Raw genomic sequence first — 225,253 nt, 5'->3', positions numbered from 1 at the left:
CGATTGGTTCGCGAAAGACATTGTCGGTGAGATCGTCGTTGACCGTCGAAACCTCGCCGATCAGCACGTCCTTGCCTTCCGCCCAGAAGGCGTGCCAGACGCCCGGCAGCAGCGTCACGCTCTGGCCTGGGTCGAGCTTCAGCAGCCCACCCGCAGGCAGCCTGTGGATGGTTCCGTCGACAGGCACCGATACTTCGGCCTTCGGATCGATGCCGCCATCGCGATCATGCATGAACAGCTCTAGCACCAGCTTGCCGCCACCACGGTTGATGATGTCCTCGGCCTTGATGTTGTGGCGGTGCATCGGCGACAGCTGGTCCTTGCGCGAGATCATGATCTTCTCGGCATAGAGCATGCCCATGCCCTTCTTCATGTCCTCGTAGCGGCCGTTGCGGACGGTGAACAGGAACAGGCCGAGCTCGTCGAACTTCTCCTGGCCATAATCGGTGATGTCCCAGCCGAGCCGGGAGGAGAAGATCGCCGACGAATCCTGCCGGCGCGCCTTCATCTCTTCGGGGCTCCAGTAGGCGAAGGGCGGCATGATGTAGCCGAACGAGCGGATGAAGGCGTCGGCGTCGCGGATGATGTCGTTGATGGCGGAGCGTTTCATGATCGTGGTTCCTTCCCGTCGCTTTGCGAGCGCTAACGCAATAGCCGAACGTCAATTCGGTGTCGATGCAAACTGCTGTCGCTGGCCCCATGACATGCGGTCCGATCAGGGCCATAAGGTCAACCAATTTTCCGATGGTGAGACCATGCGCAGCATAGACGACCTCGATACGCCGGCGATCCTGATCGATGCCGGCCGCGCCGAAGCCAACATCGCGCGGGCGCAGGCCCATGCCGACCGGCACGGGCTGAAACTCCGGCCGCACATCAAGACCCACAAACTGCCCTACTGGGCAAAAAAGCAGATCGCGGCCGGCGCCGTCGGCATCACTTGCCAGAAGATCGGCGAGGCCGAAATCATGGCCGACGCCGGCCTGACCGACATCTTTCTGCCCTACAATATCCTCGGGCAGGCGAAGCTGGAGCGCCTCAAGGCGCTGCACGGCCGCGTAACACTGTCGGTGACAACGGACAGCATGGACACGCTGATGGGACTTGCCGCCACCTTTACCGATCCCGGCCACCGCCTGCCGGTGCTGGTCGAATGCGACACCGGCATGGGCCGCTGCGGTGTGCAGTCGGCCGGCGAGGCAGTCGCGCTGGCGAGCGAGATCGACAAGGTCCGGGGGCTCGTCTTCGGCGGCTTGATGACCTACCCGGGGGCGGGCCGCGCCGCAGAGACCGAGGCGTGGCTCGCCGATGCGCAGCAAGCACTTGCCGCATCCGGCCTTGCCTGCGAGCGTATCTCCAGCGGCTGCACGCCCGACATGTGGCGCTCGGGCGAGCATTCCGTCGTTACCGAATACCGGCCTGGCACCTACATCTATCTCGACCGCTACCAGGTCGCCAAAGGCGTCGGCAGCCTCGACGATTGCGCGCTGACGGTGCTGTCGACGGTGGTCAGCCGTCCAACGCCGACACGCGCCATCCTCGACGCCGGCAGCAAGGCGCTGTCCAGCGACACGCTGGGGCTCGCCGATTTCGGCGAGCTGCTGGGCATTTCAGGCGCAAGGGTGACCAGCCTCAGCGAAGAGCACGGCAATGTCACGCTTTCGGGCGGCGCCGAGCTTGGCATCGGCGAGCGCGTGCGCGTCGTGCCCGACCATTGCTGCGTCGTCACCAATCTGTTCGACGAGGTGCATCTGATTGAAGGCGAGAAAGTGATCGAGACGCTGCCGGTCAAGGCGCGCGGGCGTATGGGGTGAACCAGCCCGGAGCGCGTGCGGAGGCTTTAATGTATAGAATTTTCCGGACGCCGGAGGGACAGCACCCCCTCTGTCCTGCCGGACATCTCCCCCGCAAGGGGGGAGATTGGCAGCTCCGCCGCCCGCACCCACTTTGATACGTTGGTAATTGGCGAAAGCAGAAGCAACATCCGATCTCCCCCCTTGCGGGGGAGATGTCCGGCAGGACAGAGGGGGGTGGGAAGAAACTCGACGGATAAGATCAGCCGGGTTGCCGTTCAGCTTGCCTTGCCGCGACGCGGCGCATCGAAATGACACGGCGGCGGCGGATCTCGGTGCGCATTGCCATCAGATGCAGCGCGAAGAACAGCACGGTGAAGCCGAGTGCCATCACCAGCAAGGGCCACAACAGGCTTGGATCGATGGTCGGCCCGCCAAGCCGGAACACCGAAGCCGGCTGATGCAGCGTGTTCCACCAGTCGACCGAGAATTTGATGATCGGGATGTTGATGAAGCCTACCAGCGTTATGATGGCCGCGGCCCAGGCGGCGCGCCCGGCATCGTCGAGCGCGCGGGTCAGCGCGATGATGCCGAGATACATCAGGAACAGGATGAAGACCGAGGTCAGCCGCGCGTCCCACACCCACCAGGTGCCCCACATCGGCTTGCCCCAGATTGAACCGGTGATCAGCGCAAGGGCGGTGAAGACGGCACCGATGGGCGCCGCCGATTTCAGCGCCACGTCGGCCAGCGGATGGCGCCAGACCAGCGTGCCCAACGCCGAGATCGCCATCAGCGTGTAGCACATCATGGCAAGCCAGGCGAAAGGCACGTGGATATACATGATGCGCACGGTGATGCCTTGCTGGAAATCCTCAGGCGCCGTGAAGCTCATATAGAGACCGACAGCGAGGATGATGGCGGCCACGCTCGCCAACCACGGCACGACCTTGTCGACCAGCCCGACGAACCGCGTCGGGTTGGCAAGGTCCATCCAGCCGGAGAGGCGTGAAGTCGTGTCGCTCATGCGGCTTTACATAGACCGCCGGCGGAGTTGCGGCAACCACGGCGCCGGCGGTCTCTCCTTCTCCCCTTTGTGGGAGAAGGTGGATCGGCGCGTGGCTCCGAGCCGGATGACGGCTCATGTCGAGCCTGAATCAGAACTCATCGCAATATGAAAGCCGCCAGTCGGTAAGCAACCCGATCGGGGCGTTTGATCGCGCCGAAGTTGACGCCAAAAGCGGTCAAGCTGGAAGCGTCGAGCATTGGTCAAACGCTCGGCGGCAGACTTCAAACCTGCTGTCGGCAGTTGGTTGATGGGGCGTTGATCGCAAATTGCGAGGCGAAAGCCCGGATATAGGCGGGCCGTGCTTCCCCGCGCGCAACATAGGCAGCCACGTTTTGATATTCGTCCAAAATGCCTGACATTCTTAGTCGCAGCAGCACCGATACCATCAATAGATCGCCCGCGCTGAACGCATCATCGAGCCAGTCGGCGACGCCTAAGTGAGCCGAGAGTTTGTCCAGCCGAGCGCGAACACGGTCCTTTACCAACGGCAAGCGCTCCTCGCTCCAAGGCTTGTCACTTTCGAATATTCTTGCCGTCGTTAATTCCAGGATCGGCGGCTCGACGGTGTTAAGTGCGGCAAACATCCACGTGATCGCGCGTGCGCGGGCATCGCGATCCTTCGGGAGCAGGCCCGCATGCTGCTCGGCAAGAAGAAAGACGATCGAGCCGGTCTCGAACAGCGAGAGAGAACCTTCCTCATAGGTGGGGATCTGGCCGAAGGGATGGATCGCCAGATGGTCAGGCGCCTTCATCCCTGCGAAGGAAACAAGACGAACCTCATAAGGCTGACCCACTTCTTCGAGCGCCCAGCGAACGCGCGTATCGCGCGCCAGTCCCTTGCCGCCATCGGGCGATCGTTCAAATGCTGTGATAGTGATTGTCATCGCATCCGTTTCCTTGCCTGGGCGAATTTCTTCGGCTTCCTATCGTGAGACGAATGAGCCTCCCCGAAATCGACATCGGTCTTGACCTATTTCATTGCTGGGCGCCGCTCCCGATCAGAGGTCGTGATAGCGCGATGGCCAATTCGGCGAGGCTGCGCGATGGCCAACTCCGCGAGGCCGCGCGTAGGGGCTGCCTTGTTACATTGTCCGCTTTTGCGAGCTTGCGCCCTGAACGCAGACCGAGGCCCTTCCGGTCAATCCCGATTTACGGATTCACATCCTGATCTGCAGTGCGCCTACATCTCCATTTTTGGATGAAGATTTTGCGCCAAGCTGGAGTTGCGGGATCTGAACGCCGTCTGCGACACAATTATCGCCTAGGTCCGCGATGAGAGCTTGCAGCCGTGGCGGTGACGCGGTCTCCCCTTCTCCCCTGTGGGAGAAGGTGGATTGGCGCGCAGCGCCGAGACGGATGAGGGATGCTGGACGGAGTAAGGCGCTACTCGGTGCGCCGCAGTCTGGATTTTGGATGAAGGTGTGCGCCGAGTTGGAGCGCACCTCATCCGTCGCCTACGGTGACACCTTCTCCCACAACAAGGGGAGAAGGTGAACCGTGCCACTCAGGCGGCTTCGTTCACCGGATGGCTGAGGCGGCGAACCTCCTCGTCGTTGAGCAGGCCGCCAGCACGCAGCAGGCTGGCGAAGCGGCCGTTGCGCAGCGACAGTTCGGTGAACCCGCCCATCTCGACCACCCGGCCCTTGTCCATGAACACGACCAGATCGGCATCGCGAACGGTGGTCAGGCGGTGGGCGATGATGAAGGTGGTGCGGCCGCGCCGCAATTCGTCGATGGCGTCCTTGACGCGGTCTTCCGTCTCGACGTCGAGCGCGCTGGTCGCCTCGTCGAGAACCAGGATGGGCGCGTCCTTCAGCACGGCGCGGGCAATCGCGATGCGCTGGCGCTCGCCACCGGACAGCTGTCCGCCGCGTTCGCCGACGACCGTGTCGTAGCCTTCGCTCTTCGACAGGATGAAATCCTGCGCGGCGGCGGCGTTGGCAGCGGCATGGACCTCGTCATAGGTCGCCTCCGCACGGCCGACGCGGATGTTGTCCTCGATCGTGCGGTTGAGCAGGCCGGCATCCTGGAACACGGTGGCGATCGAATGGCGCAGCGACTTGCGGGTCACCGTGCGGGTGTCGATGCCATCGATCAGGATACGGCCGCCGGACGGCGTGAAGACGCGCTGCAGGAGGTTGATGAGCGTCGTCTTGCCGGCGCCCGTCGGGCCGACGATGGCGACGGTCTGGCCGGCCTGGACCTCGAACGACGCGTCGTCGACGCCCTGCCCGGAATTGCCGAACTCGAAGCAGACATTCTCGAAACGCACATGACCCGTGACGTTGACGAGGTCGCGCAGCCCGTCGGGCTCGGCGGCATCGGAAGCGGAGTCCTCGAGATGATAGAATTCCTCGAGCTTGGCGCGTGCCTCGGAAATCTGGTTGGCGAAAGCCGACATCTGGTCGAGCCGGGCAATCAGCAGCGTGGCAAAGCCGGTAAAGGCGATGACGTCGCCGATGCGCAACTGGCCGTGCGTCACCAGATAGGCGCCAATCAAGAGCACCACCATCATCGAAATCGTCGACGACAGCCGGTGCAGCGCGTTGGCCATCGCCCACCAGTCGAGCACCGGATTCTGTGCATCGAGCAGGTTCTTGACGTAGCGCTTGAGCGCCTCGGTCTCGTGGCCGATGCGGTTGTAGCTCTGCAGGACAGCGACGTTGCTGACCGAGTCGGTCACATGCGCAAACACCTTGTGGTAATGCCGCTCGACGGCCGCCTGGCCTTCCTTGGTGCGCCGCATCACCAGCCGTCCGATGCCAACATAGAGCGCGCCAAGCGCCAGCAGCACCATCGACATGCGGATATCCATGCTGAGCGCCGTGGGCACCAGCAGAACCAGCGCGACCGCGGTCGACAGATGCTGCCGCATGAATTCGAGCCAGAGGCTGAACAGGGTCTCGACCGCGCGCAGGAGCGTGTGCAGGGAATTGGAGGTGCCGCGCTGATGATGCCAGGCTAGCGGCATGGTGATAACGCGCTCGAACGACTGGCAAAGAACCTCGCTGCGCCGCTGGTGGGCAAAGCGGTCGGCGCCGCGCGCCACCAGCACGAAGGCGATGATGTTGAACGCGCCGAGGCCGGCCCACATCGCCAGCGTCGAGAATACCGAGCCGCGGTCCGAAATGGCATCGATCACCCGGCCGAACATGATCGGCTCGAGAATGGCGATAATGGCAAGCGCGACATTCGCCCCGCAGATAAACGCAACGCGTTTCCTGTCGGCAGCGAGATAACCAAGGGCTCGCCAGTAGATTTGCAGAAGTGACACTTCAGCTACTCCGCCAATTATTTATGGTGCAGTGCGTCATTTTTTGACTCGTATCGGTTGACGCGTCGCAAAACAATGCTCGTCTACCTCTTCCGTTCCCATTCCGCGAACAAAAGATGACGACGCTTCGAAATTTGCCGTGATCGTCTAACAGTTTGAGATAAAAGGTGAAATGTCAGCGTTGCGGCAAAATCATGGCAGCTGGAAAGCACTGCCACAATTTTAATCAGCAAGACCCCGGGCACGACGTCTAAAGTCGTGTGCAGGCATTCAGCAAGGTCAAACGCAAATATAACCGGTAGAGGCACTTGGAGTGCCCGTGCGTTCCCTGGGGGAGCGCAAGGGACGCTCCAAGCCCTTGAATCTAGGCCGGTATTCTGACGATCACCTCGGCGTTGTCTCCGGCTTTTGGCTCGAAGGACGAAGATTTGGTCTTCGTGCCATTCACTTCAAGTGAGATGGCCCGAGCCTTTTTGTCGCGGACGACGCGTACCTTGATCTCGGCGCCCAGCATCTTCAGGGTCGCCGAATAACCGTCCCAATGGCTGGGAAGTCTCGGCGTGAATTGAATGCGCTGTCCGCGACGCTCGATGCCGAGAATGCTCTCGACCGCCGCGCGATAAAGCCAGCCCGCCGAACCGGTATACCAGGTCCAGCCGCCGCGGCCGCCCTTGTCCTGCCCGGAATAAACGTCGGCCGCGACGACGTAGGGTTCCACCCGGTAGCGCTCTGCCGCGGCTTCATCGAGTGCATGGTTGACCGGATTGAGCATCGAAAGGCAACGGTAGGCATCGTCGGTGCGACCCATCTCGGCGAGCGCAATGACGAACCATGTCGCCGCGTGCGTGTATTGGCCGCCGTTTTCACGGACCCCCGGCGGATAGCTCTTGATGTAGCCCGGGTCCTTTTCCGTCCTCGAGAACGGCGGGGTGAACAGCTTGACGATCTTGAGCTCGTCGTCGACGAGCGTTTTCAGCGCCTGCCCCATTGCCGTCGTCGACCGCGCCGGGTCGCCCTCGCCCGAAAGCACGCTCCAGGACTGGGCGATCGAGTCGATCTTGCACTCGTCCGATTTGCGCGAGCCGAGCGGCGTGCCGTCGTCGAAGCTGCCGCGCCGATACCACTCGCCATCCCAGGCGGTGCTTTCCAGCGCCCGCTTCAGCATCTCGGCGTGCTTTGCCCAGGCCTGCGCGCGCTTGGCATCGCTCTGCGCCTTGGCGACAGCGGCAAAGTCGCCCAGCGTCTTCAGCAGGAACCAGCCCAGCCACACGCTCTCGCCCTTGCCGTGCTCGCCGACGCGGTTCATGCCGTCGTTCCAGTCGCCGCCGAGGATCAGCGGCAGCCCGGCTGGGCTGCTGCGCTTGACGGCAAGATCGAGCGCCCGCGCGCAATGGTCATAGAGCGAGGCTGTCTTCTTCGAGATTTCCGGGATGAAGAAAGCATCGTGCTCGCCTTCGCCCAGCGCCTGCCCCTCGATGAAAGGCAATTGCTCCTTCAGGATCGCGGTATCGCCCGTCACCAGCAGGTAACGCGCCGTGGCGTGGGCCAGCCAGACCACGTCGTCCGAGATCATGGTGCGAACGCCTGCCTCTGTGCGCGGCAGCCACCAATGCTGCACGTCGCCTTCGGGAAATTGCCGCCGCGCCGCATTGAGGATCTGGTCACGCGCCAACTTGGGGTCATGCGCCAGCAAGGCCAAGGTGTCCTGCAGCTGATCGCGGAAGCCGAAGGCACCGCTTGCCTGATAGAACGCAGAGCGGGCACGGATGCGGCAGGCCAGGCTCTGATAGGGCAGCCAGTGATTGACCATGGCGTCGAGTGCCTTGTCCGGCGTCTCGACCTGGATGGTGTCAAGAAAGCCGCGCCATGTGCGCTCGTTGTCGGCCAGCCGCTGATCGAAATCCCTGGAGCGATGGGTCTGCACCAGCGCGCTGGCCTCCTCGGGCGAGGCCGCGTCGCCGAGCAGCCAGAGCAGCGTGACGTCGCCACCGGCAGCGATGTCGATGTCGCGTGCGATGGCCGCGCAGGGATCGTCGCCGGCCTCGACACGGCCCGACAGGCCGGCGCCGCTCAGCACGGCATGCGGAAACTCGCTGGAGCCCAGCCTGCCGATGAATTCGCCGCGGTCGGCGGTGACCGAATGCACCGCACCGTCGGCGGCCAGAAAGGCGATCCGTTCGCCAAAATCGAGCCCATAGGGATTTTGCGCCAGCAGAGCGCCGGTCGCGGCATCCCGGGACGGAACGATGCTTGCCGCGGTGCGCGAACGATGGCCGCCAAGAACCCATTCGGCATAGGCGTAGACGCGTAGCCGCATCGGCGCCGAACCCGAATTCTGGATGCGCAGCCGCGATATCTTCACCGGATCGACGGGATCGACGACATGGGTCAGGTCCATCGACAGCGGCCCGCGCTTTGAACGGAACGTCGAAAAACCCTGCCCGTGCCAGGTTTCGTAGGTCATTGTCGGGTCACGCACCACGGCAGCCAGCGGCGAGAACGCTTTGCCACTGGCATGATCGTAGATATAGATAGCCTCGCCCGGCCGGTTGGTGACCGGATCGTTCGACCATGGCGTCAACTGATAGTCGCGGCTGTTGCGGCTCCAGGTGAAGGCAGCGCCTTCAGCCGATATGTGGAAACCGAACGATGGGTTGGAGATGACGTTGATCCACGGTTGCGGCGTCGTGCGCCGGCCGGCAAGACGCACGACGTAGTGGCGTCCGCCGCCGTCGAAGCCGCCGAAACCGTTCCATTGGTCGAGCCCGCTGCCGTCGACGCGGGCCTCGACCAGTGCCTGGGCGGCAAACGCTTGCGCCGTCGGCACCGGCAAGGACGGCTCGCGAAGCGCTGCAAGGTCTGCCGGCTGGAGGGCGGCGTCTCGCGCCTGCAGTGCCGCGGCCTCGGCGCGCTCGATCTGGTCGAAGATGGTGCCGTTACGCGTATGCAGCACCACCCGGGCGACGGCGAGCAAAGTCCTGTAGGTCGTTTCCTCCATCAGATCGCGGCGCACCGCGAAGATGTGCTGGCGGGGTCCAAGCTCCTTGCCGCGCAACCGGCTGTTTTCGCACAGCGTCTCGACCGCGCGCTGCAAGTCCTGCACGTATGACGAAGCCTGCTCGTTGACGACGACAAAATCGATCATCATGCCGCGGGCGCGCATGTATTCCTGGAAGCGAAGCGCCTGGGCGACGATCTCCAGATCGGCGACATCGGCGATCCTGACCAGGAAAATGGGAAAATCGCCGGATATGCTGGTCGGCCACAGGCTGGACTGCCTGCCGAGCCCGGAGGCGATGGATTCGCCGGGCAGGCGCAGGAACGGATCGGGATAGATCAGGTAGCGCGCCAGCTTCTGCACATTGGCGGCGTCGGACAGGCTGAGGCCGAGGTGACGGGTCTGCACCTGCGAGCGCGTCCAGGCGAGCATCGCCTGGCGGGAGAAGCTTTCGGGATGGTCGAGCCGTGCGATAGCGGCATCCAATTCGGCGCGATCGGCGCCGACGACGGTCCAGAACGTCAGCGAAATCTTCTTGTTGGCCGGCACGCGCACCTGCCGGCGAAGCGAGGCGATCGGATCCAGGGTGAAGCCGGAATGGCCGCCAAGCTTGGCGCCGGGATCAAAGGCAGCCGCGTCCGTGATGGTGCGGCCGCGGCCGATGAAGGTGCGCCTGTCGGTTTCCGCCTCGGCATCACGCGCCGATCCAGACGGATCGGTGACGAAATGCACCATGGTGACATCGGGCTCGTCCTTTTCGCGCTTGCGCCTGGTGGCGAAGATCGCGCCGTTGTTCGGCGCGATCTCGGTTTCCACGAACATCTTCGAAAAGGCCGGATGCGCATTGTCCGAGGGCTCGGAGCCCAGCACCAGTTCGGCATACGAAGTCACTTCGATGTGCCGGTCGGCGGCGCCGTCATTGTAGAGCGTTACCCGCCGGCCCTCGCCATTGCCTTCCGAGATGACGATGCACTCGACCTCCGAACGCAGCGACCCAATCGATTTGACGAAGCTCGCCTTGTCGTCGGAAAACAGCGTCTGCACACGCTCGTCGGCGGCGCGCTTCGGCTCGGCGGTGGCCGACCACCAGTCGCCATTGCTGGCGTCGCGCAGGAAAATGTAGGAACCAAGGCGGTCCTCGGTCGGATCCGGCTGCCAGCGCGTGACGGCAAGTTCGCCCCAGCGGCTGTAGCCCGAGCCAGTGGCGGTAGCCATGACCGAGTAGCGGCCGTTGGACATGACACTGGTCGAGCGCAGCGCCCTGAGCGGATCGAGCACGATGCGCGTATCCGGGCTCTCGAGCTCGGTCTCGTCCTTGGAGCGCTCGTCGGCCTCGGTCCTGACGGTCGCCGTCGGGATGTCGCGCGGCGCCCTTTCCTGCAAGAGCAATTCGGCCGACTCGATCACCGGATCGCTGTGGAAGCGGTCGCGCAGGCGCCCTTCGAAGATCGCATCGGCAACGGCGGCGATCGACATGCCCGAGTGGTGGGCCATGTAGTTCAGCACGACCGCGTGGTCGGTACCCTCGGGGACGCGTTGCGGCGTGAAATCCACCGCGTCGTAAAAGCCATGCCGGCCCAGTGCGCCCAGCCGCCTCAGCCTGGCCAAGTTCTGCACGGATTCATGCGGCGTGAACTGCGCTGCCAGCACGGTCGCGTAGGGCGCGATCACCGTGTTTTGGCCAAGGCCGCGCTTCAGCCCGAGCCCGGGCACGCCGAAATTGGTGTACTGATAGGTCAGTTCGCGGTCGCGGGCGTTGTAGGCCGCTTCCGAAATCCCCCAGGGAACGTTCTTCGACCGGCCATACTGGATCTGGCGCTTGATGATGAGCTTGCTGGTCTGGTTGAGAATGCTGCCTTGCGGCTCCTTCATCACCAGCGGCGGCATCAGATACTCGAACATCGAGCCGGACCAGGACATCAGCGCGCCCTGGAAGCCGATCTCGACGATCGGCCGGCCGAGCCGGAACCAGTGCTCGGTCGGCAAATCGCCCTTGGCGATGGCGAACAGGCTGGTCAGCCGCGCTTCGGAGGCCAAAAGGTCGTAGCAGCTTTCGTCGAGCTGATGCTCTTCGACCCGGTAACCGATCGACAAGAGCTTGCGTTCGGGCCGCATCAGGAACGAGAAATCCATCTCGAAGGCGAAACGGCGCGTGCGCTCGCGCAAGGTCAGAAGCTTAGCCCGCAATGCCGCGACGGCGTTTTCGTCGCTGTGCGCGTCGTGGACATGCGCCTCGCAGGTGGCTTCGAGCCTGGCCGCCCAATCGGCGATGGTGTCGCTCTGGGTCGATGCGGCCTCGGTGTGGATGGCTGTCGCGAGCTTGCGTATCTCGCCGGCCAGGACGGCCAGGTTGATAGTGCGGATCGACGCCATCTCCGGCTGCGCCTTGATCAATTCCACCGCCCGCCGCATGCCGTCGAGACGGTCGGCGAGCCGCTGGCGCAAGGGCCGCAATTGGCGGCGGTCGTCGGGCAACTCCTCAAGGCTTTCGTCGAGGATGGTGACGGTGTCGAGGATGCCTTCGAAGTCGCCCTGCACATGCACCGACGGCGCTTCCGCCCATTCGGCGCAGGCAGCGGCCACGGCCACCAGATGGCCGGCGAGATTGCCGCTGTCGACGGCAGAAATGTACAGCGGATAGAGCGGCTTCAACGTCGTGGTGTCGTACCAGTTGAAGAGATGGCCGCGATCGCGCGGCATGCTCTCGATGGTCGACATGGTCGCGTCGATGCGGTTGACGGCGTCGGAGAGGCTGATCCAGCCGAAATCGCGTGCCGAAATCACGGACAGCAGGTAGACGCCGATATTGGTCGGCGAGGTGCGGGGCGCCACCACGGGGGCCGGGCTTTCCTGGAAATTGTCCGGCGGCAGATGGTGATGCTCGGCCGTCACGAAGGTCTCGAAATAGTGCCACGTTCGCCGCGCCACGGTGCGCAGCGCGTGGATATCGGCGGCCGATATGCGCAGGCGATCCTCGGTTTCGGCCGAACGGCTGATCCAGCAGGCGATGGCGGGCGAGCCGATCCAGAACAAGGCAAAGAAGAAGGCGACGAAGGCGCCGGTGGAATCGGCCAGCACCGGCACAGCGAGGCCGACGACGCCGATGATCACCGCGCCGTACATGATGCTGTAATAGGAGCCGAGATCGTTGTCGCCGCCCTTGTGTGCCTGCGAGGCGGTGCGCCATTCGAGCAGGTTCTGGCGGCTGACGAACAGGCGGTAGAGCGTGCGGATGATCGCGTCGCCCATCATCCAGGCAAGATGCGCCATCAGCACGATCTTCAGCGCCACCAAGGCGGTACCGAAGGCAACGTCGCGCGCCAATGCCGAGAAATGGCCGCGCGGCGTCTGGTCGCCGCTCTTCGGCAGGATGGCGTTGACGATGTCGAAAGTGGGCGCCATGAACAGCGTGAGGATCAGCAGCGCCTGCCATTGCGCCGCCTGCGTGAATGGCAGCAGCGTCCAGCCGGCGATCGCGGCCATCACCCAGAAGATCGGCGTCACCGAGCGGCGCAGATTGTCCACCATCTTCCAACGCGACAGCGCCGGCACGTTTGAGCGCGGGCCGAGGATGAAGCCCAGAAGCTGCCAGTCGCCGCGTGCCCAGCGATGGTGGCGCGATGCGTCGACCGAATAGCGGGTCGGATAATCCTCGACCAGTTCGACGTCGGTGACCAAGGCCGATCGCGCCAGCGCGCCTTCGAGCAGATCGTGGCTGAGGATGGTGTTTTCCTCGATGCGGCCCTTCAGCGCCGCCTCGAAGGCGTCGACATGGTAGAGACCCTTGCCGGTGAAGGAACCGTCGCCGAAGATGTCCTGGTAGAGGTCCGACACGGCAAAGACGTACGGGTCGAGCCCGCGATTGGCGGAAAAGACACGCTGGAAGAACGACGCCTCGTCGCCGCTGGTCAGCGACGCGGTGATGCGCGGCTGCAGGATAGAATAGCCTGCCGTGACTTCGCGCCGGGCCGCGTCGAAATGCGGACGGTTGAGCGGGTGGCAAAGCTTGCCGGCCAGCGCGGCGACGGCGTCGCGGGTTGTGCGGGTGTCGGCGTCCAGCGTCATGACGTGGACGACGCTCTCCGGCAATGGCATTTCCAACGGCAGGAAGGTGGTGTCGCTGTCGCCGCGCAGCAGGAGGTTCAATTCGTGCAGCTTGCCGCGCTTGCGCTCCCAGCCCATCCAGACGCCTTGCGAGGCGTTGTAGAGCCGGCGCCGATGCAGCAGATAAAAGCGCGGCGCGCCATCCGAGGGATAGCGGGCGTTCAGTCGGGCGATTTCGGCGCGGGCGAATTCGAGGATTTCGACATCCGCCGTATCGATCTCGGTCTTCGAGTCCGGCCAGTCGGAAAGCAGCGCGAAATGGATCTCGCCCGCCGTGTTGGCGAGGTGATGCACTTCGATGTTGCGGATGTTCTCCTCGACGTCGTCGCGCGAGCCGATCAGCGACGGCACCACCACCAGCGTCCGTGCCTCGGGCGGTACACCATGCCTGAAATCATAGCCGATGAGACGCGTCGGCTTCAAAAACAGCGAGACGACGGTGTTGAAGAATGCGAGCGCGCCTTCGCTGGCCGGCACCGCGAACAGGGCCAGCATCAGGACGATCGACGGCACTGACAGGCCGAGATTGGCGAGCGCATTGCCGGAGACGACCAGAAGCAGGACCGTCAGCGCAAACACCGGCACGACGATGCCCAGCCATCCGGTCTTGCGGAACGTCCGGTTGATCGTCTTGCCGATGGTAGGCCGGTAGCCGATCGACCGCTCCAGTTCCATCCGGCGCGGACCGACCAGAAAGAAGCCGACGTCGGTGTGAGCGATCGGACCGGTTTCGGAGCCCGGCGCATCGGCAGCATGGCCGGCGAGTTCAATCGCCCGTTCGGCAACGCGAAATTCGGAAAGATCGGAACGGCGTGCCAGCTCCTCGATCGCAGTCCGGTATTGGTCGCGCGAAAAGAAATCGAGCGCCGCGAAATCGGTGCGCTCGCGCAGCAAAGTGTCGATGCGGCTGACGCCCTCGAACCACACCGTCCAGTCGATGTCATTGATGAGGCGCAGGCCGCGGATGATGTTGCCGGTGGTCACATTGCCGCTGGACAGCGTGCGGTGCTCGCTGAGGATGATTTCCTCGGCGTCGGAGCCCGTCCTTTCCAGCTCGCCCTCCAGCCATTCCAGCGCCCTGCCGGCATTTTGCGAGCCGTCGCGCAGCCGGTAGAGCAACTGGGTTGCGAAGGTGGTGTCCTGCGCATGGGCGCTGTAGCCGGAAAGTATCGTCTGCCGGTCGGCGCTGTCGTCCGTCGCCAGCACACGGTCGGCGACCTCGTTGGCGATCTGGCGCAACTCCCGCGTGCGATTGACGCGCACCGCGATCCGGCGAAGATTCTCGATCAGGACAAAGCGCAGCAGCGACGGCAGCGCCCATAGTTCGCCGATCTTCAGCGGCTCGACGGACTGGAAGCCTTCGACGATCGCCTTGAACATGGCCGACGAGACGGAACTGTCGGAATGCGCGACATAGGTCCATGCGACCGCCAACGCGCGCGGCACGCTGGATCCGTCGGACAGTTTCAGCGTCGGCAACTGGCGATAGAAGCGGCGCGGCAGGTCGCGCTTGACCTGGAAAATGGTCTCCTCGACCAGGTAGTTGTTGTCGAGCAGCCACTGTGCCGCGGGCGTGATCGTTTCGCCCCTCGCCTGGGCAGCGTTGGTGGAACGGTAGACATCGAGAATCTTCCTGGCGCTGTCGCGGATGCGCGCCTGAAAATCGAAAGGCGTCAGCCCGAACAAATCCTTGGCATCGCCATTGGCAAGGGCTGCGCCCAACGCGCGCAGCCGATCTTCCGTCAGGAAATGGGAGCGTATCGGCTCGTCGGTGACAGCCGGGAAGCTGGCGCTCGTCTTTTCGATCTGTGCGAGATTGGTCTGGATATTCATCTAAGGTTCCGTGTTGGGGACGCAGTGCGGCGTCACCGCCACGGCAATGTCCCTAAAACCGGTCCAAATGCAATTGGTTGCATCGCAACACTTGGCCGAATGTTTGTTTCCGCACCACGACAAGGTGTCGTCTTTCGACAACTTCCAGGCGAGCGCCTCCGAGCATCGTTTCGGCTTCTGATCGGCGGAAGATTCAGGCTTTTTCGTGATGCAGGGACCAGCTTACGCAATATTTGACCGGCGTCTCGATCATGTTTGGAAACAGGCGTTAATCGTTGCCGGCAATGCGATCGATGCGGATCACGAACAGCATCGCCGGCCGGACGGGATCAAGGCGCAGTTCCGGCGCTTGCGGCCCGAGCAACAGCGCATCGAGCGGCCCCAGTTGCACGGGCGCGGCGCCGGCCACCCTAAGCTCGCCGTCGAGGGACAGGATGAGTGTTTCATCGGCTCCAAACCGGATTTTCGTCGGAGCCGAAATCAACAGGCGCTCGACCTGGTGGATCGCCCGGGTCCGGCGGGTCATGACGTTGAGGTCGGTGATCGGACCGGCGATCAGCGTGGCTTGCGTCGGCACGTCGGCCGGAAAGGCAAGCGGTGCGGAAGCCTTGGTGATTTCGACCGGCGGCCGGCCGGCGATATCGAGGACCATGCCCTCGCCTTCCAGCAAGGCCAAAGTCCGGTCGACGCCGGGAAAGCCGGAAAACGGGCCGCCGCCCTCGACCAGCGCCATCGAGACGCGCCAGTCGAAATCGTCGAGCCCAGCACCTGCCGGCGAGACGGCAATCTCCGTCGTCACGCCGCCGCCGTTCTTCCACGGCATCGACCGGTATTCCGAGGCCCGAAGGATGCGCAAGGCGCGCTCAGCCCAATATGCCGGGCAGGTTGAGCTGGTTCTCCCTGGCGCACTCGATCGCGATGTCGTAGCCGGCGTCGGCGTGACGCATGACGCCCGTCGCCGGATCGTTCCACAGAACCCGCTCAAGGCGCTTGGCCGCCTCACGCGTGCCGTCGGCGACGATAACCATGCCGGCATGCTGCGAAAAGCCCATGCCGACGCCGCCGCCATGGTGCAGCGACACCCAGGTGGCACCGGACGCGGTGTTGAGCAAGGCGTTGAGCAGCGGCCAGTCGGAGACGGCATCGGAGCCGTCCTTCATCGCCTCCGTCTCGCGGTTCGGCGAGGCGACCGAGCCGGAATCGAGGTGGTCGCGGCCGATGACCACCGGTGCCTTCAGTTCGCCGCTGGCGACCATCTCGTTGAAGGCGAGGCCGAGCCGGTGGCGGTCGCCAAGGCCAACCCAGCAGATGCGGGCCGGCAACCCTTGGAAGGCGATGCGCTCACGCGCCATGTCGAGCCAGTTGTGCAGATGGGTGTTACCAGGAGTCAGCTCGCGCACCTTGGCGTCGGTTCTGTAGATATCCTCGGGATCGCCGGAAAGTGCTGCCCAGCGGAACGGGCCGATGCCGCGGCAAAACAGCGGACGGATATAAGCCGGCACGAAACCCGGGAAGGCAAAGGCATTCTCAAACCCCTCCTCCTTCGCCACCTGGCGGATGTTGTTGCCGTAGTCGAGCGTCGGCACGCCGGCGTTCCAGAACGCCACCATCGCCTCGACATGCTCGCGCATCGACGCGCGGGCAGCCTTTTCGACCGCCTTCGGGTCGCTGGTGCGCTTCTCGCGCCATTCGGCCAGCGACCAGCCCTTGGGCAGATAGCCGTTGAGCGGGTCATGCGCCGAGGTCTGGTCGGTGACGATGTCGGGGCGTACGCCGCGCCGCACCAGTTCCGGCACGATGTCGGCGGTGTTGCCGACCAGGCCGACCGATTTCGCCTCACCGGCTTTGGTCCAGCGCTCGATCTTCTCCAGCGCCTCGTCGAGGGTGTCGGCGCGCTCATCGACATAGCGGGTGCGCAGCCGGAAATCGATGCGGTCGGGATCGCATTCGACCGCCAGGCAGCAGGCGCCGGCCATGACCGCGGCGAGCGGCTGGGCACCGCCCATGCCGCCGAGGCCGCCGGTCAGGATCCATTTGCCTTTGAGATTGCCGCCATAGTGCTGACGGCCTGCCTCGACGAAGGTCTCGTAGGTGCCCTGCACGATGCCTTGCGTGCCGATGTAGATCCATGAGCCGGCCGTCATCTGGCCGTACATCATAAGGCCTTTTCTATCGAGCTCGTTGAACTTCTCCCATGTCGCCCAGTGCGGCACGAGGTTCGAATTGGCGATCAGCACGCGCGGCGCATCGGCATGGGTGCGGAACACGCCGACCGGCTTGCCGGATTGCACCAGCAGTGTCTCGTCGTCGGCAAGCGTCTTCAGCGAGGCAACGATGCGGTCGAAATCGTTCCAGGTGCGCGCCGCCCGGCCGATGCCGCCATAGACGACCAGTTCGTTGGGATTTTCGGCGACGTCCGGATCGAGATTGTTCATCAGCATGCGCAACGGCGCTTCCGTCAGCCAGGTGCGGGCGTTGAGCTCGCTGCCGCGCGGGCTGCGCACTTCACGGATATTGTGGCGAGGATCGGTCATGATTGTCCCTTTCGAGTGAGGTGCGCCGTGCGTCAGCGTTCAGCCCAGGCGATCGCCGTTTCCAGGATCTTTCTCAGCGTGACGCGGATCGGCGCTGCGAATTCGGCGTCGTAAGGCACCGGCCAGTTATCCGGTTCGCCCTTGCCTTCGGGCTCGCGCAGATAGCCACGGTTGGAGAGCTCCATCTGCAGCGCGTGGACGCCGGCTTGCGGCTGGCCGAAATGACGCGTGATCCAGCCGCCCTTGAAGCGGCCGTTGACGACAAAGCTCTCGCCGGTTTCTGCGACAATCTGCGTGACTTTCTCCTGCAACGCCGGATCGGCGCTCTTGCCGTCATTGGTGCCGAGATTGAAGACCGGCAATTTGCCTTCGAACAGGCGCGGCAGCACCGAACGGATCGAGTGGCAGTCATAGACGACGATCTTCCCGTGCAAAGCGCGCAGCCTGTCGATCTCGGCCTGCAACGCGGCATGATAGGGCACGAAGAATTTTTCGCGGCGTTCGTCGATCTCAGACGGCCCCGGCTCCTCGCCTTCGCGGTAGAGCGGATCGCCGTCGAAGGTCTCGGTCGGGCAGAGCCCAGTCGTCGTCTGGCCGGGATAGAGCGAAACGCCAGACGGATCGCGGTTGACGTCGATGACGGTGCGCGAGATCGCCGTATGCACCACCGTCGCGCCAAGGCTCTCGGCGAAATCATAAAGCTTGTCGATCCACCAGTCGGCGTCACGGCGGCCGAGCCAGGGCGAGATAAGTCGGTTGTCGAGGCCGGCCAGATCGATGCCGGTATGCGGGATCGAAACCAGCAGGGGTGCCGTGCCTCGGGTGACGGTGAGCCAAGTCATGAGAAGTCTCCGCGCGTTGGAGCTCTACGGCGCCCCCCTCTGCCCTGCCGGGCATCTCCCCCACAGGGGGGGAGATTGGCAGCTGCGGCGCCTCGCTCAGTCCTGCAACGTTGGAGATTGGCGAAAGCCAGTGTAACGGCCAATCTCCCCACTCGTGGGGGAGATGCCCGGCAGGGCAGAGGGGGGCGCGGCAGAACGCGACCTTGCAATTGTCCGTGAACACCGACCTCGCTTTTTGCCGGCCGTGTCGTATTTTGTTCTTGCTTTGTGCCGGCAGCTATGCTACTAATATGGGTATGGTGATGATTGTCACCGACGACCCGCCCTCGAGGCGGGTTTTTTGTTTTTGACTTTGAAAATTTCGGTATTGCCGGGCTGAGGTTGGCGGGACAGCGCCGCCCTCTGTCCTGCCGGACATCTCCCCCACTTGGGGGGAGATCAGCTGGCGTCGAGGGTTTCGCCAACGTCCGACCTGTGGCGGCGTACAGTCTCACGACGTCACTCCCGGCAGCTTTACCGCGCTTGCCGCTTCCACCGCCGCGCCGCTGCGTACCATGGCGATGGCCTTCTCCATGTCGGGATGGAAGTGCCGGTCGTTGTCGAGATGCGGCACCTCTGCCCTGACCAGCCGGCGCACCGCCTCCAGTGCCGCGCTCGAGGCCAGCGGGGCATGGAAATCGCAGCCTTGCGCCGCGGCCAGCAATTCGATGCCGATGACGGCCGTCGCATTCTCGACCATGCCGATGAGCCGGCGCGCGCCATGTGCCGCCATCGAGACGTGGTCTTCCTGGTTGGCCGAGGTCGGGATCGAATCGACGCTGGCCGGATACGCTTTTTGTTTGTTTTCCGAGACGAGCGCCGCGGCTGTCACTTGCGGGATCATGAAACCGGAATTCAGACCCGGCTTGGGCGTCAGAAAGGCCGGCATGCCCGACAGCGCCGGGTCGACCAGCATGGCGATGCGCCGTTCCGACAGCGAGCCGATCTCGCAGACGGCGAGCGCGATCATGTCGGCGGCGAAGGCCACCGGCTCGGCGTGGAAATTTCCGCCAGAAAGCGCTGTGTCGTCCTCGGCAAAGATCAGCGGATTGTCGGTGACGCCATTGGCCTCGGTGCCGAGCGTATCGGCGGCCTGACGCAGCACGCTGAGTGCTGCGCCCATCACCTGCGGCTGGCAGCGCAGGCAGTATGGGTCCTGCACGCGCTCGTCGCCGACGCGGTGCGATTCACGGATGGCGCTGCCGGCCATCAAATTACGCAACGCCTCGGCCGTCTCGATCTGGCCGCGATGTTTCCTGAGCAGATGGATGCGTGGATCGAACGGCGCGTCGGAGCCCTTGGCGGCATCGGTCGACAACGCGCCGGCGACCAGCGCTGACTGATAGAGCACTTCCGCCTCGAACAAAGCCGCCAGCGCATAGGCGGTCGAAAACTGCGTACCGTTGAGCAGCGCAAGGCCTTCCTTGGCGCCCAATATCACCGGCTCCAGGCCGTGCGAGACAAAGGCGACCTTGGCCGGGAAGCGGCCATGCGGGGTAAAGCATTCGCCGACACCGATCATCACCGCGGTCATGTGCGACAGCGGCGCGAGGTCGCCGGAAGCGCCGACCGAGCCTTGCGCCGGCACCACGGGGATAACGTCGTTGGCCAGCATCGCCTCGAGCAGCTCGATCGTCCGCGGCCGCACGCCGGAGGCGCCCTGGGCCAGGCTGGCCAGCTTCAGCGCCATCATCAGCCGGCAAATTGCCAGCGGCATCGGCTCGCCGACGCCGGCGGCATGCGACAGCACGATGTTTCGCTGCAGCGTCTCGAGGTCGGCGGCGGGGATGCGCACGCTGGCCAGCTTGCCGAAGCCGGTGTTGATGCCGTAGACCGGCTCGCCCTTGGCAACGATCCTGGCGACGGCCTCGGCGCTGGCCTTGATCTTCGGCCGGCAGGCATCGTCGAGCCTCAGTGCGGCGCCGCGATAGATGGCGCGCCAATCGGCCAGCTTGGCATTGCCTGGCCTGAGCTTGAGTTCGGTCATTGTCCCCTCCAGATGCGGGCATGCAGCGGGTTGAAGCCCATGCGGTAGACGAGTTCGGCCGGGCGTTCGACGTCCCAGATCGCCAGATCGGCGGATTTTCCGACCTCCAGCGTACCGGTCTGTCCAAGCAACCCGAGCGCGCGGGCAGCCTCGCGCGTGACGCCGGCAAGGCATTCATCGACGGTCAGGCCGAACAATGTCGCCGCCATGTTCATGGTCAGCAGCAGCGAGGTCAGCGGCGAGGTGCCGGGATTGTTATCGGTGGCAACGGCCATCCTGACGCCATGCTGGCGAAACAGGGCGATCGGCGGCTTCTTGGTCTCGCGGATGAAGTAGTAGGCGCCGGGCAGGATGGTCGCCACGGTTCCTGCCTTCGCCATCGCCGCCGCGCCCGCCTCGTCGGTATATTCGAGGTGATCGGCCGATAGCGCACCATAGCGTGCCGCAAGTTCCGCGCCGTGCAGATTGGACAGCTGGTCCGCATGAAGCTTGACCGGCAGGCCCGCCGCCTTGGCCGCATCGAACACGCGAGAAATCTGCTCCGGCCAAAAGGCGATGCCTTCGCAAAAGCCGTCGACGGCATCGGCCAGGCCCTCGGCAGCGACGGCCGGCAAAATCTCGTTGGCGACAAGATCGATAAAGGCGTCCTTGTCGCCTTTTGCTTCGGGCGGCAGCGCATGAGCGCCGAGGAGAGTGGTTCTGACCGTCACCGGCCGCTCACCGCCCAGCCGTCGCGCGGCGCGCAGCGACTTCTTCTCGTTTTCGAGGTCGAGACCGTAGCCGGATTTGATCTCGACGGTGGTGACGCCTTCGGCGATCAGCGCGTCGAGGCGTGGCAGCGACTGGGCGACCAGCTCGTCCTCGCTCGCGGCGCGCAGTGCCTTGACCGAGGAAACGATGCCGCCGCCGGCCTTGGCGACCTCCTCATAGGTGGCGCCGGCCAGCCGCATCTCGAATTCATTGGCACGGTTGCCGGCATGGACCAGATGGGTGTGGCAGTCGATCAAGCCAGGCGTGATCCAGCGGCCTTCGCAGTCGGTCGCCTCGGCGTCTTTGCCAAGTGCTCTGGGGCGGAGCGCTGCCGGCATGTCGGCTTCCGACCCGGCATAGACGATCCGGCCGTTGCGCACGGCGATTGCACCGTGCTCGACGACGCCTAACCCGGCGCTGCTATCAGCCATGGTCGCGAGGCGCGCATTGCGCCAAAGGCGAAGCTCCCGTGCCCGGTTTTTGCTCTCTCCAGCCATCATCTTTTCCGTTTCAATCGGGAGTTATTATGTATATACATATCAAAAGGCACTGCAAGCGCTATCATCACATGGCCAACCGGGATTTGGAGAAAGACGTGACGGCGATTTTTGCGGAACAGGCACTTCTGCCCGACGGCTGGCGCAGCGATGTGCGGATCGTAGTCTCCGACGGCAAGATCGCAACGGTCGAGGCGGATACCTCGCCTCTGCCTGGCGACGAGCGCCATTCTATCCTTTTGTCCGGCATGCCGAACCTGCACAGCCATGCCTTCCAGCGCGGCATGGCCGGCCTTGCCGAATTGCGCGGCCCTTCCGCCGACAGTTTCTGGAGCTGGCGCGAGGTGATGTATCGTTTCGCGCTGTCGATGACGCCGGACCAGGTCGAGGCGGTCGCGGCGCAACTCTATGTCGAGATGCTGGAGGCCGGGTTCTCGCGCGTCGGCGAGTTTCACTATTTACACCACGACCGCGACGGGCGGCCCTATGCCAATATCGCCGAGATTGCGGAGCGCATCGTTGCCGCAGCGTCCGAGACAGGCATCGGGCTGACTTTGCTGCCCGTCTTCTACGCGCATTCCTCTTTCAACCGCGCTGCGCCAAATGAAGGCCAGCGGCGATTCATCAACGATGTGAACCAGTTCTCGCGGCTTGTTGAGAAAAGCCGCGAATCCCTTCGCGCGTCGACTCAGGCTGTCGTCGGCGTGGCCCCACACAGCCTGCGTGCCGTGGCACCCGAGGAACTGGAAAACATCACGGCGATGGCGCCGGAGGGGCCGATCCACATCCACATCGCCGAGCAGATGAAGGAGGTCGAGGACTGCCTTGCCTGGTCCGGGGCGCGGCCGGTCGAATGGCTGCTTGCCAATGCCAAGGTCGACCAGCGCTGGTGCCTCATCCACGCCACCCACATGACCGACACCGAGACGACCGATATGGCGAAAAGCGGCGCCGTTGCCGGCCTCTGCCCGATCACCGAGGCCAATCTCGGCGACGGCACCTTTGCCGCGCCCCTTTTTATGCAGCATGGCGGCCGCTTCGGCATCGGCTCGGATTCCAACGTGCTGATCGGCCTGCCCGACGAGTTGCGCCAGCTCGAATATTCGCAGCGCCTCGCCCACCGCGCCCGCAACGTGCTGGCGGTGGCCGGCGGATCGACCGGTCGCGCGTTGTTCGATGCGGCGCTCGAGGGTGGCAGTTCCGCGCTGGGCGCCGGCGCCTCGCGGATCACTGCCGGTGCCTCGGCCGATCTCGTCTCGCTCGACGGCAAGCATCCATCGTTGGCGGGCAAGGCAGGTGATGCGATCCTCGACGCCTGGATTTTTGCCAACGGCACCAAGATCGATTGCGTCTGGGTGCATGGCAGGAAACTGGTCAGCGACGGCAGGCATGCAAGACGCGATGCCATTGCCGAGCGCTTCCGCAAGGTGATGACGGCGCTTTCGGCATGAGCATGATCGAGGCGATAAGCGCGGATTCTGGAAGCGCGGACGGCGGCGAGGCCCTTTCGCTACACCGGCGCATCCTGTCGGACATCAGCGAACGGATCCTGTCCGGCGCCTGGGCGCCCGGCCACCGCATTCCGTTCGAGCATGAACTGACGGAAGAATACAGATGTTCGCGCATGACGGTGAACAAGGCGCTGTCGCAATTGGCCAAGGCCGGGCTGATCGAGCGCCGGCGTCGCTCCGGCAGTTTTGTCCGCCGGCCGCAATCGCAGGCGGCCGTTCTCGAAATCCACGACATCCGAATCGAGGTCGAGGCACTTGGCCTGCCCTACCGCTACGAGCGCGTGGCGGGAAGCAGAAGGCGCAGCAGTGCCGACGATCGCGCCCTGCTGGAACTCGACGTCGCCGGGCCGGTGCTGGCGCTGGAATGCCGGCATTTCGCCGGCAACCGGCCGTTCGCCCACGAGCAGCGGCTGATCAACCTGGCTGCCGTGCCGGAGGCCGCCGAAGAGGCGTTTTTCGACACGGCGCCCGGTCCGTGGCTGATCGGCCGTGTGCCATGGAGTGCGGCCGAGCATCGCATCCGCGCGGTTGCAGCCGACAAGCATATCGCGGCGGCTCTCGACATCGCGACCGGCGCGCCGTGCCTGGTGATCGAGCGGCGGACATGGAGCGCCGAGCACCCCGTCACCCATGTCCGGTTCACCTACGCGGCCGAGAGCCACACGCTGGTGGCGCGGTTCACGCCGTCGCAGGGGTGAGCATTTCAACTGAGGGTCAGACCCCCTCACCCGGATTGCCGACCGAATTGCGAAGAGCATTCGGGGCAATCCGACCTCTCCCCGAGGGGAGAGGAGATCGCTGGTGCCAGCGCCAGTCTCTTCTTCCTCGGGGAGAAGGTGGCCGCGAAGCGGCCGGATGAGGGGGAACCTACGGAGCTGCTCAAATCGCCGCGGTGACAATGATCTCGACCAGATATTCCGGTCCGGCAAGCTTGGCCTCGCCGGTGGCGCGGGCCGGCGTGTTGCCCTGCGGTACCCATTTGTCCCACTCGGCGTTCATCTCGGCAAAGGTGCTCATGTCGGCCAGCCAGATGATCGCCTGCAGGATCTTGGTCTTGTCGGTGCCGGCCTTGGCCAGCAATTCGTCGATCGCCGCCAGAATGTCTTTTGTCTGGGCGCCGACGTTTCCACCCGGCTTGCCGACCTGACCGGCCAGATAGACGGTGTTGCCGTGGATGACGATCTGGCTCATGCGCGGGCCCACATCGATGCGACGAATGCTCATTGGGTATTCCTTCTCTTGTCCGGCTTTCTCTTGTCGGCTGCGCCTGTTTAGGATCGCTGCTGGCTTCGAGCAAGGCCGCTCGAGCGGAACCTCTTGAGCCAAGCCAAAGCGGACAACATGACGGCCCGGCCGCAATTCCGCCCGATTGGCTTGTTGACTAATGTAATAACATCACATATCGAATCCGCCCCTGCAGCACCGATCGTCGCCCCATGGATCGTCACATGAGCCAAACCTGCCTGACCTTCCGCGACCTGACGCTGGGCTATAACAGCCATCCTGCGATCCACCACCTCAATGGTACGATCCGCAAGGGGTCCTTGACGGCGGTCGTCGGCGCCAACGGCTCCGGCAAGTCGACGCTGATGAAGGGCATCGTTGGCGTCCTGAAGCCGATGGCCGGCGCGGTGATCCGGGCGCCCGGCGTGCGCGCCGCCTACCTGCCGCAGCAGTCCGAGCTCGACCGCTCCTTTCCGGCCCGGGTCGTCGACCTGGTTTCGCTTGGCCTGTGGCCGCGGCGTGGCATGCTCGGCCGCTATACCAGGGAAGATCGCGACTCGGTCAGCAAGGCGCTGATGGCCGTCGGCCTCGGCGGTTTCGAGAAGCGGCCGATCGACACGTTGTCGGGCGGCCAGCTGCAGCGCACGCTGTTTGCCCGCGTGCTGTTGCAGGATGCCGAGCTCATCCTGCTCGATGAGCCGTTCAATGCCGTCGACACGAAGACCGTCGGCGACCTGATCGCACTGATCAAGCGCTGGCATGGCGAGGAGCGTACGATCATGGTGGTCGTCCACGATCTCGACCTAGTGCGGCAGAATTTCCCCGAAACACTGCTCCTGGCGCGCCAGCCGGTCGCCTGGGGCGAGACCAGAGAGACGCTGCGGCCGGAGAATTTGTTGCGCGCGCGCCGCTTCCACGAAGCCTGGGAGGACAACGCGCCATGGTGCGAGCCTGGCGAGCATGATCACAGTGTGCACGATCACAGCAGCCACGAGCATAGCCATGACCATCATCACGGCTCCGGGCCGAGGGCGGCATGATGGACGTGCTTTACGGTCTTTTCGTCGCCCCGTTTGCCGACTACGCCTTCATGCAGCGGGCGCTCGCCGGTTCGATGATGCTGTCGCTCGGCGCCTGCCCGGTCGGCGTGTTCCTGATGCTGCGGCGCATGAGCCTGTCCGGCGACGCCATGGCCCATGCCATCCTGCCGGGTGCTGCCGCCGGCTTCCTGTTTTATGGCCTGGAGATCCTGCCGATGACCATCGGCGGACTGATCGCCGGCATCATCGTGGCGCTCGGCGCCGGCGCCGTCTCGCGCTTCACCATCCAGCGCGAGGACGCCTCGATGGCGGCCTTCTATCTGATTTCGCTGGCGATCGGCGTGCTTATGGTGTCGATCCGCGGCTCCAGCGTCGATCTCATGCATGTGCTTTTCGGCACCGTGCTGGCGCTGAACAACGAGGCGCTGACGCTGATCGGCGGCATCGTCGTGGTGACGCTGGTCAGCCTCGCCATCTTCTGGCGAGCGCTGGTCGCCGAATGCCTCGACCCCTTGTTCCTGCGCTCGGTCAGCCGGATGGGCAGCCCGGTGCATTTCATCTTTCTCGGCCTCGTCGTGCTCAACCTCGTCGGCGGCTTCCAGGCGCTCGGCACCTTGCTGTCGGTCGGGCTGATGATGCTGCCGGCAGCGGCGGCCCGCTTCTGGACCTCGCGCGTCGAGCCGATGTGCGTGCTGGCGACAGTGATCGGCTTTGCCTCTTGCATTGCCGGGCTGCTGTTGTCCTATCATGCGTCGCTGCCCTCCGGCCCGGCCATCATCCTGTCCGCCGGCGTCGTCTATTTCGCCTCGATCCTGTTCGGGACGCGCGGCATCCTGCGCGCCCGCATCATCCATCACCGCCACAGAACTGCCTGATCCCAACGAAGGAGACTTGTCCATGCTGAAATCGATCCGCGCCGCTTTGGCCGTGAGCGTTATAACATTAACCGCCTTTGGCGCATCTTCGGCTTTCGCGGAGCCGTTGAAAGTGGTCGCCAGTTTCACCATCATCGGAGACTTCGCCAAGAATGTCGGCGGCGACCGGATCGATCTGACCACCATCGTCGGGCCGAACGGGGATGCGCATGTCTACGAGCCGAGCCCAGCCGATGCGGTGGCGATGGCCAAGGCCGACATCGTGCTGGTCAACGGCCTGCATTTCGAAGGTTTTCTGCAGCGCCTGGTCGACGCCAGCGCAACCAAGGCGACCGTCGCCGTGCTGACCAAGGGCGTCACGCCGATCAATTTCAAGCCCGAATTCGCCGAGGCCGACGCCCACGCCGATGGTGAGACGGCAACCGATCCGCACGCCTTCCAGTCGATCGCCAATGCCAAGATCTATGTGAAGAACATCGCCGACGCCTTCTGCACGGCCGACGCTGCGGGTTGCGACAGCTACAAGGCCAATGCAGCCGCCTATACGCAAAAGCTCGATGCGCTCGAGGGCGAGGTACAGGCAGCGATCCAGTCGATCCCGCAAGAGAAGCGCGTCGTCATCACCTCGCATGATGCCTTCGGCTATTTCGAGCAGGCCTACGGCTTGACGTTCCTGGCCCCGGAAGGCGTGTCGACCGAGTCGGAGCCCTCCGCCGCCGACGTCGCCAAGCTGGTCAGCCAGGTGAAACAGGACAAGGCGGCGGCGATCTTCGTCGAGAACATCACCAATCCGCGGCTGATCGAGCAGATCGCCAGCGAGACCGGCATCAAGGTGGGCGGCACGCTCTATTCCGATGCGCTCTCACAGCCCGACGGCCCGGCCTCGACCTATATCGACCTGATGCACAACAACATCGCCCAGATCAAAGGCGCGATCCTCGGCAGCTGAGCCGACCGATCCGGTTCATCCAGCCGGGCTGGCGCATGATGCGTCCTGGCGACATGCGGCGTTAGCCCGGCTGGATTTCCGGCATCGAAATCTCTATCTGCGCGGATGGATTTCTTTTCGCGCGGATTGCCGACCGGGTCAGGGAGTGGCAAGACTGCCGCTAACCAGATTGCGAGGACCCCAGCCATGGAATACCGTCAGATCAGCGAGGACTATTCGGTCTCGGGCCAGATCCAGCCCGAGGATGTCGCGACCATCAAGGCCGCCGGCTTCAAGAGCGTGATCTGCAACCGGCCGGACGACGAGCAGCCCGGCCAGCCATCGGCCGACACCGTCAAGGCGGCGGTCGAGGGCGCCGGGCTCGCCTTCCGCTACATCCCCGTCATCAGCGGCCAGATCACGGCCGAGAATGTCGAGGACCAGGCTGAGGCGCTCGACGAACTCGAAGGCCCGGTGTTCGCCTATTGCCGGTCCGGCGCCCGCTGCACCAATCTCTATGGGCTGATCCAGCAGTCGAAGGGGTGAACGTTCGCGCCCTCAGATCGGCAGCGCGCCGGTCTCCTTCAACGTCTCCAGCACGATCGCCGTCTTCACATGCTGAACCGATTCGTGCGGGAGAAGCACGCTGTTGACGAATTCCGACAGCGACTTCAGGTCCGGCGTCACCACTTTCAATATATAATCCATCTCGCCGGTCAGCGCGTGCGCTTCCTGCACTTGCGGCAGCCGCGCCACCAATTCGCCGAAACGCCGCGCATTGTCGCGGTTGTGGGTGGCGAGCGTCACCGAAATGACGTTGACCAGGGAAAAGCCGAGCTTGTCGCGGTCGAGCACCGCCCGGTAGCCCTTGATATAACCGTCTTCCTCCAGCCGCTGGCGACGGCGCGAGCATTGCGACGCGGACAGGTTCACCCGTTCCGACAAATCGTTGTTGGTCAGCCGTGCATCGCCCTGCAGCAGAGCCATTATCTTGCGGTCAAACTGGTCGATGCGCGCGTCATCCATGAATATCCGCTCCGCAGTGCACAACTCGCGCATGATAAGACCATTTCAAGCGTTTGAATGCAAGCAATTTGCACTCGCTCCGCGCTATGATTGGGCTCAGATATGGCCGATGCGACCAATGCCAGATTTCGGGCCAGATTTCGGAGCAATGCCATGGGTCCCTTCCCGCACGACGCACCGCCCGCCAAGATCAGCAAAACCAATCCCGCCGGCACCGACGGCTTCGAATTCGTCGAATTCGCGCATGCCGAGCCGGAAAAGCTCGCCGAGCTTTTCACCCGCATGGGCTACGTGCCGGTGGCCAAGCACCGCAGCAAGGACATCACCGTCTGGCGGCAGGGCGACATCAATTATGTCGTCAATGCCGAACCCGGCTCGCATGCGATGAAATTCGTCGACAAGCACGGCCCTTGCGCCGCCTCGATGGCGTGGCGGGTGGTCGATGCCAGGCATGCCTTCGACCACGCCGTGGCCAAGGGCGCGACGCCCTATGAAGGCGCCGAGAAGGCGCTTGACGTGCCGGCGATCGTCGGTATCGGCGGATCGCTGCTCTATTTCATCGAAACCTATGGCGAGAAGGGCTCGGCTTACGACGCCGAGTTCGACTGGCTGGGCGAGCGCGATCCCAGGCCGGAAGGCGTCGGCTTCTATTATCTCGACCACCTGACCCACAATGTCTATCGCGGCCAGATGGACAAATGGTGGGATTTCTACCGCGACCTGTTCGGCTTCAAGCAGATCCATTTCTTCGACATCGACGGCAAGATCACCGGCCTGGTCAGCCGCGCCATCACCTCGCCCTGCGGCAAGATCCGCATCCCGCTCAACGAGTCCAAGGACGAGACCAGCCAGATCGCCGAATATCTGAAGAAGTACAATGGCGAGGGCATCCAGCACATCGCCGTCGGCACCGACGACATTTACGGCGCCACCGACAGGCTGGCCGCCAACGGCCTGAAGTTCATGCCGGGCCCGCCCGAGACCTATTACGACATGTCTTATGCCCGCGTGAACGGCCATGAAGAGCCGATCGAGCGCATGAAAAGGCACGGCATCCTGATCGACGGCGAAGGCGTCGTCGACGGCGGCACGACCAAGATCCTGCTGCAGATTTTTTCAAAGACTGTGATCGGGCCGATCTTCTTCGAGTTTATCCAGAGGAAGGGCGACGAAGGTTTTGGCGAGGGCAATTTCCGCGCTCTGTTCGAATCCATCGAGCAGGACCAGATCAAGCGCGGCGTGCTGAAGGTGGACGGCAAGGCAGCGTAGCCAGTTCGGCCGAGGTGCCTTGTGGTTTGATCAGTTATGACCTAAATTCTGGTCATAAAGGATCGAGTCATGAATGTTTCCATTGCCGAAGCCAAGGCCAAATTGTCGGAACTCGTCAGCCGTGCGGAAGCCGGCGAGGAGATCGTGCTCACACGCCACGGCAAGGTGGCGGCGCGTATCGTACCTCCGGCAGTGGCCGAATCCCTGCCGCGTATCGGCGCATTGAAGGGCAAGATCTGGATTGCGGACGATTTTGATGAACTCGGTCCCGAGTGGGATGAGTACGTGAAATGACGGTCGGCCCGTTTCTCGCCGACACACACATCATCCTCTGGTCGATTTCGGACGATCGGCGTCTCAGCGAGCACCACCGCGCTATTCTGGCTTCGGAAGCGGTGGTGTTCGCGAGCGCGGCTAGCGTCTGGGAAATTGCCATCAAACGCTCGATCAGAAAACTCGATGCGCCGGACGACCTGCCAACGCTGCTTCCAAGGATGCAATTTCAGCCGCTCGCCGTAACCTTCCAGCACGCAAACGCCGTCGGCAGCCTACCCCACCACCATGGTGATCCGTTCGACAGACTTCTGATTGCGCAGGCGCAAATGGAGAATCTCACCATCCTTACATCCGACCCGCATTTCGCCAGTTACGATGTGGCTTTGGCATAATTAGCCAAGCAGTTGGTCTCGCAGTCCCAGCCGCTCGACTTCGGCTTTCCTCAACTTAACATCGTAATCGAGGAAGAACTCGTCGAGTTGTGGCGGTTTCACCGAGGTGCCAGACAGCATCGCGTGCACCTGGCCGCGATGATGGATGTCGTGGATGAAGAGATGGGCGAGCAAATCGCCGATCCGCTCCGGTATCATGCCGTCCTCGCGCCGATCAGTGACGACGCGGCGTTCGAGATCGTCCGCCGACAGGCGGTCGCAAAAAGCGATCAGCCGCCGGTCGGCCTCCGCCCGCTTGCCAAAGGGCGTGTCCGCTTCGTCGAAGCGCAAGAACTCATCATAGGCCGCGGCGCCGACGCCGCCCTCTTCGAGAAAATCGAGATAGAGGTGATCGACCGCCAGAATGTGGTTCAGCGTTGCCTTGATCGACGGGAAGAAGCTGGTTCGCTCGGCTTCGAATTCACCAGGCTTAAGCTGCAGTACGGCGCCATAAAGCCGGTCGTTCGACCAGAGATTGTTGCGCGCCATGCGGCGGAAATGGTTCAGCAGGTCCATGACTTCACGCAGCTGACCGGACCAACGACAAGCCTGCCCCCATTAGCAGGAATCCAGCGAGAACAATCAGCAGCAGCCCGATCATGCGCCGCCGCATGCCTTGCGTTTCCTGGTCACGCGCGACGTTCGTGTTGGTGACGGTGTGAAACATCATCGCCTTGCGCGGAAAGCCGCTGCGGTTGGTCAGGCCGGGCGAGCGCGCCTCGATGCGATAGCTCAGCCGGATCGCCGGGATGAAGATCGCCAGCATGACAAGGGCCCAGACACCGCACAGGAGATAGAATGTCTCGCCTGTCATTCTCTTGCCCCCTCGTATTTCTCGACCTTCTGCTCGATGGCGCCGAAGATCGAATGCCCGCCCCTGTCCTTCATCTCGATGCGCACGGTATCGCCAAAGCGCAGAAACGGCGTCTTCGGTTCGCCGGCTTCGATGGTCTCGATCATACGCAACTCGGCGATACAGGAATAGCCGGCGCCGCCCGCCGAGACAGGCTTGCCCGGCCCGCCATCGAGCTTGTTGGAGACGGTGCCCGAACCGACGATGGTGCCGGCGGCCAGCGGCCGCGTTTTTGCGGCATGGGCAATCAGCGCCGGAAAGTCGAAGGTCATGTCGATGCCGGCGTTCGCCCGGCCGAACGGTTTGCCGTTGAGATCGACCAGCAGCGGCAGGCTGACCTTGCCGCCGTCCCAGGCATCGCCCAGTTCGTCCGGCGTCACCGCAACCGGCGAAAAGGCTGATGACGGTTTCGACTGGAAGAAGCCGAACCCCTTGGCAAGCTCGGGTCCGGTCAGGCCGCGCAGCGTCACGTCGTTGACCAGCATGACCAGCCGGATCGCTGCCCGCGCCTCGTCGAGGCCAGCGCCCATCGGCACGTCGTCGACAATGACGGCGACCTCGCCTTCCAGGTCGATGCCAAGGGTCTCGTCGATCATGCGGATTGGGTCGCGCGGTGCGAGGAAGGCGTCCGAACCGCCCTGGTAGATCAGCGGATCGGTCCAGAAGCTTGCCGGCATCTCGGCGCCGCGCGCCTTCCGCACCAGCTCGACATGGTTCACATAGGCCGAGCCGTCGGCCCATTGGTAGGCGCGCGGCAGCGGCGAATGGGCGTCGTGCTCGTGAAAGCGAGCCGACGGCACCGCATTGTTCTCCAGCGATTCGGCCATGGCGGTGAGATGCGGCGCGATCCGACGCCAGTCATCGAGCGCGGCCTGCAGCGTCCGCACCAGGAACGACGCATCGGTAAACCGCGTCAGGTCGCGCGAGACGACGACGAGTTTTCCGTCGCGCGTCCCGTCCTTCAAGGTGGCAAGCTTCATGCGGTTTCCTCTCCTGGCGCAGCTTTGGTGCTGCTTTGATTTTTGTTCTACGCATGATCTCGTCCGAAAACCGGTTCCCACTTTTCGGGATCATGCTCCAGCCCCACAACAAGGCCGTCGCGGGCGATCGTCAAGTCGCCGGCCCATGTTTTCCTGACGGCGGCGATCCAGTCGGCCTCGCCGATCTCGGGATCGTCGGCGGGAATGAGGTGGTTGAGGACCAGCCTTTTGACGCCTGCATCACTGGCGATGCGGCCCGCTTCCTCGGCAAAGCTGTGGCTGGCAAGCAGGTGTTCCCTCAGTCTTGCACCGTTGCCGGTCTTCGCGACCAACCTCTCGATGCCCTCTTCCAGCATGGCCTCGTGGACCAGGACGTCGGCGCCTTCGGCGAAATCCGACAATGGCGGAAAGAACGCCGTATCGGACGAGAAGACGATGCTTTGCCCGGCTTGCTCGAAGCGCAGCGCAAAGCAGTCCGTCACCGGCGGGTGGTCGACACGCAAGGCCGATATTTTGAGACCGCGCTCTTCCGCCACCTGGCCTTCACCAAACTCGACAATCGAGACCAGGTCGCGGAGATCCGGCCGCCCTTCGTCGGCGATGCGGATCTCGATGTCGAACTCCATCGCCTGGCAAAAGCGCTGCCAATAGTAGCCGATGCCGGGCGGGCCGAATACGGTGACCTTTGTCCCCAGGCCGGCCGTCCATGCGGTGTGGATCAACGGTCCGAGTTCCAGCACATGGTCTGAATGCAAATGCGTGATGAAGATCAGGTCAAGCGCCTTCAGACTGACGCCGGCATCGGTCAGCCCGCGCGTTACGCCCAGCCCGCAATCGACGACGAGGGTGCGGCCGCCAATCTCCAGCAGCGATGAACTCGGCCACGGTCCGCCCGGCCGGAGCGCCGGACCACCCTTCGAGCCAAGAAGCACCAGACGATCCATCATGCGACGGCGCTCAAGACCAGTCGCCCTCGGGCGTGCCGTTGAAGCGTTTCTTCAGATCGGCCCAGCAGTCGATATAATTGTCCTGCCGGGTTTCGAGCTCGGCGCCATAGCGGGTCACCATCTGCGGGAAGCGTGTCTCGAACATGAAGGCCATGGTGTTGGCGAGCTTGACCGGTTTCAGCTCCGCGCGCGAGGCCTTTTCGAAGCCAGGCGCATCGGGTCCGTGGGCCAGCATCATGTTGTGCAGGCTGATGCCGCCGGGCACAAAGCCCTCTTCCTTGGCATCGTACTGACCATGGATCAGGCCCATGAACTCGCTCATGATGTTGCGGTGATACCACGGCGGGCGGAACGTATTTTCGGCAACCAGCCAGCGCGGCGGAAAGATGACGAAATCGATATTGGCAGTGCCTTCCTCGCCGCTCGGCGCGGTCAGCACGGTGAAGATCGATGGGTCGGGATGATCGAACAGGATCGCGCCGACGGGGGAAAACGTCGCAAGATCATATTTGTAGGGTGAATAGTTGCCGTGCCACGCCACCACATCGAGCGGTGAATGATCGATCTCGGTGACATGGAACTGGCCACACCATTTCACGATCAGCCGACAGGGCGTGTCCTTATCCTCGAACCAGGCGCAGGGCGTCTTGAAATCGCGCGGATTGGCCAGGCAATTGGCGCCGATCGGGCCGCGATCCGGCAGCGTCAGCTTGGCGCCGTAATTCTCGCAGACATAGCCGCGCACTTCGGCATCCAACAGTTCGACCTTGAACACCAGGCCACGCGGCAGCACGGCGATCTCGCCTGGCGTGAGTTCGATGACGCCCATCTCGGTGATCAAGCGCAAGGCTCCAACCTGGGGCACGACCAGCAACTCGCCGTCGGCGTTGAAGAAATGGTCGTCGGCCATCGAACGGTTGGCGACATAGACATGTGCCGCCATGCCGGTCTGGCCGAGCACGTCGCCGGCGGTGGTGATCGAGCGCATGCCGGCGATGAAGTCTGTCGGCTCTTTCGGCATCGGCACGGGGCTCCAGCGATACTGGCCGAGAGCGAGCTGGTGGTCGCCGACGTTCGGCGCGCTTTTCCACAGCGGATAGTTCGCCGCTTTGAAGCGACCGGTATGCCTGACGCTCGGCCTTATCCGATAAAGCCAGGAGCGCTCATTGGTGCCGCGCGGCGCAGTGAAAGGAGAGCCCGAAAGCTGCTCGGCGTAGAGGCCGTAGGCCGGCCGCTGCGGCGAGTTGCGTCCTTGCGGCAGCGAGCCCGGCAAAGTCTCGGTCTCGAAGTCGTTGCCGAAACCCGGCATGTAGGAATAGGCCATGGCATCCTCCCTGGATACTGACAGAGCGCGCTCCTCGCCTCCGATGGCTGCGGCACTCAAGCATTGACCAAACTGGTTTCATCTGTAACCATTGAAAATGTAACTATCAACCACGGCGTCTGCCGGGATACAAAATCATGGACGTCCTGGAACTCGAAAGCTTCCTGCCCTACCGGCTCTACCGTCTCGCCGATGCCGTCAGCCGGGAATTCTCCAGGATATACAAGGACCGTCACGGCCTGACCCGACCCGAATGGCGCACGCTGGCCGGGCTCGGCCAGCACGGCACCATGACCGCGACGGAACTCGGCGAGCAGTCGGCCATGCACAAGACCAAGGTTTCGCGAGCCGTCGCCGAGCTCGAACGGCGCCGCTGGCTCACTCGCACACCGGATGGAAAAGACAGGCGGGTCGAGCATCTGACGCTGACCCGAGCTGGCCTTGTCGCCTATCGCGAGATGGTGCCGCTGGCTAAAGCGTTCGAGCTGGAATTGCTTGCGAGGCTGAGCACGGAACAGCGAGCGGCCGTTGTCAGCGGAGTGGCGGCCCTGGAGATGGCGTTGCCGGATCGACGAAAGGAGCTGTGAAAGCTGCTACGCAGCGATCGTTCACACCCCCTCTGTCCTGCCGGACATCTCCCCCTCAAGGGGGAGATTGGACGTCGCTTCGGCTTTCGCCAATCTCCAAAGAAGAGCGATGTCGGCGAAGCTGCCAATCTCCCCCCTTGAGGGGGAGATGGCCGGCTGGCCAGAGGGGGGTGCTGTCCCGCCAACATTTCTGATCGCTACCAGTCCATCACCACCTTGCCGGAATTGCCGCTCTTCATCGCTTCGAAGCCGGAAATATAGTCGTCGATGCCGATGCGGTGGGTGATCAGGCCGCTGACATCGAGAGGACCCTGCACCAGCGCGATCATCTTGTACCAGGTCTCGAACATCTCGCGGCCGTAGATGCCCTTCAGGTGCAGCATCTTGAAGATGACCTTGTTCCAGTCGATTTCGAAGCCGGTCGGCGCGATGCCGAGAATGGCGATCTTGCCGCCATTGTTCATGGTGTCGATCATGTCGCGGAAGGCAGGCGCGGCACCCGACATTTCGAGGCCGACGTCAAAACCCTCGGTCATGCCGAGCGCCGGCATGACGTCGCGCAGCTTTTCCTTCGATGCGTCGACGACATGCTGAACGCCAAGCTTTTTCGCCAGTGCCAGGCGCACCGGGTTGATATCGGTGATGACCACTTTTCGCGCGCCGACGCACTGCGCCACCAGTGCACCCATGATGCCGATAGGCCCGGCGCCGGTGACCAGCACGTCCTCGCCGACGAGATCAAAGGACAATGCGGTGTGAACAGCATTGCCTAAGGGATCGAAGATCGCCGCGATCTCATCCGGCACGTCGTCGGGGATCGGCACCACATTGTGCTGCGGGATCGCCAGGTATTCGCCAAAGGCGCCCGGCCTGTTGACGCCGACACCAAGCGTGTTGCGGCACAGATGCCCCCTGCCCGCCCGGCAGTTGCGGCAATGGCCGCAGACGATATGGCCCTCGCCGGAAACGCGCTGGCCGAGTTTGTACTCGGTCACCGCCGCACCGAAATCGGCGACGGTTCCGACAAATTCGTGGCCGGTAACCATCGGCACCGGCACGGTCTTTTGCGCCCACTGGTCCCAATTATAGATGTGGACGTCGGTGCCGCAGATCGCCGTCTTCCTGATCTTGATCAGCACGTCGTTGGGGCCGATCTCCGGCACCGGCACTTCTTCCATCCAGATGCCCGGCTCGGCCTTGGCCTTGACCAGCGCCTTCATCATGTTCGACATTCTTTTGTTCCCCAGAACCTTAGTCGCTTGAACCTCTTGATCCGGAATCGCTTTTCGGTTCCGGCCGTTCAGGAAATCACGCCGAGTTCCCGACCGACTGCGGCGAACGCCTCAACCGCGCGATCGATGTCTGCGCTGGAATGGGCGGCCGACATCTGCGTGCGGATGCGCGCCTGGCCCTTCGGCACCACCGGGAACGAGAAGCCGATGACATAGATGCCGCGCTTCAGCATCCGCGCCGCCATCTCCTGCGCCAGCGTCGCATCGCCAAGCATCACGGGGATGATCGGGTGGTCAGCGCCGGCCAGGGTGAAGCCGAGCTTGCCCATCTCGGACCGGAAATGCCCGGCATTGTCGTAGAGCCTCTTCCGCAATCCATCCCCGACTTTGATCAGTTCGAAGACCTTTATCGAGGCGCCGGCGATCGCCGGCATCAGCGTGTTGGAAAAAAGATAGGGCCGCGAGCGCTGGCGCAGCCAGTCGACCACCGGCTTCCTGCCCGACGTGTAGCCGCCCGACGCTCCGCCCAATGCCTTGCCGAGCGTACCGGTGATGATGTCCACCCTGCCCTCGACGCCACAATGTTCGGCCGAGCCACGGCCATTCCTGCCGACGAAACCAACTGCATGGCTGTCGTCGACCATCACCATCGCATCGTATTTGTCGGCGAGGTCGCAGACGCCCTTCAGATTGGCGATGGTGCCATCCATCGAGAACACGCCGTCGGTGGCGATCAGCCGGAACCGGCAGTCGCTCGCGTCTTTCAACCGCGCCTCCAGATCGGCCATGTCGTTGTTGGCGTAGCGGAAGCGCTTTGCCTTCGACAGCCGCACGCCGTCGATGATCGAGGCGTGGTTCAGCGCATCGGAGATGACCGCATCCTCCTCGCCGAGCAGCGTCTCGAACAGGCCGCCATTAGCATCGAAGCAGGAGCCGTAGAGGATAGTGTCCTCCATGCCGAGGAAATCAGAAATGGTCGCCTCGAGCTGCTTGTGTTCTTCCTGCGTGCCGCAGATGAAGCGCACCGACGCCATGCCGTAGCCGTAACGGTCGAGCGCCTGCTTGGCTGCTTCCCGCAGTTCGGCGCTGTCGGCGAGGCCGAGATAATTATTGGCGCAGAAATTCAGCACCTTCTCGCCGCCCACCTCGATCTCGGCCGATTGGGTCGAGGTTATCACCCGCTCGGATTTGTAGAGACCTGCCGATTTCAGTCCTTCAAGCTCGCTGTCGATGTGGGAAAGGAATGCTTCGGTCATGATCAGGCCCTGTTGAGATCGATGAGGACTGTCGCGCCGCGCGGACGAAAAATCCATCGCAAAAGCGACCGCTTCGGTGGCGGCAATGGCACGGCAGAGGCCACGATGTTCAAATGCAGAGGCGCCGCGAAAGATTGCAATAACCACTTTGCGGGTTTCCCGCCACGGTCGTCGCCGCCGGCCTGTTGCCATCCCAAAGCTGTTAACACTTTGAAGCCAAAGGTTGTCGCACAAGAATTCGTTGGCGAGAGGGCCGACTCGGAAAATGTCGCAGCAGCCGGTGCACGCCGTTTCGGGCAGGCTTATACTCCTGATCAAGTCCGGCTACTGGCTGGCTCTGCTGATCATAGCCGCCATGGTAGTGGCGTCCTTCATCCTGCTGCAACAGGTGATGGCGACCCAACGGCACAATCAGGCGCTGCTCGATATCGTCAGCACACAAAAAGCCCTGTCGCAGCGCATCGTCTTCCTTGCCGGCGCAACAGGCAGCGCCTCGCGCGATCAACAGCACGCCCTGGTTAGCGCGCTCAAGCAAGCGACAGTGGAGTTCGAGAAGAACTACGATCTGCTGCTCGAGCGGACCGCCGCCGATCCGGTGTCGCCGGCAAGATTCGATCCGAAATCGATCGAGAGCGTGCTTTTCGCCAAGCCGTACCATCTCGACTATTTCTCGGTCGGGCTGATCGCCAATGGCGAGCGCCTGATCTCTTCATTCGAATCGCGGCTCAACACGACAGGCAGCGGCGGCTACAAGGGCGGAGAGGAGCGCGTTAATCTGGACGCTTCCGTTGCCAACGCAACTTTGTCGGGCTACGCAGCACTCGGCCAGCGCATCAGCGCCTACGCGGACCAGCGCTCCGAAAGGCTCCTCGATCTTCACCGCACATTGTTCTACTCGACCATCGGCGTCATGCTGCTGGTGGCACTTTTCATTTTTCGGCCGATGTCGAATGCCATCTTGCGCCGGACGCGCGAGCTGGTCGATGCACGCAATTCCATGGCCTTCATTGCCGTGCATGATGGGCTGACCGGCCTGCACAACCGTACCTTCCTGACCGACCATTTCGATACGTTCATCAGTGGTGCGCAGCGAAGGCGTGAGCGGGTCGCCGTAGTGCAGTTCGACCTCGACCGGTTCAAGCAGATCAACGACACGCTCGGCCATGCCGCCGGCGATTATGTGCTGGTGGTGGCCGCGCAGCGCATGCGCGATTCCTGCCGGACGTCGGATCTCAACGTGCGTCTCGGCGGCGACGAATTCGTTGTCGTCCTCAACGACGCCGGCAGCACCGCGGACATCGATATCGTCGCCAGACGCATGCTGGCCAAACTCAATGAGCCGGTCATCTTCCAAGGCACGACGATCCATCCAGGCGTAAGTGCCGGGATTGCGGTCTACCCCGTCGACGCCGACAATGCGCAGGACCTGCTCGTCCATGCCGATCTGGCACTCTATTCAGCCAAGAGGCAGGGCGGCGGCAGTTTGTCGTTCTTCTCCGATGAGCTGAGGCGCGAACTTGATAATCGCAAGCAGCTCGAACTCGACATCAGGATCGCCATCTCTGAGAAGGCGTTCGAAGTCTATTTCCAGCCGCAGGTGTCGCTGTCGGATGGCGCTATCAGTGGCATCGAGGCTTTGGTTCGCTGGAGGCATGCCGAGCGCGGCATGATCGCGCCGGGCGAGTTCATTCCGATCGCAGAAAAATGTGGCTTGATGCCCGAGATCGGCCGCATCGTTATTGCCAAGGCGATCGACGAAGCAGCCGAATGGAACTGCGCAGGCATCGCCTTCGGACGGATCGCCGTCAATGTATCCGGTTCGGAGCTGCGCGAGACAGATTTCGAAGTCTTCCTGTTCGGGGCGCTGGAGAGGGCTGGCCTGCCCGCGCACAAACTATCGCTGGAGATCGTCGAATCCGTTATTCTCGATGACGAGAAGACCGGTATCGCGGCAAAGCTGCGGCACATCCGCGCCGCCGGCATCCATCTTGAGCTCGATGATTTCGGCACCGGCTACGCATCGCTCAGCCATGTCAATCCAAACGAGATCGACCGGCTGAAGATCGATCGCCGTTTCGTCCAGAACATCAACGAGAACAGCGGCAACACCAAGATCGTGCGTGCCCTCACCGAGCTCGCCCGCGGTCTCGGCATCTCGATCGTCGCCGAGGGCGCCGAAACCGAAGCCGAGCTCGACTCGCTGATGGCGATCGGCTGCGACCAGGTGCAAGGCTATTCCATCGCTTTCCCGATGCCACCGGACAGGGTGCGCGAATGGCTGGTAGCCCGGGCGCCCAAGAAGGCCAGGCTGACGGTGCTGCAGGGCAGCCGGGCGTAGATCCGTCATGGTTCGGGCTTGCGAACCGACCTGATGAGCCGAGGCGGAAGGTCATCCTCATCACCGGGAAATGCTGCCAGCAATTGTCCAATGTTGGGCACACGCGCCAGTTTTTCGTAGTCCTGAAATGACAAAATGACCGCCTGCTTGCGGCCGCGCCGCGTGATGGCCGCCGGTTCTCCCGCGACGACCTGATCGAGCAGCGCCGAGAGTGTAGTCCTGGCATCCTTCAGCGAAATTTCGCGCATAGCGTTTTCCTAGCCTAATTCTAACCTTCGACATTGGCCCGCAGCGCGGCCAGCACCTGTGCAAACTCCGCCAACCTGTCGTCGGATAATCCCTTCCGCAGCCGCTTGTCGAAGGCTAACGCGGCGGTGCGCAATTTCAGGAACAGCGCTTCTCCGGCTTGGGTCAGCTCCACCTGGTGAACCCGGCGATTTTCGGGATCGCGGCGCCGTATCAGCAGGCCTTGCGTCTCCATGGCGTTGAGATGATGGGTCAGTGTTGCGCCCCGAATACCGATCATGCCGGCGAGCTCGCGTTGGTTGGCCAGCTCCCGCGACTTGACCGACAGCAAAGTCACCCAGACCGGCAGCGTGCCCCCCGCCTCGACCAGGGCAGCGTCGAAAGCCTGCGCGACCAGCTTGGCGGTGCGGGCGAGATTCATCCCGATCGGCGGGCGGTCAAAGGGCGTCATGATCCGACACTAGAACAAGGGCAAAGCCTATGGAACCGGCTCGAGCTTATGCGTTGACATCTAATCATTTGATATCTATCCATATGGTTAGCGGTGGGCAAGAGAGGAAATGCGGTCATGCAATATGTCTACATCATCGTCCTCGGCCTTCACGTCATGGCGGGTGTGTTCTGGGCCGGCACCACCATCGCGGTTGCCCGCGAACCGGAGATCCGGGCGGAACGTTTCTTCCGGCCGCAAATGGGCGCGGCCGGCGTGGTTTTCCTCACGGGTTTGCTGCTCTGGTATTTCTTCCACAACGGCTCCTTCGGCTCGATGGAGAAGGTCCTGGCGCTGGGCATCTTGACTGCCTTGATTGCCGCCGGGGTCCAGGGCGCACTGGTGGGTTCCGCCAGCAGGCAGTTGGCCGGCGCTGATGCGGCGACGCAAACCCAGTTGCGCGCGAAGATGACAAAAGGCGAACGCATCGCCGGCGGGCTGCTGGTCATCACCGTGTTCTGCATGGCTACCGCCAGGATGTTTTGAGCGGCCTGCCGCAATCGCAAGATCGTACGGTGTCCGGCCGCAAGCCGGCGGCGTGCGCGGCGCGCAGAACGAGCCGAAGTACCGTGGTGGCTCTCCGTACGGAGGTTCGGCTGCGCGCCACCAATCAATCCAAAATATTCCTCAGATTCGCAAGCCGAACCTGATGCCGTCATAGATGGCGGCGTGGATGTTGCGCGAGGCTACTGCATCGCCGATGCGGAAGAGCACGAAACCGGCGTGAGGATTGCGCACGGGAAAGATGTCGCCGCCATTGACCAGCTTTTCGTAGTCGATCGCGCCGGCGTTCTTCGACAGCGGCTTCAGCGCCAGATAGAGATCGTCGAGCGGCAGCGTGCCGTGCTCGACCACCACCTGGTCGACGCGGCGCTCTCCGCGCCAGCCATCAGCGAAGTCGGAGGCGAGCTCGGCGATCAGCTGGTTGCCCTCGCGCCGCACCGAACGCAGCCGTGTGTTGATGGTCACCGTGACACCCTTTTCCTGGAAGGCGCGCATGTAAGGCACATGGTTCATGCCGCCCATTTCCGGCGCGAAGAAGCGCTCTGGTGAAACCAGCTCCAGCCTGGCGCCGCTGTTGGCGATCAGTTCGGCAGCACCCATGCCCTGATGGCCGCCATTGTCGTCATAGAGCAGCACGTTCTCGGCCGGCTTGACGCTGCCGGCCATGATGTCCCAGCTCGAGGTGACGAGATCGTCGCCCGCAGTCAGAGGCGGGTTCTGCGGCAGGCCGCCGGTGGCGATCACCACCACGTCCGGCGACAGCGCCAGCACGTCGTCCTTCTCCGCCCAGGTGTCGTAGCGGATCTCGACGCCGAGCCGGTCCAGCTCGGCCAACCGCCAGTCGATGATGCCGATCAATTCCTTGCGGCGCGGGTTCTGCGTTGCCAGCCGCACTTGGCCGCCGGCCTGGCTCGATGCTTCCAGCACCGTTACCTGGTGCCCGCGCTCGGCGGCGACCCGCGCTGCCTCCAGCCCGCCGGCGCCGGCGCCGACCACGACCACCTTTCGCTTCGGTCCCTCGGTTTTCGGGATGATATGCGGGATATCAGCCTCGCGGCCCGTTGCCGCATTGTGGATGCACAGCGCCTCACCGCCCTCATAGATGCGGTCGAGGCAGTAGGTTGCACCGACGCAAGGACGTATCTCGTGCTCGCGGCCCTCCATCACTTTTTTGACGATGTGCGGGTCGGCGATATGGGCGCGCGTCATGCCGACCATGTCGAGCTTGCCGGTGGCGATGGCGTAACGCGCGGTGGCGACGTCGGAAATCCGCGCAGCATGGAAGGTCGGGAATTTCGTCGCCGCCCTCACCTCGCCGGCGAAGTCGAGATGCGGCGACGACCGCATGCCGGTCACCGGAATGACTTTTGTCAGCGCGGCATCAGTCTCGATCGAGCCACGGATGATGTTGAGGAAATCGACCTTGCCGGAGCCGGCCAGCCGCCTGGCGATTTCGACGCCTTCCTGTTTCGACAGGCCTTTCTCGAAATCCTCGTCGGCGACCATGCGGATGCCGACGACGAACTTTTCGCCGACCGCGGCACGCACCGCATCGAGCACCATTCCGGTGAAGCGCAGCCGGTTGTCGAGCGAGCCGCCGAAATCGTCGTCGCGCTGGTTGGTGGCCGGCGACCAGAAGCCGTCCATCAGGTGGCCGTAGGCCTCGAATTCGATGCCGTCGAGGCCGGCAGCCTGGCAGCGCTGGGCGGCCGCCGCGTAGTCGGCGACGATGCGCTCGATATCCCAGTCCTCGATAATCTTGGGAAAGGCGCGATGCGCCGGTTCGCGCACCGGCGAAGCCGACAGCACCGGCAGCCAGTCGGCCTTGTTCCAGCCGGTGCGGCGGCCGAGATGGGTGATCTGGATCATCACCTTGCAGTCATGCTCGTGGCAGGCATCGGTAAGCTCGGCGAGCCACGGCACGATGCGGTCGTCATAGACATGCAGATTGCCGAAGGCGGCCGGGCTGTCGCGCGAGACGATCGCCGAGCCGGCGGTCATGGTCAGCGCCATGCCGCCCTTAGCCTTTTCGGCATGGTAGAGCCGGTACCGCTCCTTTGGCATGCCGTCCTCAGAATAGGCCGGCTCATGGCTGGTCGACATCACCCGGTTCTTCAGCGTCAGATGCTTGAGCTGATAGGGCTGGAGGAGCGGGTCGTTGCTAGTCATCGTCTTCCTGCTGTTTCAAATTGTGCTAATGAGCGGCAAATTTTTGTTTTTACGCATGTCGCTATCCCAAAATCGCTGCGCAGTTTTGGGCGACATGCAGCAAGGAACCTGCTCATGACCGATACGAAAAACCTCACCCAGCTCGGCACCAACGTCGAGGCGCCACAGAGCCCTGAAGCGGCAGTCCTGGAAACCGTGCCATTTTCGCGCGGCGACGGCCCGCCGGCCATCGTTCGCTTCACCTGCCCGGAATTCACTTCGCTCTGCCCGGTCACCGGCCAGCCGGACTTCGCCCATATCGTCGTCGACTACGCACCCGATGCGCTGCTGGTGGAATCGAAGTCGCTCAAGCTGTTCATGACCTCGTTTCGCAACCATGGCGCGTTCCACGAAGAATGCACCGTCATGATCGGCCGCCGCATCATCGCCGCGACCAAGCCATTGTGGTTGCGCATCGGCGGCTACTGGTATCCGCGCGGCGGCATTCCGATCGACGTGTTCTGGCAGACGGGCGCCCCGCCGGAAGGTGTGTGGCTGCCCGACACCGGCGTCGCCCCCTATCGCGGGCGCGGGTGAGCCTGAGTTTCTGAGGAAAATACGTTGCATCAGTTGAGCGGGAGCCGCCGGTAGCGGCCGGGATTGTTCGGGTCGCTGAAATGGCCCATCGGCCCGTGTTCGGCGAAGTGGCCCGCCCAGCGTTTCATCGCAGCCGGATCGAGTTCGACGCCCAGCCCGTCACCCTCCGGCACGCGCACCGTATTGCCCGTCTGGCGGAAAGGACCGTCCTTGATGACATCGCCGATCTGCCAGCGAAACAGCGACTGCGATGCTTCGGTGATCCACGGTGTCGCCGCCACGACGTGCAGATAAGCCGATGTCATGATGCCGAGATCGTTCGAATAGCACCAGAACCCCTTGCCCATCGCCTCACAGGCGGCGATGAATTTCAGAGTTTTCGACAATCCGCCGAGTGCTGCGAAATTGCAGACGAAGTAATCCGGCGCACCGAGCGCGACTGCCCGTCTGAGATCCGGGATGTGCGTGGAGAACGGAATGCGCGAATGCTGGCGCAGCGCTGCCATCTCCTCGAAGGTCGCGACCGGATCCTCGTAATTGCGGATGTTGAACGGCTCGATCTCGCGCAGTACCCAGCGTGCTGTGGTCAGCGACCACTGCATGTTGGAATCGAGTTTGATCTGCGCCTTATCGCCAAGCGCCTCGCGCAGCATGCGCACTGTCCTGATCTCGAGCTCGGGATCGCCCATGATCAGCTTGCCCTCGAAGATCGTCGAGCCGTGCTGTTCTCGCATGCCGAGACAATAGTCGACGATCGCTTCGGCGGTCATCTCGCCGCCGGCTCCGCCTTGAGCGGGGCGAAAGGCGAAATATTCCGAAAACGGAATGTCCTTGCGCACCGCGCCGCCGAGCAGCTTATAGAGCGGCATGCCGAAGACCTTGCCTCTTATATCCCAGAGCGCCAGTTCGATGGCGCCGAACGCCACCGTGGCTGCGTTCTCGCCGGTGTTGGCGGTGATCTGCCAGGGCGGCACACAGCGCGCCTCGCAGTCGGCGATGTCGAGCGGATCGGCGCCAATCAGCGCCGGCGCGATCTCGGCCTTGATCACCTCGCCGAAATGCCACCATGGCGCCTCGCCCAGTCCGACCACGCCTTCGTCCGTCTCGACCTCGATGATCGATTTCGAGGCGCCGCCGTAGAGACCAGCCGTCCACCAGAACGGAGCATCGAGCGGGACGTTGACGTGGGTGACGCGGATGTTGCTGATCTTCATCGGTTCCGTTCTCACTCACACTGGTATTGGCTGAGCGCCCATTCGCCTGTCACCGAGAGCAGGTCCGATATCTTCCAGTCGCCGTCGACCTTTTTGAGCTTCCATTCCAGCCGGTGCGGATTGCCGGAGGCGACGAAAGCGACAACGACCTTGGCCTGGTCGCCCTTGACCGCTTCGATGGTCTTCAGGCTCTTGTCGATCTCCGCCTCGTCGTATTCGGCATTGTCGAGCGCCATGTTGGGATCGAGGCACTCGCCCTGCCCCGACTTCCGCAGCGCGTCGCTCTTGTCCAGCACCGACTTTGCCGGATCGGTGAAATGGCCCCGCTGAGCCGGATCGACCTCGAGCCTGGCATGCTCGTAGAACGGCTTCACCACCGCCGTCGGCGAGCCCGGCTGCACGGGTGCGGCCGGTGCGTTTTCTGCCGGCGACTCTGCCGGCGGAGGTGCCGCGTTGTCGGCCGGCGCGTCTGCGGGCGGCGCGCCCAACAGGCCCTGAGCGGCGGCGCTGCTCAATCCGGCCAGCAGGCACGCAGTCGCCAGAACCCAGGGACGGCAGCGGAGCACGGCATCACTCCGGGGTCTGCCCGGCCAGACATTCGAGCGCACTCAGCGTCCAGCCGCTGGTCTTCGAGGTGATGTCGGCGACCTTCCACTGGCCATCGATCTTCCTGAGTGACCAGACCATTTCGCGTTTGGAATCATCGCCTTCCGGGAAAAGGCTGAACGTCGCCGTCACCTCGGCGCTGTCGCCATCCAGCGTTTCGGCCAGCGTCAGCGTCTTGGCCACGGTCTTCTCGTCATAGTCCTGCGCATCGAGACCAGGGGCGAAGTCGATGCAGGGAACTTCATCCGGATGGTTCTTTGCCGCGTTGTCGTTCAGTTCGAACAGTTTCGTCACCGGCGCGGTGAAGCGGTCGCGATATTGCGCATCGGCCTCGAATTTGACCGACGGGACATAGAAAAACTTCACGGCGTTGGCAGCAGGGCCGGCAAACGCGGCCGCCGGCAAGGCCATCGAAAGCGCGGCAACAAAAAGTGGCAGTTTCATGCGTGTCCCCGATTGTTCACTGACGGAAGCTATCAGTACCACGCATCTTGCCTGTCGGCTTTCTTGCGGTCCATGAAATCCTGCAACGCGTCCTCTGCTGGCAACTCAGGCGTTCAGCCAGACGTTCTGGAGATCCATCTCGAAGGTTTGGTGGACAGCGTAGTTCTTCACCTTCTCGTTCATGTGGCTGAACAGCTTCTGCCAAAACGGCTGAATGATGACGCCCGAATCCTGGAGGATCTGCTCGATGTCCTTCATGACCTCGCGGCGCTTTTCCACGTCGATGAGCGAGAGAGCCTGCTTGAGCTTGGCGTCGAAATCAGGATTCGAGTAGCCGGTTTCGTTCCAGGCCTCGCCGGTGCGATAGCCCAGCGCCAACACCTGGACGCCAAGCGGGCGCATGTACCAAATGGTCATGGAATAAGGATATTTGGTCCAGTCGTTCCAGAAAGTCGAACCCGGCAGCACGGTGCGCTTCACCTTGATCCCGGCGTCGCGCAACTGGCCGGCAATAGCGTCGCCGGTATTCTTTTGCCAATCGTCCTCGACGGTGATCAGTTCATGCTCGAAGTCGGCCTGCTTGGCCTCGGCCATCAGCTTCTTGGCGCCCGCGGCGTCACGTTTCTTCTTGGGCAGCGCGAAGTATTCCGGATGAATCGGGCTGACGTGATGGTTTTCACCAACAGTCCCTCGCCCGGCATAGCCAAGTTCGAGCACCGCCTGGTTGTCGACGGCCATTTGCAGGGCGTTGCGGACGCGCTTGTCGTCGTAGGGCTTGTGCGTGACGTTGGTCCGGGCAACGAGCGTGGTCGCTGTCGCGACCTCCGATTTTACCAGCCCCATCTTGTCGAGGATGTCTATGAAGTCGGCGGGCGTCTCGAAGTTGAGATCGATTTCGCCGGAGTCGAATGCATTTATCGACGCGTTGAAATCGGTTCCGTAGTCGATGAATTCGACGCCGTCGAGAAGCGCTTCACCGCCCCACCACTTGCCAGTCTCACGACGCTTGACGACCGCTTTCTGGCCGACCGCATAAGACACCAGTTCGAACGGCCCGGTGCCAATCGGCTTCTCGATCGGATTGGCACCGTCGGCGTCGAAGTTGCGATGGACCACCAGCGCCGGATAGTCGGTGAAGTTCGGGATCAGCGAGATGTCCGGCTCGTTCAGCTTCAGCTTGACCGTGTTGTCGTCGACCTTGGTGATCGCGCCATCCCTGGCCTTGCCGGTTTTTGCGTCGATCAGTGCACCGACGCGCGCGGCCATGGAATTGCCGGCTGCAGCCTTTTCGCACCAGCGCGTCAGATTGTAGGCCACATCATCGGCGCCGAAAGCATCACCATTGGTCCAGGTGATGCCCTTGCGCACATGCAGCACATATTCGGTGGCGTCGTCATTGACCTCCCAGCTTTCAAGCAGAACCGGCTCGAAAGTGAACTGGCGGGTGTAGCGGACAAGCGGCTCGAGCCAGCAGCGTGAAATGTTCGCAAGTTCCACCCAGTCGTAGGTGCGCGGGTCCTTTTGTGCCTTCACCGACATCGAAACATGCAGCGTGCCGCCTTTCTTCGGCTCTTCAGCCAAAGCCCGTTCTGGCACGGCAAGACCGATCATGCCGTAGGCAAGGGCCGTCGATGCGCCGAAAGCGCTTGCCAGAGCCAGAAACTCGCGCCGATCCACACGACCTGCACGCGCCTCGCTGGCCATCGCTTCGATGGCGCTCGGTACGCGATCACCATTGCTTCTGAAGAGTGTCATTTTTTCCTCCGTTATGGTTCCCATCGGGTCTTCGCCCGTTATCAACTAACGCTGTCCGGTAGTTTCTCCTCGCGCCGCGCAATCAAATCTTTGAGACCATCGGCGATGCCCTCATCGAGCTTCGGCTCCTCATAATCGGCGAGCATGTTGCGCGCTTTCTCGCGGCCGCGGGTGTCGTGGTCCTTTGCTCCTTCCGCCTTCCACTGTTCGAACGAATTGAAGTCCATGATGCTCGGTATGAAGAAGGCGGACTCGAAATGCTGGAGCGTGTGTTGGGTGCCGAGGAAATGGCCCTGCGGTCCGACCTCGCGGATAGCCGCCATAGCCTCCTTGAAATCGTCGAATGGCAGCCCGCCAGCATATTTGTACCAGCCGACAAGCTGCTCGCAGTCGGTGGCAAATTTCGAATAGCCGCAGGTCAGGCCGGCCTCGAGCCAACCGGCGGAGTGCCAGATGTAGTTGGCGCCGGCAAGGATGGCGGCATGCATCAGCATGTTCGCCTCGTAGCCCGCCTGGGCGTCGTTCAGCTTCGAACCGACATGGAAACCGGACGTGCGCCACGGCAGCCGATACTTCCGCGCCAGCGCGCCCATGAGATACATCATCTGGGCCGCCTCCGGCGTGCCGCCCATGGGAGCGCCGGTCTTCATGTCGACCGTCACCATGAACTGTCCGTAGATCTGCGGCGAACCCGGACGCAAGAGCTGTGTGAACGCGACGCCCGCCAGCGCTTCGGCATTGACCTGCGCGACCGCACCGACTGCAGAGGCCGAAGTCGAGGCGCCGCAAAGGGCGAAGGGCGCGAGGATCAGCGGCTGGTTGTGGCGCGCATAGACTTTCATCGCGTCCAGCATGGTGGCATCCCAGACCAGCGGCGAATTGCAGTTGGTGATCGCCACCAGGACCGGGTTGTCGCGGACATAGTCCTCGCCGAACACGATGCCTGCCATCGCCATCGTGTCTTCGGCTCGATCTTTGGAGGTCACGATGCCCATGAACGGCTTGTCGGAGTGCTTCAGCGCTGAATGGATGATGTGGAGGTGACGCTTCGGCACCGCGATTTCCATCGGCTCGCAGATGATCGAGCTCGACGAATGCAGCGCCGGCGCCATGTAGGCGAGCTTGTGGAAATTGTTGAGGTCGGCGAGTGTGCCGTAGCGCCTGTTGTTGTCGAGGTCGCGCACATAAGGCGCCCCGTACATCGGCACGAAGATGGAGTTGTTGCCACCCACACGTACGGAACGCTGGGGATTCCTCGCATTGAGCGTGAACTCCGACGGGACCTTCGAGACGAGGTCCATCAGCAGGGCGCGGTCGATCCGGACCCTTGTCTCGGAGACATCGGCGCCCGCCGCCTTCCACATTGCGATAGCCTCGTCGTCGCGGAACTCGCATCCCACCTCTTCGAGGATGCTGAGCGACTCCTGGTGGATGAGCTCCACCGCCTCGTCCGGGACCATCTGATACACCGGAATCTTGCGAACCAGGGTCGGAAATGACGCTACGGGAGCTCCCCGCAGCGCCTTGCGCCCCAGGCGGCCACCCGCGCGACGATTGGTATGTTCGCTCACTTCAACGGCCGGTGCGTTCATGGAGGCTCCATCTTCCTGTCTCGATCAATCTAGCCAGACAAAATGCAGCTGTGACGCTGGAAAATCCTGATCTCTTGTATAAGCTCAGCTTATGCGAAGCTTGCGCCATCTGCTGCCCTCGGCCGGCAGCCTGATCGTTTTCGAGGCCGCCGGCCGGCTGTCGAGCTTTACCGCCGCCGGGCGGGAGCTCGGCATGACGCAGGCTGCCGTCTCCTATGCGATCCGTGGGCTCGAGGAGCAGCTCGGCGCCAAACTCTTCCAGCGCCGCCACCGGCAAGTCAGCCTTACCGAGGCCGGCGATCGCTTTCACGCCGACGTCTCGCTCGGCCTGTCGCACATCCGCAAGTCGGCGGAAGATCTGCGCCAGATCGCCGTCGGCGCTCACGTGACGCTCGCCGCCTCGACCGCATTCGCCTCGTTCTGGATGATGCCGCGCCTGCAGCAGTTTCGCGACGAACTGCCGGGCATCGACCTGCGCATCCAGACCGCGGACCGCGATCTCGACATCATCGCCGAAGACATTCCGCTCGGCGTCCGCGGCGGCGAGCCCAAGGAATGGCCGGATTATCATTCGCTGCCGCTGGCCGATGAAGTGATATTCCCCGTCGCCGGCGTTAGTTATGTGGCCCGGTTCGGGCTGCCGGCGAACGTGAAGGACCTTCCATCGCATCGTCTCATTCATCTCGAAGAGCCGTTTCGCGAGGCCGCCAGCTGGGACGAATGGTTCGCCTCGGCCGGTGTCGACATCGCCGATGCCGGGCGTGGCTTGCGCATCAACGACTATGCGCTGGTGATCCAGGCAGTCATGGAAGGGCAAGGCATCGCGCTCGGCTGGGGTCATCTCGCCGAGCGGCTGCTGGCATCAGGGCTGCTGGTGCGCGTCACCGGCCACACAATGACGACCGGCAAGGGCTTTCATGTCATCTGGTCGAGGAACCGCGAGCTCAGCGACAACGCCCGCAAGGTGCGGGACTGGCTGGCGGCGCAAGCGTGAGGCTATCCCACAATGCCCGGTCAAACCGTCACGACGATCTTGCCGAATTGTTCGTTCGACTCGAGATAACGATGCGCCTCGACGATCTGATCAAACGGAAAGGTTCTAGCGATTGCGGGCTTCAGCGAACCCGATTTCAGTCCATCAAGGATGAATGTCTTGGCGGCCTGTAGCCGGGCCGGATCGCGCACGATCTCGTGGACGAGATAGCCGCGCAGCGTCAGCGTCTTGCCTAGCACTGCAGGTAACGGAAAAGGTGTCGGGTCGGGGCTCAAGCCGCCATATTCGATGAGAATGCCACCCAGTGCCATCGCTGCCGTCAGAGGCTCGAAGATCGGCCCGCCGACCGCGTCGAACACCACGCGCACGCCGTCCGGGCCGGCGATTTCCTTCAACCTAGCTTCCAGATCCACCTCTGCCGAGGCGATGACGTGGGCCGCGCCGAACTCAAGCAGAGTCCGCTTCTTGGCGGACGTCCGTGTGACGGCGATCGGGGTCGCGCCAACCAGGTTGGCAATCTGGATCGCCGCCAGTCCGACGCTGCTCGATGCCGCAGTGATGACGACAAAGTCCTTCCTGCCGAGTTTGGCAATGTCGATCAGCGCACCGTAGGCGGTGAGATATTGCATCCACGCAGCGGCGGCCTCTTCCCAGCTCAGCGATGGTGGATGCTTGACGACGAGCTCGGCGGGATATGTGGCAATCTCACCATAGGCAGGCCAGCGGGCCATCGACACTGGCGGCACGATGCTGACGGCATCGCCCGGCGCAAACCCGTCCACGCCTTCGCCGACCGTTTCGACGAGGCCAGCGGCCTCAAGCCCAAGACCAGAAGGCAACGGCGCGGTTTGGATATATCTGCCTGAACGCAGCAACGCCTCGGCCCGGTTCAGACCCAACGCCTTGACACGGATCTGGATCTCGCCTCGTCCCGGCGCAGGCATGTCGACATTCTCGATGCGCAGAACCTCGGGACCACCCAGCTCATAAAAACGAACGACACGCGCCATCGGTCACAACTCCAAAATATTTGCACTGAATGTGCTATGCCAGCGGCAATCAGGCGGATAAATAGCCGCTTGAGTAGATCAGTGGAAACTGTGGGTTTTGAATATGGATCGCCTTACCAGCATGGCCGTGTTCGTCAAAGCCGTCGACCTGGGCTCGTTCGCGGCCGCGGCGGCGGCTCTTGATCTGTCCGGGCCGATGGTCGGCAAGCATGTCCGGTTTCTCGAGGAGCGCCTGGGCGTGCGCCTCATCAACCGGACCACGCGCCGCCAAAGCCTGACAGATTTCGGGCGCACCTATCATGAACGCTGCCGGCTGGTGCTTGCCGAAGCAGAGGCCGCGGATGCGCTCGCCGCCGACCAGCTTGCCGAACCGCGCGGAAAGCTGCGCGTCCTCATGCCGGTGCATTTCGGCCGGCGCTGCGTTGCCCCGATCCTGTTCGGGCTTGCGCAGCAATATCCGGCGCTGGAACTTGACCTGTCGTTCAGCGACGCCCTCGCCGACCTCGCCGAGGACGGCTGCGACCTTGCCATCCGAACGGGCGATCTGGAGGACCAGGCCGGGGTGATGGCGCGGCGCGTCGCGCGCCAGCACATGGTCGTCTGCGCGTCGCCATCCTATCTCGACAGGCACGGCCAGCCGCAGGCGATAGATGACCTCGGCAGCCATCACGCGATCATCTACCGCCGTTCCGGGCGTGCCGTTCAGCCGTGGCTGTTTCCACGCAATGGCCAGCCTGCGACGGAGGTCAGGCTCGCTGGCAGATTGCGGCTCGACGATCTCGATGCCATCGCCGATGCCGCGGCCGCCGGCATGGGGCTCGCCTGGCTGCCATACTGGCTGGTTCGCCAGCGCATTCAGGCGGGCGTACTTGTCCCGCTATTGCCGGAACAGCCGAGGTTTCTCTATGACGCCCATGCGCTGTGGCTGCAGACGCCACATCTGCCGATGAAAGTCCGCCTTGCCGTCGATGCACTGGCGGCAGCGCTGCCCAAGCTCATGAGTTGAAGGCACGGTCGCGGTCAGCTGCGTGGATTTCCTCGAGAACGACCCGACGATTGAACAATAATCTATATGGTAAGATTTCGAATATACAGGAGGTAAACCAGAACAACTGCTAGCGATATCGAAATAATCGTCCAAATAGTGAACAAAATTACTCTTGCAATACGACTCTTTCGACGCTGTATCCATCGAGCGAAGTTTACCATTAAGTAATCTAGGATGACGTCCAAATGTCGCCTCCAACGGCCATTCGCTTCAGATTTTGGCCTTCGCCCGACTAAATCCACTAAGTCAATTGGGGGCCAAGCCCATTCACTTCAACAATATTCCTATCTCTACATCGTGGCGGGACAGCACCCCCCTCTGGCCTGCCGGCCATCTCCCCCGCAAGGGGGGAGATTGGCGGTTCATGCGTCCCGCCAACCTTTGAGACATTGGAGACTGGCGGAGGCCGAGGCGACATCCGATCTCCCCCCTTGCGGGGGAGATGGCCGGCAGGCCAGAGGGGGGTGGGACGGAGCGCAACGGAGCAGTCTCCCTGCCTTGCAACAATCAACGCTATTCTCCCCCTCCCGCATCGACCACGAATCCGCCTATAGTGCTGCCATGCCCATTCGCCAGCTTTCCGAAACGATGATCAACCAGATCGCCGCCGGCGAAGTCATCGAGCGTCCGGCAAGCGTGGTCAAGGAACTGGTCGAGAACGCGCTCGATGCCGGCGCCACGCGTGTCGAGATCGTCACCGCCGGCGGCGGGCTGAACCTGATCCGTGTCAGCGACGACGGCTCGGGCATTCCGGAAAAGGAACTGGCGCTGGCGATCGCGCGCCATTGCACCTCGAAGCTCGCCGACAACATCCACGACATCCGCTCGCTCGGCTTTCGCGGCGAGGCCTTGCCGTCGATCGGCTCGGTGGCGCGGCTGTCGATCCGCTCACGCACAGCGTCCAGTGAAAACGCCGCCGAGATCGGCATCGACGGCGGCCGCGTCTCCGCCGTCAGGCCGGCGGCGGCCAATCGCGGCACCACGGTCGAGGTGCGCGACCTGTTCTTCGCCACGCCGGCGCGGCTCAAATTCATGAAGGGTGAGCGCGCCGAAGGCTCGGCCATCGGCGACGTGGTCAAGCGCATCGCCATCGCCTTTCCCGCCGTGCGCTTCACGCTGGCCGGCCCGGACCGCTCGACGCTGGAGCTGCCGGCGACCGAGGACAGCCCGGAAGGCCGGCTGCGCCGGGTGGCACAGGTGATGGGCGCCGACTTTCCCGACAATGCGATCGCCATCGACGCGGTGCGGGACGGCGTGCACCTCGCCGGCCATGTCTCGGTGCCCTCCTTCACCCGCGCCAACGCCCTGCAGCAATATGCCTATGTCAACGGCCGCCCGGTGCGTGACAAATTGATCGCCGGCGCCATTCGCGGCGCCTTCGCCGACGTGCTGCCGCGCGACCGCCATGCCGTCACCGTGCTGTTCCTGACGCTCGATCCGGCGATCGTCGACGTCAACGTCCATCCGGCCAAGGCCGACGTGCGCTTCCGCGATCCGGGGCTGGTGCGCGGCCTGATCGTCGGCGCCATCCGCGAAGCACTGGCCCATGCCGGGATCCGCGCCGCCACCACCGGTGCCGCCGGCATGATGGCAGCGTTCCGGCCGGGCGCGGCATCCTATGCGCATGGCGGCCCGGCCAACGGTCACCGCAGTTACGAGGCCGCCTATCGGGCGTCGGGCTTTGCGGGTTTCGACCCTGCCCGTTCGCCGCAGCGGCCGCTCGATATGGGCTCTGCAAATGGCGGCTTCGGCGAGGACGAGCAGGCGGCCTTCGACGCCGGCCCACTGCACAGTGCCGACGCGCGCGCCGGACAGGATCAGGCGGCAGAGACGCTGCTCGGCACGGCATTGGGCGCGGCGCGCGCGCAAGTGCATGAGAACTACATCGTCGCCCAGACCAGGGATTCGCTTGTCATCGTCGACCAGCATGCGGCGCATGAGCGACTGGTTTACGAGGCCTTGAAGAACGCCCTCCACTCACGCGCGGTGCCGTCGCAGATGCTGCTGCTGCCCGAGATTGTCGACCTGCCGGAGGAAGACGCCGAGCGGCTTGCCATGCACTCCGAGACGCTGGCCCGCTTCGGCCTCGGCATCGAGCGCTTCGGGCCAGGCGCCGTTGCGGTGCGCGAGACGCCGTCGATGCTCGGCGAGACCAACGTCCAGCAGCTGGTGCGCGACCTCGCCGACGAGATCGCCGACAATGACACGGTCGGCACGCTGAAGGAGCGGCTGGACAGGATAGCCGCGACCATGGCCTGCCACGGCTCGGTACGTTCCGGCCGCCTGCTCAAACCGGAAGAGATGAACGCTCTGCTGCGCCAGATGGAGGCGACGCCCGGCTCCGGCACCTGCAACCACGGCCGCCCGACCTACATCGAACTCAAGCTGGCGGATATCGAGAGGCTGTTCGGGCGACGGTAAGCATTACCTGGGCAACGCCAAGCGAGGCACCCGCTCAATTCGCCAATTGATGATACTTCTTAGTTTTAAGAGAGAAAACATAGTCCATTGTATAGCCAGCGCCGCCGCCACGAAAGTTTACTGAAATGATCTCGGCGATTTTTTCCGTCTGTTTTTGAACATTCATGTAGATTGGCGTCATCAGCATTCCCGCGTCGCAATTGTCGTCATCGAACTCGATCTCTTGATAGACTTTCTTGCTTCGCTTGCCGATGACTTGCAATTTTCGCATGCAAATTCCGGCTTCGGTTTTCGCGTAGATGCCTGAAAACCTGTCGGTGTCGGTCTGCGCCCAGAACGGGATCTCAACGGTTCCGTCAATCTTCCCGTCGCCGGTATCGTCCAGGCTCGCAACTTTCTTGAGCGTGACGGGATGTTTGTCCGCACCCTTGCTCCAGGTTCCTGTTGCGCCGCTTTCACCAATGTCGAGAGAAAATGGGCATCCACTGGTGTCGACGGGCGTTTTCGAACCCATGACCAGCACCCGGTCGAATTCCTTGTCGTCCGCAATCTCGCAAAGGAATACGCTGGTGCCGTTGATCTTGCCGTACACTGCTATCGGGCTTTGCTTCGCGTCGTAGAAATAGCTCCCCTCGACCGTAATCCCGCTGCCGAAACTGTCATTCCTCTGCAGCGACAGATGGACTGGGTTAGGCCCAATGAAACCTTCGTAGTTTTCGATCTGATACCAACCCGCGACGGCATTTTGGCTGAACAGCAACAAGAAAAAAATTGCGGAGATAAACTGCATTCCCATGTCGACCCCTCGCCATGCTTCGCAAACGCAATCAACATAGACGCCGGCCTGGCTCATGTCTGCATCGCAATGGTCGTCAGTAACGGCTCATGGTTTGAGTCGGGAAAAAGCTTCAATTATCTGAATCATCTCTTCAAATTCACCACGATAACGCCGCCGAGCGCCAGTGCGCCGCCGAGGATGCCGAACAGCGTCGGCACCTCGCCAAGCCAGAAGAAGCCGATCAGCGTCGCCACCGGCGACACCAGATAGAGGAAGTTCGAGGCACGCGCCGCGGGCAGTCGGGAAAGTGCTGTTGCCCAGGCAGCGTAGGCGATGAGGCTGGGCACGATGCCGAGAAAGATGACGGCGCCGAGCCCGGCGGTATCGGCGACCGCTGCCTGCGCCAGACCGCTCGGCAGGAATGGCGACAGGCAGAGCGCGCCAAGCACCATGTTCGAGGCCGAGATGGTCAGCGGGTGGTGGCGACCAAACAGCGGCTTCTGAACGATGGTGTTGACGGCCGAGCACAGCGCCGAGCCGAGGACAAGCAGCGCACCATTGTTGAAATGCAAGCCTTGCCCCTCGCCCATGGCGATGATGCCGATACCGGCGAAGGACAGGAATGTGCCGGCCCAGGCCAGGCCTGAGAAGCGTTCGCCGAGCAGCGCCATGGCCATGATCGCAGTGAAGATCGGGCTGATATTGATGATGAAGCCGGCCGCACCTGCCGAAACGGTCAGCTCGCCGAAATTGAGCATCACAGTGTAGAGCGCGACGAAGACGGCACCACCGAAGACAAAGCGCCAGAGTTCGTCGAGCCTGGGCAGAGCCGGCCGCTTGACCGCGAGAAAGATCGCCGCCGGAACCGCGGCGATGGCAAAGCGCAACGCGCCAAGTTCCAGCGGCCCGAAGGCGGCAAGGCCGGCGCGGATCGCCGGAAAGGCCGAAGCCCAGCCGACCACCGTCAGCGCCACCGCGATGGCAGCTGTGGCATCCATACGCTGTGTCGTATTCAACGTGCCGGTATAGACGCTCATCTCGGTGTCCTCGCGATCCAATGCCATGAAGTAGAGAAACGCTATTGCGCGTCGATTGACAAACGAACAAATCGAGTATCACCTGTGACTATGGATCACAGCTCAGACTCGATGCTGCCGCTTGAAACCCTGCGCGCCTTCGATGCCGCGGCGCGGGCAGGCAGCTTTTCGGCGGCGGCCGAGAAGCTCAACATCACCCATGGCGCCGTCAGCAGGCAGATCGCCAAGCTCGAGAACTGGCTCGGGCTGAAAGTCTTCGATCGCGGCGCGCGCGGCGTCTCGCTGACCGTCGAGGGCAATCGCCTGCATCTGCGCACCACCGAAGCCTTCGCCCTGATCGCCAGCAATTCGGATCGCTGGGTCGAGCCGCGCGGCACGGCGGTGGTGCGGCTGACCTCGATCCCCTCGGTCAGCGGGCTGTGGTTGATGCCGCGCATGGCGGCGCTGGAGAACCACCCGTCCAAGCTGCGCATCGTGCTCGACGTCGACATCCGCCAGGGCGATCTTGCCGACGAGGGCATCGACCTGTCGATCCGCTGCGGGCGCGGCCGCATTCCGGGCCGGATCTCGGTGCAGCTTTTCGAAGAATATGTGTTCCCGGTCGCCTCGCCGGAATTAGCCAGGGAGATCGGCCGCGGCGATCCGGCCCGGCTGCTCGAATTTCCGGTGATCAACGATTCCGACGCTTCGGCGTGGCGCGCCTGGTTTGCGGCGCAGGAGATGGACTATCGGCCGCGGCCGCACGACCGCCGTTTCGAGGATTACAACCTCGTGCTCGACGCCGCCGCGCACGGGCTCGGCATTGCGCTGGCGCGTCCGCCATTGACGGTGGACCAATTGAAATCGGGCCGCATCGTCGCCGTAGACGAGCGCCGTGCCCTCAGTCCGATATCCTACTGGCTCGACCGGCCGCTGGGGCGGCCGCGCGCCGCGGCAGCCGAACTTGCTCGTCGCATCGCAGTCCAGGCCGGGCTGCCAGCGGAGAGGATCGAAGAGTTTATCATCGCCGAAGAATGAGATGCCTGAAGCGCGTCGCGTTCGACCGGCCTCATGCGACGCGCTTCAGGTTCTTGTGTTTATGCATGTCGTTATCGCAAAACCGCTGCACACTTTTGCGCGACATGCATTGGCATCCGCTTTGCCGGCTTGTTCGAGCAAGTGTCACCAGAAACAGAGGCAGGCAAAGCCAACCAAGCTTGACCTCGCCGCAATTTGTGGCGATGACATCGTCATGAATTTCGGCTCCACCCCATGATGAACCGTTTCGAAGGCCCCGGCGGCAAGGAAGCCCGCATCCGCTATCTCGACGGCGATTTCCAGGTGACTAGCCCCGGCGCCTTCGTTCGCTGTGCGGTGACCGGCGAGAGCATCCCGCTCGACGAGCTCAAATATTGGAGTGTCGCCAGGCAGGAACCCTATCTGAATGCCGCTGCATCATTGCGCCGCGAGATCGAAGCGCATCCGGAACTGCGCCGCCGACGGTAGTCTGACGCAAATGCAAGTCGCCCCGTTGCGATCCTTCGCGCGCCGTCTCCTGCCGCGACGTCAAGCCAGCGACACCGAAACCTTAGAAGTTATCTTGAAATAAAAAACCCGCCTCGGGGCTCGAGGGCGGGTCGTCGGCGAATCATCACCATATACAAATTAGTAGCATAGCTGCCGGCACAAAGCAAGAACAAAATACACTCGACCGGCGGAAAAATTCCGGTCCCCGCATTGCCTCGGTGCCCAAGCTGCTGGTCAGCCTCTAAGCCTGCGCTGCCGCCAGGCATCCAGCGTTTCGTCGATGATGCGTTGCGGCACATGGTCGAGCTCGAAGACGGTGTCGATCTCCAGCACATCGAGCCGGTCGAGGAATTCCGGCGGCGCTGCGCCGTGACGCAGGCGGGCAGCATCCTTGGCGGTGGTAATCAGGCCAAGCCCGGCTTTACGTGCCGTCGCCGCCAATTCGGCAAGCTCGTCCGCGCTGTAGAAATGATGGTCGGGAAACGGTCGGGTCAGCGCAAGCTCGCCGCCGGCCTCGGCTACGGTGTCGAAAAACTTGTCGGGATGGCCGATGCCGGCGAACGCCAGGAACCGCCTGCCGGCCAGCATCACCGTGCTGCTCGGGGCGGTGTGCGCCTCGAAGATCGGCCTGCCGGCGCGCGCTGCCTGGCGCACGACCGTGTCGGCCGCGGTGCCCTCGCCCATCTTCAGCAAGGCGCTGGTGAAGACCAGCTGGTCGACGATGTTCGCCCGCAGCGGTCCGCCGGGGATGACGCGGCCATTGCCGATGCCATGGCGCGCGTCGACGACGACCAGCGCATAATCGATGTGGATGCGCGCGCTCTGAAAACCGTCATCCATGATCAGGAAATCGCAGCCGAGCTTCTCCAGCAGAAGCCTGGCGCCGGCGGCCCGGTTCGGCGTCACCGCGACCGGCGCATGTTCGGCCAGAAGCAGCGGCTCGTCGCCGACATGCTTGGCGGCGTCGTGGTGCGGATCGACGACATGCGGCTGCGCGAAGGAGCCGCCATGCCCGCGCGACAGGAAACCGGGATTGAGCTGCATGCGCCGGGCCTGCTCGGCCAATGCGATCGCCACCGGCGTCTTGCCGGTGCCGCCGACCGTGAAGTTGCCGATGCAGAGCACCGGCGCCTCGACTTTTTCGCGCGGCGCGTGCCGCATGCGGCGACCGGCGATAAGTGCATAGATGGCGGAAAGCGGCGACAGCGCCACGACCCGCCAGTCCGGCTCTTCCCACCAGAAGGGCGGCGCTTCCGAGGTCACGTCAACGCCCGTTCGCGCCCTTCAGGCGCGACTTGACGACCAGCGGCTGGATATAGGGCTCGAGCGACCTGAGCGTATGTGCCAGCGCACCGCGCATCTCGTCGACGGTCGCCGCACCCGCCGCCATCATTTCGTGACGAGCCACCTCGTTGGTCAAAAGGAAATTGACGGCGCCGGCCAGCATATCGCGGTCGCGCACCAGCTTGGCGCCGCCACTGTCGAGCAGGCGCTGATAGGCCTCGCGAAAATTCTGGACGTTGCGGCCGGCAAGCACCGCTGTCTCCAGCATGGCCGGTTCCAGCGGGTTCTGGCCGCCCTCGGAAGTCAGCGAACGGCCGACAAAGGCAATTTCCGTCAGCCTCAGATAAAGCCCCATCTCGCCGATCGTGTCGCCGAGCAGAATATCGGTATCGGCGGTGATCCTGTCGCCCTTGCTGCGCTGCGCCAGCTTCAGGCCCATGCCGGAAATCTGGGCGGCCAGCTGCCCGGCGCGTTCGGGATGGCGCGGCACGATGATCGTCAAAAGCCCGTGGTGCCGCTTGTGCAGCATGGCGTGAACTTCGGCCGCGACCGCCTCTTCGCCGTCATGGGTCGAAATCGCCGCCCAGGTCGGGCGAGCGCCGATCTGGCGTTTCAGCGCCGCCAGTGCCCGTTCGTCGGCCGGCGGCGGCGCGGTGTCGACCTTGAGATTGCCGGACACGGTGACCGGCCGGGCGCCGAGCGAAAGGAAGCGCTCGCCATCGAGATCCGACTGGGCGACGACATGGGCGAGATTTTCGAACAATGCTTCGGCGATGTTGGCGCGCTTCTTCCAGGATTTGAAGGAGCGGTCGGACAGCCTGCCATTGACCAGAACCTGCGGCACGCGGCGGGCGCCGAGTTCCAGGATGGTCATCGGCCAGATCTCCGATTCGGCGATGATCGCCAGGTCCGGTTGCCAATGATCGAGGAAGCGGCTGACCGCCGGCTTGAGGTCGAGCGGCACATATTGGTGGATGATGCGGCCGCCCAGCCGTTCTTCGGCGACCTGCGCCGAGGTGACGGTGCCCGTCGTCAGCACGATGTTGACGCCGTAGTCGAGAATGCTCTCGACCAGCGGCACGACGGCGATGGTCTCGCCGACGCTGGCTGCATGGATCCAGATCACCGGGCCTTCGGGGCGCTCGCGTCCGGCGACGCCGTAGCGCTCGCGCCGGCGAATGCGATCCTCCTTGCCTCTGGATGTGCGCCAGGCGACATAAGGTCCGACCAGCGGGTAGGCGGCGGCCCCGGCGAAGCGGTATGCCGTCAGGAAGGCGCGCGCCCAGCGCATACTCATTTCGAACCGTCCACAAGGCGATAGGCCTCGGCGGTCGCGGCATTGAGCGAGGCCGTGACCTCCTGGCGCTTGCGTTCCATTTCCGCGGCGTCTGCGTTGGCCGGCACGAAGACAGGCGTGCCGACGACAATCGAGGAGCGGCCGAAGGGCAAGTTGATCGTCGTCTTGTCCCAGCTGCCCTCGATCACCTTGCGGCGGCTGGTGGCAATCGCGGCAGGCAGGATCGGCCGGCCGGACAGCCGCGCCAGGAGGACGACGCCGAGCCCCGCATCGCGCGGCGTGCCGTGGGGAATATCAGCAATCATGGCGACATTCTTGCCGGTGGCGAGCGACTTTTTGAGGGCGATGAGCGCCTTGGCGCCGCCCTTGTCGAGATGCCTTGCGCTTTCGCGCCCGCCAGAGCCGCGCACCGCCTCGATGCCGAATTTCTCGACCATCAGCGCGTTGAGCTCGGCATCGGCGCTGCGCGACACCATGGCAACCAGTGGCCGTCCCTTGGGATAATAGGCCGGCGTCAGCAGATGCTGGCCGTGCCAGAGCGCGATGATGCCAGGCTCGAGCTGCGCATAGGCGCCGCCGGAAAACTTCGCCGATCCGTCGACCATGCGGTTGGTCAGGCGGACAAGGCGGACGAAATACGCAAACAGCGCGGCAAGCGCATTCTTGACGAATCGCGACTGCGCCAGCGGTTCGCGGATCTTGCGCCAGAACGTCTTCGGCTTGCGACGTCTGACCGCCGACCGCGGGGCTGATCGCTTGACCGCTTCATGGTTCATCGATGTCAACCGGCAGCCTTGTTTTCGGGGTCGAGCAGGCGGTGCAGGTGAACGACGAAATAACGCATATGGGCATTGTCGACGCTGGCTTGCGCCTTGGCCTTCCAGACGGCGTGCGCCGATTGATAGTCGGGATAGATGCCGACTACGTCGAGCGCGTCGAGGTCGCGGAATTCGGTGCCGCCCAGCTTCTTGAGTTCGCCGCCGAACACCAGGTGCAAAAGCTGTTTCTTTCCGTCTTCAGCGGCCATGTCGATCCTTCACATATCGTGAGTTTGGGACAGGTCTAGACCAAAGCCGCCGACTTTGGAACTATTGATGATGGTCAATTGTCCAGCCCGGCGATGACGCCGGCGAGCACAGCGAGGAGTTCGCCGCTGCCGGCGGCAAGCGCGCCGTGGCGGATCACTTCGCCGGCATAGAGCGGCGCGCGGCCGTGCCGATCGAGCACGGCGCCGCCTGCCTCGCGCAGGATGAGGTCGGCCGCGGCGATGTCCCAGTCATGCGCGTTGGCCTTGACGAAGGTGGCATCGAGCTGGCCGCCGGCGATCATCGCCAACCTGTAGGCGAGCGAAGGAATATAGGGCACGCGCTTCAGCCGTTTGTGCCATTTCGCCGGCATCAGGTCGATCATCGCCTTCGGTCCGGCGATTTCGGCCGTTTCCGACGGCGGACGCACGCTGATGCGCTTGCCATTCAGGAATGCGCCCTCGCCCGGCAGCGCCCAATAGATTTCGCCCTTCGCCGGGCAGTCGAGCACGCCGGCAAGCGTGCGGCCGTTCTCGACCACCGCGACGCTGACGCACCATGTGGGCAGGCCTTCGAGGAAGCCGCGCGTGCCGTCGATCGGATCGACGACGAAGGTGCGGCGCGCGACAAGCCTTACCGGGTCGTCGACGGTTTCCTCCGACAACCAGCCATAGTCCGGCCGGGCCGCCAGCAAGGTCTCGCGCAGATATTTGTCGGCGGCGTGATCAGCTTCGCTGACCGGCGAGGTGCCGCCCTTCATCCATACTTGCGGATTGTTGTTGAAGTACTGCATGGCGATGAGCCCCGCCTCGCGGGCAGCGTCGCGCAGCAGCTGCAGGTCTTCAGTAGCGCCGGCCGAGACGGCCGGATCAAGCTCCGGCAAGGGTCATCCCTTCGATCAAAAGCGTGGGCGCGGCAGTGCCGAAATTGCGGTCGAGATCGCTCGCCGGAACCATGTTGAGGAACATCGTCTTCAAATTGGAGGCGATGGTCACCTCGGCAACGGGATAGGCCAGCTCGCCATTCTCGATCCAGAAGCCGGAAGCGCCGCGGCTATATTCGCCCGTCACCATGTCGACCCCCTGGCCGAACACTTCGGTGACGTAGAAGCCGGTCTCGAGCGACTTGATCAGCTCTTCCGGCGTGTTTTCCCCGGGCTCGATGGCGAGATTGGTCGACGATGGCGAGACCGACGAGCCGCTGCGCGAGCCGCGCCCATTGGTGACGAGGCCGAGTTCCCGCGCCGCCGAGGTCGACAGGAACCAGTGGTTGAGCACGCCCTTGTCGACCATGAACAATTTCTCGCCCTCGACGCCTTCGCCGTCGAAGGGGCGCGAGGCCTGGCCGCGGCGCCGGAGCGGCTCGTCGGTGACGGTGATTGCGGCCGAAGCCACCTTCTTGCCCATCATGTCGCGCAGAAAGCTGGTCTTGCGCGCCACCGCGGCGCCATTGATGGCACCGGCGAGATGGCCGGCAATGCCGCGCGCGACGCGCGGATCGAACACCACGTCGACCGGCCCGGTCGCCGCCTTGCGCGCGCCAATGCGGCGTACGGCGCGCTCACCGGCCTTGCGGCCGATGTCTTCCGGCGCGTCGAGATCGGAAAAATGCTGGCGCGAGGAGAATTCGTAATCGCGCTCCATGCCGGTGCCCTCGCCGGCGATGACGCTGGTCGAGCGCGAAAAGCGCGACGCGACATAATGGCCGACAAACCCATGCGAAGTGGCGAGCACAAGGCCGCCGAGCCCGGCGCTGGCGCCGCTGCCGGCCGAATTGGTGACGCCCTTGACGGCAAGCGCCGCCGCCTCGGCGGCAAGGGCTGCTTCCTTCAACTGGTCCGCCGATACCTCGGTGGCGTCGAACAGATCGAGATCGCGCGGCTTTTTGACCAGCAAGGCCGGATCGGCGAGACCCTGATAGGGATCTTCGGGCGACACTTTGGCCATGGCGACGGCGCGCTCAGCCAGCATATTGGGGTCGGATGCCGCCGTTGCCGAAACGCTCGCCACCCGTCTGCCGACGAAGACGCGCAACGAGACGTCCTCGCTCTCGGACGCCTCTGTGCCTTCGACCTTGCCAAGCCGCACCGACACACCGGTTGAGCGGCCGCGTACTGCAACCGCATCGGCGGCATCGGCGCCGGCCCGTTTGGCAGCCTCGACCAGGGCCGCGACGCGGTCGGTCAGTTTCGCTGCGTCGAGCGTATCGGTCATGCGCATAATCCTGTTATTTCCGGCCGGCTGAAGGGCAGCCGCTGCTGCACCATCTATTGTCCCGATGCAGCTTCTGCAATGGGAGAAGGCGCAAAGCGGGTGCATCAAGCGCCTGAACAGGGCTGCCAGTGTCAGGCAGGTGAGCGGCAATGGCGAGATCGACAATCCCTCAGGAAGCGGCCACCGGCGTCCAGATCACGTCGTCGATCCTGAGCGCGCCGGTGGCGAGCATCACCAGCCGGTCGAAGCCGAGCGCCGCGCCGCTCGCTTGCGGCGTGATGGCGAGGGCGGCGAGGAAATCCTCGTCGATCGGATAGCGTTCGCCATAGACACGCTGCTTTTCGTCCATTTCGGCGGCAAAGCGCCGGCGCTGCTCGGCCGGATCGATCAACTCGCCAAAGGCGTTGGCAAGCTCGACGCCGCAGCAATAAAGCTCAAAACGCTCGGCGGTGCGTGGATCGTCGGCGCTCGGCCTGGCCAATGCCGCCTCCGAGATCGGATATCCGAAAAGAATGGTGGCGCGCCCCTGCCCCAGCGCCGGTTCGATTTTTTCGACCATCACCCGGCTGAACAGGTCGGCCCAATTGTCGTCGGGCGCGGTCCGCAATCCGGCCTGGACCAGGGCGGCATGCAACCCCGCGCGGTCGGTGCTGCCATCGGCTGCCACAGTCGCCAGCAGATCGATGCCGGCATGGCGCATGAAGGCTTCGGCGACGCTCAACCGTTCCGGCTCGGCGAACGGGTCGGCCTCGCGGCCGCGGAAGCTAAAACGCTTTGCGCCCGCCCGTTCGGCCGCCAGCGCGACGAGCTCGGCGCAATCGCGCATCAGGCTCTCATAGGCCTCGCCGACGCGGTACCATTCGAGCATGGTGAACTCCGGATGGTGCAAGGGGCCGCGCTCACGGTTGCGCCACACAGCAGCGAGGCTGAAGATGCGCTCCTCGCCGGCGGCAAGCAGCTTCTTGCAGGCGAATTCCGGCGAAGTGTGGAGGTAGAGCGGCTGGCGCTGCCCGTCCGGCCCGATCGCCTCGGTGGCAAAGGCCGACAGATGCGCTTCATTGCCGGGCGAGATCTGCAGGGCCGATGTCTCCACCTCCACGAAGTCACGGCGGGCGAACCAGTCGCGCATGCCGGCGGCAATGGCGTTGCGCAGGATCAGCCGCGGCCGGCGGTCGGCATGGACATGCGGCGTCCACCATGGCGAAGCGGCGGTCATCGGCTTCAGGCGAATTGCACAGAGGGCTGGCGATTGCGGCCAAGATGCGCTAGGCCGCACCCAACGGCCTCTCCAGCCGATTTGCGCCAACAAATTTTATCAGGATGGAAACCCGTGAAGGTCATCGCCAGCTCCTTACGCAAAGGCAACGTCGTCGAAAAGGACGGCAAGCTTTATGTGATCCTCTTTGCCGAAAACATTCATCCTGGCAAGGGTACGCCGGTCACCCAGCTCGACATGCGGCGTATCTCCGACGGGGTTAAAGTTTCCGAGCGTTACCGCACCACCGAGCAGGTCGAGCGCGCCTATGTCGAGGAGCGCGAGCACACTTTCCTCTACCAGGACGGCGAAGGCTTTCATTTCATGAACCCGGAGAGCTACGACCAGGTGGCGGTGCCGGAGAGCGTGGTCGGCGACATGGCGCCCTACCTGGTGGAAGGCATGCCGGTGCAGATCTCGCAATACAACAGCATCGCCATCTCGCTGGTACTGCCGCAGCGCGCCACTTTCGAGGTGGTCGAGACCGAGCCGGTGACCAAGGGCCAGACGGCGTCCTCGTCCTACAAGCCGGCAACGCTGTCCAACGGCGTGCGTACCCTGGTGCCACCACACATCAGCGCCGGCACCCGCGTGGTGGTGATGACGGCGGATGGCGCGTATGTCGAGCGCGCGAAGGATTGAGGCGCGAAGCCTGAAACGCCTCGCCCTAGCGCGCCGAGGCGGCCGGTCATCGTCGACCGCTTTGTGCCAGGGGGCTTTCGAGCATTGGGACGCGGCACGCAGACCGCAGCGTCAACGCCCGGCCAGTTCTTTCCTATTGCACGACGCCAGCGGGCAATCTTTGAGCCTCGAGCAACGCCGACCGTCCCTTTCGCCAGGTGCCAGGTGGAATGCCGACGAACTTTTTGAAGGCGCGATTGAAGGCGGCTCCCGACTCGTAGCCGACCTCGGCACCCGCTTGCGCAATGCTCATTTCGGGCCGTTCGAGCAAACGTCCCGCCAGTTGCAGACGCCAGCGAGCAAGATAGTGCATCGGCGAGACCTCGACATAGTGGGTAAAGCGGCTCGCAAACGCCGTGCGCGAGAGCCCTACTTCGCGGGCGAGCCGGTCCAATGTCCATTCCTCCCTGGGGCGAGCGTGGATGAGCCGGAGCGCCTCGCCGACATGTGGATCCCGTAGGCCTGACAGCCAGCCGCGCGAATCGCCGGGGAGGGTCTCGAGATGGCGGCGGATGATCTCGACAAACATCAGCTCGCTCAGCTTGGCGAGGATCGTTTCACCGCCCGCCCGCCCACTGCCACCTTCGGCCAGCGCCAGCCGAAACAGGTCGATAACCCAGCTGCTTCCATCGGCGGGCTTGCGGGCACACAGGATGGCCGGCAATGCAGCGAGGAGAGGATTGAAGGGACGTGCATCGCAGCCAAGATACCCGCAAATGAACCGGGTCCGCTCGTCTCCCCCGCCACCATGGATCACCGCGAACGGCAGGCTCTCGTCAATCGGCCGATAATACATCGCCATATTGGGTTCGCCCCGCGCTCCGGGCGAAGAGCTCAAGACGTTCGGAACACCACCGGGGAAGACAACGACATCACCGGCGTTCACGAGCACCGGGGGCACCGAATCGTCTGCCAGCGCGGCCCAGCACGAGCCCGACATCACGGCATGAAAAGAAATGATGTGCTCTGCCTCCGGCATGATGGCGGCGGCAATGTCGGCCGTGCCCGGCGACTCGCCGACCCAGGGAGAGCTGGCGTCGACGTCGAAATAGATCGCACCGGTGAGGCGAACGGCTCGGAGCACATCGGAAAGGACATCCATGCACTACACCTCCGGAAACGATCGGCTACTCCCTTTGACAACGAGTTTTTCGGCCAGGCATCTCGAACTATCCGGCAATACAGCCGCCCGAGCAACTACCCATCCGGTCTAATCCTACTCTGAACGATCGGGCAACAGAAATGGACGATGTGACATTTGCGGGAACAGCGGACGGGATTAGCGTTTCATCGACCGGCCGACAGGTCCAATAACAGGGAGGAATGTCATGCACGATGAAGACATCACCAAATTCGCAGCAAGCCTGCGGGGCGAAGTCATCCGGACCGGCGACGCCCGCTATGATGAGGCCCGCAAGCTCTACAACGGCATGATCGACAAGCGGCCGCTGATCATCGCCCGCTGTGTGGACGTGGCCGACGTGATCACAGCGGTGAATTTCGGCCGCGACAACAATTTGCTGGTTGCGGTACGTGGCGGCGGCCATAACGGACCAGGATTGGGGAGTTGCGACGACGGTCTGGTGATCGACCTGTCGGCGATGAACGGCGTGCGTGTCGATCCGGATGCCCGTACGGCGCGGGTGGGTCCGGGCTGCACTCAGGGCGACCTCGACCACGCAACCCATGCCTTTGGCCTGGCCGTACCGGCGGGCATCATCTCGACCACCGGGGTCGCCGGACTGACGCTGAGCGGCGGCCATGGCTATCTGACGCGCAAATATGGCCTGACCATCGACAATCTGGTCGAGGCCGATGTCGTGCTTGCCGACGGCAGCTTCGTCACCGCCAGCAAGGAGCGGAACCCTAGCCTGTTCTGGGCGCTTCGCGGCGGCGGCGGCAATTTCGGCGTCGTCACCAGCTTTGTGTTCAAGCTCCACCAGGTCAGCATGGTCTTTGCGGGGCCGATCGCATGGGATCAGCGCCAGGCCCGCACCATCATGCAGCATTATCGCGAGTTCCTGCCGCGCGCGCCCGAGGAACTCGGGATCTTCCTCGGGCTCAAGACGATCCTGTCGAGCGCACCGTTCCCGGAAGAGTTTTGGGGAAAGCGGATGTGTCTGCTGATGTGTTGCTACAACGGCCCGGAGGAAAAGGGCAGAGAGGCGCTGGCTCCGCTACTCGATGCGCTCCCCGCGCCCTGGTTCAATTGGATGGGAATGATGCCCTATCCCGCGGTGCAGAGCATGTTCGATGGGCTCTACCCGAAGGGGATGCAGTGGTATTGGCGGGGCGATTTTGTCAAGACGCTGTCCGACGAGGCGATCGACGCTCATCTCGAGCAGGCGGCGAAAACACCGAGCGAGCTATCGCTCATGCATCTCTATCCGATCGACGGCGCGGTCCATCGCGTCGGCAAAGACGAGACACCCTGGAATTACCGTGATGCGACCTGGTCGATGGTCATCGCCGGGATCGATCCGGACCCACAGAAAGCGGGGCCGGTGACGCGCTGGACCAAGGCCTACTGGGAGGCCGTGCATCCGTTCGATCTGGGTGGCGCCTATCTGAACTTCATGATGGATGACGAGGGCGAGGGAAGGCTCAAGGCGGCTTATGGCGATAACTACGAGCGCCTGGCCTCGCTAAAGAAGAAATACGACCCGAACAACCTCTTCCGGGTGAACCAAAACATCCGGCCGGCCGCTTGACGGCCGCCCTCGTCTGGCCAGCAAGTGTTGTATCGTACCGGCCGGACCAGCTAAGGCCCGGCCGGTACGATAGGTTCCGGCCAGGACGCTCGGCGGCCTACAAGCGCGATACTCGGCCGGGCTCGGCGACCATGTTCCATGAGCCATGTCTGACATGCGTCGAAGCGGTCGGCCCGCACGCTCAGGTCACCCGTAGTGCTGCTTCAACAGGCAAGTCCGGGAGCAGGCAATGCGGTCAACGGGTTATGCCTCAGCGACTGCTTCTCGCCAGGCCGATCGCGCCGGCAGCCTACCGATAATTTCACGCTTCGATGCGGACGTCCGACGTCACCACGACACCCTTCAGTCCTCCTCGAGGATCGGTATCCCCTTCAGAACTAACTAAATTAGCAGTTTCTTAATTGCCTTTGGAACTTTGTAGCTTGCGTTCCATTTTCAACCGCATGCGAGAGTCTGTGGTCCAAGGCCCGGGAATAACGGTGAACAGGTCACCGCCGCGCTACTCGCTGGTCCTGCCCGTATACAATGAAGAACAGGTGCTGCCTCGGCTGATCGAGCGGATCAGTTCGCTTATCGGCCGGCTGGACGGCGAAACGGAGGCCATCTTCGTCGATGACGGAAGCCGCGATGGAAGCGTCGAATACCTTCAAAAAGTGGTCGCCGCCGAGCCGCGCTTTCGGCTGATCGAATTTTCCCGCAATTTCGGCCACCAGGTGGCGATTACCGCCGGCATGGACGCCGCTGCGGGCGATGCCGTCATCGTCATGGATGCGGACCTGCAGGATCCGCCGGAAGTCGTTCTCGATCTGGTGGCTAAGTGGAAGGAAGGTTTCGAGATCGTCTACGCCCGCCGGGTCAAGCGCGAGGGCGAATCCTGGTTCAAGCGCTTTACGGCAAGTCTTTTCTATCGCCTGCTGGAGAAAATGACGTCGGTCGATATTCCGCGCGACGTCGGCGACTTCCGCCTAGTCGGCCGCAAGGCGCTGGAAACCTTCAAGCGTATGCCCGAACATGACCGCTTCGTCAGGGGCATGTTCGGCTGGATGGGGTTCAAGCAGACGGCCGTGCCATTTGAGCGCCACGCACGAACCCTGGGCCAGACCAAATACCCGTTCTGGAAGATGATGCACCTTGCGGTTCACGGCATCGTCAGTTTCTCCGAGAAGCCGTTGCGCCTGGCGCTCTGGGGCGGGTTGGTCATTTCCGCGCTTGCGGGGGTCTTTGGCGCCTACGCCATCTTTGCCTGGTTTTTTGAAACCGGGATCATTGCCGGGTGGACATCCACGGTGGTGATCGTGTCGCTCCTGTGCGGGATCAACCTTTTCATGACCGGCGTGGTCGGACTCTACGTCGGCAGCATCCACGCCGAGGTGAAACGCCGCCCGCTTTATGTCATCGATCGGCTCACCGGCTTCGACGAGTCGATGCGTGCCGCCTCCGGTGAGCGCCGCCGATCGTTTCACAAACCCAGGAGTGGAGTCCCCGCCAATGGCCGAACTCTTCGACAGCTATAAATCCAACTATGGCGAGGCGGTCGAAGGGTCCATCCGGTTTTCCGGACTCAGCCACGACTTCTTCCTTGTCGCCAAGGCGGATCTGCTGCGGCGTCTGGTCTTCGAGCGAAAGCTTCGGCAGGGTGGGTCGGCTGTAAGGGCGCTGGATGTCGGCTGCGGCGTCGGTTCGCTCCACCCCTACCTCGACGGTGCTTTCGACAGCGTCGATGGTTGCGATGTCTCGCAAGAATCGATTTTGCACGCCAGCCAACACAATCCGCGCGTGGCCTACAGGACCTGCAGCACTCAGGGGCTGCCTTACGAGGACGGCACGTTCGATCTGGCTTTCGCCAGTTGCGTCGTCCATCACGTTCCGCCCTCCTCCTGGCTCGATTTCTTCCTGGAAATGCGGCGCGTCGTACGGCCGGGCGGCGTCGCCTGCATTATCGAGCACAATCCCTACAATCCACTGACGCGCCTTGCTGTGTTCCGGTGTCCGTTCGATCACGACGCGGTTCTGCTCAACGCCGCCAAAGCGAGGTCCGTTTTTCAGGAAACAGGCTTCCGGGACATCCGCTCCGAGCATTTCCTGCTGCTGCCATCGGCAAGGCCCTTGGCCAGAAGGGTCGAGCGGGTATTCGCGCCTTTGCCGCTTGGAGCGCAGTATGCGTGTAGTGCGCGTGTCTGAGCGCCGTTCAACCGGCGACGCCGGGCTGAGGGTGCTGGCGCGCTTCGGGTCGGTCGGCATCGCCGCAACGATCCTTTATGCAGTGATGGCCGCCGCTTTGGTAAAATGGCAACGGTTCGGCCTCTCGCCGGTCGGTGCCTCGCTCGCGGCTTACACCGCAGCCGCCCTGTTTTCTTATCTCGCGCATAAGTTCGTGACTTTCGCGTCGAGCGGATCGCATCGATCGGAAGCTCCGCGTTTTTTCTTGCTGACGGCGACAGGCTTCGCCGTTGCCTACGCGGCGCCGGCGGTTTTGACGGCCAAACTCGGCCTGCCGCCGATCATCGCCATTCTGGTTACATGCTTGCTTGTTCCAGCGGTCAATCTTCTCATGCTCGACCGGTGGGTTTTTGCGCAGCGAAGACCCGGCCAGCAACGTGATCGCCCGCCCTAACCCGGCTCAACAGGATCGAGCCGGAACGACAACAATTTGATGGCGCGCTTGTAGATGTTGCTGGCGGCCGAACTTGGCGGAATGCCGTCGAGGTAGTCGAAGGCGACATCGAGTATCCTGGCCTCGGCGAGGGCCGCCGTTGGAATGACGAACGAGACCGTTCGCGGCTCTTTGCCGGACAGCGTCACCGCATGCACCCGAACGCCATTCACCGAAATAATAATCCGCTGCGTGACCTGCGGCGGGCGAATGGCGGCGGCCATTTGCAGCGTGGCCGTCACACTGTCGTGGAGCGGCGGTATCTTCAGCCGAAGCCGCGAGGTCTCGCCTAGGGAATGGGTGCCGTCGGCAACGGGTCCCGACCAGCCGCAGACCCTCATGCCGGCTGCCTTTTTGGCTCCGTCGGACCGGAACGACACCGTCTCGCCTAGGGTATAGCTGCCGACCGCATCGCGATTGAGGCAGGTCGTCGTCCGGTCAATGTAATAGGCGCGATAATCGGCGTTGACATTCGGATTGAGAGCAAGCGCAAGAATGACGATTTCCGTTCCCGCCAGAACCGCCGCCAGCGCGTAGCTGGCAAGCCTGGCCCCGCGCAGATACCGGCCCGAAATGTCAGACCAGGGCAAGATAGCCTCCGATCCATGCCACGGTCATGAAATAACAGGCGCCCAGGAAGAGAGCCAGAGCCGCAAGAAAAGTCAGCTTCGACGCCGACGACAGCATGGCCAGCAATATTGTCAGAGGTGCAAGCCCAACGACGTATCTGACCATCGAGGCCAGGTTCGTGATCAGCGGCAGGATGATGCAGCAGGCGCAGAACAACGCGGCGCCATATTGCCTGCGAACCGCCAGAACCGCCGATAGCGCCAGTCCGATGAGTGCGGCGAGCGCGCTCCATTGCGGCGCCGTGGGCAGCCATCCAGTTGTCGGAACGGCCGAAAACCCGTCCCATATAAAGGCGAGCGGATTGCCCGGCACCCGTCCAAACGCGCGCTGCACGTGCAGGAAGGCAAAGCCGTCGCCGATGGTCAGATAGAGAAACAGGATGTAGGCGAATAGGCCGGCTGGCGAGATGAAGATGGCGACGAGCAGATCCGGTCGGCCAAGCAGCCAACGCGGGAACGACAGCGTCGATCCGCCCTTTGCGCGGTAATCCGTGAACATCTGAATGACGGTCGCGAATACAACGAGCACCCCGACGAGCCTGGTTGCCGACAGGAGAGCCGATGACAGTCCCGCAGCCAGATAGCTGGAGCGTTTGAGCGCCAGAAAAACGCACGAAGTCAGGAGTACGAAAAGAGGTTCGGTCAGGAAAGTCGTGAAGTGATAGGAGAACGGGCCGCTGAGCAGGAAGGCGCAATACAGAACATAAGCGCGCATGTTCTTCTCGAGCAGTGGCCACGCCACCAGACAGGCGGCATAGCTGCACGCAATCGATGTGATCGACGCGACGAGTATCGTCGGAAAGCGGAAAACAGACCGGATTGCCGCCACCAGCATCGGATAGAGCGGGAAAAAGCCCCAGCGTCCGACATTGCTCTGGCCTGGAATGGGAAAGCGCTCATAGCCGTGTTCGGAAATGCCGACATACCACGCGCAATCCCAGCGGCAGAGCGCCTGGGCATAGGCCGCGAAGCCGGGTTCTGCCGAAACCGAAGCAAATGCGGCATAGCGAATGGCCAGCCCACTGACGACGAAAGCCAACGGCACCGCGACGACGGCTACCGCAACAAAGCGGCCACCGGCGTTCGGACGCGCGACAGCTTCGAGCGCCAAAATCTGCCTCCACCCGTTCAAATGGCAGGCGCCACTCAAAGCTAGATGACGCGCGCCCCGGCGAATTCAAGGCGTTCACGCGGCTCAAATTGGCGATACCGCTATCCGGCGCTTCTGAGCCAGACCAGCATCTCGCCGGGGTCGCGGTTGTGCCAGGCGAAATGCGGCACGGCGCCGACTTTCACTTCCTCGACCGCCGGCGGTTCGGTGCGGTAGAGCCCCTTTCCAGTTTTCGAAAGTCTCCTTTTGGCAATCGCCGAAAGCGTGACGCCGCCGCCCAGACGGTTCGCTGCTTGTGTGCCTCGATCTCAGCCGTTCGCGGCAGAGCGATGCGGTGCCGTGGCTGGAATTCGACGCGCAAAAGTCCGCCGCGTATTTTGTGCGATTCCGTCAAGCTGTTGTACACGACAGTTTTGAACCCTGATGCCGCGCCCGCGTACTCGGCCCTTGAGAATCCTCCAGCCTTCGGCAACATGGCGGCAAAGCTGAGAGTGCGAGGATGAGCAAGGTCATTTCCGCCGCATCGCGGCGTCAGTCGGCGCCGCGCAAGTCACCGATGGCGCTGACCGAGGCGCTGGTCGCCCGCACCTTGCGGGCGGTCGAGGACGCCGGGCCGACGCCGGGCATGGTCTACATGACCGATGCCGATTACGCGCGCATTCGCGACGAGGTGCTGGCCGGCGCGCCGGCCGGGCCGGTGAAGCTGTTCGCCTATGGTTCGCTGCTATGGAAGCCGGCCGGCGAGGTCAGGGGTGGCGAACGGGCCGTAGCGACGGGCTGGCACCGTTCGTTCTGTTTTACGGTGCAGCGCTTCAGGGGCACGGTGGAGCAGCCCGGCCTGATGATGGCGCTCGACCGCGGCGGCCAATGCCAGGGGATGGTGTTCGAGATCGCCGAGCCAGTGGCGGCTAATCTCGAAGCGCTGCTGCGCCGCGAGATGACCATCCTGCCGGCCGTCAACGTGCCGCGCTGGCTGCAGGTCAGGACGGGCGACGGCATGGGCCAAGCGCTTGGTTTCGTTGTCGATCCCGCCAATCCGCGCTATGCCGGCAAGCTCGAAAAGCGAGCGATAGCGGCGACCCTGGCCACGGCCGTCGGCCATTGGGGTTCGGGCGCCGAATATCTGTTCGAGACCATTCGCCATCTCGACGCCTGCGGCATCCGCGACCGCAATCTCTGGCAGCTGCAGGAACTTGTGGCCGAGGAGATCGGCCGGGCGCCGCCGTCGGGCTTTATTCGTCCCTGAGCCAGACCAGCATCTCGCCGGGATCGCGGTTGTCCCAGGCGAAGTACGGCACGGCGGTGACTTTCGCTTCCTCGACCGCCGGCGGTTCGGTGCGGTAGAGCCCCTCTTCCCAGTTTTCGAAAGCCTCCTTCTTGGCAATAGCCGAAAGTGTCACGACGCCGCCCAGAAGGTTCGGCTGCTTGTGTGTCTCGATGTCGGCCGTTCGCGGTAGAGCGATGCGGTGCAGCTGGCTGGAATTGTCGGTCTCTTCGATGCAATAGATCAGCGGTCCGCGCGCCAGTGCGACGCGGCCAATATCCTGCCGCACCTGCGGGTTGGCGTAGAGGCGGTCGACGGCCATTTCGAGATCGAGCTCGACGCGGTCGCCCTTGCGCCATTCGCGGCGGATCGCGGCATAGCCGTCACTGGTGACAGCATCCAGATCGATATCGGCGCCGTTGACCTTGAGCGTTGCCTTGCGGCACCAGGCCGGCAGCCGCAGGTGCAAGGTGAACTCGGTCGGCGCTTCCGGTTCGACGGAGATCGAGACCGCGCCGTCCCAGGGATAATTGCTGGTCTGGGTGAGCTCTATCTGCGCCCCGGCGATATCGAAACGAGCCGTGCCGTTTCCATAGAGGTGGACGGCAAGTGCTGTGTCCGACAGGCCATAGAAATAGCTGCCGATCGAGGCGACCATGCGCCCGACATTGGGCGGGCAGCACGGGCAGCGGTGCCATTTCCAGCGGTGGTGGGCGCCGCGGCTTTCGAGCGGATTTTCGTAGAAGAACAGCGAGCCGTCGAGCGACAGGCCCGAGATCGAGCCGTTGTAGAGCGCCCGCTCCATGATGTCGGCGTAGCGCGCATTTGGGCCCATGCCGAGCATGCGGCTTGCCCAGAACACCAGGCCGACCGAAGCACAGGTCTCGGCATAGGCGGTGTCGTTGGGCAGGTCGTAATCGGCAGTGAAACCCTCGTTGTGCGACGATGGCCCGAGACCGCCAGTCACGTAAAGGTTCTTGGTCATGAGATCGTCCCACAGCCGGTCGAGCGCCACCCGCAGCGTGTCGTCGCCATATTCGGTGGCGATGTCGGCCATGCCCGAATAGAGGTACATCGCCCGCACCGCATGGCCGACGACCTTGTCCTGCTCGCGAACGGGCTTGTGCGACTGGTTGTATTCGTAGGTCTTGAAGTGATAGGCCTTCGGGTCGGCGCCGCGGGCGCGCGCCTCCTCGTCGAAATAATGCGGCTGCTGGCCGCGCTGATCGATGAAGTATTTGGCAAGCTCCATGTATTTGCGCTCGCCCGTCACCCGCGCCAGCTTGACCAGCGCCAGCTCGATCTCCTCGTGGCCGCAATAGCCCTTCTTCTTGCCGGGCTCGGGACCGAATGTTTCTGCGATATGGTCGGCGTAGCGGCACATGATATCGAGCAGCTTGCGTTTGCCTGTGGCCTGGTAATAGGCGACCGCGCCTTCGATCAGGTGGCCGGCGCAATAGAGCTCGTGGCAATCGCGCAGATTGGTCCAGCGCAGGCCCGGCTGGATGCGCTGGTACCAGCTCGACAGATAGCCGTCGGGCTGCTGCAGCTTGCCATACATGTCGATGACGGCGTCGATCTTCTTCTCCAGCTCCTCGTTGCGGCGGCGGTAGAGCGAATAGGCGGCGGTCTCGATGGTCTTGCCCCAGTCGGAGTCCCAGAACATCTGGGTCGTCACCGTCGATCCGGTGAATTCGTTGCCGGCGGTGGCTGCCTCGTCCGGCGACGGTGAATGGAATGGAATGACGACGCCGGGCGACGGCCGGTCCGGATCGATCTGCTCGAGCATGCGCGCCTCGACGCAGCGATCGTAGAGGATGCCGGCGGTTTTGCTCGCGACGGCATCGACGCGGTCGCCCCAGAAGCCGCGCACGTCGACCTGCGGCACCGGCAGCGGACGGAAGGCGAGTTTTGGCTTGGCGCCCTGACTGGCGGATGGCGATGCGGTCATCAATTTACTCCGGTTCGGTTCGATTGGTCACTTGACGGCCCCTGCCATCAGGCCGCGGATGTAGAAGCGCTGCAGCAGCAGGAAGAGCACCAGGCACGGCACCATCATCACGGTGACGCCGGCCTGCACAGCGCCCCAGTCGATGGCGCCGAAGCGGCCGGACTGCAGTGCGGTCATCATGATCGGCAGCGTGAATTTCGACTGGTCGGTCATCAGCACCAGCGCGGCCAAAAACTCGTTCCAGGCGCCGAGGAAGGCAAACAGCGCGATGGTGACGATGCCCGGCCAGACCAGCGGCAGCATGACCCTCAACAGCATGGTGACGTTGTTGGCGCCGTCCATGCGCGCGGCTTCCTCGATCTCGCGCGGCACCGCGTCGAAGGCGTTGCGCATCATGAAGATTGAGAACGGCAGCTGCAGCGTGACGTAGACGCAGACCAGCCCGGTCAGCGTGTTGTGCAGGCCGATTTTTGTCAGCACCAGGAAGATCGGCGTCAGGATCGACTGGAACGGGATCATGATCGTCGACAGGATGACGACGAAGAGCAGGTTCTTCAGCGGAAAACGGAAGCGCGAGAAACCGTAGCCGGCGAGCACGCTGACGATCACCGACAGCACCACCGTCATGACAGAGACATAGATGCTGTTTTGCGCCGGCAGCCACAGGCCATCGCCGAAGGTGTTGAGCGTGGCGTAGTTCTCGAGCGAGAACCCAGTTGTCGGCCAGGGCGGCAGCGGTGGCTGGCGCGCCTCCTGCGCCGGCTTGAACGCCGAAAGAACGGTCCAGACGATCGGCGCCAGGAACAGTATGGACGCGGTGATGCCGGTGGCGTGCTCGGCAATCTGCGTGCCGATGCGGCTCTTGCGGCTGCGGGCTAGCGCCATCAGTCGACCCCTTCCGGATTGCGCAGCAGCCGCAGCTGGATGAGGCTGAGCGCCACCAGGATGACCAGCAGGACCATCGAAAGGGCGGCGCCATAGCCGAGCTTGAACGACACGAAGGACTGGTTGAAGATCCAGTAGACGGCGGTCAGCGTCTGGTTGCGCGGCCCGCCGCGCAGGATGATGTAGAACTGGTCGAAGGCCAGGATCGAGCCGGCAACCGACAGGATCAGCGCCAGCGCCAGCGTGCGGCGCATCAAGGGCAAGGTGATGGCGCGAAACCGCGCGAATGGCCCTGCCCCGTCGATCATCGCCGCTTCCTGCAGATCCGGCGGGATCGACTGCAGGCCGGTCATCAGGATGATCATGGTGAAGCCCGCCACCTTCCACACCACCATGGCGATGATCGACCAGAAGGCCGGCTGGAAGGTCGCCAGCAGATTGAATTTCTTTTCGGTCAGGCCAAGCTCGAAAGCGGCCGGGCTGAACAGGCCGGAATCGACATTGAGCAGCCACGACCACAAAAGGCTCGCCGAGGCGAAGCCGATGACCGCCGGCATGAAGAAGGACGTGCGGTAGAAGCCGGTCAGCTGCCGCGGCCTTTCGATGAACAGCGCCAGCGGAAAGGCGACGGCGAAGATCGCGATCGTCACCACCACCGTGTAGTAGCCGGTGAACCGCAGCGCGTTCCAGAAGCGGGTGTCGCGCAGGATCGCCCAGTAATTGTCGAGCCCGACAAAGCTGTGCGCGCCCATCAGCGGCCAGTTGTGCAGCGACATCCAGGCGGTCATGCAAAGCGGCACGATGAAGAAGACGACGACCAGGGCGACGGCCGGCGCGACATAGAGCAGGCCGATCCACTGCCGGCGGCCGGCGCCGACCAGTTTGTATGCGCGTGCCGGGGTGGCGGTGGTTGCTGTGATGGTGGTCATGCGCGGTTCTTGCGGTTGAATGGTTGCAAATCTTCGGTCTCCCGCCCCAAGTCAATCGCGTCTGGTTTGCGCTGCCCCTCATCGCCCTGCCGGGCACTTCTCCCCGTATAGTGACGGGGAGAAGGGTGCCTTCGCAAAGGATTTCGCCAACATCCCGCGTTGCAGAAAGGGTGCCAGGGTCGCGGCCAGCCCCTTCTCCCCGTCACTATACGGGGAGAAGGTGCCGGCAGGCGGATGAGGGGCGGTGCCGACATTAACAATCGGTCCTTCCAAGGTGAGTTGCGGGCGGTCTTCCGATGCAATTGCCCGGCCGCCCGTCCAGGGAGACAGGCGGGCGGCCGGGCGCCGGCGCTTTACTTCTGCGGCGCCGAATCGATGATCGACTGCATGGTCTCCTGCGCGTTGGCGATGGCGCCGTCGACGTCTTCACCGAAGAAGACCTCGTTCATCATCTGGTTCCACGGACCGTTGGCCGAGTTGATCAGGTCGTTGAACACCACCGAATAGGGCGTGCGGCCCTTGGACATTGCCTCCGCGGCGACCTTGTAGCGCGGGTCGAGATCTTTCAGCGCCTCATTGGCGATGTCGCCGCGCACCGGCAGGCTGCCGTATTTCGCCAGGATGGTCTGGCCCTCGAGCGAATAGGCGAAGTCGAGAAACTCCTTCACCACCGCGACCTTGGTGGTGCCCTTGGTGACGACGAAATTATCGCCGCCGGCAAATGACGACCAGCCGCCGTCCTTGCCGGGCAGGAAGGTGATGCCGTAGTCGATATCGGGATATTGCGTGTTGAGCGCGCCGATGGCGAAGGCGCCGGACGGCGAGATGCCGATATTGCCGGTGGCGAAGGCGGCAAAGAAGTTGGAGCCGGTGTCGGTCTGCGCGCCTGAAGGCACCAGGTCTTTCTTGACCATCGAACGGTAGAGGTCGATGGCGCCGCGCATCTGCGGGGTGTCCAGCGTCGCCTTGGAGCCGTCCTCGGTCAGGATATCGCCGCCCGAGGCCCAGATCAGTGGCGTGAAGGTGAAGATGTTGCAGCCGCCGCAATTGCCGGAGAAGTAGAAGCCCTTGATGTCGCCGCCGAGCGCGTTGACCTTTTCGGCGTCGGCTTCGATTTCGGCCCAGTTGGTCGGGCCCTTTTCCGGATCGAGGCCGGCCTGCTTGAACAGCTTCTTGTTCCAGATCAGCACCGAGGAATCGGCCGAGAACGGCAGCCCGTAGATGCGGCCCTTATAGGTGCCGGTCTTGACATGCGCCGGCGACAGGCTGGCGAAATAGGGCAGCGATTTCGCCCAGTCGGTGATGTCCTCCAGCTGGCCGGCGGCGGCGAAGGACGGCGTGTAGATCAGGTCGAGCGACAGCGCATCGGGCGCCGTGCCGCCGGCGGCGGCAGCGCCGTATTTCGGGATGATTTCGGCGTTGGGGATGATGTCCAGCTTGATCTGGTTCTGATGCCCCTTGTTGAAGGCATCGACGATGCGCGGCATGAAGTTCGAGCCGTCGGCGCGAACCCAGATGTTGGCGGTATCGGCGGCGGCCGAGCCGACCGTCGCCAGCGTGCCCAAAATGCTCGCGGCGATGGCGAGCCCGGTAATGGTGGTTCTCATGCTTCTCCTCCACATGGTTTTAATTTGGCGTCTTAATTTAGCCGCGCCCCCAAGCTGGTGACTATCGACACGGCCCGTTTCGTTCAGCCGTCCGGCGGACGGCCGCATGACTGACGCACCACCAACCGGCACGGCAGTTTTCTAATGCCCGGCAGAGCGGGTTCGCCGCCGACGAGCGAAAGCAAGGCAAGGCCGGCCTCGCGGCCAAGTGCTGCGAGATTCATGTCGACCGAGGTCAGCGGCGGGCGGGTTGCCTCGGCGACGATCTGCCAATTGTCGAAACCGATGACGCCGACCTCGTCCGGCACGCCGATGCCGCGCTCGCGCAAGGCATCGATGACGCCGCGCGCGATCTGGTCGTTGCCGCAAAACACCGCATCGGGTTTTTCGCGCGTGCCATCGCCGCCGTCGAACAGTTTTCTGACCGCCTCGTGGCCCCAGGCTTCCGACCAGGGGCCGAGCAGCGGCTCCATGACCGGCAGGTTATTTTCGGCCAGCACCTCGCGATAGGCTTCGGCCCGGGCATGCACCACGGCAAAGCTGGCCGGCCCGGACACATGGGCGATGCGCCGGCGCCCGAGCCGGCAAAAGTGCTCGACCGCCAGCCGCGCCCCGCCGGCATCGTCGGACACGAAAGCGATGGCGTTGGGATCGGGCTCGGTGAAGGCATAGATCGCCGGAATGCCGAGATTGGCGAGGTCGACCGGCAGATGGCGGTCGATGCGCTTGCCGGTGGCAATGATGCCGTCGACGCGCTTGTCGAGCATGGCATCGACATGCAGCTGGGCAAGGCGCGGGTCGTCCTCGACATTGCACAAAAACACCGAGACGCCGGCATCGACCAGCGCATCGGAAACGCCGGCCATCAGCGGCAGCGAAAAACGGCCATAGGTGTCGTTGGTCAACAGCCCGACGGTAAAGGAGCGCCGCCTGAGCAGGCTCTGCGCCAGGCTGTTCGGGCGAAAGCCAAGCCGCTGCGCCGTCTCGCGAATACGCTCGCGCGTCTCGGCGGTCATCCGCCCCTGCCCGTTCAGCGCTTTCGAGGCGGTGGCGACGCTGACGCCGGCGATGGCGGCCACCTCACGCAGGGTGACGGGCTGCTTGGCGGGCGTTGGCTGGACGTCGGACGCCATGATTTGGATATCGATCCTCCCAGGTGGGAAAAGCTTTTCTCTTGTGGTCCTGCGAGGTGCTGATTGGTGAGGTCAGCGGCTGCGGGCGGTTTGGGAAAAGGTTTTCTCAGGGGGAGATTAGGACGAAGGATGTGGGGATGGCAAGGGGGAATGGTCGCTCAGCGAGCACCGCGATCGAATAATCGCGGTGCCGCAGTCTACCCGTACGGCTAGCAGCTCTCAGTCTGCGGATCGCACGCCTTGTTTTTCTGCTTCTGTGGCTTGGCCGCCTGTTCCGGCTCGGCTTGCTGCTGCTCGGCGGGCTGCTCCTTGGCCTTCTGCTTTTCAGGCTTGGCCGCCTGCTCGGGCTCGGCCTGCTGCTGCTCGGCCGCTGGCTGCTTCCTGGTCTTCGGTTTCTCAGGCTTGGCCGCCTGCTCGGGCTCGGCCTGCTGCTCGGCGGCGGGCTGCTTCTTGGTCTTCGGCTTCTCAGGCTTGGCCGCCTGCTCCGGCTCGGCCTGCTGCTGTTCCGCGGCGGGCTGCTTCTTGGTCTTCTGCTTCTCAGGCTTGGCCGCCTGTTCCGGCTCGGCCTGCTGCTGTTCCGCGGCGGGCTGCTTCTTGGTCTTCTGCTTCTCAGGCTTGGCCGTCTGTTCGGGCTCAGCCTGCTGCTGTTCCGTGGCGGGTTGCTCCTTGGCCTTCGACTTCTCAGGCTTGGCTGCCTGCTCGGGTTCGGCCTGCTGCTGCCCGGCGGCGGGCTGCTCCTCGGTCGTCGGCTTCTCAGGCTTGGCGGTCTTTTCCGGTTCGGCCTGTTCGGTCGTTGCTGCGCCTTCGGTCGGCTTCGATTTGCGGCCAGCCTGAACCTGCTTCACCTCCTCGATGTCTTTGAGCTTAGCCGGTTTGGCATCGGCATCGGCTTTCACCTCACCTTCAAAGACCGTGACCGTATCGTTTTCCAATTTGCCGGCCTGTTCGGGCGCGTCGGTCTTGCTGACCTTGACGGCAGTCACCTCCTGCTTCGTCTCCTTCTCGATCACATCGACATCGATGACTTTGTTGATCACCACATTGTTCTGGATCGTCACGTCGCCGGCCGGCTCGGCCGCCTCGACGATGCGCACGAACTCGGGCTCATCACGGATAACGACGGTGGAAATGTCCGCAGCAAGGAATTCGCGGGTGGGGACCACAACCCAGTAATAATCCGGCGTCGTGTCGAAGGTCACCTCGATTGAAATCAGATCCGGATCGCGGCGCGGCGGCAGCGGAGCCCAAATCATGTGCTCCCTGTCACGACGCCAACTCACCCATGCCGGCGCCCAACGGGTGCCCGGAACCCAGTACCAGCCGATATCGTCGGCATAGCCCCACCGGCCGTAATGGTACGTCGCCCAGCCGAATGGCTCGTCGGATACCCACAGCCAGCCATACTGCTCGGTATAGGCCCAGTGTCCAACGGTATAGGGACGCCAATCGTCAGGCACATCAACCGGCACGAAAACGGTCGCTCCGTGATACGAGACCCAATCACCATAGGAAGACAGGTCTTCGTAGAATGTGCTGATCGAAACGGTGGTGGCAGCCCTTGCCTCGGACACGAGCGACAATGGCGCAATCGGGTTGGGAATCTCGACGACCGTCAGCAGACAGGCGCCGCCGAGCATCAGTCGTACCGCATGGTGGGCAAGGACGCGTTTCATCGCAATCTTCCTCCGAAACAGATCGCCCTTCATCCTACAAACCCGCCGGCTGCCGGATTGTTCCGCTTGCCGACGTTACCAGCATCCGCTCCGGCAACGGCTTGGCATCGCACCATGATGCCAAATATCAGAGTTGCTTGATGAGGGCGGTGACCGTCACAAATGCGCGCCGAAGGCGCGGCGACAGGTCGGTAGTCAGCTGGCTCGACGTTAAAGGAGCCGCCGCAACAGGCTCTGCGCCAGGCCGTTCGGGCGAAAGCCAAGCCGCTGCGCCGTCTCGCGAATCCGGGCCGGCGTCTCCGCCGTCATCCGCCCCTGCCCGTTCAGCGCCTTGGACGCCGTGGCCACGCTGACGCCAGCAATGGCCGCCACCTCGCGGAGCGTGACGGGCTGCTTGGCTGAGACTGGCTGGGCGTCGGAGACCATGGTTTGGGTATGAGTCCCTAGTTGGGAAAAGATTTTCTCTTATCGCCTTGCGAGGTGCTGACTGGTGAGGTCAGCGAGTGCGGGGGATTTGGGAAAAGGTTTTCTCAGAGGGAGATTAGGGAAAGGATGCGGGGGAGGGCAAGAGGTCGTTTATAGGAACCCTCGCGCAAACTCACCCAACCTAGTGCAAGTAACATTATTGCCTTGGGATTGGATCAACTGAGCCTTACTCCCACACCCGACCTGATACTATGTCACGATGCGAATCGAGCACGTTTATCCGATTGTAGAGTCCGACGACTTCGCCCGCCGTTTTCAAATGCGTGCGGGTGGTCTCATGTGGCTACTTGGAGCGGGCGCGTCAGCGTCCTCCGGTATTCCAACCGCCGGCGAAATGCTCTGGGAATTCAAGCAGGCGCTCTATGTTAGTCAGAGAAAAGTATCACCGAAATCGGTCGAGGACCTGACCAACCCGGCGGTCCGTTCCCTCATTCAAAATTACATAAGTTCGTCGGGCACTTTCCCCGTCGAAGGTGCGCCAGATGAATACGCAGCCATATTCGAAGCCGCTTGGCCAAGCGAAGCCGATCGCCGCACGTACATCGAGTCCAGAACACGGGGCGCCAAGCCGTCCTACGGCCATCTTGCGCTAGCGACGTTGCTGATGGCCGAGCACTCAAAGATCATCTGGACAACAAACTTCGACGACCTAGTCGACGACGCGTGCGCAAAGGTCTTTGGCACTACGTCCGCGCTCACAACTGCGGGATTGCAGGCGCCCGAACTGGCGCGCGAGACAATCAGCGGACAACGTTGGCCCGCCCAAATCAAGTTGCACGGCGATTTTCGTTTTCGGCGCTTGAAGAACACGCCAGAGGAGCTTCGCCACCAAGACGCTCAACTCAGGCATGTCCTAATAGAAGCCTGCCAAACGTCTGGGATGGTCGTGGCCGGCTATAGCGGGCGTGATGAATCAGTTATGTCAACACTGACAGAAGCAGTGAAGCAGGGTTCCAGCTTTCCAGGCGGCTTGTTCTGGTTGCATCGCGGAGATTATCCCCCGCTGCCTGCCGTGATCTCGCTACTAACTCGCGCAGCCGAGAGCGGAATCGATGGCGGACTGGTGACTATCGAGAATTTCGACGAGACAACTCGCGACCTTGTGCGGCTTTTGAAAGGAATCGACACGACGACATTGGATGCCGTTGCAGGCGAACGGCGGCGGTGGACCGCGACGCCCGCGCCGGCCGGCAAGAAGGGTTGGCCCGTCATTCGGCTCAATGCCCTCCCCATCTCTGTCTTGCCATCGACCTGCCGACGGATCGTGTGCAATATCGAAGGTCATGCGGCTGTGCGAACAGCGGTGGCGGCGGCCGAGGTGGACGTGTTGTGCACACGAACAAGGGCTGGCGTCCTGGCGTTCGGGGCGGATACCGACCTTCGTGCCGCGTTCGAGCCATTCGGGATCACCGATTTTGCTCTTCACCCCATCGAGCCGCAGCGCCTCCGCAACGAGACGGGCGAACGCGGACTTCTGCGCGATGCTCTATCGCGCGCGCTTGCGAGAGAAGGCGGGCTCACGATTGACCATCGCCGAACCACCGATCTCCTCGCCCCCTCCGATCCCAAGTCATCCGAATGGGAAGAATTGAGATCCATCGTTGGGAAACTGTCGGGGGTCGTTGAGAAATTCCCTGAACTGATTTGGCGTGAGGGTGTTGGCCTTCGGATCGATTGGGCAGACGAACGACCTTGGCTTCTGGTTGAGCCCCGAATCGTATTTTCCGGCCTTTCGGATGAAAATCGTTTTGCAGCGACAGACTTCGCACGAGAAAGAACCGTGAAACGCTACAACGGTCCACTGAATGCGCTAGTCGGGTTCTGGGCCGCCCGGCTCGCGAAGGGCGGAGTTCCACAGCGCGCATTAGGGGTCAGCGCAGGTGTCGAAGCTGTCTTCCAGCTCTCCGATGCGACCGCGTTCTCGCGGAGGATAGGCCCATGAGCAGTGAGGTTGGCGCACATATCTGGCTGCCGGAGCCCCGGCTTCTGTTTCATCCTGATCGGCCCGGCGACACGGACATTCACCCGCTACGCGGCTTGCTCCGTTATGGCCCCTACTCCGCCGGTTTGGTGCCCGATCCAATACGCGTAGCGACCATAGCTCCCTTTGGACAAAGTCAGGCCCTCTACGACTTCATGAAAGAGCTAAACTCGGTGTTCGAGCCCCGCGAGCGGAAGGATTACCTACCGAAGTGGCCCGGGTTCAGCGCCGTGTTCAACTTGCATATGCGCGGGGCGGCCACTTCTTGTCATCTGCAGCTCGATGCGAATGTTGACCGCGATATCGAGGCCTCTCCCACGCCGCATCTTGTGATCGCTGACCGGCTTACTCGGGCGATCCAAGCACTGGATACGCGTCGCGCAGAGTTCGACGTACTTTTCATCTACATCCCCGCGCGTTGGCAGGCGGGTTATGTCGGCGCCGCCGGCGAGGATTTCGATCTGCACGACCACTTAAAGGCAATGACCGCGGCGCGCGGCTTGCCGATTCAGCTCGTTCGTGAAGACAAGGCGCTCGCCTACCCAGACCGGGCGAGCGTGATGTGGCGCATTGGCCTAGCCCTTTATGCGAAAGCAGGCGGCGTGCCTTGGAAGCTAGCCGATACCGATGCCGAAACCGCGTTCATAGGCATCTCGTACGCCGTGCGCCCTGTCCTGTCCGCCCGTCCTCGCTTCGTCACATGCTGTAGCCAAGTCTTTGATGCGGAGGGAGCCGGGCTTGAGTTCATAGCCTATGACGCTCACGAGGTAGAGATCCAGCGCGAGAATCCATTCATGTCACGGACTGAGATGTTCCGGGTGATGACGCGCTCTCTCGATCTCTATCGGCGCAGGCATGCCGGCCGGGTGCCGCGTCGGGTCATCGTCCACAAGTCGACAGAGTCCAAGCCGGATGAAATCGACGGATGTATGGAAGCGCTCCATCTCTGCGAGGCGGTCGACCTTGTCCAAGTTGTCGAGGACATTGGTTGGCGTGGCGTTCGCATCGACTCCGGCAGCAGCAATTCTTCAAAGGGAAAAGCGGCAGCGTACCCTGTCGAACGGGGATCACTTCTGAGCCTAGGCCCCCGCGATGCGCTTCTTTGGATGCGCGGCACAGTCAGTGGGATTGCCGGACGTCGGGATTATTTCCAAGGCGGCAAGAGCACACCCCAGCCAATCCGACTTGTTCGCCATGCGGGGCATGGCCCTTGGGACGAAACAGCCCGTTCGGCTTTGGCGCTCTCAAAAATGAACTGGAACAATGATGCGCTCTATGACCATTTACCAGTGACGATGGGCTACGCACAGGTTCTCGCCCGCGTTGTGAAGCGCATGGATCGTCTAGGAAACGCCCCCTATCAATTCCGCTTCTTCATGTAGCCGCAACGGAGGGCAACGCTTCCGTGCGGATACCTTAACAATTGCGCGTCGGGTAGGCCCGTGCCAGCGCGGACAACCCGAACGTCTACTCAGCAAGCCAATCGTTTAGCACCTCGACATGAATAGCGAAGTCTCGTCCTTCGCCCGGTCCCCCTTTGTGAACGACACCGGCGACCGCGTCGTTGCTGTCCAGGAGGGGACCACCAGACATGCCCTGCGAAAGCTTTTGCGTCACTTCGATCAGCTTGACACCGTGCTTGACAGGAAGTGAGCTTATCTTTCCATCCCGGACATTAAGCCTGTCGCCCGGGCCAAAACTTGGATAGCCGACTGCGGTCAACTCTTGACCGACCGCAACGGCGTGAGTTGATCGTTCGAAGTCGAAATATTCGGTAGTTGGGATAGCGTGACCAAGAATCGCAAGATCACGATGCTCGTCGCGCTTGAGCACTGTCGCCTTGAATCTGTTAGAGGGCTTGCCCGGGTGGTAGACTTCAACCTCGTCCACTCCCTCTACGCAATGCGCGGCGGTGACAAGTCCGGCATCCTTGAGGAAGAAGGCACTGCCCTGCAACAGCTTGAGCTTCTCGCCCTCACCCTCACAATACTCGATAACCCACACAGCCCGGTCCCGGACCTCGTCCGCAGTCGGCGTCACCTCGATCTTTCGGTCCGGGAAACTAACGTTGAAACGGACAGCAATAGCCCGAAACACAGGGTCGGATTGGCCTCGGATGTGCCTGAGCCAGACGATCTTGCCTCCGAGATGCTTGCCGAGGTCGGACGTACCGCCATGGTCGCGCTTGAACTTCGCCTGCGCGGCCTGTCTGCCCAGTGTCTCCACCGAATAGAGCGCTGCCCGAACATTTCGGACATAGCGGCGGTCCACATTGATTAGCTCGTTGATCTTGAGCCCTGTAACCATCCGGCGCGAATTTCGGTCGGCGTAGTGCGCCTTATCGGGGTTTATCGCGAATCCGTTAGTGACGACGATGTTGCGCAGGGCCGAAACGAGGAGATCGGGTGCGAAATGGCCCAAGGGCTGAGCCGACCCCTCGAACAGCGCCGCCATAGGTTGATAGCTCGAAAGCGTGATGTCATCTGCGTAGCGTGTGTAGATGCAGCGCGCGCTCTTCGCGAAGGCAAGCAGTTCCTTATCCAAGCGAAAACAGATCATATTGGAGAGGACCGGACTGGTCGGCGCGCCCTGAGGCAGATGAGCGTTGTGGCAGCAGAGCCGGGCAATGATGCCTGCCACACGACTACCAATGCCGAGAGCTTCAAGGACGCCAGCGACACGGTTTTCGGTGATCGACGGAAAGAAATCTTTCAGATCGATGTTAAGCACGAAGCGCTTACGCAGGTGCGCTAGCGCGTTGGTCTTTACCGATTTTCCGGAGACAAAGCCATGGACTGGATTCCGCACGCGATAGAGCCGGTCAAGTAGCGGAGCAATCTGTCTCTGAAGATATTTGAGGCGCTTGTTCGGCGCGCTGATAATCCTGGTCTTGTCCTTACCCTTGGCGATCTCGAACTGGTGGTACATGCGTCCGCGAAACCACCAAATCTTTTTCAACTCCTTGGCCGACATACCCAAATAGGTGAGGAGCGCCGCTTCACTGGCCAACTCGAGAGGTATTGACACGCGGACAACAGGAATACCAAAAAAGGACATCGGCACGAGGTCTCCCTTCCAATCACGCCATGTATCGCGTTATTGATATGGCGCGCACGATATGTGCAGACATTAGCTCTTACGCCGCAGTTACTACAGCGCGTATGCGAGGGGAGACCTCGTGTGAAGACGCCTATCAGTTCTTCGGTGAGTCTTCAAACCTGCTCGTAGATCTTTTTACTACTCATCCGAGAGCTGCATTCGGCATTACGAATGCCGCTTTTGGCGCAACTCCCCTGCGTGGATGACTGAAAAGCGCAGAGCTGTCATTTGGAGGTCCGCCTGCTAGGTCACCTTCGGGTCAGAAGTGGCCATCGCAGACAAACAAGCACCGACCGCCTCCAATGCTCCCCTCCCCGCTTCTACGCCGGTTGGAGTTGGCGCGGAGCATCAGGTCGACGGAGGTCGACTTTGCCTCTAACATCGACCAAACAGCAAAGCGCAGCACTATTTCTCACGGACCGTGTCGCAGAACGCCCCGCACCATCCGTCCTCTGACTATCAGGAATCCGCCATGAGAAAACTCATCGTCACCGAATTCATCAGCGTCGATGGCATCGCCGAGGTCGAGAAGCTGCCGGGCGTTACCTGGAACGATGAGATGGAAAAATTCAAGGATGATGAGCTTGCCGACAGCGGAGCCATGCTTTTGGGGCGCACGACCTATGAGATTTTTGCCGGCTCCTGGCCCAAGGAAACCGGAGACTTCGCCGACCGGTTCAACGCGCTGCCGAAATATGTCGCCTCGACGAGCTCGACGCCGCGCCTCCCGCCATTGATGCGATCGAGTTGGCAGCCACCAGGCGGAAGGTTCTGATCCGCCCTTTCCTGCTGCTGCGGTAGGAAGACTTCTTGATTCAGCCACAAGCCCAAATTGCTGGATTTGGCAGCCCAGGAAGCGTAGGCTTGGTTTTTGGTTCAGCGATGGAACAGAGACTAGCCGCAATTCTGGCTTCCGATATGGCGGGCTACAGTCGGCTAATGGAGGCCGATGAATCCGGCACGCTCGCACGCCTTCGCACCCATCGCATAGAGCTGGTCGATCCCGCCATCGCCAAGAACAAGGGCCGGATCATCAAGACCACCGGAGACGGCATGCTCGTTGAGTTCCAGAGCGTGACCGATGCCGTGAAATGCGCCGTGGAAATCCAACAGCGCATGAAACGGCGCAATTCGGATGTGCCGCAAGAACGGCGTATCGAATTCAGGATCGGCATAAATCTCGGCGACATCATTTTCGACGATGAGGACATTTTCGGCGACGGCGTCAATATTGCCTCGCGCATCGAGCAACTCGCCGACGTCGGCGGTATCTGCGTGACCGCAGCGGTGGCGACCCAGATTGCCGACCGTCTCGAAATCGCCATGGAGGACCTGGGCGAGAAGACATTAAAGAACATCAGCCGCCCGGTTCGCCTCTATCGCGTTGGGTTTGACAGTCCTGTCCTGCCACAAGTCGAGGCAAAGCGATCCATCTCGAAACCTTCGATAGTGGTGCTGCCATTCAGCAACATGAGCGGCGACCCCGAGCAGGAATTTTTCGCGGACGGACTGACCGAGGACATCATCACCGAATTGTCCCGCCACCATGAGCTGTTCGTCATCTCGCGCAATTCCGCCTTCGTCTACAAGAACCGCGCCGTGAATGTGCGCGAGGTGGCCGAGAAACTCGACGTCCAATACCTGGTGGAGGGAAGCGTCCGCAAGATCGGCGACAGGGTGCGCGTGACGGTTCAGCTCATCGACACGGCGAATGACGCACATATCTGGGCAGACAAATATGACCGGAAGCTGGTCGACATATTCGCGATTCAGGATGAGGTGACCGCGGCGATCGCAGCCACGCTGCCCGGTCGTGTCGAGGCGGCTCAGCGGGACCAGCTCGCGCGGGCGAAACCTGCAAACATGGCCGCGTATGAATGTGTGCTTGCTGCCAAGGTGCTGCATCACCGAAGCACGATTGCGGATAATGAACGCGCGCAAACCTTGATAGAGAGGGCCGTCACGCTCGACCCCGATTATGCCCATGCCCATGCCTGGCGGGCCTGCATTCTTGGCCAGGCCTGGGTCCATAACTGGTGCGAAGACAGGGATGCCGTCTGGAACAACATTATGGCAGCGCTGGACAGGGCGCTGGCGCTGGACAACAACGATGCCGATGTCCACCGCATCCTCGCGGCAGTGAACGTGAACAACAATGAGCTGACCACAGCGCGCTACCATCAAGAGCGGGCGCTGGCCCTCAATCCCAATTACGACCTCGTGGTGGTGCAGCAAGGCGAGTTATTGACCTGGTTGGGGAGGCCGGAAGAGGGAATTGAGTGGATCCGCAAGGCAATGCAGTTGAACCCGCACCACCCGGAGAGGTTCTGGAGCCATCTGGGAAAGGCGCATTTCGCCGCGCGCCAGTATGGCGAGGCGATCGAAGCTTTCATGCATCTGTCAACCATGGACTCGGTTCAGCACGCTTTCGCCGCTGCCTGCTACGGCTGGCTCGGCGACGAAATCGCGGCCGCGGCGCATCTAGGCAAGATCAGAACGCTCGATCCCCAATTCGACCTCGATTCATTCATCGCCACCCTGCACTATGCCCAGGAGTCTGATGTGCAGCACGTCCGCGAAGGACTGCTGAAAGCCGGTATTGCCCGCCTGTAGCCAGCCCGCAATTACGAACCAGATCCAATCGGGGACAGGCAAAAAAGACCGCCCCCACCCGACGCGGACCTCGTGGCATGGCCGAACGACGGGCAGGTCGGAGACGCTTTTCCCACGGTATCGGTCTTTGGAAGCGAACGGGGAAAACCCCTCCACCTGAAAAAGCGCCGCGCTAGTTGACGGTGCAGTTCGCACAAGACCCGCACGGCCGCCCCGACAGAAGGAACCCGCCATGAGAAAACTCATCATCACCGAATTCATCAGCGTCGATGGCATTGCCGAGGTTGAAAAGCTGCCGAGCGTGGCCTGGAACGATGAAATGCAAAAATTCAAGGACGACGAGCTTGCCGACAGCGGCGCCATGCTTTTGGGGCGCACGACTTATCAGATCTTTGCCGGCTCGTGGCCCAAGGAGACCGGAGACTTCGCCGACCGCTTCAACGCGCTGCCGAAATATATCGCCTCGACCAACTTGACGGCGCTGGACTGGCAGCCGGCCGAGTTGCTGCAGGGCGCCTTGCCGGCCGCGGTCAGAGGGCTGAAGCAAGGCAGCGGCGGCAACATCTATGTGCATGGCAGCCTCAGCGTCGCGCAGGAATTGCTGCGCCATGGCCTCGTCGACCGCATCAGGCTGCTCAGCTACCCCGGTGCCGTCGGCCAGGGCAAGCTGCTATTCCCGCCCGGCGCGCAATTGCCGCTCGAGCTGATCTCCGCCACGCAATTCAGCAACGGGGTGGTGGCGCTGGAGTATGCGGCGGGGAAGGCGTGATGAGCCAATCTCCCCCCTCGTGGGGGAGATGCCCGGCAGGGCAGAGGGGGGCGCGAAAGAACGCCGGCCTTTGTTTCAACGTGTGATGAGCTGGAACTTGCGCGGGTACGCTAAGGCCATCGACTGATAGGTCGGCGGGACAGCGCCCCCCTCTGGCCTGCCGGCCATCTCCCCCACGTGGGGGGAGATCGCGGCTTCCGCCTTGGCGCTCATCCTGCAACGCTGGCGAAAGCGCCGATGACAGCCAATCTCCCCCCTGAGGGTCCCCTTGAGGGGGAGATGCCCGGCAGGGCAGAGGGGGGCGCGAAAGAACGCCGGCCTTCGTTTCAACTGTAGCAATCGCATAGGGGCAAGTGCCCCCTCACCCGGATTGCCAACCGAATTGCGAAGGGCAATTCGGGGCAATCCGACCTCTCCCCGAGGGGAGAGGAGGTCGCCGGCGTTAACGCCAGCCTCTTCTCCCCAGCGGGGAGAAGGTGGCCGCGAAGCGGCCGGATGAGGGGGGCCCCCTATGCGATAGCCCTGCCGTTGGGGGGGAGATCGCTGCTTCGCCCATCAGCGCCCCCGCCCGCCTGCCTCCAGCTTCTGCTCGGCCGCAATCAGCATCTCGACAAACCTCGTCACCTTGGGCGGGCGGAAGCGGGCGGCGGGGTAGACTGTGTAGATGCCGCCGGAGGGCAGCCGCCACTCGGGCAGGACCTGCACCAGCCGCCCGGCGGCCAGCTCGTCCCGCACCAGAAAGTCCGGCAGCACCGACAGGCCGGCGCCGGCGCGGACGGCCGCCAGCACTGCCGGCGTCGCGTCAATGGCGATCGTTGCCTGCATGCGCACGACCTGCTGCTCGTTGTCGCCGCGCGAAAATTGCCATAGCAGCGGTTCGCGCAGCGCCATGTTGGCGATGAAGGGCAGCCCGGCAAGGTCTTGCGGTTCCCCGGCCGTGAACCGGCCTTCAAACCCGGCGCCGCACACCATGAATTGTTGGAAGGTGCCGATGCGCCGCGCCTGCAGGCTGGAATCGGCCAGCCAGCCGACGCGGATGGCCACGTCGATGTGGCCGGAAACCAGGTCGATCGTCTCGTCGCCCAGCGTCAGCTCCACCCGGCAGGCGGGATAGCGCGCGCTGAAGGCGGCGACCACCGGCACCACCGCCGACGTGCCGTAGTCGTTGGACGCCGCGATGCGCAGCGTGCCGGTCGGCTCGGCGGCGGCCTGCGCGAGCTCGTCGAAGGCATCCTCGGCCTGCTGCAGAACCTGCAGGCAGCGGGCATGGAATGTCCGGCCGGCCTCGGTCGGATGGACGCGGCGCGTCGTGCGGATCAGCAGCGTCGTTCCGACATCGCGCTCCAGCCGCGCCACCTGTTGGCTGACGACCGCCTTGGTGATGCCCAGCCGCTCGGCGGCCCGCGTGAACGAGCCGGCGTCGACCACCGCCGCGAAATAGGCCAGCCGGTTCAGGTTCATGCGTGGCTCATGGCAGATGCAGCCCCATTGTCAGGCGAAAGCATACATTACGTCTATTTTGTCGGCCTTCAATATGCATTCCGTTTTTGCCATCTTGCGGCATCGAGGCCGCCGAATTCCGCATTCCCAGGAGACATCCATGTTCACACGGAGAAGCATCATGAAAACCACCCTCGCCGCCGGCGCTGCCGCGGTCTTTGCTCCCGCCGGGCTTGGCCATGCGGCCAGCGGGCTTTCCTGGAAGCATTTTCCCGCCGGCGAAAACGGCTTCTTCCGCGCCCCGGTGCTGGTCTCCGGCGCCACCGAAGCCGTGCTGATCGATTCCGGTTTCACCTACCCCGACGGCCGGGCCGTGGCCGAGGCGATCAAGGCGACCGGCAAGACGCTCACCACCATCTATGTCAGCCAGTCCGACCCCGACTATTATTTCGGCCTCAAGCGGATCAAGCAGACGTTCCCGCAGGCACGGGTGATCGCCGCAGCCGAGACGGTGGCCGCCATCAACGGCAATGTCGAAAAGAAGCTCGCCGTCTGGGGGCCGCAGCTGAAGGAAAATGGCCCGCAGGCGCTGGCCGACGTCGTCATCCCGGAAGCGTTCGACGGCAAGACGCTCAGCGTCGACGGCGAGAGCATCGAGATCGTCGCCGCGGAAGGCCTCGGCAACCGGCGCTATCTGTTCGTGCCGTCGCTGAACGCGGTGTTCGGCGGGGTGATGATCTTTGCCGGCGTGCATGTCTGGACCGCCGACACCCCGACCAGGGAACTGCGCGCCGCCTGGCTGGCCAACCTCGAAAAGATCGCGGCGCGCAAGCCGGCGATCGTCGTGCCTGGGCACATGACGCCTGGGGCGGCGACCGACCTTTCGGGCGTCGAGCACACAAAAACCTATCTCATCGCCTTCGAGGAAGAACTGGCCAAGGCCAAGGACGCTGCCGCGCTGAAGAGCGCCATGGAAGCCCGCTTCCCCGGCCTCGGCATGGGGGTTGCGCTCGACATCGGCTCCAAGGTCGCCACCGGCGAGATGAAGTGGGGCTGAGATTGGCGCCAATCTCGAGCTGATCCGCACCACTTACGAAGGATACGCTCATGGTCCAGCGGGCGTTGACGCCGGGCGCCTGACGGCTGTCATCCGCCGAGACGGTTGGTGCGCTTGCTGGCTTCGGCCTTGGCCCGCGCCTCGACCGCCCTTTCGATCTCGCGCTTCAGCTCGTCCTTGATCGCCACCGTCTCGGCCATCAGCGCCTCGACCTTCATGAAATCGAGCACGCGGTATTTCGACACCGCCGGCCGGATCAGGATGTCGGGCCGGCTCTGGTTCAGCTTACTGGCGATGATCGACTGCATCATCAGCTGCGTGGCGCCGAACATCAGGTCGACGGAGGTCGGGAATTTGCGCCCGGCCTCGGTCGGCGCGCCGACCACGTCGACGGCGATGACGATGTCGGCGTCGAGCTCGATCAGATCGAACGGCACGGGATTGTAGATGCCGCCGTCGATCAGCAGCCTGCCGTCGCGCATCACCGGGCGGAACACCGCCGGGATCGCCGCCGAAGCGGCCAGCGCCGAATGCAGCTCGCCTTCGTCGAGCACCGCGAGCTTGTGGCCATAAAAGTCCGTTGCCGTCACCTTCAGCGGTATTTTGAGTTCGGCGAAGGTCTCGGGGATGGCATCGGGCAGGAACGCCTTGAGGATGCGCTCGACATTGAACTGGCTGACCCGCAAGCCGCCCTGCAACGCTTCGGCAAAGGTGCCGGGCCGCGCCCGCCACATGCGCGTCGCCACTTCGGCGCGGCGGCCGAGGATCGAGCGCGTATAGTCGTGAATGTCCTTGCCGGTCATGCCCGAGGCCATGCCGGCGCCCATGATGGCGCCGATCGACGAGCCAGCGATTGCCGCCGGCCTTATGCCCAGTTCGTCCAGCACCTCGATGACGTGGATATGCGCCAGCCCACGCGCGCCGCCGCCGCCAAAGGCGATGCCGAAGCTAGGGCTCATCCCTTGTTGGCCGCGCCGAGCTTCGGCCCGACCACCATGACGGCCGGCTCGGCGGAAAGCAGCTTTTTCGCCACCGCTTTCACCTGGTCCAGCGTCACCGCGTTTATCAGGGCGGCGCGGCGCTGCATGTAGTCGATGCCGAGCTTGCCGAGCTGGATCTCGAGCAGCGTTGAGGCGATCGCGCCGGAGGAATTCAGATTGTTGATGGCATAGGCGCCGATGATGTATTTCTTGGTCGCCGCCAGCTCGGCTTCGGTCGGCCCCTCCTCGGCCATGCGCTTGACCACGTCGCGCACCACGGCCAGCGTCTCGGCCGCCCTATCGGCGCGGGTCGAGGTGGTGATGGACAGCGCCTCGGAATGCTGGTGGTCGACGAGGTCGGAGCTGACGCTGTAGGCCAAGCCGCGCTTCTCGCGCACCTCGTCGAACAGCCGCGAGGTGAAGGTGCCGCCGCCGAGGATCTCGTTCATCAGCACCGCGGCGAAGAAATCCGGGGCATTCCGCTTCACGCCGGGATAGGCGAGTTGCAGCGAGGCCTGCGGCTGGTCGTAGACGACCTCGAGCTGCTGGCCGAGCTTCAGGTCGATGTCGGGAACGGACGTAAGCGCCTGCTTTTCCGGCAGGCTGCCGAACACCAGGTCGAGCTTCTGCTTCAGCGTCTCGGCGTCGATGGCGCCGACCACCGCGACATGCAGGCCGTCACGGGCGAAACTTGCCTTGTGGAAGGCGCTGAGATCGGCCGGCGTGATCGTCGCGATGCTTTGCCTGGTGCCCTGGTCGGGCCGCGCATAGGGATGCCTGCCGTAGATCGCGTCCAGCCATTTGCGTTGGGCGAGCGTATCGGGATCGCGCTCGTTGGCGATGATGCCGGACAGGATTTGCGAGCGGATGCGGTCGATCGGCGCCTGGTCGAAGCGCGGCTGGTTGACCGCCACGCGCAACAGGTCGAAGGCGCCGTCGCGCTGCTCGGCCAGCATGCGCATCGAGCCGTAGATGCCGTCGCGCTGCGCATCGAAGCTCATCTCGGCGCCGACATCGTCAAGCTTGATCTGGAAGGCCTCGCTGTCGAGGTTGCCGGCACCTTCGTCGAACAGGCCGCTCATCAGATTGGCAAGCCCTTCCTTGCCGGGCGGATCCTGCGTCGCGCCGCCATCGAAAACGAAGCGGATGGCGACGATCGGCACCGAATAATCCTCCACCAACCAGGCGGCAATGCCCTTCGACGAGGTCACCTCCTGGATGTTCATGGCGGCGCGAGCGGAAAGCGCCGGCAGGATGACAAAGAGAAGGGAGAGGAACAGGGTTGCTAGAAGAGGGCCGGCGTGCTGGCGCTTCCCTTCTCCCCTTGTGGGAGAAGGTGAGGAGCCCACGAGGGGGGAAGGCAGAGCGGGACCATGCTGGCTCATCATCAAATCAATTCCCAGCTTGGGTTTGCGGCAGAAGATAGCCGGTCGTTGCGTGGTCGAGATTGAGATAGCGGGCAGCGACTTCCTTGACCTGGTCGGCGGTGACCTTGCGGATGCGGTCCGGCCATTGCTGGACGTTCTGGACGTTACCGCCTGTGGCGAGCGTCGAGCCGTAGATGTTGGCCATGTCCTCCTGCTTGTCGCGGGCAAAGATCATCGAGCGTACGAAACGGTCCTTGGATTTTTCCAGCTCGTCGCTGGTGACGCCGTCTTTCGCGATGCGGGCGATCTCGGCGTCGACCGCGGCCTCGATGTCGGCAAGCTTGGCATCGCCGCGCGGCGCGCCGTAGACGGTGAAATTGGTGTCGTCGAGCATGGTGCCCTGGAAGAAGGCGCCGGCCTCGGCGGCGATGCCTTGCCTGACGACAAGCTCCTGGTAGAGCCGGCTGCGGTTGCCGCCGCCGAGGATTTCGGACAGCACGTCGAGCGCTTCGGCTTCGCCGGGCTTTGCCGTGTGATAGGACGGAACCACCCATTGCGTGGTAAAGCTCGGCACGCTGACGCGCCCGTCGGTCAGCGTCACCGTGCGCCTGGTGTTCTGCTCCGGCTCGACCGGGCGGATGCGCGGCGGCAGATCCGGGCCGCGCGCGATCTTGCCATAGGTCTTTTCGGCCAGCGGCTTGACCGTTTCCGGCTCAACATCGCCGGCCACCACCAGCACGGCGTTATTGGGCGTATAATATTTGTTGTAGAAGGCCATCGCGTCGGTGCGGTTCAGCTTCTCCATCTCCTGCATCCAGCCGATGACCGGAATGCGGTAGGGCTGGTTCTGCCACAGTGTGGCGTCGATCTCCTCGTCGAGCACCGCCTGCGGATTGGAGTCGATGCGCGAGCGGCGCTCCTCGAGGATGACGTCGCGCTCGGTCTTGATGACATCGTCGTTGAGGATGAGATTGCGCATGCGGTCGGCCTCGAAGCCCATCATCTCACCGAGCGCCTGCGGCACCACTGTCTCATGAAAAGCGGTGTAGTCGTAGGAGGTGAAGGCGTTGTCCGAGCCGCCGATGGCGGCGACGGCGCGATCGAGCTCGCCGGCCGCATGGTTGCTGGTCGCCTTGAACATCAGATGCTCGAAGAAATGGGCAATGCCGGATTTGCCCGGCGGCTCGTCGGCGCTGCCGATCTTGTACCAGACCATATGGGTGACGATCGGGGCGCGGTGATCGGGGATGACAACGACCTCCATGCCGTTGTCGAGCAGGAAATCCGTCACCACGCCGTCGTCGGGATTGTTGTCCGCCAGAGCCGGCTCGGCCATCACCAGGGCCAGTCCCAAGAGCGTTCCGCGCAGCCATTCAGCCTGAAATGTCATAGATGGCTCCGGTTTGGGGTGGAACGATAGGCGGGGTTGCTGGTCGAGGCAAAGCGAATTGTTCGTCATTTTGAAGGCGCGGCTTCCTCGCCAATTGCGGGGCCTCACCCAACCTCGATGAAGCGGATGACCGTCTCGCCATAGTTGCGCTCGTCGACAACCGAAAAGCCCGGCCCTGCCTCGAACGGCGCCGCCGCCGCTTCCTCGACTACGCAGAGCGCGCCGGGGGCGAGCCAGCCGCCGGCCTTGGCCGAGCGCAACGCGCGTTCGCCAAGGCTCTTGCCATAGGGCGGATCGGCAAAGACCAGGCCGAATGCAGCGATGGTGCCCGCCTCGCCCAAGGCCGTCGCGTCGCGACGGAATATCTTGGTGCGCCCAGTGAGGCCGAAAGCCTCGACATTGGTGCGGATCAGGCCGCGCCCTTCGGCGGATTCCTCGATGAAGACAGCATAGGCAGCGCCGCGCGACAGCGCTTCGAGGCCGAGCGCGCCGGTGCCGGCGAACAGGTCGAGCACGCGCGCGCCGTTCAGTTTTTCGGGAAAGCGATGCGCCAGCACGTTGAAGACCGCCTCACGCGTGCGGTCGGTCGTCGGGCGGATGGCAAAGGTGCGGGGCGTCGCCAGCGGACGCCCGCGAAGCTCACCGCCGACGATCCGCATTGCTTCCTTTCGGGCCGCCACGCGGCCGGTCGCCACCGCTATCCGAACGTTCGCCACGAGGCTTGCCGAACGGCTTTGCACCGCCGGGCTTGCCATAAGACGGCTTGAAAGCGGCCTTGCGCGCCTTGTTTTCCGCCGCCTTGGCGGCGTCTGCCTCCGCCCTGCCCTTGCCGATCGGCCGCGCCCCCGGCGCCATCCAGACATTGGCCTTGCGCTGGCCCGGCGGTTCGATCGGCCGCTGCTCGCGTTCGGATTTCTTGCCGCCGAAGCCGCCACGAGGCTTGTCGCCACGGGGTTTGTCCCCGAAGTCGCCGCGTTCAGGTTTGGCGCCACGCTCGCCAAAGCTCCTCTCCGGTTTTGTCGACAGCTTGCCGAGCGCTTCGTCGCGGCTGCCTTCGCGGCGCTTGCGGTTCTTGATCAGGCCGCCCTCGCCGATCGGACGGCGTTCGCCGTCACGGGTGAATTTCGGCCGCTCGGGCTCCTCCTCCCGCTCACGCCTGACCGGCTTGTTGGAAAACGGCTTGGCGATATCGGCGTCGAAATTGGCACCGGACTCTTCGACCAGGCGCTCGCCGAGCTGGTCGCGCAGCACGCGGCCCTTGATCTCCAACACATGGCCTTCCGGCAAATCGTCGAGCTGGAACGGCCCGTAGGAAATGCGGATAAGCCGCGTCACGTCGAGACCGAGCGAGCCCAGGATGTTCCTGACCTCACGGTTCTTGCCTTCCCGCAGGCCGAGCGTCAGCCAGGCATTCGAACCCTGCTCGCGGTCCAGCGTCGCCTCGATGGCGCCATAAAAGACACCGTCAACGGCAATGCCTTCGCGCAGGCCCGCGAGCGCGCTTTCCTCGACCTTGCCGTGGACGCGCACGCGGTAGCGCCGCAGCCAGCCGGTCGCCGGCAGTTCGAGCACGCGCGACAGGCCGCCATCATTGGTGAGCAGCAGCAGCCCTTCGGTGTTGATGTCGAGCCGGCCGATGGTCATCAGCCGCGGCAGCCCGGGGGGCAGCACGTCGAAGACGGTCTTGCGGCCTTCGGGATCGCGGTTGGTGGTGACCACGCCGGCCGGCTTGTTGAACAGGAACAGCCGCGTGCGCTCGATCGGCGGGATCTCCATGCCGTCGAGATGGATGATGTCGCCGGGCATCACGTTGAAGGCCGGCGAGGTCAGCGCCCTGCCGTTGACCTTGACGCGGCCGGCCGCGATCAGTTCCTCGGCATCGCGGCGCGAGGCCAGGCCGGCACGCGCCAGCCGCTTGGCAATGCGTTCGCCGGCTTCTTCCGTTGCCTCGACGCGACGCGGACGCGGCTTGAAGCCGCCCTCCGATGCCGCCTGTGCCCTTTGTGCCCCTTGCGGCCGATCGCCGCCAAAATCACGCTTAGGACGATCCCCGAAGTCACGCTTGGGACGGTCGAAGCGCTTTTCGCCGTGCTCGCCTTCGGCAGCGGCCGGCCGGTCGCCGCGCGGCGCGTAGGGCTTGCGCGGACCTTCGCGCTTCTCATAAGGCTTGCCCTCCGGACGCGGCCCTTTGCTGAATGGCCTCTCGCTGCCTTTGAAGTCGCGCTTCGGCCGCTCGCCTTCGGCAGCTGCTGGCCGGTCGCCGCGCGGTGCATAAGGCTTGCGTGGACCTTCGCGGTTCTCATAAGGCTTGCCTTCCGGACGCGGCCCTTTGCTGAACGGCCTGTCGCCTTCGCGCTTCGGCTTGAAGTCACGCTTCGGCCGTTCGCCTTCGGCCGCCGCCGGCCGATCGCCGCGCGGTGCATAAGGCTTGCGTGGACCTTCGCGCTTCTCATAAGGCTTGCCTTCCGGACGCGGCCCTTTGCCGAACGGCCGGTCGCCTTCGCGCTTCGGCTTGAAGTCGCGTTTCGGCCGTTCGCCTTCGGCCGCCGCCGGCCGATCGCCGCGCGGAGTGTAGGGTTTTTTGACGCCGAAGGACGGCTTGCCACCCTTGCCGGGAGCGCCATCGCGACCACGCGGCCCCGCCGGTTTCGGGCCGGCCTTGCGCGGGAATTTCTTGTTTTTGTCGTCCATGTGGCCTTTGCTCGTTTGCGCGGGTAGTAACAGGATCGCGCTCTAGTGGCGAGGAGATAATCGGAATGGAAACCGCGTGAGGCGGCAGGATTTCATGGCGCTGGCGCTGAAAGAAGCCGAAGCCGCCGCCCTGCGTGGCGAGGTGCCGGTTGGCGCGGTCGTCGTCGGCGGCGATACGGTCGTTGCGAGTGCCGGCAACCGCACCCGCGAGTTCGCCGATCCGACCGCCCATGCCGAGATGCTGGCGATCCGCGAGGCCTGCCGCAAGCTTTCCAGCGAGCGGCTCAGCGGCCACGATCTCTATGTGACGCTGGAGCCGTGCACCATGTGCGCCGGCGCCATCTCTTTCGCCAGGCTGCGCCGGCTCTATTTCGGCGTCGCCGACGAGAAGGGCGGCGCAGTCGTCAATGGCGTTCGCTTCTTCACGTCACCGACCTGCCATCATGTGCCCGACATCTATCCTGGCATGGCCGAGAACGCTGCAGCAGCATTGCTGAAGGACTTTTTTCGCGAGCGACGCGGACCCTGATTTTCCTGGTTCGGCAGACGGACCGAATCCAAGTCAGCCAATCCAGTTCAGCCAATCCAGGCCAGAACGTCTCTGGCGCCGTCAGTCTACCAGGGCAGCCAGTCGAACATGCCGCTGCTCTTGCTCTTGGCGGCCGCCTCCCTTTTGAGGCGGCGTTCCTTCTTGTACTCGTCCTCGCCGAGGTCACCCTGCGGCGCAGTGTCGGCGGCAGCGCGGTATTGCACCGGCGGCTCGCTCAGATATCTGCGGGTGGTCGGGTCGCCCTGTTTGCCTTCAGCCCGGCGGCGCATGATTTCCGCGGCGCGGTCCTTGTCCGAATCGGCCGGAGTCCAGGCTGGCGGGTGGCTCGAGCCCGACTGCTTCAGCGCGGCCTTGACCGACGCCGGATCCGTCTGCACGTCATCGATGACCTGCGCCTGGTAGGCCGGGTCGTCCTGATGCAGGGTGGCATCGGCGCGCAGGCGGGCACGGCGCTGCTCCGGCGATTCGGGCCATTCGGCACTCGCCGTCTCGATGCTTTCCTGCGGCGGCGGCAAGACTTCCTTCTGCCCCGGCCCTGGCTTCACCAGCGTGGGGCGCGGCTTGTAGTCGATACTATCCTTGCGTTTGGGTGCGAAGGAAAAAGCCCCGGTGAGGTCGCCGGCAAGCTGCGCGCCCGCGGTCTTGTCGGTCCCGTAGGTGGGCGAGCCCATGCAGCCGGACAAGGCGAGGCTCGATACGACAAGCGGCGCCAGCAGCGCGACGCGCGCGTAAGTTCTCTCGGTCATGCCAAAAAGTCCCACTGTAGACAGCCTCTCGATTGCCGCCGGCCAAAGAAAGGTCCGGCCCCCATCGCCTATGCTCTTCCGACGGAATTCCGGCGACAATTTGTCGTCCGGAGTTTCGCGTGTTTACCTCAACCACTCGTTAAGGGCAACGCACGGGGGCCGATCGGCCGCCCGCCGTGGCAATTGTGCACCGCCTTAAAGGCGGCTCAAAGCCTTCAGCTCATGCAGGACAGCTGCGTCACGGGCCGAAACATCCGGGAATTCCGGATCTGAGCCGACATCGGCGGTGTAGCGCCAGGAGCGTGCGCATTTCACCAGGCCGCGGTCCTCCGCCTTCTCGACGACCACGGCGACGCCTTTGACATCGTCGAGGGTAAAGCCGCCCGCCGGCGCCTTGCCGTGCGCGATAACCAGATCGCTGGTGATCGCCATCTCGGCCATGTCGACATCGGCGATCGCCGCTTCGAGTAGGGCATCGTCGAGAGTGACGACCGGCACCGCTTCCAGCGAAGAGCCGATGACCTTCTGCGCGCGGGCGATCTCCAGCGCGCCGGTGACGACACGGCGGACCTGCCGCACCTTGCGCCACTTCTCCGCCAGCGCCTCGTCCTTCCAGTCCGCCGGGATCTCCGGGAACTGGTCGAGATGCACCGAGACGACATCCGGATGACGGTCGAGCCAAGCCTCTTCCATGGTGAAAGGCAGCATCGGCGCCAGCCATTTCACCAGACAGTCGAAGAGATGGCGCACCACCTGCACGGAAGCCTTGCGCTTCACGCTGGAAGGCGCTTCGCAGTAGAGCGCATCCTTGCGGATATCGAAATAGAAGGCCGACAGCTCGATCACCATGAAGTCGAGCAGCGCGCGGGTGATGCGCTTGAATTCGAAGGCGTCGTAGCCCGAGCGTACGACTTCATCGAGCTCGGCGAGCCGGTGCAGCATCAGCCGCTCCAGCTCCGGCATCTTGTCCAGCGGCACCTCCTCGCCATCGTCATGGGCGAGCGTGCCCAGCATCCAGCGGATGGTGTTGCGCAGCTTGCGGTAGGCGTCGATGTTGGTCTGCAGCACGTTTTTGCCGAGCCGCTGGTCTTCCCAATAATCGGTCGTCACCACCCACAGCCGCAAGATGTCGGCGCCGGACTGTTTGATGACGTCCTGCGGCACGACGGTGTTGCCGAGCGACTTCGACATTTTCCGCCCCTCCTCATCCATGGTGAAGCCATGGGTGACGACGGTTTCGTAGGGCGCCCTGCCCCTGGTGCCGCAGCTTTCGAGCAGCGAGGAGTGGAACCAGCCGCGATGCTGATCGGAGCCTTCGAGATAGACGTCGGCCGGCCATTTCAGGTCGGGCCGGTCCTCAAGCGTGAAGGCATGCGTCGAGCCTGAATCGAACCAGACATCGAGGATGTCCATCACCTGCTGCCATTTCGAGGCATCGTGATTGCCGAGGAAACGCTCCTTGGCGCCGGCGGCGAACCAGGCGTCGGCACCTTCCTTCTCGAAGGCGTCCATGATGCGCTGGTTGACTGCCTCGTCGCGCAGGACATTGCCGTCGGCATCGGCAAAGACGGCGATCGGCACGCCCCAGGCGCGCTGGCGCGACAGCACCCAGTCAGGGCGCTCCTCGATCATGGCGCGGATGCGGTTCTGGCCGGCGGCGGGTACGAAACGGGTATCGTCGATGGCTTTCAGGGCGCGGCTGCGCAGCGTCGTGCCGTCGCCAAGCTCCTTGTCCATATAGACGAACCATTGCGGCGTGTTGCGGAAGATGATCGGCTTCTTCGAGCGCCAGGAATGCGGATAGGAGTGCTTCAGCCGGCCGCGCGCGAACAGCGCGTTTCGCTTGATCAGCTCGTCGATGACGGCCTGGTTGGCGTTGCCCTTCTTGCCATCGTCGTCGATAACGCGCGCCGCTCCACCCTCGCGGTCCGGGCCGAAGCCCGGCGCGTCCTTGGTGAAGAAGCCGGCATCGTCGACGGTGAAGGGGATCGCGGTGTCGATGCCACGCTGGCGAAGATCAGAGGCGGCATCCATCCAGGCGTCGAAGTCTTCTCGGCCGTGTCCCGGCGCGGTGTGGACGAATCCGGTGCCCGCATCGTCGGTGACATGATCGCCGGCCAGCATCGGCACAGGGAATTCGTAGCCACCACCCAGACTTTTGAGGGGATGCGAAAGCGTAAGATTTTCAAGCTCTTCGGCGCCAACGCTGCGAAGACGATTCAGGGTGACGTTGGCCTTCGCGGCAGCGTCGTCTGCAAGTTTCTCGGCAAAGATCAGCTTTTCGCCGGGCTGGGGGCCAAAGGCGTTCTCGGCCGCCGTGACCTCGTAGAGACCATAGTTGATGCGCGGCGAGTAATTGACGGCGCGGTTGCCGGGGATGGTCCACGGCGTCGTGGTCCAGATGACGACGTTGGCATCAAGCAGATCGAGCGACGTCTGCGTCAGCTTGGGATCCAGGGCTGGCTGCCCATCATCGATGTTGATGACCTGGCGAGCGAGGCTGACGACCGGAAACTTCGCCCAGATCGTGTCCGACTCATAGTCCTGGTATTCGACCTCCGCCTCGGCCAGCGCGGTGCGCTCGACCACACTCCACATCACCGGCTTGGAGCCGCGATAGAGCTGGCCGGACATGGCGAATTTCAGCAGCTCGCCGGCGATGCGCGCCTCGGCGTGGAAAGCCATCGTCGTATAGGGATTGTCGAAGTCGCCGACGACGCCGAGGCGCTGGAATTCGGAACCCTGCACCTTGATCCAGTGCGCCGCAAACTCGCGGCATTCCTGCCGGAACTCGTTGACCGGCACCTCGTCCTTGTTCTTGCCCTTGGCGCGGTACTGCTCTTCGATCTTCCATTCGATCGGCAGGCCGTGGCAATCCCAACCGGGTACATAGTTCGAGTCATAGCCGCGCATCTGGAATGAGCGGGTGATGACGTCCTTGAGGATCTTGTTCAGCGCATGGCCGATATGAATGTTGCCATTGGCATAGGGCGGGCCGTCGTGCAGCACGTATTTTTCGCGGCCGGCTGCGTCTTCGCGCAGCTTGCGGTAAAGGTCCATATCCTGCCAGCGCTTGACCAGCAGCGGTTCCTTTTCCGGCAAACCGGCGCGCATCGGAAAATCCGTCTGCGGCAGGTAGAGCGTTTTGGAATAGTCGATCGTCTCGGCGGTCTCGGTATCAGTCATTCGTCTGCCATATGCGTTGCCCGTCGGCAAAAGAGCCCGGGCGTTGAACTATCATGATCTGGAAAAAGCGCGAGAGGCCGCGCGCAAGATTCCCGGCGGCTCCGGCGGCGGTCAAGCCGCCCGGAACACCGGGCCTGTAATTCGTATCGCAGTCGCGAGAAGGCGCGAAAAGCTCGTCATGGCTGGGCTTTTAACTGAGACAGGCGATGTTGAAAAGCCCGAACTCTGATGCTTCCGCTAGGAGCGTACACCAATTGCGCCTATGTTTGTCGGTAGATGGCGTCGAGAGACCAGCATCTTCGGTTTGCATTTCACAGTTTAGCGCGCTGGAAGGACGGAATGTGACCCTGACGACTACCGAGTCCGCCTTGCGACTTGAACGCATTTCAACGATGGCGAATCGCGTTTTTGGCAACCATGAAAAGGCGCAACGCTGGCTGCGTAAGCGAAGTCGGGTTCTCAACGACGCGCCCATCGATCTCCCTCAGTCTGCAACAGGTGCCACGCTTGTGGAAGAGGAACTCAACCGGATCGGCTACGGCATAGTCGTCTGAGCCTTGCGGCTCTCCGTCGTGCACAACCCGCCCGCTCACATCGAGAAATCGAAGCGATAGGTCGTCGACACGCCGATCATGAACTGATCCCTGGAGCCCCGCTCCTTGACCAGGCTGGAATCGGCGGCCGGGCCCATCAGGCGGGAATATTCGCCGAACAGACTGGCCGTCATCGGCTCGGTCACCTTCCAGGTCACCGCGCCGCCCAGGCCCGCGGATTTCACCCCGCCGCCTGGATGATATTCGCTGAGCCCCGAGGCCAGTGACTCCTTGGCATCAACGCCATAATAGGCGTCGAAATAGTCCGATGAGGCGAATGAAACGCGCGGCCCGCCGGAAATCCTGACGTCGGGCGTCACATCGTAAAAGGCGTCGGCGGCGATGTCGGCGACAAAGCCGTTATGGGCGCGAATGCCGTGCCGCAATTCGGCGCGGGCACGCAGCCAATCCAAAGGATAGAATTCGAAGAAGCCGCCAGCCTCGCCGCCCCAGCGCACCGGGTCGAGACCCTTCAATTCGTCGGCGTCACCACCATCGCGGGAAAACAGGAACTTGCCTGTCAGGCCGGCGCGGACGCCGCCATCGTCGATCAATGCCAATGAGATATTGTCGTTGCGCGAGTTGAAGCGCGCCGCGGGACCAGCCTTGCCGAGCGAGATGATCGGCGAGGCGCTGAGCAGGTACTTCTTGCCGCCCTCGAAATTCGGCGCGACCATGCCGGTGGCGCCGACCGTCAGGTACCAGTCTCCGGACAGCCAGCCGAAGGTGCCCTCGCCGGCCTTGGCAACGCCGCAGGTGCCGAGCATGAATGCGGCCAAGACCGTCGGGATCGTCGGGACTGACCGCATCGTTACTCCATACGTCGAACGCATTGGCCGATACAACCAGCCTTCATCCAAGCCATGGCGCCATTTCGGTAAAATTTGACTTAATATCCGTAACATTGGCGGCGTTGGCCCTGTTTTCCGCATAGCAACGAATCGTATTGGCGCACCAAGATCCCAGATCAAGACGTCTGGAATGCGCCAGCAGTTGCCTCGGCAAGGGTTCCAGCAGTTGCCTCGGCAAGGGTTATAAATACTCGTGGACAAACATGCCCGCGCTGTGAAGAGCGCGGCGACCGGCACTCAACCGCGCATTCCAAACCGGCCAAGCGTGAATCATATGCGGCCAAATTTCGAGACGTACTTTGACGTCAGTCGCGCCAGCGGCTTCCGCGAGCCGAGTTGCGTCCGACAACAGCGTCTCGGCCGAACCGACTTGTATAAGCATTGGGGGAAATCCGCTCAGATCGGCGAACAACGGCGAGATCAGGGGATCGCGCCGACCAACGCCATTGGGAACATAGGCGGTTGCCAGTTCCTCCAAATACGCCCGGTGGATGATGGGGTCGATTGCGTCCTTGGTTGATAGTGTCGCGCCGGACATCGAAAGGTCCGTCCAGGGCGAAACCAGCCAAAGACATCGCGGCAACGGCTCGCCTGCCGCGCGCAATATACTGACCAGGCACAGGGTGAGGTTGCCGCCCGCACTGTCTCCGCCAACCACGATGCGATCCGGCGCGATCCCTTGCCGCCTCAGAAAGCGCCATGCGGTGAGTGCGTCTTCATGTTGCGCAGGGAAAGGATGTTCCGGTGCGCGTCGATAGTCGATCGCGAGAGTGCGCATTCCCATTGCCCGACCTGCCTCTGTCACCATTCGACGATGACTTTTAGGAGAGCCGGAGCAGTAGCCACCACCGTGGAAAAACAGCAGAACCTTATCCCTGTCACTCGCAGGCGCCAGGGACCACTCTCCCTCGAGGCCATCGAAAACCACATCCTCGCATCGGATGTCCTCGGCAATCGGCCACACCGAACCAACCTCGTCGAGCCGTGCCCGGCGTTCGTCCCAGCGGACCGTTCGTGGCTTTGAGGTCAACAACCTGCGGACGGCGTTGATCTCCGTCAGATCGAGGTGTTCGTCCACGTCGCCCATTTTGCTTCCCTAGCCTCATCAAGCGTAGAAAACGGCGTACAGCAGCACGTCATCGATAAAGGGCTAATGCCAGCGCTGGGGATTTTTCGTTACACTTGCGTCATGGCGAATACACGAGACGGCGGGTCGCCCCTAAACCCACTCGTCATCTTTAGCACTCCCCTCGCATATGGTCGAATATTCCATCTGATATTTGGCCTCTTCGGGACAAAGCGGAAGTGTGGCAAGCGGATCGCTCGGGGCGTGGCGCTCGCAGCCTGCTCGCTGGACGGGCAAGGCGATCGGCGCTACCTTCCGGAACAAAGAAGCTAGGCAACCTTGAGGGAGAAGGGTGATGACACTGCACGGCGACGCCTTGAAAGACGCCATTGGCCAGACGCGGGCGAAGTGGGGATGGTTCGTCGCGCTTGGGGTGCTGCTGCTTGTCTTCGGCGGCATCGCTTTCGGCAATCTGTTCATCGCAACCGTCGCCTCCGTCTTTGTCGTGGGCTGGCTGATGCTGATGGCCGGCGTTGTCGAGATCATCCATGCCTTCGGCGTGAAGACATGGGGCCGCTTCTTCTATTGGCTGCTCAGCGGCCTCCTCTACGCCGTCGCCGGCTTCTTCGCCTTCGACAATCCGGTCCTCGCCTCGACGGTGCTAACCTTCCTCCTGGCAGTCGCACTCCTTGCTTCAGGCGTGCTCAGGGCCTGGGTCGGCTACAGCCACCGGCCGCAGCCGGGCTGGGGCTGGGTGGTCGCGGCCGGCATCATCAGCGCGCTGGCGGGACTGGTCATCGCCATGGGCTGGCCGGTCAACAGCGTGTGGGTGCTCGGCCTGTTCCTGGCCGTCGACCTGATTTTCCAAGGCTGGACCTTCATTGCCGTCGGCTTGGCGCTGAAAAAGTAGATTCAGAAAGCTATGGCCGCGTCGAGCCCGGAAAGCGGCCTGACGCCGGCGAGCAGTGCCTTCGCCTCAGCCTCATCGCGCTTCATCTGTGCGACCAGCGCATCAAGCCCGTCGAACTTCACCTCCGAACGCAGGTAGCCGAAAAAGGACACGGCACAAATCTCGCCGTAGAGGTCGCCGGAAAAGTCGAACACAAAAGTCTCCAGCAATGGTGCGCCATTGTCGTCGACCGTCGGCCGGCGGCCGAAGCTGGCGACGCCATCATGAAGCGAGCCGTCGGCGCGGCGGAAGCGGACTGCATAAATTCCGTCCTTCAGGGTGGCTTCCGGCGAAAGCCTCATGTTTGCGGTCGGAAAGCCGAGTGTCCGGCCGAGCTGCTGGCCGCCGATCACCTCCGCCTCGACGGTGAAACGGTAGCCGAGCAGGCCGGCGGCCTCGGCCACATTGCCCTCGCACAGCAGCGTGCGAATGCGGCTCGACGACACCACCTCGGCGCTTTCGTCGCGGAAGGCATCGACCAGCGTGACGCCGAAGCCGTGGCGCTCGCCGGCCGCCATCAGATAGGCCGGGCCGCCTTGGCGGTCCTTGCCGAAATGGAAATCGAAGCCGGTGACGGCGTGGCTTATGCCGAGGTTGCGCTCGAGCACGCCGGTGACGAAAGCCTCCGCCGACAAGGAGGCGAACTCGCGTGTGAACGGCTGCTCGACCAGCGCCGCAAAGCCCAGATGCGACAGCAGCCGCGCCTTCATCGGCGGTGGCGTCAACACGAACAGCGGCATGTCCGGCCTGAACACTTTTCGCGGGTGCGGCACGAAGGTCAGCACCAGGGCAGGTACGCCGCGACGCTCCGCTTCGGCGCGCGCGCGTTCGAGCACCGCCTGGTGGCCGCGGTGGACGCCGTCGAAATTGCCGATCGCCACCACGCCGCCACGCAGATGGGCCGGCAGCGGTGCGGTTGCGGAAATGCATTCGAACATTGCCGTCATAGCTTGAACCTATTGCAGTCTGGGCTTGAACCTATTGCAGTCTGGGCCTGAACTTATTGCAGTCTGGGAATCACCGCGACCGGCCTGTAGCCGTATTTTTCGAGAAAGGCCGCGAGCCTGGCCGGGTCTGGCTGCAGCGCTTCACCGTAATCGCGGGCATGGATGCCGCCCGATACGTAGAGCACGTCGAAGCCATTATCGGCCGCGCCCTTGATGTCGGTCATCATGCCGTCGCCGATGGCCAGAACTTGCGAACGCTCGACCGTGCGGCCGAGAATGACGGCGATCTCTTTCATGGCGACCTCATAAACCGGCGCATAGGGTTTCCCGGCGATCAGGGTGCGCCCGCCAAGCTGCGCGTATTCGCGGGCCAAAGCCCCTGCGCACCAGATCATGCGTTCGCCGCGCTCGACGACGATGTCGGGATTGGCGCAGATGAAGGGCAGGTTCCTGGCACGCAGCCGCCGCAGAAGATCGGCATAATCTTCCGGCTTTTCCACCTCGTCATTGAACAAGCCGGTGCAGACCACGCCGGATGCTTCGAACTCCTCGACAAGCTCGACGTCGAGACCATCATAGAGCGTGAAATCTCGATCGGCGCCTATATGGAAGATCTTTCGCGGCCCCTCGGCGATCAGGTCGCGGGTCACGTCGCCGGACGTCACGACACGATCGTAGGCGGCGGAAGGAACACCGATAGCGTTCATCTGCGCCACCACGTCGGCGCTGCGGCGCGGCGAATTGGTGATCAGCACGACAGGTATTTTCGCCGCGCGAGCAGTGATCAGCGCGGCAGCAGCCGCGGGGAAATGCCATTCGCCATTGTGCACCACGCCCCAGACATCGCACAGGATGGCTGAATAGGCTCCCGACAGGTCTGCGAGCGAACCGATGATGTCGGGCGAATCCACCATGCCGTTGTCCCTGTACCATGATGCTTGCAAGCGCCGCGACCGACGGTCCGTAGCGGCCGGCCCGGATTAACCGAAGCGCTTCGCTCTGTCACCAGCTTTCGTTGTGCCCGCAAGATTGCCGCCCGAGGCGCCGGCGGGGAAGTGATGGCGAAAGCTTTTCTTTTCCAGCGCCTTATCCCGCTTTTAGGGACTTTGCCGAGGGGAGCGCGGAGCGGCATTGCCGATTGCGGACGTGTGGTTAACGGGGATTGAAAAACCGTACCGACCTTGGACGTATTTTAGCAATCGGAAATTTAAAAATGCGTGGCATCGTCCGGGAAAAATAGGGCGGGGCGGGAATGCTGAAGGCAATAATCGGAAAATTCCGACACGACAGACGTGGCAACTACTCCTTAATGACTGCAATCACCATTGTGCCGCTGATGGCCGGTCTGGCGCTCAGTGTCGATTACGGGGAGTTGCTGCGCCAAAAGCACGAAACGCTGAACGCACTTGATGCGGCCGGCCTCGCCGCCGCCCAGCAGATCGTCGCCGGCGCCAGCGACGACGACGTCAAGGCCTACGCCAAGACATTTTTCGAAACCAATCTCGCACGTATCGACCCGGCGAACACAGCGCTGACCGTCACGCTGCCCAACAACAACGCCGGCGGCGGCACCTTGAAGCTCTGCGCCAGCCTCACCTTCCACCCCTATTTTCTCCCGGCCGCCAGCCTGCTGATCGGCGGCACGGCAAGCGACACGACCTTGACCGAATGTTCGGAACTCCGCCTCAAGAACACCCTCGAAGTCGCGCTTGTGCTGGATAATTCGGGCTCGATGAGCGATCTCGGCTCCGGCACCGGCGAGAAGCGAATAGACCTGCTGAAGTCGGCCGCAAAGCAGCTTGTCGATACGCTGGCGCTTCAGGCGCAGCAGATGAAGCAGATCACCAAACCGGTTCAGTTTTCGCTCGTGCCGTTTGCGGCCTCGGTCAATATCGGCCCTACCCACGACCAGGACGGCTGGATGGATCAGGACGGCATCTCCCCAATCCAGCATGAAGATTTCGACTGGACGACGATGAGCGCCGCCAACAATCCGGACAAATATGCCGAGAAGCTCAATGGCATCTGGTACAAGCGCGGCACCGGCTGGGGCGAGACCAAGGACCAGCCGCTGACGCGTTTCAGCCTCTACGCCGACATGACGGTCGAATCGGGCCGCGAAGAGGTACCCAATTCGAAGCAATATGTCTGCGACACATACAAGAAGAACGGCACCTGCCAGTACGGCCATTGGAGCGCACCGGAATATATCTATACGACGAGCCGCTATGCGAGCTGGCAAGGTTGCGTCGAGGCACGGCCATATCCCTACAATGTCGACGACACCACGCCCGACACAGCCGCGCCGGCCACGCTTTTCGTGCCGATGTTCGCCCCGGATGAGGCTGGCACTCTGTGGCTCGATTTCAACCGTGACGGCATCAACGACGTCATCAGCACGTCTTACAATTACGGCAACAACTGGTGGGCCGATTGGCCCTATGTCGCCGGTCCTACCGCTTCGCAGCGACAGTCTGACATGCGCAAATATTTCCTGGTGAAACCGTACGGTTCGCAATCCGCAGCCGCGGGTGATGGGCCGAATTCCTCCTGCACCACCAACCCGATCACGCCGTTGAAGGACGTCAGCCAGGACGCCGAGAAGCAGGAGATCAAGGATGCCATCGACGCCATGGCGCCGAACGGAAACACCAACGTACCGGAGGGACTTGCCTGGGGCTGGCGAACGGTATCGAGCAACCCACCGTTCACCGATGGCCGGCCGAACAGCGAGAGGGGCAACGACAAGGTGGTCGTGGTGCTGACCGACGGAGCCAATACCTATAGCGCCGTCAGCGACGGCAGCTACGCCAACAACAGGTCGACCTACGCCGCCTACGGCTACACTGGCCTGACCTATCCGGGATCTGGAAGCGTGACCCGCCTGTTCATGAATACCAGCACCGATATCGGCAAGACGACCTATACCGGTGCCAACTACACGGCAGCACTCGACGAGCAGATGAAAACGCTCTGCGCCAATGCAAAGAATTCGAACATTCTGGTGATGACGGTGGCGCTCGACCTGTCGCCCACAGATACTGGCGACAAGAAGGCGATCGATGCGCTGAAGGCGTGTTCCTCGGATTCGCGCTTCCGCAAGGATCCGGCCGACCCGAGCAAGCCGGCCAAGCTGTTCTGGAATGCGACGGGCGCGACGCTGTCCGACAATTTCAAGGAAATCGCCAACGAATTGTCGAACCTGCGCATCGTCGGCTGAAGGCGATGGGATTGGCGACGTAAAGGCAGAGGGGCGCAGCGCGCTGGCGCAAAGGCTCCTGCCCTCATGCCCTTGCGGGTGGGGGAAGCATGTGGTGAGTGTCCCCATCCGGAGATACGCTCTTGCCTGAACCCGCCAACCATCTCGCCTTCGCGCTGGTCTGCCTCGGCATGGTGCTGACGCCCGGCCCGAACATGATCTATCTGATTTCGCGCTCGCTGTCGCAAGGGCCGAAGGCCGGGCTGATCTCGCTGGGGGGCGTGGCGCTCGGTTTTTTATTCTACGTGCTGTCAGCGGCGTTCGGCATCACCGCGCTGCTGCTCGCCGTGCCCTTCGCCTATGACGTGCTGCGCCTTGCCGGCGCGCTCTATCTGCTGTGGCTTGCCTGGCAAGCGGTGAAGCCGGGCGGGCGCTCGCCCTTCCAGATCCGCGAACTGCCTAAGGACAGGCCGCGCAAGCTGTTCGCCATGGGCCTGATGACCAACCTGCTCAACCCGAAGGTGGCAGTGCTCTATCTGTCGCTGCTGCCGCAGTTCATCAGCCCCGGCAAGGGCCACGTGCTGTCGCAGCTTCTGGTGCTCGGTGCCACGCAGGTCGCCATCAGCCTGACCGTCAACGCCATCATCGCGGTGACGGCCGGCTCGATCGCCATCTTCCTCGCCGGGCGGCCGCTATGGCTGGTGATCCAGCGCTGGATGATGGGCACGGTGCTGACCGCGCTGGCCGTCAAGATGGCAACCGATGCGCAACGCTGATCGGGCCTACATCGGCCGTCTGACCTGCTGTGCCCGCTCCGGTTCGACCACCCTGCGGTAGAGATGCCAGGTCGCGTGGCCAAGGACGGGCATGACGACGGCAAGCCCGGCAAATAGCGGGATCGAGCCGATGACCAGGAGCACGGCGACCATTAGGCCCCACAGCGCCATCTGCAGCGGGTTTGTCATAACTGCGCGCGCCGACGTCTCGACTGCCGAGACCGCGCCGACATCGCGGTCGAGCAGCAGCGGAAAGGCGACGACAGTCGTCGCCAGCACGATCGCGGCGAAGGCGAACCCGGCCAGGTTGCCGAGCAGGATCAGTGTCCAGCCCTTGCTGGTCGTCAGCACCTCGCGAACAAAGCCGACGATAGAGGTCGGAGGCTGATTGCCGTACAGGCTGGTGTAGATCGATTGCGCGGTGAACAGCCAGAGCAGGAACAGTACCAGCAGCATGATGCCGATGACCGCAATCGCGGGCAGCGCCGGCGAGTGGCGCACGTCGAGCGCATGCCACCAGGATGTATCCATGCCGAACTCGCGCCGACGGCTGATTTCGTAAAGGCCGATAGCGGCGAACGGACCGACCAAAGCGAAGCCGGACATCAGCGGATAGATGAGCTGGATGGCATTCGAGCCCGACGTCCACTGCGTCAGGATCAGGCCGACCACCGGATAGATCAGGCACAGGAACACATAATGCGACGGCTTGGCCCAGAAATCCTCTACGCCGAGACGGAGCGCATCGATCAGATCCTCGGTGCTGATGCGGCGCACCGTGGGCTGTACATGCATTCCACGCGCGTCCGCCATGACATGAAAGCCAGCCATAACCTTTCTCCCGTGTGTCGGGGCGGTCACCGCCAGGATGGCCGCCCGCAGCTGCCACTTCAAGAACGGCGATATGATAGCCGATCTCGGCGCGCTTGTCGCCACCACCCGGCGCCAGGGCGCGCCGGGCGGCTGAACGAACAGATTAGGCCGCGAAGCGATCGATCACCTCGGCCAGCCGCACGTGACCGAGGCAAGCGCCTGACCCGGCCGGCTTTTCACCATCCTCGATGGCCTGCGCAAATCGCACGTCCGGATCGCTTTCGATCCGGCGGCGCAACGCCGCCAGCTTGGGATAAGCTGCGCCGTCGACCGCCTTGTGGAACTCCGCCCAGCGCGCCACGCCGATCAGCGTGGTATCGGCAAGCGTCAGCCGGTCGCCGACCAGGAAATCCGTGTCGAGGATCATCGCCTCGAGCTGGTCATGGCGGTTGGTAACGACCTTGCGGCCAAAGTCACGCAAGGTTGCCAGCAGCACCGGCTCGGCCGATTCCATTTCATATGCGGCCCAGAGCGGGGTGAAAGCGGCGGTGAAGCCGGTGTTCACGAAAGCCATCAGCTGGTGCATCCGGTCGGCTTCCGGCGAGCGAGGCTCAAAGCTGATACGACGTTGCGTATCGCGGGCTTCGAGCCAAGCGGCAATCGCCATGGTCTCGGTGAGCACCCTGCCTTCGTCGGTGATCAACACCGGCGTTTCCTGACGGCCGTTGATGCTGGCATAGGCGTCGTTCTTCATTTCAGTGAGCATGTCGACTCGACTCAGGCGGTAGGGCTGTCCGACGCGTTCAAATGCAGCGACGAGCCCCATCGAACTTCCCAGCGGGAAGCCATAAAGGAGGATAGGTTCCATTTCTTTGTCTCTTCCATAATTTAGGGATTACGCTGCGCAGCGAAACTTGACCCTAAACGCTGGTCGCCCCATGTAAATTACGCACTATTCTGTAACCAGGTCCCCCCATGAAAGATGTCGTCTCACGCTGCCCGATCGAAGAGACCATGCGTGTGCTCAGCGGTCGCTGGCCCACCTTGCTGCTCTACTATCTCAAGGACGGCACCAAGCGCTTCAGCGATCTGAGGCGTGACAACCCGACCGTGTCGCACCGCATTCTGGCTCTCGAACTGCGCAAGCTGGAGGACGCCGGGATTGTGCGGCGAACGGCGCATGCCGGCTATCCGCTACGCGTGGATTACGACCTCACGACGCCCGGTCTCAAGCTTGTGCCGCTCATCGAGGCCTTGGGCAGATGGTGGGAACATACCGAGGACGACCGGGTCGGCCAGGCTCCACCGATGCCGGAAACGAGGCTAGACACAGCGGCCTAGCCGATCGTGAAAATCTGACGCTTGCTATCCGAGGCTGGACAACCGCTTTGGATAGGATCCGGCCGAATATCGGAATGCACGGACAGCGCCAGAAGCTGTCATTGCCGAGCAGATACTCTAACGTCGCGTTTGGGCCGGAAGCGGAGATCCGCTTTCGGGATGATTGGGCCAAAAAGCTGACCTTCGCGTCCAGCATAGCGTGGGCTGGTTTGCGCCACTTGCGGACCTTTGCCAATGATGCCGCGAAGGTCGCGTCTCGGACCCGTTGCTGCCCTTCGGTCACAGCTTGGGGCATATCAAAGGTGTGAACACGACAGACAAGCCAGTCGCGGAAATTGGCAACCGGGATGTCTGAACCGAAGGCGCTACCCCAGCCGGCGAACCGCTCGGTATTCGCGCGAGACGCTGAAAAAAACAGCTGTGACCACGAACGCGGCCGGCTGCTGCGGCTGAAGGGACGAGGCGTCGCGATCTGCGGCCCCCTCAGCCGGTCGACTTCTTGAAGTTGGCGAGGGCCTTGTCCCAGTTCACCACGCGCCACCATTCCTTGAGGTAGTCGGCGCGGCGGTTCTGATACTTGAGATAATAGGCGTGTTCCCAGACGTCGACGCCAATCACCGGACGCGCCCCTAGCTCGAGCGGCGTGTCCTGGTTGGCTGTGCTGACGATGTCGAGCTTCTTGTCCTTGTTCACGACAAGCCATACCCAGCCGGAGCCAAAGCGGCCAAGGCCAACCGCCGTGAGCTTTTCGGTCAGGCCCGCATAGCTGCCGAAGGTGCTGCTTATGGCGGCGTTGAGGTCGCCACCGGGCTGGTTGGGGCCCCCGGGAGTCATCAGCTCCCAGAAGTGAGTGTGATTCCAATGTCCCCCAAGATTGTTGCGCACGCCTTCCGGGACCTTGCCCAGATCTGCCAGAATAGCCTCCATCGGCGTGCTGGCGAGCTCGGGCCAAAGCGGCACGAGTTGATTGCAGGCATTCACATAAGCGGCGTGATGGCGGTCGTGATGGATCATCATCGTGGTCGCGTCGATGTGCGGCTCTAATGCGTTGTTCGCGTAGCCGAGCGGTGGGAGCTTGAAGGGTTGGGTCTCCTGCGCAAAGGCCGCGGCGCCCAACAGGGTTGTGTTGGCTGCCGCGGCCGATGCTCCTGCGAGAAATAGAAGACTCTGACGCCTGTTCATGGTGTAGCTCCGGGTGAAAGTGGAACGCCAATGCTGCATGCTGTTCGTTTACGAGGTGTCGCGACTCCAAGCATCGCTTCGCGAAATTCCCTGAGGGTTAGCCATTGTTCCGATCAGTGTTGAACGAGATAGGTTTCAATCCTGCCGACACCTGCCAGTTCTACATTACAGCGCGGTTCGAGCTTCCAGGAGGTGTGCAGGGCCTGCTTGGTTGCCTCCGAAATCTGCATGCGGTCGGCCACGCCCTGGGACTCGAGCCGGCTTGCAATATTCACGGTTTCGCCCCAGACGTCGTAGACGAACCGATGCCGGCCGATCAGGCCCGCGATCACCGGTCCCGTGTGCACGCCAATGCGGATCCGAAAACCATCGTTGCCCCACGCTAAGGGCTTCAACGCGTCCAGCATGGATTTCCCCAGTGCCACGATCCTGTCGGCATGGTCAGCTGCCGGTTCCGGAACACCGCCCGCAGCCATATAGGCGTCTCCGATGGTCTTGATTTTCTCCACGGCATGCTTCTCCGCCAAGACGTCGAACGTGCTGAATAGCCCGTCGAGGCGTTTGATCAGGTCCGACGGCGGCAACCTTGCCGCTATGCTCGAGAAACCGACAATATCGGCAAAAAGAATGGTCACTTCATCGAACCGGTCGGCAATGAACTCTTCGCCCCGTTGCAGCCGTGCCACGATCTGACCGGGCAGGATCGCATGGAGAAGCGAGTCAGCCCGCCGCTTCTCCGCCTCGATCCGCTGAAGATACTGGTGCTCGCGGTCGAGCCAACGTTTCTTCTCCAAACTCGAGTTGATCCGGGCGCGCAGCAGGACCGGATTGAAAGGTTTAGGCAAGTAGTCGTCGGCCCCCGCCTCGATGCAGCGGACCACCGCGTCCACTTCGTCCAACCCCGATATCATGATGACAGGGATATGCCGCCATCGGCGCTCCGCTTTCAATCGCGAGAGCACCTCGATGCCGTTCATGTCCGGCATTAGGACGTCCAGCAGAACCAGGTCGAACTCGTGTTCCGCGAGGTGAGTCAGCGCCGACGGACCGGACTCGGCAGTGACTACCTGATGACCGTCACGTTGCAAGCGGCGCGAGAGGAGACCGCGGTTGCTGGTGATGTCATCGACGACAAGTATGCGGCCACCGTGACCGGAGCTTGCGTCGTGCTCTGCCTTGATCAGTGCCCGTTCGAGCCCTGCCACATCGATCTCAGCCTGATCCGTGGTCCGCGGTTCCTCGCTGTCGGGTGCGCGCGAGAGGCCGGCAATCGCATCGACATGCGCCAGCAACTCAGCCGCCGCGGCGAGCATCACCCTGACATCCTCTTCCAGCGCGTATTCGTGCAATTCTTCGGCTTCTTCACGAATCATTTCGGAATAGCCAATGATGGCGTTGAGCGGCGTTCGCAAGTCGTGGCGCAGTTTCGCCTCGATCTCGACCCCTGCCCGGTTCTGATTGTCCGCTTTGCCGTGGATCAAGCTGTCGATCAGGCTACTCAATTCGCAAGCAGCGGCGCCAACCTTCTCTAGATCCGGTCTCATGTGGGCCAGACCGAGGTCCTGCACCTGCTCGGTTAGCAACTCCTGAAATCCTGAGATTGCCCGCGCCGGTCCGGCGAGCTGTTGCGCCAGATGGACGGCGATCGCATGGCGTTGGAACTTGTTCTTAGCAGGCATATTTTCAAACCGTCGGTCCGCGCCTCATCGATTCGCGGCAAGCAATTGTTCAATTTTCTGGACAAGTCGCGACAGGTCCACCGGCTTGCTATCGTAGTCATCGCAGCCTGCCTCGAGTGCCATTTCGCGATCGTTGGCCATCGCGTGCGCAGAAAGCGCAATGATCGGGATCCCGGAGGTGGCCGGATCAGCCTTGATCCGCCGGGTCGCCTCCCACCCGTCCATGACCGGCAAGCTCATATCCATGAGGATGAGATCGGGCCTTTCCGAAACGGTGAGTTCCACGCCCGACTGTCCGTTTTCCGCAATGAGGACTTCGAACCCACGCCGTGACAACCGCCGCAAAAGCATGTCGCGGTTCAATTCGTTGTCTTCTACCAGAAGGATCCTCGTCATCTTTAGCTTCCTTCAGCAATGGGGGCGGTTCCGCGATCGGCAATGCTGGCACCTGTCGACCCAAGTGGGAAGATCTGGCGCTCGAGGGCCTCGACCAACTGAGACCGACTATTTGCGCCCTTGATTACAACCGCGACCGCCCTGTCGCGAAGCCACTTGAGCTCGTCCGCCGATAAATCCTTGGAAGTCACGACGACGACCGGAATGTTCTGAAGCTCGGGCACCTGCTGCATCTCGTTCAGGGTCTGGAACCCGTCCATTTCGGGCATCAGCAGATCAAGCAGGACCAGACGCGGTAACAACCGCTTCATCAGCTTGAGGCCGCGCAGGCCATCGCTTGCCTCGTGAACCCGCCAATCCTTCTTGATCAGGATACGCCGAAGGAAGTCGCGGGAGGCTTGATCGTCGTCAATAACAAGCACATCGCGGTTGCCGCCGCCGCAAGCCTCTATTGTTCGTATAAGCTTCTGGGTGTCGATCGGCTTCGTGAGGTATTCGACCGCACCGAGTGAGAGGCCGAGTTCGCGATCTGCAAGTATCGTCGCAAGGATTACCGGAATCTCGCAGAGCTCCTTATCGCCCTTCAGTGAGCGCAGCACTGACCAGCCGTCCTGATGCGGCATGATGATGTCGAGAACGATTGCGGCCGGGCGATGCGCTCGCGCCGCGGCTATGCCTTCCTCGCCGCTTGCTGCTTCGATTGATGCCAGTCCCGCCTCAGCCAAGGACCTGGCGATGAGAGTTCGGGCGGCTGGTTCGTCATCTATGATCAGAACCGCCTGCTCCGAGGGCCTCGACGACAGCGGCTCGGCGGGTTTCTGCTCGCCAGGTTCTTCGTCGCACTCGGCTGGAATCTCCATTGTGAAAGTCGAGCCTTTTCCGAACTCGCTTTTAACGGTTACAACGCCTCCGATCATGCGGCAGAAACTCCGGGTTATGCTGAGGCCCAATCCCGTCCCGCCGTAGTTGCGAGTGGTGGAGGCGTCTGCCTGCGTAAAAGCATCAAAGAGCCGTTCTTGCTGCTTTGGCGTCATCCCGATCCCGGTGTCGGACACTGTGAATATCAGCCAGTCGCCGTCCGATCTCCTCTCGCGTCGAATCGCCAGTGTTACACGGCCCCCCTCGGTGAACTTGGCTGCGTTACTGAGGAGATTGAAGAGGTTCTGACGCAACTTCGTCTGGTCCGAATGCATCTTCCCGAGGTCGCCCGCGAGGTCCATAACGAAACTGTTTCGGTTTTTCGCCATCAGTGGCGCGACTGTGGCCTGGACATCGCGCAACAAGTCGGCGACGTCGAAAGTCTCGAGGAAATTTGCCATCTTATTTGCCTCGATCTTCGACAGATCGAGGATGTCGTTGATGAGCGCGAGGAGATGGCGACCGGCCCCGGCGATCTTTTCCACATCTGGCACGAACTCATTCATTTGCTGGTCGCTCGCCTCTTCGATCAGCATCTCGCTGTAGCCAATGATCGCGTTCAGTGGAGTGCGCAGCTCGTGGCTCATGGACGCGAGGAAGCTGCTCTTGGCCTCATTTGCCGCTTCAGCATGACTCTTGGCCCGCTCGAGTTCGACCTCTCTCTGCTTCAGTTCCGTGATGTCGGTGTAAACGGCGACGGTCCCGCCGTCAGGGGTCTTTCGTTTGCTGACGCGGACCCAGCGTTCTCCGAAGCGACCCTCGTGGACGAAGCCTGCCGGATCCTTCTGGATGCGCAGCCTCTTCGCAATCCATTCCTCCGGCGACGCGCCCTCAAGGTCGACGTGCCCGCTCGCCAAGCGTCTTTTCAGAATATCCTGAAGGCTTTGCCCCGGCAGAGTAGCTCGGTCATTGTCGGGAAAGATTTCGCAGTATTTGCTGTTGGCAAGAAGGACCTTGTCCTCCGAATCGAACAGGACAAATCCGTCAGAAATCGCCTCGAGTGCCGCTCCGATCGTCCGTCTTTGCCGCTCCGCCTCATCCTCCAGTCGTTGCTTGGCAATTGCGCTCGCCCGGAAAAGCCGAAGCGTCCGCGCCATCGCGCCGAGCTCGTCCCCTCCCTCTGCCTGTATTTCGACGTCGTAGCGTCCTTCCGTCAGATTTCCGATTACCCGGTTCAGCCGCCGCAACGGTCCGACGATCGAGCGAAGAACAAGGATGGTGAGAAGTGACCCGATCATCACCACGATGGCCACCAGAACGGCAGCAGTAGTCGCCGTTTTCTGGGTTTCCGTTACGACCTCGTTGCGAGCGGCTTCTGCCTCGGCGCTCGCTCGGTCGACGAGTTTGTTAAGCGCAGCATCCACGTTTGCGCTGTGGGTGCGCGCCTCGGCGAGGAGAGTGTTGCCGATGATGCGGTTGTCTTGAGTATAGCTGTCTGCCGCCTCCAGCGCTGTTTTGACATAGGCATCCATCTCAACGCGGATTTCCCTGACCGCATCCGGTGATGATTTCGAAAGGCGGTCCAGATGTGCCAGTAGTCGCTCGCGCGCCTGCTCGGCATTACGCTGGGAATTCATCAACAAGCTAACCGACAGATCAGTCAGCCAGTATCGCAATTCGCCGAATGTTGCGTGCGCCGCAGCCGCAGTGGACGCGGCGTCGAAAAATGCTTTGGTCTCCGCAGTTCGATCTGCACTGCGATAAAGTGCCTGTGTGAGAAAGATTGACGATACGATAAGGCTGATAAGGCCGGCCGCTGTCAGCGCAGCTATGCGGGCCGAAATCGGTAGATGGGCAAAGGGACGCGCAAAGGGCCTCGCCGGCGCCGATACCGTTTCCACGCGGTGCGGTGATTGTTCCAAAGCGCTCATTTGAACAAGACGATGCTTATCGCGCCTCCCAGATCGCCCGCTTTGCCGCCCTCCTTTGGGTATCCTGTCACGTCGATCTCGCCCTTCGGCTCGCCGTGGCAGGAAAGACACGAGCCAGTATAGTATTCGGGCAGCAGCATTCGAAATGCAGGGCGCCCATCCGCCTCGGTGACTTCCGTGTAGGCTTCTCCCTTTGCTCTCTGCGGATCCAGCAAGACGCTTTCGATGATCCGTGCTTCCCATGCGTCCGGAAGCGATTTGCGGTTGCGCACGAGTTGCTCTGGCGCGGTCACGCGCACCCGAGCTTCGTTGCCGGCCTTGGCAGCGAACTTGTCATTCATCAGACGCGCAAACACCGCTGGCACGAAGCCTTTGAAAGCGGTTCCCGCGCGGTTGATGTTATCTTGCTGTTCGTCCACCACCTCTCGCATCGCCTCAATCTGGGCCTCAAGCAGACGCCGGTCGCGCTCGGTCAATCCGCCCGAAAGCGGGTCGTGGCCGGTGTGTTTTGAGTATGCGGCGATGGCTTCTCTCGTAATGCGCTCACCGTCGAGGTGCTTGTCGCCAAGAGCAGGATCATTGATGAGCGTCTGATAGTTCGAGATGATGCTTCGCCCCGCACGGAGCAATTCCGCGAGTCGCGTTCCCGTCACGACATCCTCGGTAACTCCCGCTCCGATGGCAGACGAGACGACGAGTGCGCAGCCGACAAGAACAGCGGCAATGAAAGTCCGGGTCAACGTTGACATGGCGGACATTTCCGTTCCCTTCAAGGACGGCCTTTAGGGTATATTAGCATAACACGATAAAAGGCGGGGACCCAGCGGCAAACTTTGCTGGTTCCGCAACGAACAGTCTGGGCGACTTGCGACCCGCGAGCTCGGCCCTTTTTGTTGCGCTGTGGGTCGGCTTGAGCGAGATTCTAATCGCCTGCCCGGCAAAAGCCATGATCACCGCTATGTCAGGCGGGCATGACCGTTGCGAGAATTGAAAATTATGAAGGCAAACCAAGCCTGAACAGGCGCATGCTGCTCAGAGCTGCCGGCCTTGGTGCCCTTGCCGGGCTCGCCGCCTGCGCAACCGCCGTGCTGCCCACCGGCGAAGGCGCCGGTGTCTCTGCTTCCGCGGCCGGCACCCTGAGCGGCATTCGGGCCTCAGCCGGTCTTGGACCGCTTGTCGCCGATCCTCGTCTCGAACAGGCGGCCTTGCAGCAGGCCGGCTACATGGCGCGCCGCGGCCGCATGAATCACACCACCGGCTGGGGCAAGGACTTTGCCTCGCGCGTCAAAGACAATGGCATTGCCGGCGCCGCCGCCGAGAACATCGCCGAAGGCCGCTTCGACCAGCAGAAGCTGTTCGATATCTGGGTGCATTCGCCAGGCCACCGCCGCAACATGCTAGACCCGCGCTTCACCCGCTTCGGCCTCGCCTATGTACGCGACGGCCGCGACAACACGCTTCGCTACTGGTGCCTTGTGCTCGGAAGATAGCACGGTTTCGCCTTTGGTCGGCGGAGTCCGTGCCGGATGATCGAGCCGTCAGTCTTTGCGGCCGCCGAGCAACTCCTCGATGTCCTGCGCACAAACCGGTCTGCTGAAATGATAGCCTTGCATTTCGTCGCAATTGTTCCTGCGCAGGAAGGCCACCTGATCATCTGTCTCAACGCCCTCGGCGATGACCCTCAGGTTGAGATTTTGCCCCAATGAAATCACCGCGGTGGCCACAGCCTGGTCGTTCTCGTCGGCGGCGAGGTCCTTGATGAAGGACTTGTCGATCTTCAGCCGCGCCACGGGAAAGGTTTTGAGTGCGCTGAGGCTGGAATAGCCTGTGCCGAAATCATCGATCGAGATCTGGACACCCAGGCTTTGCAGGGCGTTCATGGTCGCGACGGCGAGCTCGATATCCTGCATGATAAGGCTCTCGGTCACCTCCAGCTCGAGATACCTGGCCTCCAGGCCGCTGTCCTTCAGCGCGCTGACGATGCGATCGATCAGGTTGCGCTCCCTGAATTGCCGCGCCGACACATTCACGCAAACGGTCAAGGGCGGCAGCCCGGCGTCTTGCCAGGCTTTGTTCTGCCGGCACGCCTCATGCAGAACCCAGTCGCCGATCGGTACGATCAGACCTGTCTCCTCGGCGGTCGGGATGAACATCGTCGGCATTATCGTGCCAAGCGTTGGATGGTTCCAGCGTATCAGCGCCTCGACCGCAAAAATCCGACCTGACCGAAGGTCCACTTGCGGTTGGTAGAGCAGAGTGAATTCCGAACGCGCCAAGGCGTTTCGCAACTCTTCCTGAAGCACGAATTTTTCATGCGCCCGGGTATTGAACTCCGGAGCGTAAAACTGGAAATTGTCGCGGCCGAACTCCTTGGCGCGATACATGGCCGCATCGGCATTTGCCAGCAGCGTATCGGGATCAGTCCCATCCTTCGGATAGTTGGCAATGCCTATGCTGGCCGTCGCCCGCACAAGATGCGCTCCGAGCCGAACCGGTTCGGCGAGTGCCGACCTGAGCTTTTGCAAGGTCTCGGAAACGAGATCGACGTTCGCCGGCTGGTCGAAAAGCACGATGACGAATTCGTCGCCGCCAAGCCGCACGACGGTATCGGTTGCCCTCACGCAGTCGACCATGCGACTTGCGACGATCTTCAGAAGCTCGTCTCCGGCATTGTGGCCGAGCGTGTCGTTGACAAATTTGAAATTGTCCAGATCGATGAACACCACCGTCACCCAGCGATCGTATCGCTGGGCGTACAGGACCGCCTGCGAAAGCCGATCCTCGAGCAAGGCGCGATTGGGAAGCCCGGTCAGCACGTCATGATTGGCCATGAAGTGGATCCGGTCTTCAGCCTGTTTGCGTTCGATGGCGATCCCGGCGATGCGCGTGGTGAAATCGATCAGGCGGGTCTCGGCCTCGGTCGGTTCGCGCACCGTCATCGAATACATCGCAAAGACGCCAAGCACCGCGCCCTGATGCGACAGGATCGGGGTCGACCAGCACGAACGCAAACCGTGCGGCCGCGCGAGTTCGCGATAATCCTGCCAAAGCGGATCCTGCATGATGTCAGCGACAATCGCCGGCTCGTGCCGATAGACCGCCGTTCCGCAAGACCCCGCCCGAGGGCCGACCGCGGCGCCGTCGACGGCGTCGGTGTAGTCTTTCGCCAGGCTCGGCGCGGCGGCGTGGCGCAAGTGGCTGCCATCCTTGTCGAGCAGCAAGACCGAACCGAATATCCCCGCCAGTTGGGACTCGACCAGACGCATGAGCCGCTCGAGCACGTCTTCGAGGGGAGCGCTCTTTGCGATCATCTCGAGGATATGCGCCTGCCCATCGCGAAGGATTTCGGCCTGCTTGCGCGCAGTGATGTCGCGGGCAATGCCGACGAGGCCGAAAATGTTGTTTTGAACGTTGCGCAACGGCAGTTTCGTAGACAGGAACCATTTGCCGGTGCCTGACGCATCGACGACGAACTCCTCCTCGTCGATCATCGGTTGTCCGTCGCGCATCAGTTGCTGCTCGACGAAGCGAAATTTCTGCGCAAGATCCGGCGCGTGAAGGTCGAAGTCGCTCAGGCCGATCATGTCGCTCGTGCTGTCTCGACCGCTGTCGGACGCAATGGCTCGGTTGGCGACGACGAAGCGGCTTTCGGTGTCCTTCACCCACATGTAGTCAGGCACCAGGTCGATCAGCGTCTGCAAGGAGATACGCTCGTCGACAACCAAGCGGTTGGCGCTGAGCTCGCTGATGTCCTCGTGCGTGGCCACCCAGCCGCCGTCAGGCATCGGTTGATGGCAGACCTGAATTGTCCGGCCATCGGCGAGCTCGGCTGTCCAGTTCCCCGAAGCAGTGCCCGAATTGACTGCCCGGGCCAACGCCAGATAGGCGTCCGCATTCATTGCCGAGGTCCCGACAGCGACGCGCCGCTCGACGATTTCGCGCAGCGCCGCCCCCGGCTGCAATTGCTCCGGCGCAAGGCGATAGATTTCCGCATAGCGCCGGTTGCACAGGATCAGCCGTTCATCGGCGTCAAAAAAGCAGATGCCTTGCGAGATGTTCTCGATCGCGGTCTGGAACCGCAGTGCCTGGTCTTGAAGCGCTGCAATCGTGGCGCGAAGCTCGCGCTCGAGCGCCTCATATGAGGCAGTCGCCAGTTGTGCCAGCGTCGTCAAATTGGCGGATTCGGGCACTTCGGCGGTTTGCCTGGATGATTTCGTGGCCAAATACAGTTCCTCCCGCTGATGCTTGAGGCAAGCAAAGGAGGCTCGCCTTCAACCCAAAAGCGAGTGCATATTGGTCGGGATATACTAATGGCAGGTGAACCGGCTCAACGCCGACGCGACCGGCACAGGCAACGGAAGCCGTGAGTCGGTCGCGGTTGCCGGAGCCGTGAGACTTAGTCCATATGCGCGGCAGGCGCTCCACCGGCGGGCGGCGCAGCCTTTGGCTTGCGCAGCAGGAAAACAAACGGGACGGCAAGCAGTGTCATCATCATCAGCAGCTTGAAGTCATTGACGTAGGAGACCATCATCGCCTGGATATTGACCATGCCATCCATCAGCGACAGCGCCGTCGGATCGCCGCCCGCCGCTGCCGGCGACGCCGCCCAGAGGTTGGGATTGAACGGATTGATATAGGCCGAGAGCTCAGCGTGGTTGATCTGCGTGTTGCGTACCAGCAGAACCGTCACCACCGACACGCCGATCGACGAGCCAAGATTGCGCACCAGGCTGAACAACGCCGTGGCATCGGTGCGGAAGCGTGCGTCGAGCGTGGCGAAGGCCACGGTGGACAGCGGCACGAACACCATTCCCATTCCAAGGCCCTGGATGACGCCGGAGCTGAGGATAAGCCAGTTGTCCATCTGCGGCGAGAAGCTGGACATCGTATAGAGCGATTGCGCGGTCAGCAGGAAGCCGATGACGACGAGGATCCTGGCATCGATCCTGTGCATGATCCGCCCGACGAACAGCATCGCGATCATCGTGCCGACACCGCGTGGCCCCAGGACGATGCCGATGGTGAGGGTCGGATAGCCGAAGATGGTCGACAGCATTGGCGGCAGCAGCGACATGCTCGCCAAAATGAGCACGCCCATGACAAAGATGAACGCCAGCCCGGTGACGAAATTGCGATCGAGGAAGATCTTCGGGTCGATAAAGGGGTGCTCCGCCGTCAACGTGTGAATGGTGAATACCCAGAAGCCGGTGATGGAAAGACCAAGCTCGATCCATATCTCGATCGAGGAAAACCAGTCGACCTCACCGCCACGATCGAGCATCAGTTGCAGCGCGCCGACACCGAGCGAGAGCATGGCGAAGCCGAAGAAATCGAAGCTGCGCACCCGCCGGGCCACGCTGGGGAGATATGCGGCCATGCCGAGGAAGGCGATGATGCCGACCGGCAGGTTGATGAAGAACACCCAGCGCCAGTTGAAATTCTCGGTCAGCCAGCCACCCAGCGTCGGGCCAAGGATCGGTCCCAGCATGATGCCGGCGCCCCAGATGGCCATGGCCTGGCCGTGGCGTTCCCTAGGGTTGATGTCGAGCAGGAAGGTCTGCGACAGCGGCACGATGGCCGCGCCGAAGACGCCTTGCATCAGCCGGAAGAGAACGATGGTCTCCAGGCTCCAGGCTATGCCGCACAGCATGGAGAAGACGGTGAAGCCGACCACCGCCGTCAGGAACAGCTCCTTGCGACCGAAGCGGTCGGCAAGCCAGCCGGTCACCGGCGTCATGATCGCGGCGGCAACGATGTAGGAGGTCAGCACCCAGTTGATGTTGTCGGGGGAGGCGCCGAGATCGCCGGTCATGGTCGGCAGCGCGACGTTGGCGATCGTCGTGTCGAGCGCCTGCATGATCGTCGCCAGCATGAGCGCAACTGTGATCAGGCCGCGGTGCGGTACTTCGCGAAAGGGTTCTGGGGTGCTCATGACGTAAAACTTCCAGCAGGTAACAAAAACGTGTACATTAGGTTTCCGGACGGCGAGGCCCTCGCTGCAGAGAGACCCTCATCGCGGTGGGACGCGAGCATCGATGTGGGGGTTACATCGACTGAGCGTCTCGACAAAGCGGGCGCCTGCCGCCCGGAAACCTGAGGACCGAAGATCCTGCGCAACGTTGTCTGGTTTAGCCAGGCCGCAGCGCAGCCCGTCTACGCATTCAACTCTTCCTGCGCCTCCCTCGGACCAATCCTGTCACCTGCATCCATCTCGCTGTTTGCCATGCGGCCGCTGTCAGGCCTCTTTACTTGGCCTCGCCTGCCGTGGCGCGGCGGAAAATGCCCGGCAGCCCGCGGGAAACGCCGGTGTCCACCGTGACGGTCGCGCTCATGCCGGTGCGCAGCGCCATCTTGGAGTCGGCGTCGGTCAACTCCAGGCGGACCGGAATGCGCTGCGTGACCTTGACCCAGTTGCCGGTGGCGTTCTGCGCGGGCAGCAGCGAGAACTCGGCCCCGGTGCCGGCGCCAATCGCCTTGACGGTGGCTTCGAACGTCTTGCCCGGATAGGTGTCGACCACGATTTCGGCCTTTTGGCCCGGATTCATGTTGGTGAGCTGCGTTTCCTTGAAATTGGCGTCGACCCAGGTATCGCCGGTCTCGACCAGCGAAAACAGCGGCGTGCCCGAGCCGACATACTGGCCGACCTTGAACGAAGCGGCCTGGCTGATGATGCCGTCGGCAGGCGCTTTGACTGTTGTCTGGACCAGATCGTAGGCCGCCTTGTTGCGTGCAGCGAGCGCCGCCACCACTGTCGGATGCTTGTCGGTCTCGATGTCGGGATTGCCGCCAAGTGCCGCCTTGGCGCTGACGATCCCTTGCTGGGCCACGGCCAGCTGCTGCTTGGCCTTGTCGAGGTCGTTCTTGGCCTCGTCCAGCGACGACTTGGCGTTGATGCCCTTGCGGGCAAGGTCGGCGGCGCGGTCATACTGCGACTGCGCGTACTGGACCTGGCTTTCGTCGGACTTCTCTTGCGCCAGCGCCTGGCTGTAGGCCGCACGCAGCTGCTCGACATTGAGCCGCGCGCCGGCCACCGCCGCATCGGCCTGGGCCAATGCGATCCGGTAGGGCTCGGGATCAATGGCGAACAACACGTCGCCCTGCTTGACAGACTGGTTGTCGAAAATATCGACCTGAACGATGCGGCCCGCCGTATCGGCGGCTATCGACACCTTGGCCTGCTGCAGATTGGCGTTCTCGGTCTCCTGATAGCGGCCGCCGGTCACCCAGACATAGCTGCCGCCGGCGATCAACGCAGCGGGCAGCACAAACATCAAAAGGAAGCGGCCGGCACGACGCTTCTTCTTCGGCGCCACTGGCGCCGGAGCTACCTGCGCAGCGGCCGTTACCGGAGCTGCCGCCGGCTTCGCGGGAGCTTCCATCTCCAGCTTGGCCGCATTCTTATCTACTTTGGCTACCGCGTTCATGCTGCTGCGCCTTCCGTATTCTTCACTTTTTCCGAGGGCGGCGTCTCACCATCCGCAAGATTCTGCACCATTGTCTCCAGCGCCTTGACCAGGACGCGGCGATCTTCCGGCGAAACGCCAACGAGCGATTCCTCATACACCTCGGCGGCAAGGCTCTTGACGTGGGCGTAGGCTGCGTTCGCCTTGGCGGTCGGGAAAATCATGCGCACTCGTCTGTCGGTTGCGTCGGGACGGCGCTCGATCCAGCCGCCCTCCTCCATGCGATCGACAAGGCGCGAGACGCTGATCGGCTCGATTTCGAGAAGCTCGGCAAGCCGCGCCTGCGCGACACCCGCCTCCTTGGCGACACGGACCAGAAGCCGCCATTGCGCCGAAGAAAGGCCGAAACCACTGGCGCGCGCCTCGAAGCGCTTGCGCATCAGGCGCTGCACGTCGTGGATCAAAAAGCCCAATCTGTCGATGCCGTCGGAAACCATGAGCGACATATATAATAAGCGTGCTCATAATTCAAGGAACCCGGATTGTGCCAGAAGGCGGCAAATGTGCATGGCAGTCACATCATGAGCGATTGCGAATGAGCATCGTGACCACGAAGAAAGCGCCGACCGAACTGGTGATGATGCCGATCGGCAGTTCCTGCGGCGGCAGCAGCGTGCGCGCGAGAAGGTCGCTTGCCAGCAACAGCACCGCTCCGAAGAGGGCGCAGCTTGCAATCAGGCGCAGATGAAGCGGGCCGGCCAGGGTCCTGGACAGATGTGGGATCATCAAGCCAACGAAACCTATGACGCCTGCGACCGAGACAAGGATCGCCGTCGAGAAAGCGGCGACGAGAAATGTCATCCTGCGCATCCGCGCAACCGGGACGCCGAGGCTTTCAGCGGCATTCTCGCCGGCCAGGAAAGCGTCGAGCCGGCGGTGGTTCCAAAGTCCATAAACAAGGATGGTGCCTGCGCCCAGAGCAGCCAGCTCGATATTGTCCCAACGGGCCAGCCCGAGCCCGCCCATCGTCCAGAACAACACCGAGTGAGCGGCGCGCTGGTCTCCGGCAAAGACGAGATAGTTAGTCAAGGCAGTGAACATGAACGAGACGGCAAGCCCGGCGAGGATCAGCCGTTCGGGGCCTTGCCCCCTCACCCGCGAAACCAGCAAAAGCACGATGCCGGCGGCCAATACGCCGCCCGTGAAGGCCGCGACCGGCAACGTCCAGATACCGAAATGGTCGCCAAAAATGGTGATGACGGAAACCGCGCCGGCCGCGGCTCCGGACGACAGGCCGAACAAGAACGGATCTGCGAGGTCGTTGCGCGTTACCGTCTGCAGCAGCGCGCCGATGACGCCCAGCCCGGCGCCGACACAGATGGCCATAATCGTGCGCGGTAGCCTAAGATCGAGGACGATCTTGGCAATCGGGATCTTGCCGGCCGGACCGGACACGATGTCTCCGTCCAGCCCGGCGGCATGTCCGAGCGCAGCAATCACGTCGCTCAACGCGATGACCGTCGATCCATAGGCAATCGACAGCAGAGCAAGAGCGGCAATCGCTGCTGCTCCTGCTGTCATCGCCAATTCGAACGCTCTCTGGCGCAAGCTCAGAAAGCTTCCGGGTGCATCGCCCTGGCGATCTTGCCGATCGCCTCGATGTTGGCAGGCCCAGGCGTCAGTTCGGCATAGCGCAGCGCAATGAAGTGCTCATTTTTGACCGCCTCAGTCTCCTTCATCGCCGGATGAGCTTTCAGGAAATCGAGCAGTTTTCTGTAGCCGCCGTCCTGGTAGTCGAGCAGGATAAGAAATTGCGGATTGCGGGCCGCCACCGTCTCCCAATCCGTATTGCCCCAGCTCGTCGGCATGTCGGCCATGATGTTGTCGCCGCCGGCTGCGGCGATCATGGCGCTGGGGATCGCGAACTTGCCTGATGTGAAGGGTTTGTCTTCGCCGGAGTCGTAAAGAAACACACGCGTTCCCGTGCGGTCGCCGATCTTTGCCGTGATATCGGCGAGCTGCGCCTTCCAGTTCGAAACAAGCTTTCCCGCCTCCGCCTCCTTGCCAAAAATCTTGCCCAGCTTTTCGACATCACCATAGAGCAGGTCCATCGAGGCTGCGGGGCGGTTCTGGTCGAGATGGACGCAACTTTCCGTCAGCACCAGCGTCTTGATACCGTGCGGGGCCAGCGTATCGGGCGTCACCTCGCCGCCAGGCTTCATGCCGTAATACCAGCCGGCGAAGAAGAAATCGGGCTCGACGGCGACGAGGTTTTCGAGGGTCGGGTATTTCGGCGCGAGTTCCGGGATCGCGCCCTGCTCGGCCTTGAATTCCGGACCGACCTTATACCATCCGGTGATGCCGGTCAGGCCGACGATCGATGGTTGCAGCCCCAGCGCGAAGGCCATCTCCGCCATGTTCAGATCTTGGATGACGGCGCGCTTCGGCGCGGCGTCGAACGTCAGCGGCGTGCCGCAGCTATCAACGGTTACCGGAAAACGAAGGCGGTCTGGGCAAGTAGGAGGGAGGCAAAAGACAGTACGAGGCGTTTCACGGATGTTGCTCCTTGGTCAAATCGGGATGTGAAGAGGCGCGGTTCGGAACGTCGAAGACCGTGAGTTCGCGGTCTTCGGTGGGATGGCGCAGCCAAAGCACGTCAACGCCGAAAATCTCGCGGATCAACTTCTTGGTCAGCGCCTCGCGCGGACTGGCAAGTGCCTGCAGGCGGGCCTCGTTCATCACCGCGACCCTGGTGGCAAATGGCGTGACAAGCGACAGATCATGAAGCACCGCCACGACGGTCATGCCAAACTGCGATACGAGTTCGAGAAGGTCGCTGCGGGCGCGCGGATCGAGATGATTGGTCGGTTCATCGAGGAACAGGATTTTGGGCTCCTGGGCGATGGCGCGCGCCAACTGGGCGCGTTGCCGCTCGCCACCGGATAGCGAGCCGATCGTGCGGCCGAGCAGCGGCAGCAGGCCGGTTCTGCGAAGTGCTTCAATGACGATGTCGCGTTGCTCGCTCCTCCGTCGCAAGCCGGCATGCGGGACGCGCCCAAGCTCGACGTAGTCGATCACGGCAAGCCGCGGATCAGGCTGGTCGGTCTGGCCAACGACCGCCATGTGCAGTGCCCGCTCGGCGGCCGAAAACCTCTCCAGCCGGCGTCCGGAAAATCTCACATCTCCCGCGCTTGGCCGCAGCGTACCGCATAGCATGCGCAGCAGCGTCGTCTTGCCGGCGCCGTTGGGGCCGATGATGGCGAGGCGGTCGCCCGGCGCTATCGAAAGGCTCACCGCGCTGACCAGGCACCGGGCATTCGTCGTCGCGCTCAGTTCACACGCTTCAAGAAGAGGCTGGGAGGCGTCCAACTTACCGTCACTTTCTCAATGGCGACGGAAGGAAGCTGGACGGACCGGCCGACAAGACCGATGTCCACGTCTCCTCCCGGCACACCCCGTCCGGTCAACTCATGCTGATGGCAGGTCTCCTGGCTCGCGGGTCTTTGCGCCATCCTGCCTTCCCAGCCTTGCCGGCCAGTGGCACTTCGGATTTTGCTAACCGCTTACAGTTGCGGGGGCAGCCACGGCCTCGATCCGAAGATCTCACCGTGTTCCCTTTTCACCCCTTGCCTTTCGACTCGGGGACCATCAGTCAGCCACCCTAGTTTTCCGCCAATCACAGCGCAATAAGTCTTGTCAGAAGGAGCCGTATAGACCTCGTGATGTAATAACATTACATTTAAAAGGACGTTTGCCCGCTTCCTGTCAAGCCTTTTCGCGCGACGCCTGCGACTTGCCGACGACCGTCGCTCTCGATTTGCGCAGTGCGCAATTTCGATCAAACTGCCTCCGCCAGGAAGCGGCACCATAATCTTGCCAATATAAGACATGGCCAATGTAAAGACTGGGCCATGTAAAGACTGGGCCAATGCGGAGACTGGGCCAATGCGAGGTGCCAAATGAATCCGACCGAGAAGGCGCTGTGGTTCGTCGAAAGCCATCTGCCCGAAGCAGTCTCGCTGGACGATGTCGCCACGAGCAGCGGGGTGTCGCGCTTTCATGTGACGCGGGCTTTCGGCGCGGCTACCGGCCGTTCGGTGATGAGCTACGTCCGTTCTCGCCGACTGACCGAAGCGGCGCGCAAGCTTGGCGCCGGCGCACCCGACATCCTCTCGGTCGCGCTCGACGCCGGCTATGCCTCGCATGAGGCCTTCACCCGCGCCTTCCGCGACCAGTTCGGCACCACGCCGGAACTGGTACGCGCACAAGGCTCGCTCGACAACCTCGATCTTGTGGAGCCGATCCTGATGGACCAGTCCTTTCTCGCCACTCTCGAACCACCGCGTTTTGAGACCAGCCGGCCGTTTCTCATCGCCGGTCTCGGCGAGCGCTACAGCTGCGAAACCAGCGCCGGCATCCCGATGCAGTGGCAGCGGTTCGGCCCCTATATTGGCAACATTCCTGGCGAGATCGGCGACGTCGCCTATGGCGTCTGCGTCAACGGCGACGACGCCGGCAATTTCGACTACATCGCTGGCGTCGAAGTGTCCGATTTTTCGGACCTGCCGAGGGAGTTTTGGCGTGTGCGCGTGCCGGCGCAGAAATACGCCGTGTTCGCCCATCGTGACCATATCTCGACCATCCGCCGCACGGTCAACACGATCTGGAACAAATGGCTGCCAGCCTCTGGGCACGAGATCGCCGATGCGCCGGAATTCGAGCGCTACGGCCCCGAATTTGATCCGCGCAGCGGCAATGGCGGGCTGGAAATCTGGATACCGATCAAAGGGTGAGGCACGGCAGGCCGACGCCGAAGCGCCGGAAGCGCTGCTACAGTTCCAGGTTCCAGTTCTGGCCGACCAGATCCCTGCCGAAGGAATGGTGGCACTCCTCGTTGGTCAATTTAAAGCCCACAGACTCATAGATGTGGCGGGCGGCGGCGAGCACGTCGTTGGTCCACAGCGTCAGTGTCCTGTAACCCGTGGCGCGGCAAAAGCCGATACATTCCTCGACCAGCCGCTTGCCGATGCCGAGACCTCGCGCCGAGGGCTCGACGTAGAGCAGGCGCAATTTCGCCACCGCGTCCGACTGGCGCACGACGAAGACGGAGCCGACGACCTCGCCTTCCCGCTCGGCGATCCAGCTGCGTTCCCATTTCGGATCGAAGGATTTGACGAATGTGCCGAGGATTTCAGCGACCAGCGCCTCATAGGTTTCGTCCCAGCCATATTCCTGCGCGTAGAGCAGGCCCTGGCGATGGATGATCCAGCCGATGTGGCCGACCTGCAGAGGCCGCAGCGTGTAGGGAATGTTGGGTTCGGCGGTCGCGCCCAGCAGACGCTGCACCGTCTGCATGGCCTTGACCAGCCTGTCCTGTTCGGGAACCGAAAGCCGGTCGAGCAATGCCGCGACCTGGTCGTGCGAGCCCTGGTTCAGCGGCGCGAAAGCCTGCCGCCCGGCCTTGGTCAGGGCGATCGACGAACGCCTTGCATCCGCCTCGATCGTGGCGCGCTCGACCAGATGACGTTCCTCGAATTTCTTCAGCAGCCGGCTGAGATAACCGGGATCGAGGCCGAGATCGCGCCCAAGGTCCGTGGCGGTCAGGCCATCGCGATGCGCCAGTTCATAGAGCACCCGCGCCTCGGTCAGCGAGAAGGTGCTTTTCAGCAGCCCTTCGTCGAGCAGCCCGATCTGGCGGGTATAGAAGCGGTTGAAGGCTCGCACCGCGTCGATCCGCTCCTTGCCTGGGTGATGATGAATGGTCATGGCATCCTCCTGCCGGTAAGATCAGCCATTTAGTTGACTTGGTCAAGTATCTGTTTGAAGCATCCGTTTGAAGCAATTGTTCTGATGATGCTCACCGGGCGCCTTGACTCGCGCGAGTTGCCAGACTATTTCAGCGCCACGTTAGCACTCCCCCAAGATGAGTGCTAACCATGTCCGGCGCCGCCGGACGGAGGAACTGTTCTCACCATTCTCATCGAGGAATAAAAAATGGCAAAGTCGAAGTTCCGCCCGCTTCATGACCGCGTGGTCGTTCGTCGGGTCGAATCCGAATCCAAGACCGCGGGCGGGATCATCATCCCCGACACGGCGAAGGAAAAGCCGCAGGAAGGCGAGATCATCGCCGTCGGTTCCGGCGCCCGTGACGAAGCCGGCAAGCTCGTCCCGCTGGACGTCAAGGCCGGCGACCGCATCCTGTTCGGCAAGTGGTCGGGCACCGAAGTCAAGCTCAATGGCGAAGACCTTCTGATCATGAAGGAAGCCGACATTATGGGCATCATCGGCTGAATATCGGCCTCACCCTCATTTAAATCTTCGGGCTCAATCCAAGCCCCTGCCAGGAGCTAAAAATGGCTGCCAAAGACGTAAAATTCTCCCGCGACGCTCGTGAGCGCATGCTGCGCGGCGTCAACATCCTCGCCGACGCGGTGAAGGTCACGCTCGGCCCCAAGGGCCGCAACGTCGTCATCGACAAGTCGTTCGGCGCACCGCGCATTACCAAGGACGGCGTCACCGTCGCCAAGGAAATCGAGCTTGAAGACAAGTTCGAGAACATGGGCGCGCAGATGGTCCGCGAAGTTGCTTCGAAGACCAACGACATCGCCGGCGACGGCACCACGACCGCGACCGTTCTGGCACAGTCGATCGTCCAGGAAGGCCACAAGGCGGTTGCCGCCGGCATGAACCCGATGGACCTCAAGCGCGGCATCGACCTCGCCGTCGCCGACGTCGTCGCGACGCTGATCAAGAACGCCAAGAAGATCAAGACCTCGGAAGAGGTTGCCCAGGTCGGCACCATCGCCGGCAATGGCGACGTTTCGGTCGGCTCGATGATCGCGGAAGCGATGCAGAAGGTCGGCAATGAGGGCGTCATCACCGTCGAGGAAGCCAAGACCGCCGAGACCGAGCTCGAAGTCGTCGAAGGCATGCAGTTCGACCGCGGTTATCTCTCGCCCTACTTCGTCACCAACGCCGAGAAGATGGTTGCGGATCTGGAAGACGCCTACATTCTTCTCCACGAGAAGAAGCTCTCCAACCTGCAGGCCATGCTGCCGATCCTCGAGGCTGTCGTGCAGACCTCGAAGCCGCTGGTCATCATTTCGGAAGACGTCGAGGGCGAGGCCTTGGCCACGCTCGTCGTCAACAAGCTGCGTGGCGGCCTGAAGATCGCCGCCGTCAAGGCGCCTGGCTTCGGTGATCGCCGCAAGGCCATGCTGGAAGACATCGCTATCCTCACCGGTGGCCAGGTCATCTCCGAAGACCTCGGCATCAAGCTCGAGAATGTCGGCCTGAACATGCTCGGCCGCGCCAAGAAGGTGTCGATCTCCAAGGAGAACACCACCATCGTCGACGGCGCCGGCAAGAAGGCCGAGATCCAGGGCCGCGTCGCCCAGATCAAGCAGCAGATCGAGGAGACCACCTCGGACTACGACAAGGAGAAGCTGCAGGAACGTCTCGCCAAGCTGGCGGGCGGCGTTGCCGTCATCCGCGTCGGCGGTGCGACCGAAGTGGAAGTCAAGGAAAAGAAGGACCGCGTCGATGACGCCCTCAACGCGACCCGTGCGGCCGTCGAAGAAGGCATCGTTCCCGGCGGCGGCGTCGCACTGCTGCGCGCTTCGCTGAGCATCAAGGCAACCGGCGCCAACTCCGACCAGACCGCCGGCATCAGCATCGTGCGTCGCGCGCTGCAGGCTCCGGCCCGTCAGATCGCGGCCAACGCCGGTGCGGAAGCATCGATCGTTGCCGGCAAGATCCTTGAGAACAAGGGCGCGACCTTCGGCTACAACGCCCAGACCGGCGAATATGGCGACATGATCGCCATGGGTATCGTCGATCCGGTCAAGGTTGTGCGCACGGCTCTGCAGGACGCGGCCTCGGTCGCCGGCCTGCTGGTCACCACCGAAGCCATGATTGCGGAGGCTCCGAAGAAGGAGTCGGCTGGCGGCGGCATGCCTGGCGGCATGGGCGGCGGCGGCATGGGCGGCATGGGCGGTATGGATTTCTAATCCAACCCATCAGCCTTCATGTACGGAAAGGGCGGCCGAGAGGTCGCCCTTTTTCGTTGATGGGACGGAGGATGAGAGGCGGTCCGATTCCAAAGCAAGCGGAAGCATACCCCTGACCGTTTCTTCGGCGTCGGCGCAGAACGTGAATTGCAGAGCTGGAGCGTCGGCCCTTCGGCAGGGCTCCGCGCTGGCCTCGATGCCGTGGAAGCGCGAAACGTCAATGCGCCGTGACTGCGATCTCTTTCGCCGGCAATGCCCCCTCAATCAGCGCCGCGACCTCATCGGCTACCGCCAGCACCGGGGCGCGGTCGCGGGTCGCGCGTGCGATCACCATCAGCCCTTCCAGCGATGATTCGACCAGCAGCGCCAGCGCGTGCGCGCGGCGCTCGGGCACCCCTGCCCTGACGAAGGCCGCCCTGAGCAGGCCTATCCATTGCTCGAAGGCCGACCGGCACAACTCAGCCAACTCCGGCATGTCGGTCGGCGAATCCAACACCACGGGCGCGATCGGGCAACCGAGCGTGAACTGGTTGTCTTCCAGCATGCGCGCGACCGATTGGTAGATGTGGTGGACCGCCACCGCCGGATCTTTTTCGGCAGCGAGCGCGGCGTCCAGCCTCTGCGTCACATCGGCGACGCTATCGCGCGTAACCTCGACGACCAGCTGATCCTTGCCGCCCGGAAAGTGGAAGTAGAGCGAGCCTCTCGGTGCGCCTGAGGCGCTCAATATGTCGTTGAGCGACGTGCCGTGGTAGCCGCGCTGCCTTAGCAGCAGCGCCGTCGTCTCGAGTATACGGGTGCGGGTGTCGTTCGCCATGTCAACCTCTGTCAGGAATGAGCATTATAGGCCTTGCCTCGAATATGACAACCGGTCTATATAATATGTAGATCAGTCTATATATCAGCGAGGGGCGAATGCGTAGTTACCGTCTTGAAGGAACCGGCGTGACCAAGTGCCTGGTGATGCGCGACGGGACGCAGCCGACGCCGAAGCCGCACGAGATCGTCGTGCGTGTCCGCGCCACATCGCTCAACCGCCGCGATACGATGATCCTCAACGGCACCTATCCGCTGACGCCGCGCCAAGGCGTTATCCCGCTGAGCGACGGTGCTGGGGAAGTCGTTGCCGTCGGAGATGCCGTCACCCGCTTTGCCGCCGGCGACCGCATCACCGGCAGCTATTTTGCACGCTGGATTGATGGCCGCATCAATGCCGGGCTGATCGACCAGCTTGGCTGCACGCTGGACGGGATGCTGACTGAATACGCGGTGCTCGACGAGCAATGGGCGGTGTGGCTTCCCGATCATCTCGACTGGCATCAAGCGGCGACACTGACCTGTGCCGGCCTGGCCGCTTGGAATGCCGTGACGGCGGCCGAGATGCCGAAGCCCGGGCAGTGGGTTCTGGTCATCGGTTCAGGTGGCGTCGCGCTGTTTGCGCTGCAATTCGCCAAGCTGCTCGGCTGCCGGGTCGTGGCCGTCAGCTCGCGCGGCGAGAAGCTGGACCGGCTGCGGGCGCTGGGCGCCGACCTCGTCGTCTCGACGGCCGACATGCCGGAATGGGGTGCAGCTGTGCGCGAGCAAACCGGTGGCATCGACCTCGTCGTCGAGACCGGCGGCCCGCCGACCTTCGCGCAATCGATGATCGCCTGCGCGCTTTACGGGCGCATCGTGCTTCTCACCATACAGGATGCGAAAGGCGGGACGGTGCAGATCCCCGGCCCGGTCTACCAGCGCAGCCTCGCCACCATCAGCCGCCTCTTCGTCGGCAATCGCACCAACCTCGAAGCCATGCTGCGCGCCATCTCGGTGCATCGGCTTAAGCCTGTCATCGACAAGGTGTTCGCCTTCGACGAGGCCCAAGACGCCTACCGTTATTTCCAGCAAGGCGACGTCTTCGGGAAAGTGGTCGTCGACGGCGCCTGACTGGTTCGCCCCCAAAATCTGATTGACCCCCTCAAATCAAAGGAGAGACACAATGACCATTCGTGAAGCAGAGGCCCAATGGCAGGGATCGTTGAAAGAAGGTTCGGGCCGGCTGAGGCTAGGCAGCGGCGTATTCGAAGGCGCCTACTCCTTCCCGTCGCGTTTCGAGAACGGTCCCGGCACCAACCCGGAGGAATTGATCGCGGCGGCGCATGCCGGCTGCTTCTCGATGGCGCTGAGCGCCATCCTGGGCCGCGAAGGTTATACTCCCGCACGCATTCACACAATCGCGAAAGCGCATCTCGGCGCCACCGCGGCCGGACCGACGATCACCCGTATCGAGTTGGAGACGGAGGCAAGCGTGGCCGGGCTGGCTGCCGGGGATTTCGAGCGGCTGGCGCAGACGGCCAAGGAGAGCTGCCTCGTGTCGCGGGCGCTGGCCGGCGTCGCGGCGATCACGCTCAAGGCCCGCCTCGTCGAAACCGTTGCTGATCACTGAAGGGAAGGAATATCCAATGACACAGGAACTCATCATCGACATCGCCGCGGCAAAACGCTCCGCCGAAACGGCCGAGATCATGCGGCGCTACAACGACGTCTTCCAGCGCCACGACGCGTCGGCGCTCGACGATCTGGTGGCGGAAGATTGCGTGATCGAGAACACCACGCCGGCCCCGGACGGCGCCCGCCGCATCGGCAAGGGCGCCTGCGTCGAACTGTGGTCGGCGATCGCGACCGGACCCGGCATGCGCTTCGACATCGAAGAAACCTTCGTCGCCGGCGACCGGGCGACGATCCGCTGGCGCTACTGGATGGCCGACGGCAATTCGCTGCGCGGCGTCAACCTGATGCGTGTGGCGGACGGGCAGATTGTCGAGGCCATGGGCTACGTGAAGGCATAAGGCTGTCTACCGGTCCGCCAGCGCCAGTTTGGCGCCGAGCATGACAAAGGCTCCGGCGAAGGTGCGGCGCATCCAGGTCAGCACCTTTGGTCGCGACACGACATGGCTGCGGATCGACGCCGCGAAGATGCCGTAGCCGACAAAGACCACGAAGGTGAGCAGCATGAAGACGCTGCTGAGCTCCAGCATCTTCGACAGCGCATGCGATTCGGTGGTGCTGACGAATTGCGGCAGGAAGGCAAAGAAGAAGATCGACAGCTTCGGATTGAGGATGTTGATGAGGATGCCCGAAGTGATCACTTTGCCGGCCGAGCGCGGCGCGACATTTTCGTCGACGCTCAGGCCGCCCTTCTCCTTCAGCGTGTTCCAGGCCATGTAGAGCAGGTAGGCGACGCCGAGATATTTCAGCGTCTCGAAGGCGACGGCGCTGGTGTGCAGCAGAGCCGCGAGGCCGGTGATGGCGGCCGCCATATGCGGAATGATGCCGAGCGTGCAGCCGAAAGCGGCAATGATGCTGGCACGCGCACCACGCGAAAGCCCGGCGCTCAGCGTATAGAGAACGCCAGTGCCGGGCGAAGCCACGACAATCAGCGACGTCAACAGGAATTCGATGCTCACAGATGGTCTCCCGGTGCTGGCCCTGCCGCCGGCAGCGTAATCAGCGAAACGTGCGGGCACAAGCCAGCCTGAGAGCCTATCCGCATTCAGATCATGCTATTGGCGTGCAGCTTGCTATCCGCGATGGGTTGCCGAACTTCCCAGTGTTCGACGAGCTTACTTTCGTTCAGCCTGAAAATGTCGACGATGGCCAAGCCCTCCTCTTCGGGTTCGCGTTTTGCGTGCATGTGCACGATGACGAAATCCCCTTCGGCAAAAATCCGCTTCACCTCTCCCCTCACGAGGGGAAATGACTGTTTGAGCTGCTGCAGATAGGCTTTGAAGCCGTCCGCACCATCCGCAATGTTCGGATTATGTTGGATGTAGCGTTCGCCAAAATGCATCGAAGCAGCTTCGATGTTGCCCTGGTTTACTGCTTTGTCGATGAAGTCCAGGACGATCGTCTTGTTGGTTTCGAGCGAATTATGACTCTTGGCTGTAACTGGATTTGATGGTTCGTCACGCATGTTTTGCTCCGTGAGGTGGCTGCTTCCGCCTGTTGTGGACAGGAGCGTCCGCAGGCCGACATTGCCAACATAATCAGCCACGCTTGTGAGATGGTCGATATGCCATTCCGCTAGATTCTTATCCAATCGTCTAATATCGTTGTCCGATTCATCATCGGAGGATGGTTCTCATGGATGCCTTGTCCGAAGTTCTTGCTTCGCTGAGATTTGGCAGCGCCATGATCGGCAGCGCGACCCTGCATCGGCCATGGGGTATTTCGGTCGATCCGACAAGGAATGCCGCCATCCACGTCATACAGAACGGCGAATGCTGGCTGCGGCTAGCCGGTGAAAAGGAGCCGATCCGCTTAGGCGAGGGAGACGTCATCCTTGTCGCGAGCGGTATCGGGCATGCCCTTTGCAATCCGGCGGATGCACCGACGGCATCGATATCCGCCGTCCTTTCCGCAAATCGGAGCGGACTGGAACCGAAAAGCGAGAGCGGCGCGACAACTCTTCTTTGTGCGAGATATTCACTCGACGGCGTCGGACCATATCCGATGGTTTCGCTGCTTCCACCGCTGATCCATTTGACCCGAGATCAGATCGACACCAGCGAGCCGCTGCGGCTTGCCCTGGAACTTCTGCAGGTCGAAGCAAAAAGCAATCTCGGCGGTCACGACATTGTCGCCCCACGTCTTCTCGACAGCACGTTGATCTTCTTATTGCGTGCCTGGATAGAACATCAGCCTCTCGGAACAGGCGGATGGTTTGGCGCCTTACGCGATAAAGGCATTGCGCAGGCTTTGCGCCTGATCCACGAGCGGCCGGATGGTCCCTGGACTATCGCTTCCCTTGCCAGCGGCGCGGCACAGTCCCGGGCCACCTTCGCGCGTCGCTTCGCTCAACTCGTGGGACAGCCGCCGCTGTCCTATGTGACTCGCTGGCGGATGAACCTTGCCGCCAAGGCTCTGCGGGAAACGAACCAGAACATTGGCGAGATCGGGTGCGCCGTCGGATATGAGTCGGTGCCGTCGTTCTCGCAGGCATTCAAACGGTTGACCGGACGATCGCGCGGCCTCTACCGCAGCGACTTTCGCTCATCTGACTGACGAATTTCAAAAGTGAGACGCCAGCCCGAGGGCCGTCATTACAGCGTCGGCAGTCCGTGAGCCAGGCGCGCCATCAGGCAGTCGTCATCGCCCGGCATGCAGGCGCGGCAGACGTCGGGACGGATCTCGTAGATGCCGCAGGCGGTCGACTTGCCGACCTCGCCGCACAGTGCCGAACAGCGCGCGCCGTCGCAGCGCATGCCGGCTTCATCGGCAGCCACGTATTTTTGCGGGATAAGGTCGAGTTGCGCGTCATCCTCGGTTGAAAAGCGCGGCCATCTTGACGAGTAGGCGCAGCAGGCGCCACAGGTCTGGCAATCGAAGGCAACCGGATCGGCGCCCTCTTGTGGCGACAAAAAATCCTCTGCGACCGCCAGGGCAAGCAGCCTTGGCGCAGATTTCCGGCCGGCATTTTGCTGCAAGGGTGCTATTTCTTCTTCGGCTTGCGCGGCGGTGCTTCGGCCGGCGACCTGAACAGATCGGTACCCGCTTCGGCGGCTTCACCGGTTTTTGGTGCGGCGGCCGGCTTGGCCGGCTTCACGGCGGCAGCAGGCGCGGCTGGCTGGCCCTTGGCGGAAAACTTGATTGCCATATCAATCCTCGTCAGAGAAACGCGATGATGGCGCATTCGGATTGCGAAGGCGGCCGATGAGCGCCGAAACGGCCGTGATGTTCATTTCTTCGGGCGACCAGTTCCTGGCTTCCTCGATGTGCCGGGGCGCCAGCTCGCGATGCGTGCTGCCACTGTAGGCGGCGTCCTGATAGGTCACGCGCTCGTGCGTCTTGGCGTTTTCCCGGACGTATTCGATCAGATAATTGGGGCATTCGGCACGGCCGCGCACGCCGAGCCGCACCTGGGCATCGCCGTGGACACGCCGGCAGCGCTCGAGCTTTTCGAGCACGCGCCGGACATATTCGACCGGCTTGTCGAGTTCACCCACGACATCGGCGATGGTCGAATCGGCGGCGATCGCCTTTTGAGGCACGCGTTTGGTGGCCATCAGCGTTTGCCCGCGCGTTTCGGCGAGGCCGCGAGCGCTGCCGCCATGTCGTCGGCTTCCTTTTCCAGGCGCAGTTCGCGCAGCCGCGCGGTCTTGGCTTCGCGCGCCTGGCTGACGGCATCCCGTTCGGAATTGATGCGGTCGAGCGACATCGACTGGGTCCGCGTCTTGCTAAAAATGGATTCGGCCTGGTCGCGGGGTCTTTTTGAAGTTGCGGTCAAGGTCTTTCTCCCGGTTCGGAGCGCGCCGCCGAAAAGTGGCGAGACTGGTCTTTCGGCCAGGATCCCGCACAAAGCAATACGGCAGCCGGTTTCAAATTGCTGGAACGTCCTCAGAGACCGTTTGGAATTCTACTCTGACGGCCGTCTGATGGCCGTCAGAGCGAATTTCGAAACAGCCTCTTAGCACGTCCGGGCCGTCGAGCAGCGCTCTTTCGGCGGTCGAAGCGCAAAAATGAAAAAGGCCAGGCACCGCCTGACCTTCCATGAGAGCGCATGCGCATCCCGAGAGACGCGCAAAGAAACGTTCTTCTCATGCGCATGAGCGGGGGCTTAACCTCCCCGCGATCATGTGCTGGAATTTGCCATTCACCGGTGCCAGTACATCCGTGGTCACCGGTGAGGCTGAATTCCGTTTTAGGCCGCCTTCAACTGGTCGGCGGACATCTTGCCCGACTTGTTGTCGCGGACCATCTCGTAGCCAAGCTTCTGGCCCTCGACGATGTCGCGCATTCCGGCGCGCTCGACGGCTGAGATGTGGACAAAAACGTCGGCAGAACCGTCGTCAGGCTGAATAAAACCAAAACCCTTGGTGGCGTTGAACCATTTAACTGTGCCTGTGCTCATAACGAACCCTTTCCATGGCAAATATTCGTTCGCCGTCATGCGGATGCACAACAACGTTTGTCTCGATTTTGATGGGGAAGTTCGTCAAAGGCGCGCCTCGGCACGCGGATAACAAAAGTCGGTCAAACAAACATCGACAAAATTCTTGTAGACTTCTTTGCGCGCTGTGTCAATTTTTTTGATTTGCAACACTCGTGGAGATGCGCGGCGGCGGCAAATACGACAGCGAAAACCGGGCTATTGCCCGCCGAAAAAACCACTTAGCCGGGAACCATTTTGGCGCCGGAGCATTTTTTCGGTGTCGAACGCCGTTCTCGAAAGAGCGATCTTGAGAAAAGGCGGACGATCACCAGGACGCCCCCCGCGCAGATAAAAGGCACGAGGGGCGTTCCTGTGTGATGCGACCATTCGCGCCGCCGCCCCCTGCTCCTCACACCATGCCGCGACTGAGCCCGCCATCCACCGGCAAAGCCACGCCGGTAATATAGGCGGCGGCGTCGCTGGCCAGGAATGCTGCAACCGCACCGAATTCGGCGGGAGTGCCGTAGCGCTTTGCCGGGATATCGGCCTGACTCTCGGCGGCGATCACGGCAGCGTCGACACCCCTGTCGGCGGCGTCCATGGCGTCGAACTGTTTGGTCCGGTCCGTCGCAAAACGGCCAGGCAGCAACAGGTTGACGGTAACGCCGTCCGCCGCCACTTCGCCGGCCAGCGTCTTGGCCCACCCGGCGAGCGACGCACGCAGCGCATTCGAGGCGGTAAGGCCGGGGATCGGCTCGCGGACGGAAGTCGAGGAAACGGCGATGATGCGTCCCCAGCGCCGCGCCCGCATGCCTGGCAGGAAAGAAATGGCAACGCGCATCTGGCTCAGCACCATGCTGGTGAACTGCTTCTCCCAGACGCTCGCATCGAAGACGCTGGCCGCGAAGGGCGGCGGGCCGCCGCCATTGAGCAGGACGATGTCGATCCGCTGATGCTCGTCCTCGACGGCATGGATCAGCCGGGAGACGCTGTCGTGGTCGGAGAGGTCGGCGCTGAAGGTCGAGCAGATGTGGCCGGCGGCCTCGATAGCGCGCCGCGCCACATCCAGGGTCGCCTCCCCTCGTCCGACCAGGATGATCTCGGCGCCTTTCGCCGCGAGCGCTTCGGCAACGCCGAAACCGAGGCCCTTGCCTCCGCCGAGAACAAGCGCCCTCCGCCCCTCAAGATTTGCATCCATCAAGCCAAGCCTCCTGCTGGTTTCACTGGCTATTTCGAGCGACTTCCCTAGCGGACATGCACGATAGCGTCGGCTTCGACCGGAACATTGGCCGGCAAGCCGGCCATGCCGAGCGAGCAGCGGGCGTGCTCGCCACGCTCGCCGAAAACATGGAGCAGAAATTCGGATGCTCCGTTGCCGACCTCCGAATAGGCCGAAAAGCCGGCCGTCGCATTCACATAGACGGTCAGCTTGGCGAATTTCACGACACGGTCAAGATTGCCGTCCAGTTCCTTGTCCAGCCAATAGACGATGTTGGCCGCGCAGAGCCGGGCGGCGTTCTGCGCAGCAGCCAGATCGATCTCTCTGCCGACCTGGCCGATCGCGGCGATCTCCTGCGCGATCTCGGGAATCTGACCGGAGACATAGACGATGTCGGCGACCCGAACCGTCGGCGAGAACGGCAAAGCAGGCCGCTCGAGCGACGGCCAGGCGACACCGAACTCCTCAAATCTTCTTCTGTAGGACAAGGTGGCTGCTCCTGTTTTCGTTCGTGCGAGCGGACCTTGAATTCAGATCGGGCTTTCGGATAGCCTGATAGTGCTGACACAGCTATCAGGAATTCTTATGACTGGAGATATCGACGTCAGGCTGCTGCGTGCCTTCGTCACCGTGGCCGATACGGGAACGGTGAGCCGGGCGGCCGATCGACTTGCCCGCACCCAGGCGGCGGTGAGCATGCAGCTTCAGCGCCTCGAGGGTGAAGTCGGCGCCGAGCTGCTGCGCCGTTCGCCGCGCGGCGTGACGCTGACCGAGGCCGGCGAGATCCTGCTCGCCTTCGCCCGCAAGGCCATCGCGATCGGCGACGATGCCAGGCGCGAGATAGAAGGCCGCAGGCTGGTCGGCCGTGTCCGGCTGGGCATCATCGAGGATTTGGCGGTGACACGGCTGCCGCTGATCATTGCCGACTTCCGCCGCCGGCATCCTTCCGTGGAGATCGAGCTGACATCGGCCAGCAGCGCCGATCTCAGCAAGTCGCTGGGCGAAGGAAAATGCGACATCGTCATGGCCGATCCGGCGCGCTTCACAAAGGCGCCGCGAGGTCATCTGTCACGACAGCTGGTCTGGGCGGCAAGCCGCATGATCGAGATCGATGACGAGGTCGAGCTTCCGCTGGTCATCTTCGAAGGCGCCTGCTCCTGGCAGGACAGAATGCTGGCCTCGCTCGCCGAGGCCGGGCTCGGCTGGAAGATCGGCTGCCGCGTGTCGACTTTCGCGACGCTGATCTCGGCGCTGAGGGCCGGGCTTGGCATCGGCCTTCTGCTGCAGGAAGGACTGCCGCCCGACTGCCAAAGCCTCAACGGACGCTTCAACCTGCCGCCGGCGCCGATGGCGGATTTCGGCGTCTACCTTGCGAGGGACCCGTCCCGGCTGGTCGAGGAGTGTGGCGATTTCCTGCGGGCGGGATTCGAAGTCTAACGAAACGATCCGACGTCATTCACCGTTCCTGGTCGGTCGGGCGGATGACGATCTCGTTGACGTTGACGTGCGCCGGCTGGCTCACGGCGTAGAGAATGGCCGCGGCGATGTCCTCGGCGGCCAGCGCCTCCATGGCGGCGAGCCGCTGGTCGAGCCCAGTCTTCGCCGCCGGATTGGTGATATGGTCGCCGAGCTCGGTGCGCACCAGGCCGGGTTCGATGACGGTGACGCGAACCTTGTCGGAGTAGACTTCGCGGCGCAGCGATTCGGAAAAGCCGACGACGCCGAACTTGGTTGCGGCATAGCCGCTGGCGCCGGGATTGGCGACGCGGCCGGCGACCGACGAGACATTGACGATGTGACCCTTGGCGGCCCTGAGATGCGGCAGCGCCGCTTTGGTGACACCCATCAGCGCCAGCAGGTTGAGCTCGACCATGCGGCGCCAGTCATCGAGCACCGCCTCGGCGGCCGGCGACAGAAGCATCACCCCGGCATTGTTGACGAGGATGTCGAGGCGGCCCCATTCGGCGACAACCTTGTCGACCATGGCGGTGACATCGTCGTTGCTGGTGACGTCGGCCGCGATACGGAGTGCCGTGCCGCCGGCCTTTTCGATACGCGCGGCCAGCGCTTCGAGGCGATCGGCGCGGCGGGCGGCAATCGCCACCTTTGCCCCGGCGGCCGCCAGCGCCACAGCGGTTGCCTCGCCGATGCCCGACGAGGCGCCGGTGACAAGCGCGACCTTGCCGGCCAGTGCGGAAGAAACAGCTGTCATTGTGAAGTCTCCAAAGCCCCTGCCCGATCTTCAGATAGGCCGCGGGCCGCGAAGTGGAAGACCAGCTCGCCGGTTGCTCGGCTCATTCGTCGGGGCCGGGCTCCGGCCATGGCTCCTTCGCCGCCTCCGCATACCAGTGGCGCATCGCCGGCATCGAAAGCACGGCATCGACATAGGCGCGGGTGTCGGGCGCCAGCGTGCCGCCATAGGTGTCGAAGCGGGTGACGACCGGCGCGTACATGGCGTCGGCCGCGGTGAAATGGCCAAACAGGAACGGCCCGCCTTTGCCGTATTTTTCCCGGCATTGCCGCCACAGATCCTCGATGCGCGCCCGTTGCGCCTCACCTTCGGCGTCGAGCGGCTTGTGGCCTTTTGGCCGGCGCAAATTCATCGGCCAGCCATAGCGGACCTCGCGAAAGCCGGAATGCATCTCTGTCGCCGCCGAGCGGGCGTGCGCGCGAGCGCCGATATCGGCCGGCCAGAGCTTCTTGTCGGGAAACAGGTCGGCAAGATATTCAAGGATGGCAAGGGTTTCCCAGACGATCCGGATCTCGCCATTCGGCAGCCGATGGTTCAGCACCGGCACCTGGCCGGTCGGCGATATCCTGGCCAGATTGGCGGCGGTCTCGGGCGTGCGCAGGCGCACAAAACCTTCCTCGAACGGTATCTCCAGATGCTTCATCGCCAGCCATGGCCTCAGTGACCAGGACGAGAAGCATTTGTTGCCGATGAAGAGCGTGAATTCAGCCAAGATGGTCTCTCCGTGTCGAGCCCAGCGGCTCAGTTTGCTTGTGCCGCGGCCAATTGTGCCCCCGGCGTGACGCCGGCGCGAGCGCGGATGGCGGCGACCGCCTTGGTGATATCCGTATTGACCAGCAGCGCCTCGCGACCGGCCGCGATGGTGAGGTCGACCTGATCGACCGGCAATTTCAGCCGCGTCGGGACAGCGTTCAGCTTGGCCTGTGTCGCCTGGTCGAGGTCGGCAAAGGACAGATATTGGACCACGAGTTCAACATCGCGGCAATCCCAGCCGGCAGTCGAGCCGCGATAGGCAGCCACGGTCGAGGTCGGCAAAGCACAGCGGTAGCGGACCAATTCACCGCGCCATTGCGAGACGGCCAGCTTCAGTGCGTCGGCTTCGTCGCGCACCGCGGCCGCCATGGTGGTGCTCGTCACGGCGTCGAGCAACTCGCTAAGCCGCGGTCCGTGGATAGACTTGGCCCAGCTCACGTCGTTGTCGGCGCCGGCGTCGGCAACGATGAAAAGCAGCGTCCTCAACCGGACAGCGGCGGCCGGCGACAGCGGACCATAGGGGGTGCCGGCGGCGGAGCGCTCCAGGGTAAAGCCGGTGACGCCGAGATTATCGGTCAGACCACCGTCCAGCAATTTCACATAGTCGAGGGGATCGGCGTTTTGATAGGAATCGAGCGCGCTGGCATAGGCCTTGAGCCTGATCGAGGCATTGTGATCGGCCAGTGCCCGGCTCAACCATTGCGGCCTGCGGTAGCCGCAATCCGGGCTGGTGGCGGAAACCACGATCGGCGCGAAGACCACCGGCACGGCAGCGGAAGCCGCGACCGCATCAGCCAACCGCATCTTGTCGAGATCGCTACAAAGCGCCGCGAAAGTGTCGTAGCTGAACAGAAATGGCGTGCGGTTATAGATATCGGACGCGTTGATCCAGATGATGGGCCGGTCCGGCTTGGCGAACGCCTCGAATGTCGCATCGTCGAAGAGATTGTCGTTCAGCCATTTGGCAAAACCGCTGCGGTCATTGACGCCGCCATAGTAGGCGCGGACAAGGTTGAACGGCGACAACCTTGTTCGAAGGTCGGCCTCAGCATTCTGGATCAGGAATCGTTCGCGAAAGTCGCGGTAGCCGTCCTCGCCCTTGTAGCCGAAATAGGCGGCAGTCACCGCGCCGCCTGATGCACCGGAAATCATCCTGATGTCATCGACCAGCGTGCGCCGCCGCGGCTGCTCGTCGATGACGATGTCGTCCAGCGCCCGCAGAACGCCGTAGGAGAAGGCCGCGGCCCGGGTGCCGCCACCGGAGAAGGCGAGGCCGAGCACAGTCGAGCCGTCGTCGCCCGGATCTGGAATGAAAGCCGGCGACGGCCTGCCGGCTTCGGGCGTAAAGACGTTGATCGGCCCGACATCATCGGCGACGCAGCCTGCCAAAAGCATGGACGTCGCAACGGCACAGGCAAGGCGAAAACGCATCGAAATCCCCCCGGGCAGAGCCTAGCCGCATTACCGCGCCGGGTGCAACCGGTTGTCCGGCGATGCATGGAACCGAAGCGGTGCCTGACCGTTTGCCTCGCAAATAAAACTCCCGAACTCCAGGAGATGCGCGATGGTGAACAAGGATCAGGTGGCAGGCGTCGCCAAGCAAGCCAAGGGCTCGGTCAAGCAGGCCGCCGGCAAGGCCACCGGCAACAGGCGCACCGAGGCCGAAGGCGACGTCGACAAGGCGACCGGCAAGATGCAGAAGGCTTACGGCGACGTGAAGGACAAGGTGAAGAAGGCGCTTTGACACTGGCCCCCTTCGCGAACCAGGAAAAAGGCGGCTCGGCCGCCTTTTTTGCGCCCTCTCTTACCGTAAGAAAGTCAGGCTTTTGCTGTATGCATTGGTGAAGGTGACCTCGCCATGATTTCCGGCGGCTTCGCCCAGCACCACATCCATGCTGTTTCCGGTCACCCGCGCCAAGGCAAAGCCGCCCATGAAGGCGGCCTTCGGTTTGAACAAGTCGAGCCCGTCACGGCGGTAGATCATCGGCGTTGCGTGCTGGTGGCCATGGAAGATGCCGACGACATTGTAGCCTTTCAGCACGGCCAGCAGCGCCTGCCTGTCGACTTCGCTCCACCAATGCGGCGGACCCGTGCCGCTGTCGTCGAAGGTTCTCTCGGCGGCGTCCCATCTTTCGATCGAAAAAGTATCCCAGCCATAATGCTGGAACAGGATGACCGGGCGGCCGTCGCCGGCATAGGTCGCCAGATCCTGCTTCAGCCATGGCAGGCTGTTGGCGGCGCCGTGGCCGGTATCGCCGGCAAAACGGTGCGTCTGGACAAGATGCAGACCGCCCCAATCCCATGAATAGCAGTCGGTCTCGACGTCGTAGTCGGTCGCCGGCGCAGGCGGCTTGAAGAACACGCCGGGGCGGTGGTTGACCTCGACATAGTCGCGCATTTCGCGGCGGTACCAGTCGACATGCGAGCGCGGGCCGTTCTGGTCGAGGTCGTGGTTGCCGAGGCCGACATAGACGGGCATGTGCACACGGTCGGGGCCGACGCCCTGCTGGTAGCGCTGGCTGAACTGAAGCAGCTGCGTGCCCTCGCTGGGCTGGGTGATCTGGCCGCCGCCGTCATCGGTGATGTCGCCGCCGACGACGAGGCCGAGCGGCGTGCCGATGTTGCCCGTCGAGCGCAGGCCGGTGGCAACGCCTTCGATTTCAGCCGGCCATTGTCTGTCACCGACGCCGTTGAGTGCGGCGACGTTGCGCAGCAAGGCAGCGTCGGTCTTGCCCTCCTGCTCGCAATGCGGGCTCAATCCGTTCGCCATTCGGCAGGCATGGACATCAGCGATAAACAGGAAGGTGGCGTCGATCGGCGGGATGCGCTGCCCGGTCTGGCCGAAGGCCGGGCGCGAAACGGCGCCGGCCGCGGCAACGGCCGCTGCCTGCATCAGGAAGCTGCGCCGACAAACCGGTAGGGCGGGAATGCGATGCATCATGCGCTAAAATTCAGCACGACGCGGATCGGCAGTCCAGTTGCTCGCAAAATATGTCGACACGTTCTCCCAGGTCTGGCATTGCTTTCGGCATTCAACTTGCGCGGGCAGAGGAGGACGGCATGAAAACTGCATCCATCGGCATGACAATGGCCATTCTGGCGGTGACGAGCGCAGCGCATGGCGCCGAGTGCATCGACGTCAAATCGGCCAAGGCCGGCTTCATTCTCGAAAGGCCTGGCATCCACAGCGAATTTCGACCGGCAGCGGGCGGAATGGTGGCCGTTGCCAACAAATACCCGTCGCAATCGCCGCAGTCGCAGTACCTGTTCGGCGGACTGATCGAGGTGTTTCGCGACAGCAGCACGGGGCAGCTGGCGATGATCCCGTTTTCCGATCTCAGGAAGGTGTTCCCGCTGAAGGCGGGGGCTAAGAACAAGATCGTGTTTGCCCGCCTCGCACCGAACAAGCCGCCGAAGGGCACCGAGACGCTGGAGATCAACGTCAAGGGCAAGGAGACGTTCAGCCTGGGTGAATGCAAATACTCCGTGCTCGCGGTCAAGCAGACGATCAGGAGCGAGGCCGGCGAGACGCGGGACGAGTTTACCGCGCTTTACGCACCCGACTTGCAGGCAGTTGTGGCCAGGCGCTATGACGAGGGCACCAGCGCCGAAAGCGTGGTCGGCTACGAGCTGATCAAGCCGCTGCCGAATTAAGAGCTCGGCCTCCCCACCTCGGTCATAGTGAGCGACGGCGGCGCCTCTGTCCTGCCGGCGTCAAGGGGCTTTGTGGAGTATCCTGCGACGTCGCCTCGTGACTCCCTGTTCCAAGGCCATCAGGCAGTCGCGCAGCACTCTTGTGTCCTGTGCGGTCTTGGCCATCGACATGGCGCCGGAATAGGTGGCGACGGCGAGCGCTGCGAAGCGCTGCGGATCGGTGCCCTGCTCCCGGCCCGCCTGCTGGTCGGCCCTGATCTTGTCGGCAATCGCCTGACGCCAGGCCGAAAAAATGTCGGCAAGGGCAATGCGGAAATCCGGATCGGCAAGCGACAGTTCGTGCGCCAGATTGTTGAGCGGGCAGCCGCGCACGAATCCCTGCTGCTCCAGCTCCGCCGCGACGGCCGCGAACACGGCGCGCACGCCCTCCCGCGCCGAGCCGGCCCTCCGCACTGGCGCGATCCAGGTCTCCTCGACGGCGGCGGCGACCCGCTCTTCGACGACTGCTAGCGCCAGCGCCTTCTTGGTCGCGAAATGGTGGTGCAGCGCGCCGCCGGTGACGCCCGCCGTCGCCATCAGGTCGCCCATGCTGGAGGCGTGATAGCCGCGTGCCTGAAACGCCTCTTCGGCGACATCGAGCACCTTTTTGCGCATGCCTTCGGGGTCATTGGTGCGTTTTTTAGCCCGCGCCTTTGGGCGGGCTGTGGTCTCTGCTGACATTTCCACACGATAGCAGATTGACAAAACAGGACAACCGGTCTGTTTTGTAAAACAGGATGACTGTCCTGTTTTTGAGATCGAGCGATGAACCTGCCTTTGAATGCCGCGCCTAAATCCGATCTGCTCGCCTCGCCCGTCGTCGAACTTCGGCAATACACGCTGAAACCTGGCCGACGCGAGACGCTGATCGGCATCTTCGACAATCATTTGATCGAGGGCCAGGAAACCGCGGGGATGACCATCATCGGCCAGTTCCGCGACCTCGACCGGCCAGATATGTTCGTCTGGTTGCGCGGCTTCGACGGCATGATCGCGCGGAAGCATGCGCTGGCCGCCTTCTATGACGGGCCGGTGTGGGCGGCCTGGCGCAACGCCGCCAACGCCACGATGATCGATTCCGACGACGTGCTGCTGCTGAAACCGGCTTGGCCGGGCGCCGGCTTCGACCTCTCGGGATCGCAACGAGTACCCCAGACGGATCTCGAAGAACCAAGCACAAGCAGTGCTTTACAGGCAATTGTTGTCATCAGGATTCATCATTTGCGACCGGGCCTCGAAGCCGGCTTCGCCAGGGATTTCCAGACCGAGGCTCTTCCGGTTCTTGCCGCACTTGGCGGACAACCGCTCGCCGCCTTCGTCACCGAGCATGCCGAAAACAGCTTTCCGCGGCTGCCGGTGCGGGCCAGCGAAAACGTCTTCATCAGCGTCACGGGTTTCGACAGCGCCGAGGCGCATACCCGCCACGAGGCGGCCTTGGCCGCCTCCCCAGACTGGCAGGCGCTTCAGCAGACCGTACAACGGGAATTCGCCAGGCCCGCGGAGGTTTTGCGTCTGTTACCGACGGCGCGATCGCTGCTCGGGCAGCACCCAATTTCGGTATGAACCAACATCGTCGACGCCTCCTACGTCGCCGGAGCCTCCTGGTTCATGCCTGAAAGTGTCTGGCATGGATCGCCTGGTAACGCGCCGTCCATGCGGTTGCCTGCTCCAGGTCAAGGGAAACGCGCAGCAGACGGTGATCCTCGTTCTTGCGGCCAATGAGCTGGATGCCAATCGGCAGGCCGCCTTTCGACTGGAACAGCGGCAGGCTGGCGGCCGGTTGGCCGGTGACGTTGAAGATTTCTGTGAAAGGCGCAAAGCCGTAGGCCCGGCTCGCCCAAGCCTCGTAATCGAAGAGAGCACCATCGCCATGGATGGCGCCAAGCCGGGGCGTAGGCTCGGCCGTCGTCGGCGTGATGATCAGGTCGAACCCATCGAACGCCATCGCCATCGCCAGCGAAGCGCTGTGCACATGGTCCTGCGCCCTGAGATAATCGGCGGCCGAGGATCGCCGAAAACAGTCGAGCGCGTGACGAGTCAGGCTTTCGATTTCGCCGGCCCCCGGCATCCGCCCGATCTCGTCGGCGCGCTCGTCAACCAGCCGCGCGATCTCCGACATCCAGAAGATGCTCCAGTCCGCTTCGGCGCTGGCTTCCCGCGGGAAACGCGCCTCTGTGACCTCGTGCCCCATTTCCTCGAGGAGGATCATGGCTTCCTGGAATTTTGCCCCGATCTCGGACGCGACGGGCGTGCCGTCCGGCCGGTGCGCCAGGCACGCGACGCGCAGACGCTCGCCGGGCGAAGACAACCAATCCAGGTAGGACGGCACCGATTTGGACACGGAGTAAGGCGCTCCTTGTTCTGGACCGGCAGTCATGTCCAGCATGGCGGCGCTGTCGCGAACGGTGCGGGACAGGACGTTCTCGGCGTAGAGCCCGGCGTCGACCTGACCTCGACCAGGCCCGACAGGCGTGAGCCCGCGCGACGGCTTCATGCCGAACACGCCGCAACAGGCAGCCGGCACCCGGATCGATCCGCCGATATCGGAACCGTGGGCGACCGGCACCATGCCGCTCGCCACCGCGGCAGCAGCTCCGCCGCTTGAGCCGCCCGCCGTCAGCGAAGGATCCCAGGGGTTCGAGGTGGGGCCGCGAAAGCTGGGTTCGGTGACGAAGTCGTTGGCAAATTCAGGCGTGTTTGTCTTGCCCAGCAAGATCAGACCGGCGGCCCGCCAGCGCCGGACGATCTCGCTGTCGGGCTTCGGCGCGGCATCCTTGAAGTAGAGCGACGAGTGCGTCGTCGGCCACTCCCGTACATTGACGCCGGTGTCCTTGACCAGAAAAGGAATGCCGGCGAGTGCCGCCTGCCGGTTGCAGCTTGCCGCAACGGAAAGCGCCCGGTCCGCATCGATCAGCGTCACGGCATTGAGGGCGGGATTGACGCTTTCGATCGCTTCGATAGCCGCCTCGACGACCTCGACGGCGGATAATTCGCCCGAGCGAACATGCGCGGCCAGGGCGACGGCATCCAACGCCACGTATTCGGAAAGATTCATGACTGCTCTCAGCCCGGACTACCTGTCGCTTCGGCTGTCGGCTGGGGCCCAGCTTTGGTACCGAGCTTGAAATACCGGCCGATGGCTGCCGCGACCAATGCCGGATCCTCCCAGTGCGGGTTGTGTCCGCATCGCACCGCGCTCACGAACGCGGCGCTAGGGATTTCTTCGAGGAGCCGCCGTTGGTGCGTTTCGTCGAAGAGCAGGTCGTGCGCGCCAGCAATGACAAGCGCCGGCAGGCGCAGCATGCGCGCCTTGTCGGTCAGATCGATGCGCCGAACCTGCTCCAGGATTGCGCGCCAGAGTGCCGCCGGCATGGCTGACGCCTCCTCCGCAGTCATGGTCAGGAATTCCGCTGGAACCTCGGCCTCGCAGGCATGCCAATAGTCATAGAACGGATCGGCCGGCGATATCGGGTCTCGAAGCGCCCGCACACCAATGGTCATCGGGTGGTCCTCACCGATCTGCGGCCGTAGCGTTCCGGCCATCAGCACCAGGCCGCCGATCATCTCGGCGTAGCGTGCGGCTGCCTCGATCGCCACCATACTGCCCAGGGAATGCCCGACCAGAACCGGCCGCTCGAGCCGCAATCGCTCGATCAAACTCGCCACATCTTCCGCGAAATCCGCTGGGGCGAAGCCGCGTGTCCCGGCCAGCGAGGCGCCATGCCCGCGCAGGTCTGGAATGACAAGCCGGCGCCCGGCGAGATGCGGCGCCAGCAAGGAGAAGCTGCGGCTCGTGTCGGAGAAGCCGTGCACCAGCACCAGCGCGGGCTCCTGCCCGGCGATTTCGACGCAGGCCGTTTCAGTGCGGCCGGCACCGACCCTGCGCTTGCGGCCGTTCCAGCCCGCCTGATCGGCCGATATCACAGGCCGAGCTGCTGCTTGACTGCGTCGAGCGCGGGCTTGCCATCGAATGTGGTGACACCGGCAAGCCAGGCGCCGAGCCTATCCGGATTCTCCTTGAGGGCCTTCAGGCCGGCTTCCTCCGGCTTCATGCCGTCGTTGATGAGATAGCCCATGCCGAGATTTTCGAAATCGATATCGAAGGCGAGGTTCTTCAGCAACTGCCCGACATTCGGGCATTGCTGCAGATAGCCCTTGCGCACCTGCGTCGTCACCGTCGCGGCGCCGAAGTTCGGGCCGTAGAACTTGTCGCCGCCGCTCAGATATTTGAAGTCGTACATCGTGTTCATTGGATGCGGCGCCCAGCCCTGGAAGACGATGAAGCGCTTTTCCTTGATCTCGTAGCCGACCTCGGAAAGCATGCCGGCTTCACTCGATTCGACGACCTGCCAGCCATCGAGGCCGAGCGACTTATCGGCGATGGCGTCCATCATCAGCTGGTTCGAGCCCGGCTCGATGCCGTACATCCTCCTGCCGAATTTGTCGGCGAACTTTTGCAGGTCGGCAAAATCCTTGACGCCGGCCTCCCACACGTAACTCGGCACGGCAAAGGTGTATTTGGCGCCGACGAGATTGACGCGCACATCGTCTACCGAGCCGTCCTTCTTATAGGGCTCGTAGTAGGTGATCATCGCCGGATCCCAATAGCCAAGGAACACGTCCAAATCATTGTTCTTCAAGGATTCATAGATGACGTTGATGCCCAGAAGCGAGCTTGCCGGCTTGTAGCCGAGCGCATCGAGCAAGACGCTGGTGACGCCGGTGGTGAAGGCAAGGTCGTTCCATCCAGGCTCGGCCATGCGCACGACCTCGCATTGCTCAGGTTCAGCCGCAAAGGCCGGCCGGATCGCCAGCAGGACGCAGAGCGAGGCGCCCATTCCAAGGCTACGAAGCATTTCGGTTCTCCTCATTTCACCAACAGTGTTGACCGCCTGGTTTTTATATTGTCCCACTGGTCAATTCTTGATCTCGACGGACGAAAATGTCAACGTCGGTTTTCGATGCATGGATCCGGCCCGTGAAACTCAAGCGTCTCAGCGACATACGCCGCAAGGAGCTGCGGCAAGCCGCCTTTGCCGTGCTTCAGCGCGAAGGCATAGCTGGCGCCACCATAGAAAAAGTGGCGGCACAGGCCGGCGCGTCGAAAGGCATCGTGCTGCACTATTTCAACAGCAAGCGGGAGCTGTTCGAGCATGCCATGCGCGAATCGAACCTGGTGCTGCGGCATGCGGTGGTCGAGCGGCTGAGACAGGCGCGCACGCCAATGCAACGGATAGAGGCCATCATCGAAGGCAATTTCGAGCCGCATCTCTTCCAGCCGTCCCTCTGCCACGCCTGGCTTTCACTTTGCGCGGAGGTTCCGCGCGACGAAAAGCTTGCCCGCATCCAGAAGGTGATCCATGCGCGCATGCGCTCCAACCTGCTGTCCGGCCTGCGCGGTCTGGCGCCGGCACGCGATGCTGACGAGATCGCTTTCGGCGTCACCGCCCTGATCGACGGGCTGTGGTTGCGGCTTGGCCTGCAACCCGGCAGCGTCACGCGAGAACAGGCCATTCATCAGGTGAAGGATTTCGTCGCTACGCGGCTGGCTGTTCGGCGCGGTGCAGCGGCTGCCGAATAGACAGGCGCATCAGCCGAAAGTTCATATTGAAGGATAAGCCGGCGGCTTGACCACAATCGGCAACGGCGCTGCTCTCCTTTACCAGACAAGACGGCAATACGCGGGAGTGTTGGATGAGACTAGGCGGCAAACGGGCACTGGTCACCGGCGGCTCGGACGGGATCGGGCTGGCAATCGCCGAGGCTTTCTTGCGCGAAGGCGCGGACGTGCTGATCGTCGGCCGCGACGGCAAAAAACTCGACGCCGCCCGCAAGCAGCTCGGGGATAATGTCGACACGCTGTCGGCCGATTTGTCGGCCATTGCCGGCATCGATGCCGTGGTCGAGCATGCCAGGCGCGGCCCACCTGTCGATATCCTCGTCAATAATGCCGGCGTAGCGTTCCTTGTGCCGTTCGAGACCGTCAGCGAGGACCAGTTCCAGCAGTCATTCGCGCTCAACGTCACGGCGGTATTCTTTCTCACCCAACGGCTGTTGCCGCATCTCGCGCCGGGTGCGGCTTCGGTGATCAACATCTCGTCCTATTTCGCGCACAAGATGATCCCGAAGCGGCCGTCCAGCCTCTATTCGCTGTCGAAGGGCGCGCTCAATTCGCTGACCAAGTCGCTCGCCTTCGAGCTCGGGCCGCGCGGCATAAGGGTCAACGCGATCGCGCCCGGCACGGTCGACACAGCGATGCGGCGCAGGTCGATCGAAAACCTGCCTGAGGCCGCGCAAGCCGAGCTCAAGGCCTATGTCGAGCGCAGCTATCCGCTCGGCCGCATCGGCCGGACCAGCGACCTTGCCGGCATCGCGGTCTATCTCGCCAGCGACGAAGCGGCATGGACCAGCGGCGGAATCTTCGCCGTGGATGGAGGATACACGGCGGGGTAAGGTTGCGATCTCCCCCCTCGAGGGGGAGATGGCCGGCAGGCCAGAGGGGTCGTCTCGCGTGGAACACCAGCCTGTTCCGTCCGCTATGGGAGTTGCGTCAAGACCTGACCGCCCCCTTCTGTCGCCTTCGGCGACATCTCCCCCTCAAGTGGGGAGATTGCCAGCACCTTCAACCGATTTGCATTCCCGTCACCCGCAATCTCCGCTTGAAGGCATTTGTGCAACGCGATACGCCGTTTGCAAATTGCAAACCGGAGAGACTTCGTGAGCGCGCCAGAGACCAGAACCGAAACCGACACGTTCGGTCCCATCGAGGTCGCCGCCGACCGCTATTGGGGCGCGCAGGCGCAGCGTTCGCTTGCCAATTTCAAGATCGGCTGGGAGAAACAGCCGGCGTCGATCGTGCGGGCGCTGGGCATCGTCAAGCGGGCGGCAGCGGAGGCCAATATGGAGCTGAAGCGGCTCGATCCGGCGATCGGCAAGGCCATCATCGAGGCCTCGCAGGAGGTCATCGACGGCAAGCTGAACGAGCATTTCCCGCTGGTCGTCTGGCAGACAGGCTCAGGCACCCAGTCCAACATGAACGCCAATGAGGTGATTTCCAACCGGGCGATCGAGCTTTTGGGCGGCGTCATGGGATCGAAGAAGCCGGTGCATCCCAACGACCACGTCAACATGAGCCAGTCGTCGAACGACACCTATCCGACGGCCATGCACATCGCCTGCGCCGAGCGCATCACTCACGACCTGCTACCGGCGCTAAGACATTTGCATACGGCACTCGAGGCCAAGACCAGGGCTTTCGCCCACATCGTCAAGATCGGCCGCACCCACACCCAGGACGCGACGCCGCTGACGCTTGGCCAGGAATTCTCCGGCTACGCGGCGCAGGTCGCCTCGTCGGTCAAGCGCATCGAAATGACCCTGCCCGGCCTGCAGGAGCTGGCGCAGGGCGGCACCGCGGTCGGCACCGGCCTCAATGCGCCGGTCGGTTTTGCCGAAAAGGTGGCGGCGCGCATCGCCGCGATCACCGGCATCGATTTCGTCACCGCGCCGAACAAGTTCGAGGCGCTGGCCGCCCATGATTCCATGGTCTTCTCGCACGGCGCCATCAATGCCTGCGCGGCGGCGCTGTTCAAGATCGCCAACGACATCCGCCTGCTCGGCTCCGGCCCGCGTTCGGGCCTCGGCGAATTGTCGCTGCCGGAAAACGAACCGGGCTCCTCGATCATGCCAGGCAAGGTCAATCCGACCCAATGCGAGGCGATGACGCAGGTTTGCGTGCAGGTGTTCGGCAACAATGCGGCGATCAGCTTCGCCGGCAGTCAGGGCCATTTCGAGCTCAACGTATACAATCCGCTGATGGCCTATTGTTTCCTGCAATCGGTACAGCTGCTGGCCGACGCTTCCGTGTCGTTCACCGACAATTGCGTCGTCGGCATCGAGGCCCGCGAAGACAACATCAAGGCAGCACTCGACCGTTCGCTGATGCTGGTGACGGCGCTTGCGCCGACGATCGGCTACGACAACGCCGCCAAGATCGCCAAGGCGGCGCACAAGAACGGCACCACGCTGCGCCAGGAAGCGCTGGCCACCGGGCTGGTCAGCGAAGCCGATTATGAGCGGCTGGTGCGGCCGGAGGACATGACGCATCCAGGCTAGGGCGTTGATATCCTGGATCTCAACACCCATGTTGATCGCGAAAACGTTACCTTGGTGAACAATCCGTAACCAATCTGGCATCTTTGGTGAACAGTCGGCCTGCGCTAACTAGACGGGTATCCCAAGCCGTTTGGCCAAATCCTTCTGGAGAGTTACGCATGTCCACCAACACGTCCGCCAATACTTCGTTTGCCGGTTCCGGCACCGCCGCCGGCGCCTCGGGCACGATCCTGCTCGGCCGCATCCTGCTTTCGGTCATCTTCCTGCTTTCGGGTTTCGGCAAGCTGACGGCGATTGCCGGCACCGCCGGCTATTTCGGCAGCCTTGGCCTGCCGCTGCCGATGGTGACCGCCATTGTCGTCGGCCTTATCGAACTGCTTGGCGGCCTGGCCATCCTCGTCGGCTTCCAGACCCGGATCGTCGGCTGGGTAATGGCGATTTTCACCGTCGCCACCGCGCTGGTCGCCCACACCGGCTGGGCCGATCAGATGCAGATGATCAATTTCATGAAGAACCTCGGCATTGCCGGCGGCTTCCTCGTGCTCGCCTCCTCGGGCCCAGGCGCGTATTCGATCGACGCCAAGCGCGGCTGAAGCAGTCCAGCATTTCCTGAACAAAAGGGGCGCGGAATTTTCCGCGCCCCTTTTTCGTTGTCGTTTGTGCCTGTCGGTCCGCTGACCGGAATTCTGCTAGGATCGGGCTCTTGGCCACCCGGCCGACAACGGAGGTTACCATGCCCCGCAATGCGCTGCTTTTGCTTTCCCGACTGCTGTTCGCCGCACTGTTCGTGCCGTCCGGCTTCCACGCGCTGACCGACATTGCCGGCACGACCGGCTATTTCGCCGGCCTTGGCCTGCCGCTGCCGACGCTGGCTGCCTGGGGCACCGGGCTGTTCGAACTGATCGCCGGGCTGCTCATCCTCGTCGGCTTCAAGACGCCGATCGTGGCGCTGCTGCTCGCCGCCTTTTGCGTCGCGACAGCGTTCATCGGCCACTATGGCCAGGGCGGCGGCGATCCGACGCTGACCTTCATGCATTCGCAGATGCTGATGAAGGACATCGCGATATCAGGCGGTTTTCTGACGCTGGCGATGGCTGGCGCGGGTGCATGGTCGGCCGACGGCCGGATGGCTGCAGGGACTGGCTAAGCTGCCGCCCGGCTCGGCTCATTTGCTGTCGAGAAAGACGAACTCCGCAAGCCTGGTTATGTTTATGGGCTGAGAGAGGAAGCCCCCATGCCCCATTCGGCCGACGCTGATGGTCAGGCAAACCTGTCTGCTTTGTACCGCGATCGGCAACCATTCATATCCATATTGATCTGCCCCCTTGGGGGAGTAGCTCCGAAGATTGCTGTCAATCGCGACATACAGGTAGTTGCGCAGTTGGATCAGGCTTGCCCTCTTAACGTATGGCAACAGGTCGATTCGGCCCGCGACAGGCTCAAGAAAGTTGCCGAGGGGCTGATGAACGGACACGGTTCGATCGACAGCGCCAGGACAGAGATTAACGTCCGCATAAAACGTGTTCATCGAAATCGATCTTTGAAATTTGATCATTTCGTCGCTTATTCTAAATACAAAATAGTTTATCTTTTGCCCGCTTTTAGGTTTTAGAAAACCTGTGAGCAAATTGAACAGTGTTTTTCCGTCTGCGGCTTTTGGATAACTCTTGTCAAACTCAAACGCGCCTTTTGCAGCAACGGAAACCTTGGAAACCGTCTGAGCTCTGGCCGCGTCGAAAATCAACAATGGCAGGATGGAAAGCAGCAGCAGGATTTGACTGGATTTCACGATCTTCTCCCAAGCGTGGAGCTCGCAGCGAATTGCCACATGCAATTGGCGTCGTGCCTGAAACTACTTCACTGAAACGCTAGGCCCGCCCTCGACCGCCAGCACCAGCCGACGGTTGGTGACCCTTGCCAGTTGTGCCAGCCGGCCGGCGGGCCGCTCGCCGTAAAGATCGGCCAGCGCTGCCGGCAGCACCAGCGCCAGCACGCCATTGCCGCGGTTTTCCCATTTCAGTCGCGACATGACGCCGGGCATTGCCGCCGTCAGGAGATAGACGACGCGCAGCAGCGCCGCCAGCACGCGGGCCCGTTCGAGATAGCGCGGTGTCGCCAGTCCGCGGATTTCCGGAGCGGCTTCATTGAACACGCCCTCGTGGCGAAACAGGCTGACAAGCGCCAGGAAGGCGCGGCCGGGATGATCGACGCCGATGAAGGAGGCGTGGGCGATGATGTTGAGCGATTGCTTGCCGCGATATTCGGGATGGGCACGCCAGCCGATATCGGCGAGCAGGCAGGCGGCGTGGCGGTAGCGCGCCTCATCCCTGGTCTCGTCGATGCCGAAGGCGGCGAACGCCTTGCCGGTCCACTCGACAAGCTCATGCGCGTGGTCGACCGAGCGCGAGCGCAGGCGGGCAAGCTCTTCCGCCGCCGAGATCAGCGGATCGGCTTTCTGCTCGGCCTTGTCGAGCAGCGAATAGAGAAAGCCCTCGCGCACGCCCAGCGCCGACACGATGATCTTCGACGGCTGCATCGCCGCCATGATCTCCTGCAGCACGATGGCGCCATAGGGCAGCAGCGACCGGCGGTTCTTGGAGATGCCCTCGATGCCTTTGATCTTGTCGATCTCGGCCTTAGCAACCTGCCGGAGGAAGTTCGCGGCGCTTTCGATGCCGATCTCGTAATGGTGCATGACGCCTAGCGGGTAGTTGGTCATTTCCATGTGTAGCCGGGCGAGATTTCGCCAGGTGCCGCCGACCGTGTAGAACGCCCTGCCCTGCCCGCCCTTCAGCAATTTCGCCCGCGCCAGTTGCTCGCGCGTGATCTTTGCCGCCTGGGTCAGCGAGTTCTTCGCCATGTCCTGCAGGCGCAAGCCGCCCAACGGCAGGGTGATGCCGTCACCGATCGCCTCGCCGTCGATATCGATCAGTTCGAGGCTGCCGCCGCCAAGATCGCCGGCGATGCCGTTGGCCGGGTGGAAACCGGAGATGACGCCGAGCGCCGAATAATGGGCTTCCTCGCGGCCGCTCAGCACCTGGATCTCGGTCTTGAGTACATCCTCGGCGCGGTGGATGAAGTCGGGGCCGTTGACCGCCTCACGGGCGGCGGCGGTCGCCAACACATACATGCGCTCGGCGCCGGCCTGGTCGGAGAGCGCGCGGAAACGGCGGAACTCTTCCATCGAGCGCGTCACCGCCTCGGGATCGAGCTTTCCGGTCGAAACGATGCCGCGGCCGAGGCCGGCGAGCATCTTTTCGTTGAACAGCAAGGTCGGCGAGCGCGCCAGCCCTTCATAGATGACAAGACGGATCGAGTTCGACCCGATATCGATGATGGACAGCGGTCGGCGGTCCTGAAGCCGGCCCTGGGACGCTGAAATCATCAGCCCGTCGCTGCGTTCTGTTTCTTGCGGCGCTTGAACTGCGCGATGCGCTTGGGCGCATGCGACTTCAACGCATCGCCCCGTCCGGACAGGCTCGGATTGGTCATGAAATATTCCTGCGCGTTGAACGGTTCCTCGCCCTCCTCCAGCACAACGCGCCGGGAGGTTCCGTCAGCCAATACGTCGAAACTTTGCTGGTTGTCCATGATGTTGCCGAGCATGATCTGGCCGAGCACCTGTTCATGCACAGTTGGATTGGTGATCGGCACCATGGTCTCGACCCGGCGGTCGAGATTGCGCGGCATCAAATCGGCCGAGGAGATGTAGACGATCGCCCCGTCCGAGGGCAGGCCGTGGCCGTTGCCGAAGCAATAGATGCGGCTGTGCTCGAGGAAGCGGCCGACGATCGACTTCACCCTTATGTTCTCCGACAGGCCCGGCACCTGCGGTCTCAGGCAGCAGATGCCGCGCACGACGAGATCGATCTCGACGCCGGCGCGGCTGGCATCGTAGAGCGCATCGATGATGATCGGATCGACCAGCGCATTCATCTTCATCCAGATGCGAGCCGGCCTGCCATCCAGCGCGTGGCCGATCTCGTCCGAAATATGCTTGAGGATGCGGTTGCGCAGCGTGAACGGCGATATGGCCAGCCGCATCTGCTCGGCCGGCTCGGCATAGCCGGTGATGAAATTGAACAATTGCGCGACATCGCGCGCGATCGTCGGATCGGTGGTGAAGAAGGACAGGTCGGTGTAGATGCGCGCGGTGACCGGGTGGTAATTGCCGGTGCCGAGATGCACGTAATTGCGTAGCCTGCCATCCTCGCGCCGCACCACCAGCGACATTTTCGCGTGGGTCTTCAGCTCGAGAAAGCCGAAGACGACCTGGACTCCGGCGCGCTCGAGGTCGCGCGCCCAGCGGATGTTGGCCTCCTCGTCGAAGCGCGCCTTGAGCTCGACCAGCGCCGTCACCGACTTGCCGGCCTCGGCGGCGTCGACCAAAGCCCGCACGATCGGGCTGTCGTTGGAGGTGCGGTAGAGCGTCTGCTTGATCGCCACCACTTCCTGATCGGCCATCGCCTGGCGCAGGAACTGCACCACCACGTCGAAGGATTCGTAGGGGTGGTGGACGATGATGTCCTTCTCGCGGATGGCGGCAAAGCAATCGCCACCATGCTCGCGGATGCGCTCCGGGAAGCGCGGATTGTAGGGCGTGAACTTCAGATCGTCGCGAGCGACGGCGACGATCTCCGAGATCTGGCTAAGCGCCAGCGGCCCGGTAAGCACGCTGATGCGGCTGGCCGAGACGCCAAGCTCGCCGGCGACGAAGTCGCGCAATTCGGACGGCATCAGCCTGTCGAACTCGATCCGGATGACCGAGCCGCGGCGGCGACGCTTCAGCGCCGTCTCGAACAGCCGCACCAGATCTTCGGATTCTTCCTCGACCTCGATATCGCTGTCGCGGATGATGCGGAACGTGCCGGAGCCCTTGACCTCGTAGCCGGGGAACAGCTTGCCGATGTAGAGACTGACCGCCTCTTCGAGCGGAACGAAGCGGACGTGATGCTTGCGATCCGGCAAGCGGATGAAGCGCCTCAGCGCTACCGGCAGGCGCAAAAGCGCGCTCATTTCCTCGCCGTTCTTGCGGTGGCGCAATTGCAGCGCCATCGAGAAACCGAGATTGGGAATGAACGGAAACGGATGCGCTGGGTCGATCGACAGCGGCGTCAGGACCGGAAACACCTGCTCCTGGAAATGGTCCTCGAGCCAGGTCTTCTCGTCCTTGGTCAGCGCATCGCGGGTGATGCTCTCGATGCCTTCCTTGTTGAGCTGCAGCATCAGCGCCGAAAGGCTGTTCTGCTGGTCCTCCTGCAGGCGCTCGACCTCGCGCAACAGCTGTTCGAGCTGCTGCTCGGGGGTGCGCCCGTCCGGGCTCTTCAGCACGATGCCCTCGCGCACCTGGCCGGCAAGACCGGCGACGCGGACCATGAAGAACTCGTCGAGATTGGCCGCCGATATCGACAGGAAGCGAACGCGCTCGAGCAGCGGATGATTGGCGTTCAGCGATTCCTCGAGCACGCGCCGATTGAATTGCAGCCAGGAAAACTCGCGGTTGACGAAGCGGTCAGGATTGCCGCCTTCGCGGCTCGCAGCCTCGATGGTGATGAATTCGTTCTGGACCGGCTTCAGTTCGTTCATAGTTCCTGCTCTTCTCACACCCGTCCGCGGATTACGGTGTTAACCGGCTTAACTTATCCTCTGACAGGCTTTTGCGACAGTTTCATTTCATCGATCTTGCAAAGAGACGGGTTATGATCCAGATGCAATCGACAAGATCAGGAGACGACGATGGCAGGCGGTTCCATTCCCCATTTCCAGAACGATGCGGGCTATCCGGCAATCGACATCGGCGTCAAGGAATTCATGTGCACCGGCGCCAATCCGCCTTTCGACCATCCGCATGTATTTCTCGACATGGGCGACGACAATGAAAAGGTCTGCCCCTACTGCTCGACGCTCTATCGCTATTCGCCGAAGCTGAAGGCATTGGAAACGGTGCCGCCGGGCTGCCTTTATATCGACCAGGCCGCCTGATTCTCCTGCGACAAGCCTGATGCAGGAAACGCAGTCCCGGCAGGTCGTCATCGCCGGGGCGGGCGTTGCCGGGCTGACCGCGGCACTGGCCTTCGCCGAGCGCGGCTATCGGATAAAACTGTTCGAACAGGCGCAGCACCTCGAGGCTGCCGGCGCCGGCATCCAGTTGTCGCCCAACGCGACACGCATTCTTCGACAACTCGGCGTACTCGATCGGCTGCTGCCGACGGCGGTGCGGCCGGAGGCGGTTGTGCTCAAGGATGCCGCCACGCTGGGCGAGCTGGCGCGCGTACCGCTTGGCCCGGCCGCCGAAACGCGCTGGGGGGCACCCTATCTCGTCGCCCACCGCGCCGATCTGCAGTCAGCGCTGATGCAGCGGGTTTCGGAGCAGCCCGGGATCGAACTGGTCGCTGGCGCGCGGGTGACCGACATCGCAGCCGGACCGAAAGCTGTTGCCGTCACTGCATCGGCTGATGGCGAAACGGTCGAGGCTGGCTGTCTGCTGATCGGCGCGGATGGCGTCTGGTCGTCGGTGCGAGAACAACTGGCCCGCAAAGCGGCCGAATTCGGTAGTAGCCGGTTTTCAGGTGAGCTGGCGTGGCGCGCCACCGTCGGTGCCGACAGCCCTGCTGGCCAAGCCTTTGCAGCGATCGGTGCGCCCGATTGCGTTACCGCATTCCTCTATCCCGGCTTCCATATGGTCGCCTATCCGGTCAGCCGTGGCACTGCCTTCAACCTCGCCGCCTTCACCAGGGGCGAGCGCATCGCCGAGGGCTGGTCGGGGCATGCCAACCCCGCCATCCTCGTCAGCGCCATGCGCGGTACCGCGCCGGCGCTGGTCCGTCTGGCGAGCGAGGCGGCGCCGTGGACGGCATGGCCGATCCACACCGTCGAGCAGCGGCGGTGGACGACACCGGAAGGCGTCGCGCTGATCGGCGATGCGGCGCATGCGATGACGCCCTTTGCCGCACAGGGCGCGGCGATGGCGATCGAGGACGCGGCGACGCTTGCCGGCTTCGTTGCCACCTCGCCTGCCGATCTCAGCGGCGCGCTTGCCGCTTGGGAACAGGCGCGGCGGCCGCGCGTCGCCCAGGTCGCCCGCCGCGGCGCGGTCAACCGCCTCGCCTGGCACGCGGCCGGGCCGGTGGCGATGGCCCGCAACCTGTTCCTGGCGATGCGCTCACCCGAAAAGCTCGCCGCCGATCTTGATTGGCTTTATGGCTAGCGGGCGCGCGAGTCTGGGGATCGGCGATAAAAAGCTCGATAGGCCGGCGGGACAGCGCCCCCCTCTGTCCTGCCGGACATCTCCCCCACAAGGAGGGAGATTGGCAGTTTCGGCGCCTTGCTAGGTCCTGCAACGTTAGAGATTGGCGAAAGGAGGGCTCGAAGGATCGCGGCGTTGATCAGCCGGAACCCTCTTCAATTGTGAAGCCGCATCGACAGGCCGAGCGAGGCTGGCAGCGGGTTCCACCAGCCGGTGCGCAGCCCGGCCGTGCGCAGTGCCGCCGCCGTCCAGGTGTTGCAGCCGATCAGCGCGTTGAAATGGCCATTGGCTTCGAAGAAACGATCGAAGCGGGAATAGGCCGCATTCTCGATCGGAATGGCCCCGTTCGGCCCCCGCTGGAAGCTTGCTGCAATGAAATCGAGCAGCGCCGCAAAGCGTTCCTCACTTACGTCGAAGCCGGCGACGTCGGGATGCGGCTCGGCGATTTCGCCTGAAATGTCGACATGCATCACCGAAGCATCGACGGTCAGCGCCTTCATCACCGGCACTGCCTTCAGTTCCGACCAGGTCGGCGTCTCGAGATAGAAGGCGCGGCCTCCCCAGCCGAAGACGATGTAGCGGACCTCCGCCATGTCGGCCGGAATGCCGGCATCGACCAGGAAGTGGAAGCGCCGGCGCACGTCGTCGTCGACCGGGATGGCGATGTCGGTGTGGATCGGGTTTTTCAGCACCAGGATGCGGTGGCTTGCGCCGATCGGATCGGCAGCGGCCGCCGGCCAGAGCGGGCGCGGCAGCAGCGTGCCCAGCGCCACCGCAAGGACTGCTGTAACGACCAGCAGGCCAAGAAAACGGGCAAGCTTCTTCATGGGGAAGGCATAGACCAAGCAATGTTCAAGGTGAAGCCTCTCCGGAAATTGCACAGCTGACTTAGAGCTTGACCCGTATCCTCCCCGGGAGGATATGCTGGAGGCATGTCAGATCACCTCCACGCCTCACATCCTTCCATCGTAAAGCGCCTGAAGCGCGCGCAAGGCCACCTTGCGGCGGTGCTGGCCATGATCGAGGCGCATCGCCCTTGCGTTGATCTGGCGCAGCAGCTTCATGCCGTCGAAAGGGCCATCAGCAGCGCCAAGCGCGAGCTGATCAACGATCACATCGAGCATTGCCTCACGGACAGCGTGGAAACCGGCGGCAACTCGCTGGCGGAACTCAAGCAGCTGGCGAAGTATCTATGAATGCCATCGTAGCCCGCATTCTGGACTGGCTCGGGTTCGGCTCGCACGCCGCACATCATCACGGCGATCACGGTTCGCACGGTCACACCCACGGCGTCATCGATGCGACAATTGCTACCACCGACCGGGGCATCTGGGCAATCAAATGGTCGTTCGTAATCCTGGCCATCACCGCGGCGTTGCAGATGGTCGTGGTTGTGCTGTCGGGGAGCGTGGCATTGCTGGCCGACACGATCCATAACATCGGCGATGCGACAACGGCGATCCCGCTATGGATTGCGTTCGTGCTGGCGCGGCGCAAGCCGTCGCGGACCTTTACCTATGGCTTGGGCCGGGTCGAGGATCTGGCCGGCATCATCATCGTGCTCATCATCCTGTTCAGCGCTGTTGTCGCCGCCTACCAAGCCATCGACAGGCTGATCAATCCACAAGTAGTGACACACCTCGGCTGGCTGACGGCGGCGGGCATTGTCGGCTTCCTCGGCAACGGGGCGGTTGCCGTGTTCCGTATCCGCGTCGGCCGCGAAATCAACAGCGCGGCACTCATTGCCGACGGCTACCACGCCCGCACCGACGGACTTACCAGCCTTGCCGTGGTCATCGGAGCCATCGGCGTCTGGCTCGGCTTTTCCTTGGCCGACCCGATCGTCGGCCTGCTGATCACGATTGCGATCTTCGGTATCGTGTGGCAATCGGCCCGTTCGGTGCTGACCCGCATGCTGGACGGAATCGAACCCGGTGTGATGGATGAAATCCGACATGCCGCCGAGCATGTTGCGGGCGCGCATATTGTCGATGCTAAGGCGCGCTGGGTCGGTCATAGATTGCACGCCGACATCGCAATTGCCGCGGACGAAACCTTACCGCTGTCGGCGGCGAACAAGATCGCGGCAGCGCTGAAAGACGAACTGTCCCAGCATATGCCAGCCCTGGCTGAGGCGAATGTCCGGTTTTCAACGGAACGTGGAGAGAACGACCATCCGCACCCTCACGAGCACACGCATGACCACGGCCACATGCACTGACGCTCGCCGATTTTCTGCTAGTCTCGTCCGATGTTCCAGACGCTCGTCGAATTTCAGCGCACGATCTATCTGACGCTCGGCGAGCAGATCAAGCTGCTTGCGGCCGGAGGCAATTGGCTGGCATTCATGGCCTTCCTGCCGATGGGCGTCGTGTTCGGGGCTGCCCATGCGCTGACGCCGGGTCATAGCAAGGCGGTCCTGGCGACCTATCTTGCCGGTTCGGATGCGAAGGTCTCGCGCGGCCTGCTCGTGTCTATCACGCTATCGTTCACGCATGTGACGATTGCCGTTCTGATTGCGGCTCTCTCGCTGCCACTGGTCTCCATAGCATTGGGCAGCGTTGGCCGCGCTCCGCTCCTGGAGCATATCAGTCGTGGGCTGCTCGGCCTCATTGGCGTCTGGATGCTCTGGCGCGCTTTGAGCCACAGCCATCACCACAGGCACGAAGGCGAGGCTGTCGGCGTGATGGCAGGCCTGATCCCCTGCCCGCTGACGCTTTTCGCGATGACTTTCGCGATCTCCAGGGGTGTTCCGGCAGCGGGCGTCCTGTTTGCCATCACCGTGATGGTCGGCGTGGCGCTGACGCTGTCCTGCGTCGCGGTATTGTCGATCGTGTTTCGGGAACGGCTTGTACAGTTTTTCGCGCGCCAGCCACGGCTGTTCGAAACCATCTCCCGGGCCATCGAGGGCGCTGCCGGTCTCGCCCTTGCCGGCGTCGCTGTCTGGCAGATCACATCAGCTTAAGAGAAAACATGGTTTCAGCCACTGCATGGCGTCCGGGCCGGTGCAGCGGTTGGAACGAGCCAAGCCGACGCCGGTCATGTCACATCGATCACGACCATCAGCCCGCCGCCGCCCTTCTCCTCGACATTGTTGTTCGTGGTGTGATGCGGGATGTGGCAATGGATCAGCCATTTGCCCGGACGCTGCGCCTTCCAGATCACGTCGTAGCGCTGACCCGGCCCGACATTGACCGTATCGGCAAGGAAACGACCCGAGGCAGGGATCGTCTCGCCGTCGCGGGCAACGACCTCGAACGGTCCGCCATGGATATGCATCGGATGGATGAAGCCGTTATTGGTGCCGATGAACCGCACCTTGAGCGTCTCGCCGACCTTCATCGGGATCGTCTCGGTCGAGGGATAGGCCTTGCCGTTGATGGTGAAGAAATTCGGCATGCCGCCGTCCATCGGCATCGACGGGTACGTCAGCCCTTCCCGCACCAGCCATTCCTGAAGCTCGATGACGTAATCATGGTCGGCCGCGACCTCATCGGCGGGATTGGCGGGATCGATGATCAGCGCACCGTAGAGGCCGAGCGCCTGGGTCCGGTCCGGCTTGGCGTGGGGGTGGTAGAAATAGGTTCCGTGCTGGGTTGCGGTGAATTCGTATGAATAGGATTGGCCGGGCTCGATCGGCGCCTGCGTGATTTCGGCTGGCCCATCCATCTGGTTCGGCAGGATCAGGCCATGCCAATGCACCGTCGTTTCCTCAGGCAGGCCGTTGGTGACGTTGATCCTGATCCGGTCGCCCTGGCGAATATGAATTCGCGGGCCGGGAATCTGGCCATTATAGGCATAGGCGTCGACCGCAACGTTAGGCAGGATTTGCCAGCGGACCACCGAAGGCCTGAGCTCGAACACCTTGATGCCGTTCTCCATTCGAAAAGGCAGGTCCTGGTCACCCTTTGCCGTCAGATCATAAGAGGCGGCCACAAGGCGAGGATCGGTGGCGGCCATGTCGCGCATCGCGTCGGCCGGCGTGTCGCGGTCCATGATCATGCCTTGCGGCATGATCACCCCGCCGACATCGCGCGCCGACAAGGTTAGGTTCAGCCAGTTCGCCGGCGCGATCATGCCGATGGCGAGGGCCAGCAGGGAGACCATGCTGAGGGCGGCGACTTGCGGGGTCGTGGCATCCGTCTCCATGTGATGACCGGCGCCGCCTTTGCCTTTGTGGGAAGCCATATCGTGGTGCTGCCTGTGATGGCCGCTGGCGTCGGCCTGCTGCATTTGCATCTGCGCGTGTTGCCTCGTGGCAGGCTGCTGCCGACCATTGATGCCGGCTGCCTGCGCGCGCTGCGTCATCAACCCGTGCTTCAGCCCCCGGGCGACCAGCCAGACGTTGGCCGGGTAGGCAAGCGCAAAACCGGCGATGACGCCGATCGACATCACGCCCCAGAATAAGAGCTCCGTCGGTTCCATTGCGCGCATGTCGCGGCCCATCATCAGAAAACTCATGACCGGCGCCATGCCGGCCATCATGAAGTTCATCGAGATGAATTCGGGCAGGAAGCTCTTGCGCACGTTCTCCCAATAGGTGCCGCCCATCATCGATTTCATGAACAGCGACTGGAAGATGAACAGGCCGAAGGCAAAGCCGGCGAGATATTCGACGATCAGGTCGATCCACATCGGCAGGCCGAGCGCCGCCGTGACGGCGGCGGCAAGAATGATGCCGGTGGCATCGCCGGCGACGCAGTGGATGGTGGAGCCGACGCCCTGCTTCCAGAGCGGCTGAGTGAAGAGTTCATGCTCGCCCGGCCGGGGCTCCTTGTCGGCGAGCACGTAGAGTAGCAGGCCGAGCGGACCCATGTAGAGGGTAACCAGGATGAAGCCCCATTTCATCACCACCGGCTCGGGGTTGTTGCGATATTGGTCGAAGCCGACATAAAGCGTCGAAGCCAGCGCCAGCGCGAACCAGACGACGAGGAAATAGTCGATCGGTTGGATGAGCATCAGGATGAGCCCTTAACCTGCCGCCGCACGCGCCCACGCGGCTTGTTATACAACTCCTAATGGCAATGAACGCAGCCGGCGCGCTTATGATCCGTGCCGGCCTTAGTTACCAGGTTGCAAGGTGACCACTCGAGCGGCCTGAAGCACGCTTGCTATCTTCTCGCGCCGCGCACGGTCAGCGCTCGTCGAATACGCGTAAGGCCCTGAGCAAGGCAGCGAGCCCGGTCCGCCGGCCTTGTCACGAACCGGCGTACAGGATCAGTGCAGGATCTGCGACAGGAACAGTTTCGTGCGTTCGTGGCGCGGGTGGTCGAAGAACTCGGCCGGCGTGTTCTGCTCGACGATCTGGCCTTGGTCCATGAAGATCACCCGGTTGGCGACTTTGCGCGCAAAGCCCATTTCATGGGTGACGCAGAGCATGGTCATGCCTTCCTCGGCCAGCCCGACCATCGTCTCCAGCACTTCCTTGATCATTTCCGGGTCGAGCGCCGAGGTCGGCTCGTCGAACAGCATGATACGCGGGTTCATGCACAGCGAGCGGGCGATCGCCACGCGCTGTTGCTGGCCGCCGGAAAGCTGACCGGGATATTTGTTGGCCTGTTCCGGGATCTTGACGCGCGTGAGGAAATGCATGGCGATTTCCTCGGCCTGCTTCCGCGGCATCTTGCGCACCCAGATCGGCGCCAGCGTGCAATTCTCGAGGATGGTCAGATGCGGAAACAGGTTGAAGTGCTGGAACACCATGCCGACTTCGCGGCGCACCTCGTCGATCTTCTTCAGATCGTTGGTCAGTTCCTTGCCGTCGACTATGATCTTGCCCTTCTGGTGTTCCTCCAGCCGGTTGATGCAGCGGATCATCGTCGATTTGCCGGAGCCCGACGGGCCGCAGATGACGATGCGCTCGCCGCGCATCACCTTCAGATTGATGTCTTTCAGCACATGGAATTCGCCGTACCATTTGTGCATGGCGATGATGTCGATGGCGACATCGGTGGTGGAAATATGCATCTTGGCGGCATTGACCTTGATCTCTTCCGCGCTGACGGCGTTTTCTATGGCCATGACAAGGTCCCCTTTTTAGCGTTTGTGGCCGGTGTCGAGACGGCGTTCCGTGTACATTGAATAGCGCGACATGCCGAAGCAGAACAGCCAGAAGATGAAGGCCGCGAACACCAGGCCGGACCTGGCCGTCTGCGGCGTTGCCCAGCTGGCGTCGGAGAAGTTCTGCTTGACGATGCCGAGGAGGTCGAATATCGAGATGACGATGACCAGGCTGGTGTCCTTGAACATGCCGATGAAGGTGTTGACGATGCCGGGAATGACCAGCTTCAGCGCCTGCGGCATGACGACCAGACCCATCTTCTGCCAGTAGCTGAGGCCGAGCGAATCGGCGCCCTCATACTGGCCTTTGGGGATCGCCTGCAGGCCGCCGCGCACCACTTCGGCCATGTAGGCGGCGGCAAACAGCGACACGCCGATCAGCGCGCGCAGGAACTTGTCGAAGCTGACGCCGGCCGGCAGGAACAGCGGCAGCATCACGCTGGCAAAGAACAGCACCGTAATCAGCGGGATGCCGCGTACCGTCTCGATGAAGATCACGCACAGCAGCTTGACGATCGGCATGTTCGAGCGCCGGCCGAGCGCCAGCACGATGCCGACCGGAAGCGACACAGCGATGCCCACGAAGGACAGGCTGAGTGTCACCAGCAGTCCACCCCAAAGCGGGGTTTCGACATAGGGCAGGCCGAACATGCCGCCGAGCAGCAGAACGAAGGCGACGACCGGCAGTGCAAAAAAGAGAAGAATGGCATTCAGCCCCTTGCGCGGTACGCGCGGAATGAGCAGTGGCACCAGCAGCGCCACGAACAGGATGGCGACCAGGATCGGGCGCCAACGCTCTTCCAGGGGATAGCGGCCGAACATGAACTGGCCGAACTTGGCGTTGACAAAGGCCCAGCAGGCGCCGGTCCAGCCGTCCGGCTGGATGCCGCCCTGCGCCACGGTGGCGCAGACCGTGCGGTCCGGTCCCGTCCACTGGGCGTTGATGAAAGCCCAATTGACGATCTGCGGCAGGATCATGGCAACCAGCACGATGCCGATGATGGTCAGGATGGTGTCGCCGGTCGACGCGATCAGATTCTTGCGGACCCAGGCGCCGAGGCCGCGCTCGCTCGACGGCGCCGGCTGCGCCAGCGCCATCTCCGTCCGCACCCAGGACATATCGTGCTCTTGCATGGCCTTATCTCTCCACCAGCGCCATCCTGGCGTTCACCACGTTCATAACCGCCGACGTGATCAGGCTGAGCGCCAGGTACACCGCCATCATGATCACCACGCCTTCGACTGCCTGCCCGGTCTGGTTCAAGACCGTGCCGGCCGTCGCCGTCAGGTCCGGATAGCCGATGGCGATGGCGAGTGAGGAATTCTTGGTCAGGTTGAGATACTGGCTGGTCAGCGGCGGAATAACGATGCGCATCGCCTGCGGCACGACGACAAGCCTGAGGATCGATCCCGAGCGCAGCCCGAGTGCAGCGGCCGCCTCGGTCTGGCCTGCGCTGACGCCCCTGATGCCGGCGCGCACGATCTCGGCGATAAAGGCGGCCGTATAGCACGACAACGCCAGATAGAGTGACAGGAACTCGGGCCTGACCTGAAAGCCACCGACGAGATTGAAGGTCGACTGCTTTGGAAATTCAAAGCTCAGCGGAAAGCCGCTCAGCGCGTAGGCCAGCAGCGGCAGGCCGACGATCAACGCTATGGATGTCCAGAACACCGGGAATGGCTGCCCCGTCGCCATCTGCCGCTGTCGCGCCTTGCGGGCGACGAACCAGGCCATGGCGATGCCGAGGAGCAGTGCGACCAGGATCAGCCAGGATCCCTCGCCCCACATAGCGCGGGGAAAATAGAAGCCGCGCTGGTTGAGAAAGGAGCCGAACGGCAAATTGATGCTGTCGCGCGGCGGCGGCAGCACGGCGAGCACGCCGGAATACCAGAAGAAGATGACCAGCAGCGGTGGGATGTTGCGGAACACCTCGACATAAACGGTGCAGATCTTCCTGATCAGCCAGTTATGCGACAGCCGGCCTATGCCGACGATGAAACCGATGATGGTGGCGGTGATGATGCCGACGACAGCAACGATCACGGTGTTGATAAAGCCAACCAGGATGGCACGGAAATAGGTCGAATCCGATGAATAAGCGATGGCGCTTTCGCTGATGTCGAAGCCGGCGCGGCCCTTGAGAAAGCCGAAGCCGGAAGCGATGTGCAGCCGCGTCAAATTGGCGATGACGTTGTGGGTGACCCACCAGACACCCGCTACCAGCAGGACGAGGACCAGTGCTTGAAAGAATATGCCGCGGACGCGAGGATCATTGATGAAGGAACCGCGGCTTGGCTCCTCGCGAAGAATTTCCTGCGATGCCATTAAACCACCACCCTTCTGGCGACCATCCCCTGGAAAGAGAAACCGGAAGGCAGGAAGCTGTCTTCCGGATCACATTTCGATCAGCGGATCGGCGGAGCGTATTGCAGGCCACCCTTGGTCCACAACGCGTTGATGCCGCGCGCGATCTTCAGCGGGCTGCCCGAACCGACATTGCGTTCGAACATTTCGCCGTAGTTGCCAACTGCTTTGACGATGTTGACGACCCAGTCGTTGGAGACGCCGAGATCGGTGCCGATCTTGGTGTCGGCTTCCTGGCCGAGCACGCGCTTGATCTCAGGATTGTCCGAGTTCTTCATCTCGTCGACATTAGCCTGGGTGATGCCCAGTTCCTCGGCCTGCAACAGCGCAAAGTAGGTCCACTTGACGATGTGGTACCACTGGTCGTCACCCTGGCGCACGGCCGGGCCGAGCGGTTCCTTGGAGATGATCTCTGGCAGCACGACATGGTCGGCCGGCGCGCTGAGCGTCAGGCGGATGCCGTAGAGACCCGACTGGTCGGTGGTGTAGACGTCGCAGCGGCCGGCGTCATAGGCGGCGTTGACCTCATCCAGCTTTTCGAAGACGACGGGGTTGTATTCCATCTTGTTCGCCTTGAAGTAGTCGGCGAGATTGAGCTCGGTCGTGGTGCCGCTCTGCACGCAGACCGCCGCGCCCGAAAGCTGCAGCGCCGAATTGACGCCCGGCAGTTTCTTGGCGTTGATCATGAAGCCCTGACCGTCATAATAGGTGACGCCGACGAAGTTCAGGCCAAGTGCCGTATCGCGGTTGATGGTCCAGGTGGTGTTGCGCGACAGGATGTCGACCTCGCCCGACTGCAGCGCGGTGAACCGCTCCTTGGCGCTGAGCGGCGTGAATTTGACTTTGGTGCCATCGCCGAAGACGGCGGCCGCCACGGCGCGGCAGAAATCCACATCGATGCCTTTCCATTCACCCTTGTCGTCCGGCGCCGCGAAGCCAGCAAGACCTGTGTTGGTGCCGCACTGGATGAAGCCTTTCGCCTTGACGTCGTCGAGCGTGCTCGCGGATGCGGCCGAAGCCGCGAATCCAAACGCGGCGGCGCCCAAAACGCCGATTGCAATGTGTTTCATGACCCACAGACCCTTTTCTGTTTTTTCCAGGCGAACCTGACTTTTTCCCGTGTGAACGCAGCTTCGTATCCCGGCCCATTACCGGAATCCCGCATCGTAACCGACGCGCTGTCTCCCATTCACGAACAACATCGAAGGCGATTATTCCTGTGAGGTCAAGGGAAATGACCAAATCCGAAAGACTTTGAAAACCAACTGGCTGAAATGCCTGAATCGCAGACAAACGCGCCCGCAAATCGGTCAACGCGCCAATAAAGCCGGCAAAATCCGATCGCGCCTTCCCGACCGCGACTTCCCGACCGCGCCGGGCGCCCTGCGGATCTACGGCGCATTGCTGAATTGGCATATTCAAGACCTTTGCCTGGCGAGTGCGGTGCGGTTGCGCGGCCAATGCCGCCGCACTATGGCTAACGACCTACTCACGGGACGAAATGCAATGGCAAAAGACGGCAGCGAGATGGGCATCAACACGCGGCTCGCCCATTCCGGCAACAACCCGCATGACTATTTCGGCTTCGTCAACCCGCCGGTGGTGCATGCCTCGACCGTGCTTTATCCCAACGCGGCGGCGATGGCTTCACGCAGCCAGAAATACACCTACGGAACGCGGGGCACGCCGACCACCGATGCGCTGAACAGCGCGATCGATGCGCTGGAAGGCTCTGCGGGCACGGTCGCGGTTCCATCGGGCCTGGCGGCGGTGACGCTGCCGCTGCTCGCCTTCCTGTCGGCCGGCGATCATCTGCTGATCGTCGATTCCGTCTATCACCCGACCCGCAATTTCGCCGACACGATGCTGAAGCGGCTGGGCATCGAGGTCGAGTATTACGAACCGCGCATCGGCGCCGGCATCGCGGCGCTGATCAAGCCCAACACCAGGGTGGTGTTCACCGAATCGCCGGCCTCCAACACTTTCGAGGTGCAGGACTTACCGGCCATCGCCAAGGCAGCGCATGCCGCCGGCGCCATCGTCATGATGGACAACACATGGGCGACGCCGCTCTACTTCCGCCCGCTCGACCATGGCGTCGACATCTCGATCCATGCGGCGACGAAATACCCGGCCGGCCATTCCGACGTGCTGCTCGGCACGGTCTCGGCCAACGCAGCCTGCTGGAAGCAGCTTTGCGAGACGTTCAACACGATGGGATGCTGCGCCGGGCCGGATGACGTCTACCAGGTGCTGCGCGGCCTGCGCACAATGGGCGTGCGGCTGGAGCACCATCAAAAGAGCGCGCTTGCCCTCGCCGGCTGGCTGGAGGGCCAGCCGGGCGTGGCGCAGGTGCTGCATCCGGGGCTGCCCAGCCATCCCGACCACGTTTTGTGGAAGCGCGATTTTTGCGGATCGAGCGGCATCTTCTCTATCGTCCTTGCAGGCGGCGGACAGAAGCAGCAGCACGCCTTCCTCGACGCGTTGAAGTTTTTTGGCCTCGGCTATTCCTGGGGCGGCTATGAGAGCCTTGCCGTGCCGGTATTCCTGGGCGACCGTACCGTCGCCAAGGGCCCGTATGACGGACCGCTGGTGCGCCTGCAGATCGGGCTCGAGGATGTCGAGGATTTGAAGGCCGACCTGGCGCGCGGGCTGGCGGCGGCCGCAGAGGCCTGAGCCAGCACCTTGCCAGACTGAGTCAGGAATCGGCGTAACAGCCTGGAAACACTGCGATCCTGAGCGGTGTCATGGCGACCGATCAGCCGATGAAGCGGCGTCTACAAAATAGAGACGCCGGCGTGGCGGAAGCGATAGAATAGCTTCTGCCGGCGCTTGATGCGGATCGAGGCTGGCCGGCGGATCGGTCGGGAACCTTTTGTCGGCCGATGCATCCAATATCCCGATGAGAAGCCTATCAGGAGATCGCCAATGCCGGCTGTGTTGACGGCAACGTCCGCCGCTTCCGGCGACATGCAGCTTGTCGGCCGCGCGCTGGCACGCGATGGCGATGCATTCCGCACCATCATCAAGACGCACAACCAGAGGCTCTACCGCATCGCCCGCGGCGTTGTGCGCAACGACAGCGAGGCCGAGGACATCGTCCAGGAGGCCTATGTCAGGGCGTTTGCCCACCTCGAGGCCTTTCGTGGCGATGCCTCGCTCGCCACGTGGCTGTCGCGTATCGTCATCAACGAAGCGCTCGGCCGCTTGCGCAAAAGGCGGCGAATGGTGGCGATACCTGAAAATCCGCAAGCCGAAATCATCCGGTTTCCCCTCAACCCGAGCGACGATCCGGAGCGGACGATGGCGCAACGGCAGATCCTTGAGCTTGTCGAACGGGCAACCGACAGTCTTCCCGATGTCTACCGGCTGGTGTTCGTGGCGCGAGTCATCGAGGGGCTGAGCATCGAGGAGACCGGCGAACTGCTTGGCGTGCGACCAGAAACCATCAAGACCCGGCTGCACCGCGCTCGTGCGCTGGTGCGCAAGGCGCTGGACGACCAGATCGGCCCGGTGCTGCTCGACGCGTTTCCGTTCGCGGGCCGGCGCTGTGAACGGCTGACCAATGCCGTGATGCAGCGGCTTGGTCTTTCCGGATAGGTCGCGTCGATTTTCGCGGGAACGTTTTCCGGCGACCTGCATCCAATGAGCATCACTGAAAACGAAGCCCGATGCAGCTCGGCGTCGGGGCGAAGGAGAGCATCATGTTTATTCGATCGACCACGGCACTGGCCGCATTTTTCCTGCTTAGCGCAGCGCCCTTGTCGCAAGCTGCCGACAAGCCGACCGATCCGCAGATCGCACATATCGCCTACACAGCGGGCGTGCTTGACGTCGAGGCGGCCAAGCAGGCGCTGCAGAAATCGAAAAACAAAGAGGTCGTAGATTTCGCCAAGGACATGGTGCGGGATCACGAGGCCGTCAACAAACAGGCTCTCGACCTGGTCAAGAAGCTCAAGGTCACGCCTGAGGACAATCCGACCAGCAAAGCGCTGACCAAGGCGGCGGCCGAGGAACGTGCCAAGCTTGCCAAGCTCAAGGGCGCGGCGTTCGACAAGGCCTATGTCGCCAGCGAGGTGGCCTACCACAAGCAGGTCAATGGCGCGCTCGAAACTCTGCTGATCCCGTCGGCCGGCAATGCCGAGCTGAAGAGCCTGCTGGAAACCGGCCTGAAAATATTCCAGGGCCACGAACAGCACGCCGAACACGTCGCCGGTATGCTGAAGTGAGGATCGGCCAATGGTGTCGAGGCGGCATCTGTGGGTTGCGCTGGCGCTGACCATCGGCGCCGCACCTGCCAAGGCCGAAACCATTGAGGTGACGATCGACAAGGTTGTGTTTTCGCCCGGAAACATCGAGGCGAAGGTCGGCGACACGATCAAGTGGGTGAACAAGGACGTGTTCGCCCACACGGCAACCGTCAACGGCGGCTGGGAAGTGATGATCCCGCCGAAGCAGGCAGCAAGCCTGATGGTGAAGAAGGCCGAATCGGTCGATTATTTCTGCCGCTTCCATCCCAATATGAAGGGCCATGTGACGGTGACATCGCCCTGACTGGCTAATGCCTGTCGCGCAAAAGTGTGCAGCGGTTTTGCGATAACGACATGCATAAAACAAGAGCCTAAAGCGCGTCGCATGAGGCCGGTCGAACGCGACGTGCTTTTAGGCCGCCAGCCATGCCGTCCCGACAAGAAGCGTGACCAGCGTCAATGGCAGGCCAACCTTGAAGAAGGCGATGAAGCCCAGCGGCTTGCCGGAGACCCGCGCGTGCTCGGCAACGATCAGATTGGCGACCGAGCCGAGCAGCGTGAAATTGCCGGCCAGGGTCGAGCTCATGGCGACGACCAGCCAGGCACGCTCTGGATTCTCCAGGCCGGGTATGAACGGCCGCAGCGCCAGCACGGCCGGAACGTTGCTCATGATGTTGGACAGCACTGCGGTGAAGCCGGACAGCCGCCAGACATCATTCAGCCCAAGGTCCTTTGCCGAAGCGACGATGTCGGGCGTCAGCAATGTCTTTTCGGCACCGGCGACGACGATGAACAGCCCGGCGAACATGAACAGCAGCGGCCCGTCGATCTCGCGATAGATGCGCTCAGGCTTGATGGCGCGGGTCAGCAACAGAATCGCACCGCCAATCAGCGCCGCCTTGGCTACGGGAACGCCGGCAAAGAAAGCGACCGCCAAACCGATACAGACGACCACCGCCTTGAGCACCTGCCCCGGCAGCATGCGGCCGCGATAGACTTCGGGGCTGAGCTCGGCCTTGCGCGAAAATTCGGCGCGGTAGACGATGCGGATGATGACGATGACGGCGAAGAGGCCGAACGCCGCGACCGGTGCAAGTGCCGCCGAGAAGGCCGGATAGGAAATCCCCGACAGGGCGCCGATGACCATGTTCTGCGGATTGCCGGTGATGGTGGCGACACTGCCGCAATTCGAGGCCGTGGCGGTGGCGATCAGATAGGGAACCGGGTTGCGGTTGATGACGCGGGTGACATGGACGACGATCGGCGCCATGACCAGGCAGATGGCGTCGTTGACCAGGAATGCCGACAGGACGCCGGTCAACAGCGTCACCATCACCAGCAGCATGAATGGCGCATGCGCATGCTCAATGGCGAACCCGCCGAGCGCGCGAAAAGCGCCGGACACTTTCAGATGCGCCACGACGATCATCATGCCGAGCAAAAGCGTGATGGTGTCGAAGCTGATGGCGCGGTAGGCGTCCTCCATGCTGAGCGCGCCGATGGCGATCATCGCCGCACCGCCGAGCAGCGCGATGCCTGCCCGGTCGAGGCGTAGCCCTGGTATCGTGCCGATGGCGACGCCGGCATAGGTCAGGACCAGGATCAGCAATGCCGCCGCGCCCATCGCTGTCATGTGTTGGAAATCCTGTTCGCGACTGGCGAGTGAACCTGTCCGGAATGGACGCTGAAATATTGGCGATCCCGACAGGATTCGAACCTGTGACCATCGGCTTAGAAGGCCGGTGCTCTATCCAGCTGAGCTACGGGACCGCTGGCCGGCCGCATGACCGGCTGATTGTTGGCGCCGGCAGGGCCGGTATGAGATCAATGCGTCCAGGGCGTCCTGCGGTCATAGCGGAAATTCTCCGCATAGGAAATCTGGCGGCGTTTGATTTCCTTCGGCTCCTCGACGCGGAAAGACAGCCCTTCCTTCTCGGCATAGGCGACCGCCTCTTCCCTGGTGTCAAAGGTCAGCCTGATCTGGCTTCGCATGTCGCCGGACGTGGTGTAGCCCATCAGCGGATCGATCTTCTTGCGCTGCTCCGGATCGAATTCCAGCACCCAATAGCCGGTCTTGGCCTTGCCGGACTGCATCGCGGTTTTGGCTGGGCTGAAAATGCGGGCTGACATGACCACCTCATTGCTGGTTGCAAGCACACGACCTCGAAACCAGATTACTATTCTCTGGCCATGCACTAGCCCGTCATTACTGCGCAATGGCGCCGGCAGCAAGGCCGATGGCTTTTTACGCTTGCTTTGGCGGGCCGAAATCAATAGGCAACAGACCGTTCGGAGTGTAGCGCAGCCTGGTAGCGCATCTGGTTTGGGACCAGAGGGTCGGGAGTTCGAATCTCTCCACTCCGACCATTCATCAAGCAAATCTCGTCGGCAGCGCAAGCTGATCACGCTCGAGCGTGATCCGTCGCCGTATCATGCTCAGGCAACGGACGGACAGCACGAGCCTGCGCTGCCCGTCCGATATGGAAGATGTCAGCCCTGGATGAAGGCCAGCAGATCCGGATTGATGATCTCCGGATGGGTGGTGCACATGCCGTGCGGCAGGCCCTTGTAGATCTTGAGCGTGCCGTGCTTCACCAGCTTGGCCGCAAGCAGCGCGGAATCGGCGATCGGCACGATCTGGTCGTCGTCGCCATGCATGATCAGGACGGGAACCTCGATCTTTTTGAGATCGTCGGTGAAATCGGTCTCCGAGAATGCCTTGATGCAGTCGTAATGGGCCTTGGCTCCGCCCATCATGCCCTGGCGCCACCAATTGTCGACGGCGCCTTGCGAGATCTTGGCGCCGTCGCGGTTGAAGCCATAGAACGGGCCGGCCGGCACATCCCTGTAGAACTGGGCGCGATTAGCGGCCAGAGCCGCGCGAAAGCCGTCGAAGACTTCGATCGGCAAGCCGCCGGGGTTGCTGTCGGTCTTGACCATAATCGGCGGCACGGCGCCGATCAGCACCGCCTTGGCAACACGGCCTCCGCCGCCATAAAGCGCGACGTAACGCGCCACCTCGCCGCCACCGGTCGAGTGGCCGATGTGGATCGCATCCCTGAGATCGAGATGCGCCGCGAGCGCCGCAACATCGGCGGCGTAGGTGTCCATCTCATTGCCGGTCGCGGTCTGCGACGAGCGGCCGTGGCCGCGGCGGTCATGGGCGATGACGCGGTAGCCCTTTTCGACGAAGAACAGCATCTGGTTGTCCCAGTCGTCTGAGCTCAGCGGCCAGCCGTGATGGAACACGATCGGCTGGCCCTTGCCCCAATCCTTATAGAAAATCTCGGTGCCGTCATGGGTGGTGAATGTGCTCATCGTCCTACTCCTTGATGGAAAGCTGGGAGGTAACAGGGAAGCTTTTAGCCCCTTCAGCTGGACAAATTATAACAGTGCGGTCAGGGTGAGCATTGGCAAAACGGACATTCAACGTGGCAAAACTGACAAATGACGGCTGCGCGTGATCTGATCGAAATCGGCCTTGTCTTGTATCCCGGCGTGCAGGAAGCAGCCGTGCTCGGCCTGACCGATCTTTTCATGCTGGCAAACCGGCTGGCTGTCGAGCGGTCGCCGGAGGCGGCGAGGCTTCGCGTCAGCCATTGGCAATTGGACGCGGGCAATACCGTAATCCGCACCTTCGACAGCGACCCCGGCGCCGACAATGAACCGGCCATGGTCATCCTGCCGCCGACCCTGCTGCAGCCGATCCCTCGCGAGGCGGCCGCGCCCTATGCCGGCTGGCTCAGGGACCGTCATGCGGCAGGCGCGACGCTCGGTTCGGTCTGTGCCGGCGCCTTCGTGCTTGCCGAGACCGGCCTGTTGTCCGGTCGCGCCGCGACAACGCACTGGGCCTATCGCGACGCGCTGGCGCTACGCTTTCCAGACATCTTGCTCGACGCCGACAGGCTGGTCATCGACGATGGCGACATCATCACCGCGGGCGGCTACATGGCCTGGACCGACCTCGGCCTCAAGCTCGTGGACAGGGTGCTCGGGTCAACCGTCATGATGGACACGGCGCGTTTCATGCTGGTCGATCCGCCGGGCCGCGAGCAACGTTTTTACAGCCCGTTTGCGCCGCGATTGACCCATGACGACGAAGCGATCCTCAAGGTGCAGCATTGGCTGCAGGCGAACGGCGCGCGCGACGTGACGCTCGGCGCCATGGCCGAGCATGCGGGGCTGGAGGAGCGGACCTTTCTGCGACGCTTCCGAAACGCCACTGGCCTCAGGCCGACCGAATATTGTCAGCACCTGCGGGTCGGCAAGGCGCGCGAGATGCTGGAAACCACGATACGATCGATCGACCAGATCGCCTGGGAGGTCGGCTATGACGATCCCGGCTCCTTCCGCAAGGTATTCGCCAGGATAACCGGCCTGGTGCCCGGCGATTATCGCCGGCGCTTTGGCGTGGAATGAGCTGTGATTGCGGGTGGAGAGAGCTGAGGCCCGGCCGCCGCGCAATGGCGCTATCGATTCGATGCTGCCAAAGGCAAGCTCGCCGGGAAGAGAACCCCAACCACCCCATCTCCCGGCGAGCCTACTTACCTGATTGATACGCAATCAGGACCGGGATCAGCCGGCAAGCTCTTTGTTGCAAGACAGATGCCAGTCTTTCTTCTCGAAATGGGACACAGACGGGAATGAGCTCCCTGATGTTCACGCCGAGGCTTTTTGCCTGATGTGCCGGATCAGTCGAATTCCTGAAATTAGCAGCAATGCGCCTCCGACTTCCACGACCAGGATCACGGCCGAGCCCCAGGGAATAGCTGGCCAAAACTCCGAAAAGGCTTGCCTGAGCCAGGTGCTATGAGCAGGCTCCTCGCCGTAGGTCCTGAGCATCAAGTCCGCGTAATCGAAGATCTCTTGGACCACGATCGCCGACCAGAACAGCGATGAGACAAGCCATATCAGTGCGATTCGTCTGACGATCGGGCTCATTCCAATACCTACTGTCAAAAAGATCGACTTGATTAGCACACCCGCCAAACGAGATCATCCCGCTATATCTCGAACTCGCCCTGCCCTTCATCCATGGCGCTGACCGTCTCGGCTGCGAGCGCTCGCGTTATCGGCGTCTTGCGCTCGAGCGCGGTGCGGTCGAGCCGTTCGACCACCCGCATGGCGGTGGCCAGCGAGCGTTCGATGCGGCGCACCAGGTATTGCACGACATGCGGCTCGACCTCGACCTGGCGGTCGGCGAACAGTTTTGTGATGACGCCGGCCAGCAAGAGATCGTCGGGCTCGTGGATCTCGACGGTAGCCGCCGCCTTGAGCCGCGACGCCAGGTCGGGCAGCCTGACGCCCCAGGCGGAGGGAAAGCGGCGCGCCGTCAACAGTAAGGTCGAGCCGGCGCCGCGCACCGCATTGATCAGGTGGAACAGGCCGTGCTCGTCGACCGGGCCGGCGTCGACATCGTCGATCAGGGCCGGATGCGCGCCGAGATTTTCGATACAGTCGCCGATGCGGGCGGCCTCCACTTTCACCGCGTCGGCGCGGGTCCGCCAGATCGAGGCCAGATGGGTTTTTCCCGAGCCGGCCGGCCCAGCCAGCACGACAACCGGCGACGGCCAGTCCGGCCAGCGGTCGACAAGCGCCGCGGCCTGGCTGTTGGTGGCGGAGACGACGAGCTCGTCACGCGAATAGCCGGTGCCGTGGCCTAGATCGAGCGGCAATTGGCGCGGCGGATCGATCTTGTTGTCCGGCATCTGGCTCAACCGCGCGCGCCCCCGCGGCGCCGAACCGGCAGCGGCGGCACCGGCTCGTCGGCATGGCCCTTGTAGAGCGGCGATTCGAGATAGCGCGCGATGGCGAAACGCACCAGAACGGCAACGGCGGCGGAAGCCGGAACGGCGATCAGCAGGCCGACGAAGCCGAACAGCGCGCCGAAGGCAAACAGCGCAAACATCAGCCATACCGGATGCAGGCCGACGCTTTTGCCGACTAACCGCGGCTGCAGGATGTTGCCCTCGATGAACTGGCCGACGAAGAACACGCCTGCCACTGCCGCGATCATGGTCCAGTCCGGCCAGAACTGGACGAAGGCAACGCCGACAGCCAGCACCAGCCCGGTCAGCGAGCCGACATAGGGGATGAACGAGATCAGCCCGGCGAACAGGCCGATGAGGATGCCGAAATTCAGGCCCGTCAGCGTCAGGCCGGTGGCATACATGGCGCCGAGCACCAGGCAGAGCGTACCCTGGCCGCGCACGAAGCCGGCGGTCGCGGTGTTGATGTCCCTGGCGATCGCCCGGACCGTCTTGACATAGTCGCGCGGCACCCAGCCGTCGACGATTGCCACCATGCGGTCCCAGTCGAGCAGCATGTAGAAGGCGACGACCGGCGTCACCACGAACAGGCTGACAACCGAGACCAGCGCCACGCCGGAGCTCCAGATCGAGGTGAAGACCGTAGTCAGGAGACCGAAGCCGGAGGTCAGCAGCGAGTTCAGCCCTTCGCGCAGGCCATTGGCGTCGACGCCGAATTTCTCTTCCAGCCATTTCGGGTCGAAACTGGTGATCAGGCTCTGCAGCCGGGTCAGATAGTCCGGCAGCTTGCTGGCGAAATCAGCCATCTGCGAGGCGAGCACCGGAACCAGGATGACGACGGCCAGCACCAGGACGACGATAAAGGCGATGAGGATGACCACCGTCGCCATCAGCCTGGACAGGCCGAGACGCTCCAGCCGGTCGGCGACAGGGTCGAGGAAATAGGCGAGCACCATGCCGGCGACGAAGGGCAGAAGGATGCCGCTGAAGACATAGAGGAAGACGGCGAGGATGATGGCGCTGACCAGCCAGAAGCGGATCTGGCGGCGAAACGACGCCGATGCCGCAGCCTCCGCTGCCGCGGCTTCGGCCTCGGCGTCGATCGACCGTTCGTCGGGTCCCTGGTGTTCAGGTGCCCCGCGTTCAGGTGCCGGGTGTGGAGCCTTCGCCATAGCCGCTCATATGCCTCAGCCAAGCCACGAGATAGGCCGCGGCCGAAGCCACGGTCAAGACCCCGGACAGCAATATGAGGGCCGGCCTCAGCGGATCGAGACGGATGTCAAAGGCGAGTTCGCCCAACACCACTGCCGCCAGCACGATCTGGATCGCGGTGTTGGCCTTCGACACCAGGAGCGGCTTCATCTCAACCGGATGCGCCATGACGGTGGACAAAAGCACGGCGCAGACGATCAGCGCGTCGCGCGACACCATGGTGATGACCAGCCATAGCGGCAACTCGCCGCTGATGCCCATGACCACGAAGACGGAGACCAGCAGCAGCTTGTCGGCCATCGGGTCGAGATAGGCGCCGAGCCTGGAAAACTGATTGAAATGGCGGGCGATGAAGCCGTCGACGCCGTCGGAAATGCCGGCAATGAGGAAGCCGGCAAAGGCCCAGTCCCAGCGTTCCTGCAGCATGGCCAGCACCACGGCCGGCACCAGCACGAAGCGCATGATCGTGATCATGTTGGGGATGGTCAAACGCATTATCCCGTCGCTCTTGTTTGTCGATACATGATGGAGATGGAGGGTCACGGCAAGTGAGAAGCGACAAAAGTTGGGCCGTGCACGGGTTTGTCGAGAGCGCACTGGCCGCGAAGCTATTTTGGAACAAGCGGCGCAGTGGCTGGACTCTTCGGCAACCATCAAGGCACCATGGCGCAACAAAGAGGGAGTGGAACCTTGTCTTTGGCCGTTGGCGAAGCGCGTAAGTATCTCGATACGTTCATGATGGGACATGGCTTTCGCCGCATCCGGAAAGGCGTCTTCGAAGTCGACCGGAGCGACGATATTGCCTGATTCTCGAAGAAGCCTTTACTGCAAGCTCTGGCGATGTTCATGTGAACATGCTCGTTTACCTGGACTTTCTTACCGTCAGGCCGTTGCTTGAAAGGCTGTACGGCAAAAAATGGATCTGGCCCGGACTGTCGCAGTTTCATCCCGAAACGATATTTAACAATGAGCTGAAAGCTTATGGTCGTTACTTCGAGAACCTTGACCAGACGAGCATAGATAGGTTGCTGGGGAAATATGTCGAGCTGGCGCGACGGATCAGGGCTCAGAATCCGGACCTCGCCAGTTACGTCGCCGGACATAGCGAGCTGCTCGACAAACCTTACGAATTCACACAGCCCTTCGCCGTTCGGATCCTCGCGCTGATTGCCTGCGAAATCGAACTTGGCACTACGAGCGGGTGAGGCAGGCTGTGCACTGGATTCGAACGAACAATAGCGGAATAGCGCTGAGCGGCTACGCCAAGGCACAACTCGACCGCGTCGACATGGTTCTGGCGGAACGAGAGGGACGTCCATAAGGGCGGCAGCTTGGGCGACTGTCCACTCTTTTGTCGAGCCAAGACAGTCTGATCCCGCCGTCATCCTTGCGAGGTGCGGCCGTTCATGCGAAGAGCCCGGGAAAGCAATAGCTTATTTTCCCTACTGCTGAATGACGATGGCGCAGAGAATCACAATCGCTTGGCGAGTAACGCTTTGCTATCTGGCCGGACTGACAGAAAGTCTGCTGGCTTTCGCATCTTTCGGAGCCCCGCACCGCAACATAGCGACGCAAGATCTTCTGTGGGCCTTCGCTCTTGAGCTGGCCGTGGGCGTGGTCGTCTCTTGGCCCCTCTGGCTGACGGCTGCGGTCGTGGCGTTTCTGTTCGCGAGGTCGGTCGTTGCAAATCCAGGTCTGTGGGCTGCCGCGGCGGCTTTGGTCGCCGCCGGCTTCTCGTATGGAATCCTGCCCTTCGACGGTGAAATCAGGTCTCTTGCCACCGTCGGTGGCCTCGCCGCAATTCTGGCGGGGATTTCTTTTTACTGTTGGAGTATATCGCGCCCGGTTCCGCCGGTATCCAACTGAAAACACCATCATCGCGCGCTTGCCTTGCGGGGCAAAACCGTTCATGCGAAGAGCCCGCAAGCGAATGAAACCAGCGACAGGCAAGCGCAACAGATGAGCAGGCGCCGGAAATGAGCAAGCGCAAGAACGGGCTCACCTATGCCGAAGCGGGCGTCGACATCGATGCCGGCAATCTCATGGTCGAGAAGATCAAGCCGCTGGTGCGTGCGACCCGCCGGCCGGGCGCCGATGGCGAGATCGGCGGCTTCGGCGGCCTGTTCGACCTAAAGGCCGCCGGCTTCACCGATCCGGTGCTGGTCGCCGCCAATGACGGCGTCGGCACCAAGCTGAAGATCGCCATCGACGCCGGCAAGCACGATACGATCGGCATCGACCTCGTCGCCATGTGCGTCAACGACATCGTCGTGCAAGGCGCCGAGCCGCTGTTCTTCCTCGACTATTTCGCCACCGGCAAGCTCGATCCCGACCAGGGTGCTTCGATCGTCGGTGGTATCGCCGCCGGCTGCCGGCAGGCCGGCTGCGCGCTGATCGGTGGCGAGACGGCGGAAATGCCGGGCATGTATCACGACAAGGACTACGACCTTGCCGGCTTTGCAGTTGGTGCCGCCGAACGCGGCCAGCTGTTGCCGACCGACGACATCGTCGAGGGCGACGTGCTGCTCGGCCTTGCCTCGTCGGGCCTGCATTCGAACGGCTTTTCGCTGGTCCGCCGCATCGTCGCGATAAGCGGCCTTGGCTGGGGCGATCCGGCGCCGTTCAATGACGAGGCGACACTGGCCGAGGCGCTGCTCGAGCCGACGCGCATCTACGTCAAGTCGATCCTCAAGGCGATCCGCAACACGCATGGCATCAAGGCGCTGGCCCATATCACCGGCGGCGGCTTTCCCGAAAACATCCCGCGCGTTCTGCCCAAGGATTTTTCGGCCGAGCTCGATCTCGGCGCCATCGAGGTGCCACCGGTGTTTTCGTGGCTGGCCAAGACCGGCGGCGTCGCGCCGGAAGAGATGATGCGCACCTTCAATTGCGGCATCGGCATGATCCTGGTCGTCGCCTCCGGTCAGGCGGCGCAGGTCGCCGCCGTTCTGCAGGAGGCCGGCGAGACGGTGACGCCGATCGGCCAGATCGTGCCGCGCCGCGATGCCGGCGTCATCTATCGGGGCTCGATCGGCCTATGACCAGAAAACGCACCGTAGTGCTTATTTCGGGGCGCGGCTCCAACATGACGGCGCTGATCGCGGCCGCCGGCAGCCCGGCCTATCCGGCCGAGATCGTCGGCGTCATCTCCGATCGCGCCAATGCCGCCGGCCTCGGCATCGCCGCGGCTCGCGGCATCGCCACCAAGGTGATTTCGCGCTCCGATTATGCCAGCAAGGAAGCGCATGACGGGGCGATCGATGCGGCCCTCTTGTCGTTCGGCGCCGAAATCGTCGCGCTGGCCGGCTATATGCGCATCCTCGGCGCGCGTTTCGTCGAGAAGTGGCAGGGCCGGATGGTCAATATCCACCCTGCCCTGCTGCCTGCCTTCAAGGGGCTGGATACGCACGCGCGAGCCATCCGCGCAGGCATGCGCATCCATGGCTGCACAGTGCATTTCGTCACGCTCGACATGGATGACGGGCCGATCATCGCCCAGGCCGCAGTGCCGGTGATGGTCGGCGACAATGAGGACACGCTGGCCGCGCGCGTGCTCAAGGCCGAGCACCAGCTCTATCCGCTGGCGCTGGGCCTGGTCGCCGAAGGCAAGGCGCGGATGGAAGGCGGCCGCACGGTGTTTTCGCGCTTCGCCGACGATGCCGACAACGCCACGTCGGTGGTGATCGCGCCCGACCCGCTGCGTGAAGAGACCGATCTTGAGCACCTGGCGCGGATAACGCCGTGATTGCTTTTCAATCGGCTGGGTCGTGAACCCCACAAATTAGCCGTGCGGTGGGCTGCGAAAGCCTGCTGTGTCTCGATAGCGGCCAGATTTTCGGCAGCACAGCGCAAGGACGCGATGTGCCAAAGGCAGACGCCAGTGATATTGATTTCGGGTATAACGAGGTATGACGTCCGTGCCCGAAACGACAGACTATGACACCATCGCCGGGCGTTACTCGGCGATGATCGATGAGCGGCCCTGGAATGCTCTCTACGAGCGCCCGACGACCTTGCATCTCCTGCCACCGGTCGACAATATCGATGTTCTTGATGCCGGTTGCGGTCACGGCTGGTACGCCGATTGGCTGATGTGCCACGGTGCTCGCGTGGTTGCTGTCGACCGTAGCGCCGCAATGGTTGCTCTCGCGCAAAAGCGCGTCGCAGGTCGCGCCCGCGTGATCCAGGGCGACGTGAGCAATCTGCAAGGTATCCTCGGCGACGAGACTTTTGACCTCGTGCTATCTTCGCTCGTCCTCCATTACCTAGCGGACCTACCAGCCGTTTTTTCTGAATATGCGCGGCTGCTTCGACCAACTGGCACGCTGGTATTTTCGACGCATCACCCAGTTCACGATCAAGTCAGCATTCTCGATCCTGGATATTTGAATGCCGAACTGATCGAGGAGGAATGGGGATGGCTCGGGCAGAAAATGCGCTACTATCGAAGGCCGCTACGCGATCTGACTGACCCTCTTGCGGATGCTGGATTTGTCATTGAGCGGATGTGCGAGCCGACGCCAAGTGAGGAACTGAGACTGAAGGACCCAAAGGGATATGATCGACTTTGCCGCCTCCCGGCGTTCATTTTCGTGCGCGCCCGGAAGGGCAGCTCATAGACGATGCGACGTCGCCGACAGCACAGGTAAGTCATAGGAGACAGCTTGATGGCGACCGTCGAAAAAGTCAGCGAGGTGCTACCCGAATGCGGGCTTGGCCAGCCCTTGCGCATAGCCGAAGCGGAGCGATTACGGAAAGCCTGGGCGGAGGGGCTGGAGAGTGGTCCGTCCGCCCCGTTCGACATCGAGGATATAAAACAAAAAGCCCGCAGCAGGTTCGGCAACGCCATCAAAAACCAGCGGAATGGCTGACATCCGGATCGTTGACGGCAAATTATCTCGTGCTTTATTGACTGGCCGAACAATGCGTCGAGATTGTCCGCGTCGTGCATGGCGCACGCGATGTTTCGGCCTTATTTTGAAACCATGATGCAATTGCTGCTCCTGCGTCACGCTAAATCGAGCTGGGACGATCCTGGCCTCATCGATTTCGACCGGCCGCTGTCCGGGCGCGGGCGGAAAGCAGCGCCGCTGGTCGGGCGCGAACTGACCCGGCGCGGCTGGCTGCCGGAGCTGGCGCTGGTGTCGCCGGCGCTGCGCACCCGCGACACATGGCGGCTGGTTTCGGCGGAATTGCCGGCGAAGGTGCAGGCCAAATTTGCCCAGGCGCTCTACGAGGCAGCGGCGGCGGACATCCTCGCCAAGGTGCGGCAAGTAAAGGCGGAGACCGGAACGCTGCTGGTGCTTGGCCACAATCCCGGGTTGGAGGAGTTCGCGCGCGGGCTTGCCGGGGCTGGATCGGATGAAGCGGCGCTGAAAAAGCTGGCGGAAAAATTCCCGACCGCGGCCCTGGCTCGGTTCGACGTCGATGGCGATTGGGCCGGTCTCACCTTCGGCAGCGCCCGACTGACGCACTGCATTTGGCCGAAGGATCTGCGTTAGGGATTTACCAACAGGCCGGGGGAAAAACCGCCGATCCCTCGACCGACCGAGCTTCGCACAAACAAGAGCGGCGGGCCAAGCCCGCCGTTCTTTGTGCTCCCGGGGTTTGAGGAACTAGCGGCCCCAGTTGCCCCGGCCAGATTGGGGCACTACGGGCTGATCCGTGCCGAATCGGGTCGTCGCCCCGGTGTCGACGGCGTTGTGCTCAGCCGCCAGCGGCTTGCGGATGGAACCGGTAAACCCGCTGTCGATAGCGCCGACAGGCGCATTGCCAACAGGCGCGGCCGGCTGGTTGGCACCGTCCGAACCATAGTGGTCGCTGCCGGCAAAGGCGCTGCCCGTGGCGGTGAGGACGATAGCGGCGATGGTAAGAGCAATCTTGGTCATTTCGGGTACTCCAGTGTGCTGGTCATTCGTGAGTTGTCGTTGCTTTCGACGCATTCGAGATGAGAGCGCTGCCCGCGCCGACGAATACGCATCGGCTTTTTCCGACGTGCACGTTGCTGGACGATTTCAGCAACCGAGATTGTGGCTACAGATGAAACCTGCAATTCAAAGTATTCGATTGGCGCAGGATTCGATCCAGCGCTCGTCCCGGCTGATACGCGAAAGCAAGAGTAGCGGGCCGAGCCCGCCGCTCTTTGTGTTCCGGGGCTGTGATAATCAGCGGCCCCAGATGCCTTGGCCGGATTCAGGCGCCACCGACTCGGAAGTCGTCTTGGCACCGGTATGCTCGGAAGTAACCGGCTTGCGGATCGAGCCGGTGAACGTGTTGTCAACGTTGGCAGCAGGAGCGGCCGGCTGGTTGACGTTGTCTGAGCCATAATGGTCGCTGCCGGCAAAAGCAGTGCCGGTGGCAACGAGGATGGCGCCGGCGGTAAGAGCGATCTTGGTCATTTCAGGTACTCCGGTAGTTCTTTGGTCTGTCCGTCAAGTGGCGTGCCTTGGGAAGAATTCGCGTCGCTCGGACCGCCCCGAGATGGGTCCGCAAGCTTGTCGTTTCCAATCACAAAAATTTTGTACGGGTGCGCCAAATTGGCCGCTTGAAATTCGACATGGGGCTCCTTTCGCCACAATGTTCTTATTTCTTTTCAATTGGTTATGCGGTTATTGGTGATTTTCAGCGCGAACATTCTGTGAGCCGGCGTTCACCCATTCCTGTACCCTCTGTCAACAGAACCGAACCGTTCGGTTCAAACTATTTTACGTTTAGCTGGATCAGCGCTTCAGAGCCTCGATCGACATGCCTGCCGACCGATCAATGCCCAGTAAAAATCACGCTGCCAGCTCAGCGCCAGCGGTGTCATGCTTGGGCCGCGCGCTGGCCAGAAGCACGACGGGGCAGTTGCAGGCGGCTAAAACAGCGCTGGCGGTTTCGCCGAAGAACAGGTCCTCACCCGGACGTTGGGTGACACCCATCACGACGATCGCCGCGCCTTTGGCCGCCTCCCTAGTGATCGCCTTGTCGGGTGTGACGCGGGTATGGAACGCGGTGTCGATATGCAGGCCGTAGCGGCCCGCCAAGTCGGCGATGTCTTTCAGCACGGCCTCTTCGCGGCTATGCGACACGGATGTCGACCTGCGCCCCTTGGCTGCTTTTTGCGAGACGTAGAGAACCTTGATCCGCGCCCGGTTTGGACGGGCCAGCGCCAGCGCCAAGTCGGCGGCGCGGCGCGCCACCTGGGTACCGTTGACGGGGACGAGAATGCTGGTGCCGGCCTTCAGCGTTGGCATCTTTTCGGCAGCATTGCCGCCGTTCAGGACCAGGCAAAGCGGGCCGTCAAATCCTGCGGCAATGTCGTTGAGGGCCGGCGCGAAGGCGCCATCGGCGGTCAGCACATTGTCAAGGCCGACCAGCAACAGGCCGTATCCCTTGCGGGCCTCTTCGGCGATCGTCTCACCGGTGGCTTCCAACTCGGTGCGGGCCGTCAGGTGGACTTTGCCGACAAGCGTATCTTCGATCCGTTTTACCGCCTGGGCGCTTTTCTTTGCACCCTTCTTGATTTCCTGCAGGGCGCGCTCCTGTCCCTTGCTGTCGCTCGGCCTGTCAATTCGGCCGTCTTTCGGCTGAAGCAAGGTGGTGGGCAGGCGAAGCAAGGTAGTGGGCATGCCGCTGCCTCCGCCGACCAGTCCGGCGAGATGGGCAGTGAACTTGCCAATCCTGCTGTCGTCGACCAGCACCAGCAGCCGCTCCAGCCTGGAAATGAAGCCGTATTCGTCCAACGCCTCGCGCTCGACACGCTGCTGCTCGTCGTGCCCAACCGGCAGCCGGCCGAGCGCCCAGCGCAGCATCGGCGGCATGGCCAGCGTGGTGATCACGGCCATGGTGACGATCATGGTGAAGAGATTGTGCGACAGGATGTTCATCGACAGGCCGATGCTGGCGACGATCACCTCGGTCGAGCCGCGCGCGTTCATGGCGCTGCCCACGGCGATTGCTCCCTTGAACGACATGGCGGCGAGCCTAGCGCCGATGAACGCGCCGCCAAACTTGCCGATGCTGGCGATAACCACCAGAGCGCCCGTCAGCATGGCAAGCGTCGGATCGGCAAGCACTGTGAGATCGGCGGAAAGCCCCGCCATGCCGAAGAAGATCGGCATGAACAGCGCGGTGATGACGCCGCGCAGCTGGCCTTCGATATGGCTGGAGAGGATGGGCGATTCCCCGACAAGGATACCGGCGACGAACGCACCCAGCACCGTATGCACGCCTATCATATTGGTGATCAGCGCCATCACGCCCATGATGATGAGGATCATGGTGATCACAGCGAACTCGCTGTGGAATTGATCGTTGGTCCAGCGGATCAAGGTGAAGACAAGACGGCGGCCAATGGTGAAGGAGAACACCATGAACAGTGCCACCGCGGCGATGGTGGTCACCAGCGGCGCGAACTGCAGCCTGCCATTGGTGGCGATGCCGAAGGTTACGGCGATGATAAGCCAGCCGATCGTGTCCTCGATGATCGCCGAGGAAATAATCACCTGTCCGAGGTTGCGGCGCATGAAGTTCATCTCGCGCACCACCATGGCGACGATCTTGACCGACGAGATCGACAGCGCGGTGCCCAGGAACAGCCCGGCGACGGTGCGTTGCGTGGCGTCAGACAGCAATGCGTCCGGCAGGAACTGCGCCAGCGCGAAACCGCAGATGAAGGGCACCACGACGCCGGTCGCCGAAATGGAAAAACAGGCCGCGCCAACCCGGCGCACCAGCCGCAGGTCCGTCTCCATGCCGGTCAGCAAAAGCAGCATCAGGATGCCGAGCTGTGAGACGGCGTCGATCATGCCCTTTTGCGCAGGATCGCTGGGAAAGATCAGGTGCTGAGCCGATGGCCATAGCCAGCCGAACAGCGAAGGACCGAGCAGGATGCCGCCGATCAGTTGGCCCATGATTGCCGGCTGGCCATAGCGCTGCAGCACTTCGCCCAGGCCGCGCCCGACAAGCAGCAGCAGGACGATCTCGGCAACGAAAGCGCCTTCGCCCGAACCGCCCATTCCCGAAGCCTTGGTTCCGGCAACAAGCGTCTCCGCCGCCCGGGCCGCTCCTGCGGGGACGAATGCACAAACCAACAGCGCCAGGCTGGAACGTGTCGGAGCCTGCCAAGCCATGAAACCCCCATCGCCCAATACACCTGCCCCACAACGCGCGACAGGCCGTTGCGTTGCTAGACAGGGCATTGCTAGACGTGGACGTCACCGAAGGAGAGTTCGCCGTCGTCGCTCTCCGTCAGGTAGGCTGCCATCAGCAGGCCGGCATAGAGGACGGCGACCAGCACGACGATGGCGCCACCAGGAACTGGACCCAGCGCAGCACTGGCGACGGCCTCACGCATCGACCCGACGAAGCCGATGCGGACGCCTTCGTTTAAGAGGCTGGGGGTCGACAGTTTGAGGATCCAGGCCAGCAGCAGGATCAGCAGCATGTAGATGTAATTCCGACGCAGACGGCGCGCCAAAGCCACGCGTTGCGAAATCAGGAATTTTGGTGCGCGCAGGCTCTCGCCGACGATCAACAGCCAATCGGACGCGAAATCCGGCTGCGGCGAGAATACCTGTGCGAAATAGTGCCGTTCGAACTGGCGCACGCGAGCCCGATAGAAGTCGAAGAAGCGGTATCGCCGCGCCTCGATCCACAGCAGCAGCAGAACAAGCAGCATGGCAAACAGCAGCACGCCATGGTGAGCGCTGGCTGTCGAAAGCGAGACGGACAGCATCGCCGCGACAACCGTTATCGCCCAATTGCTCGTCCGGTCCAGGCGGTCGCGCCACCCAGCCATGCGCGCAATCTCGGCGCGATGGAAGTGGGACATCGTGGTTACGAGTTCGCCGGACGAAAGCGTTCGCCCGATGGGGTCCGGCGCCGCCAACGCTTCTGCCATGACCATGCCTCCACCCGCCATGCGAAACGGCCGGAGGAACATATCGTTCCGAACGCTTCAAGTTGCCGGGCGCAGCCAGACCTTGTTGTCGTGGAAGGCGGCGCCGCCATAGGGCGCCGGCGCATCGGCGCCAGTCAGCACGTTGATGCCCTCGCCGCGCTCATGGGCGCTGTTCGGCCAGATGCCTTCGGCGATGACCACGCCGCGCTTGATGCCGTCGAACAGTTTTGCGTGCAGCACCACTTCGCCACGCTGGTTGCCGACTTCGATGCGGCCGCCGTCGGCGACGCCGAGTGCCGCCGCATCATCGGGATGCAAGAGCAGCTCCGGCCGGCGCTCTTTTGCCTGCGACACCGGCGTTTCGGTGAAGGTCGAATTGAGGAAATTGCGCGCCGGCGAGGTGGTCAGCCGGAACGGGTGCGCCTCGTCCGCCACCTCGATCAGATCGACATGGTCGGGGAATTCCGGCAGGCTCGCCACCGGCCCGAACAGGCCCATGCTTTTCGGTGGCCGATTGGGCGACGCCTGGCCCGTCCAGTCGGCGCGAAAATGAAACTTCTTGTCGGCATGGCCGAAGCCGTCGAGGTAATGCGCGGCATCGAAATCCGGCTGCAAATCGACCCATTTCTGCTCTTTCAGGCTCGAAAAGCTGCCCAGCCCGCGCTTGCCCAGAATGACGTCGATATGCTGCTGCTCGGTCATGCCGAAGCCCGGGCGATCGGCGACACCGAGTCTTTTGCCGAGTTCCTCGATGACGAAATGGTTGGTGCGCGGACCTTCCGGCGGGTCGATCAGCTTCGGCCCGAGCGTGATGTGCTGGTTGCCGCCGCCCTTGTAGACGTCGTCATGCTCAAGAAACATCGTCGCCGGCAGCACCACATCGGCGAGCTTGGCGGTGTCGGTCATGAACTGCTCGTGCACGCAGGAGAACAGATCGTCGCGCAAAAAACCCTGCTTCACCAGCCGCTGCTCCGGCGCGACATTGACCGGATTGGTGTTCTGGATCAGCAGCGCCGTCACCGGCGGGCCCCCATAGAGCGCATCCTCAGCCCCGGTCAGCACCGGGCCGATGCGCGAATGGTCGAGATGACGGATCGCGGGGTCGCGCATCCGCGTGCCTTCGAGCAGTTCCTGATTGAGCTTGAAGATGCCCGAATTGGTATGGAAGGCGCCGCCGCCTTCATATTGCCAGCAGCCGGTGACCGCGGCGATCGAGGCTGCGGCGTGCATGTTGACCGAACCGTTGCGCTGGCGCGAAAACCCGTAGCCGAGGCGGAAGTAGGTCTTGTTCGTCGTGCCGACGAGACGGGCGAAGGTCTCGATTTCGTCGACAGAAAGCCCGGTGATATCAGCGGCCCATTGCGGCGTCCTCGTTTGAAGATGCGCTTCCAGACCATGCGGGTCGTCGGTGTATTTTTCCAAATAAGCGCGGTCGGCCATGCCGTCACGGAACAGCACGTGCATCACCGCGCAGGCCAGCGCGCCGTCGGTGCCGGGCTTCAGCACCAGGCCGAGATCGGCCTGCTTCATCGTCGCGTTCTCGTAAACATCGATGACGACGATCTTGGCGCCGCGTTCCTTGCGCGCCTTGATGGCGTGGGTCATGACGTTGACCTGCGTGACCACGGCGTTGGTGCCCCAGATCACCACGCAATCGGACTTCGCCATCTCGCGCGGATCGGGGCCGCGCAGTGCGCCTGCCCCCATCATCCAGCCGGTCCAGGCCAGATTGGTGCAGATCGAACTGAAGAAGCCGGAGTATTTCTTGGCATGCCTGAGCCGCTCGATGCCGTCGCGCTGCACCAGACCCATCGTGCCGGCATAGTAATAGGGCCAGACCGTCTCCGAGCCGAATTTTGCCTCCGCCGCGATGAACTTTTCGGCGACAAGGTCGAGTGCGGCCTCCCAGCTCGCTTCCTTCCAGGCGCCCTCGCCCTTGGCGCCCGCCCGGACCAGCGGTTTCAGCAGGCGGTCGGGATGATGGACGCGGTCGGCGTAGCGGGCGACCTTGGCGCAGATGACGCCGGCCGTGTAGCTGTTGGCCTTGGCGCCATGGACGCGGCCGATACGCCTGGCGTCAAGCAACTCGACCTCGAGCGCGCAGGTTGAGGGACAATCATGCGGACAGGCCGAATGGCCGATTTTGAGCTTGGCGTGCTGATTCATGGGAGCAAACTAGCCGGTTGTGATAGCGGCGTGTAGGGCCAGTTACACGCCATCAATGCGCTTGAACAAGGCGTTGTAGGCACCGCATTTCGGGCAATGTATGTGGCGCTCGACATGCGATGATCCGGCTCCGGCGTCGATGACCAGCAGATTGCCGTCTCCACACTCAGGACATTTTACGACAGCTCCGGAATTGACGGCCAAAACCTTGGCAGCTTCGATCCACAGTTTTGCCGACATCGTCCTACTCCGCCGTGCCTTCCTCGTACTCCGCCGACATCGACAGCCATTTCTCCTCGTGGCCGGCCAGCTGTTGCGCGAGTTGTGAGCGTTCCTTGGCCAGCCTTGTCGCGGTCGAGGGGTCCTTTTCGTAGACGGCCGGATTGGCGAGTTCGTCCTCGATCAGGTCGATGCGCTTGCGGAGGCGGTCCATCAGCGCTTCGGTGGCGCGGATTTCCTTGGCCAGCGGCTCGAAAGCGGCGCGGCGCGCGGCTGCATCGCGGCGGCGGTCGGCCTTCGAGGCTTTGTCCGCCTCGCGCTTGCCGCGGCGGTCGCCGGAGACGCCGGTGACCAGCGTCTTGTAGTCCTCGAGGTCGCCGTCATACGGGTTAACCGCGCCCTCCTTGACCAGCCACAGCCGGTCGGCGGTCGCCTCGAGCAGATGGCGGTCGTGCGAGATCAGGATGACGGCGCCGGGAAAATCGTTCAGCGCATGGATCAGCGATTCACGGCTGTCGATGTCGAGATGGTTGGTCGGCTCGTCGAGGATGAACAGGTTCGGCCCCTCGAAGGCCGACAGGCCCATCAGGAGCCGCGCCTTTTCGCCGCCGGACAGGTCTTTGGCGGCGGTGTTCATCTTTTCGGTGGTCAGGCCGAACTGCGCGACGCGGCCGCGCACCTTGGATTCCGGCGCGTCCGGCATCAGCCGGCGGACATGCTCATAGGCGTTTTCGTCGGGCCTGAGGTCGTCGAGCTGGTGCTGGGCGAAGATTGCCACCTTCAGCCCGGGCGCCACGGTCATGCCGCCGGTCTCCGGCTTCAGCCGGCCGGCCAACAGCTTGGCGAAGGTCGACTTGCCGTTGCCGTTGGCGCCGAGCAGCGCGATGCGGTCGTCGGCATCGACGCGCAGCGTCATCTTCTTCAGGATCGGCGCACCCTCGGTATAGCCGACATGGACGTTGTTCAGCGCGATGATCGGCGAGGCCACCGTCTTCACCGGCTCCGGAAAGGAGAACGGCCGAACCGTGTCGTTCACAATCGCGGCGATCGGCTTCATCTTCTCCAGCGCCTTGATGCGCGACTGCGCCTGCCTCGCCTTCGACGCCTTGGCGCGGAAGCGCTCGACGAAGGATTCCATGTGCTTGCGCGCGGCTTCCTGCTTCACGCGGCCCTTCTCCTGCAATTCGCGCTGCTCGGTATATTGGCGCTCGAACTGATCGTAGCCGCCGCGCCAGAACGTCAGCTTCTTCTGGTCGAGATGGACGATCGAATTGACGGCTCGGTTGAGCAGGTCGCGGTCGTGCGAAATCAGCAGCACAGTGTGCGGGTATTTCGACACGTAGTTTTCCAGCCACAGCGTGCCTTCGAGATCAAGATAATTGGTCGGCTCGTCGAGCAGCAGCAGATCGGGCTCGGCAAACAGCACCGCGGCCAGCGCGACGCGCATGCGCCAGCCGCCGGAGAAGGACGAGGCCGGGCGCCGTTGTGCGGCGTCGTCGAAGCCGAGGCCGGCGAGAATGGTGGCGGCGCGTGACTCGGCCGAGTGCGCATCGATATCGGCCAGCCGCATATGGATATCGGCGATGCGGTGCGGATCGGTCGCCGTCTTTTCCTCTTCGAGCAGCGCACTCCGTTCAAGGTCGGCCTTGAGCACGATCTCGATCAGCGGCTCCTCGGTGCCCGGCGCTTCCTGAGCGACCTGGCCGATGCGTGTGTTCTTGGGCAGACTGATCGAGCCGGTCTCGGAGGCGAGGTCGCCGGTGATCGCCTTGAACAAGGTCGTCTTGCCGGTGCCGTTGCGGCCGACAAGGCCAGCCTTGCTGCCGGCCGGCAAGGTCAGCGAGGCATGGTCGAGAAGCAGGCGTCCGGCCATGCGGAGCGAAAGGTCGTTGATGATCAGCATGGCCGCGCTTTTGCACGGGACAACCATGCTTCGCAAGGGCTTGAGCCCCGGTTCGCCGCATAAGGCGCGAAAACCGGCAAGCAGGTGACGTCGACCCCCGCGCACCGCGACTTCCCGCAAAACGCAAAAAGAACCCGCTATCCTGAGGGGGGACAAGGAAAGCGGGTTCTTTCGTGAACGGCGGCCTTGGGAGCGTCCGATCGACACCCAAACACGCAGCAGCCGGGTTTGTTCCATGGGATAGACAAACCATGTGATGAACAAACGCCGGCGTGGCGGCAGGTTTGTCCACAGGGCGTGCCGTTTGTACGCTATCGGACCATGACGCTGCGGAAAGACTCGGCTATTCTTGGATGTGCGGCGGGCCTGATCTCCGCCTGGCCGGCGTCATCAGCTTCCTCCCAAGCGGCGCCGGCCACCCTTTTTTGACCGGCGCCGACGCCATTTGAAGCGGTCATTGTTTCGGCGGCGTGCCGGGCTGATCGCCGCCGGTCGTCGACTTCGGCACCGGATTCTTGTCGACCTGCGGATTCTGCTCGACCGTATCGCCAGGGGCCTTGGTCGGCTGGATGTTGTTGTCGCAACCCGCAACGGTCAGCGCTGCCACAAGCAGCAGGATTGAGCGCTTTTTCATCGCAGTCTCCTCTCGCCGACAACGAGGCGTCGGCGATTTGGTTGCGCGATCGGTGTCGTTCCCGCATTCGCCGAGCAGTCGGGGAACAAAATGCCGCGTCTCCGGTTGCTCCAGAATCAATGGAGGAAGCCATGATCCGTCTGCTTATCGCCGGGGCAATCGTCTATGTTGCCTATCGCGTCGCCAAGAAAGTGATCGACGAGGTGCCCGACGATTTCGATCCGCTGCTGCTGCCGCCACCAGAAGACGATCGCGAGGCGCTGCGGCGGCAATCGGCAAGGATGGGCGTCGAGCCCGGGCGTTAGTCAACGGGCCTGCCCGCAAGGCTTCTTCGTTCACGAGCCCCATTCCGGCTCCGCAAACCGTTGCGAACAAAGCGGAAACGATGCTTGATGGGCGATGAACCTCGCCGCCCGTGATTCGTCCTTCCAGCCGGCCTATCTGGCAAAGCTCAACGCCGAGCAGCGGCTTGCCGTCGAACACGGCGACGGCAAGATCGCGGGGCCATTGCTGGTGATTGCCGGCGCCGGCTCCGGCAAGACCAACACGCTGGCGCACCGGGTCGCGCATCTGATCGTTAGGGGTGCCGATCCGCGCCGCATCCTCTTGATGACATTTTCCCGCCGTGCCGCGGCGGAAATGGCCAAGCGGGTCGAGCGCATCGCCGGCGAGGTGCTGGGCCGCGATGCTTCTGTCATCACCGATGCGCTGAGCTGGGCCGGCACGTTCCACGGCATTGGCGCCAGGCTGCTGCGTGATTATGCGCTGGAGATCGGTCTCGATCCCGCCTTCACCATCCACGACCGCGAGGATTCCGCCGACCTGATGAACCTCGCCCGCCACGAGCTTGGGTTTTCGAAGACCGAAGCCCGCTTCCCGACCAAGGGCACCTGCCTTGCGATCTATTCGCGTGCCGTCAATGCACAGGCGCCGCTCGGCGAGGTGCTGGGTTCGGTGTTCCCGTGGTGCGCCGGCTGGGCCGAACAGCTGAAACAATTATTCGCCAGATATGTCGAGGCCAAGCAGGCGCAGAACGTGCTCGATTACGACGATCTGCTGCTCTACTGGGCGCAGATGGCCGGCGAGCCGGAAATCGCCGCGCATCTGGGTGCACGTTTCGACCATGTGCTGGTCGATGAATACCAGGACACCAACCGGCTGCAGGCCTCGATCCTGACGGCCCTCAAGCCCGACGGATCGGGGCTGACGGTGGTCGGCGACGACGCGCAGTCGATCTATTCGTTCCGCGCCGCGGAAGTGCGCAATATCCTGGATTTTCCCAAGCAGTTCGCGCAGCCGGCCGAGGTCGTCATGCTGGAGCGCAACTACCGCTCGACCGAGACGATCCTGGCGGCGGCCAATGCGGTGATCGGCGAAGCGTCGGAACGTTTCACCAAAAATCTCTGGTCGGAGCGCAAATCGGCGGAAAAGCCGAAGCTGGTGAGCGTGCGCGACGAGATCGAGCAGGCGAGCTATGTCTGCCAGGCGATACTCACCGAGCGCGAGGCCGGTACCGTTCTCAAAGCGCAGGCCGTGCTGTTTCGCGCCTCGCACCATAGCGGCCCGCTGGAGATCGAACTGACGCGCCGCAACATCCCCTTCGTCAAATTCGGCGGGCTGAAATTCCTCGATGCCGCCCACGTCAAGGACGTGCTGGCCGTGCTGCGCTTTGCCGAAAACCCGCGCGACCGCGTCGCCGGCTTTCGCGTGCTGCAACTTCTGCCCGGCATCGGCCCTTCGGCCGCCAATGCGATTGTCGAGACCATGGCGACGTCGCTCGACGAGACGATGGGGCTTGCCCGCTACCGGCCGCCGCAGCGCGCCGCCGACGACTGGCCGGGCTTTGTCGCGCTCTATTGCGGCCTGCGCGCCGGCGCAAAGAAATGGCCGGCCGACATCGAGCAGGTCAGGCTCTGGTACGAACCGCATCTGGAACGTATCCATGAGGATGCGACGACGCGCCGGGCCGATCTGCTGCAGCTCGAGCAGATCGCTTCCGGCTATGGATCGCGCGAGCGCTTCCTCACCGAGCTGACGCTCGATCCGCCGGACGCGACCAGCGACGAAGCCGGCCCGCCGCACCGCGACGAGGATTATCTGATCCTGTCGACCATCCATTCGGCCAAGGGCCAGGAGTGGAAGAACGTCTTCGTGCTCAACACCGTCGACGGCTGCATCCCGATCGACCTCGGCGTCGGCAGCAAGGACGACGTCGACGAGGAGCGGCGGCTGCTCTACGTGGCCATGACGCGGGCCAAGGATAGCCTGCATTTGGTGATGCCGCAGCGTTTTTTCGTCCACGGCCAGGCGGCGCGCGGCGACCGCCATGTCTATGCCTCGCGCACGCGCTTCATCCCGCGCCCGATCCTTGGTGCCTTCGAGCAGGTGGCGTGGGCCAGCGTCCAGGCCAGGGACGATCCGTGCCGCCAGCCGCAGGTGCGTGTCGACCTCGGCGCCCGCATGCGCGGCATGTGGAAATAGGCACGCGCCCTCGCCGCTGGCGCTGCTCTCCCGGCGACAACCCCCAGAGCCGGCGAAAAACAAATCCCGGCAACATGGAACCTCGCGCCGTGATCCGCGTTTCTGCCCGACCCCCAGACCGGAGAACGGCGTCCGCCGTGACCTCCGCCCATTCGAGAGGCCAGAATGCACGACAGGACGTTTTCCACACCGGTCGCCCTAACCGTTGGCGCCGGCTACAAGCGGACGATCGCTTCGTTCTCCGAGATGCACGAGTTCCTGACCGAGTTCCCGCCTTCGCGCCGGCGGCTGAGCTATGGCGCCGCGGTAAAGGCCTGCGAGGCGGCACGCGCCGGCGAGATCTCGGCCGAAGCGGCACGCGACGCCCTGATCACCTTCGCCGTGACGGCCGGCATCCTCTGGCCGGCCGCCCAGCCGGCAGTCTCGGTCAAGCCGGTCGCCCGGGGCCTCGGCGGCTACGCCGCCTGACGCAACCTCTTCGTCATCATGGCCGGCCGGAGATGCGGTCCGTTGTCGGTGGTTTTAGGTCGGCAGATCCTAAATCAGCTGCCTTCTGATGCTCATCCGGGTCACCGCAGTCACAAGAATGGCGCCGATCATGAAATAGATGGTCGCGACAATGTCGCCCTGGTGGAAATAATAACCGGAGTTGAGAAGCGCCAGGACCACGGCGAAGAACGCCACAAGGCGCAAGGGTTCATTGGGCATGCGTGCCAATTCTCGCTGTTGCTGCTGAATGCTGCTGAAGCGGCCGCCCTCACGACCGTGCGCTCCATAAAATGTTTTGGCGCGTTTTGCAATCTCGGCAGATCGTCCCCTATCCACCGCTTCCCCAGCCGCCCCAGGTTCAGGCGAATGCCCTGCCCTCCTCGCTGCGCTGGAACATCGTCAGGTCCAGTCCGAGGCTTGGCTTGCCCAGAATGGTCAGGATCGCATGCGCCTGGCCGCGGTGGTGGGTCTGGTGGTTGAAGAAGTGGTCGAGCGCCGGCGCCAGCCGCTGCGAGACGGTGCGCATATCCGAGACGGTCATGTAGGAGAAGCGGCCCGACAGCGCCTTGTCGCTCAGGCCGTCGACCCAGTCGATGATCCGTTTGTCCTCGGCCTCGCGCGCCAGCCGCAAGCCGGGCAAGGCGCGGTGCAGGATCGTGTCGAGCCTTGCCGGCGCGTCGCCCTCGCCGGTGAAGCGTTTCATCCAGATACGGTCGGCTGCCAGGAGGTGGTTGAGCGTTCCCATCATCGAGCCGAAGAAGACGCCGATATTGCGGTCGAACTCTTCCTCGTCGAGATCGGCGGCGGCATCGTAGATGCGGCCATTGGCCCATTGATTGTAGGCCGCAAACATCCTGAAATGCTGTTTCATTCTTCTCTCGACCTGCGAGACCCTGTTTCGCGTGGGTCTGTTTCGGGCATAGTTAGACTGCGAGGACGCTGCCGCCAATGACCATTCTGCTCTACGACCTTGTCGGACGCGACGCCGCCCGCCCGTTCAGCCCACATTGCTGGAAGGCGGCGATGGCGCTGGCCCACAAAGGGCTCGACATCACCAGCGTGCCGACCCGTTTTCTCGAAGTGCCGAAGGTGGAAGGCGGCGTCTCGAAGCTCGTTCCGGTGATCCGCGACGGCGAGACGGTGGTCGCCGATTCCTTCGCTATCGCGCTCTATCTCGAGCAGGCCTATCCCGAGCGGCCGACATTGTTTTCCGGCGACGGCGGCAAGGCGACGGCGCGCTTCATCGAACGCTGGTCGCAGCTGACCATCCATCCCTACGTCACCACCGCTGCGATATTGGACCTGCACGCCATGCAGGACGAGGCGAACGCCGCCTATTTCCGGCAGAACCGCGAGCAGCGCTTCGGCAAGCGCCTGGAGGCGGTATACGCCACCCGCGACGCTGGGCTCGCCAGCTTCCGGGCCTCGCTGGAGCCGCTCCGCTCGATGCTTGGCTATCAGCCCTTCATCGGCGGCCCGTCGCCGCTGTTTGCCGACTACATCGTTTTCGGCGCGCTGCAATGGGCGCGCATCGCCACGCCCTACCGGCTGCTCGACGACAGCGACGTCGTGGCGCAATGGTTCGAACGATGCCTCGATCTGCATGGCGGCCTCGGCCGCACCGTCGCGCCGGCGGCGCTCGCCTCGCTTGAGAGTTGAAATCGGCAGTTTTACAGCGGCGCCACATTTTGTTCTTGCTTTGTGCCGGCAGCTATGCTACTAATCTGGGTATGGTGCTAATTGGCTCCAACGACCCGCCCGGCTTGCCGAGGCGGGTTTTGTTTGCCGATCAAGGTCCAACGGCGCAGATGGCGGCAATGTCGCCGGGCCTCGGCTAAAGCGCGTCGCGTTCGACCGGCCTCATGCGATGCGCTTTAGGTTCTTGTTTTGATGCATGTCGTTAGCGCAAAACCGCTGCACACTTTTGCGCGACATGCATTAGAATTGCCGCCCCGGCGAAATGCGACAATGCGGGTAGACGACGTGTCGCTCGAAGCGCCTCATCACTGCCCGGATCGAAGCAAACAAGACGAAAGTCCGGCGAACCGGACAATCACAACAGAGGCAGCGCGCCATGACCGCAAACCCAGAGTTCCCGGCCGACTTTCGCGCCGGGCTCGCCAATCTTTTCCTGTGGCGACGCGACGTCAGGCGGTTCAAGCCGACGCTGCTCCCCGAAGGGGCGCTGGAGCGGCTGCTCGAGCTTGCCAGCGCCGCGCCGTCTGTCGGGCTGAGCCAGCCCTGGCGCTTCGTTATCGTCGAGAGCGAAGCATGCCGCGCCGCCGTCAGGGCATGCTTCGAGCGCTGCAACGCGGAGGCACTCGCAAATTTTTGCGGTGAACGCGCCGCGCTCTATGGGCGCCTGAAGCTTGCCGGCCTGAATGAGGCGCCCTGCCAGCTTGCGGTTTTCGCCGACCGCGCAACCGAGCAAGGGCATGGGCTCGGCCGCCTGACCATGCCAGCCACCATAGACTATTCCGCTGTCATGGCGGTTCACACGATGTGGCTGGCGGCGCGCGCCGAAGGAATAGGCATGGGCTGGGTCTCGATCCTCGATCCGGTCGAGATGGTGACGATCCTGGACGCACCGCCGGAGTGGACGCTGATCGGCTATTTCTGCGTCGGCTATCCAAGCGAGGAACACAGCGTGCCGGAACTGGAACGGCAAGGCTGGGAAGTCCGGCGCGCTTCGATCGTGACAAAACGGTAGTGCAACGGCGGCGCTGCCATTCTCGTTGCAGGAAAGCCATTCTCTTTGCAGGGAAGCCATTCTCTTTGCAGGGGAGAATGACTCCTCCCCTGCAGGGCAGAATGGATGTCATGGATGTTTCGCCAATCGTCAGCATCGCCAACAAGAGACCAAAGGCAAAGCCAGTCGTGACGGCCTTGATCTGAGGAAGGGGCATAGAATGTTTCGCTGCGACGTGCAGGCCGAGATCTGGGTCTATCCGGGCAAGGGCGGCTGGCATTTCGTGACGCTGCCGCCGGAACCTGGAGCCTGGATCAAGACGGCGATGGTAGGGATGGCAAGGCCCTGGGGCTCGCTTGGCGTGGAAGCCGTCATCGGCCAGACCAGATGGCGGACATCGCTGTTTCCCGACAAGAAATCCGGCAGCCTGCTCTTGCCGATCAAGACGGCGGTGCGGGTCCGCGAAGGCCTTGGGGCTGGCGACACGGCCAATCTGACGATCGAGATTGAGCTATGACACATTGGGTCTGGCTGACGGCGACGCGCTGTGCGCCCACCTCCCCTTGGCAAGCCGGCGGGCGGCTTGTATAGAGCCCGCCACCCTCAATTCCACTCTCCATCACAAGGACGATCCCATGGCGCTCGAACGCACCTTTTCCATGATCAAGCCGGACGCGACCCGCCGCAATCTCACCGGCGCCATTACCAAGATACTGGAAGATGCCGGCCTGCGCGTGGTCGCTTCGCGCCGGGTGTGGATGAGCCGCCGCGAGGCGGAAGGTTTCTATGCCGTCCACAAGGAGCGTCCGTTCTTCGGCGAGCTGGTCGAGTCCATGTCGTCGGGCCCGACCATCGTGCAGGTGCTGGAAGGCGAGAACGCCATTGCCAAGAACCGCGAAGTGATGGGCGCCACCAATCCGGCAAGCGCCGCCGAAGGCACCATCCGCAAGCTGCACGCGCTGTCGATCGGCGAGAATTCCGTGCATGGTTCCGATGCGCCGGAAACCGCCGCGCAGGAGATCAAATACTGGTTCTCGGACACCGAGATCGTTGGCTAAGCCGGCATCCCGAACCCATCAAAGAGGCCGGCGCAACGCCGGCCTTTTTCGTTAGCAGACATTTTCAGGTTCAGGCTCCTCGACGGGTCATGGGTGCGTTAAGCTCGAGGGCACGGATCAAACGCGGTCGCGACAACGGAGCCGACCAGGCCATGACCAGCACCATTCCCGGCTTGTTCCAGGGCACCGAGATGCCGACCGGTGGCTGGTGGGAGGCGTTGTGGCCCGACCCTGCCGGGGTGTTGACGGCGGTGGGAATGAAGCACGGCATGGATGTGGTCGATCTCTGCTGCGGCGACGGCTGGTTCACGCTGCCAATGGCCAGGGTCGTTCGTCAGGTCATCGCCATCGACATCGATGCCGATCTGCTCGAAGTCGCCCGGTGGCGGCTGGCCGACGGAGGCGCGAGCAATTGCGAGTTTGTGGCGGGCGACGCCTATGAGCTTGCCAGGCTGGTGCCCCGGCCCGTCGACTTCGTCTTCATGGCCAACGCTTTCCATGGCGTTCCGGACCGGCCGCGCCTTGCCCGCGCCGTGCGGGCGACGCTTGGCAGGGCCGGTCGTTTTGCCATCGTCAACTGGCACCAGAAGCCGCGCGAGCAGACCACGGTTCTGGGCGAGCCGCGCGGACCGAAGACCGAGCTGAGGCTGTCACCCGAACAGACCACCGCGGCGGTGGAAGCAAGCGGGTTCAAGCTCGCCGGGCTGGTCGACATACCGCCCTACCACTACGGCGCGGTATTCAAACTCGCGACAAATTGAGAATGCCTGGTGTATGCGGTCGTCGCCCCGATAGATCTCGCCCGCCGCCCCCTAGCGGCGGGTTCTGCCAGTCTATTTCGCCTGGCGTTCCTTCACGTTCGCATGTTCGTTCGCCGCTTCCGTGTCGGTGGCCGGCGTCTGTGTATCGTGACCGGTGAACGGGCTGCCCTGCCCGGGCGCGAGATCGCCGCTATGACCAGCCTTGTTGGTCTGGAAAGGCTGGCTGTCAGGACTGAGACCATGCTGGAGGGCGTCGAACAGATGGTCGTCTGCCTTGGCAAGGCCGGTGAAGGCAAGGAGCGATGCACCGGTGGCGGCAAGGATAAGCGCGTGCGTTTTCATGTCTGGACTCCTTTGAGTTAGGCCAGAACGAGCCGCAGCCATTCTGGCGGCTTCAACGAAGGGACAAACATCCCTTTTGCCTTACCCGCCATCGTATGAGGACGTAACGCGCGCTCTGCCCAGTTTATTCCCCCTGAAACACAACGTGATCGGCATGCGGCCGATCAGGCGACCGAATAGCCGCCATCGGCGAGCAGGCCGTGGCCTGAGACAAACGAGGCGTCATCGGAAGCAAGGAAGGCCACGACCTTCGCTATCTCTTCCGGCGAGCCAGCCTTTGATGCGCCGCTTCGGCCTGACGCCTGCGCAGCCACCACAGGTGTGATCGTTTCGGAACGGTCCAAGGCCTGTTGAGAATCAGGGCAGGCCGAGCCGGTGCAGGCCTCACCTGAATATCGACAAGTCTCAACTCGCAGCATTGAACCGCAGGATGACGCGGTCATCCTTGTCGGCGATGATGAGCTTGCCGGCGTCGATATGGTACGACGCTGCCTTGGCCAGCGCCTCGAACAGCGCCTTTTCCTCGGCCATGGTCTCGGACGCGCAGGCCTTGAAGGTCGAACCGATGTCACTGATGGTAATCGTCGAACCATCGACTTTGGCGGTGGCGAAATAGACGTTGCAAGGGCCGCTGCCGCCGGCCTTGCCGGCTTCGCTGATCCGGAATGTCGCCCGCGGCTCGGCAATCACGCCGATGCCGTCGATATATTCGACCAGCCAGCTTTGGCCGAACACGGAAGCTGTCGCCGGCTCGGCGCTCGGCGCCGCCATTTTCAGCATGATGGTCTGTGGCGCGTCGCTGAGCGGGTCGACCTGGTGGCGCGCACCTGTGACGAACAGCAGCCGGTCGTCGACAGTGATGCGCGCCTGCAGAGCGTAGGTCATATCAGGCCGGATCACCTGCGGATCGAAGCTGATCTCGAACTTGATCGGCACCTGGCCGGCCGGCACCACCTTGCGCTCACCGATGATTGCAGCCGGCGCGTCGGCCAGCGAAACGTCGGCAAGCTGCACGGAAAGCACGGCATTAGGCGGCAGCGCGATGCGCTCGCGATACATCACCTTGCCCTTGAGGGTCTTTTCGGCAGCCACGGAATGATCCGGAACGGCCAGTATGCCGACGGCCAGCGGCACCAGTCCGAAGATGAAGAACTCGGCGATCCTGTCCAGCATGATCCTGCTCCCCTTCCGGCAAAGGGTTTCGCAGGATTGCGGTCAATGAATGGCGATGGACGCCGGCAAGGAGAAGTGCTTTGGCGTCGCCTTGAAGGGACAGAACGACTGCAAGGCAGGCCCGGGAACCACCTGCCAAGGTACGTCGACCATCGACTACCAAGGCAACGCCTGGAAGTTCGTCGACGGCGGCACCTGCACGACGATGGACCTACCCGGCGGCCGCAAGGGCTCACCCACCGAGCTGACCCGCGACGTCCCATCGTAAGCGATGCAACCTGCCCGGAAAGCGGCGATGACGATGAGCGGACCGACTCGTCCAGCATCTCGCATGTTGAAGACCTCGCGCTTTCCGGCGCACCCGGTCGCCGGCCTTGCCGGCACCAGTTTCAAGCATGAGCATCTGACTGCAATCCTCGCCGACGGCCCCCAAAGCGGCTTCTTCGAGGTTCATGCGGAAAACTACATGGGCGCCGGCGGCCCGCCGCACGACGCGCTCGCCTGCATCCGCCGCAATTATGCCGTCTCGCTGCATGGCGTCTGCATGTCGATCGGCGGCCCGCAGCCGCTCGACAAGGCGCATCTCGGTCGTTTCAAGGCGCTGGTCGATCGCTACGAGCCGGCGCTCGTTTCTGAGCATCTCGCCTGGTCGACCCACGACACCACCTATTACAACGACCTGCTTCCCCTGCCCTACACGCCGGCAACGGTTTCGCGCGTGGCGGATCACATCGACGAGGTGCAGGGCACGATCGGCCGCCCGATCCTGCTCGAGAATCCTTCGACCTATGTGCTTTTTGCGGAATCGACGATGAGCGAGACGGATTTCATCCGCGAGCTGGTTCGGCGTAGCGGCTGCGGCCTGCTGCTCGACGTCAACAACGTCTTCGTCTCGGCCACCAATCACGGCTATTCGGCACGTTCTTATCTCGCGGATTTCCCGCTCGAACATGTCGGCGAAATCCATCTGGCCGGGCACGCCAAGCAGGAGGACGACGAGGGCGGCCTGCTGCTCATCGACAGCCATGACGGCCCGGTTGCCGACGCGGTCTGGAAGCTCTTCGACACCGTCATCGGCCGATGCGGGCCACTGCCGACGCTGATCGAATGGGACAGCGACATTCCCGAGTGGCCGGTGCTCAAGGCGGAGGCCGCCGCCGCCCAAGCCATCCTCGACCGTCATGCCGACAGCTATTTCGGAAAAGCCCATGCCGCAGGATGAGCTCCAGTCGGGCGATCTCGGCCGCCGGTTTGACTATGCCGCGGCATTCACCGCCGGTTTGCTCGATCCTGACCATGCCCCGCCTGACTCTGTCTCGGGGCCGAATGGGAAGGCTGCGGTCAAGCGATATGCCGTCTACCGCAACAACGTCACGGTCAGCCTGATCGATGCGCTGGCCGCCAGCTTTCCAGCGACGCTGCGCATCACCGGCCCGGATTTCTTTCGCGCGATGGCGCGATTTCACATCCGCGAAACGCCACCCACCTCGCGGCTTCTATTCGAATATGGCCGCGACTTTCCCGATTTCATCGAGCGCTACGAATACGCGCAGTCGATGCCGTGGCTGGCCGACGTGGCGCGCATCGAGCGGGCCTGGCTCGACGCCTATCATGCCGCCGACGCAGAGGCGCGCTGTCGGCTGAGGCGCTGGCGTCGATCCCTTGCGAGAGGCTTGCCGATACCGTGCTGCGGCCGCATCCGGCGACGCGGGTCGCGCGCTCCCGGTTCCCGGCAGTCACGGTCTTCGCGATAAACCGGAACGAGGCTCCTGTTGGGCCGATCCAGGCAACGGGCGCTGAAGATGCGCTGGTCACGCGGCCCGGCCTCGAGGTCTTCGTCCGCCACCTGCCGCCCGGCGGCGCAGTATTTATCTCGCATCTGATCGCGGGCGAGGCGCTCGGCGCGGCGGCCGCGGCGGCATTTGCGAATTCGAGCTTTCCGCCAACATTGCCGGCGTGCTGGAAGCGGGAGCCTTCACGACGGCACATCAGGAAAGGTGAGCACGATGAGCGATGGGCAGAGCGCGAGCACCAAACCGCGAGGGGTCGCCGCCTTCGTCGAAAGGCTGAATGCCGCCCTGCGCACGATCGCGACGCCATCGCTGACGCAGCTTGTCCTGCGCTGCGCCCTCGCCGTCCCGTTCTGGCGATCCGGCGTCAACAAATGGGACGGTTTTCTACAGTTGAACGGCTTCGCAGTGCTGCTTTTCAGCTCGGAACTCAAACTACATCTGCCGGGCGGCCCTTACGATTTTCCGGCACCTGGGCTGGTGGCGTTCGCCTCAGGATCCGCGGAGATCGTGTTGCCAGTTCTCCTTGTTTTCGGCCTGATGGCGCGACTGGCGGCATTCGGGCTGCTGCTGATGACGCTGATCATCGAGCTCACCGTGCCGGACGGCTTACCTGGGCGGCGATGGCGCTTGGCATCATGGCCTGGGGACCCGGCCGGATTTCACTCGATCGTCTGATCGGCACTGACAAAGGTTGAGGCCTCGCGGAAAGCCTGGTCAGTCTCGTTTCCAGCGGCTCGCCGCCTTGTCGTCGGCCTCCTTGGCGTCGACCCAGCCGCCCTCCGAACCGTCGCTATGGTGTTCCTTCTTCCAGAACGGCGCCCGTGATTTCAAATAGTCCATCAGGAAATTCGCGGCCTCGAACGCCGCCTGCCGGTGGGCGGAAGCCGCCACCACCAGCACGATGTTTTCGCCGGGCGCGATCTTGCCGTGGCGATGGATGGCGGTGAGGCCCTGCAGTGGCCAACGCTCGATTGCCTCGCCGGCGATGCGGGAAATCTCGGCTTCGGCCATACCGGGATAATGTTCGAGCTCAAGCGCGGAGAGCCTGCCTTGCTCGTCGCGGCAAAGGCCGGAGAAGGTCACCACAGCGCCGATGTCGTTGCGACCCTGGGTCAGCCTGGCGATCTCGGCGGCGACATCGAAGTCCTCCGCCTGGATGCGCACCACAGGCACCACCGCGGACATGGTTCAGCCACCGGTCATCGGCGGGAACAGCGCGATCTCGCGCGCGCCGGCGATCTTCTCGCGGTGCTCGACATGTTCCTGGTTGATGGCGACGCGGATCACATCAGGATATTGCAGCGCGTTCTCGTATTCCTCGCCGCGTGATTTCAGCCAGCGCAACAGGTCGGCGACGGTTTCAATGCCGTCCGGCAGTTCGACGTCTTCCTCCGGTCTGCCGATCCGCTCGCGCACCCAGGCGAAATAGATGAGCTTGGTCGACATGTTACTCGTCCATGATGTGCTTGAGGCCGGCGCGGAAATAGTCGTAGCCGGTGTAGAGCGTGACCAGGGCTGCGATCCACAGCAGCACCAGCCCGGTCTGGGTGGTCAGTGGAAAGATCTTGTCGCCGGCGGGGCCTGCAAGCAGGAAGGCAATGGCGACCATCTGGATGGTGGTCTTCCATTTGGCCAGTTGCGTCACCGGCACCGAGACCTTCAGGGCCGCCAGATATTCGCGCAGACCCGAGACCAGGATCTCGCGGCACAGGATGATGATCGCCGCCCACAGCGACCAGCCGGCGATGCCGGCATGGCGGTCGGTGTCGGCGGCGAGCAGCAGCAGGCAAGTGGCGACCAGCAGCTTGTCGGCGATCGGGTCGAGCATCTTGCCGATATTGGAGGTCTGCTGCCAGGCGCGCGCCAGATAGCCGTCGACGTAATCGGTGATCGAGGCGAGCAGGAAAATGATGAGCGCCGACCAGCGGGCGAAGTCGCTCGATTTCAGATGCCCTTCCAGGAAGAAGCACAGCACGACCAACGGCACCGCCAGAATGCGGGCATAGGTGAGCATGTTAGGCAGGTTGAACGCGCGCTGGGCCATGTTTGGGAACTCTTTCTGCCTGCTTAGTCAAATCAGAAGCGAATGTGGGGGGTCAACAGGCCAGAATCGATTAGCCAGCCGAAATATCGGCAATAGATCTTAGCTCTCGTGAAAATGATTGTAGACCAATTTCGCCACCTGCTCGGAAATGCCGTCAACCTTGACCAGATCCTCAACGGCGGCGCGGCTGACCGCCTTGGCCGTGCCGAAATGCATCAGCAGCGCGCGCTTGCGGCCGGGGCCGATGCCGCTGATCTCGTCGAGCGGGCTCTTGACCATCTCCTTCTTGCGGCGGGCGCGGTGCGAACCGATGGCGAAGCGATGGACCTCGTCGCGCAGCCGCTGGACGAAATAGAGCACCGGATCGCGTACGGGCAGCGAGAATGAGTCCCTGCCCTTGACGAAGAAGCGTTCGCGGCCGGCGTCACGGTCCTGACCCTTGGCGATGCCGATGGCCACGACGCGGTTCTCGATGCCGAGATCGGACAGGATCTTGCGCACCGCCGTCATCTGGCCTTGGCCGCCGTCGATGAGGATGACGTCGGGCCAGGCCGGAAAGCCGCCGGCGTCCTCGACATCGTCGCCCGGTCCGGTAGCGCTCGCCTCGTCCGCACTCTCGGTTTGCGGGGCATCGCCATGTTCCTTCAACAGCCGCGAGAAGCGCCGCTGCATCACCTCGCGCATCATGCCGAAATCGTCGCCCGGCGTGATCTCGGTCGAGCGGATGTTGAACTTTCGATACTGGTTCTTCACAAACCCTTCCGGCCCGGCGACGACCATGGCGCCGACGGCGTTGGTGCCCATGATGTGCGAGTTATCATAGACCTCGATGCGCACCGGCGGCTTTTCCAGGCCGAAGGTCTCGGCAAAGCCGGTGAGCAGCCGCGCCTGGGTCGAGGTCTCGGCGAGCCGTCGGCCGAGCGCTTCGCGCGCGTTCTGCAGCGCGTTGTCGGTCAGGTCCTTCTTCTCGCCGCGCTGCGGCACCGAGATCGACACCTTGCGGCCGGCGCGCGTGGAGAGCGCCTCCGCCAGCAATTCCTGGTCCTCGACGCCATACGACAACAGGATGGTGCGTGGCGTCGGCTTGTCGTCGTAGAACTGCGCCAGGAACGAACCCAGCACCTCGCCAGCTTCGAGCGCCGGATCGGCCTTGGGAAAATAGGCGCGGTTGCCCCAGTTCTGGCCGGTGCGGAAGAAGAACACCTGGATGCAGACCTGGCCGCCCTCCTGATGAATGGCGAAGACGTCGGCCTCGTCGACAGTCTGCGGATTGATGCCTTGATGGCTCTGCACATGCGACAGCGCCGCCAGCCGGTCGCGATAGATGGCGGCGCGTTCGAAATCGAGGTTCTCCGAAGCCTGCTGCATGGCGGCGGAGATCTCCGTCTTCACCTTCTGGCTGCGGCCGGAGAGAAAATCCTTCGCCTCGGCGACAAGCCTTGCATAGTCGCCATGCGAGATCTCGCCGGTGCACGGGCCGGCACAGCGCTTGATCTGGAACAAAAGGCAAGGCCGGGTGCGGTTCTCGTAGAAGGAGTTGGTGCAGCTCCTGAGCAGGAAGGCGCGCTGCAGCGAATTGATGGTGCGGCCGACGGCGCCGGCTGAGGCAAAGGGGCCGAAATAGTCGCCCTTGCGCGAGCGCGCGCCGCGATGCTTGTAGATGCCGGGGGAGACATGGTCGCCGGTCAACAGGATATAGGGAAACGACTTGTCGTCGCGCATCAGCACGTTGAAGCGCGGCCGCAAGCGCTTGATAAGGTTGGCTTCAAGCAGCAGCGCTTCGATCTCGGTGCGGGTGACGACGAACTCCATCGTCGACGTCTCGCGCACCATGCGGCCGATGCGGCTGGTGTGGAACCGACCTTGCGCGTAGTTGGTGACCCGCTTCTTCAGGCTGCGTGCCTTGCCGACATAGAGCACGTCGCCGGCGGCATTCATCATGCGGTAGACGCCGGGCGCGTTGGGCAGCCGCTTGACCAGCGTCTGGATCACCTCGGCGCCGACCATGCCGTCGGCATCGCCGGCATGCGGCGTCCAGTCGATGGCGGTGAAGGTGACGTCCGGACCAGCGGCTGCAGGCTCGACGACCTCCTCGGCTGCCTCGTCCTCGAGGTCGATTTCGGGCGGCAGGTCGTCGGCGCCGCCGCGCGTTTTTTGTTTCTGGTCCATGGGGCTCATTCCGTCATGCCTGTCACATCGGGCGTCTGCCATGCAAGATGCTGGCCGCCGTCAAGCGCGATCATCTGGCCGGTGACCGAGCGTGCCGCCCAGAGGTAACGGATGGTGTCACCGAATTCGGGCAATTCCGGGCCGCGCTTCAGGATCAGGCCGGCAATCTGCGCGTCGAAATCGCTGTCGTGCTGGCGCGTGTTCTTCAAGGTCGGGCCCGGACCGATGGCGTTGACGCGGATGCGGGGACCCAGCGCCTGCGCCATCATCTCGGTCGCTGCCCACAAGGTCGACTTCGACAGCGCATAGGAGAAATAACGCGGCGTCGGCCGCCAGACGCGCTGGTCGATCATGTTGACGATCAACCCCTCACTGCTCTGCGGCAAGGCCCGGGCGAAAGTCTGCGCCAACAGAGCCGGCGCCTTGACATGCACGGCGAAATGGCGATCCCAGGCCGGCCAGTCGAAATCGTCAACACTGTCGTGCTCGAACAGCGAGGCGTTGTTGACCAGCAGCGACACCGGTCCGAGCGCCGCCGCCGCGCGGCCGACAAGGTTGCCGACGGCGTCCATGTCGGTCAGGTCGGCAGCAACCACAGCGGCCCTGCCGTCTCGACCAAAATGACCACTGTTGATCCCGGCCGCCAGTGCCTCCGCCTCGGCCAGCGAGCGATTACAGTGAATGGCGACGGCAAAACCGTGCGCAGCAAGATCCTCGACGATCGCCCTGCCGATCCGCTTCGCCCCGCCTGTCACCAGTGCCGTCGCGGCGACCTTGCTCATCTGTCAATCCTCAATCTGATGCCGATTCCGACCTGCCGGGACCGGGCCGGCAAAATATGGCCTGCCAAGTGTTAAATCCCATTTCCACCTGGGGCAGGATTGTGGCAAAGTGGCCCGGTCGGCATTCTGGCTCGACCGGAATCCGGGCCAGCCCGACCGCAATATAGGGCGCGGGAGCCCTTGCACCAAGCCGTGTGCAGTGCAGCACGGCGAACCTGCTGACATCTCGCTGTTGCGAAGATGCAACGTCAAGGTTCTGCCTCATTCGTGCCAGGGAATGACCCAAGTTCAGGTTCGCTTCAGCCGCATTTCGACACGACATTTGGAACCGTTGAACGCCGGATCCGTTTCACCCCCCGGACGGGTTGAGGGCGCTCATGAAAAAACAAGCCTGTGTCCTGTGGCTTAAGGAGTAAAGAACAATGCAAGCCAATCTTAAATTTGCGCGACCGCTCGCGGTGGCGTTTGGGCTGTTCGCCCTCGGCGGAACCGCCTATGCCGCGGACGTGGTTCAGGAAGAGCCGCCGGCACCTGCCCCGATCGCCGAACTTCCGGTCGCATCCTGGGCCGGCCCCTATGCCGGTGTGAGCGTCGGCTACGGCTTCGCCGGCCATGCCGATGCCAAAACCGTTGGTGTCGACATCGATACCAAGGGCTTCGTCGGCGGCGTCTTCGGCGGCTACAACTGGCAGCAGGAGAACTTCGTCTACGGTGCCGAAGCCGATATCGGCTATAACGGCGTCAAGGGCGACGATGCCGGCATCGAGGCCAAGGGCGGCGTCGAAGGCTCGCTGCGCGCTCGCCTCGGCTACGCTGTTACCCCGGAAATCCTGCTCTACGGCACCGCCGGTGGCGCGCTGAAGAACCAGAAGGTGGAAGCCGCCGGCTTCAGCGACACCAACACCATGCTCGGCTGGACGGCCGGCGTCGGCACCGACATCAAGATTACCGACAATGTGTTCGGCCGTGTCGAGTACCGCTACACCGATTTCGGCGACAAGAACTTCGACGGTATCGGCAAGGTCAAGTCGACCGACAATCGCGTCACTTTCGGCGTCGGTATGAAGTTCTAAGTCGTCCAAGCCACGACACGAAAAAGCCGGGCCTCGCGCCCGGCTTTTTTTGTGCCCGGTGCCCATCCTGTCGGCATGGGCACGCGTGATCTCGAGGTCAGCGTTGAGCCAGCATCCGGTCGACCAGGACCAGAACTTCGGCTGCTGCGATGAAACCGAGGGCGATAGTGGCGGCATTCGACATGACTGCGACCCAGCCATTGGCGGACACATCTATGAACGGGTAAGCGTATTTCCCTTCAGCGACACCACGAGCCAGGGCATAAGCGAGATAGGCCAGGGGATAGAGCGCCCATAGAAGCGGATCGCGCCACGAGAGCCTCCCCTTTCGCGTGAATAGAAGCCAGAACAATAAGACAAGGACAGGATTGAGTTGGTGGAGCAGAAAGGTTGCTTCGGCGGTCGCGCCAGCCAAAGTGCGCAGCCCTTGGAGCAACACCGCGAAAATCACCCCGACCAGGGCCATCACGGCAGCCGTCCACGCCACCAGCGTTGGATGGTCGAAACGCTCCCCGAGGAGCGCTATGGCTGCGAATACAATGGCGACAAGACCGTTGGTCAGGATCGTGAAATATCCCACCAACACCCACAGCGAGCCAAGCATCGATGCACCGCCCTTGATCAAGGTGCTGAGTTCAAGGCCAATGCCAGTGCACGCGGATAGACAAATGATCAGGGCAAACAAGCGCTGTATCAAATCGCCCTCCCCCACCGGCTTACGTTTGAGAAAGCGACGATAAGACTGGGCGGAACGTCTGTCGACCAAAATGCCCCCAAGACCAACCTTCCAGCCTCGCCGGCCCGGCTCACTCCCAGCATGTCGAAATTGGCCGTTGCGCCTCCCCCGCCAGGAATCCGCTAAAGCGCGTCGCGTTCGACCGGCGGCATGCGACGCGCCTTAGGTTCCTGTTTTATGCATGTCGTTATCACAAAACCGCTGCACACTTTTGCGCGACATGCATTAGGGGAAGATCGGTAGCTTCGCCATCCCCGCCCTCAAGCCGGGATGCCGGGCTTCAGCTCCGGGAATTTCTCGTCGAAGCGTGCCGCCCAGCGCGTCAGCCGGCCGCGGCCCTTTTCCCATTTTCCGGCGAAGCGCAGCGAGAGATAGCCGAGGCAAGCGCGCAGCGCGATCTGGCCGACAGTGATTTTCTTCGGCAGCTTCGGCGGGTTGGCGTTGAGCAGATCGAGCGCGGCCGAAATCTTGCTCCACTGGCGCTCGAGCCAAGGCTGGTAGACCATCTCTTCGGGCCGCGTGCGCCGCTCATAGACCATCGACAGCGCGCAGTCGCAGATGCCGTCGGCCAACGCCTCCAGCACCTCCGCCTCGAGGCGCTTGTCGGGATTGCGCGGAAACAATGCGTTCTTGGACATCCGGTTGAGATGCTGGGTGATGGCGCGGCTGTCGTGGACCGAGCGGCCGTCGTCGAGCACCAGCACCGGGATCTTGCCGAGCGGATTGGCGCCGATCAGCGCGGCCGGCTTTTCCTCGGTCTTTATCGGCACGAGATCGACCGCAATGCCGGCATGAAGTGCTGCCATGCGCACCTTGGAACTGTAGGGAGAAGTAGACGCGTAGAGCAGTCTGGGCATTGTCGATTCCTGTTTACCGGCTACAGCTCCATATGTCCTGTTGGACGCGCAAGAGGACGCGGTAGCATTGTGACTTCGCGCATGACCCTCACCGAAAATCGATTCCGATTGGGGCTCGTGCGTGGGCACTGTTGACGACCGATCATGCTGGCTTCATCAACGGCCAGAGGCGGAAAACCGCGCCGCCAGCGCGCAGCCATTGTCTCGACTTCAATCTGGATGCGATGAGCCGGAGGTGCGGCGGCAGAAGCGAGCAGGTCGGACAATCCAAATCCGATCAGCTACCAACTCGGCCTTGCACCGAAGGTTGGTCTTTGGCAGCCACGAAAATCCCACCGGACTTCGCCGCGTGGCGAAGTCCTGGGAGCTGCGAAAAGACATCTTCCTCCCGCCTCTTTCTCGTCCTGCCCGACCGTCAGCTAGCAAGCGAGGCGCCTGTCCGGCATCCCGCCCTGGCTATCTTGAGTACTGTCCCCGGCGATCGGAGAGCGGCGACTACTTCTTGGCCTTCGCCTTTGCGGGCGCTGCCTTCGGCTTGGCCGCGGGCGCTGCTTTCTTCACTGCTGCGGAAGATTTTGCAGCGGCGGCCTTTGCCGGTGCTGCCTTCTTCGCAGCGGGTTTCGCAGCGGCCTTTGCAGCCGGCTTCTTGGCCGGTGCCGCCTTCTTTGCCGGTGCAGCCTTGGCCTTGGCCGGTGCTGCTTTTGCCTTGGCAGGTGCTGCTTTCTTCACGGCTGGTTTTGCTGCCGCCTTGGCGGCCGGCTTTTTCGCCGGCGCTGCTTTTGCCTTAGGCGCGGCGGCCTTCGCTTTGGCAGCGGGTGCTGCTTTCTTCACAGCAGTTGCGGCCTTTGCCGCCGCTGCTTTTACTGGTGCTTTCTTTGCCGGTGCCTTGGATGCCGGCGCTTTGGATGACTGCTTAGCCATATCATGCCCCTTCCGTTGTGCCGACGGCCGTTATTGACCCGGCGCGCAATGCATATCTGACTCGCGGCTTGCTAGCCAGCGAAGCATTAGAATGATTTCTGCAGCTTAAGTTTCGGTTACGGCGAGCGCGCGACCATTTTACCGGTGCAAAAATCGGCGGCGAATCTTTGTGTCGCGCAGCGAAGTTCTGCGACAGAAATTCTGCTCGCTCTATCTCGACCGGTCTTCGCGTCAAGCTCAGGACCTTTTCGACCAGCTCTGCGCTTCAACGTCCGACGCTCAGCGCGAACATTGTCAAGAGCGAAGGCGGTCGCCCGCCTCGTCTTGTCCGAAACGATAAACTACAGGTAAGTACGAAGCAACGCGACGAGCACGCCGCTGCACTATCTTGCACGACGCGATGAAAGTAAGCAGATAGCTCGCATTTCTGAAAGACAGGATATCGCTCGATAGATCCGGTCGAGCCGATCTCCTAATCGAAAACGCTCGGCCGTTCAGGCGCCGAGCGGCTCGCGCTGCTTCTGCAGCCGGCGCGAAGGCTCGGCCCTGTGGAGATGGACGGCGAAGGTATCCCATGGCGGCGTGACGGAAATCTGCGCCAGGATGCGCCCCGCTTCACCGCGATGATAGACGCCGTGCAGTACGACGTGGGTCAGCATTTCCTGTCGCGACATCAATGCCTTATCCCCGTCGGTGAACACGAATGCGACGGGCTCGGAGAGCTGTTGCGACGAAACGGTTTCGAGATAATCGAGATACCACCGATCGGTCGCCGCGACTGCGGCACGAAGTTCGTCGAGGGCCGGCGTGTCCTCGCTGGCGTCGGCGGAGTAGCCATGGCTTGCACCAACCAGGTGGGCTGAGAATATCGGCGACACCACATGGCTGTGATCGATGAGCCGTATCACGGCCTGCCGTTCCTTGCCGTGAACGGGCGGGTCGAGACTGACGAGCCTTTCCAGCAGTTCGTCATTTGCCCAGGCCTGATAGGCAAACAGGCTGCGAAGCAGGGCGTGCGCACTCATGGTCGGTGTCCTTTTCTGGAAATGCGAGTATGTTGTTCATATTTTCAGGAGAATGGGCGGGCGTGTCTACTCGCATTGCAAAACCGTATCCGCGCATGCGCAAGCAGCCGCGCCAGGCGCGTTCCAGGGCGACCGTAGAGGCGATCGTCGAGGCAGGGGCTCATGTTCTGAGCGGGCTGGGCTGGGCCGGCTTCACCACCAACAAGGTGGCCGAGACTGCGGGCGTGAGCATCGGCACGCTCTACCAGTATTTTCCCGACAAGCTTTCCCTGCTCGAAGCCGTCCGGCGCCGTCATTTCGATCATGTGCTGTCGGTCATTCGCGATTCGGCGGAAGGCCAAAAGCCGCTCAGGAAATTCGCGCAGGAGCTGGTGCGCGGCATGATCGCGGCGCACAGCATTCACCCGACACTGCATCAGGTGCTGCTCGACGAGGCGCCGGGCGATCGCGGCTCCAGGGCCGCCCACGCTTCGTTCCAGACACAATATCTCAACCACTACGCGACCGCCGTCGCCGCCTATCGCAAGCCAAGGAAAGGCGCCGACATGGAGACCGTCGCGCGCGTGCTGTCGTCGGCGATCGAAGGTGTGATCCATAACGCGGCACGCCGGAACATGCTCGCCGCGCCGGAGCTGCAAAAGCAACTCGTCGAACTGATCTGCGCCTACCTATCGGGCGCGGGCCGCATCGGTCGATAGCGCAGGGCACGGCGGAAGTCGGGGATTTCTGTACGTCGGATTCAAACCCGGCTCATGAGATGCGGCAAGGCCGATGCCAGCAATGCCGCACCTGATGCGGCCAAGAGCGTGAGGACGATCTTTCGAAACGTTGCTTCGCTGATGCCGATGTAGAGTCTCGCGCCAAGGAGTGTCGGTATCAACATCGCCGGCGCGACGATGGCAAACATCGGCAGCATTTCGAGCTTGATCTTTCCGGTCGCAAGATAAGCGGCCATCGTCATGGAGAGGGTCACAAGGTTGAAATTCTGGATGACAATGCGCTGCCTGTCCTTTTCCCATTGCCGCAGCACGCACCACAACGTTGGAACCGGGCCGGTGAAGCCGCCAAGCCCGCCCATGATGCCGCCAACCAGACCTATTGCACCGTCTGCAACAGGACCCCCGAACGTGATGGGAGGGAGGCGACGGGCAAAAAGCATCAAGGGACACCAAACGACCAGCAGCGCGCCGAAGATCAACTTGAACAAGTGCACATCCAGCAGGGGCAGGATGGCGACACCGACCGGAATTCCTATGGTCCCGCCGATCAGGAATGGCAGCAGAAGCTTGAGGTCGAAACCCCGGCGGACGGTGACGGCGGCGATGATTTGGCCGGTGAGCGCCCCAAAGACCGCCATGGCAGCAGCAAGCTGGGGCTCCACGGTCCAAACCCAAAACGACATGGCAACCAGGCTGAAAGCGAACCCGGACAGCCCTTGGACGAAACCTGCAACGACCGCCCCAATTGCAACAATATAAACAAGCGAATCCATGTAGTGCTGTTTCCCCGCAAAGTGATCGATGTGGCCGGTTGGCGTTGACCTGCATGGAAATCTACGATTTTCGCAACCTCCGTCCGACCTTAAGCGCCGGACAGTCCACACACCAGAGAGGTATGAATGCCCCCCTTGCCGAGCTTGGCATTTGTCACATGGTTTTCGGCTGACCCCAGATCAGCCGCGGCTTTCTATGCGAATTTCGGAATTGTCTTCAGGCAAGAGCAGCACGGCTCCGGTCCGATACATTTCGCGTTCCAAGGTCAAGGGCTCGCGATCGAACTCTATCCGGCAAACGAAGGAACGACGGCGGAAGGAGCGGGAACGATGATCGGCTTCGAGGTCACCGACGCGGACGAAGCGGCTTCTGCCGCGAAGGCCAATGGTTTTGGAATCATTGCGGATGTCAAGGCGACGGCTATGGGCAGGCGTGTGATCGTCCGCGATCCTGACGGCCGTCAGGTGTTTCTTTTCTCGACCACCTAAGTGACGCAACAATCCAACGGGAATCGGAAGGCACTGGTTCAGCGCAGGACGCGGCAGCGGCCGTTGTAGACCATCCAGCGGTCGAAGCCCGAGACGCAGAATTCGACATTGTCGCCTATCGAGGCAAAGCCTTGGCCTTCCTCGATCAGATACCAGATGGTGCGGGCGTGGCCGTCGGAGAGGCTGACGGTGGCGCCGCAATAATGGCGGCCGATTGGCCAGGTGTCGTCGGCCGGCAGATAGCGATGCTGGTGGATGCGCTGGAAGTCGACGATCTGCACATCCGGCAGATGCGGCACGTGATGCACCTGATACGAGAAGCGGTCGGTGATTTTGTTCAGCACCCAGGCCTCGCCGCAGACGCCGCTGTCCTCATCGGTATAGATTGCAAGGTCGGCGGCCTGCACCGCCTGAGTAACGCCGAGAGGCGCAGCCAGCGGCGTGCAAACGGCGAGCAGTGCGGCAAGGGCGGATTGGGCGAAGCGAGTCATGGCAGCCTCTCAAGGTCGACTGCGCGCACTGTGCGGATTCGCTGACGCGCGGTCAAGCGGTTGTAGTGACGATGGTTACGGTGACGATGGTTGCGCTGAGGGAACGGCAAGGACCGCACCTCAAACTACTCTCCCGCCAGCCAGTCCAGCGTCCAATGCGATGGCTGCTCGACAGCAAGCAGCCGGTGCAGCGCCGGCAGCAGCGTCCGCAACTCGCCCTCCAGGGTGAAGGGCGGATTGACCATCACCATGCCGCAGCCGTCGAGGCTCGGCTCGACCGAGGCCGGCCTGATCTCAAAGCCGACGTCGAGCAGCCTGGGAATGCCCGTTTGCTTCAGCGCCTTTCGGAAGGCGGCGACCGCCTTGCGGTCCTTGAGCGGATACCACAGCGCGTAAATGCCGCCTGGCCAGCGCCGATGGGCTCTTTGCAGCGCGTCGACCAAGCGACCGAACTCGCCCTCTTCCTCGAAAGGCGGATCGATGAGCACGAGGCCGCGCTTCTCCTTTGGCGGCAGATGCGCGCCGAGCGCCAGCCAGCCGTCGAGCTCGATCACCCGGGTCTGGAAGTCACCGTCGAACAGCGCCTTCAGCCTGGCAGCATCCTTAGGGTGCAGCTCGACCGCCGACAGCCGGTCCTGCTTGCGCAGCAGGTGCCGGGCGATCAGCGGCGAACCCGGGTATTTTTTCACGCCGCCGTCCGGATTGAGCGAACGGACGGCTCCAAGATACGGTGCCAGCAATGCCGCCGCCGGGGCGTCGAGGGGGGGGGAAGGCCCCCCCGGCGAGGCCCCCCGGCCGTAGGCCCGGGGTTTTGGGGGGGGTTTGTGGGCATAGGTGAGGGCCGGGGCGGGCACGGGGGGGGGTGAGCCCGGAAGCCGGGTGGAG

Annotated in this window: 216 protein-coding genes, 2 tRNA genes, 6 pseudogenes and 1 riboswitch (1 of these 225 cut by a window edge); of the genes and pseudogenes, 88 read left to right on the top strand and 136 right to left on the bottom strand. The window is 62.8% G+C overall.

Going from position 1 to position 225,253, the window contains the following annotated elements:
* Positions 1-610, bottom strand: partial view of a D-lyxose/D-mannose family sugar isomerase gene (locus NKH89_RS19190; protein WP_023674428.1) — the 5' portion only. It extends 77 nt beyond the left edge of the window; 610 of the gene's 687 nt are visible here — the first part of the coding sequence; it begins with the start codon at positions 608-610; the stop codon falls past the left edge of the window.
* A 145-nt stretch (positions 611-755) separates the two neighbouring features.
* On the opposite strand from NKH89_RS19190, the gene NKH89_RS19185 reads away from it, so the two are divergent.
* Positions 756-1,814, top strand: coding sequence for a D-TA family PLP-dependent enzyme (locus tag NKH89_RS19185; RefSeq protein ID WP_352909541.1), 1,059 nt, complete (start codon positions 756-758; stop codon positions 1,812-1,814).
* Positions 1,815-2,055: 241 nt separating this feature from the next.
* Here the strand turns inward: NKH89_RS19185 and NKH89_RS19180 are convergent, their stop codons facing one another.
* The 9 genes from NKH89_RS19180 to hutI form a co-directional block, all read right to left on the bottom strand.
* Complete coding sequence (locus tag NKH89_RS19180) at positions 2,056-2,820, bottom strand: heme ABC transporter permease (protein WP_352909539.1); 765 nt, start codon at positions 2,818-2,820, stop codon at positions 2,056-2,058.
* Between the two features lie 263 nt (positions 2,821-3,083).
* The gene (locus NKH89_RS19175) at positions 3,084-3,746 is read right to left on the bottom strand and encodes a glutathione S-transferase family protein (protein ID WP_352909538.1); all 663 of its coding nucleotides are present in this window, start codon (positions 3,744-3,746) and stop codon (positions 3,084-3,086) included.
* 620 nt (positions 3,747-4,366) lie between these two features.
* Complete coding sequence (locus NKH89_RS19170; RefSeq protein ID WP_352909536.1) at positions 4,367-6,136, bottom strand: glucan ABC transporter ATP-binding protein/ permease; 1,770 nt, start codon at positions 6,134-6,136, stop codon at positions 4,367-4,369.
* Positions 6,137-6,500: 364 nt separating this feature from the next.
* Positions 6,501-15,071: a glycoside hydrolase family 94 protein gene (locus NKH89_RS19165; RefSeq protein WP_352909534.1), complete on the bottom strand. Its 8,571-nt coding sequence runs from the start codon at positions 15,069-15,071 to the stop codon at positions 6,501-6,503.
* A gap of 268 nt (positions 15,072-15,339) precedes the next feature.
* Positions 15,340-15,927: a HutD/Ves family protein gene (locus tag NKH89_RS19160; protein WP_352791654.1), complete on the bottom strand. Its 588-nt coding sequence runs from the start codon at positions 15,925-15,927 to the stop codon at positions 15,340-15,342.
* A gap of 7 nt (positions 15,928-15,934) precedes the next feature.
* On the bottom strand, positions 15,935-17,605 hold the full coding sequence (hutU, locus tag NKH89_RS19155) for a urocanate hydratase (RefSeq protein WP_352481266.1): 1,671 nt from the start codon (positions 17,603-17,605) through the stop codon (positions 15,935-15,937).
* A gap of 32 nt (positions 17,606-17,637) precedes the next feature.
* Positions 17,638-18,447: an N-formylglutamate deformylase gene (hutG, locus tag NKH89_RS19150; protein ID WP_352481267.1), complete on the bottom strand. Its 810-nt coding sequence runs from the start codon at positions 18,445-18,447 to the stop codon at positions 17,638-17,640.
* Between the two features lie 490 nt (positions 18,448-18,937).
* On the bottom strand, positions 18,938-20,473 hold the full coding sequence (gene hutH, locus NKH89_RS19145) for a histidine ammonia-lyase (protein ID WP_352495270.1): 1,536 nt from the start codon (positions 20,471-20,473) through the stop codon (positions 18,938-18,940).
* On the bottom strand, positions 20,470-21,720 hold the full coding sequence (gene hutI, locus NKH89_RS19140; protein ID WP_352588448.1) for an imidazolonepropionase: 1,251 nt from the start codon (positions 21,718-21,720) through the stop codon (positions 20,470-20,472). The genes hutH and hutI overlap by 4 nt, the downstream gene beginning before the upstream one ends.
* Before the next feature lie 98 nt (positions 21,721-21,818).
* Here hutI and NKH89_RS19135 point away from each other — a divergent pair, with 98 nt between their 5' ends.
* Positions 21,819-23,171: a formimidoylglutamate deiminase gene (locus tag NKH89_RS19135; RefSeq protein WP_352481270.1), complete on the top strand. Its 1,353-nt coding sequence runs from the start codon at positions 21,819-21,821 to the stop codon at positions 23,169-23,171.
* Positions 23,168-23,929, top strand: coding sequence for a histidine utilization transcriptional repressor HutC (gene hutC, locus NKH89_RS19130; protein WP_352481271.1), 762 nt, complete (start codon positions 23,168-23,170; stop codon positions 23,927-23,929). The genes NKH89_RS19135 and hutC overlap by 4 nt, the downstream gene beginning before the upstream one ends.
* A gap of 181 nt (positions 23,930-24,110) precedes the next feature.
* Here hutC and NKH89_RS19125 read toward each other — a convergent pair whose 3' ends face one another.
* On the bottom strand, positions 24,111-24,455 hold the full coding sequence (locus NKH89_RS19125) for a RidA family protein (protein ID WP_352481272.1): 345 nt from the start codon (positions 24,453-24,455) through the stop codon (positions 24,111-24,113).
* A gap of 224 nt (positions 24,456-24,679) precedes the next feature.
* On the opposite strand from NKH89_RS19125, the gene aztA reads away from it, so the two are divergent.
* From aztA to NKH89_RS19105, 4 genes are all read left to right on the top strand, one after another.
* Positions 24,680-25,495 (top strand): zinc ABC transporter ATP-binding protein AztA, encoded by an 816-nt coding sequence (aztA, locus tag NKH89_RS19120; RefSeq protein ID WP_352481273.1) that lies wholly within the window; start codon positions 24,680-24,682, stop codon positions 25,493-25,495.
* Positions 25,495-26,370: a zinc ABC transporter permease AztB gene (aztB, locus tag NKH89_RS19115; RefSeq protein ID WP_352481316.1), complete on the top strand. Its 876-nt coding sequence runs from the start codon at positions 25,495-25,497 to the stop codon at positions 26,368-26,370. The genes aztA and aztB overlap by 1 nt, the downstream gene beginning before the upstream one ends.
* Before the next feature lie 22 nt (positions 26,371-26,392).
* Complete coding sequence (gene aztC / locus NKH89_RS19110) at positions 26,393-27,319, top strand: zinc ABC transporter substrate-binding protein AztC (protein ID WP_023717198.1); 927 nt, start codon at positions 26,393-26,395, stop codon at positions 27,317-27,319.
* A 186-nt stretch (positions 27,320-27,505) separates the two neighbouring features.
* Positions 27,506-27,844 carry a protein tyrosine phosphatase family protein gene (locus NKH89_RS19105; protein ID WP_023674411.1) on the top strand — a complete coding sequence of 113 codons (339 nt, stop codon included), beginning with the start codon at positions 27,506-27,508 and terminating at the stop codon, positions 27,842-27,844.
* Positions 27,845-27,856: 12 nt separating this feature from the next.
* On the opposite strand, the gene NKH89_RS19100 is transcribed toward NKH89_RS19105, so the two are convergent.
* Positions 27,857-28,324: an Lrp/AsnC family transcriptional regulator gene (locus NKH89_RS19100; protein WP_352816030.1), complete on the bottom strand. Its 468-nt coding sequence runs from the start codon at positions 28,322-28,324 to the stop codon at positions 27,857-27,859.
* A 153-nt stretch (positions 28,325-28,477) separates the two neighbouring features.
* On the opposite strand from NKH89_RS19100, the gene hppD reads away from it, so the two are divergent.
* The 3 genes from hppD to NKH89_RS19085 all read left to right on the top strand — a co-directional run bounded on the left by hppD (position 28,478) and on the right by NKH89_RS19085 (position 30,261).
* Positions 28,478-29,593 (top strand): 4-hydroxyphenylpyruvate dioxygenase, encoded by a 1,116-nt coding sequence (gene hppD / locus NKH89_RS19095; protein WP_352845177.1) that lies wholly within the window; start codon positions 28,478-28,480, stop codon positions 29,591-29,593.
* Between the two features lie 69 nt (positions 29,594-29,662).
* On the top strand, positions 29,663-29,887 hold the full coding sequence (locus tag NKH89_RS19090) for a type II toxin-antitoxin system Phd/YefM family antitoxin (protein WP_023717195.1): 225 nt from the start codon (positions 29,663-29,665) through the stop codon (positions 29,885-29,887).
* On the top strand, positions 29,884-30,261 hold the full coding sequence (locus tag NKH89_RS19085; RefSeq protein ID WP_023717194.1) for a type II toxin-antitoxin system VapC family toxin: 378 nt from the start codon (positions 29,884-29,886) through the stop codon (positions 30,259-30,261). The genes NKH89_RS19090 and NKH89_RS19085 overlap by 4 nt, the downstream gene beginning before the upstream one ends.
* Here NKH89_RS19085 and NKH89_RS19080 read toward each other — a convergent pair whose 3' ends face one another.
* Genes NKH89_RS19080 through hmgA form a run of 5 tightly spaced genes read right to left on the bottom strand, consistent with a single transcriptional unit; the run spans position 30,262 to position 34,404 of the window.
* Positions 30,262-30,816, bottom strand: a complete 555-nt coding sequence (locus NKH89_RS19080; protein ID WP_352909530.1) for a DinB family protein — start codon at positions 30,814-30,816, stop codon at positions 30,262-30,264. It abuts the gene before it with no gap.
* Between the two features lie 4 nt (positions 30,817-30,820).
* Complete coding sequence (locus NKH89_RS19075; RefSeq protein ID WP_352481275.1) at positions 30,821-31,114, bottom strand: hypothetical protein; 294 nt, start codon at positions 31,112-31,114, stop codon at positions 30,821-30,823.
* Positions 31,111-32,133 (bottom strand): fumarylacetoacetate hydrolase family protein, encoded by a 1,023-nt coding sequence (locus tag NKH89_RS19070; RefSeq protein WP_023717191.1) that lies wholly within the window; start codon positions 32,131-32,133, stop codon positions 31,111-31,113. The genes NKH89_RS19075 and NKH89_RS19070 overlap by 4 nt, the downstream gene beginning before the upstream one ends.
* 47 nt (positions 32,134-32,180) lie before the next feature.
* Positions 32,181-33,080: an MBL fold metallo-hydrolase gene (locus NKH89_RS19065; RefSeq protein WP_352909529.1), complete on the bottom strand. Its 900-nt coding sequence runs from the start codon at positions 33,078-33,080 to the stop codon at positions 32,181-32,183.
* Between the two features lie 10 nt (positions 33,081-33,090).
* Entirely contained in the window at positions 33,091-34,404 is a 1,314-nt protein-coding gene (hmgA, locus tag NKH89_RS19060; RefSeq protein ID WP_352640013.1) for a homogentisate 1,2-dioxygenase, read from the bottom strand.
* A gap of 137 nt (positions 34,405-34,541) precedes the next feature.
* Between hmgA and NKH89_RS19055 the strand changes: the two genes are divergently transcribed.
* On the top strand, positions 34,542-34,991 hold the full coding sequence (locus tag NKH89_RS19055; RefSeq protein WP_023717189.1) for a MarR family winged helix-turn-helix transcriptional regulator: 450 nt from the start codon (positions 34,542-34,544) through the stop codon (positions 34,989-34,991).
* Between the two features lie 197 nt (positions 34,992-35,188).
* On the opposite strand, the gene tdh is transcribed toward NKH89_RS19055, so the two are convergent.
* The gene (tdh, locus tag NKH89_RS19050; RefSeq protein WP_352909528.1) at positions 35,189-36,223 is read right to left on the bottom strand and encodes an L-threonine 3-dehydrogenase; all 1,035 of its coding nucleotides are present in this window, start codon (positions 36,221-36,223) and stop codon (positions 35,189-35,191) included.
* Between the two features lie 68 nt (positions 36,224-36,291).
* On the bottom strand, positions 36,292-37,479 hold the full coding sequence (locus tag NKH89_RS19045; RefSeq protein ID WP_352548954.1) for a glycine C-acetyltransferase: 1,188 nt from the start codon (positions 37,477-37,479) through the stop codon (positions 36,292-36,294).
* 265 nt (positions 37,480-37,744) lie between these two features.
* Between NKH89_RS19045 and NKH89_RS19040 the strand changes: the two genes are divergently transcribed.
* Positions 37,745-39,817, top strand: a complete 2,073-nt coding sequence (locus NKH89_RS19040; protein ID WP_352909526.1) for a putative bifunctional diguanylate cyclase/phosphodiesterase — start codon at positions 37,745-37,747, stop codon at positions 39,815-39,817.
* Between the two features lie 5 nt (positions 39,818-39,822).
* Here the strand turns inward: NKH89_RS19040 and NKH89_RS19035 are convergent, their stop codons facing one another.
* Together NKH89_RS19035 and NKH89_RS19030 are read right to left on the bottom strand one after the other, a co-directional pair.
* Complete coding sequence (locus NKH89_RS19035; protein ID WP_023717185.1) at positions 39,823-40,065, bottom strand: type II toxin-antitoxin system Phd/YefM family antitoxin; 243 nt, start codon at positions 40,063-40,065, stop codon at positions 39,823-39,825.
* A 20-nt stretch (positions 40,066-40,085) separates the two neighbouring features.
* Positions 40,086-40,514, bottom strand: a complete 429-nt coding sequence (locus tag NKH89_RS19030) for a MarR family winged helix-turn-helix transcriptional regulator (protein WP_023717184.1) — start codon at positions 40,512-40,514, stop codon at positions 40,086-40,088.
* 117 nt (positions 40,515-40,631) lie between these two features.
* Between NKH89_RS19030 and NKH89_RS19025 the strand changes: the two genes are divergently transcribed.
* Positions 40,632-41,039: a hypothetical protein gene (locus NKH89_RS19025; protein WP_023717183.1), complete on the top strand. Its 408-nt coding sequence runs from the start codon at positions 40,632-40,634 to the stop codon at positions 41,037-41,039.
* A gap of 141 nt (positions 41,040-41,180) precedes the next feature.
* On the opposite strand, the gene NKH89_RS19020 is transcribed toward NKH89_RS19025, so the two are convergent.
* Positions 41,181-43,226 (bottom strand): oxidoreductase, encoded by a 2,046-nt coding sequence (locus NKH89_RS19020; RefSeq protein WP_352481281.1) that lies wholly within the window; start codon positions 43,224-43,226, stop codon positions 41,181-41,183.
* Positions 43,227-43,340: 114 nt separating this feature from the next.
* On the opposite strand from NKH89_RS19020, the gene queF reads away from it, so the two are divergent.
* Positions 43,341-43,802 carry a preQ(1) synthase gene (gene queF / locus NKH89_RS19015; RefSeq protein ID WP_023717181.1) on the top strand — a complete coding sequence of 154 codons (462 nt, stop codon included), beginning with the start codon at positions 43,341-43,343 and terminating at the stop codon, positions 43,800-43,802.
* Positions 43,803-43,831: 29 nt separating this feature from the next.
* On the opposite strand, the gene NKH89_RS19010 is transcribed toward queF, so the two are convergent.
* The 5 genes from NKH89_RS19010 to NKH89_RS18990 all read right to left on the bottom strand — a co-directional run bounded on the left by NKH89_RS19010 (position 43,832) and on the right by NKH89_RS18990 (position 49,413).
* Positions 43,832-45,016 carry a mandelate racemase/muconate lactonizing enzyme family protein gene (locus NKH89_RS19010; RefSeq protein ID WP_023717180.1) on the bottom strand — a complete coding sequence of 395 codons (1,185 nt, stop codon included), beginning with the start codon at positions 45,014-45,016 and terminating at the stop codon, positions 43,832-43,834.
* Between the two features lie 11 nt (positions 45,017-45,027).
* A complete protein-coding gene (locus NKH89_RS19005) occupies positions 45,028-45,582 on the bottom strand; it encodes a hypothetical protein (RefSeq protein ID WP_051409602.1) in 555 nt (184 codons plus the stop codon).
* Between the two features lie 4 nt (positions 45,583-45,586).
* Positions 45,587-46,066 carry a DUF3828 domain-containing protein gene (locus tag NKH89_RS19000; RefSeq protein WP_023717178.1) on the bottom strand — a complete coding sequence of 160 codons (480 nt, stop codon included), beginning with the start codon at positions 46,064-46,066 and terminating at the stop codon, positions 45,587-45,589.
* 105 nt (positions 46,067-46,171) lie between these two features.
* Positions 46,172-47,821, bottom strand: coding sequence for an ABC transporter substrate-binding protein (locus NKH89_RS18995; protein ID WP_352481282.1), 1,650 nt, complete (start codon positions 47,819-47,821; stop codon positions 46,172-46,174).
* 41 nt (positions 47,822-47,862) lie between these two features.
* Positions 47,863-49,413: a trimethylamine methyltransferase family protein gene (locus NKH89_RS18990; RefSeq protein WP_023717176.1), complete on the bottom strand. Its 1,551-nt coding sequence runs from the start codon at positions 49,411-49,413 to the stop codon at positions 47,863-47,865.
* Between the two features lie 91 nt (positions 49,414-49,504).
* Between NKH89_RS18990 and NKH89_RS18985 the strand changes: the two genes are divergently transcribed.
* Positions 49,505-50,407, top strand: a complete 903-nt coding sequence (locus NKH89_RS18985) for a LysR substrate-binding domain-containing protein (protein WP_023717175.1) — start codon at positions 49,505-49,507, stop codon at positions 50,405-50,407.
* 20 nt (positions 50,408-50,427) lie between these two features.
* On the opposite strand, the gene NKH89_RS18980 is transcribed toward NKH89_RS18985, so the two are convergent.
* Positions 50,428-51,417 (bottom strand): zinc-dependent alcohol dehydrogenase family protein, encoded by a 990-nt coding sequence (locus NKH89_RS18980; protein WP_352481283.1) that lies wholly within the window; start codon positions 51,415-51,417, stop codon positions 50,428-50,430.
* A 103-nt stretch (positions 51,418-51,520) separates the two neighbouring features.
* Between NKH89_RS18980 and NKH89_RS18975 the strand changes: the two genes are divergently transcribed.
* Both NKH89_RS18975 and mutL read left to right on the top strand, forming a co-directional pair.
* Positions 51,521-52,423 carry a LysR family transcriptional regulator gene (locus NKH89_RS18975; RefSeq protein WP_352481317.1) on the top strand — a complete coding sequence of 301 codons (903 nt, stop codon included), beginning with the start codon at positions 51,521-51,523 and terminating at the stop codon, positions 52,421-52,423.
* Positions 52,424-53,026: 603 nt separating this feature from the next.
* Positions 53,027-54,886 (top strand): DNA mismatch repair endonuclease MutL, encoded by a 1,860-nt coding sequence (gene mutL, locus NKH89_RS18970; RefSeq protein ID WP_023717172.1) that lies wholly within the window; start codon positions 53,027-53,029, stop codon positions 54,884-54,886.
* A 34-nt stretch (positions 54,887-54,920) separates the two neighbouring features.
* On the opposite strand, the gene NKH89_RS18965 is transcribed toward mutL, so the two are convergent.
* Together NKH89_RS18965 and NKH89_RS18960 are read right to left on the bottom strand one after the other, a co-directional pair.
* The gene (locus NKH89_RS18965; protein WP_352909523.1) at positions 54,921-55,739 is read right to left on the bottom strand and encodes a hypothetical protein; all 819 of its coding nucleotides are present in this window, start codon (positions 55,737-55,739) and stop codon (positions 54,921-54,923) included.
* A 68-nt stretch (positions 55,740-55,807) separates the two neighbouring features.
* On the bottom strand, positions 55,808-56,701 hold the full coding sequence (locus NKH89_RS18960) for a DMT family transporter (protein ID WP_352481285.1): 894 nt from the start codon (positions 56,699-56,701) through the stop codon (positions 55,808-55,810).
* A 111-nt stretch (positions 56,702-56,812) separates the two neighbouring features.
* Between NKH89_RS18960 and NKH89_RS18955 the strand changes: the two genes are divergently transcribed.
* Both NKH89_RS18955 and NKH89_RS18950 read left to right on the top strand, forming a co-directional pair.
* Positions 56,813-57,718, top strand: a complete 906-nt coding sequence (locus tag NKH89_RS18955; protein WP_352481286.1) for a LysR family transcriptional regulator — start codon at positions 56,813-56,815, stop codon at positions 57,716-57,718.
* Between the two features lie 234 nt (positions 57,719-57,952).
* Positions 57,953-58,186 carry a DUF2093 domain-containing protein gene (locus NKH89_RS18950; protein WP_031193470.1) on the top strand — a complete coding sequence of 78 codons (234 nt, stop codon included), beginning with the start codon at positions 57,953-57,955 and terminating at the stop codon, positions 58,184-58,186.
* A 255-nt stretch (positions 58,187-58,441) separates the two neighbouring features.
* Here NKH89_RS18950 and lpxK read toward each other — a convergent pair whose 3' ends face one another.
* From lpxK to epmA, 7 genes are all read right to left on the bottom strand, one after another.
* Entirely contained in the window at positions 58,442-59,470 is a 1,029-nt protein-coding gene (lpxK, locus tag NKH89_RS18945; RefSeq protein ID WP_352588485.1) for a tetraacyldisaccharide 4'-kinase, read from the bottom strand.
* Position 59,471: 1 nt separating this feature from the next.
* A complete protein-coding gene (gene waaA, locus NKH89_RS18940; protein ID WP_023717167.1) occupies positions 59,472-60,788 on the bottom strand; it encodes a lipid IV(A) 3-deoxy-D-manno-octulosonic acid transferase in 1,317 nt (438 codons plus the stop codon).
* A complete protein-coding gene (locus tag NKH89_RS18935; RefSeq protein ID WP_023717166.1) occupies positions 60,785-61,564 on the bottom strand; it encodes a lysophospholipid acyltransferase family protein in 780 nt (259 codons plus the stop codon). Before NKH89_RS18935 ends, waaA begins: the two co-directional genes overlap by 4 nt.
* 5 nt (positions 61,565-61,569) lie before the next feature.
* Positions 61,570-61,815, bottom strand: a complete 246-nt coding sequence (locus tag NKH89_RS18930; protein ID WP_023717165.1) for a DUF4170 domain-containing protein — start codon at positions 61,813-61,815, stop codon at positions 61,570-61,572.
* A 74-nt stretch (positions 61,816-61,889) separates the two neighbouring features.
* The gene (locus tag NKH89_RS18925) at positions 61,890-62,696 is read right to left on the bottom strand and encodes a 3'(2'),5'-bisphosphate nucleotidase CysQ (RefSeq protein WP_023717164.1); all 807 of its coding nucleotides are present in this window, start codon (positions 62,694-62,696) and stop codon (positions 61,890-61,892) included.
* Positions 62,683-64,026, bottom strand: a complete 1,344-nt coding sequence (locus tag NKH89_RS18920; RefSeq protein WP_023717163.1) for a TldD/PmbA family protein — start codon at positions 64,024-64,026, stop codon at positions 62,683-62,685. The genes NKH89_RS18925 and NKH89_RS18920 overlap by 14 nt, the downstream gene beginning before the upstream one ends.
* A 169-nt stretch (positions 64,027-64,195) precedes the next feature.
* On the bottom strand, positions 64,196-65,242 hold the full coding sequence (gene epmA, locus NKH89_RS18915) for an EF-P lysine aminoacylase EpmA (protein WP_023717162.1): 1,047 nt from the start codon (positions 65,240-65,242) through the stop codon (positions 64,196-64,198).
* 114 nt (positions 65,243-65,356) lie between these two features.
* Between epmA and efp the strand changes: the two genes are divergently transcribed.
* Positions 65,357-65,923 (top strand): elongation factor P, encoded by a 567-nt coding sequence (gene efp / locus NKH89_RS18910; protein ID WP_023717161.1) that lies wholly within the window; start codon positions 65,357-65,359, stop codon positions 65,921-65,923.
* A 133-nt stretch (positions 65,924-66,056) separates the two neighbouring features.
* Here the strand turns inward: efp and NKH89_RS18905 are convergent, their stop codons facing one another.
* The gene (locus NKH89_RS18905) at positions 66,057-67,064 is read right to left on the bottom strand and encodes an AraC family transcriptional regulator (RefSeq protein ID WP_352481290.1); all 1,008 of its coding nucleotides are present in this window, start codon (positions 67,062-67,064) and stop codon (positions 66,057-66,059) included.
* A gap of 226 nt (positions 67,065-67,290) precedes the next feature.
* Between NKH89_RS18905 and NKH89_RS18900 the strand changes: the two genes are divergently transcribed.
* From NKH89_RS18900 to NKH89_RS18885, 4 genes are all read left to right on the top strand, one after another.
* Positions 67,291-68,673 carry an FAD-binding oxidoreductase gene (locus NKH89_RS18900; RefSeq protein WP_352481291.1) on the top strand — a complete coding sequence of 461 codons (1,383 nt, stop codon included), beginning with the start codon at positions 67,291-67,293 and terminating at the stop codon, positions 68,671-68,673.
* A 443-nt stretch (positions 68,674-69,116) separates the two neighbouring features.
* Positions 69,117-70,187 (top strand): glycosyltransferase family 2 protein, encoded by a 1,071-nt coding sequence (locus NKH89_RS18895; RefSeq protein ID WP_156948034.1) that lies wholly within the window; start codon positions 69,117-69,119, stop codon positions 70,185-70,187.
* Entirely contained in the window at positions 70,162-70,854 is a 693-nt protein-coding gene (locus NKH89_RS18890; protein ID WP_023717157.1) for a class I SAM-dependent methyltransferase, read from the top strand. Before NKH89_RS18895 ends, NKH89_RS18890 begins: the two co-directional genes overlap by 26 nt.
* Before the next feature lie 31 nt (positions 70,855-70,885).
* Positions 70,886-71,287, top strand: coding sequence for a GtrA family protein (locus NKH89_RS18885; protein ID WP_352909521.1), 402 nt, complete (start codon positions 70,886-70,888; stop codon positions 71,285-71,287).
* Here NKH89_RS18885 and NKH89_RS18880 read toward each other — a convergent pair.
* From NKH89_RS18880 to NKH89_RS18870, 3 genes are all read right to left on the bottom strand, one after another.
* Positions 71,284-71,916, bottom strand: coding sequence for a hypothetical protein (locus NKH89_RS18880; protein WP_023717155.1), 633 nt, complete (start codon positions 71,914-71,916; stop codon positions 71,284-71,286). The two genes, NKH89_RS18885 and NKH89_RS18880, sit on opposite strands and share 4 nt — an antisense overlap.
* Positions 71,903-73,066 (bottom strand): putative hexosyltransferase, encoded by a 1,164-nt coding sequence (locus NKH89_RS18875; protein ID WP_023717154.1) that lies wholly within the window; start codon positions 73,064-73,066, stop codon positions 71,903-71,905. Before NKH89_RS18875 ends, NKH89_RS18880 begins: the two co-directional genes overlap by 14 nt.
* A gap of 101 nt (positions 73,067-73,167) precedes the next feature.
* Positions 73,168-73,236 carry a hypothetical protein gene (locus NKH89_RS18870; protein ID WP_348633208.1) on the bottom strand — a complete coding sequence of 23 codons (69 nt, stop codon included), beginning with the start codon at positions 73,234-73,236 and terminating at the stop codon, positions 73,168-73,170.
* Positions 73,237-73,565: 329 nt separating this feature from the next.
* On the opposite strand from NKH89_RS18870, the gene NKH89_RS18865 reads away from it, so the two are divergent.
* A complete protein-coding gene (locus tag NKH89_RS18865) occupies positions 73,566-74,312 on the top strand; it encodes a gamma-glutamylcyclotransferase (protein WP_352481294.1) in 747 nt (248 codons plus the stop codon).
* On the opposite strand, the gene NKH89_RS18860 is transcribed toward NKH89_RS18865, so the two are convergent.
* The 7 genes and pseudogenes from NKH89_RS18860 to NKH89_RS18830 form a co-directional block, all read right to left on the bottom strand.
* On the bottom strand, positions 74,299-76,281 hold the full coding sequence (locus tag NKH89_RS18860; protein ID WP_352909519.1) for a glycoside hydrolase family 127 protein: 1,983 nt from the start codon (positions 76,279-76,281) through the stop codon (positions 74,299-74,301). The genes NKH89_RS18865 and NKH89_RS18860 overlap by 14 nt on opposite strands.
* A gap of 27 nt (positions 76,282-76,308) precedes the next feature.
* Entirely contained in the window at positions 76,309-77,166 is an 858-nt protein-coding gene (locus NKH89_RS18855; protein WP_352909517.1) for a carbohydrate ABC transporter permease, read from the bottom strand.
* A complete protein-coding gene (locus NKH89_RS18850) occupies positions 77,166-78,095 on the bottom strand; it encodes a carbohydrate ABC transporter permease (protein WP_352909515.1) in 930 nt (309 codons plus the stop codon). Before NKH89_RS18850 ends, NKH89_RS18855 begins: the two co-directional genes overlap by 1 nt.
* 353 nt (positions 78,096-78,448) lie before the next feature.
* A complete protein-coding gene (locus tag NKH89_RS18845) occupies positions 78,449-79,702 on the bottom strand; it encodes an ABC transporter substrate-binding protein (RefSeq protein WP_352909513.1) in 1,254 nt (417 codons plus the stop codon).
* 83 nt (positions 79,703-79,785) lie between these two features.
* Positions 79,786-80,835, bottom strand: coding sequence for a LacI family DNA-binding transcriptional regulator (locus NKH89_RS18840; RefSeq protein WP_352909511.1), 1,050 nt, complete (start codon positions 80,833-80,835; stop codon positions 79,786-79,788).
* A gap of 209 nt (positions 80,836-81,044) precedes the next feature.
* Positions 81,045-82,508 (bottom strand): DUF6600 domain-containing protein, encoded by a 1,464-nt coding sequence (locus NKH89_RS18835; protein ID WP_352909509.1) that lies wholly within the window; start codon positions 82,506-82,508, stop codon positions 81,045-81,047.
* Between the two features lie 219 nt (positions 82,509-82,727).
* Positions 82,728-82,934, bottom strand: a pseudogene (locus NKH89_RS18830) (LacI family DNA-binding transcriptional regulator); the annotation flags it as partial.
* Between the two features lie 259 nt (positions 82,935-83,193).
* On the opposite strand from NKH89_RS18830, the gene NKH89_RS18825 reads away from it, so the two are divergent.
* Both NKH89_RS18825 and NKH89_RS18820 read left to right on the top strand, forming a co-directional pair.
* Entirely contained in the window at positions 83,194-84,936 is a 1,743-nt protein-coding gene (locus tag NKH89_RS18825; RefSeq protein WP_352909507.1) for an SIR2 family protein, read from the top strand.
* Positions 84,933-86,357, top strand: coding sequence for an argonaute/piwi family protein (locus NKH89_RS18820; RefSeq protein WP_352909505.1), 1,425 nt, complete (start codon positions 84,933-84,935; stop codon positions 86,355-86,357). Before NKH89_RS18825 ends, NKH89_RS18820 begins: the two co-directional genes overlap by 4 nt.
* Positions 86,358-86,442: 85 nt before the next feature.
* On the opposite strand, the gene NKH89_RS18815 is transcribed toward NKH89_RS18820, so the two are convergent.
* Positions 86,443-88,032, bottom strand: coding sequence for a trypsin-like peptidase domain-containing protein (locus NKH89_RS18815; protein ID WP_352909565.1), 1,590 nt, complete (start codon positions 88,030-88,032; stop codon positions 86,443-86,445).
* Between the two features lie 514 nt (positions 88,033-88,546).
* On the opposite strand from NKH89_RS18815, the gene NKH89_RS18810 reads away from it, so the two are divergent.
* The 3 genes from NKH89_RS18810 (at position 88,547) to NKH89_RS18800 (ending at position 91,456) form a co-directional block, all read left to right on the top strand.
* Positions 88,547-88,849, top strand: a complete 303-nt coding sequence (locus tag NKH89_RS18810) for a dihydrofolate reductase family protein (protein WP_352909503.1) — start codon at positions 88,547-88,549, stop codon at positions 88,847-88,849.
* A 107-nt stretch (positions 88,850-88,956) separates the two neighbouring features.
* Complete coding sequence (locus NKH89_RS18805) at positions 88,957-90,687, top strand: adenylate/guanylate cyclase domain-containing protein (RefSeq protein WP_352909563.1); 1,731 nt, start codon at positions 88,957-88,959, stop codon at positions 90,685-90,687.
* 232 nt (positions 90,688-90,919) lie between these two features.
* Positions 90,920-91,456, top strand: coding sequence for a dihydrofolate reductase family protein (locus tag NKH89_RS18800; RefSeq protein ID WP_352496172.1), 537 nt, complete (start codon positions 90,920-90,922; stop codon positions 91,454-91,456).
* 555 nt (positions 91,457-92,011) lie between these two features.
* Here NKH89_RS18800 and NKH89_RS18795 read toward each other — a convergent pair.
* Entirely contained in the window at positions 92,012-92,917 is a 906-nt protein-coding gene (locus tag NKH89_RS18795; protein WP_352495531.1) for a LysR family transcriptional regulator, read from the bottom strand.
* A gap of 139 nt (positions 92,918-93,056) precedes the next feature.
* Here NKH89_RS18795 and NKH89_RS18790 point away from each other — a divergent pair, with 139 nt between their 5' ends.
* Positions 93,057-93,953: an MBL fold metallo-hydrolase gene (locus tag NKH89_RS18790; RefSeq protein ID WP_031193462.1), complete on the top strand. Its 897-nt coding sequence runs from the start codon at positions 93,057-93,059 to the stop codon at positions 93,951-93,953.
* A gap of 89 nt (positions 93,954-94,042) precedes the next feature.
* Here the strand turns inward: NKH89_RS18790 and NKH89_RS18785 are convergent, their stop codons facing one another.
* The 5 genes from NKH89_RS18785 to NKH89_RS18765 all read right to left on the bottom strand — a co-directional run bounded on the left by NKH89_RS18785 (position 94,043) and on the right by NKH89_RS18765 (position 100,381).
* Positions 94,043-94,912 carry a patatin-like phospholipase family protein gene (locus tag NKH89_RS18785; RefSeq protein WP_352481720.1) on the bottom strand — a complete coding sequence of 290 codons (870 nt, stop codon included), beginning with the start codon at positions 94,910-94,912 and terminating at the stop codon, positions 94,043-94,045.
* Positions 94,909-96,159: a M16 family metallopeptidase gene (locus NKH89_RS18780; RefSeq protein ID WP_502896907.1), complete on the bottom strand. Its 1,251-nt coding sequence runs from the start codon at positions 96,157-96,159 to the stop codon at positions 94,909-94,911. The genes NKH89_RS18785 and NKH89_RS18780 overlap by 4 nt, the downstream gene beginning before the upstream one ends.
* A gap of 166 nt (positions 96,160-96,325) precedes the next feature.
* Complete coding sequence (locus tag NKH89_RS18775) at positions 96,326-97,690, bottom strand: M16 family metallopeptidase (RefSeq protein ID WP_352909499.1); 1,365 nt, start codon at positions 97,688-97,690, stop codon at positions 96,326-96,328.
* Between the two features lie 104 nt (positions 97,691-97,794).
* Positions 97,795-98,349: a 16S rRNA (guanine(966)-N(2))-methyltransferase RsmD gene (gene rsmD, locus NKH89_RS18770; protein ID WP_023717132.1), complete on the bottom strand. Its 555-nt coding sequence runs from the start codon at positions 98,347-98,349 to the stop codon at positions 97,795-97,797.
* On the bottom strand, positions 98,330-100,381 hold the full coding sequence (locus NKH89_RS18765; RefSeq protein ID WP_352495534.1) for a pseudouridine synthase: 2,052 nt from the start codon (positions 100,379-100,381) through the stop codon (positions 98,330-98,332). The genes rsmD and NKH89_RS18765 overlap by 20 nt, the downstream gene beginning before the upstream one ends.
* A 76-nt stretch (positions 100,382-100,457) precedes the next feature.
* Between NKH89_RS18765 and NKH89_RS18760 the strand changes: the two genes are divergently transcribed.
* On the top strand, positions 100,458-100,910 hold the full coding sequence (locus NKH89_RS18760) for a nucleoside deaminase (protein WP_023717130.1): 453 nt from the start codon (positions 100,458-100,460) through the stop codon (positions 100,908-100,910).
* A gap of 86 nt (positions 100,911-100,996) precedes the next feature.
* Here NKH89_RS18760 and NKH89_RS18755 read toward each other — a convergent pair whose 3' ends face one another.
* A complete protein-coding gene (locus NKH89_RS18755; protein WP_023717129.1) occupies positions 100,997-101,677 on the bottom strand; it encodes a hypothetical protein in 681 nt (226 codons plus the stop codon).
* Positions 101,678-101,872: 195 nt separating this feature from the next.
* Complete coding sequence (ileS, locus tag NKH89_RS18750) at positions 101,873-104,863, bottom strand: isoleucine--tRNA ligase (RefSeq protein WP_352495537.1); 2,991 nt, start codon at positions 104,861-104,863, stop codon at positions 101,873-101,875.
* A gap of 43 nt (positions 104,864-104,906) precedes the next feature.
* On the opposite strand from ileS, the gene NKH89_RS18745 reads away from it, so the two are divergent.
* Both NKH89_RS18745 and NKH89_RS18740 read left to right on the top strand, forming a co-directional pair.
* A complete protein-coding gene (locus NKH89_RS18745; protein WP_023717127.1) occupies positions 104,907-105,092 on the top strand; it encodes a hypothetical protein in 186 nt (61 codons plus the stop codon).
* 112 nt (positions 105,093-105,204) lie between these two features.
* Positions 105,205-105,417, top strand: coding sequence for an antitoxin Xre/MbcA/ParS toxin-binding domain-containing protein (locus NKH89_RS18740; protein WP_352495538.1), 213 nt, complete (start codon positions 105,205-105,207; stop codon positions 105,415-105,417).
* A gap of 35 nt (positions 105,418-105,452) precedes the next feature.
* On the opposite strand, the gene NKH89_RS18735 is transcribed toward NKH89_RS18740, so the two are convergent.
* Together NKH89_RS18735 and NKH89_RS18730 are read right to left on the bottom strand one after the other, a co-directional pair.
* Entirely contained in the window at positions 105,453-106,265 is an 813-nt protein-coding gene (locus NKH89_RS18735) for a MipA/OmpV family protein (protein ID WP_023717125.1), read from the bottom strand.
* Between the two features lie 223 nt (positions 106,266-106,488).
* Entirely contained in the window at positions 106,489-107,394 is a 906-nt protein-coding gene (locus NKH89_RS18730) for an alpha/beta hydrolase (RefSeq protein WP_352791605.1), read from the bottom strand.
* 334 nt (positions 107,395-107,728) lie between these two features.
* On the opposite strand from NKH89_RS18730, the gene NKH89_RS18725 reads away from it, so the two are divergent.
* Positions 107,729-108,283: an HdeD family acid-resistance protein gene (locus tag NKH89_RS18725; RefSeq protein ID WP_023717123.1), complete on the top strand. Its 555-nt coding sequence runs from the start codon at positions 107,729-107,731 to the stop codon at positions 108,281-108,283.
* Between the two features lie 2 nt (positions 108,284-108,285).
* On the opposite strand, the gene NKH89_RS18720 is transcribed toward NKH89_RS18725, so the two are convergent.
* Together NKH89_RS18720 and NKH89_RS18715 are read right to left on the bottom strand one after the other, a co-directional pair.
* Complete coding sequence (locus tag NKH89_RS18720) at positions 108,286-109,269, bottom strand: bifunctional riboflavin kinase/FAD synthetase (protein ID WP_352481726.1); 984 nt, start codon at positions 109,267-109,269, stop codon at positions 108,286-108,288.
* 53 nt (positions 109,270-109,322) lie between these two features.
* Positions 109,323-110,183 (bottom strand): TIGR01459 family HAD-type hydrolase, encoded by an 861-nt coding sequence (locus NKH89_RS18715; protein ID WP_352481727.1) that lies wholly within the window; start codon positions 110,181-110,183, stop codon positions 109,323-109,325.
* Between the two features lie 338 nt (positions 110,184-110,521).
* Here NKH89_RS18715 and NKH89_RS18710 point away from each other — a divergent pair, with 338 nt between their 5' ends.
* Positions 110,522-112,489, top strand: coding sequence for a pilus assembly protein TadG-related protein (locus NKH89_RS18710; protein ID WP_352909496.1), 1,968 nt, complete (start codon positions 110,522-110,524; stop codon positions 112,487-112,489).
* Positions 112,490-112,611: 122 nt separating this feature from the next.
* Entirely contained in the window at positions 112,612-113,244 is a 633-nt protein-coding gene (locus NKH89_RS18705) for a LysE family translocator (protein WP_023674336.1), read from the top strand.
* Between the two features lie 6 nt (positions 113,245-113,250).
* On the opposite strand, the gene NKH89_RS18700 is transcribed toward NKH89_RS18705, so the two are convergent.
* Complete coding sequence (locus NKH89_RS18700; protein ID WP_352588536.1) at positions 113,251-114,075, bottom strand: DUF2189 domain-containing protein; 825 nt, start codon at positions 114,073-114,075, stop codon at positions 113,251-113,253.
* Between the two features lie 145 nt (positions 114,076-114,220).
* Positions 114,221-114,925: a glutathione S-transferase family protein gene (locus tag NKH89_RS18695; protein WP_352856448.1), complete on the bottom strand. Its 705-nt coding sequence runs from the start codon at positions 114,923-114,925 to the stop codon at positions 114,221-114,223.
* Positions 114,926-115,032: 107 nt separating this feature from the next.
* On the opposite strand from NKH89_RS18695, the gene NKH89_RS18690 reads away from it, so the two are divergent.
* A complete protein-coding gene (locus tag NKH89_RS18690; RefSeq protein ID WP_352849100.1) occupies positions 115,033-115,398 on the top strand; it encodes a winged helix-turn-helix transcriptional regulator in 366 nt (121 codons plus the stop codon).
* A gap of 483 nt (positions 115,399-115,881) precedes the next feature.
* Here the strand turns inward: NKH89_RS18690 and NKH89_RS18685 are convergent, their stop codons facing one another.
* The 5 genes from NKH89_RS18685 to NKH89_RS18665 all read right to left on the bottom strand — a co-directional run bounded on the left by NKH89_RS18685 (position 115,882) and on the right by NKH89_RS18665 (position 122,202).
* Positions 115,882-116,580, bottom strand: coding sequence for a superoxide dismutase (locus tag NKH89_RS18685; RefSeq protein WP_084642425.1), 699 nt, complete (start codon positions 116,578-116,580; stop codon positions 115,882-115,884).
* A gap of 113 nt (positions 116,581-116,693) precedes the next feature.
* Positions 116,694-118,259 (bottom strand): adenylate/guanylate cyclase domain-containing protein, encoded by a 1,566-nt coding sequence (locus NKH89_RS18680; protein ID WP_352481731.1) that lies wholly within the window; start codon positions 118,257-118,259, stop codon positions 116,694-116,696.
* 24 nt (positions 118,260-118,283) lie between these two features.
* Entirely contained in the window at positions 118,284-118,655 is a 372-nt protein-coding gene (locus NKH89_RS18675; protein WP_023717114.1) for a response regulator, read from the bottom strand.
* 2 nt (positions 118,656-118,657) lie between these two features.
* Positions 118,658-121,444, bottom strand: a complete 2,787-nt coding sequence (locus NKH89_RS18670) for an ATP-binding response regulator (protein ID WP_352909495.1) — start codon at positions 121,442-121,444, stop codon at positions 118,658-118,660.
* The gene (locus NKH89_RS18665; protein WP_023717112.1) at positions 121,441-122,202 is read right to left on the bottom strand and encodes a Tll0287-like domain-containing protein; all 762 of its coding nucleotides are present in this window, start codon (positions 122,200-122,202) and stop codon (positions 121,441-121,443) included. The genes NKH89_RS18670 and NKH89_RS18665 overlap by 4 nt, the downstream gene beginning before the upstream one ends.
* 213 nt (positions 122,203-122,415) lie before the next feature.
* Between NKH89_RS18665 and NKH89_RS18660 the strand changes: the two genes are divergently transcribed.
* Positions 122,416-122,934, top strand: a complete 519-nt coding sequence (locus NKH89_RS18660; protein ID WP_023717111.1) for a CAP domain-containing protein — start codon at positions 122,416-122,418, stop codon at positions 122,932-122,934.
* A gap of 48 nt (positions 122,935-122,982) precedes the next feature.
* Here the strand turns inward: NKH89_RS18660 and NKH89_RS18655 are convergent, their stop codons facing one another.
* The 7 genes and pseudogenes from NKH89_RS18655 to NKH89_RS18625 all read right to left on the bottom strand — a co-directional run bounded on the left by NKH89_RS18655 (position 122,983) and on the right by NKH89_RS18625 (position 132,216).
* A complete protein-coding gene (locus NKH89_RS18655) occupies positions 122,983-125,667 on the bottom strand; it encodes an EAL domain-containing protein (RefSeq protein WP_352909494.1) in 2,685 nt (894 codons plus the stop codon).
* A gap of 173 nt (positions 125,668-125,840) precedes the next feature.
* Positions 125,841-127,376, bottom strand: a complete 1,536-nt coding sequence (locus NKH89_RS18650; RefSeq protein ID WP_352495547.1) for a DHA2 family efflux MFS transporter permease subunit — start codon at positions 127,374-127,376, stop codon at positions 125,841-125,843.
* A gap of 313 nt (positions 127,377-127,689) precedes the next feature.
* Positions 127,690-128,868, bottom strand: a complete 1,179-nt coding sequence (locus NKH89_RS18645) for an HlyD family secretion protein (protein ID WP_352909493.1) — start codon at positions 128,866-128,868, stop codon at positions 127,690-127,692.
* A complete protein-coding gene (locus NKH89_RS18640; RefSeq protein ID WP_352909561.1) occupies positions 128,865-129,344 on the bottom strand; it encodes a MarR family winged helix-turn-helix transcriptional regulator in 480 nt (159 codons plus the stop codon). Before NKH89_RS18640 ends, NKH89_RS18645 begins: the two co-directional genes overlap by 4 nt.
* 82 nt (positions 129,345-129,426) lie before the next feature.
* Positions 129,427-130,428 carry a FecCD family ABC transporter permease gene (locus NKH89_RS18635; protein WP_352481735.1) on the bottom strand — a complete coding sequence of 334 codons (1,002 nt, stop codon included), beginning with the start codon at positions 130,426-130,428 and terminating at the stop codon, positions 129,427-129,429.
* Positions 130,429-130,457: 29 nt separating this feature from the next.
* Positions 130,458-131,401, bottom strand: a pseudogene (locus tag NKH89_RS18630) (ABC transporter substrate-binding protein).
* Entirely contained in the window at positions 131,398-132,216 is an 819-nt protein-coding gene (locus tag NKH89_RS18625) for an ABC transporter ATP-binding protein (protein WP_352909492.1), read from the bottom strand. The pseudogene NKH89_RS18630 and the gene NKH89_RS18625 overlap by 4 nt, the downstream one beginning before the upstream one ends.
* 92 nt (positions 132,217-132,308) lie before the next feature.
* Positions 132,309-132,512: riboswitch (cobalamin riboswitch) on the bottom strand.
* A gap of 294 nt (positions 132,513-132,806) precedes the next feature.
* Here NKH89_RS18625 and NKH89_RS18620 point away from each other — a divergent pair.
* On the top strand, positions 132,807-133,640 hold the full coding sequence (locus NKH89_RS18620) for a GyrI-like domain-containing protein (protein WP_352909490.1): 834 nt from the start codon (positions 132,807-132,809) through the stop codon (positions 133,638-133,640).
* Between the two features lie 37 nt (positions 133,641-133,677).
* Here the strand turns inward: NKH89_RS18620 and NKH89_RS18615 are convergent, their stop codons facing one another.
* The gene (locus NKH89_RS18615) at positions 133,678-134,613 is read right to left on the bottom strand and encodes a bifunctional helix-turn-helix transcriptional regulator/GNAT family N-acetyltransferase (protein ID WP_352909489.1); all 936 of its coding nucleotides are present in this window, start codon (positions 134,611-134,613) and stop codon (positions 133,678-133,680) included.
* A 228-nt stretch (positions 134,614-134,841) separates the two neighbouring features.
* Between NKH89_RS18615 and groES the strand changes: the two genes are divergently transcribed.
* Together groES and groL are read left to right on the top strand one after the other, a co-directional pair.
* Positions 134,842-135,138 carry a co-chaperone GroES gene (gene groES, locus NKH89_RS18610; protein ID WP_006333965.1) on the top strand — a complete coding sequence of 99 codons (297 nt, stop codon included), beginning with the start codon at positions 134,842-134,844 and terminating at the stop codon, positions 135,136-135,138.
* Positions 135,139-135,200: 62 nt separating this feature from the next.
* Positions 135,201-136,856, top strand: a complete 1,656-nt coding sequence (gene groL / locus NKH89_RS18605; protein ID WP_352481739.1) for a chaperonin GroEL — start codon at positions 135,201-135,203, stop codon at positions 136,854-136,856.
* 217 nt (positions 136,857-137,073) lie between these two features.
* Here groL and NKH89_RS18600 read toward each other — a convergent pair whose 3' ends face one another.
* Positions 137,074-137,673, bottom strand: coding sequence for a TetR/AcrR family transcriptional regulator (locus NKH89_RS18600; RefSeq protein WP_352495553.1), 600 nt, complete (start codon positions 137,671-137,673; stop codon positions 137,074-137,076).
* 128 nt (positions 137,674-137,801) lie between these two features.
* On the opposite strand from NKH89_RS18600, the gene NKH89_RS18595 reads away from it, so the two are divergent.
* The 3 genes from NKH89_RS18595 to NKH89_RS18585 are packed head-to-tail and all read left to right on the top strand — an operon-like array spanning position 137,802 to position 139,684.
* Positions 137,802-138,782 carry a zinc-dependent alcohol dehydrogenase family protein gene (locus NKH89_RS18595; protein ID WP_352495554.1) on the top strand — a complete coding sequence of 327 codons (981 nt, stop codon included), beginning with the start codon at positions 137,802-137,804 and terminating at the stop codon, positions 138,780-138,782.
* A 52-nt stretch (positions 138,783-138,834) separates the two neighbouring features.
* Positions 138,835-139,281, top strand: a complete 447-nt coding sequence (locus NKH89_RS18590) for an OsmC family protein (RefSeq protein WP_023722760.1) — start codon at positions 138,835-138,837, stop codon at positions 139,279-139,281.
* Positions 139,282-139,297: 16 nt separating this feature from the next.
* On the top strand, positions 139,298-139,684 hold the full coding sequence (locus NKH89_RS18585) for a nuclear transport factor 2 family protein (RefSeq protein WP_352495556.1): 387 nt from the start codon (positions 139,298-139,300) through the stop codon (positions 139,682-139,684).
* Positions 139,685-139,690: 6 nt separating this feature from the next.
* Here NKH89_RS18585 and NKH89_RS18580 read toward each other — a convergent pair whose 3' ends face one another.
* Both NKH89_RS18580 and NKH89_RS18575 read right to left on the bottom strand, forming a co-directional pair.
* Positions 139,691-140,302 carry a LysE family translocator gene (locus NKH89_RS18580; RefSeq protein ID WP_023722756.1) on the bottom strand — a complete coding sequence of 204 codons (612 nt, stop codon included), beginning with the start codon at positions 140,300-140,302 and terminating at the stop codon, positions 139,691-139,693.
* 86 nt (positions 140,303-140,388) lie between these two features.
* Positions 140,389-140,934 (bottom strand): nuclear transport factor 2 family protein, encoded by a 546-nt coding sequence (locus NKH89_RS18575; protein WP_023722755.1) that lies wholly within the window; start codon positions 140,932-140,934, stop codon positions 140,389-140,391.
* A 35-nt stretch (positions 140,935-140,969) separates the two neighbouring features.
* On the opposite strand from NKH89_RS18575, the gene NKH89_RS18570 reads away from it, so the two are divergent.
* Positions 140,970-141,899, top strand: a complete 930-nt coding sequence (locus tag NKH89_RS18570; RefSeq protein WP_352909487.1) for an AraC family transcriptional regulator — start codon at positions 140,970-140,972, stop codon at positions 141,897-141,899.
* A gap of 38 nt (positions 141,900-141,937) precedes the next feature.
* On the opposite strand, the gene NKH89_RS18565 is transcribed toward NKH89_RS18570, so the two are convergent.
* From NKH89_RS18565 to NKH89_RS18535, 7 genes are all read right to left on the bottom strand, one after another.
* On the bottom strand, positions 141,938-142,255 hold the full coding sequence (locus tag NKH89_RS18565) for a YkgJ family cysteine cluster protein (protein ID WP_036245865.1): 318 nt from the start codon (positions 142,253-142,255) through the stop codon (positions 141,938-141,940).
* A 71-nt stretch (positions 142,256-142,326) separates the two neighbouring features.
* The gene (locus tag NKH89_RS18560; RefSeq protein WP_023722752.1) at positions 142,327-142,491 is read right to left on the bottom strand and encodes a hypothetical protein; all 165 of its coding nucleotides are present in this window, start codon (positions 142,489-142,491) and stop codon (positions 142,327-142,329) included.
* A gap of 1 nt (position 142,492) precedes the next feature.
* Positions 142,493-142,900, bottom strand: a complete 408-nt coding sequence (locus tag NKH89_RS18555) for a hypothetical protein (RefSeq protein WP_023722751.1) — start codon at positions 142,898-142,900, stop codon at positions 142,493-142,495.
* Positions 142,900-143,121 (bottom strand): hypothetical protein, encoded by a 222-nt coding sequence (locus NKH89_RS18550; RefSeq protein WP_031195260.1) that lies wholly within the window; start codon positions 143,119-143,121, stop codon positions 142,900-142,902. Before NKH89_RS18550 ends, NKH89_RS18555 begins: the two co-directional genes overlap by 1 nt.
* Positions 143,122-143,535: 414 nt before the next feature.
* Entirely contained in the window at positions 143,536-143,745 is a 210-nt protein-coding gene (locus tag NKH89_RS18545) for a cold-shock protein (protein WP_010915421.1), read from the bottom strand.
* A 430-nt stretch (positions 143,746-144,175) separates the two neighbouring features.
* Positions 144,176-144,964 (bottom strand): SDR family oxidoreductase, encoded by a 789-nt coding sequence (locus NKH89_RS18540; RefSeq protein ID WP_023722748.1) that lies wholly within the window; start codon positions 144,962-144,964, stop codon positions 144,176-144,178.
* A 47-nt stretch (positions 144,965-145,011) separates the two neighbouring features.
* The gene (locus tag NKH89_RS18535; RefSeq protein ID WP_031195259.1) at positions 145,012-145,473 is read right to left on the bottom strand and encodes a RidA family protein; all 462 of its coding nucleotides are present in this window, start codon (positions 145,471-145,473) and stop codon (positions 145,012-145,014) included.
* A gap of 97 nt (positions 145,474-145,570) precedes the next feature.
* Here NKH89_RS18535 and NKH89_RS18530 point away from each other — a divergent pair, with 97 nt between their 5' ends.
* Positions 145,571-146,422, top strand: coding sequence for a LysR family transcriptional regulator (locus NKH89_RS18530; RefSeq protein WP_352481751.1), 852 nt, complete (start codon positions 145,571-145,573; stop codon positions 146,420-146,422).
* Positions 146,423-146,441: 19 nt separating this feature from the next.
* Here NKH89_RS18530 and NKH89_RS18525 read toward each other — a convergent pair whose 3' ends face one another.
* From NKH89_RS18525 to NKH89_RS18515, 3 genes are all read right to left on the bottom strand, one after another.
* On the bottom strand, positions 146,442-147,197 hold the full coding sequence (locus NKH89_RS18525; protein WP_023722745.1) for an SDR family NAD(P)-dependent oxidoreductase: 756 nt from the start codon (positions 147,195-147,197) through the stop codon (positions 146,442-146,444).
* A gap of 82 nt (positions 147,198-147,279) precedes the next feature.
* Positions 147,280-147,948 (bottom strand): glutathione S-transferase family protein, encoded by a 669-nt coding sequence (locus tag NKH89_RS18520; RefSeq protein ID WP_023722744.1) that lies wholly within the window; start codon positions 147,946-147,948, stop codon positions 147,280-147,282.
* Positions 147,949-147,977: 29 nt separating this feature from the next.
* Entirely contained in the window at positions 147,978-149,420 is a 1,443-nt protein-coding gene (locus NKH89_RS18515; protein ID WP_023722743.1) for a patatin-like phospholipase family protein, read from the bottom strand.
* Between the two features lie 133 nt (positions 149,421-149,553).
* Between NKH89_RS18515 and NKH89_RS18510 the strand changes: the two genes are divergently transcribed.
* On the top strand, positions 149,554-149,733 hold the full coding sequence (locus NKH89_RS18510; RefSeq protein WP_352481754.1) for a CsbD family protein: 180 nt from the start codon (positions 149,554-149,556) through the stop codon (positions 149,731-149,733).
* Positions 149,734-149,793: 60 nt separating this feature from the next.
* On the opposite strand, the gene NKH89_RS18505 is transcribed toward NKH89_RS18510, so the two are convergent.
* Complete coding sequence (locus NKH89_RS18505) at positions 149,794-150,930, bottom strand: metallophosphoesterase (protein WP_502896906.1); 1,137 nt, start codon at positions 150,928-150,930, stop codon at positions 149,794-149,796.
* A 119-nt stretch (positions 150,931-151,049) separates the two neighbouring features.
* Between NKH89_RS18505 and NKH89_RS18500 the strand changes: the two genes are divergently transcribed.
* Complete coding sequence (locus NKH89_RS18500; protein WP_352909485.1) at positions 151,050-151,643, top strand: hypothetical protein; 594 nt, start codon at positions 151,050-151,052, stop codon at positions 151,641-151,643.
* A 60-nt stretch (positions 151,644-151,703) separates the two neighbouring features.
* Here NKH89_RS18500 and NKH89_RS18495 read toward each other — a convergent pair whose 3' ends face one another.
* On the bottom strand, positions 151,704-152,297 hold the full coding sequence (locus NKH89_RS18495; RefSeq protein WP_352588562.1) for an LmrA/YxaF family transcription factor: 594 nt from the start codon (positions 152,295-152,297) through the stop codon (positions 151,704-151,706).
* 150 nt (positions 152,298-152,447) lie between these two features.
* On the opposite strand from NKH89_RS18495, the gene NKH89_RS18490 reads away from it, so the two are divergent.
* Positions 152,448-153,245, top strand: a complete 798-nt coding sequence (locus NKH89_RS18490) for an NIPSNAP family protein (RefSeq protein WP_023722738.1) — start codon at positions 152,448-152,450, stop codon at positions 153,243-153,245.
* 43 nt (positions 153,246-153,288) lie between these two features.
* Here the strand turns inward: NKH89_RS18490 and NKH89_RS18485 are convergent, their stop codons facing one another.
* From NKH89_RS18485 to choX, 3 genes are read right to left on the bottom strand one after another with little or no spacing between them, the layout of a single operon-like run.
* Positions 153,289-154,737 carry an amidase gene (locus tag NKH89_RS18485; protein ID WP_352909483.1) on the bottom strand — a complete coding sequence of 483 codons (1,449 nt, stop codon included), beginning with the start codon at positions 154,735-154,737 and terminating at the stop codon, positions 153,289-153,291.
* 8 nt (positions 154,738-154,745) lie between these two features.
* On the bottom strand, positions 154,746-155,606 hold the full coding sequence (locus tag NKH89_RS18480; RefSeq protein ID WP_352831822.1) for an alpha/beta fold hydrolase: 861 nt from the start codon (positions 155,604-155,606) through the stop codon (positions 154,746-154,748).
* Positions 155,603-156,538 (bottom strand): choline ABC transporter substrate-binding protein, encoded by a 936-nt coding sequence (gene choX, locus NKH89_RS18475; RefSeq protein ID WP_352909481.1) that lies wholly within the window; start codon positions 156,536-156,538, stop codon positions 155,603-155,605. Before choX ends, NKH89_RS18480 begins: the two co-directional genes overlap by 4 nt.
* 86 nt (positions 156,539-156,624) lie before the next feature.
* Here choX and betI point away from each other — a divergent pair, with 86 nt between their 5' ends.
* From betI to NKH89_RS18450, 5 genes are all read left to right on the top strand, one after another.
* Positions 156,625-157,263, top strand: coding sequence for a choline-binding transcriptional repressor BetI (gene betI / locus NKH89_RS18470; RefSeq protein ID WP_352541621.1), 639 nt, complete (start codon positions 156,625-156,627; stop codon positions 157,261-157,263).
* A gap of 113 nt (positions 157,264-157,376) precedes the next feature.
* Entirely contained in the window at positions 157,377-158,135 is a 759-nt protein-coding gene (locus NKH89_RS18465; RefSeq protein WP_352831826.1) for an SDR family NAD(P)-dependent oxidoreductase, read from the top strand.
* Between the two features lie 264 nt (positions 158,136-158,399).
* Positions 158,400-159,797 carry a class II fumarate hydratase gene (gene fumC, locus NKH89_RS18460; RefSeq protein WP_352588580.1) on the top strand — a complete coding sequence of 466 codons (1,398 nt, stop codon included), beginning with the start codon at positions 158,400-158,402 and terminating at the stop codon, positions 159,795-159,797.
* 158 nt (positions 159,798-159,955) lie between these two features.
* Entirely contained in the window at positions 159,956-160,390 is a 435-nt protein-coding gene (locus NKH89_RS18455) for a DoxX family protein (protein ID WP_352501902.1), read from the top strand.
* 140 nt (positions 160,391-160,530) lie between these two features.
* The gene (locus tag NKH89_RS18450; protein WP_352909478.1) at positions 160,531-160,944 is read left to right on the top strand and encodes a DoxX family protein; all 414 of its coding nucleotides are present in this window, start codon (positions 160,531-160,533) and stop codon (positions 160,942-160,944) included.
* A gap of 18 nt (positions 160,945-160,962) precedes the next feature.
* On the opposite strand, the gene NKH89_RS18445 is transcribed toward NKH89_RS18450, so the two are convergent.
* The 3 genes from NKH89_RS18445 to NKH89_RS18435 all read right to left on the bottom strand — a co-directional run bounded on the left by NKH89_RS18445 (position 160,963) and on the right by NKH89_RS18435 (position 165,383).
* Positions 160,963-161,586, bottom strand: a complete 624-nt coding sequence (locus NKH89_RS18445) for a hypothetical protein (RefSeq protein ID WP_352588586.1) — start codon at positions 161,584-161,586, stop codon at positions 160,963-160,965.
* A gap of 63 nt (positions 161,587-161,649) precedes the next feature.
* The gene (gene ppx / locus NKH89_RS18440; RefSeq protein WP_352588589.1) at positions 161,650-163,182 is read right to left on the bottom strand and encodes an exopolyphosphatase; all 1,533 of its coding nucleotides are present in this window, start codon (positions 163,180-163,182) and stop codon (positions 161,650-161,652) included.
* A complete protein-coding gene (locus tag NKH89_RS18435) occupies positions 163,182-165,383 on the bottom strand; it encodes an RNA degradosome polyphosphate kinase (protein ID WP_352495566.1) in 2,202 nt (733 codons plus the stop codon). Before NKH89_RS18435 ends, ppx begins: the two co-directional genes overlap by 1 nt.
* A 150-nt stretch (positions 165,384-165,533) precedes the next feature.
* Here NKH89_RS18435 and NKH89_RS18430 point away from each other — a divergent pair, with 150 nt between their 5' ends.
* Together NKH89_RS18430 and NKH89_RS18425 are read left to right on the top strand one after the other, a co-directional pair.
* On the top strand, positions 165,534-165,779 hold the full coding sequence (locus NKH89_RS18430; protein ID WP_023722726.1) for a zinc-finger domain-containing protein: 246 nt from the start codon (positions 165,534-165,536) through the stop codon (positions 165,777-165,779).
* A 19-nt stretch (positions 165,780-165,798) separates the two neighbouring features.
* Entirely contained in the window at positions 165,799-167,004 is a 1,206-nt protein-coding gene (locus NKH89_RS18425; RefSeq protein ID WP_352495567.1) for an FAD-dependent monooxygenase, read from the top strand.
* Positions 167,005-167,198: 194 nt separating this feature from the next.
* Here NKH89_RS18425 and NKH89_RS18420 read toward each other — a convergent pair whose 3' ends face one another.
* Complete coding sequence (locus NKH89_RS18420; protein WP_352495568.1) at positions 167,199-167,870, bottom strand: TIGR02117 family protein; 672 nt, start codon at positions 167,868-167,870, stop codon at positions 167,199-167,201.
* Between the two features lie 105 nt (positions 167,871-167,975).
* Here NKH89_RS18420 and NKH89_RS18415 point away from each other — a divergent pair, with 105 nt between their 5' ends.
* Genes NKH89_RS18415 through NKH89_RS18405 form a run of 3 tightly spaced genes read left to right on the top strand, consistent with a single transcriptional unit; the run spans position 167,976 to position 170,008 of the window.
* Entirely contained in the window at positions 167,976-168,239 is a 264-nt protein-coding gene (locus NKH89_RS18415; protein WP_023677629.1) for a metal-sensing transcriptional repressor, read from the top strand.
* The gene (locus NKH89_RS18410) at positions 168,236-169,264 is read left to right on the top strand and encodes a cation diffusion facilitator family transporter (RefSeq protein ID WP_502896905.1); all 1,029 of its coding nucleotides are present in this window, start codon (positions 168,236-168,238) and stop codon (positions 169,262-169,264) included. The genes NKH89_RS18415 and NKH89_RS18410 overlap by 4 nt, the downstream gene beginning before the upstream one ends.
* A 30-nt stretch (positions 169,265-169,294) precedes the next feature.
* On the top strand, positions 169,295-170,008 hold the full coding sequence (locus NKH89_RS18405; protein ID WP_352481766.1) for a HoxN/HupN/NixA family nickel/cobalt transporter: 714 nt from the start codon (positions 169,295-169,297) through the stop codon (positions 170,006-170,008).
* Between the two features lie 74 nt (positions 170,009-170,082).
* On the opposite strand, the gene NKH89_RS18400 is transcribed toward NKH89_RS18405, so the two are convergent.
* The 5 genes from NKH89_RS18400 to NKH89_RS18380 all read right to left on the bottom strand — a co-directional run bounded on the left by NKH89_RS18400 (position 170,083) and on the right by NKH89_RS18380 (position 176,538).
* The gene (locus NKH89_RS18400; RefSeq protein ID WP_352495569.1) at positions 170,083-172,002 is read right to left on the bottom strand and encodes a multicopper oxidase domain-containing protein; all 1,920 of its coding nucleotides are present in this window, start codon (positions 172,000-172,002) and stop codon (positions 170,083-170,085) included.
* A 258-nt stretch (positions 172,003-172,260) separates the two neighbouring features.
* A complete protein-coding gene (locus tag NKH89_RS18395) occupies positions 172,261-173,010 on the bottom strand; it encodes an amino acid ABC transporter ATP-binding protein (RefSeq protein WP_031194215.1) in 750 nt (249 codons plus the stop codon).
* A gap of 69 nt (positions 173,011-173,079) precedes the next feature.
* Entirely contained in the window at positions 173,080-174,237 is a 1,158-nt protein-coding gene (locus NKH89_RS18390) for an amino acid ABC transporter permease (RefSeq protein ID WP_352909476.1), read from the bottom strand.
* Positions 174,238-174,241: 4 nt separating this feature from the next.
* The gene (locus NKH89_RS18385; protein ID WP_023719748.1) at positions 174,242-175,429 is read right to left on the bottom strand and encodes an amino acid ABC transporter permease; all 1,188 of its coding nucleotides are present in this window, start codon (positions 175,427-175,429) and stop codon (positions 174,242-174,244) included.
* Positions 175,430-175,509: 80 nt separating this feature from the next.
* A complete protein-coding gene (locus NKH89_RS18380; RefSeq protein WP_023719749.1) occupies positions 175,510-176,538 on the bottom strand; it encodes an amino acid ABC transporter substrate-binding protein in 1,029 nt (342 codons plus the stop codon).
* Between the two features lie 436 nt (positions 176,539-176,974).
* Here NKH89_RS18380 and NKH89_RS18375 point away from each other — a divergent pair, with 436 nt between their 5' ends.
* From NKH89_RS18375 to NKH89_RS18360, 4 genes are all read left to right on the top strand, one after another.
* On the top strand, positions 176,975-178,144 hold the full coding sequence (locus tag NKH89_RS18375; protein WP_352588592.1) for a cystathionine beta-lyase: 1,170 nt from the start codon (positions 176,975-176,977) through the stop codon (positions 178,142-178,144).
* Between the two features lie 252 nt (positions 178,145-178,396).
* Positions 178,397-179,068, top strand: coding sequence for an RNA polymerase sigma factor (locus tag NKH89_RS18370; protein WP_023719752.1), 672 nt, complete (start codon positions 178,397-178,399; stop codon positions 179,066-179,068).
* 104 nt (positions 179,069-179,172) lie between these two features.
* Complete coding sequence (locus NKH89_RS18365; protein ID WP_023719753.1) at positions 179,173-179,697, top strand: DUF4142 domain-containing protein; 525 nt, start codon at positions 179,173-179,175, stop codon at positions 179,695-179,697.
* 10 nt (positions 179,698-179,707) lie between these two features.
* Positions 179,708-180,022, top strand: a complete 315-nt coding sequence (locus tag NKH89_RS18360) for a cupredoxin domain-containing protein (protein ID WP_352481771.1) — start codon at positions 179,708-179,710, stop codon at positions 180,020-180,022.
* 108 nt (positions 180,023-180,130) lie between these two features.
* Here the strand turns inward: NKH89_RS18360 and NKH89_RS18355 are convergent, their stop codons facing one another.
* The 3 genes from NKH89_RS18355 to NKH89_RS18345 form a co-directional block, all read right to left on the bottom strand.
* Positions 180,131-181,351: an anion transporter gene (locus tag NKH89_RS18355; RefSeq protein WP_352495570.1), complete on the bottom strand. Its 1,221-nt coding sequence runs from the start codon at positions 181,349-181,351 to the stop codon at positions 180,131-180,133.
* Between the two features lie 60 nt (positions 181,352-181,411).
* A tRNA-Arg gene (locus tag NKH89_RS18350) sits at positions 181,412-181,488 on the bottom strand.
* Positions 181,489-181,542: 54 nt separating this feature from the next.
* A complete protein-coding gene (locus tag NKH89_RS18345; protein ID WP_352515784.1) occupies positions 181,543-181,848 on the bottom strand; it encodes an ETC complex I subunit in 306 nt (101 codons plus the stop codon).
* A 160-nt stretch (positions 181,849-182,008) separates the two neighbouring features.
* Here NKH89_RS18345 and NKH89_RS18340 point away from each other — a divergent pair.
* Positions 182,009-182,085, top strand: a tRNA-Pro gene (locus NKH89_RS18340).
* A 123-nt stretch (positions 182,086-182,208) separates the two neighbouring features.
* Here NKH89_RS18340 and NKH89_RS18335 read toward each other — a convergent pair.
* On the bottom strand, positions 182,209-183,036 hold the full coding sequence (locus NKH89_RS18335; RefSeq protein WP_352495572.1) for an alpha/beta fold hydrolase: 828 nt from the start codon (positions 183,034-183,036) through the stop codon (positions 182,209-182,211).
* Positions 183,037-183,165: 129 nt separating this feature from the next.
* On the opposite strand from NKH89_RS18335, the gene NKH89_RS18330 reads away from it, so the two are divergent.
* The gene (locus tag NKH89_RS18330; RefSeq protein WP_352495573.1) at positions 183,166-184,137 is read left to right on the top strand and encodes a GlxA family transcriptional regulator; all 972 of its coding nucleotides are present in this window, start codon (positions 183,166-183,168) and stop codon (positions 184,135-184,137) included.
* A gap of 240 nt (positions 184,138-184,377) precedes the next feature.
* On the opposite strand, the gene NKH89_RS18325 is transcribed toward NKH89_RS18330, so the two are convergent.
* The 4 genes from NKH89_RS18325 to NKH89_RS18310 all read right to left on the bottom strand — a co-directional run bounded on the left by NKH89_RS18325 (position 184,378) and on the right by NKH89_RS18310 (position 187,187).
* The gene (locus tag NKH89_RS18325; RefSeq protein WP_352495574.1) at positions 184,378-184,659 is read right to left on the bottom strand and encodes a hypothetical protein; all 282 of its coding nucleotides are present in this window, start codon (positions 184,657-184,659) and stop codon (positions 184,378-184,380) included.
* Positions 184,660-184,721: 62 nt separating this feature from the next.
* The gene (gene hdaA / locus NKH89_RS18320) at positions 184,722-185,426 is read right to left on the bottom strand and encodes a DnaA regulatory inactivator HdaA (protein ID WP_023719758.1); all 705 of its coding nucleotides are present in this window, start codon (positions 185,424-185,426) and stop codon (positions 184,722-184,724) included.
* Between the two features lie 5 nt (positions 185,427-185,431).
* Complete coding sequence (locus tag NKH89_RS18315) at positions 185,432-186,658, bottom strand: AI-2E family transporter (protein ID WP_023719759.1); 1,227 nt, start codon at positions 186,656-186,658, stop codon at positions 185,432-185,434.
* Positions 186,630-187,187: a CDP-alcohol phosphatidyltransferase family protein gene (locus NKH89_RS18310; RefSeq protein WP_023719760.1), complete on the bottom strand. Its 558-nt coding sequence runs from the start codon at positions 187,185-187,187 to the stop codon at positions 186,630-186,632. The genes NKH89_RS18315 and NKH89_RS18310 overlap by 29 nt, the downstream gene beginning before the upstream one ends.
* Before the next feature lie 359 nt (positions 187,188-187,546).
* Here NKH89_RS18310 and NKH89_RS18305 point away from each other — a divergent pair, with 359 nt between their 5' ends.
* Positions 187,547-187,903, top strand: coding sequence for a hypothetical protein (locus NKH89_RS18305; protein WP_352588597.1), 357 nt, complete (start codon positions 187,547-187,549; stop codon positions 187,901-187,903).
* A gap of 199 nt (positions 187,904-188,102) precedes the next feature.
* Here NKH89_RS18305 and NKH89_RS18300 read toward each other — a convergent pair whose 3' ends face one another.
* Positions 188,103-188,609 carry a hypothetical protein gene (locus NKH89_RS18300; protein ID WP_156948088.1) on the bottom strand — a complete coding sequence of 169 codons (507 nt, stop codon included), beginning with the start codon at positions 188,607-188,609 and terminating at the stop codon, positions 188,103-188,105.
* A gap of 65 nt (positions 188,610-188,674) precedes the next feature.
* Between NKH89_RS18300 and purM the strand changes: the two genes are divergently transcribed.
* From purM to NKH89_RS18275, 5 genes are all read left to right on the top strand, one after another.
* The gene (gene purM, locus NKH89_RS18295) at positions 188,675-189,739 is read left to right on the top strand and encodes a phosphoribosylformylglycinamidine cyclo-ligase (RefSeq protein ID WP_023719763.1); all 1,065 of its coding nucleotides are present in this window, start codon (positions 188,675-188,677) and stop codon (positions 189,737-189,739) included.
* Positions 189,736-190,443, top strand: coding sequence for a phosphoribosylglycinamide formyltransferase (purN, locus tag NKH89_RS18290; protein ID WP_023719764.1), 708 nt, complete (start codon positions 189,736-189,738; stop codon positions 190,441-190,443). The genes purM and purN overlap by 4 nt, the downstream gene beginning before the upstream one ends.
* A gap of 172 nt (positions 190,444-190,615) precedes the next feature.
* Entirely contained in the window at positions 190,616-191,317 is a 702-nt protein-coding gene (locus tag NKH89_RS18285; RefSeq protein ID WP_198030504.1) for a class I SAM-dependent methyltransferase, read from the top strand.
* Between the two features lie 48 nt (positions 191,318-191,365).
* Positions 191,366-191,569 (top strand): hypothetical protein, encoded by a 204-nt coding sequence (locus NKH89_RS18280; RefSeq protein WP_352495577.1) that lies wholly within the window; start codon positions 191,366-191,368, stop codon positions 191,567-191,569.
* A 114-nt stretch (positions 191,570-191,683) separates the two neighbouring features.
* Positions 191,684-192,199, top strand: a complete 516-nt coding sequence (locus NKH89_RS18275; RefSeq protein ID WP_023719766.1) for a SixA phosphatase family protein — start codon at positions 191,684-191,686, stop codon at positions 192,197-192,199.
* Between the two features lie 114 nt (positions 192,200-192,313).
* On the opposite strand, the gene NKH89_RS18270 is transcribed toward NKH89_RS18275, so the two are convergent.
* The 8 genes from NKH89_RS18270 to NKH89_RS18235 all read right to left on the bottom strand — a co-directional run bounded on the left by NKH89_RS18270 (position 192,314) and on the right by NKH89_RS18235 (position 201,503).
* Entirely contained in the window at positions 192,314-192,586 is a 273-nt protein-coding gene (locus NKH89_RS18270; RefSeq protein ID WP_023719767.1) for a DUF680 domain-containing protein, read from the bottom strand.
* A 276-nt stretch (positions 192,587-192,862) separates the two neighbouring features.
* Complete coding sequence (locus tag NKH89_RS18265; protein ID WP_352588599.1) at positions 192,863-193,096, bottom strand: DUF680 domain-containing protein; 234 nt, start codon at positions 193,094-193,096, stop codon at positions 192,863-192,865.
* A 378-nt stretch (positions 193,097-193,474) separates the two neighbouring features.
* Positions 193,475-195,697, bottom strand: a complete 2,223-nt coding sequence (locus tag NKH89_RS18260; RefSeq protein WP_502896909.1) for a cation:proton antiporter domain-containing protein — start codon at positions 195,695-195,697, stop codon at positions 193,475-193,477.
* A 185-nt stretch (positions 195,698-195,882) separates the two neighbouring features.
* Positions 195,883-196,581 (bottom strand): DUF2270 domain-containing protein, encoded by a 699-nt coding sequence (locus NKH89_RS18255; RefSeq protein WP_023719770.1) that lies wholly within the window; start codon positions 196,579-196,581, stop codon positions 195,883-195,885.
* 57 nt (positions 196,582-196,638) lie between these two features.
* On the bottom strand, positions 196,639-198,747 hold the full coding sequence (locus tag NKH89_RS18250; RefSeq protein WP_023719771.1) for a molybdopterin-containing oxidoreductase family protein: 2,109 nt from the start codon (positions 198,745-198,747) through the stop codon (positions 196,639-196,641).
* A gap of 42 nt (positions 198,748-198,789) precedes the next feature.
* A complete protein-coding gene (locus tag NKH89_RS18245) occupies positions 198,790-198,987 on the bottom strand; it encodes a hypothetical protein (protein ID WP_023719772.1) in 198 nt (65 codons plus the stop codon).
* 4 nt (positions 198,988-198,991) lie between these two features.
* On the bottom strand, positions 198,992-200,869 hold the full coding sequence (locus NKH89_RS18240; RefSeq protein ID WP_352909473.1) for an ABC-F family ATP-binding cassette domain-containing protein: 1,878 nt from the start codon (positions 200,867-200,869) through the stop codon (positions 198,992-198,994).
* Between the two features lie 454 nt (positions 200,870-201,323).
* Positions 201,324-201,503, bottom strand: coding sequence for a membrane lipoprotein lipid attachment site-containing protein (locus NKH89_RS18235; RefSeq protein WP_023719775.1), 180 nt, complete (start codon positions 201,501-201,503; stop codon positions 201,324-201,326).
* A 131-nt stretch (positions 201,504-201,634) separates the two neighbouring features.
* On the opposite strand from NKH89_RS18235, the gene NKH89_RS18230 reads away from it, so the two are divergent.
* The 3 genes from NKH89_RS18230 to NKH89_RS18220 all read left to right on the top strand — a co-directional run bounded on the left by NKH89_RS18230 (position 201,635) and on the right by NKH89_RS18220 (position 204,452).
* Positions 201,635-201,808 carry a hypothetical protein gene (locus NKH89_RS18230; RefSeq protein WP_023719776.1) on the top strand — a complete coding sequence of 58 codons (174 nt, stop codon included), beginning with the start codon at positions 201,635-201,637 and terminating at the stop codon, positions 201,806-201,808.
* Between the two features lie 94 nt (positions 201,809-201,902).
* Entirely contained in the window at positions 201,903-203,984 is a 2,082-nt protein-coding gene (locus NKH89_RS18225) for an ATP-dependent helicase (protein ID WP_352909471.1), read from the top strand.
* A gap of 165 nt (positions 203,985-204,149) precedes the next feature.
* Positions 204,150-204,452: a DUF982 domain-containing protein gene (locus NKH89_RS18220; protein ID WP_352452964.1), complete on the top strand. Its 303-nt coding sequence runs from the start codon at positions 204,150-204,152 to the stop codon at positions 204,450-204,452.
* Between the two features lie 69 nt (positions 204,453-204,521).
* Here NKH89_RS18220 and NKH89_RS18215 read toward each other — a convergent pair whose 3' ends face one another.
* The gene (locus tag NKH89_RS18215) at positions 204,522-204,692 is read right to left on the bottom strand and encodes a hypothetical protein (protein WP_023677663.1); all 171 of its coding nucleotides are present in this window, start codon (positions 204,690-204,692) and stop codon (positions 204,522-204,524) included.
* Between the two features lie 139 nt (positions 204,693-204,831).
* Positions 204,832-205,344, bottom strand: coding sequence for a DinB family protein (locus NKH89_RS18210; protein WP_352457652.1), 513 nt, complete (start codon positions 205,342-205,344; stop codon positions 204,832-204,834).
* Between the two features lie 77 nt (positions 205,345-205,421).
* On the opposite strand from NKH89_RS18210, the gene NKH89_RS18205 reads away from it, so the two are divergent.
* The 5 genes from NKH89_RS18205 to NKH89_RS18185 all read left to right on the top strand — a co-directional run bounded on the left by NKH89_RS18205 (position 205,422) and on the right by NKH89_RS18185 (position 208,981).
* Positions 205,422-206,132, top strand: a complete 711-nt coding sequence (locus NKH89_RS18205) for a glutathione S-transferase family protein (RefSeq protein WP_352909470.1) — start codon at positions 205,422-205,424, stop codon at positions 206,130-206,132.
* Positions 206,133-206,547: 415 nt separating this feature from the next.
* Positions 206,548-207,183, top strand: a complete 636-nt coding sequence (gene bluB / locus NKH89_RS18200) for a 5,6-dimethylbenzimidazole synthase (RefSeq protein ID WP_352909468.1) — start codon at positions 206,548-206,550, stop codon at positions 207,181-207,183.
* Between the two features lie 199 nt (positions 207,184-207,382).
* The gene (locus tag NKH89_RS18195; protein ID WP_352909467.1) at positions 207,383-207,679 is read left to right on the top strand and encodes a DUF1905 domain-containing protein; all 297 of its coding nucleotides are present in this window, start codon (positions 207,383-207,385) and stop codon (positions 207,677-207,679) included.
* Positions 207,680-207,797: 118 nt separating this feature from the next.
* Positions 207,798-208,220, top strand: a complete 423-nt coding sequence (gene ndk / locus NKH89_RS18190) for a nucleoside-diphosphate kinase (RefSeq protein ID WP_023719783.1) — start codon at positions 207,798-207,800, stop codon at positions 208,218-208,220.
* Between the two features lie 152 nt (positions 208,221-208,372).
* Complete coding sequence (locus tag NKH89_RS18185) at positions 208,373-208,981, top strand: class I SAM-dependent methyltransferase (RefSeq protein ID WP_352909466.1); 609 nt, start codon at positions 208,373-208,375, stop codon at positions 208,979-208,981.
* A gap of 72 nt (positions 208,982-209,053) precedes the next feature.
* Here NKH89_RS18185 and NKH89_RS18180 read toward each other — a convergent pair whose 3' ends face one another.
* The 3 genes from NKH89_RS18180 to NKH89_RS18170 all read right to left on the bottom strand — a co-directional run bounded on the left by NKH89_RS18180 (position 209,054) and on the right by NKH89_RS18170 (position 210,496).
* The gene (locus NKH89_RS18180) at positions 209,054-209,323 is read right to left on the bottom strand and encodes a hypothetical protein (protein WP_023719785.1); all 270 of its coding nucleotides are present in this window, start codon (positions 209,321-209,323) and stop codon (positions 209,054-209,056) included.
* A 164-nt stretch (positions 209,324-209,487) separates the two neighbouring features.
* Positions 209,488-209,742, bottom strand: coding sequence for an SDR family oxidoreductase (locus NKH89_RS18175; protein WP_352909559.1), 255 nt, complete (start codon positions 209,740-209,742; stop codon positions 209,488-209,490).
* A complete protein-coding gene (locus tag NKH89_RS18170) occupies positions 209,729-210,496 on the bottom strand; it encodes a YbaY family lipoprotein (protein WP_352909465.1) in 768 nt (255 codons plus the stop codon). Before NKH89_RS18170 ends, NKH89_RS18175 begins: the two co-directional genes overlap by 14 nt.
* Before the next feature lie 52 nt (positions 210,497-210,548).
* Between NKH89_RS18170 and NKH89_RS18165 the strand changes: the two are divergent.
* From NKH89_RS18165 to NKH89_RS18150, 4 genes and pseudogenes are all read left to right on the top strand, one after another.
* Positions 210,549-210,764, top strand: a pseudogene (locus NKH89_RS18165) (BufA1 family periplasmic bufferin-type metallophore); the annotation flags it as partial.
* A gap of 33 nt (positions 210,765-210,797) precedes the next feature.
* Positions 210,798-211,718 carry an MNIO family bufferin maturase gene (gene bufB / locus NKH89_RS18160; protein WP_352909463.1) on the top strand — a complete coding sequence of 307 codons (921 nt, stop codon included), beginning with the start codon at positions 210,798-210,800 and terminating at the stop codon, positions 211,716-211,718.
* Positions 211,705-212,497: pseudogene (locus NKH89_RS18155) on the top strand (HvfC/BufC family peptide modification chaperone). Before bufB ends, NKH89_RS18155 begins: the two are co-directional and overlap by 14 nt.
* Before the next feature lie 5 nt (positions 212,498-212,502).
* A pseudogene (locus tag NKH89_RS18150) lies at positions 212,503-212,984 on the top strand (DoxX family protein).
* 19 nt (positions 212,985-213,003) lie between these two features.
* On the opposite strand, the gene NKH89_RS18145 reads toward NKH89_RS18150, so the two are convergent.
* The 5 genes from NKH89_RS18145 to NKH89_RS18125 form a co-directional block, all read right to left on the bottom strand.
* Complete coding sequence (locus tag NKH89_RS18145; protein WP_352909461.1) at positions 213,004-213,474, bottom strand: molybdenum cofactor biosynthesis protein MoaE; 471 nt, start codon at positions 213,472-213,474, stop codon at positions 213,004-213,006.
* Positions 213,475-213,477: 3 nt separating this feature from the next.
* Positions 213,478-213,735, bottom strand: coding sequence for a molybdopterin converting factor subunit 1 (moaD, locus tag NKH89_RS18140; protein ID WP_352495589.1), 258 nt, complete (start codon positions 213,733-213,735; stop codon positions 213,478-213,480).
* Position 213,736: 1 nt separating this feature from the next.
* Positions 213,737-214,333, bottom strand: coding sequence for a CDP-diacylglycerol--glycerol-3-phosphate 3-phosphatidyltransferase (gene pgsA, locus NKH89_RS18135; protein ID WP_352909459.1), 597 nt, complete (start codon positions 214,331-214,333; stop codon positions 213,737-213,739).
* Positions 214,334-214,432: 99 nt separating this feature from the next.
* Entirely contained in the window at positions 214,433-216,511 is a 2,079-nt protein-coding gene (gene uvrC / locus NKH89_RS18130) for an excinuclease ABC subunit UvrC (protein WP_352495590.1), read from the bottom strand.
* The gene (locus NKH89_RS18125) at positions 216,508-217,284 is read right to left on the bottom strand and encodes an SDR family oxidoreductase (protein WP_023719796.1); all 777 of its coding nucleotides are present in this window, start codon (positions 217,282-217,284) and stop codon (positions 216,508-216,510) included. The genes uvrC and NKH89_RS18125 overlap by 4 nt, the downstream gene beginning before the upstream one ends.
* A gap of 422 nt (positions 217,285-217,706) precedes the next feature.
* Here NKH89_RS18125 and NKH89_RS18120 point away from each other — a divergent pair, with 422 nt between their 5' ends.
* On the top strand, positions 217,707-218,357 hold the full coding sequence (locus NKH89_RS18120; RefSeq protein WP_023719797.1) for an outer membrane protein: 651 nt from the start codon (positions 217,707-217,709) through the stop codon (positions 218,355-218,357).
* Positions 218,358-218,454: 97 nt separating this feature from the next.
* On the opposite strand, the gene NKH89_RS18115 is transcribed toward NKH89_RS18120, so the two are convergent.
* Together NKH89_RS18115 and NKH89_RS18110 are read right to left on the bottom strand one after the other, a co-directional pair.
* Entirely contained in the window at positions 218,455-219,123 is a 669-nt protein-coding gene (locus tag NKH89_RS18115) for a Pr6Pr family membrane protein (protein WP_352481788.1), read from the bottom strand.
* Positions 219,124-219,353: 230 nt separating this feature from the next.
* Positions 219,354-219,950, bottom strand: a complete 597-nt coding sequence (locus NKH89_RS18110) for a glutathione S-transferase family protein (RefSeq protein WP_023719799.1) — start codon at positions 219,948-219,950, stop codon at positions 219,354-219,356.
* A 349-nt stretch (positions 219,951-220,299) separates the two neighbouring features.
* On the opposite strand from NKH89_RS18110, the gene NKH89_RS18105 reads away from it, so the two are divergent.
* Positions 220,300-220,908 (top strand): hypothetical protein, encoded by a 609-nt coding sequence (locus NKH89_RS18105; RefSeq protein WP_352909458.1) that lies wholly within the window; start codon positions 220,300-220,302, stop codon positions 220,906-220,908.
* Positions 220,909-221,365: 457 nt separating this feature from the next.
* Here the strand turns inward: NKH89_RS18105 and NKH89_RS18100 are convergent, their stop codons facing one another.
* Positions 221,366-221,896, bottom strand: coding sequence for a DinB family protein (locus NKH89_RS18100; RefSeq protein ID WP_031194232.1), 531 nt, complete (start codon positions 221,894-221,896; stop codon positions 221,366-221,368).
* Positions 221,897-221,958: 62 nt separating this feature from the next.
* On the opposite strand from NKH89_RS18100, the gene NKH89_RS18095 reads away from it, so the two are divergent.
* Entirely contained in the window at positions 221,959-222,594 is a 636-nt protein-coding gene (locus NKH89_RS18095; protein WP_502895886.1) for a TetR/AcrR family transcriptional regulator, read from the top strand.
* A gap of 41 nt (positions 222,595-222,635) precedes the next feature.
* Here the strand turns inward: NKH89_RS18095 and NKH89_RS18090 are convergent, their stop codons facing one another.
* Complete coding sequence (locus tag NKH89_RS18090) at positions 222,636-223,388, bottom strand: sulfite exporter TauE/SafE family protein (protein ID WP_023719803.1); 753 nt, start codon at positions 223,386-223,388, stop codon at positions 222,636-222,638.
* Positions 223,389-223,514: 126 nt separating this feature from the next.
* Between NKH89_RS18090 and NKH89_RS18085 the strand changes: the two genes are divergently transcribed.
* The gene (locus tag NKH89_RS18085; RefSeq protein ID WP_352481792.1) at positions 223,515-223,877 is read left to right on the top strand and encodes a VOC family protein; all 363 of its coding nucleotides are present in this window, start codon (positions 223,515-223,517) and stop codon (positions 223,875-223,877) included.
* Positions 223,878-223,915: 38 nt separating this feature from the next.
* Here the strand turns inward: NKH89_RS18085 and NKH89_RS18080 are convergent, their stop codons facing one another.
* Together NKH89_RS18080 and NKH89_RS18075 are read right to left on the bottom strand one after the other, a co-directional pair.
* Positions 223,916-224,368 carry a hypothetical protein gene (locus NKH89_RS18080; protein ID WP_352481793.1) on the bottom strand — a complete coding sequence of 151 codons (453 nt, stop codon included), beginning with the start codon at positions 224,366-224,368 and terminating at the stop codon, positions 223,916-223,918.
* Between the two features lie 125 nt (positions 224,369-224,493).
* A pseudogene (locus NKH89_RS18075) lies at positions 224,494-225,129 on the bottom strand (23S rRNA (adenine(2030)-N(6))-methyltransferase RlmJ); the annotation flags it as partial.
* Positions 225,130-225,253: the final 124 nt, after the last annotated feature.

It is taken from the genome of Mesorhizobium sp. M0923, assembly GCF_040319365.1.
Classification (GTDB): domain Bacteria; phylum Pseudomonadota; class Alphaproteobacteria; order Rhizobiales; family Rhizobiaceae; genus Mesorhizobium.
The sequence above is the reverse complement of the archived record's forward strand: the minus strand, read 5'-3'. Positions and strand labels throughout refer to the sequence as shown.

Excerpts from the sequence above, each read along its gene's own strand:
- NKH89_RS18695 (WP_352856448.1), bottom strand. The coding sequence starts at position 114,925 with ATGGAACCTATCCTCCTTTATGGCTTCCCGCTGGGAAGTTCGATGGGG.
- NKH89_RS19100 (WP_352816030.1), bottom strand. The coding sequence starts at position 28,324 with ATGGATGACGCGCGCATCGACCAGTTTGACCGCAAGATAATGGCTCTG.
- NKH89_RS18560 (WP_023722752.1), bottom strand. The coding sequence starts at position 142,491 with ATGGCAATCAAGTTTTCCGCCAAGGGCCAGCCAGCCGCGCCTGCTGCC.
- NKH89_RS18255 (WP_023719770.1), bottom strand. The coding sequence starts at position 196,581 with ATGGCAGAAGCGTTGGCGGCGCCGGACCCCATCGGGCGAACGCTTTCG.
- NKH89_RS18330 (WP_352495573.1), top strand. The coding sequence starts at position 183,166 with ATGACGGCTGCGCGTGATCTGATCGAAATCGGCCTTGTCTTGTATCCC.
- NKH89_RS18390 (WP_352909476.1), bottom strand. The coding sequence starts at position 174,237 with ATGCAAGAGCACGATATGTCCTGGGTGCGGACGGAGATGGCGCTGGCG.
- NKH89_RS18805 (WP_352909563.1), top strand. The coding sequence starts at position 88,957 with ATGGAACAGAGACTAGCCGCAATTCTGGCTTCCGATATGGCGGGCTAC.
- NKH89_RS19020 (WP_352481281.1), bottom strand. The coding sequence starts at position 43,226 with ATGACTAGCAACGACCCGCTCCTCCAGCCCTATCAGCTCAAGCATCTG.
- NKH89_RS18890 (WP_023717157.1), top strand. The coding sequence starts at position 70,162 with ATGGCCGAACTCTTCGACAGCTATAAATCCAACTATGGCGAGGCGGTC.
- NKH89_RS18315 (WP_023719759.1), bottom strand. The coding sequence starts at position 186,658 with ATGGCGAAGGCTCCACACCCGGCACCTGAACGCGGGGCACCTGAACAC.
- mutL (WP_023717172.1), top strand. The coding sequence starts at position 53,027 with ATGCCCATTCGCCAGCTTTCCGAAACGATGATCAACCAGATCGCCGCC.
- NKH89_RS18895 (WP_156948034.1), top strand. The coding sequence starts at position 69,117 with ATGCGAGAGTCTGTGGTCCAAGGCCCGGGAATAACGGTGAACAGGTCA.
- NKH89_RS19010 (WP_023717180.1), bottom strand. The coding sequence starts at position 45,016 with ATGAAGATCAGCAACATCCGCGTCACCCACGTCAACGTCCCGCTCGAT.
- NKH89_RS18585 (WP_352495556.1), top strand. The coding sequence starts at position 139,298 with ATGACACAGGAACTCATCATCGACATCGCCGCGGCAAAACGCTCCGCC.
- NKH89_RS18230 (WP_023719776.1), top strand. The coding sequence starts at position 201,635 with ATGATCCGTCTGCTTATCGCCGGGGCAATCGTCTATGTTGCCTATCGC.
- NKH89_RS18995 (WP_352481282.1), bottom strand. The coding sequence starts at position 47,821 with ATGACACTCTTCAGAAGCAATGGTGATCGCGTACCGAGCGCCATCGAA.
- groL (WP_352481739.1), top strand. The coding sequence starts at position 135,201 with ATGGCTGCCAAAGACGTAAAATTCTCCCGCGACGCTCGTGAGCGCATG.
- NKH89_RS18965 (WP_352909523.1), bottom strand. The coding sequence starts at position 55,739 with ATGAGCCAGGCCGGCGTCTATGTTGATTGCGTTTGCGAAGCATGGCGA.
- NKH89_RS18085 (WP_352481792.1), top strand. The coding sequence starts at position 223,515 with ATGCCCCCCTTGCCGAGCTTGGCATTTGTCACATGGTTTTCGGCTGAC.
- NKH89_RS18300 (WP_156948088.1), bottom strand. The coding sequence starts at position 188,609 with ATGAACGGTTTTGCCCCGCAAGGCAAGCGCGCGATGATGGTGTTTTCA.
- ileS (WP_352495537.1), bottom strand. The coding sequence starts at position 104,863 with ATGACTGATACCGAGACCGCCGAGACGATCGACTATTCCAAAACGCTC.
- hutU (WP_352481266.1), bottom strand. The coding sequence starts at position 17,605 with ATGACCGATCCTCGCCACAATATCCGTGAAGTGCGCAGCCCGCGCGGC.
- NKH89_RS19085 (WP_023717194.1), top strand. The coding sequence starts at position 29,884 with ATGACGGTCGGCCCGTTTCTCGCCGACACACACATCATCCTCTGGTCG.
- NKH89_RS18235 (WP_023719775.1), bottom strand. The coding sequence starts at position 201,503 with ATGAAAAAGCGCTCAATCCTGCTGCTTGTGGCAGCGCTGACCGTTGCG.
- NKH89_RS18220 (WP_352452964.1), top strand. The coding sequence starts at position 204,150 with ATGCACGACAGGACGTTTTCCACACCGGTCGCCCTAACCGTTGGCGCC.
- NKH89_RS18455 (WP_352501902.1), top strand. The coding sequence starts at position 159,956 with ATGTCCACCAACACGTCCGCCAATACTTCGTTTGCCGGTTCCGGCACC.
- NKH89_RS18920 (WP_023717163.1), bottom strand. The coding sequence starts at position 64,026 with ATGACCGATACGCTCGACGCAGCGAAACTGACCGACCGCGTCGCGGCC.
- NKH89_RS19185 (WP_352909541.1), top strand. The coding sequence starts at position 756 with ATGCGCAGCATAGACGACCTCGATACGCCGGCGATCCTGATCGATGCC.
- NKH89_RS18280 (WP_352495577.1), top strand. The coding sequence starts at position 191,366 with ATGGCGACCGTCGAAAAAGTCAGCGAGGTGCTACCCGAATGCGGGCTT.
- NKH89_RS18600 (WP_352495553.1), bottom strand. The coding sequence starts at position 137,673 with ATGGCGAACGACACCCGCACCCGTATACTCGAGACGACGGCGCTGCTG.
- NKH89_RS18930 (WP_023717165.1), bottom strand. The coding sequence starts at position 61,815 with ATGGCCGCTGAAGACGGAAAGAAACAGCTTTTGCACCTGGTGTTCGGC.
- NKH89_RS18185 (WP_352909466.1), top strand. The coding sequence starts at position 208,373 with ATGACCAGCACCATTCCCGGCTTGTTCCAGGGCACCGAGATGCCGACC.
- NKH89_RS18415 (WP_023677629.1), top strand. The coding sequence starts at position 167,976 with ATGTCAGATCACCTCCACGCCTCACATCCTTCCATCGTAAAGCGCCTG.
- NKH89_RS18380 (WP_023719749.1), bottom strand. The coding sequence starts at position 176,538 with ATGAAACACATTGCAATCGGCGTTTTGGGCGCCGCCGCGTTTGGATTC.
- NKH89_RS18765 (WP_352495534.1), bottom strand. The coding sequence starts at position 100,381 with ATGGACGACAAAAACAAGAAATTCCCGCGCAAGGCCGGCCCGAAACCG.
- NKH89_RS18775 (WP_352909499.1), bottom strand. The coding sequence starts at position 97,690 with ATGACATTTCAGGCTGAATGGCTGCGCGGAACGCTCTTGGGACTGGCC.
- NKH89_RS18215 (WP_023677663.1), bottom strand. The coding sequence starts at position 204,692 with ATGCCCAATGAACCCTTGCGCCTTGTGGCGTTCTTCGCCGTGGTCCTG.
- aztC (WP_023717198.1), top strand. The coding sequence starts at position 26,393 with ATGCTGAAATCGATCCGCGCCGCTTTGGCCGTGAGCGTTATAACATTA.
- NKH89_RS18120 (WP_023719797.1), top strand. The coding sequence starts at position 217,707 with ATGCAAGCCAATCTTAAATTTGCGCGACCGCTCGCGGTGGCGTTTGGG.
- aztA (WP_352481273.1), top strand. The coding sequence starts at position 24,680 with ATGAGCCAAACCTGCCTGACCTTCCGCGACCTGACGCTGGGCTATAAC.
- NKH89_RS18485 (WP_352909483.1), bottom strand. The coding sequence starts at position 154,737 with ATGAATCTTTCCGAATACGTGGCGTTGGATGCCGTCGCCCTGGCCGCG.
- NKH89_RS18645 (WP_352909493.1), bottom strand. The coding sequence starts at position 128,868 with ATGAACGCGGTAGCCAAAGTAGATAAGAATGCGGCCAAGCTGGAGATG.
- NKH89_RS18865 (WP_352481294.1), top strand. The coding sequence starts at position 73,566 with ATGAGCAAGGTCATTTCCGCCGCATCGCGGCGTCAGTCGGCGCCGCGC.
- hutG (WP_352481267.1), bottom strand. The coding sequence starts at position 18,447 with ATGACTTGGCTCACCGTCACCCGAGGCACGGCACCCCTGCTGGTTTCG.
- NKH89_RS18325 (WP_352495574.1), bottom strand. The coding sequence starts at position 184,659 with ATGAGCCCGATCGTCAGACGAATCGCACTGATATGGCTTGTCTCATCG.
- NKH89_RS18425 (WP_352495567.1), top strand. The coding sequence starts at position 165,799 with ATGCAGGAAACGCAGTCCCGGCAGGTCGTCATCGCCGGGGCGGGCGTT.
- NKH89_RS18335 (WP_352495572.1), bottom strand. The coding sequence starts at position 183,036 with ATGAGCACATTCACCACCCATGACGGCACCGAGATTTTCTATAAGGAT.
- NKH89_RS18735 (WP_023717125.1), bottom strand. The coding sequence starts at position 106,265 with ATGCGGTCAGTCCCGACGATCCCGACGGTCTTGGCCGCATTCATGCTC.
- NKH89_RS18100 (WP_031194232.1), bottom strand. The coding sequence starts at position 221,896 with ATGAGTGCGCACGCCCTGCTTCGCAGCCTGTTTGCCTATCAGGCCTGG.
- ndk (WP_023719783.1), top strand. The coding sequence starts at position 207,798 with ATGGCGCTCGAACGCACCTTTTCCATGATCAAGCCGGACGCGACCCGC.
- NKH89_RS19025 (WP_023717183.1), top strand. The coding sequence starts at position 40,632 with ATGCAATATGTCTACATCATCGTCCTCGGCCTTCACGTCATGGCGGGT.
- NKH89_RS18395 (WP_031194215.1), bottom strand. The coding sequence starts at position 173,010 with ATGCATATTTCCACCACCGATGTCGCCATCGACATCATCGCCATGCAC.
- hdaA (WP_023719758.1), bottom strand. The coding sequence starts at position 185,426 with ATGCCGGACAACAAGATCGATCCGCCGCGCCAATTGCCGCTCGATCTA.
- rsmD (WP_023717132.1), bottom strand. The coding sequence starts at position 98,349 with ATGCGGATCGTCGGCGGTGAGCTTCGCGGGCGTCCGCTGGCGACGCCC.
- NKH89_RS18355 (WP_352495570.1), bottom strand. The coding sequence starts at position 181,351 with ATGACAGCGATGGGCGCGGCGGCATTGCTGATCCTGGTCCTGACCTAT.
- NKH89_RS19075 (WP_352481275.1), bottom strand. The coding sequence starts at position 31,114 with ATGACAGGCGAGACATTCTATCTCCTGTGCGGTGTCTGGGCCCTTGTC.
- NKH89_RS18515 (WP_023722743.1), bottom strand. The coding sequence starts at position 149,420 with ATGCGTTTTCGCCTTGCCTGTGCCGTTGCGACGTCCATGCTTTTGGCA.
- NKH89_RS18665 (WP_023717112.1), bottom strand. The coding sequence starts at position 122,202 with ATGTCCGCCATGTCAACGTTGACCCGGACTTTCATTGCCGCTGTTCTT.
- NKH89_RS18640 (WP_352909561.1), bottom strand. The coding sequence starts at position 129,344 with ATGGTTTCCGACGGCATCGACAGATTGGGCTTTTTGATCCACGACGTG.
- NKH89_RS18715 (WP_352481727.1), bottom strand. The coding sequence starts at position 110,183 with ATGGTGGATTCGCCCGACATCATCGGTTCGCTCGCAGACCTGTCGGGA.
- NKH89_RS18570 (WP_352909487.1), top strand. The coding sequence starts at position 140,970 with ATGGTTCTCATGGATGCCTTGTCCGAAGTTCTTGCTTCGCTGAGATTT.
- uvrC (WP_352495590.1), bottom strand. The coding sequence starts at position 216,511 with ATGAGCCCCATGGACCAGAAACAAAAAACGCGCGGCGGCGCCGACGAC.
- NKH89_RS18270 (WP_023719767.1), bottom strand. The coding sequence starts at position 192,586 with ATGACCAAGATTGCTCTTACCATCGCCGCTATCGTCCTCACCGCCACG.
- NKH89_RS18375 (WP_352588592.1), top strand. The coding sequence starts at position 176,975 with ATGGCAAAAGACGGCAGCGAGATGGGCATCAACACGCGGCTCGCCCAT.
- purM (WP_023719763.1), top strand. The coding sequence starts at position 188,675 with ATGAGCAAGCGCAAGAACGGGCTCACCTATGCCGAAGCGGGCGTCGAC.
- NKH89_RS18265 (WP_352588599.1), bottom strand. The coding sequence starts at position 193,096 with ATGACCAAGATCGCTCTTACCGCCGGCGCCATCCTCGTTGCCACCGGC.
- NKH89_RS18545 (WP_010915421.1), bottom strand. The coding sequence starts at position 143,745 with ATGAGCACAGGCACAGTTAAATGGTTCAACGCCACCAAGGGTTTTGGT.
- NKH89_RS18800 (WP_352496172.1), top strand. The coding sequence starts at position 90,920 with ATGAGAAAACTCATCATCACCGAATTCATCAGCGTCGATGGCATTGCC.
- NKH89_RS18500 (WP_352909485.1), top strand. The coding sequence starts at position 151,050 with ATGAAAACTGCATCCATCGGCATGACAATGGCCATTCTGGCGGTGACG.
- NKH89_RS19165 (WP_352909534.1), bottom strand. The coding sequence starts at position 15,071 with ATGAATATCCAGACCAATCTCGCACAGATCGAAAAGACGAGCGCCAGC.
- NKH89_RS18555 (WP_023722751.1), bottom strand. The coding sequence starts at position 142,900 with ATGGCCACCAAACGCGTGCCTCAAAAGGCGATCGCCGCCGATTCGACC.
- NKH89_RS18710 (WP_352909496.1), top strand. The coding sequence starts at position 110,522 with ATGCTGAAGGCAATAATCGGAAAATTCCGACACGACAGACGTGGCAAC.
- NKH89_RS19080 (WP_352909530.1), bottom strand. The coding sequence starts at position 30,816 with ATGGACCTGCTGAACCATTTCCGCCGCATGGCGCGCAACAATCTCTGG.
- NKH89_RS18170 (WP_352909465.1), bottom strand. The coding sequence starts at position 210,496 with ATGCTGGACAGGATCGCCGAGTTCTTCATCTTCGGACTGGTGCCGCTG.
- NKH89_RS18730 (WP_352791605.1), bottom strand. The coding sequence starts at position 107,394 with ATGGGCGACGTGGACGAACACCTCGATCTGACGGAGATCAACGCCGTC.
- NKH89_RS18465 (WP_352831826.1), top strand. The coding sequence starts at position 157,377 with ATGAGACTAGGCGGCAAACGGGCACTGGTCACCGGCGGCTCGGACGGG.
- NKH89_RS18720 (WP_352481726.1), bottom strand. The coding sequence starts at position 109,269 with ATGACGGCAATGTTCGAATGCATTTCCGCAACCGCACCGCTGCCGGCC.
- NKH89_RS18650 (WP_352495547.1), bottom strand. The coding sequence starts at position 127,376 with ATGAGCACCCCAGAACCCTTTCGCGAAGTACCGCACCGCGGCCTGATC.
- NKH89_RS18960 (WP_352481285.1), bottom strand. The coding sequence starts at position 56,701 with ATGAGCGTCTATACCGGCACGTTGAATACGACACAGCGTATGGATGCC.
- NKH89_RS18435 (WP_352495566.1), bottom strand. The coding sequence starts at position 165,383 with ATGAACGAACTGAAGCCGGTCCAGAACGAATTCATCACCATCGAGGCT.
- hutI (WP_352588448.1), bottom strand. The coding sequence starts at position 21,720 with ATGGCTGGAGAGAGCAAAAACCGGGCACGGGAGCTTCGCCTTTGGCGC.
- NKH89_RS18495 (WP_352588562.1), bottom strand. The coding sequence starts at position 152,297 with ATGCGCAAAAAGGTGCTCGATGTCGCCGAAGAGGCGTTTCAGGCACGC.
- hmgA (WP_352640013.1), bottom strand. The coding sequence starts at position 34,404 with ATGGCCTATTCCTACATGCCGGGTTTCGGCAACGACTTCGAGACCGAG.
- betI (WP_352541621.1), top strand. The coding sequence starts at position 156,625 with ATGTCAACGTCGGTTTTCGATGCATGGATCCGGCCCGTGAAACTCAAG.
- NKH89_RS18790 (WP_031193462.1), top strand. The coding sequence starts at position 93,057 with ATGTTCACACGGAGAAGCATCATGAAAACCACCCTCGCCGCCGGCGCT.
- NKH89_RS18845 (WP_352909513.1), bottom strand. The coding sequence starts at position 79,702 with ATGAGAACCACCATTACCGGGCTCGCCATCGCCGCGAGCATTTTGGGC.
- NKH89_RS19040 (WP_352909526.1), top strand. The coding sequence starts at position 37,745 with ATGTCGCAGCAGCCGGTGCACGCCGTTTCGGGCAGGCTTATACTCCTG.
- NKH89_RS18080 (WP_352481793.1), bottom strand. The coding sequence starts at position 224,368 with ATGACTCGCTTCGCCCAATCCGCCCTTGCCGCACTGCTCGCCGTTTGC.
- NKH89_RS18240 (WP_352909473.1), bottom strand. The coding sequence starts at position 200,869 with ATGCTGATCATCAACGACCTTTCGCTCCGCATGGCCGGACGCCTGCTT.
- NKH89_RS18180 (WP_023719785.1), bottom strand. The coding sequence starts at position 209,323 with ATGAAAACGCACGCGCTTATCCTTGCCGCCACCGGTGCATCGCTCCTT.
- NKH89_RS18900 (WP_352481291.1), top strand. The coding sequence starts at position 67,291 with ATGCACGATGAAGACATCACCAAATTCGCAGCAAGCCTGCGGGGCGAA.
- moaD (WP_352495589.1), bottom strand. The coding sequence starts at position 213,735 with ATGTCGACCAAGCTCATCTATTTCGCCTGGGTGCGCGAGCGGATCGGC.
- NKH89_RS18620 (WP_352909490.1), top strand. The coding sequence starts at position 132,807 with ATGAATCCGACCGAGAAGGCGCTGTGGTTCGTCGAAAGCCATCTGCCC.
- NKH89_RS19125 (WP_352481272.1), bottom strand. The coding sequence starts at position 24,455 with ATGAGCATTCGTCGCATCGATGTGGGCCCGCGCATGAGCCAGATCGTC.
- ppx (WP_352588589.1), bottom strand. The coding sequence starts at position 163,182 with ATGATTTCAGCGTCCCAGGGCCGGCTTCAGGACCGCCGACCGCTGTCC.
- NKH89_RS18855 (WP_352909517.1), bottom strand. The coding sequence starts at position 77,166 with ATGGCGCTAGCCCGCAGCCGCAAGAGCCGCATCGGCACGCAGATTGCC.
- NKH89_RS19030 (WP_023717184.1), bottom strand. The coding sequence starts at position 40,514 with ATGACGCCCTTTGACCGCCCGCCGATCGGGATGAATCTCGCCCGCACC.
- NKH89_RS18370 (WP_023719752.1), top strand. The coding sequence starts at position 178,397 with ATGCCGGCTGTGTTGACGGCAACGTCCGCCGCTTCCGGCGACATGCAG.
- NKH89_RS18980 (WP_352481283.1), bottom strand. The coding sequence starts at position 51,417 with ATGGCGCGTGTCGTTCGTTTTTATGAGCTGGGTGGTCCCGAGGTTCTG.
- NKH89_RS18635 (WP_352481735.1), bottom strand. The coding sequence starts at position 130,428 with ATGACAGCAGGAGCAGCAGCGATTGCCGCTCTTGCTCTGCTGTCGATT.
- NKH89_RS18365 (WP_023719753.1), top strand. The coding sequence starts at position 179,173 with ATGTTTATTCGATCGACCACGGCACTGGCCGCATTTTTCCTGCTTAGC.
- bluB (WP_352909468.1), top strand. The coding sequence starts at position 206,548 with ATGACCGCAAACCCAGAGTTCCCGGCCGACTTTCGCGCCGGGCTCGCC.
- NKH89_RS18755 (WP_023717129.1), bottom strand. The coding sequence starts at position 101,677 with ATGACCGAGAGAACTTACGCGCGCGTCGCGCTGCTGGCGCCGCTTGTC.
- NKH89_RS18905 (WP_352481290.1), bottom strand. The coding sequence starts at position 67,064 with ATGGATGTCCTTTCCGATGTGCTCCGAGCCGTTCGCCTCACCGGTGCG.
- NKH89_RS18205 (WP_352909470.1), top strand. The coding sequence starts at position 205,422 with ATGACCATTCTGCTCTACGACCTTGTCGGACGCGACGCCGCCCGCCCG.
- NKH89_RS18860 (WP_352909519.1), bottom strand. The coding sequence starts at position 76,281 with ATGACCGCATCGCCATCCGCCAGTCAGGGCGCCAAGCCAAAACTCGCC.
- NKH89_RS18510 (WP_352481754.1), top strand. The coding sequence starts at position 149,554 with ATGGTGAACAAGGATCAGGTGGCAGGCGTCGCCAAGCAAGCCAAGGGC.
- NKH89_RS19180 (WP_352909539.1), bottom strand. The coding sequence starts at position 2,820 with ATGAGCGACACGACTTCACGCCTCTCCGGCTGGATGGACCTTGCCAAC.
- NKH89_RS19045 (WP_352548954.1), bottom strand. The coding sequence starts at position 37,479 with ATGACCGAAGCATTCCTTTCCCACATCGACAGCGAGCTTGAAGGACTG.
- NKH89_RS18725 (WP_023717123.1), top strand. The coding sequence starts at position 107,729 with ATGACACTGCACGGCGACGCCTTGAAAGACGCCATTGGCCAGACGCGG.
- NKH89_RS18590 (WP_023722760.1), top strand. The coding sequence starts at position 138,835 with ATGACCATTCGTGAAGCAGAGGCCCAATGGCAGGGATCGTTGAAAGAA.
- NKH89_RS18955 (WP_352481286.1), top strand. The coding sequence starts at position 56,813 with ATGCTGCCGCTTGAAACCCTGCGCGCCTTCGATGCCGCGGCGCGGGCA.
- hutH (WP_352495270.1), bottom strand. The coding sequence starts at position 20,473 with ATGACCGAACTCAAGCTCAGGCCAGGCAATGCCAAGCTGGCCGATTGG.
- groES (WP_006333965.1), top strand. The coding sequence starts at position 134,842 with ATGGCAAAGTCGAAGTTCCGCCCGCTTCATGACCGCGTGGTCGTTCGT.
- NKH89_RS19105 (WP_023674411.1), top strand. The coding sequence starts at position 27,506 with ATGGAATACCGTCAGATCAGCGAGGACTATTCGGTCTCGGGCCAGATC.
- NKH89_RS18505 (WP_502896906.1), bottom strand. The coding sequence starts at position 150,930 with ATGATGCATCGCATTCCCGCCCTACCGGTTTGTCGGCGCAGCTTCCTG.
- NKH89_RS18935 (WP_023717166.1), bottom strand. The coding sequence starts at position 61,564 with ATGAACCATGAAGCGGTCAAGCGATCAGCCCCGCGGTCGGCGGTCAGA.
- NKH89_RS18420 (WP_352495568.1), bottom strand. The coding sequence starts at position 167,870 with ATGAAGAAGCTTGCCCGTTTTCTTGGCCTGCTGGTCGTTACAGCAGTC.
- NKH89_RS18175 (WP_352909559.1), bottom strand. The coding sequence starts at position 209,742 with ATGCTGCGAGTTGAGACTTGTCGATATTCAGGTGAGGCCTGCACCGGC.
- NKH89_RS18210 (WP_352457652.1), bottom strand. The coding sequence starts at position 205,344 with ATGAAACAGCATTTCAGGATGTTTGCGGCCTACAATCAATGGGCCAAT.
- bufB (WP_352909463.1), top strand. The coding sequence starts at position 210,798 with ATGAGCGGACCGACTCGTCCAGCATCTCGCATGTTGAAGACCTCGCGC.
- NKH89_RS19000 (WP_023717178.1), bottom strand. The coding sequence starts at position 46,066 with ATGAAACTGCCACTTTTTGTTGCCGCGCTTTCGATGGCCTTGCCGGCG.
- NKH89_RS18680 (WP_352481731.1), bottom strand. The coding sequence starts at position 118,259 with ATGCCTGCTAAGAACAAGTTCCAACGCCATGCGATCGCCGTCCATCTG.
- NKH89_RS18405 (WP_352481766.1), top strand. The coding sequence starts at position 169,295 with ATGTTCCAGACGCTCGTCGAATTTCAGCGCACGATCTATCTGACGCTC.
- NKH89_RS18685 (WP_084642425.1), bottom strand. The coding sequence starts at position 116,580 with ATGAACAGGCGTCAGAGTCTTCTATTTCTCGCAGGAGCATCGGCCGCG.
- waaA (WP_023717167.1), bottom strand. The coding sequence starts at position 60,788 with ATGAGTATGCGCTGGGCGCGCGCCTTCCTGACGGCATACCGCTTCGCC.
- NKH89_RS18990 (WP_023717176.1), bottom strand. The coding sequence starts at position 49,413 with ATGAACGCACCGGCCGTTGAAGTGAGCGAACATACCAATCGTCGCGCG.
- NKH89_RS18850 (WP_352909515.1), bottom strand. The coding sequence starts at position 78,095 with ATGACCACCATCACAGCAACCACCGCCACCCCGGCACGCGCATACAAA.
- NKH89_RS18410 (WP_502896905.1), top strand. The coding sequence starts at position 168,236 with ATGAATGCCATCGTAGCCCGCATTCTGGACTGGCTCGGGTTCGGCTCG.
- NKH89_RS18700 (WP_352588536.1), bottom strand. The coding sequence starts at position 114,075 with ATGGCTGGCTTTCATGTCATGGCGGACGCGCGTGGAATGCATGTACAG.
- NKH89_RS18400 (WP_352495569.1), bottom strand. The coding sequence starts at position 172,002 with ATGCTCATCCAACCGATCGACTATTTCCTCGTCGTCTGGTTCGCGCTG.
- NKH89_RS18275 (WP_023719766.1), top strand. The coding sequence starts at position 191,684 with ATGATGCAATTGCTGCTCCTGCGTCACGCTAAATCGAGCTGGGACGAT.
- NKH89_RS18125 (WP_023719796.1), bottom strand. The coding sequence starts at position 217,284 with ATGAGCAAGGTCGCCGCGACGGCACTGGTGACAGGCGGGGCGAAGCGG.
- NKH89_RS19035 (WP_023717185.1), bottom strand. The coding sequence starts at position 40,065 with ATGCGCGAAATTTCGCTGAAGGATGCCAGGACTACACTCTCGGCGCTG.
- NKH89_RS19055 (WP_023717189.1), top strand. The coding sequence starts at position 34,542 with ATGGACGTCCTGGAACTCGAAAGCTTCCTGCCCTACCGGCTCTACCGT.
- choX (WP_352909481.1), bottom strand. The coding sequence starts at position 156,538 with ATGCTTCGTAGCCTTGGAATGGGCGCCTCGCTCTGCGTCCTGCTGGCG.
- NKH89_RS18345 (WP_352515784.1), bottom strand. The coding sequence starts at position 181,848 with ATGTCAGCCCGCATTTTCAGCCCAGCCAAAACCGCGATGCAGTCCGGC.
- NKH89_RS18530 (WP_352481751.1), top strand. The coding sequence starts at position 145,571 with ATGACTGGAGATATCGACGTCAGGCTGCTGCGTGCCTTCGTCACCGTG.
- NKH89_RS18225 (WP_352909471.1), top strand. The coding sequence starts at position 201,903 with ATGAACCTCGCCGCCCGTGATTCGTCCTTCCAGCCGGCCTATCTGGCA.
- NKH89_RS18145 (WP_352909461.1), bottom strand. The coding sequence starts at position 213,474 with ATGTCCGCGGTGGTGCCTGTGGTGCGCATCCAGGCGGAGGACTTCGAT.
- NKH89_RS18840 (WP_352909511.1), bottom strand. The coding sequence starts at position 80,835 with ATGGCGTCCGACGTCCAGCCAACGCCCGCCAAGCAGCCCGTCACCCTG.
- NKH89_RS18825 (WP_352909507.1), top strand. The coding sequence starts at position 83,194 with ATGCGAATCGAGCACGTTTATCCGATTGTAGAGTCCGACGACTTCGCC.
- NKH89_RS18785 (WP_352481720.1), bottom strand. The coding sequence starts at position 94,912 with ATGAGCCCTAGCTTCGGCATCGCCTTTGGCGGCGGCGGCGCGCGTGGG.
- queF (WP_023717181.1), top strand. The coding sequence starts at position 43,341 with ATGACCGATACGAAAAACCTCACCCAGCTCGGCACCAACGTCGAGGCG.
- NKH89_RS18795 (WP_352495531.1), bottom strand. The coding sequence starts at position 92,917 with ATGAACCTGAACCGGCTGGCCTATTTCGCGGCGGTGGTCGACGCCGGC.
- NKH89_RS18615 (WP_352909489.1), bottom strand. The coding sequence starts at position 134,613 with ATGACCATTCATCATCACCCAGGCAAGGAGCGGATCGACGCGGTGCGA.
- NKH89_RS18780 (WP_502896907.1), bottom strand. The coding sequence starts at position 96,159 with ATGAACATCCAGGAGGTGACCTCGTCGAAGGGCATTGCCGCCTGGTTG.
- NKH89_RS18975 (WP_352481317.1), top strand. The coding sequence starts at position 51,521 with ATGGATCGCCTTACCAGCATGGCCGTGTTCGTCAAAGCCGTCGACCTG.
- NKH89_RS19090 (WP_023717195.1), top strand. The coding sequence starts at position 29,663 with ATGAATGTTTCCATTGCCGAAGCCAAGGCCAAATTGTCGGAACTCGTC.
- NKH89_RS19065 (WP_352909529.1), bottom strand. The coding sequence starts at position 33,080 with ATGATGGATCGTCTGGTGCTTCTTGGCTCGAAGGGTGGTCCGGCGCTC.
- NKH89_RS18250 (WP_023719771.1), bottom strand. The coding sequence starts at position 198,747 with ATGAATCAGCACGCCAAGCTCAAAATCGGCCATTCGGCCTGTCCGCAT.
- NKH89_RS18110 (WP_023719799.1), bottom strand. The coding sequence starts at position 219,950 with ATGCCCAGACTGCTCTACGCGTCTACTTCTCCCTACAGTTCCAAGGTG.
- NKH89_RS18950 (WP_031193470.1), top strand. The coding sequence starts at position 57,953 with ATGATGAACCGTTTCGAAGGCCCCGGCGGCAAGGAAGCCCGCATCCGC.
- NKH89_RS18525 (WP_023722745.1), bottom strand. The coding sequence starts at position 147,197 with ATGACAGCTGTTTCTTCCGCACTGGCCGGCAAGGTCGCGCTTGTCACC.
- epmA (WP_023717162.1), bottom strand. The coding sequence starts at position 65,242 with ATGACCGCCGCTTCGCCATGGTGGACGCCGCATGTCCATGCCGACCGC.
- tdh (WP_352909528.1), bottom strand. The coding sequence starts at position 36,223 with ATGTCGAACATGATGAAGGCGCTGGTCAAGGCCAAGGCCGAGCCGGGC.
- NKH89_RS18385 (WP_023719748.1), bottom strand. The coding sequence starts at position 175,429 with ATGGCATCGCAGGAAATTCTTCGCGAGGAGCCAAGCCGCGGTTCCTTC.
- NKH89_RS18810 (WP_352909503.1), top strand. The coding sequence starts at position 88,547 with ATGAGAAAACTCATCGTCACCGAATTCATCAGCGTCGATGGCATCGCC.
- NKH89_RS18260 (WP_502896909.1), bottom strand. The coding sequence starts at position 195,697 with ATGGGCGGTTCGGGCGAAGGCGCTTTCGTTGCCGAGATCGTCCTGCTG.
- NKH89_RS18090 (WP_023719803.1), bottom strand. The coding sequence starts at position 223,388 with ATGGATTCGCTTGTTTATATTGTTGCAATTGGGGCGGTCGTTGCAGGT.
- NKH89_RS18820 (WP_352909505.1), top strand. The coding sequence starts at position 84,933 with ATGAGCAGTGAGGTTGGCGCACATATCTGGCTGCCGGAGCCCCGGCTT.
- NKH89_RS18835 (WP_352909509.1), bottom strand. The coding sequence starts at position 82,508 with ATGAAACGCGTCCTTGCCCACCATGCGGTACGACTGATGCTCGGCGGC.
- hppD (WP_352845177.1), top strand. The coding sequence starts at position 28,478 with ATGGGTCCCTTCCCGCACGACGCACCGCCCGCCAAGATCAGCAAAACC.
- NKH89_RS18540 (WP_023722748.1), bottom strand. The coding sequence starts at position 144,964 with ATGGATGCAAATCTTGAGGGGCGGAGGGCGCTTGTTCTCGGCGGAGGC.
- NKH89_RS18985 (WP_023717175.1), top strand. The coding sequence starts at position 49,505 with ATGCGAAGCTTGCGCCATCTGCTGCCCTCGGCCGGCAGCCTGATCGTT.
- NKH89_RS18360 (WP_352481771.1), top strand. The coding sequence starts at position 179,708 with ATGGTGTCGAGGCGGCATCTGTGGGTTGCGCTGGCGCTGACCATCGGC.
- NKH89_RS18670 (WP_352909495.1), bottom strand. The coding sequence starts at position 121,444 with ATGAGCGCTTTGGAACAATCACCGCACCGCGTGGAAACGGTATCGGCG.
- purN (WP_023719764.1), top strand. The coding sequence starts at position 189,736 with ATGACCAGAAAACGCACCGTAGTGCTTATTTCGGGGCGCGGCTCCAAC.
- NKH89_RS18660 (WP_023717111.1), top strand. The coding sequence starts at position 122,416 with ATGACCGTTGCGAGAATTGAAAATTATGAAGGCAAACCAAGCCTGAAC.
- NKH89_RS19070 (WP_023717191.1), bottom strand. The coding sequence starts at position 32,133 with ATGAAGCTTGCCACCTTGAAGGACGGGACGCGCGACGGAAAACTCGTC.
- NKH89_RS18195 (WP_352909467.1), top strand. The coding sequence starts at position 207,383 with ATGTTTCGCTGCGACGTGCAGGCCGAGATCTGGGTCTATCCGGGCAAG.
- pgsA (WP_352909459.1), bottom strand. The coding sequence starts at position 214,333 with ATGGCCCAGCGCGCGTTCAACCTGCCTAACATGCTCACCTATGCCCGC.
- NKH89_RS18490 (WP_023722738.1), top strand. The coding sequence starts at position 152,448 with ATGAACCTGCCTTTGAATGCCGCGCCTAAATCCGATCTGCTCGCCTCG.
- aztB (WP_352481316.1), top strand. The coding sequence starts at position 25,495 with ATGGACGTGCTTTACGGTCTTTTCGTCGCCCCGTTTGCCGACTACGCC.
- NKH89_RS18430 (WP_023722726.1), top strand. The coding sequence starts at position 165,534 with ATGGCAGGCGGTTCCATTCCCCATTTCCAGAACGATGCGGGCTATCCG.
- NKH89_RS19175 (WP_352909538.1), bottom strand. The coding sequence starts at position 3,746 with ATGACAATCACTATCACAGCATTTGAACGATCGCCCGATGGCGGCAAG.
- NKH89_RS18690 (WP_352849100.1), top strand. The coding sequence starts at position 115,033 with ATGAAAGATGTCGTCTCACGCTGCCCGATCGAAGAGACCATGCGTGTG.
- hutC (WP_352481271.1), top strand. The coding sequence starts at position 23,168 with ATGAGCATGATCGAGGCGATAAGCGCGGATTCTGGAAGCGCGGACGGC.
- NKH89_RS18815 (WP_352909565.1), bottom strand. The coding sequence starts at position 88,032 with ATGTCCTTTTTTGGTATTCCTGTTGTCCGCGTGTCAATACCTCTCGAG.
- NKH89_RS18450 (WP_352909478.1), top strand. The coding sequence starts at position 160,531 with ATGCCCCGCAATGCGCTGCTTTTGCTTTCCCGACTGCTGTTCGCCGCA.
- NKH89_RS18675 (WP_023717114.1), bottom strand. The coding sequence starts at position 118,655 with ATGACGAGGATCCTTCTGGTAGAAGACAACGAATTGAACCGCGACATG.
- NKH89_RS18245 (WP_023719772.1), bottom strand. The coding sequence starts at position 198,987 with ATGTCGGCAAAACTGTGGATCGAAGCTGCCAAGGTTTTGGCCGTCAAT.